Annotated in this window: 171 protein-coding genes, 3 tRNA genes, 17 pseudogenes and 1 CRISPR repeat array (2 of these 192 cut by a window edge); of the genes and pseudogenes, 144 read left to right on the forward strand and 47 right to left on the reverse strand. The window is 58.5% G+C overall.

All coding sequences use genetic code 11. The features are described from left to right. The 3 genes from MMB48_RS02935 to merR (MMB48_RS02945) all read right to left on the reverse strand — a co-directional run. Window positions 1-548: the 5' portion of an ISL3 family transposase gene (locus MMB48_RS02935; protein ID WP_032743809.1), read on the reverse strand. 775 nt of this gene lie to the left of the window's left edge; the window shows 548 of its 1,323 coding nt (coding positions 1-548); its start codon is at window positions 546-548; its stop codon lies off the left edge, out of view. A 159-nt stretch (window positions 549-707) separates the two neighbouring features. Further along, on the reverse strand, window positions 708-2,348 hold the full coding sequence (gene merA, locus MMB48_RS02940; RefSeq protein WP_080714717.1) for a mercury(II) reductase: 1,641 nt from the start codon (window positions 2,346-2,348) through the stop codon (window positions 708-710). Window positions 2,349-2,381: 33 nt separating this feature from the next. Then, window positions 2,382-2,771 carry an Hg(II)-responsive transcriptional regulator gene (gene merR, locus MMB48_RS02945; protein ID WP_080714099.1) on the reverse strand — a complete coding sequence of 130 codons (390 nt, stop codon included), beginning with the start codon at window positions 2,769-2,771 and terminating at the stop codon, window positions 2,382-2,384. A gap of 929 nt (window positions 2,772-3,700) precedes the next feature. Here merR (MMB48_RS02945) and MMB48_RS02950 point away from each other — a divergent pair. From MMB48_RS02950 to MMB48_RS03000, 11 genes and pseudogenes are all read left to right on the forward strand, one after another. Further along, window positions 3,701-4,019: pseudogene (locus tag MMB48_RS02950) on the forward strand (transposase); the annotation flags it as partial. 562 nt (window positions 4,020-4,581) lie between these two features. Next, on the forward strand, window positions 4,582-5,424 hold the full coding sequence (locus MMB48_RS02955; protein ID WP_050496238.1) for an ABC transporter ATP-binding protein: 843 nt from the start codon (window positions 4,582-4,584) through the stop codon (window positions 5,422-5,424). Window positions 5,425-5,429: 5 nt separating this feature from the next. Continuing rightward, window positions 5,430-8,465, forward strand: coding sequence for an FtsX-like permease family protein (locus MMB48_RS02960; RefSeq protein WP_032744019.1), 3,036 nt, complete (start codon window positions 5,430-5,432; stop codon window positions 8,463-8,465). 45 nt (window positions 8,466-8,510) lie between these two features. After that, window positions 8,511-9,128 carry a PadR family transcriptional regulator gene (locus tag MMB48_RS02965; protein ID WP_032744018.1) on the forward strand — a complete coding sequence of 206 codons (618 nt, stop codon included), beginning with the start codon at window positions 8,511-8,513 and terminating at the stop codon, window positions 9,126-9,128. A 303-nt stretch (window positions 9,129-9,431) separates the two neighbouring features. Then, complete coding sequence (locus MMB48_RS02970) at window positions 9,432-11,264, forward strand: MFS transporter (RefSeq protein WP_032744015.1); 1,833 nt, start codon at window positions 9,432-9,434, stop codon at window positions 11,262-11,264. 161 nt (window positions 11,265-11,425) lie between these two features. After that, a tRNA-Asp gene (locus MMB48_RS02975) sits at window positions 11,426-11,502 on the forward strand. Between the two features lie 281 nt (window positions 11,503-11,783). Beyond that, complete coding sequence (locus MMB48_RS02980; protein WP_032744011.1) at window positions 11,784-12,734, forward strand: ROK family glucokinase; 951 nt, start codon at window positions 11,784-11,786, stop codon at window positions 12,732-12,734. A gap of 236 nt (window positions 12,735-12,970) precedes the next feature. Beyond that, complete coding sequence (locus MMB48_RS02985) at window positions 12,971-13,408, forward strand: MFS transporter (RefSeq protein ID WP_230581208.1); 438 nt, start codon at window positions 12,971-12,973, stop codon at window positions 13,406-13,408. A 72-nt stretch (window positions 13,409-13,480) separates the two neighbouring features. Next, complete coding sequence (locus MMB48_RS02990) at window positions 13,481-14,332, forward strand: aldo/keto reductase (protein WP_032744010.1); 852 nt, start codon at window positions 13,481-13,483, stop codon at window positions 14,330-14,332. A 7-nt stretch (window positions 14,333-14,339) separates the two neighbouring features. Beyond that, window positions 14,340-14,759, forward strand: coding sequence for a peptide deformylase (locus tag MMB48_RS02995; RefSeq protein ID WP_032744009.1), 420 nt, complete (start codon window positions 14,340-14,342; stop codon window positions 14,757-14,759). Window positions 14,760-15,631: 872 nt separating this feature from the next. Further along, window positions 15,632-16,432, forward strand: a complete 801-nt coding sequence (locus tag MMB48_RS03000; RefSeq protein WP_032744007.1) for a hypothetical protein — start codon at window positions 15,632-15,634, stop codon at window positions 16,430-16,432. Between the two features lie 9 nt (window positions 16,433-16,441). Here the strand turns inward: MMB48_RS03000 and MMB48_RS03005 are convergent, their stop codons facing one another. Both MMB48_RS03005 and MMB48_RS03010 read right to left on the reverse strand, forming a co-directional pair. Further along, the gene (locus MMB48_RS03005; RefSeq protein ID WP_032744026.1) at window positions 16,442-16,759 is read right to left on the reverse strand and encodes a permease; all 318 of its coding nucleotides are present in this window, start codon (window positions 16,757-16,759) and stop codon (window positions 16,442-16,444) included. 19 nt (window positions 16,760-16,778) lie between these two features. Continuing rightward, window positions 16,779-17,012: an MFS transporter gene (locus MMB48_RS03010; RefSeq protein WP_032744005.1), complete on the reverse strand. Its 234-nt coding sequence runs from the start codon at window positions 17,010-17,012 to the stop codon at window positions 16,779-16,781. A gap of 296 nt (window positions 17,013-17,308) precedes the next feature. Between MMB48_RS03010 and xylA the strand changes: the two genes are divergently transcribed. Both xylA and MMB48_RS03020 read left to right on the forward strand, forming a co-directional pair. Then, entirely contained in the window at window positions 17,309-18,658 is a 1,350-nt protein-coding gene (gene xylA / locus MMB48_RS03015) for a xylose isomerase (RefSeq protein ID WP_007055684.1), read from the forward strand. Between the two features lie 355 nt (window positions 18,659-19,013). After that, the gene (locus MMB48_RS03020) at window positions 19,014-20,213 is read left to right on the forward strand and encodes an iron-containing alcohol dehydrogenase (protein WP_032744003.1); all 1,200 of its coding nucleotides are present in this window, start codon (window positions 19,014-19,016) and stop codon (window positions 20,211-20,213) included. 8 nt (window positions 20,214-20,221) lie between these two features. On the opposite strand, the gene MMB48_RS03025 is transcribed toward MMB48_RS03020, so the two are convergent. Further along, window positions 20,222-21,265 carry a LacI family DNA-binding transcriptional regulator gene (locus MMB48_RS03025; RefSeq protein ID WP_050496237.1) on the reverse strand — a complete coding sequence of 348 codons (1,044 nt, stop codon included), beginning with the start codon at window positions 21,263-21,265 and terminating at the stop codon, window positions 20,222-20,224. Between the two features lie 366 nt (window positions 21,266-21,631). Between MMB48_RS03025 and MMB48_RS03030 the strand changes: the two genes are divergently transcribed. From MMB48_RS03030 to mmsB, 11 genes and pseudogenes are all read left to right on the forward strand, one after another. Further along, on the forward strand, window positions 21,632-22,915 hold the full coding sequence (locus tag MMB48_RS03030) for an ABC transporter substrate-binding protein (RefSeq protein WP_032744002.1): 1,284 nt from the start codon (window positions 21,632-21,634) through the stop codon (window positions 22,913-22,915). A 93-nt stretch (window positions 22,916-23,008) separates the two neighbouring features. Beyond that, window positions 23,009-24,061, forward strand: a pseudogene (locus MMB48_RS03035) (carbohydrate ABC transporter permease). After that, on the forward strand, window positions 24,058-24,954 hold the full coding sequence (locus MMB48_RS03040; protein ID WP_015511997.1) for a carbohydrate ABC transporter permease: 897 nt from the start codon (window positions 24,058-24,060) through the stop codon (window positions 24,952-24,954). Before MMB48_RS03035 ends, MMB48_RS03040 begins: the two are co-directional and overlap by 4 nt. Before the next feature lie 114 nt (window positions 24,955-25,068). Further along, complete coding sequence (locus MMB48_RS03045; RefSeq protein WP_008782904.1) at window positions 25,069-26,688, forward strand: glycoside hydrolase family 43 protein; 1,620 nt, start codon at window positions 25,069-25,071, stop codon at window positions 26,686-26,688. A 76-nt stretch (window positions 26,689-26,764) separates the two neighbouring features. Beyond that, window positions 26,765-28,537: a glycoside hydrolase family 43 protein gene (locus tag MMB48_RS03050; protein ID WP_050496236.1), complete on the forward strand. Its 1,773-nt coding sequence runs from the start codon at window positions 26,765-26,767 to the stop codon at window positions 28,535-28,537. A 72-nt stretch (window positions 28,538-28,609) separates the two neighbouring features. Continuing rightward, a complete protein-coding gene (locus MMB48_RS03055; RefSeq protein ID WP_032744001.1) occupies window positions 28,610-29,242 on the forward strand; it encodes a sugar O-acetyltransferase in 633 nt (210 codons plus the stop codon). 63 nt (window positions 29,243-29,305) lie between these two features. Next, window positions 29,306-31,285: a right-handed parallel beta-helix repeat-containing protein gene (locus MMB48_RS03060; protein WP_032744000.1), complete on the forward strand. Its 1,980-nt coding sequence runs from the start codon at window positions 29,306-29,308 to the stop codon at window positions 31,283-31,285. 308 nt (window positions 31,286-31,593) lie between these two features. Continuing rightward, window positions 31,594-31,776 (forward strand): hypothetical protein, encoded by a 183-nt coding sequence (locus MMB48_RS03065; protein ID WP_032743998.1) that lies wholly within the window; start codon window positions 31,594-31,596, stop codon window positions 31,774-31,776. 509 nt (window positions 31,777-32,285) lie between these two features. Continuing rightward, window positions 32,286-33,392 carry a sugar-binding protein gene (locus MMB48_RS03070; protein ID WP_032743997.1) on the forward strand — a complete coding sequence of 369 codons (1,107 nt, stop codon included), beginning with the start codon at window positions 32,286-32,288 and terminating at the stop codon, window positions 33,390-33,392. A 158-nt stretch (window positions 33,393-33,550) separates the two neighbouring features. Beyond that, entirely contained in the window at window positions 33,551-35,092 is a 1,542-nt protein-coding gene (locus MMB48_RS03075) for a sugar ABC transporter ATP-binding protein (protein ID WP_179960186.1), read from the forward strand. A 45-nt stretch (window positions 35,093-35,137) separates the two neighbouring features. Then, window positions 35,138-36,352 (forward strand): multiple monosaccharide ABC transporter permease, encoded by a 1,215-nt coding sequence (gene mmsB / locus MMB48_RS03080; RefSeq protein ID WP_032743993.1) that lies wholly within the window; start codon window positions 35,138-35,140, stop codon window positions 36,350-36,352. Window positions 36,353-36,630: 278 nt separating this feature from the next. Here the strand turns inward: mmsB and MMB48_RS03085 are convergent, their stop codons facing one another. From MMB48_RS03085 to MMB48_RS03095, 3 genes are all read right to left on the reverse strand, one after another. After that, entirely contained in the window at window positions 36,631-36,975 is a 345-nt protein-coding gene (locus MMB48_RS03085) for a hypothetical protein (RefSeq protein ID WP_032743992.1), read from the reverse strand. Between the two features lie 90 nt (window positions 36,976-37,065). Continuing rightward, entirely contained in the window at window positions 37,066-37,368 is a 303-nt protein-coding gene (locus MMB48_RS03090) for a hypothetical protein (RefSeq protein ID WP_032743991.1), read from the reverse strand. Between the two features lie 193 nt (window positions 37,369-37,561). Next, the gene (locus MMB48_RS03095) at window positions 37,562-39,082 is read right to left on the reverse strand and encodes a xylulokinase (protein ID WP_032743989.1); all 1,521 of its coding nucleotides are present in this window, start codon (window positions 39,080-39,082) and stop codon (window positions 37,562-37,564) included. Between the two features lie 220 nt (window positions 39,083-39,302). Here MMB48_RS03095 and MMB48_RS03100 point away from each other — a divergent pair, with 220 nt between their 5' ends. The 16 genes and pseudogenes from MMB48_RS03100 to amrB all read left to right on the forward strand — a co-directional run bounded on the left by MMB48_RS03100 (window position 39,303) and on the right by amrB (window position 55,858). Continuing rightward, on the forward strand, window positions 39,303-40,532 hold the full coding sequence (locus MMB48_RS03100) for an ROK family protein (RefSeq protein WP_032743988.1): 1,230 nt from the start codon (window positions 39,303-39,305) through the stop codon (window positions 40,530-40,532). A 115-nt stretch (window positions 40,533-40,647) separates the two neighbouring features. Next, window positions 40,648-40,721, forward strand: a tRNA-Ile gene (locus MMB48_RS03105). A 137-nt stretch (window positions 40,722-40,858) separates the two neighbouring features. Continuing rightward, entirely contained in the window at window positions 40,859-41,071 is a 213-nt protein-coding gene (gene rpmE, locus MMB48_RS03110) for a 50S ribosomal protein L31 (RefSeq protein ID WP_003830110.1), read from the forward strand. Between the two features lie 152 nt (window positions 41,072-41,223). Beyond that, window positions 41,224-42,312 (forward strand): peptide chain release factor 1, encoded by a 1,089-nt coding sequence (gene prfA / locus MMB48_RS03115; protein WP_012576978.1) that lies wholly within the window; start codon window positions 41,224-41,226, stop codon window positions 42,310-42,312. A 142-nt stretch (window positions 42,313-42,454) separates the two neighbouring features. Then, window positions 42,455-43,339, forward strand: coding sequence for a peptide chain release factor N(5)-glutamine methyltransferase (gene prmC / locus MMB48_RS03120; protein ID WP_032743987.1), 885 nt, complete (start codon window positions 42,455-42,457; stop codon window positions 43,337-43,339). A 287-nt stretch (window positions 43,340-43,626) separates the two neighbouring features. Then, the gene (locus MMB48_RS03125; RefSeq protein ID WP_032743986.1) at window positions 43,627-44,814 is read left to right on the forward strand and encodes an ABC transporter substrate-binding protein; all 1,188 of its coding nucleotides are present in this window, start codon (window positions 43,627-43,629) and stop codon (window positions 44,812-44,814) included. A gap of 214 nt (window positions 44,815-45,028) precedes the next feature. Then, entirely contained in the window at window positions 45,029-45,952 is a 924-nt protein-coding gene (locus tag MMB48_RS03130) for a branched-chain amino acid ABC transporter permease (protein ID WP_012576981.1), read from the forward strand. A gap of 4 nt (window positions 45,953-45,956) precedes the next feature. After that, on the forward strand, window positions 45,957-47,039 hold the full coding sequence (locus MMB48_RS03135; RefSeq protein WP_032743983.1) for a branched-chain amino acid ABC transporter permease: 1,083 nt from the start codon (window positions 45,957-45,959) through the stop codon (window positions 47,037-47,039). A gap of 2 nt (window positions 47,040-47,041) precedes the next feature. Continuing rightward, the gene (locus MMB48_RS03140; protein WP_012576983.1) at window positions 47,042-47,905 is read left to right on the forward strand and encodes an ABC transporter ATP-binding protein; all 864 of its coding nucleotides are present in this window, start codon (window positions 47,042-47,044) and stop codon (window positions 47,903-47,905) included. Beyond that, window positions 47,905-48,609: an ABC transporter ATP-binding protein gene (locus tag MMB48_RS03145; protein WP_012576984.1), complete on the forward strand. Its 705-nt coding sequence runs from the start codon at window positions 47,905-47,907 to the stop codon at window positions 48,607-48,609. The genes MMB48_RS03140 and MMB48_RS03145 overlap by 1 nt, the downstream gene beginning before the upstream one ends. 342 nt (window positions 48,610-48,951) lie before the next feature. Further along, on the forward strand, window positions 48,952-49,626 hold the full coding sequence (locus MMB48_RS03150; protein WP_014484639.1) for an L-threonylcarbamoyladenylate synthase: 675 nt from the start codon (window positions 48,952-48,954) through the stop codon (window positions 49,624-49,626). Next, window positions 49,623-50,906, forward strand: coding sequence for a glycosyltransferase family 4 protein (locus MMB48_RS03155; RefSeq protein WP_032743982.1), 1,284 nt, complete (start codon window positions 49,623-49,625; stop codon window positions 50,904-50,906). The genes MMB48_RS03150 and MMB48_RS03155 overlap by 4 nt, the downstream gene beginning before the upstream one ends. A 52-nt stretch (window positions 50,907-50,958) precedes the next feature. After that, a complete protein-coding gene (gene guaB / locus MMB48_RS03160) occupies window positions 50,959-52,512 on the forward strand; it encodes an IMP dehydrogenase (protein ID WP_032743981.1) in 1,554 nt (517 codons plus the stop codon). Window positions 52,513-52,679: 167 nt separating this feature from the next. Then, window positions 52,680-53,330, forward strand: a complete 651-nt coding sequence (orn, locus tag MMB48_RS03165) for an oligoribonuclease (protein WP_032743980.1) — start codon at window positions 52,680-52,682, stop codon at window positions 53,328-53,330. Between the two features lie 48 nt (window positions 53,331-53,378). Further along, window positions 53,379-54,797: a DEAD/DEAH box helicase gene (locus tag MMB48_RS03170; protein ID WP_032743979.1), complete on the forward strand. Its 1,419-nt coding sequence runs from the start codon at window positions 53,379-53,381 to the stop codon at window positions 54,795-54,797. Between the two features lie 314 nt (window positions 54,798-55,111). Beyond that, a pseudogene (gene amrB / locus MMB48_RS03175) lies at window positions 55,112-55,858 on the forward strand (AmmeMemoRadiSam system protein B). A gap of 49 nt (window positions 55,859-55,907) precedes the next feature. On the opposite strand, the gene MMB48_RS03180 reads toward amrB, so the two are convergent. After that, window positions 55,908-56,327 carry an SCO7613 C-terminal domain-containing membrane protein gene (locus tag MMB48_RS03180; RefSeq protein WP_032743978.1) on the reverse strand — a complete coding sequence of 140 codons (420 nt, stop codon included), beginning with the start codon at window positions 56,325-56,327 and terminating at the stop codon, window positions 55,908-55,910. Window positions 56,328-56,447: 120 nt separating this feature from the next. On the opposite strand from MMB48_RS03180, the gene MMB48_RS03185 reads away from it, so the two are divergent. The 5 genes from MMB48_RS03185 (at window position 56,448) to MMB48_RS03205 (ending at window position 63,081) form a co-directional block, all read left to right on the forward strand. Beyond that, on the forward strand, window positions 56,448-58,262 hold the full coding sequence (locus MMB48_RS03185; protein ID WP_032743977.1) for a proline--tRNA ligase: 1,815 nt from the start codon (window positions 56,448-56,450) through the stop codon (window positions 58,260-58,262). Between the two features lie 325 nt (window positions 58,263-58,587). Continuing rightward, entirely contained in the window at window positions 58,588-58,977 is a 390-nt protein-coding gene (gene merR, locus MMB48_RS03190) for an Hg(II)-responsive transcriptional regulator (protein WP_080714099.1), read from the forward strand. Between the two features lie 33 nt (window positions 58,978-59,010). Further along, window positions 59,011-60,651, forward strand: a complete 1,641-nt coding sequence (gene merA / locus MMB48_RS03195; protein ID WP_080714717.1) for a mercury(II) reductase — start codon at window positions 59,011-59,013, stop codon at window positions 60,649-60,651. A 159-nt stretch (window positions 60,652-60,810) separates the two neighbouring features. Continuing rightward, window positions 60,811-62,133 carry an ISL3 family transposase gene (locus MMB48_RS03200; RefSeq protein WP_032743809.1) on the forward strand — a complete coding sequence of 441 codons (1,323 nt, stop codon included), beginning with the start codon at window positions 60,811-60,813 and terminating at the stop codon, window positions 62,131-62,133. 204 nt (window positions 62,134-62,337) lie between these two features. Beyond that, the gene (locus MMB48_RS03205; RefSeq protein ID WP_032744745.1) at window positions 62,338-63,081 is read left to right on the forward strand and encodes a single-stranded DNA-binding protein; all 744 of its coding nucleotides are present in this window, start codon (window positions 62,338-62,340) and stop codon (window positions 63,079-63,081) included. Between the two features lie 82 nt (window positions 63,082-63,163). Here the strand turns inward: MMB48_RS03205 and MMB48_RS03210 are convergent, their stop codons facing one another. Then, window positions 63,164-65,338 (reverse strand): M13 family metallopeptidase, encoded by a 2,175-nt coding sequence (locus MMB48_RS03210; protein ID WP_032744744.1) that lies wholly within the window; start codon window positions 65,336-65,338, stop codon window positions 63,164-63,166. A gap of 176 nt (window positions 65,339-65,514) precedes the next feature. Here MMB48_RS03210 and MMB48_RS03215 point away from each other — a divergent pair, with 176 nt between their 5' ends. From MMB48_RS03215 to MMB48_RS03225, 3 genes are all read left to right on the forward strand, one after another. Beyond that, on the forward strand, window positions 65,515-66,495 hold the full coding sequence (locus MMB48_RS03215; RefSeq protein WP_032744743.1) for a DUF308 domain-containing protein: 981 nt from the start codon (window positions 65,515-65,517) through the stop codon (window positions 66,493-66,495). Between the two features lie 146 nt (window positions 66,496-66,641). Next, complete coding sequence (gene map / locus MMB48_RS03220; RefSeq protein ID WP_032744741.1) at window positions 66,642-67,424, forward strand: type I methionyl aminopeptidase; 783 nt, start codon at window positions 66,642-66,644, stop codon at window positions 67,422-67,424. Window positions 67,425-67,698: 274 nt separating this feature from the next. Next, on the forward strand, window positions 67,699-68,991 hold the full coding sequence (locus tag MMB48_RS03225; RefSeq protein WP_032744740.1) for a citrate synthase: 1,293 nt from the start codon (window positions 67,699-67,701) through the stop codon (window positions 68,989-68,991). 374 nt (window positions 68,992-69,365) lie between these two features. Here the strand turns inward: MMB48_RS03225 and dapD are convergent, their stop codons facing one another. Together dapD and MMB48_RS03235 are read right to left on the reverse strand one after the other, a co-directional pair. Further along, complete coding sequence (dapD, locus tag MMB48_RS03230) at window positions 69,366-70,385, reverse strand: 2,3,4,5-tetrahydropyridine-2,6-dicarboxylate N-succinyltransferase (RefSeq protein WP_012576997.1); 1,020 nt, start codon at window positions 70,383-70,385, stop codon at window positions 69,366-69,368. A gap of 228 nt (window positions 70,386-70,613) precedes the next feature. Continuing rightward, window positions 70,614-71,699, reverse strand: coding sequence for a WYL domain-containing protein (locus tag MMB48_RS03235; protein WP_032744739.1), 1,086 nt, complete (start codon window positions 71,697-71,699; stop codon window positions 70,614-70,616). Window positions 71,700-71,776: 77 nt separating this feature from the next. On the opposite strand from MMB48_RS03235, the gene MMB48_RS03240 reads away from it, so the two are divergent. Then, the gene (locus tag MMB48_RS03240; RefSeq protein WP_032744738.1) at window positions 71,777-76,039 is read left to right on the forward strand and encodes a DEAD/DEAH box helicase; all 4,263 of its coding nucleotides are present in this window, start codon (window positions 71,777-71,779) and stop codon (window positions 76,037-76,039) included. Between the two features lie 66 nt (window positions 76,040-76,105). On the opposite strand, the gene MMB48_RS03245 is transcribed toward MMB48_RS03240, so the two are convergent. Together MMB48_RS03245 and MMB48_RS03250 are read right to left on the reverse strand one after the other, a co-directional pair. After that, window positions 76,106-76,579: a hypothetical protein gene (locus MMB48_RS03245; RefSeq protein ID WP_013141194.1), complete on the reverse strand. Its 474-nt coding sequence runs from the start codon at window positions 76,577-76,579 to the stop codon at window positions 76,106-76,108. A 691-nt stretch (window positions 76,580-77,270) separates the two neighbouring features. Beyond that, window positions 77,271-77,525 (reverse strand): annotated as a pseudogene (locus MMB48_RS03250) (hypothetical protein); the annotation flags it as partial. A 133-nt stretch (window positions 77,526-77,658) separates the two neighbouring features. Between MMB48_RS03250 and MMB48_RS03255 the strand changes: the two are divergent. Beyond that, window positions 77,659-78,114 (forward strand): very short patch repair endonuclease, encoded by a 456-nt coding sequence (locus MMB48_RS03255; RefSeq protein ID WP_029679301.1) that lies wholly within the window; start codon window positions 77,659-77,661, stop codon window positions 78,112-78,114. A 30-nt stretch (window positions 78,115-78,144) separates the two neighbouring features. Here the strand turns inward: MMB48_RS03255 and MMB48_RS03260 are convergent, their stop codons facing one another. Beyond that, window positions 78,145-79,200 carry a Gfo/Idh/MocA family protein gene (locus MMB48_RS03260; RefSeq protein ID WP_032744736.1) on the reverse strand — a complete coding sequence of 352 codons (1,056 nt, stop codon included), beginning with the start codon at window positions 79,198-79,200 and terminating at the stop codon, window positions 78,145-78,147. A gap of 93 nt (window positions 79,201-79,293) precedes the next feature. Here MMB48_RS03260 and MMB48_RS03265 point away from each other — a divergent pair, with 93 nt between their 5' ends. Together MMB48_RS03265 and MMB48_RS03270 are read left to right on the forward strand one after the other, a co-directional pair. Further along, entirely contained in the window at window positions 79,294-80,517 is a 1,224-nt protein-coding gene (locus MMB48_RS03265) for an aminotransferase class I/II-fold pyridoxal phosphate-dependent enzyme (RefSeq protein WP_050496289.1), read from the forward strand. A gap of 177 nt (window positions 80,518-80,694) precedes the next feature. Continuing rightward, a pseudogene (locus MMB48_RS03270) lies at window positions 80,695-80,940 on the forward strand (Ppx/GppA family phosphatase); the annotation flags it as partial. Here the strand turns inward: MMB48_RS03270 and MMB48_RS03275 are convergent. Next, window positions 80,933-82,045 (reverse strand): endonuclease/exonuclease/phosphatase family protein, encoded by a 1,113-nt coding sequence (locus tag MMB48_RS03275; protein WP_032744735.1) that lies wholly within the window; start codon window positions 82,043-82,045, stop codon window positions 80,933-80,935. The pseudogene MMB48_RS03270 and the gene MMB48_RS03275 sit on opposite strands and share 8 nt — an antisense overlap. Window positions 82,046-82,298: 253 nt before the next feature. Here MMB48_RS03275 and MMB48_RS03280 point away from each other — a divergent pair. The 4 genes and pseudogenes from MMB48_RS03280 (at window position 82,299) to MMB48_RS03295 (ending at window position 85,401) form a co-directional block, all read left to right on the forward strand. After that, a tRNA-Arg gene (locus MMB48_RS03280) sits at window positions 82,299-82,371 on the forward strand. Window positions 82,372-82,511: 140 nt separating this feature from the next. Continuing rightward, window positions 82,512-82,742: pseudogene (locus MMB48_RS03285) on the forward strand (GNAT family N-acetyltransferase); the annotation flags it as partial. Between the two features lie 168 nt (window positions 82,743-82,910). Next, window positions 82,911-83,339 carry a nucleoside 2-deoxyribosyltransferase gene (locus MMB48_RS03290; RefSeq protein ID WP_012577006.1) on the forward strand — a complete coding sequence of 143 codons (429 nt, stop codon included), beginning with the start codon at window positions 82,911-82,913 and terminating at the stop codon, window positions 83,337-83,339. A 205-nt stretch (window positions 83,340-83,544) separates the two neighbouring features. Then, window positions 83,545-85,401: an AMP-dependent synthetase/ligase gene (locus MMB48_RS03295; protein ID WP_032744733.1), complete on the forward strand. Its 1,857-nt coding sequence runs from the start codon at window positions 83,545-83,547 to the stop codon at window positions 85,399-85,401. 143 nt (window positions 85,402-85,544) lie between these two features. On the opposite strand, the gene MMB48_RS03300 is transcribed toward MMB48_RS03295, so the two are convergent. Continuing rightward, a complete protein-coding gene (locus tag MMB48_RS03300) occupies window positions 85,545-86,069 on the reverse strand; it encodes an NAD(P)H-dependent oxidoreductase (protein WP_032744732.1) in 525 nt (174 codons plus the stop codon). A 241-nt stretch (window positions 86,070-86,310) separates the two neighbouring features. Here MMB48_RS03300 and MMB48_RS03305 point away from each other — a divergent pair, with 241 nt between their 5' ends. Continuing rightward, a complete protein-coding gene (locus tag MMB48_RS03305) occupies window positions 86,311-87,483 on the forward strand; it encodes a hypothetical protein (RefSeq protein WP_032744731.1) in 1,173 nt (390 codons plus the stop codon). A gap of 19 nt (window positions 87,484-87,502) precedes the next feature. On the opposite strand, the gene MMB48_RS03310 is transcribed toward MMB48_RS03305, so the two are convergent. After that, window positions 87,503-87,805 carry an exodeoxyribonuclease VII small subunit gene (locus tag MMB48_RS03310; protein WP_032744730.1) on the reverse strand — a complete coding sequence of 101 codons (303 nt, stop codon included), beginning with the start codon at window positions 87,803-87,805 and terminating at the stop codon, window positions 87,503-87,505. A 49-nt stretch (window positions 87,806-87,854) separates the two neighbouring features. Continuing rightward, window positions 87,855-89,225 (reverse strand): exodeoxyribonuclease VII large subunit, encoded by a 1,371-nt coding sequence (xseA, locus tag MMB48_RS03315; RefSeq protein ID WP_032744729.1) that lies wholly within the window; start codon window positions 89,223-89,225, stop codon window positions 87,855-87,857. Window positions 89,226-89,690: 465 nt separating this feature from the next. On the opposite strand from xseA, the gene nrdD reads away from it, so the two are divergent. The 33 genes and pseudogenes from nrdD to MMB48_RS03480 all read left to right on the forward strand — a co-directional run bounded on the left by nrdD (window position 89,691) and on the right by MMB48_RS03480 (window position 134,294). Beyond that, the gene (gene nrdD / locus MMB48_RS03320) at window positions 89,691-92,099 is read left to right on the forward strand and encodes an anaerobic ribonucleoside-triphosphate reductase (RefSeq protein WP_032744728.1); all 2,409 of its coding nucleotides are present in this window, start codon (window positions 89,691-89,693) and stop codon (window positions 92,097-92,099) included. Between the two features lie 154 nt (window positions 92,100-92,253). Continuing rightward, a complete protein-coding gene (nrdG, locus tag MMB48_RS03325; protein WP_168928600.1) occupies window positions 92,254-92,982 on the forward strand; it encodes an anaerobic ribonucleoside-triphosphate reductase activating protein in 729 nt (242 codons plus the stop codon). Window positions 92,983-93,211: 229 nt separating this feature from the next. Further along, a complete protein-coding gene (locus MMB48_RS03330) occupies window positions 93,212-98,326 on the forward strand; it encodes an acyl-CoA dehydratase activase-related protein (protein WP_032744727.1) in 5,115 nt (1,704 codons plus the stop codon). Window positions 98,327-98,538: 212 nt separating this feature from the next. Continuing rightward, window positions 98,539-99,126, forward strand: a complete 588-nt coding sequence (locus tag MMB48_RS03335; protein ID WP_012577015.1) for an IS607 family transposase — start codon at window positions 98,539-98,541, stop codon at window positions 99,124-99,126. Then, window positions 99,119-100,423 carry an IS607 family element RNA-guided endonuclease TnpB gene (tnpB, locus tag MMB48_RS03340; protein WP_012577016.1) on the forward strand — a complete coding sequence of 435 codons (1,305 nt, stop codon included), beginning with the start codon at window positions 99,119-99,121 and terminating at the stop codon, window positions 100,421-100,423. The genes MMB48_RS03335 and tnpB overlap by 8 nt, the downstream gene beginning before the upstream one ends. 137 nt (window positions 100,424-100,560) lie before the next feature. Continuing rightward, entirely contained in the window at window positions 100,561-101,838 is a 1,278-nt protein-coding gene (locus MMB48_RS03345) for a glutamate-cysteine ligase family protein (RefSeq protein ID WP_032744726.1), read from the forward strand. A 138-nt stretch (window positions 101,839-101,976) separates the two neighbouring features. Then, window positions 101,977-102,390: pseudogene (locus MMB48_RS03350) on the forward strand (glycoside hydrolase family 3 C-terminal domain-containing protein); the annotation flags it as partial. Window positions 102,391-102,502: 112 nt separating this feature from the next. After that, entirely contained in the window at window positions 102,503-102,790 is a 288-nt protein-coding gene (locus MMB48_RS03355; protein WP_012577018.1) for a nucleotidyltransferase family protein, read from the forward strand. Then, window positions 102,777-103,178: a nucleotidyltransferase substrate binding protein gene (locus MMB48_RS03360; protein WP_025332407.1), complete on the forward strand. Its 402-nt coding sequence runs from the start codon at window positions 102,777-102,779 to the stop codon at window positions 103,176-103,178. The genes MMB48_RS03355 and MMB48_RS03360 overlap by 14 nt, the downstream gene beginning before the upstream one ends. A 13-nt stretch (window positions 103,179-103,191) precedes the next feature. Next, a complete protein-coding gene (locus tag MMB48_RS03365; protein WP_230581266.1) occupies window positions 103,192-104,511 on the forward strand; it encodes a glycoside hydrolase family 5 protein in 1,320 nt (439 codons plus the stop codon). A 46-nt stretch (window positions 104,512-104,557) separates the two neighbouring features. Further along, window positions 104,558-104,779: pseudogene (locus MMB48_RS03370) on the forward strand (glycoside hydrolase family 3 protein); the annotation flags it as partial. A 259-nt stretch (window positions 104,780-105,038) separates the two neighbouring features. Then, entirely contained in the window at window positions 105,039-107,264 is a 2,226-nt protein-coding gene (locus MMB48_RS03375) for an NAD-dependent epimerase/dehydratase family protein (protein ID WP_032744723.1), read from the forward strand. Further along, complete coding sequence (locus tag MMB48_RS03380) at window positions 107,261-108,175, forward strand: hypothetical protein (RefSeq protein WP_032744722.1); 915 nt, start codon at window positions 107,261-107,263, stop codon at window positions 108,173-108,175. The genes MMB48_RS03375 and MMB48_RS03380 overlap by 4 nt, the downstream gene beginning before the upstream one ends. Then, window positions 108,172-110,049: a DUF2194 domain-containing protein gene (locus MMB48_RS03385; protein ID WP_032744721.1), complete on the forward strand. Its 1,878-nt coding sequence runs from the start codon at window positions 108,172-108,174 to the stop codon at window positions 110,047-110,049. Before MMB48_RS03380 ends, MMB48_RS03385 begins: the two co-directional genes overlap by 4 nt. Continuing rightward, a complete protein-coding gene (gene pelF / locus MMB48_RS03390) occupies window positions 110,046-111,464 on the forward strand; it encodes a GT4 family glycosyltransferase PelF (protein ID WP_012577027.1) in 1,419 nt (472 codons plus the stop codon). The genes MMB48_RS03385 and pelF overlap by 4 nt, the downstream gene beginning before the upstream one ends. A gap of 1 nt (window position 111,465) precedes the next feature. Beyond that, a pseudogene (gene pelG / locus MMB48_RS03395) lies at window positions 111,466-113,003 on the forward strand (exopolysaccharide Pel transporter PelG). Between the two features lie 3 nt (window positions 113,004-113,006). After that, complete coding sequence (locus MMB48_RS03400; protein ID WP_032744719.1) at window positions 113,007-114,818, forward strand: CotH kinase family protein; 1,812 nt, start codon at window positions 113,007-113,009, stop codon at window positions 114,816-114,818. Beyond that, the gene (locus tag MMB48_RS03405) at window positions 114,811-115,635 is read left to right on the forward strand and encodes a polyphosphate polymerase domain-containing protein (RefSeq protein ID WP_032744717.1); all 825 of its coding nucleotides are present in this window, start codon (window positions 114,811-114,813) and stop codon (window positions 115,633-115,635) included. The genes MMB48_RS03400 and MMB48_RS03405 overlap by 8 nt, the downstream gene beginning before the upstream one ends. Before the next feature lie 92 nt (window positions 115,636-115,727). After that, complete coding sequence (locus tag MMB48_RS03410) at window positions 115,728-116,393, forward strand: DUF4956 domain-containing protein (protein ID WP_032744716.1); 666 nt, start codon at window positions 115,728-115,730, stop codon at window positions 116,391-116,393. 33 nt (window positions 116,394-116,426) lie between these two features. After that, on the forward strand, window positions 116,427-118,595 hold the full coding sequence (locus MMB48_RS03415) for a sensor domain-containing diguanylate cyclase (protein WP_050496292.1): 2,169 nt from the start codon (window positions 116,427-116,429) through the stop codon (window positions 118,593-118,595). A 283-nt stretch (window positions 118,596-118,878) separates the two neighbouring features. Beyond that, window positions 118,879-119,412, forward strand: a complete 534-nt coding sequence (locus MMB48_RS03420) for a MarR family winged helix-turn-helix transcriptional regulator (RefSeq protein WP_032744713.1) — start codon at window positions 118,879-118,881, stop codon at window positions 119,410-119,412. Next, window positions 119,409-121,367: an ABC transporter ATP-binding protein gene (locus MMB48_RS03425; protein ID WP_032744712.1), complete on the forward strand. Its 1,959-nt coding sequence runs from the start codon at window positions 119,409-119,411 to the stop codon at window positions 121,365-121,367. The genes MMB48_RS03420 and MMB48_RS03425 overlap by 4 nt, the downstream gene beginning before the upstream one ends. After that, entirely contained in the window at window positions 121,364-123,379 is a 2,016-nt protein-coding gene (locus tag MMB48_RS03430; RefSeq protein ID WP_032744711.1) for an ABC transporter ATP-binding protein, read from the forward strand. Before MMB48_RS03425 ends, MMB48_RS03430 begins: the two co-directional genes overlap by 4 nt. A gap of 179 nt (window positions 123,380-123,558) precedes the next feature. After that, window positions 123,559-124,584 carry a substrate-binding domain-containing protein gene (locus MMB48_RS03435; RefSeq protein ID WP_032744710.1) on the forward strand — a complete coding sequence of 342 codons (1,026 nt, stop codon included), beginning with the start codon at window positions 123,559-123,561 and terminating at the stop codon, window positions 124,582-124,584. Window positions 124,585-124,771: 187 nt separating this feature from the next. Next, window positions 124,772-125,233 (forward strand): GNAT family N-acetyltransferase, encoded by a 462-nt coding sequence (locus MMB48_RS03440; protein WP_032744709.1) that lies wholly within the window; start codon window positions 124,772-124,774, stop codon window positions 125,231-125,233. Between the two features lie 64 nt (window positions 125,234-125,297). Further along, entirely contained in the window at window positions 125,298-126,218 is a 921-nt protein-coding gene (gene rihC, locus MMB48_RS03445; RefSeq protein WP_032744708.1) for a ribonucleoside hydrolase RihC, read from the forward strand. A 101-nt stretch (window positions 126,219-126,319) separates the two neighbouring features. Then, window positions 126,320-127,750 carry a C4-dicarboxylate transporter DcuC gene (dcuC, locus tag MMB48_RS03450; protein ID WP_032744705.1) on the forward strand — a complete coding sequence of 477 codons (1,431 nt, stop codon included), beginning with the start codon at window positions 126,320-126,322 and terminating at the stop codon, window positions 127,748-127,750. A 225-nt stretch (window positions 127,751-127,975) separates the two neighbouring features. After that, window positions 127,976-128,944: a ribokinase gene (locus tag MMB48_RS03455; protein ID WP_032744704.1), complete on the forward strand. Its 969-nt coding sequence runs from the start codon at window positions 127,976-127,978 to the stop codon at window positions 128,942-128,944. Between the two features lie 596 nt (window positions 128,945-129,540). Continuing rightward, window positions 129,541-130,551: a LacI family DNA-binding transcriptional regulator gene (locus MMB48_RS03460; protein WP_032744703.1), complete on the forward strand. Its 1,011-nt coding sequence runs from the start codon at window positions 129,541-129,543 to the stop codon at window positions 130,549-130,551. Window positions 130,552-130,823: 272 nt separating this feature from the next. Further along, window positions 130,824-131,558 (forward strand): FadR/GntR family transcriptional regulator, encoded by a 735-nt coding sequence (locus MMB48_RS03465; protein ID WP_230581268.1) that lies wholly within the window; start codon window positions 130,824-130,826, stop codon window positions 131,556-131,558. 140 nt (window positions 131,559-131,698) lie between these two features. Next, the gene (locus MMB48_RS03470) at window positions 131,699-132,610 is read left to right on the forward strand and encodes a DUF4862 family protein (RefSeq protein ID WP_032744702.1); all 912 of its coding nucleotides are present in this window, start codon (window positions 131,699-131,701) and stop codon (window positions 132,608-132,610) included. Then, a complete protein-coding gene (locus MMB48_RS03475) occupies window positions 132,607-133,551 on the forward strand; it encodes an ROK family protein (RefSeq protein WP_012577042.1) in 945 nt (314 codons plus the stop codon). Before MMB48_RS03470 ends, MMB48_RS03475 begins: the two co-directional genes overlap by 4 nt. 59 nt (window positions 133,552-133,610) lie before the next feature. Next, window positions 133,611-134,294 (forward strand): N-acetylmannosamine-6-phosphate 2-epimerase, encoded by a 684-nt coding sequence (locus MMB48_RS03480; protein ID WP_032744701.1) that lies wholly within the window; start codon window positions 133,611-133,613, stop codon window positions 134,292-134,294. 57 nt (window positions 134,295-134,351) lie between these two features. Here MMB48_RS03480 and MMB48_RS03485 read toward each other — a convergent pair whose 3' ends face one another. Further along, a complete protein-coding gene (locus tag MMB48_RS03485) occupies window positions 134,352-136,634 on the reverse strand; it encodes a sialidase family protein (protein ID WP_050496288.1) in 2,283 nt (760 codons plus the stop codon). A gap of 331 nt (window positions 136,635-136,965) precedes the next feature. Between MMB48_RS03485 and MMB48_RS03490 the strand changes: the two genes are divergently transcribed. The 5 genes from MMB48_RS03490 (at window position 136,966) to MMB48_RS03510 (ending at window position 143,754) form a co-directional block, all read left to right on the forward strand. Continuing rightward, window positions 136,966-138,534 (forward strand): ABC transporter substrate-binding protein, encoded by a 1,569-nt coding sequence (locus MMB48_RS03490; protein WP_032744700.1) that lies wholly within the window; start codon window positions 136,966-136,968, stop codon window positions 138,532-138,534. A gap of 151 nt (window positions 138,535-138,685) precedes the next feature. Then, window positions 138,686-139,642, forward strand: a complete 957-nt coding sequence (locus MMB48_RS03495) for an ABC transporter permease (RefSeq protein ID WP_050496287.1) — start codon at window positions 138,686-138,688, stop codon at window positions 139,640-139,642. Window position 139,643: 1 nt separating this feature from the next. Beyond that, window positions 139,644-141,788 (forward strand): dipeptide/oligopeptide/nickel ABC transporter permease/ATP-binding protein, encoded by a 2,145-nt coding sequence (locus MMB48_RS03500; protein ID WP_032744699.1) that lies wholly within the window; start codon window positions 139,644-139,646, stop codon window positions 141,786-141,788. Beyond that, on the forward strand, window positions 141,785-142,639 hold the full coding sequence (locus tag MMB48_RS03505) for an ABC transporter ATP-binding protein (RefSeq protein WP_012577048.1): 855 nt from the start codon (window positions 141,785-141,787) through the stop codon (window positions 142,637-142,639). The genes MMB48_RS03500 and MMB48_RS03505 overlap by 4 nt, the downstream gene beginning before the upstream one ends. 146 nt (window positions 142,640-142,785) lie before the next feature. Next, a complete protein-coding gene (locus MMB48_RS03510) occupies window positions 142,786-143,754 on the forward strand; it encodes a dihydrodipicolinate synthase family protein (RefSeq protein ID WP_032744698.1) in 969 nt (322 codons plus the stop codon). A 68-nt stretch (window positions 143,755-143,822) separates the two neighbouring features. Here MMB48_RS03510 and MMB48_RS03515 read toward each other — a convergent pair whose 3' ends face one another. Next, window positions 143,823-145,034 (reverse strand): MalY/PatB family protein, encoded by a 1,212-nt coding sequence (locus MMB48_RS03515; RefSeq protein WP_032744697.1) that lies wholly within the window; start codon window positions 145,032-145,034, stop codon window positions 143,823-143,825. Between the two features lie 516 nt (window positions 145,035-145,550). On the opposite strand from MMB48_RS03515, the gene ileS reads away from it, so the two are divergent. The 10 genes from ileS (at window position 145,551) to cas2e (ending at window position 160,312) form a co-directional block, all read left to right on the forward strand. After that, window positions 145,551-148,862: a mupirocin-resistant isoleucine--tRNA ligase gene (ileS, locus tag MMB48_RS03520; RefSeq protein ID WP_032744695.1), complete on the forward strand. Its 3,312-nt coding sequence runs from the start codon at window positions 145,551-145,553 to the stop codon at window positions 148,860-148,862. A 390-nt stretch (window positions 148,863-149,252) separates the two neighbouring features. Then, the gene (locus MMB48_RS03525; RefSeq protein WP_032744693.1) at window positions 149,253-150,482 is read left to right on the forward strand and encodes a Fic family protein; all 1,230 of its coding nucleotides are present in this window, start codon (window positions 149,253-149,255) and stop codon (window positions 150,480-150,482) included. Window position 150,483: 1 nt separating this feature from the next. Continuing rightward, entirely contained in the window at window positions 150,484-153,696 is a 3,213-nt protein-coding gene (locus tag MMB48_RS03530; RefSeq protein ID WP_050496286.1) for a CRISPR-associated helicase/endonuclease Cas3, read from the forward strand. Then, a complete protein-coding gene (casA, locus tag MMB48_RS03535) occupies window positions 153,683-155,413 on the forward strand; it encodes a type I-E CRISPR-associated protein Cse1/CasA (protein ID WP_032744692.1) in 1,731 nt (576 codons plus the stop codon). The genes MMB48_RS03530 and casA overlap by 14 nt, the downstream gene beginning before the upstream one ends. Then, window positions 155,413-156,087 carry a type I-E CRISPR-associated protein Cse2/CasB gene (gene casB, locus MMB48_RS03540; RefSeq protein WP_032744691.1) on the forward strand — a complete coding sequence of 225 codons (675 nt, stop codon included), beginning with the start codon at window positions 155,413-155,415 and terminating at the stop codon, window positions 156,085-156,087. Before casA ends, casB begins: the two co-directional genes overlap by 1 nt. Window positions 156,088-156,205: 118 nt before the next feature. Next, complete coding sequence (cas7e, locus tag MMB48_RS03545; protein ID WP_050496285.1) at window positions 156,206-157,384, forward strand: type I-E CRISPR-associated protein Cas7/Cse4/CasC; 1,179 nt, start codon at window positions 156,206-156,208, stop codon at window positions 157,382-157,384. 7 nt (window positions 157,385-157,391) lie between these two features. Beyond that, on the forward strand, window positions 157,392-158,192 hold the full coding sequence (gene cas5e / locus MMB48_RS03550; RefSeq protein ID WP_050496284.1) for a type I-E CRISPR-associated protein Cas5/CasD: 801 nt from the start codon (window positions 157,392-157,394) through the stop codon (window positions 158,190-158,192). Continuing rightward, window positions 158,189-158,872 (forward strand): type I-E CRISPR-associated protein Cas6/Cse3/CasE, encoded by a 684-nt coding sequence (gene cas6e, locus MMB48_RS03555; protein WP_032744690.1) that lies wholly within the window; start codon window positions 158,189-158,191, stop codon window positions 158,870-158,872. Before cas5e ends, cas6e begins: the two co-directional genes overlap by 4 nt. Then, on the forward strand, window positions 158,869-159,882 hold the full coding sequence (gene cas1e, locus MMB48_RS03560) for a type I-E CRISPR-associated endonuclease Cas1e (protein ID WP_029680365.1): 1,014 nt from the start codon (window positions 158,869-158,871) through the stop codon (window positions 159,880-159,882). Before cas6e ends, cas1e begins: the two co-directional genes overlap by 4 nt. A gap of 67 nt (window positions 159,883-159,949) precedes the next feature. Beyond that, the gene (gene cas2e / locus MMB48_RS03565; RefSeq protein WP_080651407.1) at window positions 159,950-160,312 is read left to right on the forward strand and encodes a type I-E CRISPR-associated endoribonuclease Cas2e; all 363 of its coding nucleotides are present in this window, start codon (window positions 159,950-159,952) and stop codon (window positions 160,310-160,312) included. 95 nt (window positions 160,313-160,407) lie between these two features. Next, a CRISPR array of direct repeats spans window positions 160,408-164,584; the repeat unit is 29 nt; unit sequence GTTTGCCCCGCACGCGCGGGGATGATCCG. A gap of 125 nt (window positions 164,585-164,709) precedes the next feature. Here cas2e and istB (MMB48_RS03570) read toward each other — a convergent pair. The 5 genes and pseudogenes from istB (MMB48_RS03570) to istA (MMB48_RS03590) all read right to left on the reverse strand — a co-directional run. After that, window positions 164,710-165,464: pseudogene (istB, locus tag MMB48_RS03570) on the reverse strand (IS21-like element helper ATPase IstB). Further along, window positions 165,461-165,913 (reverse strand): annotated as a pseudogene (locus MMB48_RS03575) (IS21 family transposase); the annotation flags it as partial. The pseudogenes MMB48_RS03575 and istB (MMB48_RS03570), both read right to left, overlap by 4 nt. Window positions 165,914-166,041: 128 nt before the next feature. Beyond that, entirely contained in the window at window positions 166,042-166,821 is a 780-nt protein-coding gene (gene istB, locus MMB48_RS03580) for an IS21-like element helper ATPase IstB (RefSeq protein WP_032744686.1), read from the reverse strand. Continuing rightward, window positions 166,818-168,296, reverse strand: a complete 1,479-nt coding sequence (istA, locus tag MMB48_RS03585; RefSeq protein ID WP_032744684.1) for an IS21 family transposase — start codon at window positions 168,294-168,296, stop codon at window positions 166,818-166,820. The genes istB (MMB48_RS03580) and istA (MMB48_RS03585) overlap by 4 nt, the downstream gene beginning before the upstream one ends. Window positions 168,297-168,522: 226 nt before the next feature. Next, a pseudogene (gene istA / locus MMB48_RS03590) lies at window positions 168,523-169,476 on the reverse strand (IS21 family transposase); the annotation flags it as partial. Window positions 169,477-169,631: 155 nt separating this feature from the next. Here istA (MMB48_RS03590) and MMB48_RS11670 point away from each other — a divergent pair. From MMB48_RS11670 to MMB48_RS03625, 8 genes are all read left to right on the forward strand, one after another. Further along, entirely contained in the window at window positions 169,632-169,760 is a 129-nt protein-coding gene (locus MMB48_RS11670) for an IS3 family transposase (protein ID WP_136527117.1), read from the forward strand. Window positions 169,761-170,217: 457 nt separating this feature from the next. Continuing rightward, window positions 170,218-171,753, forward strand: coding sequence for an ABC transporter substrate-binding protein (locus tag MMB48_RS03595; protein ID WP_032744683.1), 1,536 nt, complete (start codon window positions 170,218-170,220; stop codon window positions 171,751-171,753). 70 nt (window positions 171,754-171,823) lie between these two features. Then, window positions 171,824-172,774: an ABC transporter permease gene (locus MMB48_RS03600; protein WP_050496283.1), complete on the forward strand. Its 951-nt coding sequence runs from the start codon at window positions 171,824-171,826 to the stop codon at window positions 172,772-172,774. Next, window positions 172,767-173,588: an ABC transporter permease gene (locus MMB48_RS03605; protein ID WP_050496282.1), complete on the forward strand. Its 822-nt coding sequence runs from the start codon at window positions 172,767-172,769 to the stop codon at window positions 173,586-173,588. The genes MMB48_RS03600 and MMB48_RS03605 overlap by 8 nt, the downstream gene beginning before the upstream one ends. Further along, window positions 173,585-174,520, forward strand: a complete 936-nt coding sequence (locus MMB48_RS03610) for an ABC transporter ATP-binding protein (protein ID WP_050496281.1) — start codon at window positions 173,585-173,587, stop codon at window positions 174,518-174,520. The genes MMB48_RS03605 and MMB48_RS03610 overlap by 4 nt, the downstream gene beginning before the upstream one ends. Beyond that, window positions 174,513-175,370: an ABC transporter ATP-binding protein gene (locus MMB48_RS03615; RefSeq protein WP_050496280.1), complete on the forward strand. Its 858-nt coding sequence runs from the start codon at window positions 174,513-174,515 to the stop codon at window positions 175,368-175,370. The genes MMB48_RS03610 and MMB48_RS03615 overlap by 8 nt, the downstream gene beginning before the upstream one ends. Window positions 175,371-175,395: 25 nt before the next feature. Next, complete coding sequence (locus tag MMB48_RS03620; RefSeq protein WP_136527115.1) at window positions 175,396-177,729, forward strand: family 1 glycosylhydrolase; 2,334 nt, start codon at window positions 175,396-175,398, stop codon at window positions 177,727-177,729. 166 nt (window positions 177,730-177,895) lie between these two features. Continuing rightward, the gene (locus MMB48_RS03625) at window positions 177,896-178,510 is read left to right on the forward strand and encodes a TetR/AcrR family transcriptional regulator (RefSeq protein ID WP_050496231.1); all 615 of its coding nucleotides are present in this window, start codon (window positions 177,896-177,898) and stop codon (window positions 178,508-178,510) included. Window positions 178,511-178,693: 183 nt separating this feature from the next. Here the strand turns inward: MMB48_RS03625 and MMB48_RS03630 are convergent, their stop codons facing one another. Further along, window positions 178,694-178,861: an IS3 family transposase gene (locus MMB48_RS03630; RefSeq protein ID WP_230581205.1), complete on the reverse strand. Its 168-nt coding sequence runs from the start codon at window positions 178,859-178,861 to the stop codon at window positions 178,694-178,696. A gap of 374 nt (window positions 178,862-179,235) precedes the next feature. Between MMB48_RS03630 and istA (MMB48_RS03635) the strand changes: the two are divergent. From istA (MMB48_RS03635) to MMB48_RS03680, 10 genes and pseudogenes are all read left to right on the forward strand, one after another. After that, window positions 179,236-180,728: pseudogene (gene istA / locus MMB48_RS03635) on the forward strand (IS21 family transposase). Beyond that, window positions 180,725-181,503 (forward strand): annotated as a pseudogene (gene istB, locus MMB48_RS03640) (IS21-like element helper ATPase IstB). Before istA (MMB48_RS03635) ends, istB (MMB48_RS03640) begins: the two co-directional pseudogenes overlap by 4 nt. A gap of 281 nt (window positions 181,504-181,784) precedes the next feature. Beyond that, window positions 181,785-182,480 (forward strand): CRISPR-associated protein Cas4, encoded by a 696-nt coding sequence (cas4, locus tag MMB48_RS03645; RefSeq protein WP_032743925.1) that lies wholly within the window; start codon window positions 181,785-181,787, stop codon window positions 182,478-182,480. After that, window positions 182,477-183,508 (forward strand): type I-C CRISPR-associated endonuclease Cas1c, encoded by a 1,032-nt coding sequence (gene cas1c / locus MMB48_RS03650; RefSeq protein ID WP_032743923.1) that lies wholly within the window; start codon window positions 182,477-182,479, stop codon window positions 183,506-183,508. The genes cas4 and cas1c overlap by 4 nt, the downstream gene beginning before the upstream one ends. A 166-nt stretch (window positions 183,509-183,674) precedes the next feature. Beyond that, a complete protein-coding gene (gene cas2 / locus MMB48_RS03655; protein WP_032743922.1) occupies window positions 183,675-183,965 on the forward strand; it encodes a CRISPR-associated endonuclease Cas2 in 291 nt (96 codons plus the stop codon). Window positions 183,966-184,637: 672 nt separating this feature from the next. Next, a pseudogene (locus MMB48_RS03660) lies at window positions 184,638-184,844 on the forward strand (helix-turn-helix domain-containing protein); the annotation flags it as partial. A gap of 100 nt (window positions 184,845-184,944) precedes the next feature. Beyond that, on the forward strand, window positions 184,945-185,205 hold the full coding sequence (locus MMB48_RS03665) for a DUF4160 domain-containing protein (protein ID WP_003822212.1): 261 nt from the start codon (window positions 184,945-184,947) through the stop codon (window positions 185,203-185,205). 33 nt (window positions 185,206-185,238) lie between these two features. Next, the gene (locus tag MMB48_RS03670) at window positions 185,239-185,472 is read left to right on the forward strand and encodes a DUF2442 domain-containing protein (RefSeq protein ID WP_235685104.1); all 234 of its coding nucleotides are present in this window, start codon (window positions 185,239-185,241) and stop codon (window positions 185,470-185,472) included. A 521-nt stretch (window positions 185,473-185,993) separates the two neighbouring features. After that, on the forward strand, window positions 185,994-186,485 hold the full coding sequence (locus tag MMB48_RS03675) for a WhiB family transcriptional regulator (RefSeq protein WP_230581204.1): 492 nt from the start codon (window positions 185,994-185,996) through the stop codon (window positions 186,483-186,485). Between the two features lie 90 nt (window positions 186,486-186,575). Continuing rightward, window positions 186,576-187,112, forward strand: coding sequence for a hypothetical protein (locus MMB48_RS03680; protein ID WP_050496230.1), 537 nt, complete (start codon window positions 186,576-186,578; stop codon window positions 187,110-187,112). Between the two features lie 180 nt (window positions 187,113-187,292). Here MMB48_RS03680 and MMB48_RS03685 read toward each other — a convergent pair whose 3' ends face one another. From MMB48_RS03685 to MMB48_RS03695, 3 genes are all read right to left on the reverse strand, one after another. Continuing rightward, a complete protein-coding gene (locus tag MMB48_RS03685) occupies window positions 187,293-187,727 on the reverse strand; it encodes a hypothetical protein (protein WP_172664366.1) in 435 nt (144 codons plus the stop codon). Window positions 187,728-187,985: 258 nt separating this feature from the next. Next, window positions 187,986-188,096, reverse strand: coding sequence for a hypothetical protein (locus MMB48_RS03690; RefSeq protein WP_230581290.1), 111 nt, complete (start codon window positions 188,094-188,096; stop codon window positions 187,986-187,988). A 181-nt stretch (window positions 188,097-188,277) separates the two neighbouring features. Next, complete coding sequence (locus MMB48_RS03695) at window positions 188,278-188,661, reverse strand: hypothetical protein (protein ID WP_032745395.1); 384 nt, start codon at window positions 188,659-188,661, stop codon at window positions 188,278-188,280. Window positions 188,662-188,683: 22 nt separating this feature from the next. Between MMB48_RS03695 and MMB48_RS03700 the strand changes: the two genes are divergently transcribed. Both MMB48_RS03700 and MMB48_RS03705 read left to right on the forward strand, forming a co-directional pair. Then, window positions 188,684-189,043, forward strand: a complete 360-nt coding sequence (locus tag MMB48_RS03700; RefSeq protein ID WP_230581289.1) for a hypothetical protein — start codon at window positions 188,684-188,686, stop codon at window positions 189,041-189,043. 39 nt (window positions 189,044-189,082) lie between these two features. Next, window positions 189,083-189,298 carry a hypothetical protein gene (locus MMB48_RS03705; protein ID WP_230581288.1) on the forward strand — a complete coding sequence of 72 codons (216 nt, stop codon included), beginning with the start codon at window positions 189,083-189,085 and terminating at the stop codon, window positions 189,296-189,298. Window positions 189,299-189,414: 116 nt separating this feature from the next. Here the strand turns inward: MMB48_RS03705 and MMB48_RS03710 are convergent, their stop codons facing one another. The 3 genes from MMB48_RS03710 to purB all read right to left on the reverse strand — a co-directional run bounded on the left by MMB48_RS03710 (window position 189,415) and on the right by purB (window position 193,962). Continuing rightward, window positions 189,415-189,696 carry an HU family DNA-binding protein gene (locus tag MMB48_RS03710; RefSeq protein WP_007053170.1) on the reverse strand — a complete coding sequence of 94 codons (282 nt, stop codon included), beginning with the start codon at window positions 189,694-189,696 and terminating at the stop codon, window positions 189,415-189,417. A 154-nt stretch (window positions 189,697-189,850) separates the two neighbouring features. Continuing rightward, window positions 189,851-192,412 carry a lysylphosphatidylglycerol synthase transmembrane domain-containing protein gene (locus MMB48_RS03715; protein WP_032745394.1) on the reverse strand — a complete coding sequence of 854 codons (2,562 nt, stop codon included), beginning with the start codon at window positions 192,410-192,412 and terminating at the stop codon, window positions 189,851-189,853. A 113-nt stretch (window positions 192,413-192,525) separates the two neighbouring features. Then, window positions 192,526-193,962, reverse strand: coding sequence for an adenylosuccinate lyase (gene purB, locus MMB48_RS03720; RefSeq protein ID WP_032745393.1), 1,437 nt, complete (start codon window positions 193,960-193,962; stop codon window positions 192,526-192,528). A 74-nt stretch (window positions 193,963-194,036) separates the two neighbouring features. On the opposite strand from purB, the pseudogene MMB48_RS03725 reads away from it, so the two are divergent. Further along, window positions 194,037-194,129: pseudogene (locus MMB48_RS03725) on the forward strand (ABC transporter permease); the annotation flags it as partial. A gap of 460 nt (window positions 194,130-194,589) precedes the next feature. Here MMB48_RS03725 and MMB48_RS03730 read toward each other — a convergent pair. The 9 genes from MMB48_RS03730 to MMB48_RS03770 all read right to left on the reverse strand — a co-directional run bounded on the left by MMB48_RS03730 (window position 194,590) and on the right by MMB48_RS03770 (window position 202,709). After that, entirely contained in the window at window positions 194,590-196,137 is a 1,548-nt protein-coding gene (locus MMB48_RS03730; RefSeq protein WP_032745392.1) for an alpha/beta fold hydrolase, read from the reverse strand. Next, window positions 196,134-196,454 carry a hypothetical protein gene (locus MMB48_RS03735; RefSeq protein WP_032745391.1) on the reverse strand — a complete coding sequence of 107 codons (321 nt, stop codon included), beginning with the start codon at window positions 196,452-196,454 and terminating at the stop codon, window positions 196,134-196,136. Before MMB48_RS03735 ends, MMB48_RS03730 begins: the two co-directional genes overlap by 4 nt. A 267-nt stretch (window positions 196,455-196,721) precedes the next feature. Beyond that, window positions 196,722-197,219, reverse strand: coding sequence for a DUF6466 family protein (locus MMB48_RS03740; RefSeq protein WP_032745517.1), 498 nt, complete (start codon window positions 197,217-197,219; stop codon window positions 196,722-196,724). Window positions 197,220-197,320: 101 nt separating this feature from the next. Then, window positions 197,321-198,352: a vWA domain-containing protein gene (locus MMB48_RS03745; protein ID WP_032745390.1), complete on the reverse strand. Its 1,032-nt coding sequence runs from the start codon at window positions 198,350-198,352 to the stop codon at window positions 197,321-197,323. Beyond that, complete coding sequence (locus MMB48_RS03750) at window positions 198,349-199,407, reverse strand: VWA domain-containing protein (protein ID WP_032745389.1); 1,059 nt, start codon at window positions 199,405-199,407, stop codon at window positions 198,349-198,351. The genes MMB48_RS03745 and MMB48_RS03750 overlap by 4 nt, the downstream gene beginning before the upstream one ends. Next, window positions 199,404-199,958 (reverse strand): hypothetical protein, encoded by a 555-nt coding sequence (locus MMB48_RS03755; RefSeq protein ID WP_172664364.1) that lies wholly within the window; start codon window positions 199,956-199,958, stop codon window positions 199,404-199,406. The genes MMB48_RS03750 and MMB48_RS03755 overlap by 4 nt, the downstream gene beginning before the upstream one ends. Next, window positions 199,955-200,905: a DUF58 domain-containing protein gene (locus MMB48_RS03760; RefSeq protein ID WP_029679655.1), complete on the reverse strand. Its 951-nt coding sequence runs from the start codon at window positions 200,903-200,905 to the stop codon at window positions 199,955-199,957. Before MMB48_RS03760 ends, MMB48_RS03755 begins: the two co-directional genes overlap by 4 nt. Then, entirely contained in the window at window positions 200,902-201,981 is a 1,080-nt protein-coding gene (locus tag MMB48_RS03765) for an AAA family ATPase (RefSeq protein WP_012577084.1), read from the reverse strand. Before MMB48_RS03765 ends, MMB48_RS03760 begins: the two co-directional genes overlap by 4 nt. Before the next feature lie 38 nt (window positions 201,982-202,019). Beyond that, on the reverse strand, window positions 202,020-202,709 hold the full coding sequence (locus MMB48_RS03770; protein WP_032745387.1) for a uracil-DNA glycosylase: 690 nt from the start codon (window positions 202,707-202,709) through the stop codon (window positions 202,020-202,022). Between the two features lie 115 nt (window positions 202,710-202,824). Between MMB48_RS03770 and MMB48_RS03775 the strand changes: the two genes are divergently transcribed. The 3 genes from MMB48_RS03775 (at window position 202,825) to groL (ending at window position 205,840) form a co-directional block, all read left to right on the forward strand. Further along, entirely contained in the window at window positions 202,825-203,508 is a 684-nt protein-coding gene (locus MMB48_RS03775) for a LytR C-terminal domain-containing protein (protein ID WP_032745385.1), read from the forward strand. A gap of 229 nt (window positions 203,509-203,737) precedes the next feature. After that, a complete protein-coding gene (locus tag MMB48_RS03780; RefSeq protein WP_007053186.1) occupies window positions 203,738-203,977 on the forward strand; it encodes a cold-shock protein in 240 nt (79 codons plus the stop codon). Between the two features lie 237 nt (window positions 203,978-204,214). Further along, window positions 204,215-205,840, forward strand: a complete 1,626-nt coding sequence (gene groL, locus MMB48_RS03785; RefSeq protein WP_012577087.1) for a chaperonin GroEL — start codon at window positions 204,215-204,217, stop codon at window positions 205,838-205,840. A 187-nt stretch (window positions 205,841-206,027) separates the two neighbouring features. On the opposite strand, the gene MMB48_RS03790 is transcribed toward groL, so the two are convergent. Continuing rightward, entirely contained in the window at window positions 206,028-206,318 is a 291-nt protein-coding gene (locus MMB48_RS03790) for a WXG100 family type VII secretion target (RefSeq protein ID WP_007053189.1), read from the reverse strand. A gap of 215 nt (window positions 206,319-206,533) precedes the next feature. On the opposite strand from MMB48_RS03790, the gene MMB48_RS03795 reads away from it, so the two are divergent. The 5 genes from MMB48_RS03795 (at window position 206,534) to MMB48_RS03815 (ending at window position 211,599) form a co-directional block, all read left to right on the forward strand. Beyond that, on the forward strand, window positions 206,534-207,199 hold the full coding sequence (locus MMB48_RS03795; RefSeq protein WP_032745384.1) for a TPM domain-containing protein: 666 nt from the start codon (window positions 206,534-206,536) through the stop codon (window positions 207,197-207,199). Next, a complete protein-coding gene (locus MMB48_RS03800) occupies window positions 207,192-207,923 on the forward strand; it encodes a response regulator transcription factor (RefSeq protein ID WP_012577089.1) in 732 nt (243 codons plus the stop codon). The genes MMB48_RS03795 and MMB48_RS03800 overlap by 8 nt, the downstream gene beginning before the upstream one ends. Before the next feature lie 29 nt (window positions 207,924-207,952). Continuing rightward, window positions 207,953-209,944 carry a sensor histidine kinase gene (locus tag MMB48_RS03805; protein WP_032745382.1) on the forward strand — a complete coding sequence of 664 codons (1,992 nt, stop codon included), beginning with the start codon at window positions 207,953-207,955 and terminating at the stop codon, window positions 209,942-209,944. A gap of 69 nt (window positions 209,945-210,013) precedes the next feature. Next, the gene (locus MMB48_RS03810) at window positions 210,014-210,403 is read left to right on the forward strand and encodes a cold-shock protein (RefSeq protein WP_007058573.1); all 390 of its coding nucleotides are present in this window, start codon (window positions 210,014-210,016) and stop codon (window positions 210,401-210,403) included. Window positions 210,404-210,411: 8 nt separating this feature from the next. Continuing rightward, window positions 210,412-211,599: a DUF3027 domain-containing protein gene (locus tag MMB48_RS03815; protein ID WP_012577091.1), complete on the forward strand. Its 1,188-nt coding sequence runs from the start codon at window positions 210,412-210,414 to the stop codon at window positions 211,597-211,599. Window positions 211,600-211,773: 174 nt separating this feature from the next. Here MMB48_RS03815 and MMB48_RS03820 read toward each other — a convergent pair whose 3' ends face one another. Next, a complete protein-coding gene (locus tag MMB48_RS03820; RefSeq protein WP_032745380.1) occupies window positions 211,774-212,739 on the reverse strand; it encodes a universal stress protein in 966 nt (321 codons plus the stop codon). Window positions 212,740-212,888: 149 nt separating this feature from the next. Here MMB48_RS03820 and MMB48_RS03825 point away from each other — a divergent pair, with 149 nt between their 5' ends. Then, complete coding sequence (locus tag MMB48_RS03825; RefSeq protein WP_032745379.1) at window positions 212,889-215,474, forward strand: ATP-dependent Clp protease ATP-binding subunit; 2,586 nt, start codon at window positions 212,889-212,891, stop codon at window positions 215,472-215,474. A gap of 352 nt (window positions 215,475-215,826) precedes the next feature. Next, window positions 215,827-217,601 (forward strand): annotated as a pseudogene (locus MMB48_RS03830) (bifunctional metallophosphatase/5'-nucleotidase). A gap of 205 nt (window positions 217,602-217,806) precedes the next feature. On the opposite strand, the gene MMB48_RS03835 reads toward MMB48_RS03830, so the two are convergent. Continuing rightward, a complete protein-coding gene (locus MMB48_RS03835; protein ID WP_013141108.1) occupies window positions 217,807-219,267 on the reverse strand; it encodes a DUF349 domain-containing protein in 1,461 nt (486 codons plus the stop codon). 99 nt (window positions 219,268-219,366) lie between these two features. On the opposite strand from MMB48_RS03835, the gene hisS reads away from it, so the two are divergent. Beyond that, window positions 219,367-220,767: a histidine--tRNA ligase gene (gene hisS / locus MMB48_RS03840; protein ID WP_032745377.1), complete on the forward strand. Its 1,401-nt coding sequence runs from the start codon at window positions 219,367-219,369 to the stop codon at window positions 220,765-220,767. Window positions 220,768-220,802: 35 nt separating this feature from the next. Continuing rightward, a complete protein-coding gene (gene aspS / locus MMB48_RS03845) occupies window positions 220,803-222,602 on the forward strand; it encodes an aspartate--tRNA ligase (protein ID WP_032745376.1) in 1,800 nt (599 codons plus the stop codon). Between the two features lie 515 nt (window positions 222,603-223,117). Here the strand turns inward: aspS and MMB48_RS03850 are convergent. Next, a complete protein-coding gene (locus MMB48_RS03850) occupies window positions 223,118-224,071 on the reverse strand; it encodes an endonuclease domain-containing protein (protein WP_014484682.1) in 954 nt (317 codons plus the stop codon). A gap of 554 nt (window positions 224,072-224,625) precedes the next feature. Here MMB48_RS03850 and MMB48_RS03855 point away from each other — a divergent pair. The 6 genes from MMB48_RS03855 to MMB48_RS03880 form a co-directional block, all read left to right on the forward strand. Next, complete coding sequence (locus MMB48_RS03855) at window positions 224,626-225,468, forward strand: amino acid ABC transporter ATP-binding protein (protein ID WP_168928599.1); 843 nt, start codon at window positions 224,626-224,628, stop codon at window positions 225,466-225,468. Window positions 225,469-225,487: 19 nt separating this feature from the next. Further along, complete coding sequence (locus MMB48_RS03860) at window positions 225,488-226,327, forward strand: glutamate ABC transporter substrate-binding protein (RefSeq protein WP_012577100.1); 840 nt, start codon at window positions 225,488-225,490, stop codon at window positions 226,325-226,327. Further along, on the forward strand, window positions 226,324-227,001 hold the full coding sequence (locus tag MMB48_RS03865) for an amino acid ABC transporter permease (protein ID WP_032745374.1): 678 nt from the start codon (window positions 226,324-226,326) through the stop codon (window positions 226,999-227,001). Before MMB48_RS03860 ends, MMB48_RS03865 begins: the two co-directional genes overlap by 4 nt. Before the next feature lie 5 nt (window positions 227,002-227,006). Next, the gene (locus MMB48_RS03870; RefSeq protein ID WP_032745373.1) at window positions 227,007-228,107 is read left to right on the forward strand and encodes an amino acid ABC transporter permease; all 1,101 of its coding nucleotides are present in this window, start codon (window positions 227,007-227,009) and stop codon (window positions 228,105-228,107) included. Window positions 228,108-228,204: 97 nt separating this feature from the next. Further along, entirely contained in the window at window positions 228,205-229,737 is a 1,533-nt protein-coding gene (locus MMB48_RS03875; RefSeq protein ID WP_032745372.1) for an acid phosphatase, read from the forward strand. Window positions 229,738-229,961: 224 nt separating this feature from the next. Next, window positions 229,962-230,686: the 5' portion of a polyphosphate kinase 2 family protein gene (locus MMB48_RS03880; RefSeq protein WP_032745371.1), read on the forward strand. It continues 349 nt past the right edge of the window; the window shows 725 of its 1,074 coding nt (coding positions 1-725); its start codon is at window positions 229,962-229,964; the stop codon falls past the right edge of the window.

Consider the following 230,686-nt stretch of genomic DNA (forward strand, 5'->3'; position numbering starts at 1 on the left):
GTTTCCTTGTTACGGTTAGGCTTGATGTCATAAATAGTCCTGCGTTCAATATTAGTCAATACAAGCCGAGGTCTACGGATAATATGTATCTCGTCTATCCCAAGCCACTTAGGAGTTTCAAACTGGTATTCACGTTCTTTGAGTGCCACATAGTCCTTAAAAACGTTCCTAATGGTTTTCTCGTCAACACCAACGCTTTCTGCGACTTCTACAAAGGTCTTAGACATGGATTGCTCTTGAATGGACTTTAAAAGCCTTTTGGTCATACTACGCTTTTCATCTACAGATATTAGGCGTTCCCAGAAGGTAGATCCGCATTCACGACACTTGTATCGTCTACGGTTCAATTGTAAGCCCACTCGCTTTAAACGAATGGGCAAATCCATAATTAGTTGATTTCTTGAACTGTGTTTGTACAACTTGTCAAAACCACATTTAGGACAACGTTCAGGTGGTCCGACTGCTTCAACTTTAAACATCATATCGGTTTCATTTTCTTGTGGCGGTTCTATTGTTTTAATGTCTGGTAGGGATAATAAGTCTGACATATTATTCATCCTTTATTACTCTGCGGTGTTAAGGTATCAATTATAGATTTGATGTCGAAATCATCAGTGTTAAATTATTTTTGTGACCACAAATGCACTTAGAAAATCCCTTAAAGCATTAGCTGGTTCACTTGAATAGGGAGTTGTAAAAAAGTTCCCTTAGCCTGCACAACAAGATAATTTCGAAATATCTTTATCGAACGTAAGTGCAACTAATTTTAGCCCTTCAGCCATTGTTAAATATGGTGCTAGGGTTTCTGTTAAATCTTCTATCGTTAAGCCAAATTTAACAGCTAATGATGCTGCATAGATGACATCTCCTGCATTTTCAGATACAATATGAACCCCTAATACTTTTAGTGTTTCTGCATCTGCTACTAGTTTAAATACACCGGTTGTTTCACGGTTTACAATTGCTCTTGGAACAGCATCTAAAGGTAATACAGATGTCTTCACATCATACCCTTTCTCTTTTGCTTGTTCTTCTGTTAAACCAACCGTTGCAACCGTCGGATTCGTAAACGTAACAGCAGGAACTACCGATAAATCTATTTTTTTGTTTAATCCACCAATAGCATTATCAGTAATAATTCCACCTTCATAGGCTGCTACATATACAAATTGTGGTCCTAAAGTCACATCTCCTGCTGCATAAATCTTTTCATTACTTGTTTGACCAAAATCATTGATCAGGATTTCATTATCTTTTCCAGTTTCAACACCTGCTGCACTTAAATTTAAAGAATCCGTATTTGGTTTTCTTCCAGTGGCAACAAGTAACTGATCTGATTCAATGACTTCTCTACTGCCATTTACTGTTACGTAAACCCTTTTTATCTCTCCACTTTGTTCAACACGCTCAAAAGTCGCCCCTTTGACAAGGTTTATACCCTGTTCAATTAACGCTTTTTCAACTGACTCTGAAATCTCAGGATCATACTCCTTTAAAAGTCGCTCACTTCTTTGCATAAGCGTTATTTCTGAACCTAAATGATGAAATAGTTGTCCAAGCTCCATTCCAATGTATCCTGAACCAATTACAGTTAATCGTTTTGGTATTTTCTTTAACTCAAGAAGTGTTGTACTAGTTAAATAGTCCATTTTTTCAAGTCCTGAAATTTGGGGCAACGAAGGCGATGCACCTGTTGCAATTAAAAAGCGTTTTGCAGATAACTTTGTCCCATTGACCTCAACCGTACTAGCATCAACGAATTTTGCTTCACCTTTAATTAAATCAAAATTATATTCATCAATTAAATCCATATATTTTTGATTCCGAAGTTCGCTCACCAATTTATCCTTTTGCGTGATTAAACTAGCTAAATCCACTTCTCCAGCGGATGTTTGTAAACCTATAAACGGATTGTCTTTTGATAAATGATTGATTTCCCCTGCCCTAAGAAGAGTTTTTGACGGAACACAGCCAATATTCACACAGGTTCCCCCAACCGTTCCACGCTCAATCATTCCAACTTTTGCACCGTATTCTATAGCTTTAATTGCCGAAGAAAAGGCAGCAGCACCAGAACCAATAATAAGAAGGTCATAATTGTCTTCATTAATTAACGCCACGTTTTCTAGTGATGATACTTCTTCAATTTCTCCGGCTTGGTAATTTGCTTCATCAATCGCCTTTATTGCACTTTCAACCTCAATATCATCGGGCAGTTCAAATACTGCTTCACCACGACGATAACTAGACTCAATATTTTTAGCACCTATCTTTTCAAGTGCTGATTCTACGTGTTTTTCACAACCCGTACAAGTCATTCCTGAAATGTTTACCTTAAATTTATTCATAAAAAAGCTCCTTTCGTTAATTAATCTCTCATGTTATAATGTTTCTATTATTGGACACGAATGTAATTTCTTTTCATCTGGACATCGTTGTTTTAAGTCGTCTAACATAGTTTCAATTCGTTTTAAATCCTCTATTTGTTTTTGCACTTCCTTTTGTTTTTTAGAAACAAATTCGAACATATCTTGACAACGAACTTCATCTTTATCTACAACACCAAGTAATTTATAAATCTCGCTTAAAGAGAAACCAAGTTCCTGTATTCGTTTAATAACCCCAACACGCTTAACGTCATCATATGAATATATCCGATAACCAGCTTCCGTTCGGTGAGGTTCTTGTAATAAATTTTTTCGCTCGTAATATCTGATCGTTTCTTTATTAACTCCACATTTATCTGCAAACTCACTAATGCGATAAATCATCTTATTTCACCCCCTGAATATTATAAACCATGTACCATAGTACACGGTCAAGTAAATTGGACTATTTTATTTTTTTCCCAAAGTATCACTCGTATGTGATTGATACTTTTATATAATACTATTGATTATCCTAACATCCCACCAGAAAATCCGATTTAAACACCAGTTGTTTTTAAACTATTAAGAAAGTAATTCCACTATATATTCCGAAGACCCTGATTTACTAGAACGTGCAGGATTTAAAATTTGCAACGGTCCTACGCCATGCGATCTTCCAAGAGGTGAATATCCAGGAGGAATTGTGAGAAATTGGCTTGGTGTAGCAATTAACAATAATTAGCTAACAGTTGTCCGCTGTCGATCGTGTAACGACGATTCATGACTGAAGAACGACTCTCATCGTCAATGCTCCAGATAATAAGCTATCAACCACTGACGATAGTAAAACTCGGAACAATTATAACATATTACAAGCTATCATGATAACCCTCTTCAATTTTGGTGGCACCGTTTACACTTAATTGTATCCAATTTAATTATGGACTGTTCTGATAACAAAAAGCTACTAAGCCGAAAAGTAAAAATCAGATAATCAAATGGCTTAAAAATCCTCACACTGATTCGGCAGAATACAAGATATGGGGTAACGGCGTGGTGTTTCCCTGCGTGTGTTTCGTTCTCAAAAATATCGCTTATTTTCAGGCGAAAGAACGCGTGTAAGACTTGCTAAAAACCTTCTTTAGAGTGATTTTTATATGTACTCGGAAAAATCTAAGATAACGCCCGTCTTCTTGCGCAGATTCGGTTGTGGGTTCCGATGAAAAGGACATGGCCCGGCTTTGGTGCGATTTTCAGTCGCTTACACATGAAAACCGCGATTGGAAAGAAGGCCGGAAGCCATGTCCGATAAAATCATACGGTTCGACGACGCCATGTTCGGGTCGGCGGTGATCGAGCGCTGCCGGAGGCGCGAATCCGGCGTCGAGGGGGGCGCTGATGGAGATGTGCCTCGCGGGCGTGAGCACACGCGGGGTGGACGACACCGGCCGGCTGCTGTGGGGCGAGCGGATGCCGTCCCGGGCATTGAGCGACAAACTCAAGAAGATCCACAAGGAGATCGACGGGTGGCGGAAACGCCCGTTGGGATCCGAGTGCCCGTACGTGTTCGTGGACGGCGTGTGGCGCAAGCGATCCTGGGGCGGGCACGTGGAGAACGTGAGCATCCTCGTCGCCATCGGCGTCAGCAGCCGCCAGATCTCGTTTCAGTTGGGCTTCGAAACGGCTCTTGTCCCCATCGAACTCGCTTCTGCGATGCGCGAACGTCACATACGTGAATGGCGGGTTCCTCGCCAACGTGAAAAATGCGATGAAGAGACGTTTGTGGTCGGTCGTGGACGGGATCTCGTAATCGTCGTGGCCGTTGAACAGTGGGCCGGCATGGAAAGAGATGTCGGGCAGGGGGACATCCGCGAGGTGTTGTTCGTAGCGTTCGATGTGGGGATTGACCGGCTTGGGCTGGTCGTGGAACATCAGGGTGATGAGGTGGTACTTGGACAGTTTGCCCCATCTGCCAGATTCGTCGACCATGGCGTCCAGCTCGTTCATTGCTGACTCCCGGAGAAAAAGAAGTGCCTGGCTCTGCGATACGGGACTCCAGAGCTCGCCGCACTGTCTTGAACCGCCGTCCGCCGACGTGGCGTTGACGCTCCGAACCGATCATGATTCACCGGTGGATCACCTTGACGTTGATGTAGTTACTGAGTAACATCAGCATTACATTACTCAGTAACCATATCGAGAAGAGGTGCTCATGGCCGCCGCAATCAACCGCGCAATGCCGAGCCTTACCTGCCTTGACACCGGGGAACAGGCGATATTGACGATCGTCGACGCGACACGTACGCATGGCGACGGCGCGCGCAGGGTCGTCGCTCTCAGTCATGCGAATCTAATACTTCGCTCCGGGGAGTTCGTGGCCGTAATGGGACCGTCCGGTTCGGGCAAGTCCACGTTGCTCAACCTTGCCGGGGGATTGGACACGCCGTCTTCAGGCAAAGTGCTGGTCGAGGGCCGCGATCTCGCTTCGCTGAACGTTGCCCGGCGTGCCGCGATTCGACGGCGGTCGATTGGCTACGTGTTTCAGGATTTCAATCTGCTGCCGTCGTTGAACGCCATCGAGAACGTCTCGTTCCCGTTGGAACTGGACGGCTGGCCGATCCGCAAGGCGCGTAAGGCCGCATTGGAGGCCCTGCGAGAGACGGGCGTCGCTGAACTGGCGCTCCGTCGGCCTGAGGACATGTCGGGAGGTCAGGCGCAGCGTGTGGCCATCGCCCGAGCTTTGGTGGGCCGACGCCGCCTGCTGCTGGCCGACGAGCCGACCGGCGCATTGGATTCCGCTGCCGGCACGAAGGTCATGGAGGTACTGCGCAGCCGTGCCGACGCGGGCTGTGCCGTGCTGATGGTCACGCATGAACCTCGCTTTGCCGCTTGGGCCGATCGTACGGTGTTCATTCGCGACGGTCGCATCACCGACGAGACAGGAGCGACCGACTTTGACGAACTGTTCACCTGCGATAGTGCGGATGATGACGATGCCGGCGATGCGCGCAACAGCTCGCAACAGAACTTTCGCAACAATCCCGGGGAACAGTGATATCGATGCTCTTCAATTTTCCGCGTCGCCGCGTCGCCGCGCGTCTTGCCTGGCGCGATATGACACGACACAAAGCGCGCAGCATATTCGCCACATTGTTGGTCGCATTGCCTATCGCCGCGCTGGTGGCGGGGCTGGCACTGCTGACAGGCACGCCGAATTCCCGTCAGCGTGCCCTTGCCGCCATTCCTCGGAATGCGCAGGCGGTGCTCACCGCCACCGCGGTGCTCAACACAGGCCAGCCGTTCATGCAGGCGCCCGAGGGGGCTTCGCTGTGGGTGGACAGTCCCTCTCAACAACCCGCGAGCGCGGCGAACATCGCCGCAATCACGCCCGACCAGGACGCCCTGCTGCGGTATTGGGATTCGGAAACGCTAATCGCCACCGCCGGCGGCGACTTGCAGCCGGGCGATCAGATTCAGGTTGATGCCGCCGGCGCCGATACCACTGACTCCGCCGGCTCCTCCGGCGCCGACCTCGACGGCGCGGTACGAGCCAAGCTGCGCGAGACCGAACATGATGCGCTGCCACTGTTAATGCCTCCCGTTGCACAGGGTGCCGCGCCGCAGGATGCCACGCAGGCGGTTATCAGCGCATCGCTCGCTGAGCAGCTGCACCTGAATATCGGAGATACATTGACGCTCACCGCGCCTCCATTTCAAGGTGCGTACAGCACGAACGGACGCATTGGCGCGGTGCTGCAGAACTCGCGGCGCGCGTGGCGCATCAGCGGCATCGCCGATGTCACCTCAACGCTTGACGTATGGACGTATTCCGGCTGGCTCAAAGGCATGGTCGAGGCGGATGGCGGTAATGGGGTGGATGCGCATTATCTGCTGGTCGGCAGCGAGCCATTGACGTGGGCGCAGGTCAAGCGGCTCAACATGCTGCAGGTGATCGCCGTTTCGCGCCATGTGCTGACGGATGGTTATCCGAGTGCGGAAGAGCGATATCCGCGTCAAATCGACGTGCAGCAGCAGTTGATGCGAATGGTATCCGTCACTGTAACGGCTTTTCTTGGGATTGCCTTGACGCTATTCCTGATCACCCCCGCGTTCGCCGTGTCGGCCGATCAGTCTCGTCGCTTATTGGGATTGACCGCCGCATGCGGTGCCGACGGCGGGGATCTTCGACGCACGATGAGCTTCCAAGGCTTGTTTATTGGCATATCAGGCGGCATGATCGGTATCATCGCAGGCATCGGATTGTCATATGCCGCCGCACCGGCTCTGAAAGGCGCCTATGTGCATGAGGTCGCCGGTATGATTCCGTGGACGATGCTGCCCTTGGCCGCGTTAGCGGCAGTGATGATCGGATTGGCTGCCACATGGATGCCGGCGCATCGCGTCAGCCGCATGAATGTGGTGGACGCGTTGAAAGATCGCTCGGACAACGGCGAGCGCAACCGCCGTGAATCTCGGTTGTATCGCGTGGTGACGGCGATTTCCACCGCGGCATTGCTTGGCGCGGCCGTGGCCTGTGCCATGGGCGGCCTTGCCATGCCCATGCCGGAATTCGGTGATGCCGACTACGGTAGTCTGCCGGCCGAGGCAATCGGCGCGCAATTGCTGCTGATCGGAGCCATCGTGTTCTCGTTCGCCGGCCTGATCCAGTTGATTCGTCTGATCGCGCAATTATGCGAACGCCGCGGCACCTTACTGCCTCTGGCGGTACGGATGGGATTGCGTGATGCCGGCGAGCATCACCGTCGATTCGTCCCCGCCGCGGCCGCTATCGCCGTGAGCGTGGCGGTCGCCTCATACGCGCTTACCATGACCGGCTCACTGATTGCCAATGATCGGTCGAATGCCATGGAAGTGGTGCATGGCCATTCGCATGCGGTGGTGTCCCCTGAGGTTCCGATTGACAATGCCGTGGATCGTGCGGTGGTGCGATCGGCGCTGAATGCCATCAGTGATGATCTGCCCGTCACCGCACATCAGCCTGTGTATGCGCTGGCGGAAGTGCCGCCGGAGACCGTCGACAAGTTGAATGTCGCTGAGGCGAATGAGCTTATGCGCCGATTCCCGAATGCCGCTGCCAGACTGGCGACTCCATTGGATTGCATTACGAGCTCCGACCCTGATCGCGGGCAAGACGTGGCTTCGGCGCATAATCCGAACGCCCAGCCATACTGCGTGGGAGCATCGCGTTCCTATCGCCCGTTGTATCGAGGCTTGACTATGATCAACGCAGATTTTTCCGTGCTGATCATGTCCGGCGATGCGATGCGATTGTCGGGATTTGCCAATGCCGACAAGGCGGCGGACATGCTCGACCAGGGCGGCGTGGTGGTCGGCAACGCGGCGACGCTGCGCAAGGACGGCACCGTGGATTTGGAAATCTCGCACTCGCATAAGGCGCACAATCCCGACGGTTCCTCGGCCCCCGATGTGGTCACTGGGTCGGCGAGCAGGCCGGGAGTTTGGGTGGATGGGTTCTTCCCTCTGGCGATGAGCAAGGAAACCGCCCAAAGCCTGGGATTGACCGCATTCAGGTATGTGGGCGATATGGTGCAATTCGCCGACGCCCCCGGCTGGGGGACTCTGGACAAGCTGCGATCGATCATTGACGACAGGCTGCCGCTGGTGAATGGCACCAGTCAGTACTACCGCTACAGCTGGGGTACCGGCGATCCTTCAAGCATGCTTGCGGAGCTGCTGCCGTTCGCATTGCTGATGCTGCTCGCGATAGCCGCCACGGTGATCTCGCTGCTGCTGGCGCGCATCCAAATCATCCGTGATCTGGCCACGATGCATGCCGTGGGCGCATCCCCCGGTTTCCTGCGACGGTTCACGCTGGCGCAGGCCGCCATTATGTTGGCGGCCGGAACACCGACTGGCATGGTTACGGGACTCGCCTTGGGGATATTTCATGTGGCTTGGTACAGACACATCGGCTATGACGGCGCATGGCTTGACACAGTGCCCTGCTGGGGCCTGCAGGCCGCGTTGTTGATCGGCGTTATTGCAATGGGCCTGGGCGTGGCATGGCTGGTCGCACGTCCGTCGCGCAAGCTGACCAGACGAACTTTGGATTGATCGACCGTACGATATCGGATGATATACGAAGGACGAAGGAACATCATGGCGATACGGGAAGCACTGATGGCGCTGTTGGAACAAGGACCGGCAAGCGCCTACCAATTGAAGCGGCGGTTCGAACGCACCACATCAAGCATATGGCCGTTGAACATGGGGCAGGTGTCCACCACGTTGCAGCGACTGCATCGTGATGGTTTGATCGAACAAGTCGACGGCTCGGAACATGACGTTCCCGACGATTCCGATTCCCGCTCCGATTCACCGGTGGCATGGCTGCTCACCGCCGCCGGCCATGCTGAGGTATCGCAATGGTGGCGCACCCCGGTATTGCCCGAGCAGCGCGGCCGCGACGAGCTGGTGATGAAGCTGGCGTTCGCGGTAGTCACGCCAGGCGTGGATGTGTCGACGCTGGTGCAACGGCAGCGAGTGTCCATGCAACAGCTCCTACATGATGTGACTCGCGCACGCCGTCAGACGGACGGTGATGATCTGGCCGCCCGACTGGTGCTTGACCATCGCATCTTCATCACCGAAGCCGAACTGCGTTGGTTGGAGACCCTCGACGAAGCGCAGTTGCGCATCGCGCGCACGCATCGTGCATCCGCGTCGATGTCAGCCGCCACTTCCGTCGAGGAAGATTTCGCCAATGCGAGAACGTAGTTTTGCTTTGCCGGCTGATTCCGTCCCTGGCTCCGCCATGATGCCGTTGCCGTTGCCGTTGCCGTCGGATGGGTTGCGCCCGTCGGATGGGTTGCGCGTGATCGGTTTCTGTTTTCGGATGTTGGCGCGATGCGGCGGATGCACGCCGTCTTTTTTGTAGGGGGGGGCTGGATTGCGGCCTGGCGCGATCCGGCATGACGCGGCCGTCCCCGATAGTGCCGTTGCGGCGATCCGCCGAGGTTACGCCCATGGCTGAACGCCCGGAATGTTCCTTGATATCCAGTGAGACGGTCCGCGCCACGGATGTACTGTGAACGGCGGATAAGCGCATCAGGCGCCTCGATCATGGCAATGAGAGGAAACCCCGTTATGGACTGTTCATCACGATCCCAACGTCAGACTCAAGTCGATGCGTCCCCGACATCCCCGACATCTTCGACAACTATGACATCTTCAACGAATCCGACGGCCTCGTCGCCGCTGCCCACCCAGGCGCCGCCGTGGGGCGCGCTGTGGGTGATGGCCCTGGGATTGGCCATGATCGTGCTCGACAGCTCGATCGTCAACGTCTCCATCCCCACCATCATCGATGATATCGGCATTAACCTGACCGACGCCCAGTGGGTCACCTCGCTCTACAACATCGTGCTTGCCGCGTTGTTGCTGCCTTTCGGCAAGTTGGGCGACGCCAGAGGGCGCAAACTGGTGTTTCAAGTCGGTACCGTGATCTTCGTGGCGAGTTCGATGCTCGCCGCCGCCTCGCAGGGTGCGGGGATGCTGCTTGCCGCCCGTGTGCTGCAGGGCATCGGAGGCGCGATGATCATGCCGAACACCCTGTCCACGGTGTCCGCCTTGTTCCGGGGCAAGTACCGTGCCGCGGCGTTCGGCGTCTGGGGTGCGGTGATGAGTTCGGCCGCCGCCCTCGGTCCGCTGCTCGGTGGCGTGTTCACCGAGACTTTGGGATGGCGTTGGATTTTCCTGGTGAACTTGCCGTTGGGTATCGCGGTCTTTGTGTCGGCCATCTTCCTGGTGCCGCAAACCGGTGGGAACGCCTCGGTCGCCGGTGCCGCGGATGCCGCGCAGGATGCCCGATCCCGTCGCGTCGGTGTGGATATCCCGGGCGTGGTGTTGTCTGCCCTGACCTCGGCCCTGTTGGTGTTCGGTCTTATCGAAGGCGAGACCTACGGTTGGTGGAAGCAGACCTCAACGCAGTTGAAGCTCGGCGGGTTGAGCTGGAATCGTGACTGGTTGTCGCCGGTGCCGATCTGCCTGATCGCCGGCGCGCTTCTGATGGCCGTCTTCATCCTCTTCGAATCAGCGCGGGGCAAAGCCGGTCGGCCGGTCATGCTGGACATGACCCTGTTTCGTATCAGGACGTTCTCGTGGGGCAATCTGGCGGCTGCGGCCATCGCCGCCGGCGAATTCGCGCTGGTGTTCATGCTGCCGCTGTGCCTCATCAACGCCCGCGGGCTCAACACGCTGCAGGCCGGTGCGATGCTGGCTGTGATGGGCTTGGGGTCCATCGTCGCAGGTGCGCAGGCCCATGTCATGGCCGCCAGGCTCACCCCGGCCGGCGTGATTCAACTCGGTCTTGTGATCGAGATCATCGCCGTCGCCCTGGTCGCGGTCCTTATGCCTGTGGGGTTCTCTGTGTGGTGGCAGCTTGTTCCCATGGCCGCGTACGGTCTGGGTCTGGGCTTCGCCTCCGCGCAGCTGACCAGCGTGGTGCTCTCCGAAGTGCCGATCATGCAGTCCGGCGAAGGGTCGGCCACCCAGTCCACGGTTCGACAGCTCGGCACCGCCGTCGGTTCGGCCATCTCCGGCGCGTCGTTGGCCATGGCCGTCAACGGAACATTGCCGGCGCGGCTCGAATCCCTCGGGCTGCCCGCCAAGGTCGGCGACGGTCTGGCCCAAGCGGTCAGTGGTTCGGCGGGTGGAGTGATCGGCGTGTTCCGCAGCGGTGATGGACCGGCGGCCCGATTCGGCGACGAGGCGCCGAAGATTGCCGATGCGATGACTTCAGGGTTCGTCGAAGGCGGCCAGTGGACGCTTCTGGTCGCCGGCATCATGCTGTTCATCGGTTTGCTGGCTTCGGTGGCCGTGCGTCGTGCCGCGTCGTCGCACAACGTGCGTTGACGCATGACGGCTACGGTCTTATGGGGAGTGCGGCCGTGCGCGGTCGAACGGTGTGGTCCGCATACCGTCCACCGCGCCTGCGGTCGGTTCACCAGCCAGACGGCGTGTCGTGATTCGATGATGCTGTAACATATCCTTTTGTGCCTCATTGAGGCACGTACGGCCCCGTAGCTCAGTTGGTTAGAGCGCCGCCCTGTCACGGCGGAGGTCACCGGTTCAAGTCCGGCCGGGGTCGCCACCAAACTCCCGATGCATGTCGGGAGTTTTTTGTTTCCAGCCGTTCTTCGATGCCATCCGCAAGGGCGGCGAAAGTGAACGCATCCGATCCGACACGCCGTCCGCACCGATGCCGGCGTTAAGGGGGACGCCCGTTTGCAGCGGGTGAAATGCATGAGGAAGCGCATCAGCGGAATGTTCGCGACGCATGACGAACCATGGAAAATCCGCGGTGGGAGGTCATGGCGGCTCACTACTATTTTCGCTATCTCGTACGTTACGAAAGTCTTCAAGGAGTAAGCCATGACCACGCTCGCCATTGATATCGGCGGAACCAAGATCGCCGCTGCCGTCTGCGATGCAAACGACAGCATCATCCAGCGTTGGCGCGTCCCCACGCCGATGGACGCCGACGCCATCAACACGCATATCGCCGAGATCTACCGCGAAGCCGTCGCCGCTGGCCACACCGATATCGAGGCCATCGGCATCTCCGCGGCCGGTAATGTGAGCGCGGATCGCAAGACGCTCACCTTCTCCGCCAACATTCCGGCCTGGATCAATTACAATCTGTCCGAGCATGTCGGCGCGTTGATCGACCATGCCGTTCCGGTCGTCGTCGAGAACGATGCCAACTGCGCTGGCTGGGGCGAATTCGTGCACGGTGCCGGCCAGGGCAGCTCCAACATGGTCGCGCTGACCGTGGGCACCGGCCTCGGTGGCGCCATCGTGATCAATGTCCAGCTCTACCGCGGCTCCTTCGGCATGGCCGCAGAGCTCGGCCACCTGCCCATGGTCCCGGACGGAGACCATTGCGGTTGTGGTCTGCGCGGCTGCGCCGAACGTTACACTTCGGGCACGTCGCTGGAGAACTTCGCCAAGTCCGCCGTGCGCCGTCGTCCTCAGGACGCCAAGCGTCTTCTGGAGCTGTGCGGTGGCGACATCACCAAGTTGGAAGGCCCGATGGTGTCCCAAGCGGCTCAGGAAGGCGACGTGCTTGGCCTGTATGCGTTCGGCAAGATCGGCGAATGGCTTGGCCGCACCATGGCCGCCGTCTCCGCCGTGCTTGATCCGGACCTGTTCGTGATCGGCGGTGGTGTAGTGGCCGTGGGCGATATTCTGCTGGAACCGGCCCGCTACAACTACCAGCGTTTCCTGGAAGGCAGCGCCTACCGTGGCCACGCCAAGATCGTCGCCGCAGTCGCGGGCCAGGACGCCGGCCTCATCGGTGCCGCCAATCTGGCTCTTCGCTGACGCAGATGGCGGTGCGTAGATAACGCGCGTGACGCAGATAGCAACGCGTAAATAATCGCAAATAATCGCAAACAGTACAGTGCGGTGATTCTCGTTATGGGAATCACCGCACTGTTGTTTTTCTTCCGGAAATGGCGAAACCCAATGTGAGCGAATGGGCAAGATACCGGCACCGCGCGCGTGGGCGACGTCAGCATTCCTCGGCGCTGATACGCTGACTCGCGGTCAACTTCCCGATGCTGCTCGCCGCCCGACTGGTCATGTCGCTCGGTACCGGCATCTCCCTGCCGCTTATCACCAACATCATTCTGGAGAAGGCGCCACTTGAACAGCGTGGCGCGATGCTCGGCATAGTCGGCCTGGTCACCTGTGCCGCACCGGCCATCGGCCCGGTATTCGGCGGCATGCTGAAGAACCACTTCCCGCCCAAGTTCATCCTTAGCGGCTTCGCCGGCACCATGATTATGGATGTGGTGTTCGTTGCGCTGTCCGGCAATGTGTGGGTGGTGGCCATCGCCGCGAACGATGGGGCGGACGCGGCCGGTTCGTATACGGCCGCGTTCCCGCGCAGCATGATGGTGTTCACCGGCATGGCCGTGCTTGGCGTGATTCTCGCCGCGCTCATGTTCCGATTCTCCACTCGCCGACCGCCGGAATTGAGAGAAGTCAAATAGTACGCCCGCAGCGGATTGGTTGGCTTTATGATGGAACCGATATTCCATCACAGGAGAAGCAGGGGAACTATCATGCTTGATGAACCACCAGTCACTCCGATCCGCAAGGCCAGTGACGGCCTCGAACTGCCCGCCACCGGCTTCGGTACGTACAAGGTCAACGGCCTAGCCGGTGTGGACGCCATCAAGTCCGCCATCCATCAGGGTTACCGCCTCATCGACTCCGCGTTCAACTATGAGAACGAAGGTGTGGTGGGTCGCGCCATCCGCGAATCCGGCGTGCCGCGCGAAGACATCATCGTCACGTCCAAGCTGCCCGGCCGCCACCATGCTCACGACGAGGCTCTGCTCACCATTGAGGAGAGCGTGTGCCGTATGGGTCTCGACTACATCGATCTCTATCTGATTCACTGGCCGAACCCAAGCCAAGGCCAGTTCGTCGAGGCATGGGAAGCGCTGGTCGAAGCTCGCGAACGCGGCTTGGTCAAGCACATTGGCGTCAGCAACTTCCTGCCCGGCCACATCGACCTGCTCATTCGCGATACAGGTGTGACGCCGGCCGTCAACCAGGTCGAGCTGCACCCGTACTTCCAGCAGCGCGAACAGCTGGCCTACGACAATGCGCACGGCATCATCACCGAGGCATGGAGCCCGCTGGGCCGGGCCAACCAGATGCTGCGCGATCCGGATCTGAAGCGTATCGCCGCCAAGCACGGTATTTCCGTGGTCCAGGCCATTTTGCGCTGGCACCTCCAGTACGGCGACGTGGCCATCCCGAAGTCCTTGAACCCGGAGCGCCAGCGTCAGGACCTCGACCTGACCGCTTTTGAACTCGATGATCAGGACATGGCCGATATCGCCGCGATGGACAACCCCGAAGGCCACACCTTCGGCCAGAACCCCCACTGGCACGAAGAAGCGTGATTCCAACATGCAACGTCCTATTATGACTTCGCGGTCGTTTTTGCGCACGCCGTCCGAAGTGGCCGGACCCGGCGACGAGCAGGTGATCGAAGACCTCGTAGACACGCTGGAGGCCAACCGTTCACGGTGCGTGGGCATGGCCGCCAACATGATTGGCGTAGGCAAACGCATCATCGTCTTCGTGGATGAAGACCTTGGCGGGCGTATCACGGTGATGCTCAACCCCGTGATCACCGCTTCGGACGGTGCCTTCGACACCCAGGAAGGATGCCTGTCCCTGACCGGCGAACGCCGCACACTGCGTTATCGCCGTATCGAGGTCAACTACGAGGACCGTCGGTTCCGCGCCCGCCACGCCACCTTCGCCGGTTGGACCGCGCAGATCATCCAACACGAAGTCGATCACTGCAACGGCATCATTATCTGATTCATATCGGTGCGCGTTGCAGCCCAACCCCCGAGGCTGGTCATCGCGATTACGATGCGATTACATCGCAACCGCTATGACCAGCCTTTTTTTATGTGCACTGGTGGGGGTGTTCTCAGCGGTGTTGGGGTGCCATGCGCTGGCAGGTTGGCTTCGCTGGAGGTTCTAAGCGTCGGTGATGTGCCAAAGAGTGGCGGGCTGGCTTCGCTAAGGAGCGTTACCGTCGGTGGAGAACCAGTGCGTGACCTGCTGCCGACGCTAAGCGTTCATTAAGCGTCGTTAGCGGCCAAAACTTGGATGTGTAACGATGCTGGGCGGTTTTAGCGTCGTTGCTGTGCCAAGTTGTGGGCCTCTGCCGACGCTGCCAGTGCAGTAGCGTCGGCGTTGGGACAGGTGTTGGGCCTTTACCGACTCTATAAGCGGGGAAAAATCATTCTCCGGTGCCTAAGTGGGTCTATTGCCATGCTGAATGCATCTGCTGAGTGTAGCTATGCGTTCGAAGGCGATTTCGGGACCTTTCTCACTAGCAAATATGCCTAATGCGCGGAGTTATACACTTCACCGTGCACTTATACACGCCAAACGAAGCAGAAATCGACTGCTGACAGTGGACGACACGCCAGAGACGATGTGGATAACCCAGAGACGGTGGATAACAGCTGCGCGATCAGTGGATAACCTGCAAGAAAGTGCGGTTATCCACCGACGGTAGCCACTGTTATGCACATTCCATACCCCTTGGAATCATTGGGTTTTCCACTTATCCACCATCTCGCCATGCGGGCTTGCGGGCCACCGCATGAGCGCCATACAGTGTGTCTCACGGCGGGCAACGTAGCCCGCCGTCCACATCACATGAAGGGGGAAACGCCATGAGCACCGCAACCACTACTACTGCCGAAAATGCCGGTTTGCCAGCAATGCTGGACACCAAAGACGTAGCCGAGACGTTCAAACGCTGCAATCTCGCCGTCTATGCCGAAGCGAGACGCATATATTATCGCGAAGTGAATCTGAACCCATGCAAAAAGTATCCGAAGCAGGTGCTGCAAAGGATCGAATGGTGGTTCTGGGATTGGTTTGCCTATGACTGCGCCGTCAGCGGTATTGGACTGACCGGCAATGAATCCGAAGATTTACGTATCGAATTGCAGTACGGTCCGGGCGCAGGTATCTCGCCATTCCTAGCCTTGGCCGAATTCATGTATGACAAGGACGAACGTATCGGCACACGCGAGATACGTGATTTTCGCGAACTTGATGACACCAATTTCGCTTCGATGTTCTGGATTCGCGATGCCAGCGCGGTCAAAGGTCGTCTGACAGTTGAGGACATCATTCATGGTGGTGTCTACGAGGTGGCGGACGTACATGCCGCCTCGCAATACGATGGTGCGCACGGCGGCATGATCGTCAATCGCATCGCACATGTGAGAGGCGTGTGGCGATCCTGTTCCATCCCGATCTATGAGGCACGAAGGCCTGATGACCCGCAAATCGGTGATTCGCTGGCCCGTTCATTCCGGGAAACCGGATATAAACCGGACTTTGCCGGTCTGGTGCGGTTTTTCTACGGGAGGGCCAAAGACACCGGTCTCGACTGGGAAGATGTGGAAGCCGCGCGCCAAGCCGGTACTTTGGGCGCGCTGATCAAGAAGGCCAGCAATCGGTGAAGGATTCGCCTAACGCTGCTGTCCAAGTCGGCGGCCGCGATCGCGAATGAAGAGTGACGCAACCAAACAGACCGCGCACACAATGGCGACCGTGCGGAACGAAGCCCGCACGCCAATGGCCGATGCCGCCGCTTCCGGCACTCCGGTGCGCATGGCCGCCGCGGTGTGCGTGTTCATGATGGTGACCAGCAGCACAGCCGCAGACGTCATGATCGCGAAGCCCAGTAAGGCGAGCGTCCGGCCACCGATACGGTCATACATCTTGCCTGCCACCGGGTTCAGGATGCCCATGGCGATGCCGCTCGGCATCATCACCAGACCGGACACCAGTGCATTAACGCCAAGATCATTCTGCAAATATGTCCATCGCGTACAGGAACAGCTGGCGGGTGGTGAAGGTCTCGATGAGGAACGCGGTGATCGGGATCATGATGCCGTTGGTAAGCATGAATCCGGTGGTCAGCCATTGCACGGTGCTGCTGGGCACGTCGAACTCGTGCATCAACGTGGGCAGGGCGGAGATCATCAGCGTTTGGTTGAGGATGGCCACAAACGAGCCGATCATCAGGGTGATGACCATGGCGGTGGTGTTGGCGGGGGTGGTGCTGTTGGAGTTGGCGGGGTGGTGAAGCCGGCCTCAGCGGTGGCCGGCGAGGAATTGCGTGACGTCAATTATCAAGTCTCGTTTTCTTGGCTGAGTTGTCTTTCTTGGCTTGCCCATACTATCTGTGCCTTGACTGCATTCGAAAACCATTGCAATGACTAGCAACACGCTGAGACGCGGCGTATTAATTCAATCATTTGACAAACTTAGTTCGTTCGTTTTATTATTGGTCCTGCAATCCGTAATATCGCCTACTGCAAAGGAGCGCCCAAATGGGTCTGTGGGATGTTGACAAGATCGAGTACGTCGGCCGCGCCAAAGGACCGAAGGAAGACTTCGCCTTCCATTACTACGATGCCGACAAGGTCGTTGCCGGCAAGAAGATGAAGGATTGGTTGCGCTTCGGCGTTGCTTGGTGGCACACCTTCAACCAGGAACTGGTTGATCCGTTCGGCACCGGCACCGCGCACCGCCCGTACTACAAGTACACCGATCCGATGGACCAGGCTCTGGCCAAGGTCGACTACGCCTTCGAGCTGTTCCAGAAGCTGGGCGTCGAGTACTTCTGCTTCCACGATCGTGACATCGCCCCCGAAGGCGACACCCTGCGCGAGACCAACGCCAACCTCGACAAGGTCGTTGACAAGATCGACGAGAATATGAAGTCCACCGGTGTCAAGCTGCTGTGGAACACCTCCTCCCTGTTCACCAACCCGCGCTTCGTGTCCGGCGCCGCCACTTCTCCGTTCGCCGACATCTACGCCTACGCCGGTGGCCAGCTCAAGAAGAGCTTGGAGATCGGCAAGCGCCTGGGCGCCGAGAACTACGTGTTCTGGGGTGGCCGCGAAGGCTACGAGAACTTGTGGAACACCGAGATGAAGCGCGAGACCGACCACATCGCCAAGTTCTTCCACATGTGCGCAGATTACGCCAAGGAAATCGGCTTTGAGGCCCAGTTCCTGATCGAGCCGAAGCCGAAGGAGCCGACGCTGCACCAGTACGACTTCGATGCCGCCACCGCCATCGAGTTCCTGCGCAACCACGACCTGACCGACGTCTTCAAGCTGAACTTGGAAGGCAACCACGCCAACCTGGCCGGCCACACCTACCAGCACGAGATCCGCGTGGCCCGCGAGTCCGGCTTCCTCGGTTCCCTCGACGCCAACCAGGGCGACAAGCTCATCGGCTGGGATATGGACGAGTTCCCGACCGATCTGTACGAGACCGTCGCCGTCATGTGGGAAGTCCTGCAGGCCGGCTCCATCGGACCTCACGGTGGTCTGAACTTCGACGCCAAGCCGCGCCGTACCTCCTTCTACGAGGAGGACCTGTTCCGCTCCCACATCGCCGGCATGGATGCCTACGCCGCCGGCCTGCTGGTTGCCGACAAGATGAACCAGGACGGCTTCATCCAGAATCTTCAGGCCGAGCGCTACAGCTCCTACGACTCCGGCATCGGCAAGGACATCGACGAGGGCAACGTCACCTTGGCCGACCTCGAAGCCTACAGCCTCGACAAGCCGCAGTCCGAGCTCATCGCCGCCACCAAGTCCGATCACCTCGAGTCCGTCAAGGCCACCATCAACAACTACATCATTGATGCCCTGGCTGAGGTCGAGTGACCATCGGTCTGACCGATTGAATTCGCTCCATCGGGCGTGTACACATCAATTATGATGCCAGTGCGCCCGATGGGCTGATTCGATAGTTTCGCCATGTGCGGTGTTGTGTTATGCCCGCATGGCACCTTTCCATTCCTTCTTTCTCCTTTCTCTCCTTCCGCTGAAAACCGCCTGAGGCAACGTCGCCAAGGGCGGTTTTCTGGTTGTGGCGGGGCTGGGGGGGTGGATTGGGGTGGGGCGAACATGTTCGCGGAGGGGTGCGTTGACGGTGACGTGTTGGCGACGGTGAACATATCGGCGGCAGGAGAAGATAAGCTGTTCTCAGGGGAACATCAGCACAACAAAGGAGTTACGCATGCGAGATTTCATTTTCCATAACCCGGTGAAGATCTACTTCGGCAAAGGGCAGGCGCGCCATATCGCACAGGAGGTGGAGCGTGTCGAGGGCGCCGTTCTGGTGGTGTATGGCGGCGGATCGATTAAACGCAACGGTGCCTATGACGATGTGATGGCTGCGCTGGCAGGAACCGGGCGCAAAATCATCGAGCTGCCCGGCGTTACGCCGAACCCGCGATTGGACAAAGCGCTGGAAGGCGTACGACTGGTCAAGGAGCATGGCGTCGGCCTGATTCTGGCCGTTGGCGGTGGCTCGGTAATCGACTGCGCGAAATTTATTTCGTTGGGTTCCGGCATCGGTGACGATGAGGATTTGTGGGATGACTACATCGAAACCGGCAAACCGGCACCTGAAGGGCTGATTCCGGTTGGCGTGGTGCTCACCACCGCGGCAACGGGCTCGGAAATGGGAGATGCGGCCGTGCTCACCAATTGGGAACGTAACCGCAAGCTCGGCTATACGTTGTTCCCGCTGATGCCCAGGTTCTCCGTGCTGGATCCAAGCTACCTGATGACATTGCCCGCCGAACAGACGGTGTATGGCTTCGAGGACATGTTCTGCCACACGTGTGAGCAGTATTTCTCCTATCCGGTGGACGACAACCTTTCCGACGAAATCGCCGAGGGAATCCAACGTCATATTCTGCGTTCGTGGCGAGCGTGCTTGTCCGATCCGAAAGATTATGAGGCTCGCTCCAATGCAATGTGGGATTCCACGTTGGCTCTGAACCGCATTATCTCGCGCGGCAAGGAAGAGGATTGGGTGACGCACGGCATCGAGCACGCGCTGTCCGCATACACCGATATCGCTCACGGTGCTGGTCTGGCTGTGGTCCACCCGCATTGGATGGCATACGTGTATTTGGTCAACGATGAGGTGACGGCTCGCTTTGCCCGCTGGGCGGTCGACGTGTGGGGTGTGACGCCCACCGGCAAAACCGATCGCACGGTGGCCGAGGAAGGCATTGATCGCTATGTCGATTTCCTGCGTCGCGTAGGTGCGCCGCTGACTCTTTCTGAGGCCGGCGTGCCCGACGATCCCGCCTCTCTCGACAAGTACGCCGATCATGCCGGTGAGGCCGGCGGCTCATTCGTGCAGATTCACCGTGACGATGCCCGAGCGATTCTCGAGGCATGCAAGGAACCGGTGTCGTTCTGACGGTTGGACTAATCCCGTGATTTGAGCCGCCGCGTGCTGTCCCGCACCACCAAAGACGTAGAAAGAACCACGCGCTTCTGAATCTTGCGTCCTTCATTGGTGTCGATGACCATGCGGGCTGCAGTGGCGGCCATGTCTTGCAATGGCTGGCGGACCGTGGTCAACGCCGGGCCCATGTACGCGGCGGTCTGTATATCGTCGAATCCGATAACGGACAGATCTTCGGGGATACGGATTTTCAGTTGACGGGCCGCCTCGTAAACGCCCATGGCCTGTAGGTCATTGCCTGCAAAGATGGCGGTCGGGCGACTTTGTTCGTCTTCAAGTAACGCCATGGCTCCTTCGTAACCGCCTGGCGTGGTGAAATCGCCTTCGGTGATGAGTTCGGGAGAGGTGGGGATATTGCGTTCGGCGAGGGCCGCCGAATAGCCGTCAAGCCGGGCACGTGAGCAGAGCATTTCATCCGGTCCGGTGATGATGCCGATGCGCTTGTGGCCGAGTTCCAGCAGATGACGGGTGGCGATGACGCCACCCATCCAGTTGTCCGCCTGTACGGAGAGATCATCTAATGCCGGATTGCCGGAAGGGTCGAAGACGACGAAAGGAATGCCGTGTGATTGGAACATGCTGCGTTCCTTGTCCGTCAAGTTGGAGAACACCAGAATAGTGCCAATGGGCTGGCGGTCGATGATGCCTTCAACCCAGGAAGAGTCGGGGTGCTGCCGGTCGCCACTTTCCGCAACCATGACATTGATGTTGTGCGGCTTGGCCTCCGTGATGATGCCCCTGAGCACCTCCAGCGCCCAAATGGTCTCAAAATCCCGAAATACCACCTCGATGGTGCGTTGTTTACGGGAGGGGGAGACGCGGCGAATGTAGCCGTTGTCTTTCAGGGCTTTGTCAATGGCCTGCCGGGCCGCCTCCGAAATATCCGCCTTGCCGTTCAGGGCTTTGGACACGGTGGCCAGTGAGTAGCCAGTCTGTTTGGCGATGTCTGCAAGTTTGACCTTGTTCTCGCCGTTGCTTTTGCGCTGTTCTGCCGACGCCATCATTGACCGCCTTCATCAGAGAATGTTGGTATCAGTATATTCGAAACTTTCGTAAAGTCAATTTGACGATAAAGAATGGTATGTATAGATAAAAAAAGGTTGGAATTTCAACGATTTTGATAGTAAAAAAGCCGATATAAATTTCGTTTGACCGTCAAACTAAGGCTCTTTATGATAAAGGTATCGAAAACATAAAGCGAGTTTTCGGTAAAGTTGAAGAAGACTGATGGGGTAGGTGAAACGGCGAAGTTTCACTGAAAACATCATTAATTACCAGCTGTTAGATATGTAACTGGCTGATATACCTTTCGAAACTTTCGTAAATCGCGGATCGGTTTCATGCTGGTCAAGAACAATAAGGAGACGACAATGAAGTTCAAGTCCGTGGCCGCCGCACTTCTGGCGGCGGTAACCTGTGTCAGCATGGCCGCTTGCGGGAGCGGCAGCGACACGAACGCCGATGGCAAGGTGGAAATCACCATGTGGCACAACTCCACCACTGGCGACGGCAAGGCATACTGGGAATCCGCCGCCAAGGCGTTCGAGAAGGAAAACCCGAACGTTACCATCAAGATCGAAGCCATTCAGAACGAGGATATGGACGGCAAGCTGCAGACCGCTCTGCAGGACCCGAATTCCGCCCCCGATATCTTTATGGCGCGTGGTGGCCAGAAGCTACGTGATGTGGTCGAAGCTGGGCAAGCCATGGACCTGACCGACAAGATCTCCGACACCGTCAAGAACCAGATGGCCACTGCTGAAGCCACCGGCACCATCGATGGCAAGATCTACAGCGTGCAGCAGTCAGTGCTTCCCGGCGGCATCTGGTATTCCAAGGATCTGTTCGAGAAGGCCGGTATTACTGAAACTCCGAAGACCTGGGATGAGTTCAAGACCGTGGTGCAGAAGCTGAAGGACGCCGGCATCACGCCGATTGCCGTAGGCGGTAAGGACGCCTGGCCGGCCGCCCACTGGTGGTACTGGTTCGCACTGCGCGAATGCTCTGCTGACACCTTCGACAAGGCCCAGTCCGATAAGGACTTCAGCGATAAGTGCTGGACCCGTACCGGTGATGATGTGCAGGCGCTGCTCGACCTCGATGCCTTCAACGATGGCTTCCTGACCACTCCGGCCCAGCAGGGCGCAAGCTCCTCCGCCGGCCTGCTCGCCAACCACATGGCAGCTATGGAACTCATGGGCGGCTGGGAGCCCGGCGTGATCAAGGACCTGACTCCGGACAAGAAGGACATGGCCGACCTCGGCTACTTCGCATTCCCGACCATGGACGGTGGCGAAGGCGATCCAACTGCCATCATGGGTGGTTCCGATGGCATGGCCGTGGGCGAGTGGGCGCCTGAAGAGGCTGTGGACTTCCTCAACTTCGTCTCCGAGAAGGAATGGCAGGAGAAGTACGCTGAGGCGTTCTCCACCATCCCGGCCAACAAGGAAGCCCAGGATGTGGTGACCAACGAGGCTCTGAAGCAGGTGCTGACCGTCTACAACGACGCATCCTCCGTGTCCATGTGGCTCGACACCGTGTTCGGTCAGAACATCGGCAACGCACTCAACGAAGGCGTGGTCAACATGATGGCCGGTCAAGGTTCCGCCCAAGACATCGTCAAGGGTGTTGAAACCGCTGCGGCCAAGGGCTGATTCGCTCTGACCCGACCGTAATTCCCGGGCTGCGGCGAATGCTTGCACCGCAACAACCGCGGCCCAATTTGTTTTCTTAGGAAGGCCTCAACAATGTCAGTTTCAGCAGGCGCGAGGGTACAGCGCCGCACGTCGGGCTTAAGCGACAAGGCTCGCAAACGTATCGAAATCACCATCCTTTCGCTTCCTGCCCTGATCATGTTCCTCGGATTCGTCATCCTGCCGGTGTTCATGGCCGGCTACTACGGATTCTTCAAGTGGAAGGGCTATGGCAAGCCCACCGTCAACGGCCAGTTCATCGATTTTGAAAACTACAAGATCATTCTGACCGACCCGAACTTCCAGCAGGCATTGGGGCACACGCTATTCGTGGTCGTCGCTTCGCTCGTCATCCAGGGGCCGCTGGCCATCCTCTTCGCCCTGCTGCTCAACCAGAGATTCAAGGGCCGCGCACTGATTCGTACCCTGATTTTCGTGCCGTACGTCGTTTCCGAAGTCATCGTTGGCACCGGCTGGGGGCTTATCCTCCAGACCACAGGCGCATTGAATGCGCTACTCAAGAAAATAGGACTTGGCGGGGCGGACTGAATCTCCGATCCGAAAATCGCCATCTGGACATTGATGTTCATCATTTCGTGGAAGTACATCGGCTTCGCCGTCATCCTGATGATTGCCGGCATGCAGTCGATTCCCGAAGACCTCTATGAAGCCGCGAAAGTGGATGGTGCTGGATTCTGGCGTCAGCAGTGGAGCATCACCCTGCCACTGCTCGGCCCCACCATTCGTATCTGGGCATTCATGTCGATTATCGGTTCTCTCCAGCTGTTCGACTTGGTCTACATCATCTGGGGCCAGTACGTGTCGTCTACCGCAGGAACATCCACCATGGCAACCTACATGGTGCGCGAAGGTCGACTCGCCAACAACTATGGTTACGGTTCCGCCGTGGCCGTGGTGATTTTCATCATCTCGCTGGTCATTGCCTTGACCTACCAGCGGTTCGTGCTTAACCGAGATCTCGAAGGTGCGCTCACTGACGAGAGGGATGCCAAGCGTCGTGCCAAGCGTGCGGCGAAGGAAGCGGCCAAGCTTGCCAAGGTCAATGGCAATGCCGCAGCAGTTGCAAATGAGGTGGTTTCACAATGACGACCGCAGTCTCCCCGTCCGTAGGCAAGGGCAAGAACAAGACCTATGATCCGTATACACTGAGAAAATCCGCAAAGACCCCGTGGGGCAACCCGGTCGTCTACTTCTTCTCACTGCTGCTTGTGGCGCTGTGCGTTGGCCCGGTGCTGTACATCATTATCGGCGGCTTCCGCACCAATTCGCAGATTACGAGGGACCCGGCCGGCTGGCCCGATCCATGGAACTTTGAGAATTACAAGACGGTGTTCACTTCGAACATCTTCTGGTCGGAACTCGTCAACTCCCTGATCGTCTCCATTGGCACAATGGTGGGCGTTGTGGTGCTGGCCTTGATGGTGAGCTTCGTCATTGCCCGATACGAGTTCAAATTCAACAAACTGCTGTACTCGCTGTTTGCCGCCGGCATGATGTTCCCCATCACCGTGGCCATCACCCCGTTGTATCTGCTGCTGCGCAATCTGCACCTGATCAACTCGCATCTGGGCATTATCCTGCCCCAGATAGCATTCGGCCTGCCACAGGCCATCATCATCCTGGTGCCATTCCTCAAGTCCATTCCTAAGGAGCTGGAAGAAGCGGCAGAGCTGGACGGCTGTTCTCGCATCGGCTTCTTCGGCCGTATGGTGCTGCCGTTGAGCTGGCCCGGCGTGGCCACCGTCGGCATCCTGAGCTTCGTGAGCAGCTGGAACGCCTACATGCTGCCGCTGTTCCTGCTCAACGATTCCAGCAAGTACACCTTGCCGCTCGGCGTGCAGATGTTCAGCTCCCAGCATTCGGTCGATACCGCTCAGGTACTGGCCTTCACCTCGCTGTCGATGATCCCCGCGCTGATCTGCTTCACCATTTTCCAGAAGAAGATCGTTGGCGGCCTGACCGGTGCTGTCAAGGGCTAGTCGCAGCAACCATAACCGTGCCGTGGAAAGGTACATGGCTCTTTGGGCCGATTCCTTTCAACCTCTTCCTTTCCTCCTTTCCACGGCCCCTTTCTTTTCAATGAGGAGAAGACCATGAAGATCTCCAATCCCGTACTCCCCGGGTTCGATGCGGACCCCTCGATGATTCGCGTCGGCGACACCTACTACATCGCAAATTCCACATTTGACTGGTGGCCGGGAGTCCGTTTGCATGAATCCCGCGACATGGTTCACTGGAATCTGCTGCCCGGGCCCTTAAACCGCGTTTCCCAGCTGGATATGAAGGGCAATCCCTCCGGTGGCGGCATCTGGGCACCGGACCTGTCTTATGCGGACGGCAAATTCTGGCTTATCTACACCGACGTGAAAATCGTCAACGGCGCGTTCAAGGATTGCGCGAACTATCTGGTTACCGCCGACGACATTCGTGGTCCGTGGAGCGATCCGATTCGGGTCAATGGCGTCGGATTCGACGCCAGCCTATTCCATGATACCGATGGACGCAAGTATCTGGTGCAGCAAACCTGGGACTTCCGTGAATATCATCATCCGTTCGACGGCATCACCTTGACTGAATTCGATGTCAAAACCATGCAATTGAAGCCGGAAACAGCCCGCACCATCTGGCGCGGCACCGATGTGAAATTGGTCGAAGGACCGCACCTCTACGCCATCAATGGCTGGTACTACCTGTTTTGTGCGGAAGGCGGCACCCAATACGAGCATCAGGAGTCCGTGGCCCGTTCGCGTACCTTGGGTGAGCTTTCATTCGAAAGCATGCCGAGCAATCCGTTCCTCTCCAACTTCGATACCCCCGGCACCTACCTGCAAAAACAGGGGCATGGGGCGCTCGTGGATACGCCTAGCGGCGAATGGTATTACGCTTCGCTGTGCGGCAGGCCCTGGCGGCACGAGAACGAGCCGGCTCATGGTGTGCGCGGCTGGTGCACGCTCGGCCGAGAGACTTCGATCCAGAAGGTCGAGTGGGATGGCGACGGTTGGCCGTACGTGGTCGGCGGCCATGGGGGAGAGCGCTACGTCGAAGCCCCAGCCGACGCCATCGCAACCGAGGCCCCTACGAATCATAGCCAGCATGACGAGTTCGAATCAAACAAACTCGACCTCAACTGGAACACCCTGCGCGTACCATTCACCGAGACCATGGGCCGCGTGGGCGGCGGCTCGCTGACCTTGCGTGGTCAAGGGTCGCTGGCAAACCTGTTTGAACTGTCGCTGGTAGGACGCCGTTGGCAGGCGTTCGATTTCAACGCCGAAACCAAGGTGACATTCGATCCAAGCAACTACATGCAGATGGCCGGCCTGACCAACTTCTACAACCACCTGTGCTGGTCATGGGCATTCATCACCTGGGACGAGAAGCGAGGACAGCGCGTAATCGAAGTCGCCCAGAACGATTTCGATACGTACACGTCGTTCCTCAAAGACACAGCCATCGCCATTCCTGATGACATCGAATCCGTATGGTTGCGAACCAAAGTGCGTACGCGTACCTACACCTACGAGTATTCGTTCGATGGCAAGACATGGCATGAGATTCCGGTGACGCTGGACGCCGCCGTGCTCTCCGATGATCATGTGGCCCAACGTTATGGCGGATTCTTTACCGGCGCGTTCGTCGGGTTGGTGGCCGTGGACCTTTCCGGATACGGCAAAGAAGCCATTTTCAGCCATTTCGATTACATGGAAATATGATGACGCCAGGCGGCTTTCCTGATAATCAGGGAAAGTCGCCTGACTATTCGGCACTGGGGAATGAAAGGCGACACTTGTGGCAAGCGACAATGAACATTGCGGCGACCGTGGCCGCGAATGTACCATAACCGTCTCCAACCCGGTGTTGCGTGGCATGTACCCGGACCCGTCCTGGATATGGGATACGACGCGCGAGGAAATCGTGCTGGTCAACTCCTCGTTTGAATTGGTGCCGGGGTTGCCCATTCATACGACCCGTGATCTTGTGACGTGGACGCGCACGGCGAATGCGGTGGATGAGGCGATGTCTCATCGGCTGCTCATTGATGGCGTCGAGGATTCCGGCGGCCTGTACGCGTCGACCATTCGCCGTATCGGCGGGCGATATGTGATCGTATGCACCGTGGCCCGCGTGGATGAGGTGAAGGCGCTCGCTGCGGGATGCTCGCAGAAGGATATTGATAACTGCCGTGACGCCCAAGGCAATTTCGTCATCGAGGCCGATGAGTTGACCGGACCATGGCGCGGCCCGTACTGGGTGGCCGGGGCCGAAGGCATTGATCCGGACATCTTTGAAGACGGCGATGGCACAGTGTGGTGGACGCAAACGCGCCCGGCATTACACCCGCAGTGGGATGGTCAAACCGAGATCTGGACGCAGCCCATCGCCCCAGGCACGTGGACGTTGCAAGACCATAAAACCGTGATTTGGCGCGGCTATGGCATGGATGCGGTATGGGCTGAAGGGCCGCATTTGTACCGGGTGGGCGATTACCTCTACCTGATGACCGCCGAGGGCGGCACCAGCTTCGAGCACAGTGAGATGATAATGCGCACGCACGCACCGCGCGGATTCGCGGCGGCGCTCGCCGGTTTTGAGAAGAACCTTGCTGCGCAAGATATCTGGATTGAGCCGGCGCGTGACGGTGAACGAAGCGTGGTGGGCCGCGATGACCGGCTGTTTGAGGCTTGCAAACGCAATCCGATCCTCACACACCGTCATTTGGGAGCGGGGGAGCCAGTCCAATGCGTTGGGCACGCCGATCTGCTGCTGCATCCGACCGTCGGCTGGCTGCTCGCGTGTCTTGGCGTACGCGAGACTCCGGGCGAGGAACCCGGAGAAACGTTCAGCTACTGTGGCCGGGAAACGTTCGTGGCACCGGTCGTATGGCAGCACAATCCGGTCTCGTGGAAGCTGGACGGTGGGGAGCCGAATAAGCGTATCGATATCGTCGATCCCGGTTGGCCTGTCGTGGCTCCGGGGCTTGGCCGGCTTCCCGAGAAGTTGGTCGTGGACGTTGACGAGGATGGATTGCCATGTGCAGTGAGGGGTGTGGACTCTGCGAGGTGTGATTGCGCTGCTGGTGATAATGCCGCATGCTCTGCTGAGCTCATCCAGCTCGACGATACCCGCCTAGTCGGCGTTCGAGGCCGTGACGATTACCGGTTCCTGCGCGTCGACGGGCAGGAATATGCCGCGTTCACCCGGCCCGAATACACGATGATGATGCATCAGGATTCCACCCATGTTGTCATGGTCATGGCGGAAGCGGAATCCGGCCAATTGACGGCCGAAATCACCGATAGGGGAGATAAGCGGTGCATTGCGCTTGGAGCGCTTGGGGCCAACGAATGGTTCGGATTGCGCTTGCATGGCAATCGTTTGGAATTCCTTGCCGGGCAGCCTGCACCTGACAGTATTGATGAGGGAACAATGCCTGATATTGCACTAATTGCGCATGCGGACGTTACTTATGCTCGTATCATGGCAGATTGTGATGCGCGATTCCTCAGTACCGAATGGGCCGGCGGATTCGTGGGTTGTCTGATCGGCGTAAAACGGCGGTAATGATCTCAGCCCGCTCTACAATATTGTGCAATCATATTGTTTAATCGTTAAACAAATGCAAGGGGGCAATCGATGGCGCACGATCTCGAACAACTCAAGCAAGATCACCCGGATGTGGCGAAACTGTTCGCCGATGACTGGTTGCAGTACCGTAAGTCGGAGATTTTGCCGGAACTTACGCGCGAGGCGCAGTCCACGTGCGACCGCATCAATCGCATCTACTTTGAAGACACCGCCGAAGCTGAGCGACTGTTCCGCAAACTCGTGCCCGAGGCCGGCGAGGGCGTGGACTTCCGCCCGCCAATCCGGCTTGATTACGGGCTAGGCCTGAAAATCGGAGACCGTACGTTCATCAACATGGACCTGCTGATTGTGGGCGGCGGCCCGATCTCCATCGGTTCCGATTGCCTGATTGGCCCGCGCGTGAGCATCTATACGCCAAACCACGCCATCGCCCGCAAGCCTCGACTGGAAGGCTGGCAGCACAACGCCGACGTGACCATCGGCAACAATGTGTGGCTGGGCGGCAATGCAGTGATCTGCCCCGGCGTCACCATCGGAGACAACTCGATTATCGGTGCGGGCGCAGTCGTCACCCATGATATTCCCGCCGATTCCATCGCCGTGGGCAATCCCTGCCATGTGATTGCCGAAGTCCCGGATGACTGGACTCCTGAAGAGCAGGCCGCTGCCGAGAAGCAGTAGGTTTGCCGCTCTAACCCAACTGTCGCGGCGAAACCGGGATAAAGGAGAGAAAGGAACAATGCAATGACGCAATATCATGTTTCCGCGCAGGCGGCGAAGACGAATGGCGCCGGCAGCGAGGCCGACCCGTTTCTGACCATCGGCCAAGCGGCGGCCATCGCCCGAGCCGGCGATGAGGTGATTGTGCATGCCGGCACCTATCGGGAATCCGTCGACCCCCGATTCGGCGGCGAGAGCGCCACGAACCGCATCGTCTACCGTGCGGCCGCGGGCGAACCGCGCCCGGTAATCACCGGCTCCGAACGTATCGACACATGGCAGCCCGAAGGCGATGGTATGTGGAAAGCCGTAATTCCGAACACATTCTTCAACGGATACAACCCGTACGTGGAAACCGTATTCGGCGATTGGACCGTATATCCGGACCCAAAGGCCGAGGTACGCCACCTGGGCGATGTGTATCTGAATGGCAAATCCTTCTACGAAGTCGTCTCGCTGGACAAGGTGCGCAACCCACAGCGTTGGGATACCGGCCGTGACGCCGCCACCGATTCCATCGTGCCTCTGATTGATCCGGATGCCACCGTGAACGTGTGGTGCTGTGCGGTCGATGATGAGGCCACAACCATTTGGGCCAATTTCCATGAAGCCGATCCGAATGCGGAACTTACCGAAATCAACGTGCGCGAGACCTGTTTCTACCCGAGCCGCCCGTTCGTCAATTACATTACGGTCTCCGGCTTTGAAATGGCGCAGGCGGCCTGCCCCTACACGCCGCCGACTGCCGATCAGGTCGGGCTGGTGGGCCCGCATTGGTCCCGCGGGTGGATTATCGAGAACAATCGCATTCATGACGCAAAATGTTCGGCGATCTCGCTGGGCAAGGAGATCTCCACCGGCGACAACGAATCGACGCGCACTCATCGCAAGTCCGGGTACCAATACCAAAAAGAGGCCGTCTACAAGGCGCTGCATGCCGGTTGGGAGAAAGGCGTAGTCGGCGGGCACGTGGTGCGCGGCAACGTAATCTACGACTGCGGCCAGAATGGTGTGGTTGGTCATATGGGCTGCGCCTTCTCTCTGATTGAAGGCAACCACATATACCACATCGGCACCAAACGCGAGTTCTTCGGCTGGGAAGTGGCCGCCATTAAAATGCACGCAGCCGTCGACGCGGTGGTGCGCGGCAACCGGGTGCATGATTCGGTGCTGGGCATGTGGCTTGATTGGCAGGCGCAGGGCACCGTGGTGGATTCGAACGTGTTCTACCGCAACACGCGAGATGTGATGACCGAGGTGACCCACGGGCCGATTACGTTTATGAACAACGTGTTTGCCTCTGAGTTCAGTTTCGACGACTATGCGCAAGGCGCGGCGTTCGTCAACAATCTGTTCGCCGGTCGCATTCGTCACACCGCCGTCTTGGACCGATCCACGCCATACCATTTCCCGCACGTCACCGATGTGGCCGGCGAGGCATTCGTCTACGGTGGCGATGATCGGTACATCAACAACCTGTTCTTGGCTGTGGGCGATTCCGCCAAACCGTTGCGTACCGCGGATGCCGCCGGTGCGGCCGGTATGGCGGAAGCCGGAACCGCGTTCTTTGACGGCTATCCGTGCTCGCTTGCGGAGTATGAACAGCTGATTGAAGAGGCCGGCCTTGGCGATGAGGAGTTGTATCGCAGCGTGAAGCAGCCGGTATTGCTGGCTTCGAACGCCTATGTTTCGGGCGCGAAGGCCGCTTCCGGCGAAGCCGAGGCCGTGGTGAGTGATGACGGCTCTTCGTTGGCGTTGCGCGAAACCGATGATGAGCTATGGATGACCGTCTCGTTGCCCGAACCGATTCGGTCGGCGACTGGACCGGTGATCTCCACTGCTGATCTTGGCCAACCGCGTATTGTCGAGGAATATTTCGAGAATCCCGATGGTTCGCCGATTGTTGTGGACCGGGATATCACCGGTGCTGCGCGCGGTGCATGCTCGGCCCGAGGCCCGTTGGCGGAATATGACGATAGGGAAGTACTTATCTGGTCGAAATGACGGAATCTGCGGTTTACGGTTTGCAGCGCGACATCATGATCTGGTTGCTGGCCTGTTGAATGGCCTTGGCGGGGTCAATCTGCCAGTGTTTGGCAGGTTGGCTTCGCTGAGGGGTGTTGTGTGGGGTCGTTTTGCCAGTGTTTGGCAGGTCGGCCCCGCTGAGAGGTGCTGTTGGAGCCGGGCCGCCAATGTTTGGCAAATCAGCCCTTTTCGGTTTGCATTGGTAACAAATTTGATATATGGTTAAATCAACGAACTAAATATTGTAAGTCCATGCGTACCTACGCAACGTCAATGGAGATACTGCTATGCGCGCACATCGTATTTTGCTGCTCTCGCTCTGCCTGTTGGCCGTGGCCTATGCCGTCCTGCTGTTTGTTGCGCCGGCCGCCGCGCCAATCGGCATCGCACTGACCGCCGCCGGTCTGGTGCTGGTTTCGACACGCTATGCGTGGCGTGCCAAGTTCCTCGCGTTATTCAACGAAGCGTGATTGATGCATCACGGTGATTGACTGGTTCGGTTCGTCCTAGGACTCCCATGCAATTCCCGGCCAATTCGCCTGTCGCATTATGTATCGTGCGGTTATATGGAGTCATGGCTGCAAGGCCTGACAATTGAATCTTCATCCTCTCTTCTCCTTTGAAGCCCGGCCCGCCGCTGGGCTTTTTCTTTGGTCGGCATGTCGGGGCAGTGACTGGTATTTTTGTGACCGATCTCATGGCTTCAGTTTCGGCGTGTCGTTATTTCCGACGAATCGTATCGATAAAATTCATGTTTCGTATGGTCTATAAAAATGCCGGAAAATCAGCGTTGTTACCGCTCACATTTAGTTAATCGAATGAATCAAGTATGCCATAATCCGCTCAGTTGTGGGGAAAATAGGCGATATCAAATTGTTAAATCAAAAAACTAATGGTATATTTTTATGCAGGTTCGGCAAGGGTTGCCTGACCAAAAGGAAGAGGAAACAAGTTCCTATCAATGTCGAAAGGAATTCCCATGAATAAGTGGACCAAGGTGCTCGGTGTGGTTGCTGCAACCGCCATGCTCATCCCGCTGGCCGCCTGTGGCGGTAGCCGTGGCACGACCACTGCCGGTGGCAACGGCGGTAGCACCGTCAAGGTCGGTATTTCGATGCCTGAGCAGATGCTCGAGCGTTGGAAGATCGATGGCGAGAACCTGAAGAAGCAGCTTGAAGGCTACGGCTACGACGTCACCCTGCAGTATGCAGATGGCAAGACCGATCTGCAGACCTCCCAGATTCAGAACATGGCCAACAACGGCATGAACTACGTAGTCATCGCCTCCATCGACGGCACTGCGACCGGAGCTGCTGCCGAGCAGGTCGCCTCCAACGGCGGCAAGGTCATTGCCTACGACCGTCTGATCATGAACACCGACGCCGTTGACTACTACGCCACCTTCTCCTTGGAGGATGTCGGCAAGATGCAGGGCGAGTACATCGAGCAGAAGCTCGGTCTGAAGGATGGCAAGAAGGGCCCGTTCAACGTCGAACTCATGGCCGGTTCCCCGACCGATAACAATGCAGGCTACTACTTCAAGGGCGCTTGGGACGTGCTCGGACCGTACTTCAAGTCCGGCGTGCTGCAGTCCAAGTCCGGCAAGGTTCCTTCCTCTGCTGATGATTGGCAGTCCATCGGTATCGATAACTGGGATCGTCAGAAGGCCCAGAACGAGATGGAGAACCGCATCAACTCCTTCTACAACGATGGCACCAAGCTTGACGCCGTGCTCGCCCAGAACGACGCCGAGGCAACCGGTACCTACAACACCGTAGAGGCCGCTGGCTGGGACTACTACCCGATCATCACCGGTCAGGACGCCGAGAAGGCCAACGTGCAGGCCATCGTGCAGGGCAAGCAGTCCATGACCGTCTACAAGGACACCCGCGAGCTGGCCAAGGCCACCGCCGAAATGATCAAGGACATGGTCGATGGCAAGAATCCGAAGGCTCCTGACACCTTCAACAACGGCACTAAGGATGTTCCGTCCCAGCTGCTGACCCCGGTCACCGTGGACAAGGACAACCTCAAGGAAATCCTCGTCGACGGCGGCTACATCTCCGCCAAGGATGCTGGCCTGTGATCCGCAGGATCGCTGATTCGATTCATCCAACGGCCTAACGGCTAACAGATAAGGGGGGCGCCGCGCTGCGTGGTTGCGGTACGGCGCCTTCATCATGCACAGGGACATTACTATCGGAGGAGGTAACTGTGGCTACGAACGGTGACGTGATTCTTGAGATGCGTCATATCGTGAAGCGTTTCGGCCCGGTCACCGCGTTGAACGATGTGAATATCATGGTCAAGAGGGGCCAGATATTCTCGATCTGCGGTGAGAACGGTGCGGGCAAGTCGACTTTGATGAACGTGTTGTCGGGTGTGTACCCGTACGGCACGTACGAGGGCGACATCGTGTACAACGGCGAGACCTGCAAGTTCAGGACGATTCGCGATTCCGAGGAGAAGGGCATCGTGATCATCCACCAGGAGCTTGCGCTGGTGCCGTACATGTCGATCCAGGAGAACATCTTCCTGGGCAATCAGAAGAAAAAGGGCATCGCGATCGATGCCGACGAGCAGCGCCGCATCGCGTACGACGTGATGAGGAAGGTCGGTCTGGACGAGAACCCGGACACCCTGATCTCGAACATCGGTGTCGGCAAGCAGCAGCTGGTCGAGATCGCGAAGGCTTTGACCAAGAACGTGAAGCTGCTGATTCTGGATGAACCGACCGCCGCACTGAACGACGAGGATTCGAGGAACCTGCTCGACCTGATCGACGGGCTTCGCCGCGAGCAGGGCATCACCGCGATCATCATTTCGCACAAGCTCAACGAGATCGCCTATTCCGCGGACGCGGTGCAGGTCATCCGCGATGGTCATACCATCAGCCACATCGACATCGACGCGGCCCACCCGCTGGACCAGGATGTGCTGATCCGCGACATGGTGGGCCGTCCGTTGACCAACCGCTACCCGGTGCACACCTCCAGGATCGGCAAGGAGATGTTCCGCATCGAGGACTGGAGGATGCGCCACCCGCTCGACGAGGCGCGTCTGGTCTCCAAGGACGTGAGCATCAACGTGCGTGCCGGCGAGATCGTCGGTCTGGCCGGCCTTATCGGCGCGGGCCGCACCGAGACCGCAATGAGCGTGTTCGGCCGTCAATACGGCACCAACGCGTCCGGCAAGATCTTCGTGGAAGGCAAGGAAGTCAAGTTCCCGACCGTGCGTTCCGCCATCGACCACGGCGTGGCCTACGCGACCGAAGACCGCAAGGTGTACGGCCTGAACCTCATGAAGACGATTCGCGAGAACACGTCCCTGGCCAGTCTGAAGGAACTGTCGAACAGGCTGGGCGTGGTGGACGAGACCCGTGAGAAGCGGACGGCCGAGAAGTACCGCAAGGAGTTCCGCACCAAGGCGCCGACCATCGAGATGCCTGCCGGCAACCTGTCCGGCGGCAACCAGCAGAAGGTCGTACTGGCCAAGTGGATGGCCACCGACCCGAAGGTCCTGATCCTGGACGAGCCGACCCGAGGCATCGACGTGGGCGCGAAGTACGACATCTACGAGATCATCGACCAGCTGGCCGACTCGGGTTCCGCGGTGGTCGTGATCAGCTCCGAACTGCCCGAGCTGCTGGGCATCTGCGACCGCATCTACACGATGAGCAACGGCGTGATCACCGGCAACTTCGACGCCAGGAAGACCAGCCAGGAGGAGCTCATGCGCTACATGACCTCCGCCGTCCCGCTGCCCAAGGAGCAGGCCTTCGCCTGACCCGTTCGTTGAAGAACGTTAGTTTTTGAAAGGATAGTTTCCGAAATGTCTACCGCAACCGTAACCCCCGCAGCCAAGAAGGGCGGGGACGAACAGAGCCTCAAGACCCTGCTGTTGGGCAACATGCGTTCCTACGGCATCTACCTGGCCCTCGTGCTGGTGATCGTCGTCTTCCAGATCCTGACGGGCGGGCGCCTGCTGAACCCGAACAACGTGGTCGCCCTGTTCCAGCAGAACGCGTACGTGCTCGTGGCCGCCATCGGCATGCTGATGATCATCATCGCCACCCACATCGACCTGTCCGTGGGCTCCGTGGTCGCCTTCATCGGCGGCGTGGGCGCCCTGGCCATGAAGCACGGGGTCCCGTGGTGGGCCGCGATCCTCCTGATGATCGCGATCGGCCTGGCCATCGGCGCGTGGCACGGCTTCTGGGTCGCCTACGTCGGCGTGCCCGGCTTCGTGACCACCCTGGGCGGCATGCTCATCTTCCGAGGCCTGGCGACCGTGGTCGCCGGCGAGTCCATCCCGGTGTCCAACGCCTCGTTCCGCGCCATCTCCAAGGACTACATCCCCACCATCTTCGTCGGGCCGTTCGCCCTGACCGCCCTGATCGTCGGTCTGGCCGCCATCGTGCTCGTGGTCTGGAGCCAATTGTCCAAGCGCGCCAAGGCCGTCAGGAACGGCCTGCCCGCCCAGCCGATGAGCTTCGTCATCTTGAAGTGCGTGGTCGCGACCATCGCCATCGGCTACGTGACCTACCTGCTTGCCATGTCCGGCAACGCCACCCAGGGTGGCGTCCCGATCGTGCTCGTCATCATCGGCGTGCTCGTGTGCGTCTACTACTTCGTCCTCAACCGCATGGTCTTCGGCCGCAACGTGTACGCCGTGGGCGGCAACCGCAAGGCCGCCATCCTCTCGGGCATCGACACCAGGAAGGTCGACTTCGAGATCTTCCTGAACATGGGCTTCCTGGTCTCCGTCGCCTCGATCATCACCCTGTCCCGCCTGGCCTCCGCCTCCGCCCAGACCGGTATGGAGTTCGAGATGGACGCCATCGCGGCCTGCTTCATCGGCGGCACGGCCGTCACCGGCGGCATCGGCACCATCCCCGGCGCCATGGTCGGCGCCCTGATCATGGGCGTGCTCAACCAGGGCCTGTCCATCATGGGCGTGGACGCCGCCTGGGTCAAGACCATCAAGGGCCTCGTCGTCATCGCCGCCGTCGCCTACGACCTACTCTCCAAGAAAAAGAAGGGCTGAGCCAAACTCGGCCTCCGGGCCCGCCCGGTGGCCACGGGGATGGGAACCTGGGTTCCATTCCTCCTCCGAAAGGGACGCTGTTGCATGCAGCGTCCCTTTTCCGTTTGTCGCGATGGATGATGGGGATCCCGGTGTACGTTCTTCACGAAATCAGCCCTGACTTGGGGTGTATTTCGACAATATGATTCGGCGATGTGCCTCAGCGGATATGTGCGGCCAATGAAAAAGCGGGATACCGATGTCGATATCCCGCTTTCAGTGAATAGGTAAAGCAGAGCTTACTTCTTCTTGGCTTTCTTAACGCGCTTGGGCTTTGCCGCCGGCTTCTTGGGCTCGAAGAACGGCCACTTGTTGAGGGCCCAAGTGTGCAGGGCGGGGATTTTCGCCACGGCGAAACCGATGACCAGGCCGATAACGATGGCCCAAGTTTCCATGTCGCGGTTCAGGAGCAGCAATCCGATGAACACCAACGCAATGATGAAGCTCATCATCTGCGATGCCTTTGACTGCTTGGCGGTCACCAAGTCGGCCTTCAACGGAATAAGCCCTAGGAACATGCCGCAGGGCACGCAGATGATGGCCAATACCACACTGAGAATGATTGACAAGGTTGTTGCGTCCATAATGTTCTGATGTTCCTTTGGTGAAGTGATGAATTCGGATGAAGTGATTATTGATTGCGGCTGTGCCGAGGCGACTTATGTGTTGATGACTTATTTGTTGGTGGTGTCGCCGGAGGCAGCGCTGCCATCAGATTTGGTGCTCTCGTCGGATTCGGCGCTCTCATCGGCATTATCGTTATCATCTTCGTCATCCTTGCCGGGCTGACGCCACCACAGGATTAGTGCGTTGACTGCACAGTAGACGGCTGCGATACCGATGCACACCAGGAAAATGATGTTCGAGGTGCTGATCATCGTGCCGTCGGCCATTGCTTCTTTGGCAGATTGCCATATCCAAATCACGCATGCGACGGCGGTCAGGGCGTACAGCATCATACGGGAGCGGTCGTTCATAGAAGAATCTCCAGACTTGTTCAAACGACTTGATTATAGCCGTATTTGTGGATTGCGAGGGGAAATGAAAAAGCCGCCATGTGTGCTTCGGCGAGGAGCGCGGCATGGAAAGCGGCTCTTCGCGATGCACGCCATGGCGGCATTGGTCGGGAATCGTTATTCAGTTGTTATCTCATGGATTGTGGGCAGCGTATCAGCCGCGAGCCTTGGCATACGCCTCGTACACGGCTTCGGTGGGCTCTCCGGTCTCCACGCCCTCGATGGTGAGCTGCCAGGTCGGAGGTTCGGCCTCGCCGGACAGCACCCAGGCGGCCTGACGGGCGGCGCCGATGGCCACGTATTCGTCGGTGGCCGGGCGAGTCACATCCATGCCAAGTATCGAGGGAGCCAGCGTGCGGATCGCCACGGACTTCGCGCCGCCACCAATCAGCAGGATACGGTTGATCTCGGCGCCCAGCGAACGAATCAGCTCGAGGCAGTCGCGCTGAGAGCATAGCAGGCCTTCGACGAACGCACGGGCCAGATTCTCCTTGGTCGTGTTGTGCAGGGTCAGACCGGTCAGCGAGGCGGTGGCGTCAGGGCGGTTCGGCGTGCGCTCGCCGTCGAAGTACGGTACCAGGGTGATGCCGCCGGCACCCGGCTCGGCCTTGAAGGCCAATTCGGCCAGCTCGTCGTAATCCACGCCAAGGGCGGCGCGGCCGGCGTCCAGAATGCGCGAACCGTTGATCGTGCAGGCGAGCGGCAGATAATGACCGGTGCAGTCGGCGAAGCCGGAAATGGCGCCGGTCAGATCGTACACCGGGTTTTCGGCGATGGCCGCGGCCACGCCGGAGGTGCCGAGTGACACGGACACATCGCCCACGGCCATGCCGAGGCCCAGCGAGGCCATGGCGTTATCGCCGCCGCCGGGGCCGATGATGCAGCCGCCTTCAACATCCTTGCCGGCAATGGTAGGGTCGGCCTTGACCGCGGCGGCCTCACGAGGGCCCAGCACGGTGGGCAGCACAATGGCGTCGGCATGGGCCTTGGCGGCTTCCTCGCCCTCGGCGGGGGCCAGCACCATGGCGATAAGATCGCGGCGGTACTCGTCGTGTGCGGCATCGTAGTAAATGGTGCCGGAAGCGTCGGAGCGGTCGGTGAACAAGGCCTCGAGATGAGCGTCCTCGCCCTCGGCCACCGGGCCGTAGCCGGCGATGCGCCAGCTCAGCCAATCGTGCGGCAGGCAGACGGCGGCGATCTTCTTGGCGTTTTCGGGCTCGTTCTCGGCCACCCACGCCACCTTGGTCAGCGTGTAGGAGGCAACGGGGGAGGAGCCGACGGCCTTGACCCAGCGCTGTTTACCGCGGGCGGTCACGTCATCCGGTTCGTCGCCCTCGGCCGGAGCTGCACCGAGCTTGTCGATCAGGGCGGCGGCCTGCGGGGCGGAACTGGTGTCATTCCAGAGCATCGCATCGCGAATCACGTTGCCCTGCTTGTCGAGAATGACCATGCCATGCTGCTGGCCGCCAACCGCGAGGGCCGCGACATCGTCAAGCCCGCCGGCCTGCTCGGCGGCCTTGGTGAAGGCCTCCCACCAGAATTCCGGGTTGACCGAGGTGCCATCCGGGTGCTTGGCCTGCCCGAACCGAACCTGTTCGCCGGTGGCGGCGTCCGTAATGCGGACCTTTGTTGATTGAGTTGACGTATCTACGCCGGCAACCAGTACTCTCGTCATGCATTCCTCCTCGATGAGGGTCGCGCTTGCAAGTTTCGGCGCGCCACAACCAATAAGTTAGACGATTAAACTATACTGTATTGCAGTGTATGATTGCAAACGGAAACACGCGAGGGTGCGTATCTGGTTCAATCGTTTGACGCACAATATCATTGTGCGATAGACGGATGTGAGCGCCTGTGCGGCGTTCGAGACTAGGGGTGCAAGGAGGGAGGAGCCTATGGCAAGTCTACGCAGGATCAATCAGGAGGATCTGCGCAACCATAATTTGTCGGTGGTTCTCGACACTTTGTTGCGCGCGGAGAAACCCATAAGCAGGGCCGACCTGGCCAAGGAAACGGGCCTGACCAAGGCCACGCTTTCGCTGTTGGCCTCGATGCTTATCGATAGTGGCGTGGTGCAGGAAGGCGAGCCGGTCGTCTCCACCACATATGGGCGGCCCAGCACGCCGCTGGAGATTCATGGCGGGTCCATCGCCGGCATCGGCCTGCAGATCAACACCGATGGCTACGGTTGCCTGGCGCTCGATCTGAACGGCGACACTCTCGGTCAGGAGTGGGTGAGTGAGGATATGACCGGCACTGACCCGTACGAGATCTTCGCCAAGCTCGATGCGATGACCTTCCCGTTGGAAAGCCGACTCAAACGACGTGGCTGCAAAGTGGTGGGAGCCGGGCTTGCGCTGCCGGGCATCGTCACCGACGACATGTGGCTGTTGGTGGCCCGCAATCTGGGTTGGGAAAACGTCAACCTCACCCGGTTCAACGTGGTACGCCGGCTGGATGTGGTGGCCGGTAACGAAGCGAAGATGGCCGCCATCGCTCAGATTCCGGGGTATGCCACCGAACGTGCGTCCTTCCTGAATGTGGTGGATCGCACGGATTCCTTTATTTACCTGTCTACCGATATCGGCATCGGCGGCGCGGTGGTGCGTGACGGCGAAGTGGCGATGGGCTCGCACGGATTCGCCGGCGAGATCGGCCATCTGTCCGTGGCGATGGATGGGCCGTTGTGCAGCTGCGGGCGCCACGGGTGCCTTGAGGCGTTTGCGGGCCGTCGCGCTTTGGTCGAGGCTGCCGGCATTGCCGAAGATGGGGATGCCACCAGCAGCGAGGCCATCGATACGTTCCTCCAGCGTTGGCGCGCCGGGGATTCGGATGTGGCCAAAGTGGTCGATCGGGCCGCCGATGCGCTGGTTTCCGCCATCGCTTCCGCCGTGAATCTGGTGGACGTCGATACGGTGCTGTTGGGCGGACTGTGGACGCACTTCGGCGACGAGCTGGCCACCGTGCTTGAAGGCCGGCTGCGTTCGGAAATTCTGGGATACCCGAATGCGAGAATCCGCGTGTTTGTGCCGCCGATGGCGCTGCATCCCTCGCTATATGGCGCGGCCGAAATGGGCTTGCGGCGGTTCATCGAGAACCCGTTGGGGTACATGGGGGAGAAGTAGCACCGGGAGATGCTGCTTGTTGCTGGCGGGTGCATGGCATGGGTGCATGGCGCGCGCCGGCGTTAGCGGGCTCATGCTACACTTTGGTAGGTTGGCTGTTTTGCGCAGCGAACGTGGGGCCGTAGCTCAGTCGGTTAGAGCATGCGACTCATAATCGCCCGGTCCAGGGTTCAAGCCCCTGCGGCCCCACTCTTTTGCGTCGTCTCCTGCGGCGGCGCAGCGCGTCTTCACGTCCAGATAGGCGCGTACAATCCCTTAGGTTCCGGTTCACGTCTTGCCATAGGGGCATGACGACCCGGGTCCCCCGAATCCATAGGAGACGTAAAATGCAGCAGGGTATCCATCCTGATTACCACCCCGTTGAGGTGACGTGCTCGTGCGGCAACACCTTCGTGACCCGCACCGCTGGCAAGGAAGATCACATGTTCGTTGACGTGTGCTCTCAGTGCCACCCGTTCTACACCGGCAAGCAGAAGATTCTCGACACCGGTGGCCGCGTTGCTCGCTTCGAGAAGCGCTACGGCAAGAAGAGCAAGTAGCATACTTCACGCCAGTCCGATTCGATTCGGCATGCTCCGGCATACCCGATCGAGGACTGGCGTTTTTGTATTCTTTGACAAGTTGTGTTGCAGCATTGACCTGCGCAATCGAATAATCGAACAGAACAGCACCATACAGAAGAAAGTGTGTTATGGCAGACGAACAGTTCCCGGCGGCGGCAACCGCGCTTGAGGAGTACCAGTCCATCGAAGAGCAGATGGCGAGCCCCGAAGTCGTGTCCAACCCGGACAAGCTGCGCAAGCTGGGCCGTCGTCACGCCGAACTGGGTGCCATCGTGGGCGCCTACAAAACCTGGTTGCAGGTGAAGGACGATCTGGCAGCCGCTCAGGAGATGGCCGGCGAAGACGCCGACTTCGCCGAGGAAGCCAAGCGTCTTGAGGCCGAACTGCCCGGTGTCGAAGAGAAGCTGCGCACCGCGCTGATCCCGCGTGACCCGGATGATGCGCGCGACACCATCATGGAAATCAAGGCTGGCACCGGCGGCGAAGAAGCCGCACTGTTCGCCGGCGACCTGCTGCGCATGTACACCCGTTACGCCGAGAAGCGTGGCTGGAGCGTGAACGTGCAGTCCGAGAACACCACCGAGCTCGGCGGCGTCAAGGACGTGCAGATTGCCATCCGCGCCAAGGGCACGCCCGCTCCCGAAGACGGCGTGTGGGCTTCGATGAAATACGAGGGCGGCGTACACCGTGTGCAGCGCATCCCCGTCACCGAATCGCAGGGCCGTATCCAGACTTCCGCCGCGGGCGTCATCGTGTTCCCCGAGGCCGACGAGGATGACGACGAGATTGAGATCGATCCGAAAGACCTGAAAATCGACATCTTCATGAGCTCCGGCCCCGGCGGCCAGTCCGTGAACACCACGTATTCCGCCGTGCGCATGACCCACCTACCCACCGGCATCACAGTGAACATGCAGGATGAGAAGTCGCAGATTCAGAACCGTGCCGCCGCGTTGCGCGTGCTGAAGTCCCGCCTGCTGGCCATGAAGCATGAGCAGGAGGCCGCCGAGGCCGCCGACATGCGTCACTCGCAGGTACGTTCGCTTGATCGCTCCGAGCGAATCCGCACATACAACTTCCCGGAAAACCGTATCGTCGACCATCGCACGAATTACAAGGCCTACAACCTTGACGCCGTGCTCGACGGCGACCTGCAGGCCGTCATCGATTCCGACATCCAAGCCGACGAAGCCGACCGTCTGGCCAACCAGCAGTGATAGTAGCGTGAGCGGGTTTGGCCGGTAGATACAATGCTCGACACACTCTAGGCCGTTCGGTCAAGCCTACGGTCGAGCATCGCATTTACCGGCCAAACCCTTACATTATGTGATAATTAAGGCACCGGAAGATAGGGATGTGATGGCTGCTGCCGATGTGATTCGTGATGCCGCCGTGCAATTGCGTGAGGCTGGTATTGAGACGCCTGAGCATGATGCCAAACTGCTCCTTGCCGAGGCGGCAGGTGTTGAGTTGCGCGATGTCGACAAAGCTCTGTTGATGGGGGAGGAGCTTGGCACAGCCGAACGGTTTGCCCGCTTCCAATCCATGCTTGCCCGCCGTGCCAAGCGCGAGCCGTTGCAATACATCACCGGTCATGCGCCGTTCCGCTATCTCGACCTGAAGGTCGGCCCTGGCGTGTTCATTCCGCGTCCGGAAACCGAAACCGTGGTGCAGGCCGGTCTTGACTGGCTGACAAGAAACGGCATGATCCATCCTCGTGTGGTCGATCTGTGCGCCGGCTCCGGCGCGATTGGGCTGTCCGTTGTCAGCGAGGTTCCCGGCAGCCAGGTGTGGGCGGTGGAGCTGTCGCCGAACACCGCCGAATGGACGCGAAGGAATCTGTCGGAAACCGCGAAAAAGTACCCATCCATCGCCTCCAATTACCAACTGGAAGTCGCCGACGCCACGTCACTGGCCACGCTGGCGCAACTCGACGGCACCATCGACATCGTCATCACCAACCCGCCCTACGTGCCGCAAACCGACATTTCCGAACAGCCGGAAGTACGCGACTGGGACCCTGAACTGGCCCTGTACGGCGGTTCGGCGGACGGCACGCTCATCCCTGAGCGCATTATCGAACGCGCGTACCGACTGCTCAAGCCTGGCGGCGTATTGGTCATGGAGCATGATCTCACTCAAGGTGAGCGTCTGGTGGCCTATGCCAAGGCCATCGGATTTACCGCGGCCCACACCGGCAAGGATTGGACCGGCCGGGATCGCTATCTGTTCGCGGTTTCCTGATATTTTCTAAAAATTTCAGGCTTTTCCTGTCTTTTTTCCGCGTTTTCCCGGAATCTTCTTCTCATTTTCCGCAATTACGCCGTCTCATAATAAGAGCAGGTTATTGCGGCTTCAAAGTCGGTCTGGGTATAACAGTCCGCGATGAACATCGAATGATTGAGAGAGACGTAAGATGACGGCCACGAGCCGCGATGCGATTCCGTTGTATGTGGATGGACGTCTCACGCGCATATCCCGCGCGACGATTGAGTTGAACGATGTTGAAATACCAAGGAAGAAGGAAGAGGATGAACGTGAAGTTTTCCACTAAGTTCATTGCGGCCAGTACGGCCGCGGTAATGGCGCTGTCCCTTGCGGGCTGCTCCGGCGGTAGCATGGATGATTCCTCCAGCTCCAACGCCAAGGCCTCCGGCGACTCCATCACCATCGGCACCGTGACCACCAACTCCGGTACCGCCGCCGCTTACGGCGAGGCCGAGGTCAAGGGCTTCGAGCTGGCCGTGTCCGAGATCAACGCCAAGGGCGGCATCAACGGCAAGAAGGTCAAGCTCGAGTCCATGGACGATAAGGGCGATGCCACCGAGGCTTCCAATGCCTTCAACAAGCTGTCCGGCGACAACAATGTGCTCGCCGTGGCAGGTCCGACCATCTCCGCAACCACTGCCGCCGTGGCTCCGCTGGCCGATCAGGCCAAGTTGGTCACCATCGCCCCGGCCGCTACCTCCGACTCCATCGAAACAGGCAACTACCTGTTCCGCACGTGCTTCAAGGACTCCTACCAGGGTGAGGTGGCCGCTCGTTTCGCTGCCGAGAACCTGAAGGTCAAGAAGGTCGCCGTACTGTACGGCACCGGTGACCCGTACTCCTCCGGCGTGGGCGAGGCCTTCGCCAAGGCCGCCGAGAAGCTTGGCCTCGAAGTGGTGGACAAGGAGAGCTCCTCTTCCGCTGACGATACCGAGTACTCCGCCCAGCTGCAGAAGATTCAGGCTTCCGGCGCCGAGCTGCTCTACGCGCCGTACTACTACTCCGTGGCTGGCCCGTACATCATTCCGCAGGCTCGCTCCGTGGGCTTCGAAGGCTACGTGATGGGCCCTGACGGCTACGATGGCCTCAAGCTCACCGGTGACAAGTCTCAGTACAACAAGACCTACTACACCACCCACTACTCCGCCGACGACAACACCAACACCAAGGTGCAGGACTTCATCAAGTCCTACAAGGAGAAGAACAACGCCGAGCCAAACACCTTCGCCGCTCTGGGTTACGACACCATCTACATGCTCAAGCAGGCCATAGAGAAGGCCGGCAAGAACGCCACTCGTGAGGATGTGCGCAACGCCGTGACCGGCATGAACTTCGACGGTGTGACCGGCAAGTTCACGATGGACAAGTCCGGTTCCCCGACCAAGTCCGTCATCGTGCTGGAAATGAAGGACGGCAAGCCGGTGTACAACACCACCGTGCAGCCCAAGTGAATTCCATGAATTATCGCCGCATGATTCCGATGTCATAACATGATGTCCGCATGAACAGGAGAGTGGCCGGTTCGCCGTCCCTCTCCCTTTCGTGTTTTCATGGGGCATCGCGTCGCGTCGTACGGTGCCACATTATTCGCAATGGATATACCAATAATTCTGCGCATTCATCGCAGACAACAATCGAGATACTTACAAGAAAGGGGGAGCAGTGATGGATCAAATCATCATGTTTGTCAGCCAGTTGTTCAATGGCCTGAAAATAGGCAGCGTGTACGCGCTGGTGGCATTGGGCTACACCATGGTCTACGGCATTATTCGACTGATTAACTTCGCCCACGGCGATTTCATCATGGTCGGTGCCTATGTGCTGATGCTCACCATTCCCGCAATCGTCGCTATGGGACTGCCCGCCTGGGTGGCGGTCATTCCCGCCGTTCTGGTTTGTGTGGCCGTCGGTGTCATCGTCGAAAAGGCCGCGTACAAGCCGGTGCGTGAAAAGGGCAATTCCATGACGGCCCTGATTACCGCCATCGCCATGTCGCTGTTGCTGGAGAACGGTTCCCAAGCCGTCTTCGGCGCCGACTTCCAGACCGTGCCGACTATCTTCCACCTGCCATCCATCGCGTTCGGCAAGCTGAAACTGCCGGGTGACACCCTGCTGACCATCGTCATCGGCCTGGTCATCATGGCCGGTCTGCAACTGTTCGTCAAATTCACTCGCCAAGGCAAGGCCATGCGCGCCGTTTCCGAAGACAAGGAAGCCGCCGTGCTCATGGGCATTAATGTGAACTCCACCATTGCCCTGACCTTCGCCATCGGCTCCGGCTTGGCCGCAGTCGCCTCGCTGATGTACTGCGCCGCCTACCCACAAGTCTCCCCGATGATGGGCGCCATGCTGGGTCTTAAGGCATTCGTCGCCGCCGTGCTCGGCGGCATTGGTTCCATTCCCGGTGCCATGATCGGTGGTCTGGCCATCGGACTGATTGAAAGCCTCACCAAGGCCTATATCGGTACCATTACGGGCGGCATCATCACCTCGGCATTCTCCGATGCCATCGTGTTCGCCATCCTGATCATTGTGTTGCTCGTCAAACCGTCCGGCATCATGGGCAAGAACGAAGGGGAGAAGGTCTGATCCGATGAAGAAGACAATGCTTTCCACCAAACAGTCCTATCTGGTGTGCTTCATCGGCGTCCTTGCCGCATTCGGCGTTGTGATGGCGCTGTGCGAATCCGGCTTGGCTGATTCCTACATCAAGGGCATCATGATGACCGCGTGCATCGCCATTATCATGACCACCTCGCTGAACCTCACCATCGGCGTGCTCGGACAGCTGACGTTGGGCTGCTGCGGGTTCGAGGCCATCGGTGCCTACGTGGCTGCGCTGGCCTCCAAGTACATGGTGGCCGCTGGCATCGGCGTCGATCCCACCACCCGTTTCCTGATCACCACGCTACTTGGCGGCATCGTGGCTTGCGTATTCGGCATTCTGATCGGTATCCCGGCGCTGCGTTTGCACGGCGACTACCTGGCCATCATCACGCTGGGCTTCGGCGAGATCATTCGCGTGATCATCCAGAACCTCAAGGTCGCCGGTGGAATGGGCCTCGACAAGGGCGCCGCCGGACAGGCACTGATCGGCATTGACCGCACCGCCAACCTGTATGTCGTGTTCTGGATCATGGTGGTCACCGTGGTCGTGCTCTTCATGTTCAGTCGCTCCCGGTACGGCCGTGCCGTCAAGGCCATTCGTGATGATGAGATCGCGGCCGGCGCATCGGGTCTGAACACCACGTACCTCAAGGTGTTGGTGTTCGCGATTTCCGCGTTCTTCGCAGGCATCGCCGGCGGTATCTTCGCCCAGTACATCGGCTCGTTGAACCCGACCATGGCCGGCTGGCTCAACTCCATTAACTACGTGATCATGGTGGTGTTCGGCGGCATGGGCTCGCTCACCGGTTCGATCGTTTCCGCCATCGGCCTGACCATCCTGCCCGAGCTGTTGCGTGCCTTCGCCGATTACCGCATGCTCGCCTACTCGGTGGTGCTGGTGCTGGTCATGATCTTCCGCCCGCAAGGCATCTTCGGTTCGTGGGAGTTCTCGCTGCCGAGGCTGGTCAACCGCATGCTACTCCGCGGAACGGCTGGTAAAGGCGCAAAATCCGCCGCCAAGGCGGATGCCGAGCCGGAGACCCCCGAGACCGCAACGAAGGAGGCCTGACCATGAGCGATAACAGTCAACCCATCCTCAAAGCCGAGCATCTCGGCATCACCTTCGGTGGTCTGAAGGCCGTATCCGACTTCAACATGACCATCAACAAGGGTGAACTCATCGGTCTGATCGGCCCGAATGGCGCTGGCAAGACCACGGTGTTCAACCTGCTGACCGGCGTGTACAAGCCCACTGAAGGCGAATTCTGGCTGGATGGCGTCCGGATGAACGGCAAGAAGACCTATCAGGTCGTGCGTGCCGGTATCGCCCGTACCTTCCAGAACATCCGACTGTTCAAGCAGCTCACCGTTGAGGAGAACGTGCTCGTCGCCTTCGACGAGTCGTTCACCTACCGTATGGGTAGCGCCATCTTCCGTACCCCGGGCTTCTGGAAGCAGGAGAACGAGATGCATGAGAAGGCCATCGACCTGCTGCGCATCTTCAACCTCGAGGGACTGGCCACCACCCAGGCGGCCAACCTGCCCTACGGCCAGCAGCGCAAGCTCGAAATCGCGCGTGCACTGGCCACCGGCATGAAACTGCTGCTGCTTGATGAACCGGCCGCCGGCATGAACCCCACCGAAACCGAGGATCTGTTGCACTGCATCAACACGATTCGTGACCGTTTCGGCATCGCCATCCTGTTGATCGAACACGACATGAGCCTCGTGATGAGCGTCTGCCAGCGCATCCAGGTGCTCGATTACGGCCGTACCATCGCCTCCGGCACGCCTGAGCAAATCGCCAACAATCCGCAGGTCATCTCCGCCTATCTGGGCAGCGACAACAATGATGACGCCGACGGCGATTCCACATCCAAGGCTGAACCGGAGCCGAGCATCGCCAAGACGATTCAAGAAGAAGGAGCACGCTGATGCTGGAAATCAAGGATCTGTGTGTCTCTTATGGCGCGATTGACGCGGTCAAAGGCATCAGCATGCATGTGGATGACGGCGAAATCGTCTCCCTGATCGGAGCCAACGGTGCCGGCAAGACCACCACTCTGCATACCATCACCGGTCTGGTACCGGCAAAATCCGGCAGCATCACCTATGACGGGCATGATCTGCTGAAAACACATGCCAACAAGATCGTCACCCTAGGTATGGCACATGTGCCGGAAGGCCGCCATGTGTTCACCCGCATGAGCGTGCAGGAGAACCTGGAGATGGGCGCATTCAGCCTCAAGGACCAGTCCGGCCTCGGCAAGGATCTTGAGATGGTGTTCGACTATTTCCCGCGTCTTAAGGAACGCCGTCGCCAGCTGGCTGGCACGCTTTCCGGCGGCGAGCAACAGATGGTGGCCATGGGGCGTGCCCTGATGAGCCACCCGAAGACCATTCTCATGGATGAGCCGTCGATGGGCTTGTCTCCGTTGCTGGTCAAGGGAATCTTCGACATCATCGTCACGCTGCGCCAGCGCGGCATCACCGTGCTGCTGGTGGAACAGAACGCGAGAATGGCCTTGTCTATAGCCGACCGCGCTTACGTGCTGGAAACCGGCAAGATAACGATGGAAGGCAAGGCTTCGGACTTGCTGCACGATGAGAAGGTTCGCAAGGCATATCTCGGCGCGTAACGCCTTGCAGTGCCAATGTTCCCGCTGACGGATGTCGTCTACAAACGCTTGAGGCGTTTGCTTCATGGCGACGTACGCCGGCGGGAACATTGATATGTGCCACTATGGTACGTGCTACTGCGCGTAATGCTGCAGGGCGGAGGCGTCCGCGTCCGTGATTTCGCTTATTAAACACTCCTGTAATTTCGCGAAAGAGCATGGAAGGACTCATTGTATCTACGGTCTGTGCGTGCGGGGCGAATCGGAAAACGGCAGTACGGCAAACGAGCGATGATGAACTATGCAAGTCGGGGCGCAATGGTGCAATGGTAGATTGTGAATACACAGGCGAACGGAGGTGGCGTGAGCGTGGAGGGCGGAACAACGCTGAAAGTCACGGATGAATCGCTGGCACAGGCGGCGCGTGTCATCCGGGATGGTGGATTGGTCGTCATTCCAACGGATACGGTATATGGAGTGGCGTGCGATCCGCGTAATAAGGCCGCTATCGACCGTATCTACCGGCTCAAGCGTCGCCCGCGCTATAAGGCGTTGCAGGTACTGCTCGCATCCACCGACCAGCTTGATGAGCTCAGTCTAGACCTGCCGTCTCCACTGAATCGTTTGTCGGCGGCGTTCCTGCCCGGCGCGTTCTCGCCGATTGCCGTAGCCCGGCCCGACTGCACGTTGGAGACTTTGGCCGACACCGCCGATGGTCGCCCCGGCACGCAGGGCATCCGCATCCCCAATTCGGCGCTGTGCCTCGCGATTCTCAAGGCCACTGGTCCGCTGGCCGCGTCCAGCGCCAACCGTTCCGGCGACGAAAGCGCACAGACCGTCCAGGAGGCGGTTGATGCGTTCGGCAGCGAAGTCGACCTGTATCTGGACGGCGGTCCCACCCAAGGCCATGTCTCCAGCACCGTCGTCAAAGCCGATCCGTATGCGCGCGACGGCATCGAGATCCTGCGTGAAGGCGTCATCGCCCAAAACGTGATTCGCAAGGCCCTCCACCTCAACGGCGGGGGACTTGGCGCATGAGAATCTACTTACTGATTGCCGCCATCGCCGGTGGCGTCACCTGGCTGGTGACTCCGCTGATTCGCCACGTCGCCATCGAAATCGGTGCGGTTGGCGAGGTGCGTGCCCGAGACGTGCACACCATTCCCACGCCGCGTATGGGCGGCCTTGGCATGCTTATCGGTTTTGCCGTGGCTACCGTGTTCGCCAGTCGGCTGCCTTTTCTCTCGGGATTGTTCGACGGCAATCATCAGATGTGGGTGATTCTTGCCGGCGGCATCATGATCAGTCTGCTAGGCATGGCCGATGACCTGTGGGATCTCGATTGGATGCTGAAACTTGCCGGTCAGCTGCTGATTTCCGTATTCGTGGCCTGGGGCGGATTGCAGATCATCTCACTGCCTTTGGGCGATTCGCTGATTACCGCCTCGCCGAGTCTGTCCATGGCGATCACCGCATTCCTGATCGTCGCCTCGATCAACGCGGTCAATTTCGTTGATGGCCTCGATGGTCTGGCGGCCGGTATCGTGGCGATTGGTGGCATAGCGTTCGCCGCCTATTCGTATATCATCGCCCGGTCTTCCCCGAGTTATGCTTCGTTGGCCACGCTGATCGACGTGATGATGGTGGGTATCTGCGTGGGCTTCCTGCTGCATAATTGGCATCCCGCCAAACTGTTCATGGGCGATTCCGGTTCGATGCTGCTTGGCTATCTCATCACCTGCGCTTCGATTGTGATGACCGGACGTCTTGACCCGGCCTCGATTCATGCCAGCATCTATCTGCCGGTGTTCATACCAATTCTGCTGCCGGTTCTGGTGTTGTTCCTGCCTGTGCTCGACATGTGTCTGGCGATTGTGCGGCGTTTGGCCAAAGGCCAGTCGCCCATGCATCCGGACCGTATGCACCTGCACCATCGCATGCTGAAGATCGGGCATTCGGTGCGTGGCGCCGTGCTGATCCTGTGGGGATGGGCCGCGCTGATCGCATTCGGTTCGCTGACGATTCTGTTCTTCGAAGCGCAGCATGTGGCCGTGGGCATGGCCATCGCCGTGGTGGTGCTGACCATAGCCACGATGTACCCCTATCTGCGGCATCGTATTCCCGAGATCCAAGCCGAGAACCTGACGCTCGAATCCGCACGAAAGAACGCGCAGTATTCAGTGTCTAAATCGCAGTCTGCAGTAGGGGGGAGCCGGGATTCGATTGGCTCTCAGGCAGCGGATTCGATGACTGATTCGCCTGCGGATTCGCGGGACTCGCAGGTGGGTGAGGTGCAGGACCCGGCAACGGATAAGTGAGCGCTCACAAGCGTGTGTCGTGAAGGTCAGCGCATTTTCATATAGTGTTTACATGGCTACAAACCTTGATGAATTGAACGCCCAGTCGGCGTATGCTCCCCTTCCCCCGATTTTCGCCAAGCTCGGCCTTGCCTATGATGATGTGTTGCTGCTGCCGAACGAGACGGATGTCATTCCTTCCGAAGTGGACACCAGCACTCATCTGACCCGCGAGATCGTGATGAAGGCCCCGGTCCTCTCCGCTGCCATGGACACTGTGACCGAGTCCGAGATGGCCATCGCCATGGCCCGTAACGGCGGCATCGGCGTGCTGCACCGCAACCTGTCCATCGACGACCAGGCCGCTCAGGTCGACGTGGTCAAGCGTTCCGAGTCCGGTATGATCACCGACCCGCTGACCGTCAGCCCCGAGGTCACGCTGGCCGATCTCGACAAGCTGTGCGGCAAGTTCCACATCTCCGGTCTGCCGGTTGTGGACAAGGAGAACAAGCTCGTCGGCATCATCACCAACCGTGACATGCGCTTCATCGCCTCCGATGATTACGACACCCTGAAGGTCAAGGATGTCATGACCAAGGAGAACCTGGTCACTGGTCCGTCCAACATCTCCAAGGACGACGCCCACCGTCTGCTCGCCCAGCACAAGGTCGAAAAGCTGCCGCTGGTCGACGACGAAGGCCGCCTGACCGGTCTGATCACCGTCAAGGACTTCGTCAAGACCGAGCAGTACCCGGACGCCACCAAGGATGAGCAGGGCCGTCTGCGCGTGGCCGCCGGTGTCGGCTTCCTCGGCGACGCCTGGCAGCGTGCCTCCGCTCTGATGGAGGCCGGCGTGGACGTGCTCGTGGTCGACACCGCTAACGGTGAGGCCCGTCTGGCACTCGACATGATCTCCCGCCTGAAGCATGATTCCGCGTTCGACGGCGTGCAGATCATCGGCGGCAACGTGGGCACCCGTTCCGGCGCCCAGGCCATGATTGAGGCTGGCGCGGACGCCGTCAAGGTCGGTATTGGCCCCGGCTCCATCTGCACCACCCGTATCGTTGCCGGTGTCGGTGTCCCGCAGCTCACCGCCGTGTACGAGGCCGCCCAGGCCTGCCGTGCGGCGGGCATCCCCTGCATCGCCGACGGTGGCATCCACTATTCCGGCGACATCGCCAAGGCCCTCGTGGCCGGCGCCTCCTCCGTGATGCTTGGCGGCGCGCTCGCCGGCTGTGAGGAAGCCCCGGGCGAGAAGGTGCTCCTGCACGGCAAGCAGTACAAGCTGTACCGTGGCATGGGCTCCCTCGGTGCCATGGCCCCGCGCGGCAAGAAGTCCTACTCCAAGGACCGCTACTTCCAGGCCGACGTGACCTCCAGCGATAAGGTCGTGCCGGAAGGCGTGGAAGGCGAAGTGCCGTATCGCGGCCCGCTGAACGCGGTGCTCTACCAGATGCTCGGTGGCCTGCACCAGTCCATGTTCTACATCGGCGCCCACAACATCGCCGAGATGCCGGAGCGTGGCAAGTTCATTCGCATCACCGATGCCGGTCTGCGCGAATCGCACCCGCACGATATCGTGATGACCGCCGAAGCCCCGAACTACTCCGGCTTCCACAACAACTGATTGGTTGATGCCCGCTAGCTTGCGCTAGTTAGGGGTTGATTCCTTGTGAAAAGGGTCTGCTTATGCAGGCCCTTTTCGCGTATGTGGCTCGAGATAGCTTGTACGCGCTGGGGTATAGTCTGAACTGTTCTTGTAATAACGGGTGACATGACGAAAAGAGGCTTACCATGGTCGACAGCCATGATGCAGAAACTTACAGCGCAAAGGATTCGCGCCTGATTTGGATTGACTGCGAAATGACGGGCTTGGATATCTTCGGCGGTGACGAACTGGTCGAAGTGTCCGTAGTGCCCACTGATTTCGATTTGAATGTGCTGGATGAAGGTGTGGATTTCGTTATCAAGCCGAGTCAGAAGGCTGTGGACCATATGAACGACTTCGTGCGCAACATGCACACCCGTTCTGGTTTGATCAACGAATGGGGGCATGGACTGAGCCTCGAAGAAGCTGAGCAGAAGGTCACCGATTATGTGCTGCGCTTCACTCCGGAAGGCGTGCGCCCGCTGCTCGCCGGCAACACCATCGGCTCCGACAAGAAGTTCCTCGACCACTACATGCCGGACCTCATGAGCCACCTGCATTACCGCAGCGTGGACGTGAGCACCCTCAAGGAGCTCGCACGCCGCTGGTACCCGGCCGTGTATCGCAACCGCCCCGCGAAGAACGGCGGACACCGTGCCCTTGCCGACATCATCGAATCGCTTGACGAGCTGCGTTACTACCGTAAGGCCTTCATGGCCCCCGCCCCCGGCCCGGACGATGCCGCCGCCAAAGCCATCGCCGCGGACATCGTGTCGACCAGCATCCTCAATAAGTAGTCCGCCGTACTTGGCTCCCCTCCCTGAGGGGAGTCTAGAGAGGTTGATATGCGCCAAACCGAAGCCTTGGCCATTCTGAACGCCGGCGCGAACGTGTTCCTGACCGGTGCGCCCGGTGCCGGTAAGACCTATGTCTTGAACGAGTTCATCCGCCAGGCTCGGGCCGACGGCGCCAGTGTGGCAGTCACCGCGTCCACAGGCATCGCCTCCACGCATATCAACGGCCAAACCATCCATTCGTGGAGTGGCGTCGGCGTGGCCACCGCCCTGAGCCCGAGTCTGCTCAAACTCATCAAATCCCGGCGCAAACGCAAGATTCAGGCTACGGACATCCTCGTCATCGACGAGGTCTCCATGCTGCACGCATGGCTGTTCGACATGGTCGACCAAGTCTGCCGCGAAGTGCGTCGCGACCCACGCCCGTTCGGAGGCATCCAGGTCGTGCTGTCCGGCGACTTCTTCCAACTGCCGCCGGTTTCGGTGTCCGGGCGCAACCGCGACCTCATCGCCCCCACCCCCGAATTCATCGCCAGTCGCGAACGGTATGCCCGTGCCGGCTTGAACCCCGAAGGCTTCATCACCGAATCGCTGGTATGGCCCGAACTTAACCCGGTAATCTGCTATCTGACCGAACAGCACCGTCAGGACACCGGCGAACTGCTGACCGTGCTCACCGACATTCGCGAAGGCGACGTGACCCAGTCCGACCGTGACGTGCTCGTCACCCGTCTGGGCAAACTGCCCGAGCCCGGCCAGGTCGCCGTCCACCTATTCCCGGTGAACCGGCAGGCCGACAATCTCAACGACATGCGCCTGAACCAGATCATGCTTGAGCCGCACGAGTTCCACGCCGAAACCGCGGGTCCCGCCAATCTGGTCGACCGGCTCAAGAAGAACATGCTGGCCCCCGAGCGACTGGTGCTCAAGGAGGGCGCGGCTGTCATGGCCCTGCGCAACGACACCGATCGCCAGTACGTCAACGGCTCGCTCGGGACCGTGCGCGGCTTCGCGCAGGAGAACAAGGGCGGCTGGCCGATCGTGGAATTCGAAAACGGCAACATCGTCACCATGAAACAGGCCACATGGGAAATGATGGACGGCGACACCGTGCTCGCCTCCGTCTCTCAAGTGCCACTGCGTTGCGCGTGGGGCATTACCATCCACAAATCGCAAGGCATGACGCTCGACCGTGCGGTTATGGACCTGAAGCGCACCTTCGCGCCGGGCATGGGATATGTGGCGCTGTCACGAGTCGAATCGCTGGGTGGACTGTATTTGGCTGGCGTCAACGAACGCATGTTCCTCGTCTCGCCCGATGCCGTGGTGCTCGACGACGACCTGCGCGAAGCCTCGGCCTCGGCCTCCGACCAGTTGGCCGATGAAGGTGCAACCGCGTTCAAACCTGCTGATCCGGACGAATTTGGTGCCAATCCCGATGATGACTTCGCCCAGGACGCGTTATTTTGACGGTCGATATATCGAGCGACCGCTAATTTGAGTGTTTCTGCACTTCGAGGGGCGAATTTTGAGTTTTCGGGACATCTACTTCCGTTTCAAGGGGCTGATGTCCAAGTAGACAACGCTTAAAAACGGCGGAATGACGTTGGTATGAAGCCGTTTCTATGTGCGATTGAGCGGATGACCAGCCCCTCGAAACGCAAGTAGATGTCTCCAAGAGGCGGAATCGGCCCCTTGAAGCCGAAGAAGACACTGCGAACTTGTCTTCATTGAGGAACTGAACGGCTACCATGGAATAAGCGGTGGAATAAGCGGTGGTAGTTATGGTGCTATCCGAGATATTTCGTGGAAACAATGAGGTTCGCGAGGCCGCCCGAGCCGGTGTGCAAATCGATACGGTTAGTGTGGCTAGTGCGTCAGATGCAGCAAGCGCGGCAGACGGCAGCGGCAAAATCACTGGCGCAATACGTCCGCCAGCGGTGGCTGGTTCGTTCTACCCCGCTGACCGCACAGCGCTCAAGCAACTCATTACCCATCAATTGGATTACAGTCGAGAGGTTCTGCAACAGTTGGAGCCCACGCTTCCAGCGGGAGTGCCAAAGGCTGTAATCGTGCCGCATGCCGGTTATGTGTATTCCGGCACGGCGGCCCTTGCCTATGCTTTGCTCGAACGAGGGCGGGGAAGCGTGACTCGTGCGGTAATTGTGGGGCCGACTCACCGTGTGGCCGTGTGAGGCGTTGCTTGCTCTACCGCAGCGGCGTTTGAAACGCCGCTGGGCACGGTGCCGGTAGATGTTGTTGCTGAGCGTAAAGCTTTAGGCTTGGAATCGGCTTCCGATGAGCCGCTTCGTTCCGGTACACATGCTCGTCCGGGGGCACCGGCTCCCGCAATGATCGTCAATGACCCCACACATACGCAGGAGCATGCCGTGGAAGTACAAATTCCGTTCCTGCAAACCGTGCTCGGCCCAGACCTCACTATTGTGCCGTTGAACGCGGGCGACGCCACGCCACAAGAGGTGGCGATGTGTTGCGTGCTTTGTGGGGCGGACCGGAAACCGTCATCGTGATTAGTTCGGATCTCTCGCACTATCATCCGCACGAAGTCGCCCGCGCGATTTAGCGCAGATCGCCAATACGCGCGGCGATCGTCCTCATCGATTTGAGGCTCGCCTCATAGCGCGCGGCTGCCACAATCAGAATGATGCCGCCCAAAGCAAGCCACACCCACCAGTAGTGGCGGGAGAATTCGGCCCGCCATGGCCACAGCACAGTTACCGTGCTGACGATAAGAATCACCGTGCCGTAGATCAACGGTGCTTGCAGCAAACGCACACCCACAATCAGCGCGGCCGCTCCGGACAGGCCGGCGATAAGATCCACTGGGGCATACGGTTGCGGGTTGGTCCATGCGAGGCCGAGAAGTATTACACCGGCAAGGATGGTGGCGCATGTCTCAATAACCTGTGATGCGGTCAGCCGTCCCGACGAACGTCCGAATCGCTCTTGCGCGACTGATGGCTGGTTCGGCTGCGTCATCGTGCCCTCCTACCCTTCTAGCCGTCATTGTTGCGTGAGTGAGTCCGAATACCAAGATGAAGACCGGAATAGTGCGAATAGCAGGCGGGCTTGTCGGTTCACGCGAATATCTTGGAACACATGACTTCCAATACCCTTCGTATGTCAACCATGTTCCTGCGCACCCTGCGCGAGGACCCCGCTGATGCCGATGTCGATTCGGCCAAGCTGCTGCAGCGCGCCGGCTATATTCGCAAGGCCGCACCCGGTATCTGGACCTGGCTGCCGCTCGGTCTGCGCGTGCTGAACAAGATCGAGGCCATCATCCGCGAGGAGATCAACGGCATCGGTGCCCAGGAAGTACACTTCCCGGCCCTGCTGCCGCGCGAACCCTACGAGGCCACCCATCGCTGGGAGGAGTACGGCGATAACATCTTCCGTTTGAAGGATCGCCACGAGGCCGATTACCTGCTGGCTCCCACCCACGAGGAGATGTTCACCCTTCTGGTCAAGGACATGTACTCCTCTTACAAGGACCTGCCCGTAACCCTGTACCAGATCCAGACCAAGTACCGCGACGAGTTCCGCCCGCGCGCCGGCCTGATCCGTGGCCGCGAATTCATCATGAAGGACGCCTACTCCTTCACCATTGATGAAGAAGGCATGCGCAAGGCCTACTATGACGAGCGCGGCGCTTACGAGCGCATCTTCCAGCGTCTCGACCTGAAGTACGTACCTGTGTTCGCCATGTCCGGCCCGATGGGTGGCTCCGCATCCGAGGAGTTCCTGGCTCCGATGCCGATCGGCGAAGATACCTTCGCGCTGGCGCCTTCCGGCAAGGCATGGAATGTTGAGGCCCTGAGCACTCCGGAGCTGCCGGAAATCGATGCTTCCACCACTCCCGCCGCTTCCAAGGAAGCCACCCCGGATGCCAAGACCATCGACAACATGATCGAGCGTGCCAACGCCGACCACCCGCGTACTGATGGCCGTGAATGGCAGGCTTCCGACATCCTCAAGAACGTGGTGATCACCGTCAAGCACCCTGAGGATGAAGAGCATGACGAGCCGTGGCGTGAAGTGATTGTCGTCGGCGTGCCCGGCGATCGTACGGTGGATATGAAGCGACTGGAAGCCCAGTTCGCTCCCGCCGAGCTTGAGGAGGCCACTGAGGAAGACCTGAAGCAGCACCCCGAACTGGTGCCCGGCTACATCGGACCGATGGTGCTTGGCCCGCAGGCTGAGGCTGCCGGCGTGAAGAACCCGGTTCGCTACCTGGTCGACGCGCACGTGGTCAAGGGTTCCGCTTGGTTCACTGGTGCCGATGAGAATGAGGTCGACTACTACAACCTGGTGTACGGCCGTGACTTCAAGGCCGACGGCGTGGTGGAAGCCGTTGAGGTTCGCCACGGCGACATGAGCCCGGATGGTTCCGGTCCGTTGAACTTCGAGCGTGGTGTGGAAATCGGTCAGGTGTTCCAGCTGGGTCTCAAGTACTCCAAGGCGCTGGACCTGAAGGTGCTCGACCAGAACGGCAAGGCCGTGCCGGTGTGGATGGGCTGCTATGGCATCGGTGTTTCCCGCGTGCTGGCCTGCATCGCCGAAACACACCACGACGAAGCCGGCTTGGCTTGGCCGTCCGTGATCGCCCCGGCTGCCGTGCACGTGGTGGCCACCGGTAAGGACGCCGTGGCGTTTGAAGGTGCCGAGAAGCTGGTCGCCGAGCTTGAGGCCAAGGGCCTTGAGGTTATTTACGATGACCGCAAGAAGGTGTCTCCGGGCGTCAAGTTCAAGGATGCCGAGCTGATCGGCGTGCCGCTGGTCGCCGTGGTCGGCCGCGATTACGTCAACGACGGCACCATCGAACTGCGCGACCGCAACGGCGAAAACAAGGTCGCCGTGCCCGCCGCCGAAGCCGCCGACGCGCTCGCCGAGCGCTTCGCCGCCCTCAGCTGAGTCCCACTTACTCAGCCTCGGCGTTAATCGCATCAAGCGCCATTCTGCCCAGTCGCAGAATGGCGCTTTGTTGTGGATAACCGAAACTTATCCACATTCTTAAAATTTCGGGTCTTCGGAATATATAGTGGAATTACTTTCTTAATAGTTTAAAAACAACTGGTGTTTAAATCGGATTTTCTGGTGGGATGTTAGGAAAATCAATAGTATTATATAAAAGTATCAATCACATACGAGTGATACTTTGGGAAAAAAATAAAATAGTCCAATTTACTTGACCGTGTACTATGGTACATGGTTTATAATATTCAGGGGGTGAAATAAGATGATTTATCGCATTAGTGAGTTTGCAGATAAATGTGGAGTTAATAAAGAAACGATCAGATATTACGAGCGAAAAAATTTATTACAAGAACCTCACCGAACGGAAGCTGGTTATCGGATATATTCATATGATGACGTTAAGCGTGTTGGGGTTATTAAACGAATACAGGAACTTGGTTTCTCTTTAAGCGAGATTTATAAATTACTTGGTGTTGTAGATAAAGATGAAGTTCGTTGTCAAGATATGTTCGAATTTGTTTCTAAAAAACAAAAGGAAGTGCAAAAACAAATAGAGGATTTAAAACGAATTGAAACTATGTTAGACGACTTAAAACAACGATGTCCAGATGAAAAGAAATTACATTCGTGTCCAATAATAGAAACATTATAACATGAGAGATTAATTAACGAAAGGAGCTTTTTTATGAATAAATTTAAGGTAAACATTTCAGGAATGACTTGTACGGGTTGTGAAAAACACGTAGAATCAGCACTTGAAAAGATAGGTGCTAAAAATATTGAGTCTAGTTATCGTCGTGGTGAAGCAGTATTTGAACTGCCCGATGATATTGAGGTTGAAAGTGCAATAAAGGCGATTGATGAAGCAAATTACCAAGCCGGAGAAATTGAAGAAGTATCATCACTAGAAAACGTGGCGTTAATTAATGAAGACAATTATGACCTTCTTATTATTGGTTCTGGTGCTGCTGCCTTTTCTTCGGCAATTAAAGCTATAGAATACGGTGCAAAAGTTGGAATGATTGAGCGTGGAACGGTTGGGGGAACCTGTGTGAATATTGGCTGTGTTCCGTCAAAAACTCTTCTTAGGGCAGGGGAAATCAATCATTTATCAAAAGACAATCCGTTTATAGGTTTACAAACATCCGCTGGAGAAGTGGATTTAGCTAGTTTAATCACGCAAAAGGATAAATTGGTGAGCGAACTTCGGAATCAAAAATATATGGATTTAATTGATGAATATAATTTTGATTTAATTAAAGGTGAAGCAAAATTCGTTGATGCTAGTACGGTTGAGGTCAATGGGACAAAGTTATCTGCAAAACGCTTTTTAATTGCAACAGGTGCATCGCCTTCGTTGCCCCAAATTTCAGGACTTGAAAAAATGGACTATTTAACTAGTACAACACTTCTTGAGTTAAAGAAAATACCAAAACGATTAACTGTAATTGGTTCAGGATACATTGGAATGGAGCTTGGACAACTATTTCATCATTTAGGTTCAGAAATAACGCTTATGCAAAGAAGTGAGCGACTTTTAAAGGAGTATGATCCTGAGATTTCAGAGTCAGTTGAAAAAGCGTTAATTGAACAGGGTATAAACCTTGTCAAAGGGGCGACTTTTGAGCGTGTTGAACAAAGTGGAGAGATAAAAAGGGTTTACGTAACAGTAAATGGCAGTAGAGAAGTCATTGAATCAGATCAGTTACTTGTTGCCACTGGAAGAAAACCAAATACGGATTCTTTAAATTTAAGTGCAGCAGGTGTTGAAACTGGAAAAGATAATGAAATCCTGATCAATGATTTTGGTCAAACAAGTAATGAAAAGATTTATGCAGCAGGAGATGTGACTTTAGGACCACAATTTGTATATGTAGCAGCCTATGAAGGTGGAATTATTACTGATAATGCTATTGGTGGATTAAACAAAAAAATAGATTTATCGGTAGTTCCTGCTGTTACGTTTACGAATCCGACGGTTGCAACGGTTGGTTTAACAGAAGAACAAGCAAAAGAGAAAGGGTATGATGTGAAGACATCTGTATTACCTTTAGATGCTGTTCCAAGAGCAATTGTAAACCGTGAAACAACCGGTGTATTTAAACTAGTAGCAGATGCAGAAACACTAAAAGTATTAGGGGTTCATATTGTATCTGAAAATGCAGGAGATGTCATCTATGCAGCATCATTAGCTGTTAAATTTGGCTTAACGATAGAAGATTTAACAGAAACCCTAGCACCATATTTAACAATGGCTGAAGGGCTAAAATTAGTTGCACTTACGTTCGATAAAGATATTTCGAAATTATCTTGTTGTGCAGGCTAAGGGAACTTTTTTACAACTCCCTATTCAAGTGAACCAGCTAATGCTTTAAGGGATTTTCTAAGTGCATTTGTGGTCACAAAAATAATTTAACACTGATGATTTCGACATCAAATCTATAATTGATACCTTAACACCGCAGAGTAATAAAGGATGAATAATATGTCAGACTTATTATCCCTACCAGACATTAAAACAATAGAACCGCCACAAGAAAATGAAACCGATATGATGTTTAAAGTTGAAGCAGTCGGACCACCTGAACGTTGTCCTAAATGTGGTTTTGACAAGTTGTACAAACACAGTTCAAGAAATCAACTAATTATGGATTTGCCCATTCGTTTAAAGCGAGTGGGCTTACAATTGAACCGTAGACGATACAAGTGTCGTGAATGCGGATCTACCTTCTGGGAACGCCTAATATCTGTAGATGAAAAGCGTAGTATGACCAAAAGGCTTTTAAAGTCCATTCAAGAGCAATCCATGTCTAAGACCTTTGTAGAAGTCGCAGAAAGCGTTGGTGTTGACGAGAAAACCATTAGGAACGTTTTTAAGGACTATGTGGCACTCAAAGAACGTGAATACCAGTTTGAAACTCCTAAGTGGCTTGGGATAGACGAGATACATATTATCCGTAGACCTCGGCTTGTATTGACTAATATTGAACGCAGGACTATTTATGACATCAAGCCTAACCGTAACAAGGAAACAGTCATCCAACGTCTTTCAGAAATCAGTGACAGGACTTACATTGAGTACGTCACAATGGATATGTGGAAGCCCTACAAAGACGCAGTGAACACTATCCTTCCACAAGCTAAAGTTGTCGTAGATAAGTTTCATGTAGTTAGAATGGCTAATCAAGCCTTAGATAACGTCAGAAAGTCTTTGAAAGCCCATATGAGCCAAAAAGAAAGACGTACCCTTATGCGTGAAAGGTTTATCCTTCTAAAGCGTAAACACGATCTAAATGAACGTGAATCATTCCTCTTAGATACTTGGTTAGGTAATCTTCCTGCTTTAAAAGAAGCCTATGAACTCAAAGAAGAGTTTTACTGGATATGGGATACTCCTGATCCAGATGAAGGTCATCTTCGTTATAGTCAATGGAGACACCGTTGTATGTCCAGCAACTCTAAAGACGCATATAAAGACCTCGTGAGAGCCGTAGACAACTGGCATGTTGAAATATTCAACTACTTTGATAAAAGGCTCACTAATGCTTATACGGAGTCAATTAACAGCATTATTAGGCAGGTAGAGCGAATGGGTAGAGGTTACTCGTTTGATGCCTTACGAGCCAAAATCCTTTTCAATGAGAAGCTCCATAAAAAGCGTAAGCCACGATTTAATTCAAGTGCTTTCAATAAAGCTATGTTATACGATACTTTCAATTGGCATGAAGTGAATGATCACGACATTACAGACAACTTAGGTGTCGATTTTTCCACACTTATTAAGAATTTGGAGAAGGGTGATTTATAAGCCCTTTTCCACCATAAAATCCGAATACCCAAAATTTCAACTGCGTCACAGTATCCACATTTGCCAGTTGCCCTTGTGCACTTCAAACGTCATGCCTCACAGTGGAGGTACCGCTGGGGCGTGCAAGCCGGCAATGAAGCCGGAGACAGGCTCCGGCGGTCCACATCCAAACAACAGGCCAGCAGGCCGAGGAAAGGACCGATCATGGCAAATCAACAAGCAGCAGTGACCGTCACCGGCTTTGTGGCCGGTGATCCGACACTAGGCGGAACTGAGAGTTTCCGCGTGCTGACATTCCGTATGGGCAGCACCCGCAGTCGACTCAACCCGACTACCAGACAATGGGAGGATTACGGAACCGCATGGGTGGGCGTCAAAGCGTTCCGTGCTTTGGCCGTGAACGCCGCCAGTTCGGTTCGCCGCGGTGACCGCATCATTGTGGTCGGTTCACTCATCACCGAGCAGTGGACCAATGAGCAAGGCGAACCGCGCAGCAGAACTGTTCTCGAAGCTACCAACATTGGGCATGACCTGACCTTCGGCACCACGTCGCTGATCAAGCCACAGCGTGCCGGTAATGGTAACGGAGGCAATGGTGGCAACGGTAACGGCAATGCCAACGGTGCCGCCGAAGGTATGGATGGCGGAAACGGGCAACGAGCATCGTCGCCGTACGTTAGGCCAATGCAATATGGCGCGGGCGGTGCCGCATCCGGTGTGGGTATGGACCCGTATGCGACCTCGTCGGAATCTGGCCCCGTCGAATTTGGGGTCACCTCCGATTCCGGCCAATCACCGTCGCCATCAACCGAGTCGGCGGCTGCGTCCATGGCCGATGCCGTCATGTCGCAACCGGACGCTGGCGCTAATCAGCCACAGTCCGCAGCCCAACAAACCTACGTCGACGGTTTCGCCGAATCTTCCGATCCCGGCGAATCCGAATTCTGAGTGCCAACCATACATCATGAAAAACCGCTGTGTTCGCCTGTAATCGAGGCAAGCACAGCGGTTTTCTCTTACATAACGGGGATTACCAAATGCTCACACGGTCCTTGGGCGCGAGCCACATGGCGTCGCCTTCGGTCACGCCAAAGGCATCGTAGAAGAGGTCCACGTTGCTGGCGATGCCGTTGGTGCGGAATTCGGCCGGAGAATGCGGGTCGATCTGCAGGTACTGTTCGGCCAGCTCGTCGCGGTTCTTGGTGCGCCAGATGGAGGCGTAGCTCAGGAAGAAGCGCTGCAGGCCGGTGAATCCGTCCATTTCGGGGGCGGTATCGAGCAGTGCCTTGATGGCGGCGGGGGAGCCGTCTTCTTCGGCGTCGGACTTACCTGCCGCCTTGCCAAGCGCGAACGCATACGCCTTGATCGCGATGTTCACGCCGCCCAAATCGCCGATGTTCTCGCCGATGGTCAGCGCGCCGTTCACGTGCGGCGCCTTATCAGGCTCGTCAGCGTACTTCTCGACCAGCTGCAGCGGCACAAAGCTGTTGTACTGGGCGATCAATGCGCTGGTACGGGCCTCGAAGTTCTTGCGATCCTCGTCGGTCCACCAGTTGTTGAGCTTGCCGTCGCCGTCGTACTGCGAACCCTGATCGTCGAAGCCATGGCCGATCTCGTGGCCGATCACTGCGCCGATGCCGCCGTAGTTCGCCGCATCCTCGGCCTTCGGGTCGAAGAACGGGGGCTGCAGAATCGCGGCCGGGAACACGATGACGTTCATGCTTGGCTCGTAGTAGGCGTTCACCGTCTGCGGATTCATCAGCCATTCGTCCTTGTCGACCGACTTGCCGACCTTGGCCAGCTGATAGCCGGTCTCGTACAGGTTCGCGGCCTTGGCGTTCTCGGCGGGTAGCGCATCCGCGGAGACACTCAGTGCCGAATAATCGCGCCAGTGGTTGGTGTAGCCGATCTTCGGCGTGAACTTGGAGATCTTCTCCAGAGCCTTGGCTTTGGTATCCTCGCCCAGCCAATCGGAATTGGTGATGGACACGCGGTAGGCGTCAATCAGATTGGCGACCAGCTCTTCCATGCGGCGCTTCGAGCTTTCGGGGAAGTGCAGGCGCACGTATTCGCGGCCCACATCTTCACCACAAACGCCGTTGACCAGGCTCACCGCGCGCTTCCAACGATCGCGCTGCTTCTTGGCACCGGAGAGCACCTTGCCGTAGAAGTCAAAGTTGGTGGTGTCGAAGTCGCGAGACAGGGAGGAGGCGAAGCCCAGAATCATGTGAACACGGGCCCACAGCTTAAGGTCGGCCAGATCAGCCTCGGCCCAGAACGCATCAAGACCAGTGAGGAAGCTCGGCTCGTGCACAATGATGCGCGCGAACACAGACTTGAAATCGATCGGCTGAGCCTTGGCGGCCGCGGTGGAGTCGTAGAAGGTCTGCCAGGCGTCGATCCAGGAATCAAGGTCGAAGTGCTTCAGCGTGGCGGCCAAATCGGCGTAATCGGTGGGGTTGTAGGTCTTCACCGAATCGCGCGTGGCCACATTGTCCCAATGGTTGGCGGCGATTTTCGTTTCCACGCCAAGGAAGTGGCGGGCCATATCAAGCGCGGCTTCGCTGGGAACCGTGGCGGGAGCGTTGCTCTCGTCATCGCCGGTGTTGGCCGGCAGTTCATCGCCACCGTTGGACTCGGCGGCGGGTGCGTATCCGGCGTTCACCAGCTGGGTGGCGACCATCGCCACGTACGCTTCGCGCACGGGAGCGTAGTGATCCTCGCGATAGTAGGCTTCATCCGGCAGGCAAAGGCCGGCCTGCTCAAGGTGGGCGATATTGCGGTCCGGGTCGCCGGGATCGCCGTAAACGGCCAAGCCGAACAGGTCGGGGCCGCCGGCTGGGTTGATGGTGCCGAGCACGCGCGTGAGAGCGGCCTTGTCGATGGCGGAATCGATGAGGTCAAGCTCGTCGCGGATCGGGTCAAGACCGGCGGCCTCGATGGCGTCGGTGTTCAGGAACGAATGGTACAGAGCCTGCGACTTGGTGGCCGGGCAGTCGTCGGCGTCGAGGATGTCGCGCACCTGGTTTTCGGCGTCTTCGGCGAGCTTGTCAAAGGAGCCGTAGCGCGAACGATCGTCGGGCAGTCGGTAGGTGTCGATCCATGGGCCATTCACGTAGCGGAACAGGTCGTTGGTCGGCTTGATGACGGAGGAGAACGATGCCGGGTCGATGCCCGACGTCAGCGTTTCGGTTTCGTTGGTCATGGCCCTAAGCCTAATCGCGGCGGGGGAGAAGCGCTGGTGATGCAGATATTGCGTTATGGGCATTGCGCTATCAGTGAACTAGATGGATTGCCTAACTGTGGTGATGGTTCAAATTAGGTAACTTGCCTAACATGGTATGTGGAACCTGAGTATGGACCTTGAGTTAAGGAGCTACGATGAGCAATTCAAACGAGGGCCAGTGGAATGACCAGACGGGCCAGCCCAACCAGAGCCAGCCGAGCCAGCCGAATCCGGCGGGCCAACCGGGCCAACCGCAGTATGGCGCGTATGACAGCAATCATGGCGGCCAATATCCTCCGCAAGGTGCGCCGGGAGCGCAAGACACTCAGAATCAGCAGGCGCAGAACGGCCAGCCACAAGGCGGACCGAACCAGAACCCGTACTACGGCCCGTACGCCTACAATCCAAACTATGGCCCGAACGGCCAGCCAGCATGGGGTCCGGACGATCGGCGGTATCAGGCGGACGGCCAATCGAATAGCCAAGCGGACGGGCAGCCGAATGGTCCATGGGGCGATCAAAGTCAACCCGGCTGGCAGCAGACCAACTGGTATGCCGGCAATTTCAGTCCATTCCACCTGATCGAGGAATGGCTGCCGGAAAAGGCCAAGACCAAGATTCGCATCATTTACGGCGTGGTGGGCGTGGCTGCTATCGCCTTGGGCGCTGCGCTGTTGTTGGTGCCGAACAAGACGCTGGCTTTGGCCGCATTGTTGCTCGGCGTGTATTTCGTGATTTCCGGCGTGGTGCGCATCGTCAGCGCTCTCGTGGAGCCGGGTCTGCCGGGCGGCTGGCGTGTGCTGGACGTGTTCGTCGGCATTCTGCTGACCTTCGGAGGCGTCGTAGTCGTACGAAACTACGGTATGACCGGTCAGACCTTGGCATTACTCATCACCCTGATGGTCGGTTTCGGTTGGATTATGGAAGGCGTGATGGCTCTAGTCGAATCATGGCGCATCCCGCGCTCCGGCTGGGCCATCGCCTATGCCATCATCTCGATTATCGCCGGCTTCGTGGTGCTGATGAGCCCGCTGAGCTCCGCCGTATTCATGATTATCTTCGGCGGATGTGCCATGGTGGTGATGGGGATTACTTCAGTGATTCGCGCGTTCACTTTTGGCAAGCGCAGGAAGTGATGCTTAAGTAATCGATGCAAGGCGCCCGTGCAGGTTGTGAACCTGCCGGGCGCTTTCTTATGGCCGCCGCCGTTGGTGATCGCTGGCGGTTGACCCCGGGCTGGGCTAGAGTTGAGAACAAGTCTCAACAAGGTAGAAAGAACCTCATGATCGAATTGAAGACCCCTCGTGAAATCGAGGAAATGAAGCCGGCCGGCCGTTTCGTCGGCGGCATTCTGAAGGAACTGCAGGAGACCACCAAGGTGGGCACCAATCTGCTCGAAATCGACGAGTTCGTCCACAAGAAGATCGTGGACCGCAAGGGTGCCGAATCCTGCTATGTTGACTACGCTCCTGACTTCGGCACCGGCCCGTTCGCCCACTACATCTGCACCTCCGTCAACGACGCCGTGCTGCACGGTGTGCCGTACGATTACAGCCTGAAGGACGGCGACCTCGTCTCCCTCGATCTCGCCATCTCCGTGGACGGCTGGGTGGCCGATTCCGCCGTCAGCTTCGTGGTCGGCAAAGACCCGGACCCCGAAGACCTGCGCATCATCAAGTGCACTGAGGAAGCGCTCGCCGCCGCCATCGACGTGGCCAAGCCCGGCAACCGTCTCGGCGACATCTCCAACACCATCGGCGACGTCGCGCGCGAATACGGCTACCCGATCAACCTCGAGTTCGGCGGTCACGGCGTGGGCCACATCATGCACGGCGACCCGCACGTGCCGAACGACGGCCGCGCCCACCACGGCTACAAGCTGCGCGAAGGCCTGGTCATCGCCATCGAACCATGGTTCCTCAAGACCACCGACGAGATCTTCCAGGATCCGAAGGACGGCTGGACCCTGCGCGCCTCCGACGGCTCGCGCGGCGCCCACTCCGAGCACACCATCGCCATCACCGAGAACGGCCCGATCATCTTCACCGATCGCACCAACCTCTGATTGGCGTTTGGCGTATGGCGGGTGCCTGATTGGCCTGTGATGGGCGATCGGCATCTCATCAACCGTCTATATGTTTGCGGTTTTCCCGCGAATTCGAGACGTAACAAGCCGAAGTGCGTTTGCTTTGATAGCATGAGCGCACTTCGGCTTTCGTGTATCGACCGGCATTCGCCAGCGGTAACACAGAAGACATAGAGTACCGAAACACTAGTGTTCGCGAGCGCGTGAACGTTAATGTTTGGGGTAAGTGGTTCATGAAGAGGAAGGTGCGCGAATGGCAACGGCACAACTTGATGTCGATTCGAACAAGTTCAACCTGCCCGTGGTGAAGGCTAGTGTGGGGCCGGATGGCATCGTCGTTTCCAAGCTGCGTAATGACGGCTGGGTAACGCTCGACCCCGGATTCCTCACCACTGCACAGTGCGAATCGAAAATTACCTACATCGACGGCAAGCATTCGATTCTGCGCTACCGTGGCTACCCCATCGAGCAGTTGTGCGAGAACTCCGATTTTCTGGAAGTGGCGTGGTTGCTGCGCCATGGCGAGCTGCCGAGCAGGGCTGAGTATGAGCAGTTCTGCGCGGACATCAATCACAAGACGATGGTTGGCGAAGACTTCCGTACCTTCATGGGTTCGTTCCCGCGCTCCGCTCATCCGATGAGCGTGCTTGCCTCCGCCATCAATGCGCTGGCCACATTCTACCCGGACACCACCGATATCTCCGACACCGACCAGCTCGATGAGGCCGCCAAGATCATCATGGCCAAGGCCCGCACGATTGTGTCGTACATCTTCCGCCGTCGTCGCGATGAGCCGATGCTGTACCCCGATTACGCGCGTGGCTATGTGGACGACTTCCTGCGCATGTGCTTCGCTGTGCCGTACGAGCCGTTCGAATCTGACCCGTTGTATGTGCATGCTTTGGGTCGTTTGTTGATTATTCATGCCGATCATGAGCAGAACTGCTCGACCTCGGTGGTGCGTATCGCCGGTTCCGCCCACGCTAACCTGTATTCGGCGGTGGCCGCTGGTGTCAATGCCCTGTCCGGACCGTTGCACGGTGGCGCGAATGAGGCCGTACTACGCCAATTGAAGGCGATTCGTGATTCCGGCAAGTCTGTGGCCGAGTTCGTGCGTGATGCCAAGGAGGATGGCCAGAAGATCTCCGGCCTTGGCCACCGCGTATACAAGTCGTATGATCCGCGTGCGGCGATTGCCAAGAAGTATCTGGAAAAGATCATGGAGCGCGAAGATACGCAGAAGCTGCCGTCTGACGAGCGCGCGCTGTTCGCTGTGGCCACCGAGCTTGAAGATATTGCGTTGAACGACGAGTATTTCGTATCGCGCAACCTGTATCCGAACGTCGACTTCTACACGGGCTTGATTTATCGGGCGATCGGCTTCGATCCGGCCATGTTCACCACGCTGTTCGCACTGGGCCGCATTCCCGGTTGGATTGCGCAGTACCGTGAGATGCTGGCCGACCCGAATACCAAGATCGGCCGCCCACGCCAGGTCTACACCGGTCCGGTCGAGCGCGATTTCGTGCCGATGGACGAGCGCTAAATGCTCTGCGTGGTCCGGTGATGCCGGTTTGTTCGATATGTGGGAGCTGATTGCTCGCTACATGATAATTTGCGTAAGAAATATTGATTCACCCGAGGGTTTGCCCCGCTGAGATTGTGTTAGCGAAGCAAACCCTCGAGTTTGTTGTGACTATGCCGCACTGAGAGGGCTTTAGCGGGGTGGTTTGTTGACTTAGTCGCGGTTTTGCTTCGCTGATATCGTCTTATCGGTGCAAAACCCAGGGTTGCTGGTGGGTTTGCCCCGCTGAGAACATGTCAGCGGGGCAAACCCTCGGTTAGTAAGAGAAAACGCCTCACTGGAATACCAAATGAGGCGTTTACATAACCGCTAGGCACCCAATATGGGCTGACTGCTTAGTTCTTATGCAGCTTTTCGTTGAGCTCGATGCCCACCTTGCGGTAGCGGGCTTCGATGCGGCCGTTCACCGAGTTGCGGATAAACAGAATGTTGTCTTTGCCGGAGAGCTCAGCACCCTTGACCACTTCCAGCGGTTCGCCAGCGGCGGCCTTGGCCTTGTCCCAGATGGTGATCTTGGTGCCGGCGGTGATGTACAGACCGGCTTCGACGGTGCAGTTATCGCCGAGGGAGATGCCGATACCGGCGTTGGCGCCGAGCAGCGAGTGCTCGCCGATGGAGTTGCGCAGCTTGCCGCCACCGGAGAGGGTGCCCATGATGGAGGCGCCGCCGCCGATATCGGAACCGTCGCCCACGACCACACCTTGCGAAACGCGGCCTTCGACCATGGAGACGCCGAGCGTGCCGGCATTGAAGTTCACGAATCCGGCGTGCATCACGGTGGTGCCGGAAGACAAGTAAGCGCCGAGGCGCACGCGGTCGGCGTCGCCGATACGCACGCCGGTGGGCACTACGTAATCGATCATGCGCGGGAACTTATCCACACCGAGCACGTTGACGGTGGTGGCAGGAGCTGCGGCAGGCAGTCCGGCCTGGGAGGCGAAAGCGAGAGCGGCTTCGGTGGAGGCGCGTTCGACGTCGGCCTTGCGCAGCGTGAAGTCTTCAACGGCGAAGGGGCCGTAGTTGGTCCACACCACATTGGCGAGTTGGGTGAAGATGCCGTCGAGGTTCAGCGTGTTCGGCTTGGCCATGCGCATGCTCATCAGATGGAGTTTCAGGTAAGCGTCCGCGGCGTTGCTGATCGGCTCGTCCAACTGGCTGACGACGAATACCGGCACGCGGCGGATGCCACGGGCGTCGGCTTCATCGTGAGCCAGAGTGCCGAAATTGTGGTTTGGACGATCGGCCTCGGCCGGTGCCTCACCGAGATTCAGTTCGGGGTACCAGACGTCCAGGGTGGTGCCGGCGGCGTCTACGCTGGCCAGACCCCATCCCCATGCGGTACGCTCTTCGCTCATAGTTGCTCCTTACATATCGTTGCGTTTGCATTGCATGTGCATCGCGGCATGTGATGGTTCCACCTTAGCGTCAAGTACGGCTAGGCGGGGGCCATAGTTCGTGGAATGGCTTGAAATCGAGTTGTTCGGTAAAAAATTACCGAACGTGATTGGCGATGGGATGATAGGTTCTCCGGTGAAATTCGCTGGTGAACAACTCGGCAAGGAGGTGTGCGATGTGATGTTGCATCATTCGGGAGCATAGGCTGTGGCCATGCGACGCCCGGCATCATAGAGTTTGCGCTTGAGCGAATCGGGCTCAAGAATCACTACGCGGCCATCCCAGGAATACTGCAATGCCCACCAGAACACAGCGCGTTCGGGAGCATCGACGATGACTTCGAACTGTGTGCCGTCCGCCGAATGTTTGATCTGAGGGTCGTCGAACCATTCGAACACGTTGTTGAGCATGGATTCGTCTCGTACGGCCATGCGGATGCGAATCGGGGCATCGGCTACGGGATACGGGCGGTGACGCATGAAGTTCACTGCATCAAAATCAGCCGGCGCTGGTTTTTCCAGTGGCACTGTGCCGTTCCTGCCTTTGGCGCTGACGTTGGCGATTCGGTTGACCACGAAAATGCGGAGGTTATCCTCGCCATGCAGGTGGCAGATGAGGTAATACCGTCCGTTCTTGTACACCATCTGATAAGGGTCGGCGATGTAGGTGATTCGACCTGCACCCGTACGGCTTTTATGTGGTATCAGGGTGCCATCCGGGCCGTAATCACGGTATTGGAAGGTTACGCCGTGGCCTTCTTCAATGGCCTGATTCAGTTGGTCGATGGTGGATAGGAACTCGCCGTTGATATGCGTGTAGGTGGCCACGTGATCAAGGTAACCTACTGCTTGCCCAGCGGCACCTGCGAGTTCGCGGATTTTACCGATGAGATCGTCCATGGTGTCGAGGCTGATGCGAGACAAAGTGAGGCTGTCGAGCAGCAGTCGCATTTCGGCGGTGGATAGGAATGCGTCAAGATACCAGCCGGGTTGTGGATTCTTGCATTCGATGCCGGCAAGGTCGCTTTCGGTGAGATGCCCGATATGCCTGCCGAGAAATTCCGTGGCGGTAAGCTTCTTGAGCTGATTTCGTATGGTTTTCTCGGTCGGCAGCTCGCTTGGATCTTCCAGCTGGTGTTTACGGGCAAGTTCATCGAGTATTTGCCGCACGGTCAGGCCATGTCCAAAGTAGCTGTGACGCCACAGCACCTCGAAGATTTCGAGGGTGGTGTTCCCTGCATAGGATTTGCGTTGCGCCGGCTTGTCTGCATCCATGCATTAAGGCTACCGCGCGCTTCGTCTAGGATGGAAGTGTTGGGCTGAAATGCATTCGCTGGAAAGGAGGCTCGCCCATGAGTAAAGGGTATGGTGTATTTGGCCATGTTCCCGATAATGCGGATGACGATGACCTCCTGCCTTATGAGGATGATGATTCCGGCGTTTCCTGGGGCCATGCGTTGCGCCGTCGCAATCCTTGGAAAAGGGGAGGCGACGAAGGTGCCGATTACGACGATGATCGGTATGGCGCAGATGGCACAGATGACACTAATGAGGACAGGAGTCTCTTTGCCGGCAAGAGCAGCGGTATAGGCGGTATCTCTGGCGAGGCAGATGGAATGCTTGGTGGCGCAGGCGCTGCCGGCAGTAGAGCCGTAACGTTTGGCGGAACGGACAGTTTGTCCGCCGCCGATGCGGTTATGCCCTATCGTTTCAGGCAAGGACGTTCCGTATGGTTCGAAGATGAGGACGAAGGCCATTTCGCCGGGGCTGCGAAGCGTGCCGAAGCCCATGCCGTCCCTATCCTTGCGTTACGCAACGATGTGGAATCGTCATCGTCGAATGCCGTGCTCGCTCGTGCCCGTAGCATTGCGCGCAAAGCGGCCACCATGGTTATCAATCCGGTATACAGCGAAAATCATCGAACCGGGTATGCCGAGCTTGACGGCATTCTACGTGGCACCACCAGCCCATCGAGTAAGTATCGTACCAGCGTGCAATTCGACCTCGACACGGGAGAAGCCGTCGGTGGCAAGTGCTCATGCCCGGCTTACGGCCGTGGCTATGGCATGTGCAAGCACATGATTGCGCTCGCCTTCATATTCTGCGATGATCCGCAGCGTTTTGAAGGGTACCGTGCCGGGGCTGTGAGGCCGTCTCGGACGCTGATTGACTATATGGAGCACGTCGATAGGCAAGATGCTCAAGCCAAAGCGCGTCGCCGCAATGCGCTCATGCGCCGATTCGATACTGCAAAAGGACGAAATGGCGCAGGTGGACGACATACGAATAGCGGGTATGGCTCTCGTGCCGGCACCCGCGGCGGCGGGTATCAGGGCGATAGCGAGACTGTGGGCTTGGGACAGGTGCAGCTTGTTCCGATATTGAGTTTCATCGATGGCGTGTGGAGCGTGGAGTTCAAGATCGGATCGACTTCCAATGGGTCCAGCTATGTACTGAAATCGATTCCGCAGTTTGTGCTTACCATGGCGAACGGCGACTATGCGGATTATGGGCAGAAGCTTGCCTTTACCCATACGCCGGATATGTTCGACGATGATTCGCGCCCACTGCTGGGCTTCCTTGACGACGCGATGGCCGTGCGTCGTGCGGCCGAGCAGCAGGACCGGTATTACGGGCATATCGCCATCGACCGTCACCTGACACTTTCAGCACCGGAAGTGGCCCGGTTGCTGTCCGTACGTGAGGGCAGAGGCGTACAGCTCGTGTTGAACACATGGTTCTCCGGGCAGCCTGCATCGGTGCCGGTTGATGGTGGCGAGCCAGATTTTCTCATGCGCATTGCGCGGCGTGATTTCAATACGTATGGTCCGGATGCCGGGTACCTGCTTACCGGAGTGCCAGCGGTGGAAACCGTGATTGACGGCGGCAAGAATGTATGGCTGTTGCTCGCCTCCACTAATCCGGCCGGTGCGGTATCCGCCATGATGGCGGGCTCTCAGCGTAAAAGCGCAGCGGGATGCCGATTCGTCCGTTGCCCGAAACGATTGATTCCGTTGCGAGGACTATTGGGAGACCTGTTTGAACCCGATGGCGAGGGGCAGGTCATTGCCGGTGATGACATCGCCCTGTTCGCACGCACGCTATTGCCTCAGCTGGTTGGTGCCGGACTGTTGGAGGCCAGTGAGATTCCTCGCGAGCTGGCTGAATTAAGTCCTACGGAATGCAGCCTCCAGTTTTATCTGGATCGTGATGAGCATGGTGTGCAATGCGAGGTCAAGGCACACTACGGCGATGCCATTGTCCCGTTGCTACCCGATGGCCCGACGGTGCATGCTAGGGATGAGCGTTCCATCCCCTTGTCTCGGGGCGTGATTGGGCGTGATTTCGACGCTGAGCATCTTGCGATTGATGTAGTGCGTGAATTCTTTACCATGCCTGACCAGCGCAAGCGCGTTGCGGCCGCCACTCATCAGACGGTGAATGGGTTCCGAACGTCGGCCGCGCGAAAGACCGCCAAACAATTCGTGTCTGATGCGGCCACTATCGATCGCGATGACACCACGCAGATTGTTCGTCTTTTTGACGAGGGATTGCCCGCACTGAAGGAAGTAGGGGAGGTCTTCACCACACTGGCTTTTGACCGGCTGATCGCGCCCAAGCCGCCAAGCGTCAAAGTCGGATTGTCCATCAAAGGCAATTTGGTGGAGATATCACCCCTCGCTGATGAAGTACCGCCGGACGAAGTGGGTGCCTTGCTGTCTTCGTATCGTCGGCGTCAACGATTCCATCAGTTGAAGGACGGCACGCTGGTCAAACTCAGCGGCGCGAATCTCAGCACGTTGGACCGATTGGCCAGCGACCTTGATCTGAGCGAGCAGCAGCTCAACTCCGGGCTGATCGAGTTGCCGGGCGGTCGAGCATTCCTACTGGATGGTGAGCTGCCGGATGACGGCTCCGATGTAGTCAAGGACGCTTCGTTCACCGAATACATCGACGATCTCAAGATCATCGACCCTAAGTCGTATGAAGTGCCGGATAGTCTCAAGCATATTCTGCGCCCTTATCAGGTCGAAGGCTTCCAATGGCTGAACACGTTGTGCGACAAGGGTTTTGGCGGCATTTTGGCCGACGAGATGGGTTTGGGCAAATCCGTGCAGCTTATCGCCCTGTTGCTGTCGCGATACCACAACGAATCTAGTGGCATGCCGACCGCTCAAGGTGTGGATGCCGGCAATGCTGGTAATAGTGAATCAGCCGTAACCGGTCATATTACTTTCGATTCCGAAGATGGCGGGCCGCATCCATCATTGATCGTGTGCCCGGCGTCCTTGGTGTACAACTGGGGCGCCGAATTCGCCAAGTTCGCCCCGAGCTTCAATGCCGTGGTGGTGGCCGGCGCCAAAGCCGAGCGCCGCACCGCCATCGGCCGTGCGTTCCGGGCGGATGAACCCACCGTGCTCATCACCTCATACGACCTGCTGCGCCGGGATGTCGATGATTACACCGCCAATGAGCAACGTTTCAATGTCATGGCATTGGATGAAGCCCAGTACATCAAGAATCACACCACGAAAATAGCCAAAGCGGTCAAGGCCGTGGCCGCCGACCATCGTTTCGCCTTGACCGGCACGCCGATCGAGAACCGACTCTCCGAACTGTGGAGCATCTTCGACTTCCTGATGCCGGGACTATTGGGCTCATACAAGCGATTCCATGAGCGCTACGAGTTGCCCATCTCCAACGCCCGGGCCGCGGATGGCAGTACGGCCGAAGGTCGGGCCGCCGCACAGGTCAATCCTGAGGCTGCTCGGGTGTCTCGCCAATTGCAGTCGTTGGTGGGCGTGTTCATCAAGCGCAGGTTGAAGTCTCAGGTGCTGACCGATTTGCCGGACAAGTTGGAGACCACGCTGACCGTGCAGCTTGCCGGCGAACAGCGCAAACTGTATGCGGCTCACGAGCAGCGGCTCAGAATGCAGCTCGAACACAGCGAAGAAGCCGATTTCAAAACGTCGAAGATTCGAATCCTCGCCGAGCTGACCAAGTTGCGCCAGATCTGCTGCGATCCAAGGCTGCTGTACGCCGATGCCAAGGATCAGTCAGCCAAGCTCGCCGCCATCACCGAACTGGTGGAAACCTGCGTGAATGAAGGCAAGAAGGCACTGATCTTCTCTCAGTTCACCAGCTTCCTTGATCTGATCGCCGAACGCTTCGACGCGCAAGGCCTGCGCTACTACACCATCACCGGATCCACGCCTAAAAAGAAGCGTCTCGAACTCGTCGACCAGTTCAATGCGGACGATACGCCTGCCTTCCTGATTTCCCTGAAGGCCGGCAACACCGGACTGAACCTGACCGGTGCCAGCGTGGTCATCCACGCCGATCCATGGTGGAACGCCGCCGCACAGGATCAGGCCACCGACCGAGCACATCGTATCGGTCAGATCGAAGACGTCAACGTGTATCAGGTGGTGGCCAAGGACACCATCGAAGAACGTATCTTGGAGCTTCAGCATACTAAGAGCGAGCTCGCCCGCCAGTTCACCGATGCTTCCTTGCTTGCCGACGAAGCCGGCACCGGTGCCAGCGCCCTCACCGAAGCTCCCGCCTCCATCGCCACCCTCACCAAGGACGATCTCCTCAATCTGCTGGGATGAGAAGATCCTGCTCGGTGCTCTTGAGCTTGGGAGGCGGAAACAGTCTGGGCTTTGTGGACCCGTTCGCTAAGCCGAGACCGGAGTCGATAGCGGTGTGGCATGGTGCGTGCGTGGGGAGCGTGATTCAGTTGTTGGCTGAGGCGATTCGGACGCTGTCGTTTTGTGCTTTGTTTTGCCGTTGACCAATTGAAATGCTCGTTGGTAGGAGACCCCCAATAAAGCTCCGATTTGTCGATACGTGAGTCCCTCGTTGCGTAGGGCCCGTGCGGCGAGTCGGGATTCGGCAGCCGCTTGTGCGTTGGCTTTTTTTGCTATTTCGCGCTGCCGGAACATTTCTGTTACGTGTTGTTTGGCTTGTTTCGGCAACACAAACGTCACCTTGAGCTCCGGATTGTCGTCGTCGTTCATGACAGTGATGAGATCTTTAGCCATTGGCTCGATATCGTCAAGTCCTTTGGCCTGGGTCGACCGTTCGATAGCTGGTACCTGAACGTACCAATATCGGCCATCGGGTTGCACAAGCACGTCATAGTTGCTCATTGCCACCACCCCTTTCCGAGTTTCTGCTCGCTCTCGTTGATGATATCCAGCGTGGTTCGTTCTGAGACTTCATTATGGCGGGGGATGGGTATCCTCAACCCGTCCAGGCAGTAAACCTCATGTCTGCTGCCTTGCCGTAACAAATAGAAATCGAGCCCTCGCTGCTTTGCCGGTTGCCGAAGTTTCTTGATGATGAGTTTTCTTCGTGTCATCATAACTCTCAATCTCGCACTAGACAAAATGCGTATGCCGAATTGCCGGGTGGGAGTTGTGGGTAAACGTAGAGATGTTCATTGGTCCTTCTTTCTGTTGTCTGACGCGTCGTTGCGTGCAGGTGCATCTGACGGTATGGGATGAGGTTTCTGATTGGCAAGCTGAACGGGGGTATGTGGTTCTAGCTTCCGAGTTATCCACATTGATAAAGTGCTTTTTTAAAGTGACTTTCCCGTGTTGGTCGTGGATGCTGCGAGCAAGGCAAGAACGGTCGATCACGTCGCGATGTGTGTGGGTGAATGGTGAAAGTGATTTTCGATATTTTTATATTGATATTCGATATATTATGATGGTGACATACGGGGCAGTGCAGGTTCATCCATTGATATTGGATTAAGGAGCATAGCCATGAACGCTGGTATCGCATTCATCTCTCGCAAATCTCGCAAAGCAGACGTCGCTTGGCGCTATGCCATTGCACTTGGTCGGTGGCGGGGGAGTCGGCGTTATGTTCGACGTCAGTGCGGTCATTGGCAGATGGCGCAACCGCCACGAACACAGGGGTCTGATCGTTGGCCAGAATCGCCTTCAATGCCTCGTCCGTGTATTTCTTGACATCGCCTTTGAACAGATCCGGTCGGCCGGCATGATGCACTTCGAGCACCTGCCGCAGCAGTTCGTCGATTTGGGGAATATCGGCCGCCGTGGCCCTACGAATCATCATGTCATCCATTTGATTCAGTCTAATCGTGCAGTCTCGACCGGCGGATGATCATTGCCCGCGATAAGAGACACGGACGGGCAAGATGGGTGATTGTTCGTTCAGGCTTTCATCCTCGCCGCAACGTCACGGTAGTCTGGAGTGCGTGAATCGCAAGAAACAGCCGGTGGAGAAGTACGAGCGGGGCACCCGTTCGTACACGATGTCGCATATTCGTGGCAAAGACACCAAAATCGAGGTGCTGGTACGCAGCTATCTGTTTCGCAAGGGTTTGCGATTCCGCAAGAACGACAAGCGTTACCCCGGCCACCCGGATGTAGTACTGCCGAAATACCACACCATCGTGTTCATCAACGGCTGTTTCTGGCACATGCATGAAGGATGTTCCAAACATTCGATGCCGAAATCGAATGTGGAATTCTGGCAGACGAAGCTACTGCGCAATCACAATCGAGACATCGCGCAGCGGGCTGAACTGGAGGCCGCCGGCTGGCGTGTAATTACCGTATGGGAGTGCGAATTAACGAAAGCCGTGCGCGACGAACGCCTCGCACGGCTGTATGAGCAGATTGTTGAAGGAGATGCAGATTCAGCGGAATAATTTCAGCTCCCCTCTGGAGGGGAGCTGAAATCAGACCTCAAACGGGAACTTCAGGCCCCAACGGTCGCGAATCGCATCCATCAGCTCCATGATGCGGATGGTGTCGGCGTGCGGCATCGCCTCGCATTCGATCTTGCCATCCAGCAGCGCGTTGGCTGCATCGGCCACCTCATACTCATAACCGGTCAACTGCGACGGCACCGCAACACTGCGCACGGGCTTGTGATCGTTGTTGTAGATATCGATGGACTCGGGATTGTTGATATTGGTGACCACCAAATACCCTTCGGTGCCCCACACGTAGCCGCCGCGATCGGAGGAAACCAGCATCGAACTGGTGGACACGGCCATCGTGCCATCATCGTAATACAACGTGGTGGAATTCTGTGCATCCACACCGGTTTCGGCGGCCATCATCGACGTATCGAAATGATCCAGCGTGCGGCCATGGTCGGCACCGATCGCCATATCCAGGAAGTTCAGCGGATACACGCCCACATCGAGCAGCGCGCCACCGGCACAGGCCGGATCGGTCATACGTGCCTTGCCGGACACCGGATAGCACAGGTTGGCGCTCGCCGCTTTCACCTCGCCGATCTCGCCGGACTCGATAACTTCGTTGATGAGCTTGCGGCTGGGCATGTAGCGCGTCCAGATGGCCTCCGTGCACAGCATGCCGGTTTCCTCGGCCACGGCCAGCGCCTCACGTGCCTGTCCGGCGTTCGCGGTGAACGACTTCTCCACCAGCACGTTCTTGCCGGCTTTCATACACAGGATCGCCTGTTCGGCGTGCAGACTGTGCGGGGTGGCGATATACACCAGATCCACATCCGGGTCCGCCACCAACTCCTCATACGATCCATAAGCCTTGTCAAAATGCCATTGGTCGGCAAAAGCCTGCGCGCGCGTAATATCACGGGCCGCCACCGCATACGGGTGAATCCATGAGGAATACAGTGAATCTTCAGCCATCTGGGTCAGGGTATCGGCCATGGTGTGAGCTATGCGGCCCGCACCCAGAATCGCGACGTTGATCTTTTCGCCGCTGGCCTCGAACTCGGCGCGTTTGCCATTGAATCGACTCATTATTCCTCCTTGAATACGGGTTGGTGCACTCAATCGACCTACAGTGATTATAGAAGAAGAGACCTTGTCCCGTGAGGCGGATAGAACCGAAATATGGAAAACGAAGCAGCGCAGCAGCCCCAATCTCCGGCCGCGTCTCCAGTCATGTCCCGCCGTGCGCGTGAGGCCAATCCCTTCCGTGCCATGGTATTCGGCGAACAAGCAGACAAGATGATCGCCCAAGGTATCAGCGTCATCAAATTAAGCCTTGGCGAGCCCGATTTCGGCGCGCCGCCCGCCGTACGCGACGCCATGCGCGAACAGTACGACGGCCGGGCCCTGCCGTACACCGCCGCCATGGGCCTACCTGAACTGCGCCAAGCCATCGCCGACTTCTACCATGAACGTCACGACCTTGACATTGACCCCAAGCGCATTTGTGTAACAGCCGGCGGTTCGGCCGCCCTGCTGTTGGCCACCGCGCTGACCGTGGACCCCGGTGACGATGTGATTGTGGCCGACCCCTCCTACCCGTGCAATCGCGAACTCGTGCGCTCCTTTGAAGGCCGGGTCATCGACGTGCCGACCTCGGCCGCCACCCGCTTCCACCTGACCGCCGACCTGTGCAGCCAGTACTGGACGAGCAAGACCAAGGCCGTGATGATCACGTCGCCGTCCAACCCCACCGGCACCACCATCGATTTCACCGTATTGGACGAGGTGTGCAAGCTGGCCGCCAGCCGCGGCGCATGGCGCATCGTGGACGAAACCTACCTCGATTTGGCAGACCGTGAGCCGGACGGCACCGAAGTCAAATCCGTACTGGCCTGCGACCCCGATGCCATCGTATGCAACAGCTTCTCCAAGTTCTTCGGCATGACCGGATGGCGCCTCGGCTGGGCGATTCTGCCGGACGACCCCACCGTGCTGGAAGCGGTTGACGATCTGGCCACCAACTACTACCTGTGCGCCCACACGCCCACGCAACATGCGGCGCTCGCCTGCTTCATGCCGGAAAGCTTGGCGGAATGCGAAGCTCGTCGTCAGGAATTGCTGGCCCGTCGCTGCATTGTGATTGACGGGCTCAAGCGCATCGGTTTGCCGGTTGAAGTCGAGCCGAATGGCGCGTTCTACGCCTACTTCAACATCTCCCGCACTGGTCTGGATGCCTGGACGTTCTGCGAACGTGTGCTGGATGAAGCCCATGTGGCTCTGACTCCTGGCCGCGACTTCGGTGCGGCCACGGCGGATACGCATGTGCGCCTGAGCTATGCCGCCTCACGTGAGGCCCTGACCGAGGGGCTGGAACGTCTCGGAACGTTCGTCGAATCGCTGTGAACCGTGCGGCAGCCGGTGTGATTGTTGTACAGTAGTCGAGTTTGTGTGATGTCCGGCTGGCCTCGCGGTGTTGGTTGCCGGCCGAATGACTCGCCATGGTGGCGCACGGCTGGCTGATTGCGATGGTCGTCCCGTTGTTCGGCCATCACGGGTTAGGTAAGGTCAGGAATAGGGATTATGGTCAATCTGCGTTCGCACACCACGCGACTTGGTGTGCTTGATATCGGTTCGAACACTATCCACATGCTTATCGTCGACGCCGCCCCCGGCGCTCGCCCTGACCCCGAGGCCAGCACCAAATCCACAGTGCGCCTGATGAAGTATTTAAAGGACGACGGCTCAATCAAGAAGTCCGGCATCGAGGCGATTCTGGAAGCCGTGTCCCAGTGCATGCGGTTGGCCGAGGAATACGAAATCACCCAACCGCCACAGTCACCAACAACGCCGCATGATCGGAGCCCTCGACTTTGACCACCTTGCATTGCCCGGCCTTCATGCCCTGATCAAGCACCACGTGGTCAATACCGGCGAACATTGGCACAGTCGCACGGTTCGTGGGCCATGAGAACGTAAACCCATGTCCGGATTCACGTGCGGCATCCACGAACCGGTCGCCAAGAAAATCACGGAATGGTGTGTGATCGTAAGTGGCGTTGAAATCGCCCATGAAAATATACCGTGTATCCGTATGCCCGCGCATCAGACCCAACTCATCCAGCGATCGCTTCCACTGCCGCCAATAGCCCGGTACAGGTGCAGTGGTGTGCACGGATATGAATCGAATCTGCTGGCCACCCATATCCACCGTGCCGCCGGGCATGAATGAGGCGCTGGAATTCACGTCATCGTCGGCCGGATCGGCAAGTGGCGTGGCCGACCAGAGGCCGTTACCGAATACGCCGTCAGACGATGAGACCTGCGCATACGGCAGATAGTGCTCAATACCAGCCTCGTTGAGTTTTTTGACGAAATCCTCGGTGGTCTCCTGCAAAGCAAGCACTTCGACGCGCTGATCGCGGACCAGCTCGACGATGGCTTGCGGATCGGCCTGCCCCTTGTACACATTGAAGGTCATGACGCGCGCATAGGCGTCGCTGGTGTTGGGGGAGGCTACGGCCACGGCGTTCTGCGCGGCTTGGGAAAGCGGATCGGCTGAGTAGAAGAACGGATACTGCCAATAGCCATTGCATGCGATTGTGGCAGCGGCGATCAATGCGGCAAGGATACGTCGCGACACGATGGCCAACAGTAGGGCGATCAAACCAAGCAACATGAACCAGGGCGTTGCCGATACCACAATCGGCACAAACGGCAGTTCCTGCAAATCGGCAGGTAGCGCGCGGGCGGCAGTACCGGCAAGGGCAAGAAGGGCGAATATCGCGGCAAGAAAACCAAGCAGATGGTGCCGTTTACGTGGCCTTACTGCGGACTTGGATACTGGGCGCGCCGTGGCTTTGGCAGAGCGTGGCTTGGAAGTAGCGCGGGCTCGTACGCTTGCGCCTGTGGTCGTGCTCCGTGCCTTTGCCATACTGCCCTTTCTTTTGGCTCGCCTGTCGTTACCTTGCTTTTCGTGCGATTTGCCACTGTACCGTGTGCGGCTTGTCTTTCGGTGTCTTTTCGCCATGCGCAAGAGCAGTTCGCACCAAACCGGCACGAAAACCGGCCATGCCTTGGTGCCGGGTTCTGTCAGGTGGCTTGCATAGACTGCCATGCGGCTTACGCAGGCTGCCACGCGAACATGATGCGACTGGGCGTGCGGCCGTGTACAATGAAACGTCGTTGCCCGAGTAGCTCAGTGGATAGAGCACCGCTCTCCTAAAGCGGGTGTCGTCGGTTCGAATCCGATCTCGGGCACTTGTCTTTGGAAGTGTGGCGGTACCTCAATCTCTATCTATCGGTGATGAGGCGCAACGTATAGGTGCACCATCATCCCGTCATGCGAAACTGCGCGAAGCCATGCGAGAGTTCACGGTTATCGTAGAGGCCCATGAGACGTGCTCGACGATACCGAAATGGTGGCCAATGTGCATTGGGTGTTGGTAGATCCGGCATATCACGGGCAGCATATCGGCAGCCATCTCGTGGAACTGGTCAAGGCTAAGTATCGCGACTATTTCTTACTGGAAGTCATGCCTGAGGAAAGCAAAAACGCGCCGTTCTACCAGAAGCATGGCTTCCATCTGATGGACGATGGCCGCGCCATGCAAATTGTCAATCGCGGCTGACAGGCTGGCAGTGCGGGCGGGAGCGAAAGTGACGGAGTGCGTCAATTAGGGGAGCAACGTACGTAGTCATTGACGGTTATCCCGTAGTAATATTCACAATACGACCCCTTGTCCATAAAGTGAAAATAACGGCTGGTGTTCGACGCGTCTGCGCTATGACTAGAAACCATGAGTGAAGATAAGCAGTATGACTTCTATGTGGCCGGTCCGTTCTTCGATCCTGAACAGACGGCAAGTATGGAACGTTTGGAAAAGATACTGGAAGACCATGGCAAGGTACTGTTCAAGCCGCGGTTTGCCAGCCAGATCGAAGAAGCAGGGCCTGAAGGATGCTTTGCGGACGATATCCGTGGCATTAATGCTGCTAAGGCCGTGGTCGCCAATCTTATGGACGAGGACCCAGGCACGATGTTCGAAATCGGATATGCGCATGCGCTGGGAATCCCGGTGTACGGCTATTTCGAGAACCTTACGCCAATGGATCGTGTCAATCTGATGATTGCGCAATCGGTCGAACTGGTTTTCGCCGGTCCTGATGATGTGGCGAAATACTTGGAAACCGGCGAACATACGGAAGTCGATTACATTCAGTTCTAAACAGCTCTAACAGGTTCTCTGCAAGCAGGGTTGGCGGCGTTCTCGTACATTGTCATGTACGAGAACGCCGCAGTGGTATAGGGATATTCCAACAAGCGGCATAATGGAGTCGTGGGAAAACTAGACGGATTGCCGGGGCCATTTGGTCTGGACAATCCGTTGTTTCGCGCGTGTTTTGTAGCATCCGTGGAGTTACATGGGGGGTATGACTGAAAACATCGCTGATAAGGCCATAAACGATACTCGTATCGTCAAGCAGTTCACCAATCCCGTCAAGGAACCGATTGACAGCGACGTCAACCTGTTCGATCTGCTCGATAACCGCGCCAAGCGCGATCCCGAAGGTGCCATGATCGAATACAAGGGCGATGATGGCACTTGGCACCCGTACAGTGCCCAAGTATTCCGTGACATGGTCATCGATCTGGCCAAGGGCCTGATCGGACTTGGCGTCAATAAGGGCGATTCAGTCGCTATCGTCTCACGCACACGTTGGGAATGGACGGCGCTGGACGTGGCGATCATGTCCATCGGCGCGGTCACCGTGCCGGTGTACGAGACCAACTCCGCCAGCCAGGTCAGCTGGATCTTCAACGATTCCAAAGTCACGCTCGCCATCGCCGAAGATGACGGACAGCGCGACAAGATCGAATCCGTGCGCAGCGAGGTACCCACCCTGCGCAACGTGTTCGTCATCGAAGCAGGCGGCCTGAACGCCATCAAGACCTATGGCGAAAGCATCACCGATGCCGAATTCTGGGAATACAAGGAAGCCTCCCACGGCGACGACCGCGCCACCATCGTCTACACATCCGGCTCTACAGGCACCCCGAAGGGCGTGGAACTGACCCACCGCAACTTCGCCTTCCTGGTGTTTTCCGCGCTGCAGTACATGCCGCGCGCCGGCGCATGGCCTAACCGCCGCCTGCTGCTGTTCCTGCCGTTGAGCCACGTGTTCGCCCGATTCATGGAATTCTTCAGCTTCGGCGGCACGATTTCGCTGGCCTTGAGCTCCAATATGAAGACGATGGTCAAGGACTTCGAAACCTTCGGCCCCACGCTGCTGCTTGCCGTGCCGCGCGTGTACGAGAAGGTCTACAACGCCGCCTCCCAGCGCGCCGGCACCGGATTCGCTGGCAAGATGTTCATGCGCGCCGCCGAAAACGCGCGCGAATGGTCCAAGGCCGAGCAGAAGGGTGAGCAGTTGCCGATTGCCGGACGTATCGCCCACGCCTTCTACGAGCAGGTGGTGTACAAGAAGATTCGCACAATTTTCGGTCCGAACGCCGACTTCGCCATTACCGGCGGCGCTCCGATGGACTCCGAGCTTTCCCACTTCTTCAACGGCATCGGCATGCCGGTGCTTGAGGGCTATGGCATGACCGAAACCTGCGGCCCGGTGTGTGTGAGCTTGCCGGAAGACAACCGCATCGGCACCATCGGCATGCCGATGTGCGGTATCACTGCGGGCATCGCCGAGGACGGCGAGCTGGTGGTCAAAGGACCGCTGGTGTGCAAGGGCTACCACAACAACCCTGAGGTCACTACCCAGCAGATCACTGATGGCTGGCTGCACACCGGCGATCTGGGCGATATCTCCGAAGATGGCTTCATCTCCATCACCGGCCGTAAGAAAGACCTCATCATCACCGCTGGTGGCAAGAATGTGTCGCCGGGTCTGCTTGAGGCTTCCGTGATGACCTCGCCTGTGGTCAACCAGTGCTTGGTTATTGGTGATAAGAAGCCGTTCGTGGCCGCTCTGGTTACGCTGGATCTGGCAGATGCCAACAATTGGCTGGAATCCCAGGGTGCCAAGCCGGAACCCGATCTGGCCTCGCTTGCCAAGAACGCCATCGTTCACGCTGAGGTGGAGCGTGCGGTGAACGCCGCCAACGAGGGCGTTTCCCGCGCCGAGTCGATTCGTAAGTTCGAGATTCTGCCCGATGAATTCACCGAGGCCAACGGCATGCTGACCCCGAGCCTGAAGACCCGCCGCGCGCAAATCGTCAAGCACTACCAAGAGCTCATTGACAACGTGATCTACGTCCCGCTGAAGAAGTAACCATCAACTCCCTCTGATCCAAAAAAAAATAAGCTCTCTCTGACGAGGGAGCTGTCAGCGAAGCTGACTGAGGGAGAGACCCCGCGGCTTGCCCGCGAAAAAACAACAGGGCCGGGTGCGACTTGCACCCGGCCTCAGCTTATTCAGTCCAAAATCGCCGAAACATAATCAGCAGCGGCCTGATCCAGCTCCGCATCGCTGATGGTGGCGGTGCCCTGCACCAGGAATGGTTCGGCATAGTTCATGCCTACCTTGTAGGCCACGACTGCGAATGGGCTTAGCAGCTCCTCCATGGTGTGGTTGTACTCGCCATCCTTGCGGTACTTGGAGGCGTCGGAACCAGTGGTGACCACCAGCTTGAGCTCCTTGCCCTTGAGTGCGTGGCCTCCACCGTAGGCCCAGCCTGCGGTGATGACCTCGTCTTCCCATTCCTTGAGTAGCGCGGGGGAGGAGTACCAGTAGAACGGGAACTGAAGGATTACGCGGTCGGCGGTCTCCAGCAGCTCGTGCTCCGTGTCGGCGTTGACGGAGAAGTTCGGGTATTCGGCGTATTCGTCGCGCACGATGATGTCGTCCTCGCCTTGTGCGGCGAGTTCGGCAAGCAGGCGGGCGTTCACTCGCGAGCCGTCCTTCAGGTGCGGATGGAATACAAGAATCAACGTTGACATGGGATTTCCCTTCTATAAACTGCTGCCAATGTGGCCTAATCACCACTATCGTATGCCGGGAAGCAGAACTCAGTCCAGTCTGGACTCAGGTGCGAGCCGCGGGATGCCGCGGATTGCGGGAAAGGGTGCTGACTGATGATTTGGCGCTGAAGCTTCAGTGGGCCGCATATACGAGTCCTAAAGCGGATAGGATGGGATATGACGCGGATATCGTCGGTGGACTGAATAACGGGAGGCGCACATGACCATGAACCGCATGCTGATGTGCCGTACCCATCCGGTAATGGAGTTCGAGTATTTCGAACGCGGCGGATACGCCCTGAGGGCAGGGGAGATCTACGACGAGTCCCGAATCCCGGTCGGCATGTATGTGGACGGCAAACCTGAGCCCACCGGTGAGTCGATTACCGGGTGGTGGCGTTCTCGCGGCATTCCCATGACCCGTGACGGCATGCGTTCCGTATTTGCCGGTTCGGGTATCTCCTCGACGAATGATCTGCTGGACCGTTCCTTGGGACTCAGCCTGTCGGACCAGTATTGGGTGCGGCCTCTCGACCGGCCCGATCTGACGTGGGAAAAACTGAACTTCTTCCACAACGATTTTGACGAACGACTTGGGCAGGCCTTATTCTTCGGTAATTCGTCGCGCATCGGCAACGTGAACACCCCGGATGTCACCAGTGCCGGTGACCTGCCGAAACGTTGGATTATCGGTCCCGATGGCGTCCGCAGCCTGATCAAGGGAGGACGCACCGGTCAGGAGCCGGACAACGAGCGCATCGCCTGGCAGACGGCACGACTGTTCGGCATCGACCATGTCGAATACCGCATCGGCCGCGCCAAGGGCATCCGGGTCTCCGTCTGCGATGAAATGCTCGAAGACACGCAAGAGCTGATTCCCGCAGGGCAGATTATGCGCATCTTCCGACGCGGCGACAACACCGAACGCAAGATGATATGGCTGGACGCATGTCAGCAACTCGGCGTAAGTCGTGATACGGCAAATGCGGCGACCAACGATTTTCTGTTCCTTGATTTTCTTCTGCGCAACACCGACCGGCATTACAACAACTTCGGTCTCATCCGTGACGTCGAATCATTCGAGATTCGCCCGGCCCCGATTTTTGACAGCGGCACCAGCCTGTGGAACGGCATGGACCCCGAAGCCATCACCAACGAAGACTACCCGGCGAAGCCGTTCTGGCTCGACGACTACGGCGATGCGGACAACGCCTACTGGCAGTTGGGACTTATCGACGATTGGGACCGTTATGATTTGGGGATGCTCGACGAGGTGCCTGAACTGATACGGGCACAGCTCGCCACCAACCGCCGGCTGTCCGCTGATGTGATTGACGCCATCTGCTCCGCCATGCAGGAGCGCATCGGCATCATCCGCAAGCTTGCACGATGATGCCGATGCGGGAGGCAACTCAGTCGAGGTTGGACTGCGTGCCTGCGGTGGCTTCGTTGGCGGCTTGCTCGGCTTGTGCTTGGTCGAGCTTGGCGCGGACGTCGTTGAGCAGACCCTGGGCGCGCTTGGCCAAGGCTTCGCCGATTTCCCATTGACGCATCGACTGGTCAAGATTGAGGCCGCCGGTTTCCAGTGCCTGGACAGCCTGAATCAGCTTGTCGCGCGCCTCTTCATATGGCATCTGGGCGATGAGCTCGCGTTCCTTGTCCGCCAGGGACGAGGCGGGGGTGTTTTTGTCGGTGGATGTGGCGTTTTCGGTCATGATGTTCTCCTTATATATACGGTATATATGCGTGGCTGCGTATGGCGTGTCACGCGGTTGCGGATGTGGTGGTTGCGGTAATGACACCCTTCTTCAAGGTGACGGTGATGTCATCCCCAGGGCTTACCTGCGAAGCATCGTCTAGTACGTGGCCATCGGAGGACTGCACCACCGCATAGCCTCGGTTCAATGTGGATTGCGGGCTGAGTGCGGTCAGTGAGGCGTGAGCTCGCTCGACGGTGAGCTGGGCATCGTCCACGATGCGTCGCAGGCCGATGTCAAGCCGCTGCAGGGAATCGTCGATTAGCCGCTGATGCGGTTCGAGCATGGTATGCGGTTGGGTCAGGCTTGGCCGGTTCGCATATCCCTCGATAAGTCGAATCTCGTTCTCCACGCGCGAACGGACCCGCAGTCGCATACGGTCGATGGCACCTTCGATGAGCTGTGACTGCTCACGCACATCCGGCACCACGCGCTTGGCCGCATCGGTGGGGGTGGAGGCTCTAAGATCGGCGACCAGATCCAGCAACGTCCAGTCATCCTCATGCCCGATGGAGGAGATTAATGGTGTGGTGCAGGCATACGCCGCACGAACCACACGCTCATCCGAGAAACCGATGAGATCCTCAAACGAGCCGCCGCCACGGGCCACGATGATCACATCCACGCTCGGGTCGGCATCGAGTTGTGCAATGGCCTGAACCACTTCGGCCGGGCATTGCTCGCCCTGAACATGCACATGAACCACCTTGAAGGTTACGGAAGGCCAACGAAGGTTCACATTGGTGATCACATCGCCTTCCGCACGTGCCTGAGGTGCGCAAATCAGGCCAATAGTCTTCGGAAACTCCGGGAGAGGCAGTTTGTGATCGGCATCGAACAGGCCCTCGCCCTTAAGCTGCTTGCGCAATTCGTCGATCATGGCCTTGAGGCTGCCACCGGCTCCGACCTTGAGAATCGTGTCCCCGCGCAACGACAGCGAAGTACGCTTCATCCACAGGTTCGGTCTGCCATGAATCACCACGCGGTCGCCCTGAACGAACTGGCTGGCCGCGGCCGCGAACCTGCCGAAGCCATTGACTTCCATGGCGATATCCTCGAAGTCGTCGCGCAGCGTGATGTAGGCCGAGCCGGCGCGACGGGTATTGATCTGCGTGATCTGGCCGGTGACCCACGCGGACGGCCATCGTTCCACGGCACCGTAGAACTTCTGGCTCAGCACACTTACCGGCCACGGATTTTGCGCGCTGGTTTCAGCGGCGCGTGCAGGCAGCTGATCGATAGGGCGAGGCTCATTCGGCAGATTGATGGTGCCCTGATCAGGCGCGAAAGTGCCTTGACCCGGCTCAAAGCCAGCCGAGGCCAGTGAAGCGGCGGTCGGTGGACGGCCGGTAGCTGAATAGCCCATTGCAGTAGTCATGCACTCCACTATAAGTGCGTTGGTTGATGACGGTAAATATTTACCGTCGCCTGAAAACGGTGTGATGATGAATGCGAGAACCGTACGAAGCGATGTATCAGCCGATGATGGAGATGGTCTGGTGCATCAGAAGAAAGGATTCATTATGGCGAAGAAACGGGTGCTATGAAGAGGAGTGAGATATGCGTTGCGCTGACGATTGAGAGTCGTCAGTGAGCTCGCTGTGCGACACGCGAGCAGAAAACAGTTACGCTAATCACACACTTGTGGTTTTGGCGGAAAATAGCCGAAAACCCTATAAATAGTTCGACACACCACTGTTGAGTACTAGATATAGTGGTGGGGATGCCGTATTCTTCTAGAGGTTCAAAAAACGACATCAATGTAATTTCGTGTGGCCCACGTCGAGTGCGGCCAAAATGCGGAACTCAGGAGAGTGTTCGCCTTATAGGAAAGGGGTGCCCGATGGGCGCACAGGTGTTGGAGGAAATCGTCACCGATAACGAGACCAAGGTGGCCGCCAAGGCCTCCACCGTGCTCGTTGAGAAGCGTGATGGTCGTGTGGTCGACTTCGACCCCATCAACATCATCTCTGCGGTCAAGTCTGCTTTCGGTGACCTGAACAAGGAAGTCGGCCCCGAAGAAGATGCCATGATCCGTGGTTTCGCCAACCAAGTCGAAGGCGAAATCAAGGGGCGTTACGCCGGCCCCGCCAAGATCGAGGACATCCAGAACCTCGTGGAGCACGCCCTCATTGACGCCCACCTGTACGATGTGGCTCGCGCCTACACCAACTACCGTCTCGACAAAGACATTCAGCGTGCCAAGGCCACTGATGTCAACGAGGCCGTTTCCCGCTTCATCAACCACGACCCGACCCTGATTCACGAGAACGCGAACAAGGATTCCAACGTCTACTCCACCCAGCGTGATCTGCTGGCCGGTGCCGTGTCCAAGGCCGCCGCGTTCAACATGCTGCCGCCGGCGGTGTCCAACGCCCACATGAAGGGCGACATTCACTTCCACGATGCCGACTACTCGCCGTTCACTGCCCAGTCCAACTGCTCCTTGCCGAACTTCTGGGACATGTTGGCCAATGGCTTCACTCTTGGCAACGCTCCGATGGCTTCCCCGAAGTCCATCGCCATTGCGGCCACCCAGATTACCCAGATCATGAAGGACGTGGCCTCCAGCCAGTATGGTGGCCAGACCGCCAACCGTGCCGACGAGCATCTTGCCCAGTATGCCAAGAAGGATTACGAGAAGTTCCTCGAGGAAGCTCGTGAGACCATCCCCGACGGCATGCCGGTTGAATTCGCCCGTCGTCAGGTCGAGAGCGCCAAGAAGAACGAGCCCGCCAAGCTGCATTTCGGTTCCCGCGAACCGCTGCCGATGGACACCCCGTTCCACACCGACGTTGACGAACTTGAGCAGGAGCGTGAAATCCTCGCCAAGATTCGTACCCGCAAGGCCATCTATGATGCCATGCAGACCATGGAATACCAGATCAACTCCAACCGTGTGTCCAACGGCCAGACCCCGTTCGTGACTGTCGGCTTTGGTCTCGGCACCGACTGGTTCTCTCGTGAAGTGCAGCGCGCAATCCTGCTGAACCGTATTCGCGGCCTCGGCAAGGAACACCACACCGCTATCTTCCCGAAGCTCGTCTTTACTGTGCAGCACGGCGTGAACGCCGACCCGGGTGACCCGAACTACGATCTGAAGCAGCTCGCCCTCGAGTCCGCCACCAAGCGCATGTACCCGGATGTGGTGTTCTACGAGAACATCGTCAAGATCACAGGCTCCTTCAAGGCTCCGATGGGTTGCCGCTCCTTCCTGCAGGGTTGGATCAACCCGCAGACCGGCAAGGATGAAGAAGATGGCCGTATGAACCTCGGCGTGGTCACCGTCAACGTGCCGCGTATCGCCATCGAATCCCACGGTGACAAGGCTCGCTTCTGGAAGCTGTTCGAGGAGCGCATGGAAGTGGCCCATCAGGCGTTGCAGTTCCGCATCATGCGCTGCAAGGAAGCCACCCCGGTCAACGCCCCGACCCTGTTCCGCTTCGGTGCGTTTGGTCGTCTTGGTGCCAACGACAACGTGGACCAGCTGTTCAAGAACGAGCGTGCCACCGTGTCGCTCGGCTACATCGGCCTTGCCGAGACCACCGCGGTCTTCTACGGCAAGAACTGGATTCGCGACCACGGCTGGGATCCGGAAGGCAAGGAGTTCGCGCTGTCCATCGTCAAGCGCATGAACGAGCTGTGCAAGCAGTGGAGCAAAGCGGAGGGCTACCACTATTCCGTGTACTCCACTCCGGCTGAATCCCTGACCGACCGCTTCAACCGCATGGACCGTGAAAAGTTCGGCCGTATCGAAGGCGTGACTGACCACGACTTCTACACCAACTCCTTCCACTACCCGGTGTGGTTGCAGCCCACCCCGATGGAGAAGCTCAGCTACGAGAAGGACTTCCCGTACTACGCTTCCGGCGGCTTCATCAACTACTGCGAGTACCCGTGCCTGCAGGACAACCCGAAGGCGCTCGAAGCCGTGTGGGATTACGCCTACAACATCGGCATCGGCTACCTGGGCACCAACACCCCGATCGACCACTGCTTCGTGTGCGGCTTCCAGGGCGACTTCGAGCCGACCGAGGAAGGCTTCAAGTGCCCGGAGTGCGGTAACTCCAACCCGGACAAGTGCAACGTCACCAAGCGCACCTGCGGCTACCTCGGCAGCCCGGTCCAGCGCCCGATGGTACATGGCCGTCACGAGGAGATTGCCCACCGAGTCAAGCACATGAGCGGCGAAACCGGTCGTGTGACGCTGGATGACGGCATCACTCGCGAGTGGTTCGAAGAGGCCAAGTAGGGTTATTCGTGAGTAGGCTCCCCTCTCTGAGGGGAGCTGTCAGCAAAGCTGACTGGGGGGAGTCTGAGGAGCTATTCCGAAGCTCCCCTCAGTCGCCTACGACGACAGCTCCCCCTCAAAGAGGGGAGCTAATGCTTTCCGCAAGGAGGGAATCATGCCGGAGTTGCATACGACCAAGCCCGAACCCAAGCGCCATGACTTTGCGGCCGGCGAGACCGGGCGTGGCCCCTCCGTACCCTCCAACGGTCTTGCCAACGATCCGAAAGCCGGTCAATGGGATGGCCGGCGCATGTCCAAGCGGATGATCGCCGACTACAAAACCTTCATTGTCACCGACGGAGAAGGAGTGCGCAACTCTCTCTACGTCTCCGGTTGCCCATTCCACTGCGTCGACTGCTTCAACGCCTCCATCTGGGATTTCCAAGCCGGCCACGAATACACGCAAAAACTTGAAGAAAAAATCATCGAAGATCTGAAAGCCCCATGGGTGCAAGGCATTACGTTCCTTGGCGGCGAGCCATTCCTCAACACTCCCGTGCTGGTGCCGCTCGCACAACGTATCCGCCAGGAATTCGGTCATACCAAAGATATCTGGTCGTGGACCGGCTACACATGGGAAGAACTCATGCGCCCCGGAGAAACCCCAGACAAGCTTGAATTGCTGCATCTCATCGACATTCTCGTCGACGGCCGCTACCTCAGAGACCAGAAGGACTCGCTGCTGCAATTCCGCGGCTCCAGAAACCAGCGCATCCTCGATGTGCCCAAGTCTCTGGAAGCCGGCGAACCGGTCATCTGGGCCAAGCTCCACGATCAAGAACGAGATATCCCCGAAATCTATTTGAAAGACCGCGAAGCCGGCGAAGGCCAACAGGCCTCGTAGTAGCAGTTCTGGAATGCCGCACTCAGCAATATCGTTGGAACTGTTGGGGGAAAAGGCCTTCCCGTGAGCGAAATCACTTCGCCTCGTGCCATGTTGGGCAGGTAGTCGGACTAATATTCCAGAAGAAGTAGCCGGTCGAAGCCGTCCGCAGGGTATCTGCCAGCCGTCCCGAAACGGTTTCTGATGCCTCGTGGCGTGCACTCCCGGAAGTCGGAATTAAGAGGAACACATGGTTGACATCGTCACTGACGCGAGCGCAACGCCCGCCTCACAACTGAAGCCGCTGCGTGTGGGATTGGATATCGGCTCCACCACCGTCAAGGCCGTGGTGCTTGATCAGTCCGATTCCCTGAAAGACACCCTATTTTCCGATTACCGACGTCACCATGCCAATGTGCGTGCCACCGTTGCCGGTCTGCTCGTGGACATTCATAAAGAGCTCGTGGAACTAGGTCGAGGCGACGAGCCGATTCGCCTGTCCATCACCGGTTCCGGCGGCTTGGCGCTCGCCGATAACCTGCATGTGCCCTTCATCCAGGAGGTCATCGCCGAAACCGAGGCGATCGACAAGGAATACCCGCAGGCCGACGTCATCATCGAGCTCGGCGGCGAGGACGCCAAAATCACCTACCTGAAGCCCACGCCCGAACAGCGTATGAATGGTTCGTGCGCAGGCGGCACCGGCGCGTTCATCGACCAGATGTCCACGCTGCTTGACACCGACGCCGCAGGCCTCAACGAGATGGCCAAGAGCTACGAGAACCTGTATCCGATCGCCTCGCGTTGCGGCGTGTTCGCCAAAACCGATCTGCAGCCGCTGATCAACGACGGCGCGGCCAAGCCTGATCTCGCCGCCTCCATCTTCACCGCAGTGGCCACGCAGACCATTGCCGGCCTGGCTGCTGGCCGCCCGATCCACGGTACCGTCATCTTCCTCGGTGGCCCGCTGTTCTTCATGTCCGAACTGCGCGCCGCCTTCCAGCGTGCCCTTGAAGGCAAGGTCGACGAGTTCATCGTGCCGACCGACGCCCACCTGTATGTGGCCTACGGTTCGGCATTGCAGGCCGACATGGATTCCGACGATCAGGGCCACCATTTCGAGGCCCACACCTGCGATGAGATCCTCAAGCGTCTGGACGAGCTGAAGAACCTGCCCTCCAACACGCCCACCATGCCGCCGCTGTTCCCCACCGAGGCCGACCGCGAGGACTTCAACAAGCGCCACCACAAGGAACACATCCACATCGGCACCCTCGAAGGCGCGCATGGCCCGCACTTCCTGGGCATCGACGCCGGTTCCACCACCATCAAGGCCACGCTCGTCAATGACGACCGTGAAATCGTCTGGTCCAGCTACGCCAACAACGAAGGCAGCCCGCTGACCGCCGCCATCAACATCGTCAAGAAGATCCAATCCGAGCTGCCCGAAGGCGCATGGATCGCACGCTCCTGCGCCACCGGTTACGGCGAAGGCCTCATCACCACCGGCCTGCACCTGGACGAGGGCGTGGTGGAGACCATGGCCCACTATCGTGGTGCCGAAATGGTCAGCCCCGGCGTCACCGCCGTCATCGACATCGGCGGCCAGGATATGAAATATCTGGCCATCACTGACGGCGTCATCGACTCGATCGCCGTCAACGAAGCCTGCTCGTCCGGCTGCGGCTCGTTCCTGCAGACCTTCGCCATGTCCATGGGCCTGACGATTCAGGAATTCACGCAAAAGGCTCTGGCTTCCACCCATCCGGTGGACCTCGGTTCGCGTTGCACCGTGTTCATGAACTCCTCGGTCAAGCAGGCGCAGAAGGAAGGCGCCTCCATCGAGGACATCGCTGCCGGCCTGTGCTATTCCGTGGTGCGCAACGCCCTGTACAAGGTCATCAAGTTGCGTGATTCCGGCGAACTCGGCGACACTGTGGTGGTCCAGGGCGGTACGTTCCTCAACGACGCCGTGCTGCGCGCCTTCGAGCTGCTCACCGAACGTCAGGTCACCCGCCCGAACATCGCCGGCCTCATGGGCGCGTTCGGCGCCGCCCTGACCGCCCGCATGCACTATCAGGATGAGGCCGACCACTTGGACGTGGTGGTTAAGGCCGATGGGTCCGAGGAACAGTCCGAGGCCGAGCCCGCACCCAAGTCCGAGCCCAAGGCCGCAGCCTTCAAGAAGACCGAGCCGGCCGAGCCCGAAGCCCATGTCGTTGTCGTGGACGGTGTGACTCACACCGCCAGCTCCATTCTGACCGGCGAAGCGCTCGACAACATGAGCATGACCGCCGAGCGTGACGTGTGCAAGCTGTGCCAGAACCACTGCAAGCTCACCATCACCACATTCTCCGACGGCTCGCGCTTCGTGACCGGAAACCGCTGCGAACGCGGCGGCGACGCCAAGAAGAAGCGTTCCGACCGTCCGAACCTGTACGACTACAAGTACAAGCGTTGCTTCGCCTACCGCCGTTTGACCGACAAGAAGGCCACTCGTGGCGAGATCGGCATTCCGCGCGCCCTCAATATGTACGAGAACTACCCGTTCTGGTTCACACTGCTCACCACGCTGGGCTTCAAGGTGATGATCTCCGGCCGCAGCTCCCACGAGCTGTTCGAGACCGGCATCGAATCCATCGCCTCCGAAAACATCTGCTACCCGGCCAAGCTGGTGCACGGCCATATCAAGTGGCTGATCAACAAGGGCATCAAGACCATCTTCTACCCGTGCGTGAGCTACGAGGAGAACCTCGTGCCCAACACGGACAATCATTACAACTGCCCGGTTGTGGCCAACTATCCGCTCGTCGTCGGCGCCAACGTTCCTGAGCTGCGTGAGGACGGCGTGCGCTACATGCACCCGTACTTCAACCTCGCCAACCATGAGCTCATGGTTGACCGCATCGTCGAAGAGTTTGCGTGGGCCAACGTGACCCGCGAAGAGGCCGAAACCGCGGTCAAGGCCGCCTATGCCGAAGACAAGGTCTTCAAGCATGACGTGCAGCAGGAAGGTTTGACCGCGCTCGCCTATATGAAAGAGCACAACTGCCGAGGCATCGTGCTCGCCGGCCGTCCCTACCACATCGACCCCGAAATCAACCACGGCATCCCCGAAACCATCTGCTCGCTGGGCATGGTGGTACTCTCCGAGGATTCCATCTGCGAACTGCATCCGGGGGAGAAGCTCAACCTCACCGAATTCCTCTCGGAAGGCGAAGCCGACCCGCGTTCCAAGAACGCCGCCAGATTCCGCCATGTAGGCGACCGCACGGTCACCAAGATGCCGTTGCGCGTCACCAACCAGTGGGCCTACCACTCCCGTCTGTACGCGGCCGCACACTTCGTGGCCTCCTACCCGGGCCTCGAACTTATGCAGCTCAATTCCTTCGGCTGTGGCCTTGACGCCATCACCACCGATCAGGTGGCCGAAATCCTGGCAGACAAGGCGGACGTGTACACGCTGCTGAAGATTGACGAGGTCTCCAACCTGGGTGCCGCCAAGATTCGACTGCGCTCGCTCAAGGCCGCCGTCGAGGAACGCGAAGCCAACAAGGCCCGCGAAGCCGCCGCGGCCAAGGCCATGGAAGACCAGCAGGCCGCCGCCGAACGCGCCGCCGAGGAAGCCAAGGTCAAGGCCGAGTCCGATTTGGAAGCTGCCAAGGCCGCGCTTGCCGAGGCTCAGGCCGCCGTCGAAGCCGCTCAGAAGAAGGTCGACGCCGAAGCGCAGGCCGTACACGATGCCGTCAAGGCATCTCAGGCCAGCACTGCGAAGGCCGTGCAAGGTCCCAAGCCCACCGGCTTCCGCAAGACCGGCCCCACCGCTCCCACCCCCGGCCGCCAGATTCTGCTCGACAGCACCATGGCCGCCAATCCGAAGCTCACCAAGGCCATGCGCGAGGCCTCCAAGCGTGCCGCCGAACGCGACCTGCAGGCCGCAGCCGCCAACAAGAACGGCACTTCGGACGGCACCACCGGCGTGACGAACGCCAAGAATGCCAAGAAGTCCGGCCACAACAACGCCACCATGTCCCGATACGCGCATCGTGAGAAGTTCGTCAAGGACATGAAGAAGGACTATACGATTGTTGGCCCTCAGATGAGCCCGATTCATATGTCCTTGGTCGAAGCGGTGATTCGTTCCGGTGGGTACAAGTTCGACATCCTGAAGCATGCGAGCCGTGGCGATGTGGAAATCGGCCTCAAATACGTGAACAATGACGCCTGCTACCCGGCCATCATGGTCGTCGGCCAGCTCATCGACGCGATTCTGGAAGGCAAATACGATCCCGACCATGTAGCGCTCGCCATCACCCAGACCGGCGGCATGTGCCGTGCGACCAACTACTTCGGCCTGATCCGCAAGGCCTTGGTCGATGCCGGTTACCCGCAGATTCCGGTCATCGCCATTTCTACCCAGGGCCTCGAAGACAACCCCGGCTTCAAGGCCACCCTGCCCCTGCTGCACCGTGCCATCAAGGCGCTGATTCTGGGCGACTTGCTCATGAAGTGCCTCTACCGCGTACGCCCGTATGAGGTGGAGAAAGGTTCGGCCAACAAGCTGTACGAGCTGTGGGACGCCATCGTGCGTGAGACCATCGAGCATCACGGCTATTCCAAGACCGCAGCCAAGACGCCGAGCATCAAGAAGGGCTATCTGCCGTATAACGTGCTGGCCAAGGAGATCGTGAAGTCCTTCGACAATCTGCCGCTGCGTGATATTCCGCGCAAGGTGCGAGTCGGCGTGGTCGGCGAGATCCTCGTCAAGTACCAGCCGGACGCGAACAACCACGTGGTCGACGTCATCGAATCCCAGGATTGCGAGGCCGTAGTGCCCGGCATCATGGAATTCATGACCACCCGCCCCTACATCACCGACTGGAACGAGAAGAACCTCGGCATGGGTGGCAACAAGACGCTCTACGCCTTGATGCGCAAGGGTCTTGACCTGTACAACGCTCCTATCAAGGCCGCACTGGTCACCTCGCACGGCAAGTTCAAGCAGGACGAGCCGATGCCCGAACTGGTCAAGAAGGCTGCCGAGGTCACTTCCATCGGCGTGCAGGCCGGTGAGGGCTGGCTGCTGACGGCCGAGATTCTGGAGCTTATCGAACAAGGTTGCCCGAATGTGATTTGCGCGCAGCCGTTCGCCTGCCTGCCCAACCATGTGACCGGCCGTGGCATGTTCGGCAAGATTCGTCGTTTGCATCCGGAAGCCAACATCGTCTCCATCGATTACGATCCGGGTGCCTCCGAGGCCAATCAGCTCAACCGTATCAAGCTGATGATCGCCGCTGCCAAGAAGGCCCACAACGCCAAGTTCGCCGAGGCCGGCGAGCCGCAGGGCTTCACCTCCGCGGACTGATTTATGCTCTGGCTCGTCCGCAATTAAGGACGAGCTTCGCTCGCGACATGCTGGTTCGCCTATCGGCTCACCCTCGCCTACGGACAGTCCACTGGGCTGTCCGCTTTACGGCTCGGCCTCTGTGAGGGGAGCTGTCGCGCAGCGACTGAGGGGTTATAGCCTGCTAGATTGATTATCTGCTTTAGTTTGTTTTCGTGTGATATAATTAAGTCATGCGTGTCAGGGAATGGGCGAGGCGTGAGGGCTTCAACGAGCAGACGGTGTGGCAGTGGTGTCGCGAGAACCGTATGCCCGTCCCGTTCGAGCGCATGAACACGGGCACGATTATCATCCACGACCCGAAATACGAGAACCAGCCCGCCGCCCCCACAGCGAACGGCAGGACGGTGTGTTACGCGCGTGTCAGCTCGTCCGACCAAAAGGACGATTTGCAACGTCAGGCCGACCGGTTGAAGGCGTTCGCCATCAACATGGGCGTCAAGAGCCCCGAGGTGGTCATGGAGACCGGTTCGGGCATGAACGACAAACGGCGCAAGCTCAACCGGCTATTGGCCGACCCGACCGTGGGCACGCTGATCGTGGAGCGCAGGGACAGGCTCGCCCGCATGAACGCGGGACTGGTGGAGAGCGCGTTGAAGGCGCAGGGACGCCGAATCATCGTGGTGGACGACACGGAGCTGGACGACGACTTGGTGCGCGACATGACCGAGGTGCTGACCTCGTTCTGCGCACGACTGTACGGGCGTCGTGCCGCCAAGCATAAGACGGACGCGGCGTTGAGGGCGGCGCGTGATGCTTGAGGCGGTCAAGGTGGCGCTCGACCCGACGCCACGGCAGGAACGACTCTTGGAGTCCCATGCCGGTGCGGCGCGGTTCGCGTACAACGCGGGACTGGCGCACGTCAAGGACATGCTTGAACGGCAGGAGAAGCCGGAATGGTCGTACTACGCGCTGCGCAGGTGGTGGAACGCCAACAAGGACGCCCTCGCCGTCAGCATGGAGACCGGCAAGCCGTGGTGGCCGGAGAACAGCAAGGAGTCGTACAACAGCGGCCTCGAATCATTGGCCGACGCGCTGAAGAACTTCTCCAAGTCCCGCAAGGGGCAGCGGAAAGGCCGCAGGATGGGCTTCCCACGTTTCAAATCCAAGGACAAGGCGGTTCCCGGATTCGCGTACACGACGGGCTCGTTTGGTCTCATTGACTGTGACCCTTATGCGCTGCGGCTCCCGAAGATAGGCCGCGTGCATTGCATGGAGAACGTATCCAAGCGGGTGGATGGCGCGAAGGTGCTGCGCATGAGCGTATCCCGGCATGCGGGACGCTGGATGGCGAGTTTGACCGTCGAGCGCAAGGATGGTCCGATGCCCACGCCGCTGAAAGGTGGTAGTGTCGGCATCGATTTGGGTGTGAAACAGCTCGCCACACTGTCAGACGGCACCATCATCCGCAATCCACGCGCGTTGGACTCGAACCTCAGACGATTGAGGCGGGAACAGAAGAATCTGAGCCGCAAACGGAAAGGCTCCAACCGCCGCCGCGAGGCGAGAACGAGGGTCGCGCGTCTGCACGCCCGCGTGGCGGACCTACGCCGCGACCTACTGGACAAGACCACCACCATGCTCGCCCGCACCTACGCGGACATCAGCATCGAGGACTTGAACGTGGCGGGCATGGTGAGAAACCATAGGCTCGCCCGCTCGGTAGAGGACGCCGCGTTCGCGGAGTTCCGCCGACAGCTCGAATACAAGACCGCACGCACCGGCGCGAGGCTCCACGTCATCGACCGCTGGTATCCAAGCAGCAAGACATGCTCGAACTGCGGGACGGTGAAAGCCAAACTGTCCCTGTCCGAACGTGTCTACCATTGCGAGGAGTGCGGGCTTGTCATCGACCGCGATCTGAACGCGGCCATCAACATCCAAGTCGCCGGGAGTGCCCCGGAGACGTTAAACGCGCGTGGAGGAAGCGGAAGACGGGCTGACGCATCGCGTCGGGCAACGCGGCATCCTGTGAAACGCGAACCAAGCGGCGGCGTAAGCCGTGTGAGGCTTGGAGCTGGCCTCGGCAACGAGGCCATGCAGATGACTTCGCTCTAGCGACAAGCTAAAACAAAGTCATCTACAACGGAGTCTCTAGAGCGAGAAACCGGGCCGGAGCCTGCTATCGGTTTTTCGTATAGCGTATTGCGGGCTTTCGGGCACGCGCGCCGGCCGGCTCGAATACGATACAAAGCATGGTTACTCCCCGAATCAGTTACGCGCACCTGCTCGCCAAGCCGAACCCCAAGCACGTCGAAAGCCTACTCAAGTTCTTTGAGAACGGTCGCTCCCAGCGTGGCACCGGTGGCTTCGGTGTGGAGATCGAGCACCTGCCCGTGCACAACAGCGACGACACTGCCGTAAGCTACTACGAGCCGAATGGCATCGAGGCATTGCTCAAACGCCTGGCTCCGTACTACGACGAGGAGAAGGAATACTGGGAGAACGGCCATCTGGTGGGTCTCGGCCGTCCCGGCGTCGCCGTTTCCCTCGAGCCCGGCGGACAGGTGGAAACCTCAATCGGCATTTTGAAGAAGCCGAGCGACCTAAGTACGCTGTACTCCAAGTTTCGTCGCGAGCTCGACCCGATTCTTGACGATCTCGACTTCCGCTTGGTCAACTATGGTTACCAGCCCAAGTCCAGCTTTGCGGATGTGCCGGTCAACCCCAAGGATCGCTACGATGCAATGACCGACTACCTCGGCCGCGTGGGTCAGTTTGGCCCCTGCATGATGCGTTGCTCCGCCTCCACTCAGGTCAGCATTGATTATGTGGATGAGCGCGACTCCATCGAAAAGTTGCGTCTGGGCACAGTTATCGGCCCGATTCTGGCCTACTTCTTCCGTAACGCCCCGTATTTCGAGGGTGAGACGAACCCATGGCCGCTGCTGCGCCAGCGTATGTGGGATTATCTGGACTTCCAGCGCACCAATGTGCTGCCCGGTCTGTTCGATGCTCGCTATGGTTGGGAGGATTACGCCATCGACGTGTTGTCCACGCCGCTTATGTTCGCTGACCTGACCCATACCCCTGAAGCTGTGGCTTCTGGAGCAAGCCCCAAGGAACTGCATCGCCCGGCCTTCCGTGAGAACGCGGGGGAGGTGTACCCGGACCGCGAACTCAACCCGTACGAGATCAACCACATCATCTCCACGCACTTCAATGACGTACGTCTGAAGAACTTCATCGAGCTTCGCCACTGGGATTCCTTGCCTATCGAGCGTGCCGAACGTCTGACGGAGATTGTGTCCTCTCTGTTCTACGTGCCTGAGCACCGTGAACGTCTGGAAAGCTACTTCGAGGGCATCAGCGAGGAAGAGGTGTTCGAAGCCAAGGCCAACATCCAGGCCCACGGTCGCGAGGCTTCGCCATACGGCCAGCCGCTCGATTTCTGGAAGGAATTCCTGGGGCTCGAAGGCCTTTTGTCCGACATTCCCGGCGATCTGAAGCACCCCGACGTATTCCAGGAGTAAGCGAAGAAGCATATACAGAAAAATCTATTGCGCGATATCGGTGTCGAAGGCATGACAGAATGTTTTGTTTTGGCACCGTTTTGCATATCCGGCCAAGGATATTGGATGTGGTTGCGCATGGGAGTGGGGAGAATGCGGATAGATGGACAGCCTCGAGACATGATTACCACCGTGCTCGACGGCCTGATCCAGCTCACCGCCGACGATTGCGAGGTCGTCTACTCGCGCGGCGCGAACGTCATCGACCTCGTGCCTGACCCTACCGGCGAGTTCTATCCGGACGGCCAGCCTCGCCCGAAAATCGGCGTTTCCGCCGCCGTTGATCAAGCAATGATCGACGAAGCCGTGGCCAACGCTCCCCAGTCCGATCTGATCGTGGCCGTGGTCGGCGACGTGGTCCAGCTGGTCGGCGAAATCTGCTCCACCGCCACGCTCGAACTGCTCGGCGGCCAGAACGCCCTGCTCGACGCGCTCACCGCCATCTCGCGCGAAACCGGCAAGCCGATGGTCACCGTGCTCATCAGCTCCAAGCCGCAGGTGCTGCCCGCCTCCCGCAACTGCGTCGCCGCGTTCGGGTGGTTCGGGCTCCGTGCGGTGAGTGGGCCGCGGCCGTATGATGGAAGCGCGGGTGGTCCGGGATTTTCTGCATACGGCGGGAGGCGTCATGGTTTCTATCGAGAACGTGTACGAACAGATTCGTACATTCGCCGCTGATGCCGGCGCTCGCAAGGTCGTGCTGTTCGGTTCTCGAGCAAAGGGTGTGAACCGGCCTAAAAGCGATATCGATCTTGCCGTGGCCGGTTGCCCCGATTTCAATCGCTTGGAGCAGAACCTTCAGGACAATCTGTGGTCACTGCTTAAAGTTGATGTCATTAATCTGGATGAGCCGATTTCTTCATCGCTGAGGGCGGAGATTGAGCGTAGCGGAAAGGTATTGTATGAAAAAATATGAGAATTACGTTTCCGCACTGAAGTCGCTGCGCAAGGCTCCCGAACAGGATCTCAGCAATGATTTCATCCAGAGCGGCATCATTGACAAGTTCGAGTTGCAGTTTGAGCTTGGTTGGAAACTGTTCAAGACGCTGCTGGCTTATGAGGGAGACCCTGTTTCTGCTTCCGGTTCTCCGCGAGATGTGCTCAAAACCGCTTTCCAATATTACGATTTCATGGACGAATCGTTGTGGCTGCGTATGCTGCGCGATCGCAATGATTCTGCTCATATCTACGATGAGGAACGCGCCCGGCGTCTTGTAGATGCCATCATCGTTGATTACATCCCCGAATTTGAGCGTGTGAATCAGGGGTTGGTCGTTCGTTACGGCGAAGCATTGAACGATTAGCGCGGGTGACATAATGGCACTGGGCACGCTGGGCATTGGCGAGCAAATCAATGGGGTGAACCTCGGTAACTGGCTGGTGCTGGAAAAGTGGATGAAGCCGGGGATTTTTGCCGCCAGCGGCGAAGCGGACGAGATCTGGCTGCATCGGGCTACGGAGTCTGCTGAGTTGGAGGCTCTGCTGACGCGGCATCGCGACACGTATATCACTGAAGCTGATTTTCGGAACATTGCCGCGCATGGCTGCAATCTGGTGCGTATTCCTGTGCCGTATTTTATCTTCGGGGATGTGTCCGGTCATCCGGGCTGCATCGAGTATTTGGACAGGGCGTTCGACTGGGCCGAGCGTACCGGTCTCAAGATTCTTATCGACCTGCACACGGTGCCCGGCTCACAGAATGGATTCGACAACGGCGGCCTCACCGGCGTGGTGCGCTGGCATCATAGCCCGCGAGCGGTCGCCTATGCGTTGAATGTGCTGGCCTGTCTGGCTCGCCGGTATCGCGATCGCGCGGCGCTGTTCGGTATCGAGGTGCTGAATGAGCCGATCGATTGGTTGACGTACGCTACGTCGTCATCGAGCAGGCAGGCAAAGGATAGCTTTGAAGCACGGAGGAGTGGGCCGATTCCAATGGTGTTCCTCAAGCGTTTCTACCGTGAGTCGTATCGCCGGTTGCGCCCGATTTTGGCCGAGAACCAAGCCATCGTGTTCCATGACGGCTTCCGACTGGGCCGTTGGCGGGACTGGTTTGTGCGGGAGGGCATGCGGGGCGTCATGCTCGATACGCATATCTATCTGGTCATGGCCGAGCATTTTCCACTATTCCGTATGATTCCGGAGCGATGGATGATGAGCTGTTATAGGCTATTCGTGCGCTGGAATGAACGCCGTATCCGCCGAGCAGCGCGCTATACGCCAGTGATCGTGGGGGAGTGGTGTGTGGCCAACAATCTGGTAAATCGGATGATCGCTAAGCATTCGGGCGATGGCGGTCGCTCCGAGGAAAACGCTATGCACAGTGCATCAATCAGAGGCTCTATTTACCGCGAGGTCGCCGCCATGCAGCGCAAAGCGTGGAGCGCGTCCGCCGGACAGATCTACTGGAGCTACCAGCTGCGCGGCAATCGCGCTTTCCTACCTACCATCGAACCGCAATCCGACACATCACGTCTCGACCCATGGGACCTCACCCACGTCTGGCACGCCGGTTGGATGGCGTGCAGCCGCACCAATCAGCGATATCCCTCCCAAAGGGGCAGAGGCATCAGCACATCCTCGCAGTCGGCCCACATGGTATTGAGACTTTGGCCGGGGGAGCGCAGCCAACGCAGCTGAATGCCGTCCATCATGGCGAAGCCGGACTGCAGCAGGTGCTCGATATTCACACTACGGCGAATGGGAGGCTGATCCGTTCGGTGCCAAGATCGTGGCCGCCGTGGCCGCCGCCGGCGAGGCCGGCGAGCTGACGAAGCTGCCCGACAACGCCATGATGCGCATGTTCCTCAACTCCATGCCGATCAACTCGCTGTCCACCCTGCTGGGCGAAGGCGGCAAGAAGATCGCCAAGTTCATGGTCGACGAGTACGCCAAGCTCGCGAAGTAAGGGCTGAAGCGAGGCAATCGCACGGCGTAAGAAACCCCCGTTGAGGGGGATTTTGTCTGTTAACGGATTACACTGGAATACCGTAAGGCAGGGACAATGGAGGGTTTGTGGACAGAACTATGCCATACCCCCGTTTAGGGAAGTATTCACGGGGGGGGGGCGTTCCCGGCGACAACACCCCCGGATCATCAACGACAGGGCAGGAAAGTCATACCAGGACCGGCGACCCGGCCCCGACCATCGAGGCGGCCTACCAAACATGGTAATGGGGTGGCAGCATGAAGTGCTTTTGGTCGGTGATACCGATTTCATTACCCAACAGTGGATTCAGCATGCCTTTCCCCGAGACCATGTGGTGATAGCGGAACGAGAAGGTACCGTAGGCGGCAATGACCGTCTCAGAATCGTCAACATGTCTGGCGCCAACACCCTTGCCGAAACCCTTACTACATACGAATTTGATCGCATCGTATTCTTTTCCGAAAATCTGACCCCACGCAGTGACCGTGACGGCGATCTGGGAGCATTGCGAAGACTTCTGCATGCCATTCGCAACAGGCAAACGCAAATGCTGATGGTCAGCGGCCCCGAATCTGAATTCATCTATCCGGAAAACGCCGACGTACGCGATACCAGCAAAAGCCAGATGTCTCGAGCGCTGGAAGAACTCTGCCTGTACTACGCACGCACCTACCGTCTGGAAGCGAAAATCATTCGCTGCCCATACCTGTATGCACCCGAACGCAATGGGGCAACCGCATATTTCGGCAGGCTGTTCGAACAGGCGTCAGCAGGGTCGATCTCATTCCGTGAACGCGAACAGCAGCAGACATGCTTTCTCTGCGCCGACGATCTTGCCGAACTGATCTACCGCATGTTCGACGATTGGACCGCCGAAAGCGAAGTATTCCACGTGCCCAACGTGTTCAACTTCACATACGGTGATTTGGCTGATGTGATCAGCGCGGCATTTCCCGGATTGTCGGTGACTTTTGGCGAAGACAGGCCCCAAAGTTACCCGGCAGACGACCATGCGCTGCGCTTGCGTTATGGCTGGTCGCCACGATACTCGCTCAAACAGGATCTTCCCCTGGTGCTGCAACGCTGGAAAGAGGCGCGTGCGCGGGAACAGTCCGAAAAGCACCCGATCTGGGATTTTCTGCGTAACCATTCGAAACCATGGATCGTATTCGAAATCTGCGTCACGTTCATACTGGAGGAACTGCTTCGCACCGCGGTACAAGGCGACAGTCAGCTGGGAACCGTGGATTTGCGCCTGTTTTTCGTGGTGATCGTCGGCACGATGTACGGAATGAACGCAGGCGTGTTCGCGGCCGCGCTCGCATGTGCCGGCATGGCGTTGTCGTACGCGTCGAACGGCGCGTCATTCGCTCCACTGTTTTACGACACGTCGAACTGGCTTGCGTTCGTAGTGTATTTCGTTGCCGGCGCAGTATGCGGATACGTGCAGATGCGCAATCGCGAAAACCTGCGATTCATGCGTGACGAAAACAGTTTGCTGCGTGAACGACTTGCGTTCCTGCGTGACCTGTACCACGATGTGCTTGATGATCGTCGTATGCTGCGCGGACAGATTATCGGCAGGCGCGACAGTTTCGGCAAAATGTATGCGATGACCCGTGAATTGGACGAAGTGCTGCCTCGAAAGCTGTATCACGCGGCCATTCGCATTATGCAAGATACGTTGGGCGGCGATAGTTTCGGTATTTACCGAATCGATAATGGTGGTCGTTTCGCACGTTTGGTGGCCGCGAGTCCGCAGGCCGAATCCTTATTCAGTAAATCGGTGCTGCTTGAGAATTATGCCAACATTGTCACGGCCTTGGATCATGACGGATTGTGGGTAAACCGCAATCTTGAACAAAACCTTCCGATGTATGCGGCGGGCGTGCATGCCGATGGCAAGCTGGCCGTGGTGATTGTGCTTGCCAAAGCGCAGCCCGACCAAATGAACCTGTACTTCCAGAACCTGTTCACCATCATGTGCGGCTTGGTGCAATCCGCGATGGTGCGTGCCTTCGATTATGAGAATGTTGCGCGGCAGACGATGCTGGTGCCCGGCACGGAATTCTTGAACACTCAGGCGTTCCTGCCCAAAGTGCTGGCTGCAAACGAGCTCAAGTACGATCATATGAGCAATCATCTGCTGTTGCGTGTGGAAGGCGCCTGGCAAGACGATGGTAGCCGCCTGAGGGGAGCCCTTCGTCAAACGGATGAGGCCGGTGTACTGCAGGACGGCAATGTGTATGTGCTCATGAATCAGGTCAGCGAGCATGAGCTGCCGATCATCAACGGTCGTTTGACCCAGGCTGGATTGCATGCGAAGTTGGTTTCAGTCCACGAGGAAGATTCGTTGCTGGCTGAGGCTTCGGAACAAGTAGCTGCCGAGTCGCAAGCGGATGAAACGCCGCGCAGTGACGCTGCGCCGAATGACTCCGCATCGCATGAAGGTGGCGCAGCATGAATGCGACGGTGATGGCGATGCTGCTTATCGCCGTGCATGTAATGATATGCGTGCTGCTGTGCGTATTGTCTCGCGTTGGCGTGCTTCGTGTGGAGGGGCGGCTGCTTCCTTTCATGCTGCTGGTGCCATTGTGGGGGCCGTTATGTGTGCTGTTGCTGCATGCGAGCACGCTGATTCGCGCTGGCGAGCACACGGTTCCGGGGCTTGAGCAAATGCGTGTGGATGATGAGGAGCGTCGAAGCATTCTCGTTGGGGAACGAGCCGATTTCGCCAATACAGTGCCGTTGGAAGAGGCGTTGATCGTCAATGATTCGAGTCAGCGGCGCAGTCTGGTGATGTCCATTCTCAACGATAATCCCAGCCGTTATATCGATGTGCTGTCGCAGGCCCGACTGAATGAGGATGTGGAAGTCGTGCATTACGCGGCTACCGCCTTGGCGCAGATCAGTGCCAAGGAAGATCTTGCATTGCAGCGCTGCCGTAACGATTATCTGCAGCATCGAAATTCCGAAACGATGTTGGAACGGTATTGCGATGCGCTGGAACGATATGTCAATTCCGGTATTGCGCAAGGATACGCTTTGCAGTTGCAGAAACAACGATATGCCGAAGTGTTGCAGGAACGACTTCGCCAACATGGCGATTATCACGTTGCGTGCCGTCTTGCGCAAATGCAGATTGATCTTGGACTTTTTGATGATGCCGCACACACCGTTGACGGCGCTATGGAACGGTGGCCGGATCAAGGCGATGTATGGCTGATGCGTCTGCGACTCGATGCCGCACGCAATGATGGCGATGCGTTGCATCAAACCGTTCAGCAGATCGAAAGCAAACATATTTATCTCGGTGGCCAGGGAAGACGAGCTCTGCGGTTCTGGACTGGAACCAAGGAGGTTGAACGCGCATGACCAGAGGATTCCTGTCAGACGTGTTGGCCAAGTGGAAGCGATTCCGCTGGCAAGGTCTGGTCAAAGTCTGGGCCATGTTCATGGCCATCGCTTTGGTGTTGCTGGTGGAGAGCCTGGGCGTGCATTACGGTGCAACGCGGTTCGACATCACCTACTTGGATCGAGACAAAGCCATTCCAGCAGCCGACGCCATCGCTGGCGAAAAAGCCACGAACCTTTTGGTGATCGACAGTTCGCAGGAGGGTGTCTCCGATGCTGAAAGCATGCTTGACCGCGTGCTTCTTGACATGAAAGTGCCCACTGTCACCGTCGATCTTGCGCAAGGTGACGAGATTCCTACGTTGAAGCAGTATCAGACGATGGTGATTGCCATGCCCGACTTGGATCCGTTGGACGAACATGTGCTGCAGATCATGCAATGGGTCAAAAAGGGCGGCGGCGTCATGTTCGCCATGACCCCGGAGAAAACCGGCTATCTGGATGTGATCGGCCCGCAGATCGGCATTGAATCGTCCGCATACAAATATGTGGTGACTGAGGGCATCACACCGTCCAAGGATTTTATGTTGGGTGGCGGTCAGACATACATGTTCAGTGACCCGTTCAAATCGTCGCTGAGCGTCGCGTTGAATGATCGTGCACAGGTGGAGGCGGTCAGCAGCGATGGCAGAACGCCATTGGTGTGGAGGAGCTCGGTGGAGTCAGGAACGGCTGTGATGTGCAATATCGGCATTTACGTCAAGATGGTTCGAGGATTTTACGCTTTGGCGTTCAGTCTGCTCAGTTCCGCCATGGCCTATCCGGTGATTAACAGCGCGGCTTTCTACCTGGACGATTTTCCGTCTCCAGTACCGTCTGGCAATGGCAAATACATCAAACGTGACTACAACATGAGCATTTCCGAATTCTATTCTCAAGTATGGTGGCCAGATTTGGTGCGTCTTGCGGAACGGTACGGTATTCGTTTCACCGGTGTGATGATTGAGAATTACGGCGATGACACCAAGAATGATCCTGTACGGCAGACGGACAACACACAATTCGAGTATTACGGAGGATTGCTGCTTCGGCAAAACGGCGAAATCGGATATCACGGGTACAACCATCAGCCGTTGGTGTTGCCGAATACGGATTACGGCAACGAATACACGTACGTGCAATGGCCGAATCGCAAAGCCATCGTCGATTCGTTGAACGAACTGATTGCCTTTCAAAAGACAGTGCTTCCCGCTGCGACATCGTCGGTCTATGTGCCGCCGTCCAATATTCTTTCCAGTGAAGGCCGCCAAATCATCGGTGAGGATATGCCTCAGATTCGTGCCATCGCCAGCATGGCCTTTCCTCCCGACAGTTCTCTGGAGTATGTGCAGGAGTTCGGCGTGGCAGCCGATGGTGTGGTTGAAGCTCCCCGTATTGTGTCGGGAAGCATGGTGAATAATTCATACATGCGTCTTGCCGCGGTTTCCGAACTGAACATGCACTATGTGAGCACGCACTTCATGCATCCCGACGATCTGCTTGATGAAGATCGTGGCGCGAAAGAAGGTTGGGAAACCTATCGCAAGGGATTAGAAGATTATTTGGATTGGTTGGAACAGTCGGCTCCGTCCATTCGTATGCAGACTGGAACGGAATGCGCTGCGGCGGTGCAGCGATTCTCAGGATTGACGGTTTCGATGGCAACGTCCGATGATAGTTGGGATTTGCATCTTGGCAACCTTATCGATCAGGGCTGGCTCATGTTCCGTGCGAACAATGGCACGCCTGGCAGGGTTCGTGGCGGAAGCCTCACCAAGCTGACCGGGAACCTGTATCTGCTCAAAGCCACGAGCGCCACGGTTCATATCGAACGCAAGACCGGGGGAGAGGCATGAGAATCTGCCTGGTTTTGGAAGGATGCTACCCGTACGTGCATGGTGGCGTGTCCACGTGGATGCATAGTTATATCGAAGCGATGAAAGAGCACGAGTTCGTGTTGTGGGTGATCGGTGCCAAAGCCGAAGACCGCGGCAAATTCGTATATGACCTGCCCGGCAATGTGGTGGAAGTGCATGAGGTGTTCCTCGACGACGCCTTGCGTCTGAGCGGTGAACGAGCGCAAGTGTCGTTCACCGAGGGGGAATTGCGGTCATTGCGCGAACTGGTGAATCTTGGCAGCCCGGACTGGGATGTGCTTTTCAACCTGTTCCACACAAGAGGCGTGCATCCGCTTTCGTTCCTGCAAAGCCGTGAATTCATCGACCTGTTTACGCAAATCTGCATGGAAGAATATCCGTATGTGGCCTATGCCGACGCTTTCCATACTGTGCGCTCCATGTTGCTGCCGGTGTTGTACTTGATGGGCGGCGAAGTGCCGGAAGCGCAGATATACCATGCGATTTCCACCGGATATGGCGGATTGCTGGCTTGTTTGGGCGGTTCCATCAACCATGCGCCGGTATTGCTTACGGAACATGGCATTTATACGCGCGAACGTGAAGAGGAGATTATTTCCGCCGAATGGGTGCTGCCGGCTTTCCGTCCGCGTTGGATTCGTTTCTTCTACATGCTTTCAGAACATATCTACCAGCGTGCATGGCGTGTCACTAGTTTGTTCGGTCGTGCCCGTCTTATCCAAATCGGTATGGGTGCTCCCGCCGATGCCTGCCAGGTTATTCCCAATGGCATTCAATACGAACGTTTTTGTGATATTCCCCTGAAGCCCGATGACGGTTGGGTCGATATCGGTGCGGTGGTGCGCATGGCTCCCATCAAAGACGTGAAGACCCTGATTCACGCGTTTCATGGGCTTTCATCTCGTGTTGACAACGTTCGCCTGCATATTCTCGGCGGTGTTGACGATCAGGAGTATGCCGACGAATGCCATGAGCTTGTGGAGCAGTTGGGTGTGCGCAATCTTGAGTTCACAGGACGTGTGAACGTGGTCGAATACATGCGCAAGCTTGATTTCACCGTGTTGACCAGCATTTCCGAAGGCCAACCATTGTCGGTGTTGGAATCGTTCGCAGCCGCACGCCCGTGCGTGACCACTGATGTCGGCTGTTGCCGCGAGCTTTTGGAAGGCGAGGATGGCGACGATTTCGGCACTGCCGGCTTTTATGTGCCTCCCATGTACCGCGAAGGCTTAAGCGGGGCGATGGAACGCATGTGTTCCAGCCGTACGTTGCGTGAAACCATGGGGCAGATCGGCCGCAATCGTGTGAACGCCTATTACCGTCATGAGCGCATGCTTGACGATTATCGCAAGCTGTATGCCGATACCGCGGATCAGTTCGGATTGGAACGCTGATATGGCCGGTATTGGATTTGAACTGAAGAAACTGTTCCATCGTAGGGGCTTGATGGCGATGCTGCGAGCCTACGGCTATGCCGGCGTGATTTGCGCCGGCCCGATGCTGCTGGGCGTGCTTCTGCAGTTTGGCGTGCTGATCGTGAGCAGTTGGTGGCAGGTGGGCCGCCCCGACCGTGATCTGCTTGTATGCATGATCACATACACATTGCTCTCCTCGTTGGTATTGACAAGTTTTCTGTCGATGCCGGTCACACGTTTTTTGGCGGATATGCTGTTTGATCACGATGAGAAGATGATTCTGCCGTCGTTTTGGGGGTCTACCGGCATCATGTTGGTAGCGGGCGCGGTGTTGTACACGGTGTTTCTGCTGTTTTCTGGAGCCACGCTGATGCAGGGTGTGTTGTGTTTATGGCTGTTTCTTGAAATGGTCGTCAACTGGAATGCGATGAGTTATTTGACGGCCATTAAAGATTACAAAAGCATTCTGTATTCTTTTGTTGCGGCGGTGCTGGTGGCGTTCGTCACGTCATGCGTGTTGCTTGCGTTGGCATGCCCTCCTGTGGAGTCGCTGTTGTTCGCAGTGGTGCTTGGCTATGGTGTGATGCTGGTGTGGGATGTACTCTTGTTGCATCGTTATTTTCCGCAAAGTCGTGAGCATCCGTGGCTTTTTTTGCAGTGGGTCGATCAGTTTCTGCCGTTGGCCTTGACCGGGTTGTTCACCACTATCGGCCTGCTCGCCCATTTGGTGATCACTTGGTGTGGACCTCTTGGTATCAAGGTGAAGGGTTTGTTTTATGGTGCGCCATATTACGATGTGCCCGCCATGCTGGCGTTTTTGACGATTCTGATCACCACGGTGAATTTTGTGGTGTCGGTGGAGGTCAATTTCTACCCAACATATCGGTCGTATTACAGTTTGTTGAATGATGGAGGCACGGTCAAAGACATTACCGTCGCCGAAAATGAAATGCTGGCTGTGCTCAATCGAGAATTGCATTACACGGCGTTGAAGCAATTGTTGGTGACCGCTGCCGTGATTTCGTTGGAAAAACAGTGCTGAACGCGCTTCCTTTGGGTTTCAACGATGTGATGCACGGATATTTCCGTGTGCTCTGCGTGGGGTATGCCCTTTATGCGGTCGGCAACACCGTGATGCTGATCCTGCTGTACTTCACCGATTATTCCGGTGCGTTGACGGCATCGGCATTGTTTGCCGTTTCAACGGTTGTGTTCACGGTGATCAGTCAGTTTTTCACTACGACACTGTTCGGTTTCGGTTTCCTGATGGGCGCTTCGTTGTTTGCCATATACGCGACTTTCCGTCTCGCCTCATATACCGACAATCTGCCGTACCGAGTATTGGGGCAGCAGCCGATTGTGGCGCAAACAAAGCGGGGACGTTTCATGGAATTGGGCATGCTGCTTGAACGTGGCGAACAGCGGATCGACCAATCATTGCATCGTCCAAGGCATGCACGGTCTTCTAACAAGGCGAGTATCGCAGAAAACGGATGGCAGAATCGGGAGGAATCGTAAATCATGACATGGTGGAATCGACGCAGCGCAAAAGCCATTACCGCGCTTGTCAAGCGGATAGCGGCATTGATGGCAATACTGACGGTGCTTTCCTGCGCCGGATGCGCGACTTCGTCATACAACGATAATGAGCAATCGCAATCATCGGATTCGTCGCAGACGCATGAGCAAGTCAAGAAAAGCGCTGAACAGAGCATCGACGGCGCACACTTGCGCGACAACGAATCGTTATACAAGGTGTATGACGATAGCGGCGTGGAAACCATGTATTTGACGGTATCGCGCGGTAATTCGTCGGAAGGCACCGACCATAGCTGGAGCGAGATCAACCAATATTCCGCAGATGACTATACGGCCATGGGCGTTGAACGCTACAAGGTCAATGGTCTGCTGCAGGTGGGCGATGAGCAGGGTCCCGTCTCCGGCGAACTCGGCTTCGGCGAAAGCGCGCCGAACGCCACCGTGCAGATACGAGGCCAATCGTCAAGTAAATTTCAGCAGAAAAACTACAAGATCGAGTTGAAAAACGGCAAAGGCAAGTGGCGTGGACAGCGCGCCATCGCATTGAACAAACATGTGAACGATGGCTTGCGTTTCCGCAACAAAATGGCGTACGACCTTATCAAGGGCATTGACCAGATGATGGGCCTGCGCACGCAATTCGTGCACTTGTATGTGAAAGACGAGACCAGCGGATCGGATTCCTTCGACGATTACGGCCTGTACACGCAAGTCGAACAACTCAACAAAACCGCATTGCAGGCGCACGGACTCGACAAAAACGGCCAGTTGTACAAAGTCAATGATTTTGAATTCTATCGAGACGAAGATGTGATCAAACTTGCCGACGATCCCGACTACGATCAGACGAAATTTGAGAAAAAACTCGAAATCAAAGGCGACAACGACCATACCAAACTGATCGCCATGCTGAATGATCTCAATGATTATTCCGTGCCGATGAGCGAAATCCTCGGCAAATATTTCGATACCGAAAACATCGCATATTGGATGGCATTCCAATTGTTGACCGGCAATATCGACACGCAAAACCGTAATGTGTACCTATATAGTCCTACGAATTCGCATACTTTTTACCTGCTTGACTGGGACAACGACGGTATGCTCATGCGCAAGGAATATGAGATCAGGCAACGTGCCGACGGCCAAAGCTGGGAAAACGGCATCAGCAACTATTGGGGCAACATACTGTTACGACGTTGCCTGCAGACCAAGTCGTTCCGCACCGCGCTCGATAAAGCCGTCAACGACGAATACAAATACATGAGCGCCGGTCGCATCAATTCCATGGTGCGGCAGTATCGTTCCATCGTTGAGCCATACGTGCAGAAGATGCCCGACTCCATGCATGAGCCCCTGACGTCAAGCCAATACGACACGGTGGCAGACCAATTGCACAGCGAAATCGAGCAGAATTACCAGACGTACCAAACCGGATTCAACAAGCCCATGCCGTTCTATATCGGCAAGCCGACTCCCGCCAACGGCAAGCTTAGGCTCAACTGGGATGTGGCCTACGATTTCAACGATGAGGATCTGCGTTACGCCGTCACCGTGTCCAAGGACTATGCGGGCGACGACGTAGTGTTCTCGCAAAGAGATGTCGTGCTGCCGGAAGCCGTGATGGACATGCCTGACGAAGGCCAGTACTTCATCAAGGTGAGCGTGAGCAACGCGTCAGGCTACACACAAGACGCGTTCGACCATTACATCACCGACGGCAACAAGATTTACGGCACCAAATGCTTCTATGTGAAAGCCGACGGCAGCATTGTGGAGGATGCCAATGAGTAGCGGCCGCGGCAACCATGGCACGTCGCTGCTCGGCCGCATCGCGAACCGTGTCGGCGAAGAGCTTTCCGTTCCGCCGCGCACGGCCAAGGAACGGTTCCGTCATGAGCTCAAATATCTGATCTCATACGCGCAAAAAGCCGATTTGAATGTGCGCATGGCACCGCTGCTTGGCCTTGACAAGCATGCGGGTAATGGCGGCTATATGATTCGCAGCCTGTACTTCGACGATTATTGGAACACCGCGTATCAGGAAAAAGTCGACGGTGTGCTGCTGCGCAAGAAATACCGTATTCGCATCTACGATTACAGCGACCGCGTGATCAAACTGGAACGCAAACGCAAAAGCGACAGTTGGATTTACAAGGAGGATGCGCCGCTCACCCATGAGCAGTTCGACCGCATTCTTGCCGGCGATTACGAGTTTTTGCGCGACAGCGAGCGTCAATTGTGCCGCGAGTTTTATGTGGAATGCATGTGCAATGTGTTGCGTCCGCGTGTGATCGTCGATTATGAGCGCGAACCGTGGATTCTTGACGCTGGTACCGTGCGTGTCACTTTCGATATGAATGTGCGTGCGGCGGTTGGAGGATTCGATATTTTCGACTCCACACTGCCGGTATTGCCCGTGCTTGAGCCTGGAAAACTGGTGATGGAAGTCAAATTCACTGAATTCCTGCCACAAATGGTACGCGATCTGTTGCCAGGCAAAGCTCAGGAGTTGACATCGGCTTCGAAATACGTGCTCTGTTATGACAAAGCTTCGTATTTGCGGGGATTCGGCTACTGGCAGGAAGGTTGGAGCGTGCCGAGCCTGTAAAGCCGAGCCTGTAATCAGCTGACATTTCGGCTGGCGTATCCCGAAACAATACACGTTGCAAATCAAGGAAGTAAGAGAGAAAGAGCAGCGTTATGAGCGTTAATGACATGATCAAAAAGTCGGTGCTGAAATCCTTCAGCAAATACAATGTGCCCAAAATGGCGTTGGCATTGCTGGTGGCGTTGATCGTCGGCATCATCATCTACTACGTGTACCGCCGTTTCTACACGGGCGTGGTGTATTCGCGCAGTTTCGCGGTCACATTGGTGGGCATGTCCGTGCTCACCTGCATGGTCACGTTGTCCATCAGTACGAATATCGTGATTTCCCTAGGTATGGTCGGTGCGTTGTCGATTGTGCGTTACCGTACCGCGGTCAAGGATCCGATGGATCTGCTGTATTTGTTCTGGTCGATTACTTCAGGTATTGCGGCGGGTGCTGGCATGTATGTGCTGGTGATTGTGGCCGGATTGGTGATGATCGGCATGCTGGCATTGTTTTATTCGCATCAGGACAAGGGACGCGTGTACATTGCGGTAATCCACTATGTGGGCGATATGGTTGGCGATGAGATCATGCGCGCGTTCGGACGCACTAAATTCTTCGTCAAATCCAAAACCATGCGTAGCGAACGCACGGAAATGGCCGTTGAAGTGTTTTGCGACGACAAGGATATGACGTTCGCCGAACGTATCCGTGCGATTGACGGCGTCGAGGACGTCACACTGATACAGTACAACGGCGAATACCACGGATAGTTTTTTCGACGAGGGGAGGACCGAGTGACCGACATGCCAGAAATGGGCGGAATGCCGTCCGACAACGAGCTGGTGCCTTTCTTCACATTCGAAGACATCGATCATGCGCTCGAAAACGGCGAATTCTGCTGTTATCTGCAGCCTAAATGCAATGCGGAGACAGGAACCATTGTAGGAGCTGAGGCGTTGGTGCGCTGGAATCACCCCAAATATGGCGTGATTCCCCCAAGATGGTTCGTCCCGGTATTGGAAAGAGCCGGGCGTATCTGCCATGTGGATATGTTCGTATGGCGCTTCGTGGTTGAGATGCTGGGCAGATGGGAGCGTGAAGGACGCAATCTGGTACCGGTTTCCGTGAACGTGTCCATGATGGATATCGACCAGATGGATGTGGCCGACATGATCGGCGGACTGTTGAACGAATATGACGTCGACGCGCGTCTGTTGCGGGTGGAAATCACCGAAAGCACCGTGGCGAAAAACCTGTCCATGGTGAAGGACACCATCCGTAAACTGCATGCGAGAGGCATCGTGGTGCTGATGGATGATTTCGGTTCGGCATATTCCTCGCTGAACATGCTCAAAGACATTAATGTCGATATGATCAAACTGGACACGAAGTTCATCGAGCTGAGCAAGGAGAATGCCGGTAAAGGCGTGAAAATCATCCAATCCATAATTGTGATGGCTAAGAAGCTGCATCTGATGGTCATCGCCGAGGGCGCCCAGACCAAGGAACAGGTCGATTGGCTGGAAGCAGTCGGATGCGGATACATCCAAGGGTATTATTTCTACCCTCCACTGCCGGTGAAACGGATGGAAACGCTGTTGGCCGAGCGTGCCGACGGTCGGCACTATTGGGATATGCCGTGCGATTACCTGGATCGCGGTCATGTGACCGTCAACGGCCGGGTGCTGTTGGGAGTCTCCGCGTTGGCGGCCGACGCCTTTGAAATCCTGGCTGATGGTCTGGCGGAAATATCTCGGTTGAATGTGGCGACAGGCGAATACCGTGCCATCAAACGAGATGGGGTGATTCCCGATCCGGAAGTCGACGAATTCGGCGCCTACATGCGTGCGGTGACCGCCAGCCGGGTGGTGCATCCTGACGATGTCGGACGATTTCTCGCCGATCTGAATTTGTCTTCGATCCGGGAACGGCTATACAGGCAGGAAACCGTGCTGGGGATATACCGCAGCGAGATATTGGCCAAAACCGGCGTAGTCACATTCGCGGCGGTTCCCACTCACGCATGCTCCCCATCCGACCCTTGGGCTGTGGTGCTGGTCGGACGGAATCTGCCCATGGGACTATTGGCATGCAGTGATGCCGATAATTACCGCAGGGACTCGCTTACGGGACTACTCAACCGCAATGCCTACGATAACGATTTGGAGTGCATCCAGGCCCCGCATGACAAGCCGTTGACGGTGGTGTACGTCGACATGAATGGACTGCATGAAATCAACAACCATTTGGGACATGCCAAGGGCGATTCAGTGTTGTGCTGCCTTGCGAATGCGATGCGTGCCTGCTTCGGGGACGACAGGATCTACCGCATCGGAGGTGATGAGTTCGTGATTATCAGCTGCAACCATACAGTGAGCCAAAGTATGCGTCGGATGGCGCGTATGCGTCGGGATTTTCTGAAAGGTGATTGGGATATATCCGTAGGCATGGCCGAATCCGATGATGGAGGGGATCTTCCAGACCTCATCAAGCAGGCGGAAATCCGTATGCGCCAGGACAAGAAACAGCATTACGTCAATGGTGGAGGCAAACGCCAGCTCCGCATGCTCAACAACCAGCTTGAGAATATTCTGGTGCGCAATGGGGATGTGAGAATGCTGCTTGAATATCTGAATGTACGTTATCCGGTGTCATTTATCGTCAATCTGAATACCGATACGCAGCGTTCGATCATGGTGCCCGATTTCTTTCAGCGTATGCTTGATGGTCATGGCGGTTCCTTCCGCGAAGCATTACGTGAGTTTTGCTGTGTGAGGATTGTTCCCGAATATCAAGAAGGTCTCCTGCGACTGCTTGACTACGATGTCGTCCGTAGCCGGCTCAAGTCGGAAGGTGCAGTGCAATGCGGTTACGTGAGGAACGACGGTGAGCGGTTCATGTTGACGATTCTTACCGACAGCAGATCCGCGGACGAGACCATGTGGGTGTTCGAACATAAGGTGCTGCCGTAGCGGAAGGCTCGAGACCCTCAGAGGCATAGTCCTGGGATTCCGCAACCTCGACACCACCATCACCAGAAGCCTGCTGCACGCCGGCGGCTTCAGGCACGCCATCCAAACCCGCCTCTGACACATGCCCCTACACGCCAAAATCGGAAAAGCTGGAAATACTACAACGCGCCGATTGTTGTATGTGCAACTGTTGTATATGGGTCTCTTTATCATGAATTGTTGCGTATACAACAATGTGGGGTGAAGGTGCAAACGCACACGGCCCCGCATGGTACGGAGGACAATGGATCGGCATATTCTCAGCATCGAAATGCGTGCGGTAACCAAAGCCGTCGACCGCTATCTGGGCGAGAGCATGCCGCAAACCGCCAGGGAAACCACCGGCGGCAACGCGCATATCATCATGTTCCTGGCGCGTAATCGCGGTCGTGAGATCTACCAGCACACCATCGAACAGAAATTCTGCATCACCCGGTCCACCGCCTCGCGTGTGCTGGCCCTGATGGAGAAGAAGGGCCTGATCGCCCGTGAATCGGTGGAGCATGACGCGCGCTGCAAGCGCATCGTCCTGACCGACAAGGCGGACGCGATCGTCGCCGATCTCAAGGCGAATGGTGACCGGGTCGAACGGTTGCTGGTCGGTGGCTTCTCCGATGGAGAGAAGGCCGCTCTGCGCGACTACGTCGCACGCATGTGTGCGAACATCGAGCGCGCACAACGCGAATTTGAACATCAAACACTCCCTCAGTCACCTGTGGTGATGGCTCCCGATCAAGACGGAGCGGAGGTTGCTGACACGAAGGAGGAGAACGAATGAGCGATACCGCAGAGGCAATCGCGCAGGCGCGCAAAGCCGTCGAACCGGACAAGCCCAAACATGTACTGCGCACGCTGGGCCATTCGATTCGTGAATACAAGAAAGCCAGCATCCTGGCTCCGGTGTTCGTGGCGGTCGAAGGTATTCTGGAAATCCTGATTCCGACCATCATGGCTTCGCTGATCGATGAGGGTATCACCGGTGGCAGCATGCCGGCCACCGTCAAGTTCGGCGTGATTCTGCTGGTGTGCGCGATGGTTTCGCTGGGTGCCGGCTTCCTGTCCGGAAAGTACGCGGCCGTGGCCGGCGCGGGCTTCGCCAAGAACCTGCGCAAGGACCAGTTCGAGAAGGTGCAGGGCTTCAGCTTCACCAACATCGACCGGTTCTCCACCGGTTCGATCGTGACCCGACTGACCACCGACGTGACGAACCTGCAGAACGCCTACATGATGATCATTCGTCTGGGCGTGCGTGCCCCGATCATGGTGGTCGTAGCCTGGCTGTTCTCGTTCCGTATCTCCCCGTCGATTTCCATGGTGTTCCTGGCCTGCATCCCGATTCTGGCCATCGGCCTGTGCGGTCTGGTCGTGCTCGTGCACCCCGTGTTCGAGCGCGTGTTTCACACCTACGATGCGCTGAACAACGTGGTCGACGAGAACCTGCAGGGCATCCGCGTGGTCAAGTCCTACAACCGCGAATCCTTCGAGGTCTCCAAGTTCGGCCGCATCTCCCAGCGCATCTTCAAGGACTTCACCAAGGCCGAACGCATCATGAGCTTCAACATGCCGATCATGATGGTGTGCGTCTACGCCTCGATGATTCTCATCGCATGGATGGGCGCGCGGCAGATCGTCGCTTCCGGCAATAATGCGGCGTTGGGCCTGTCCACCGGCGAGCTGACTTCGCTGGTCACCTATGCCATGCAGATTCTTATGGCCATGATGATGCTGTCCATGATTTTCGTCATGGTGATTATTTCTCAGGCTTCTGCCGAGCGTATCTGCCAGGTGCTGCAGGAGGAAAGCACGGTGCAGAACCCGGCACAGCCGGTGACTGACATGGCCGACGGCTCCATCGAATTCGACCACGTCACCTTCCGCTACTCCGACAGTTCCGAAAAGCCCGTGCTTGACGACATCAACCTGAAGATTCGCTCCGGCATGACCATCGGCATCGTCGGCGGTACTGGTTCGGCAAAGTCGTCTCTGGTACAGCTGGTGCCGCGACTGTACGACGTGAGCTCTGGCTCGCTCAAGGTCGGCGGCGTGGACGTGCGCGACTATGACATTGAGGCGCTGCGCGATCAGGTGGCCATGGTGTTGCAGAAGAACGTGCTGTTCTCCGGCACTATTGCCGAAAACCTCAGGTGGGGCGACCCGAATGCCACCGATGAGGAGATTCGCCATGCCGCGCAGCTCGCGCAGGCCGATGGATTCGTTCAGGAATTCCCCGATAAGTACGACACGTACATCGAGCAGGGCGGCGCCAATGTGTCCGGCGGACAGCGCCAGCGCCTGTGCATCGCCCGTGCGCTGCTGAAGAAGCCGAAGATTCTGATTCTCGACGATTCGACCAGCGCCGTCGATACCAAGACGGACAAGCTGATCCGCGCCGCATTCCACAACGAGATTCCGGACACCACGAAGATCATCATTGCCCAGCGCGTGGCCTCCGTGCAGGAATCCGACATGATTCTGGTGATGGATTCCGGCCGTATCATGGCCTCCGGCACGCACGAGGAACTGCTCACCACTTGTGATGAATACCGTTCCATTTACGAATCCCAGACCAAGAACCAGGCTAAGACCGAAGAACTGACCGCTGCCGAACAGGCTGCTGAGTCATCTACCGCTGAGCCGTCCGAAACCGTGACGGTGACAGTGACCATGCCCACGGCCGATACCAGCGCAGTTGATACCAATGCAGCCGATACCAAGGAAGGAGAAGCACGATGAGCAACGACCAGAGTTTCAAGAATCGCGAGCCCGCCATGGGCAAAGCCGACCCCGGAACCATCAAGCGCATCTTCGGCTACATCTTCCAATACAAATTGCGCGTTATCGCCATCGTGGTGTGCATTTTGGTCGGTGCCGCCGCGCAGGCCGGATCCGCGCTGTTCCTCCAATCGCTGATTGATACTTACATCCTGCCGATGGTGGGGGAATCGAACCCCGACTGGGCTCCGTTGCTGCGCGCCATCAGTCTGATGGGCTGCCTGTATGTGGCTGGTATCGTGACATCCTGGGCTTGGCAGTGGCTGATTATCCCCGTTGAACAGGGCACGCTCAAGAAGATTCGTGACGATATGTTCGCCCATCAGCAGAAGCTGCCGATTCGCTACTTCGACAGCCACGAGCACGGCGACATCATGAGCCACTACACCAACGACACCGATACGCTGCGCCAGGCCATCTCGCAGTCGTTCCCGCAGATGTTCTCCTCGATTATCTCCGCGGCCGCGGCGCTGCTGTCCATGCTGTGGCTGTCCATTCCATTCACCGCGTTCGTAATCGTGTTCACCGTTCTGCTCTACTTCATCGTGCGCAAGATCGTGAGCCGCTCCGGCCGCTACTTCGTCAAGCAGCAGCAGTGGATCGGCGACGTGAACGCCTTCGTGGAGGAATCCGTCAATGGCCAGAAGGTCATCAAGGTCTTCAACCATGAGGACGCCACCCAGAAGACATTTGACGAAAAGAACGAGGAACTCTTCGAGGCGTCCGCCGAAGCGAACACCTGGGGCAACGCCACCATGCCGGTCGTCGGCAATATGGGCTACCTGCTCTACATCCTGCTCGCCATCGTCGGTGCCGCCGTCTCGCTGGCCGGCGTCAACGACATCGGCCTGACCGGCGTCAAGCCGCTCACCCTCGGCACGCTCGTCTCCCTGCTGACCCTATCCCGCTCGTTCATCAACCCGATCGGCCAGGTCTCCCAGCAGCTGACCATGGTGATGATGGCGCTCGCCGGCGCCTCCCGCATCTTCAAGTTGATGGACGAACCCATCGAGGAAGACAAGGGCACCGTGACGCTCGTGAACGTCGAACTTGGGCCGGACGGCCGCACCATGACCGAAGTCGACCATGAGACCGGCCACTGGGCGTGGAAGCGTGAGATCGGCGACGATGGTACGAGGTCTCTGAAGGCCGCCGAAAAGCTGCGCGGTTCCGCCTGCGAGGTGGCGATGAAGGCCAAGGAGCAGGCGATCACCTCGCCTGATGGGCGTTATACGCTGCTGCGCGGCGACGTGCGCTTCACCAACGTGACCTTCGGCTACAACCCGGACAAGCCGGTGCTGCACGACATCACCTGGTTCGCCAAGCCCGGCCAGAAGATCGCGCTCGTCGGCGCCACCGGTGCCGGCAAGACCACCGTGACCAACCTCATCAACCGGTTCTACGACATCCAGCACGGCCAGATTCTGTATGATGGCATCTCCGTGGCCGGCATCAAGAAGCCTGACCTGCGCATGTCTTTGGGCATCGTGCTGCAGGACGTGAACCTGTTCACCGGCACCGTGATGGACAACATCCGTTACGGCCGCCTGAACGCCACCGATGAGGAATGCATCGAGGCCGCGCGTCTGGTCAATGCGGACAGCTTCATCCGCATGCTGCCCAAGGGCTACGACACAGTGCTCGAAGGCGACGGTTCCGGCCTGTCCCAAGGCCAGCGCCAGCTGATTTCCATTGCCCGTGCGGCGGTGGCCGATCCGCCCGCGCTGATCCTTGACGAGGCCACGTCCTCGATTGATACGCGCACTGAAGAGGTTGTGCAAGCTGGTATGGATAACCTGATGAAGGGCCGTACGGTCTTCGTCATCGCCCACCGCCTGTCCACCGTGCGCAACTCCGATGTGATCATGGTGCTCGACCATGGCAACATCATCGAGCGTGGCTCGCATGACGAGCTGATCGCGCAGAAGGGCGAGTACTACCAGCTGTACACCGGCGCGGTGGAACTGGAGTAGCCGGTACGCCAGCAAAAACCGCACCTCGATTATCGGGTTGAAGCAATTCTCATCCGGTGGTTGAGGTGCGGTTTTCTATGTTGAGAGCCGTGTGTTGGCGCAGGATTACGAATATTGGCGGTGAAAAGAGTACATTTGAATTGTTGCTTTGACGATGTATCGGCCGCAAGGAGGGGACTATGGCGTTCGTGACGTTGAAGGATGTTGCTCAACGTGCCGGTGTGTCGGCTGCTGCTGTTTCCCAGATACTTCACAATAAAGGCCGCTTTTCTAGCGATACGCGACAGTTGGTGCTGAAAACTGTTGAGGAAATGGGGTATGTGCCCGATCAACGTGCTCGCTCCATGCGCTCGTCGGATACTAAGACTGTTGGCCTGCTGGTTCCTGATTTGCGCAATCCGTATTTCGCCGATTTAGTCTCGTCAATGGAAGACGAGTTGTATGCCCGAGGCTATTCCACGCTGATTGGTACTTCAGCAAAAACAGTGGAACGCCAGGATGCGTTTATTGACAATCTGCTTGGGCAACGTATTGACGGGGCAATCGTGGTGCCGCAAGGTGTCAATTCGCCTGGTATGCAGTCGTTTATCGCGCGCGAGCTACCACTGGTGTTCGTGGATCGTTTGATATCGGGAGTAAATTCGGTGCCATTCGTAGTGTCCGACCCATACCCAGGTGTTTGCGAGGCGGTTGCCGAACTTGTGCGCTTAGGGCATCGTCACATTGGATTTGTGTCACACTCGTCACTGGGCTCGTCCAATATAAATGAGCGTGAAGCGGCATTCCGTTCTGCTGTGGCACAGGTGACGCAGTTGGGGGAGGGAACTGCGGCGGTTGTCGACTGTGATTCTACATATGTTTCGCGCGAAGCAGGACTAAATGAACTTGTAAGAGCAGGTGTTACGGCGATTATTTGCGCTTACTCGCCTGACATGATCACGATGATTGGTTTGCTGCATGACCGCGGCATTGATATTGGTAGTGAAATGTCAGTGATTTCATTCGATGACATTGCCGTATTCCGTCTGCTGACTCCGCAAGTCGCGATTATTTCGCAGCAAGCTGAGGATATGGGTCGCCAGGGCGTGGATATGTTGCTCGACATGATTATAAATAATGATTGCAGTCGTGGTGAATCGTGCTATGTCCCGTCATCGTTTGTACTGCGTGATTCGGTTGGGGCTCCTATGTGGCGTGTTCCCTGATATTGCAGCGTTTATCAGGTGCATGAAGGCTGGGTTTATGCGCTGAACAGTGCTGACGTGCCGACATCGTTGACAACATTGGTAAAAGGTTATATCATAATTTTCATTAGTTGATTAAACGTTTTATCAATGGCGATGGTCAACGATGATCGGTTTGGAGGAAACTCACAGAGGAGGTGAGCGGGCAATGTGCATATCGATTCAGCAAGATGCGCTGACAGCCGAACTGTACGTCAGCGTTCGCGACGCTGTGGGTTTCTTCCATTACGACCGCGAAGACGCGCGTATGGCGCTGGATGGTGGGCTGTATTCCGTGGTTGCCTACGTTGATGGTCAGGTGGCCGGAATTGGTCGTGTGGTCGGCGATGGACGTATCGCATTCTTCATCAAAGATCTCGTGGTATTACCGCAATACCAAGGGGATGGAGTCGGTACGGCGGTGCTGCGCGCACTTATCACACGCATTCGAGAACACTGCTGCAACCATGCGTACATTGGCCTGATGGCAACACCTGGCAAGGAATCGTTCTACGAAGAGCATGGGTTCCTGCGCCGGCCGGCACCGGGTTATGGCAGCGGATTAGTCCAATTCGTTGATCCCGTTCCGCTCAGCGCAGCTGAATCCACCGCCACAAGCGGAATCAAGTAATCGGCTCGCCGAGCACTACGCATAACACGTATATCAACACACCACGAAAGGAACCGAACAAGCAATGAAGCAGATCCCTCTGATTATCGACACTGACCCCGGCATCGATGACGCCGTCGCCATCGCACTGGCAGTGTTCAACCCGCGCTTCGACGTGCGGCTGATTACTACGGTTGCTGGCAATGTCAGCATTGAAGCGACAACGACGAACGCGCTCAAGCTGATGGCCTACTACGGTAAGGATGTACCGGTCGCTCGTGGCGCTGCTGAACCGCTGATCCGTCAGCTTGATGATGCAAGCGATATCCACGGTAAAACCGGTATGGAGGGATTCGATTTCCCTGAGCCCAAAACTGAACTTCTGCTGGATAAGCATGCTGTCGAAGCAATGCGCGACGAGATCATGGCTTCTGCTGAACCCGTCACCGTCATGCCAATCGGTCCGCTGACCAACATCGCACTGTTGCTAAAAACTTTTCCGGAAGTCAAGTCGCGTATTGAGTGCATTGTGCTCATGGGTGGTTCGGTCACTCGCGGCAACAAGGGTGTTATGGCCGAATTCAATATTTTCGTTGACCCTGAAGCCGCCAAGATTGTGCTCACTTCTGGTCTTGACATTACTATGGCCACACTGGACGCCGGCTTGGGAACTGTGATTCCGCCGGAGAAAACCGCTCAGCTTAAGGATATGGGCAAGGTCGGTCTGATGGCTCATGACCTGTTCCAGCGCTACCGCAAGCGCAGCTTCGGCACCGGTCTCAAAATGTATGACGCTTGCGCAGTCGCATGCTTGCTGGAGCCTGACCTATTCGACATGACTAAGGCATTTGTGGACGTAGAAATCGCTGGCGAACTCACTGCAGGGTGTACGGTCGTTGATCTTAAGGGCTACCTTAAGCGCGAACCGAATGCCACCGTCACCACCGGCGTTCACGCAGATCGATTCTGCGACTGGTTCATGGACGGCATCGCCCATTGTGCATAGTCCCTTGTCTCTTCGACGCCGCTAACACCGGCGCCCCTGAGCGCATCAATATTCGTGAATTCAACAACAGAGAATAAGAGAACAAAGAAAGGACCAGACCGATGGAACTGGTGATTATGTACCTCGTGGCAATTGCCGCGGTTGGCATTGTGGGCTTTATGCTCGTGAAGAAAATGGACATTAAGATTTCCCTGTTCCTCATCGGCATTGTGCTGATGTACATCGCATTGCTGATGGGCAAGGACATCTCATTTACCGACTTCGTTTCCAGTGGTGTCACTTGGCTTGATCCGTTCAAGGTTGTAGGCGATCAGTTCGTGAGCACGCTCACTTCTGCTGGCTTCATCATCCTCATCCTTGGTGGCTACACCGGCTACATGTCCCATATCGGAGCCAATGAAGTCACGGTAAGTGTGCTCGCCAAGCCGATTGCGCACATCAAGTCCCCGTATATCCTCGTGCCGATTACCTTCTTGTTGGGCAACCTGTTGTCTCTGGTCATTCCGAGTGCTTCCAACCTGGCTATCATCCTTATGGCAACGCTGTACCCGGTGCTTCGCCAAGCTGGTATGAGCCTGCTGAGCGCAGCTGCAGTCATTGCCACTACTGCAACGATTATGCCGACCCCGCTTGGCTCCGACAATGTTGCCATCGCCGCTGAACTCGCTAAGACCGACATGTTCTCCGGCCTGACCGCCAGCGATTACGTCTTCCGTTATCACGTGCTCGTTTCCATCCCGACCTTGCTCGTCATGGCACTGGCACACTACTTCTGGCAGAAGTTCATGGACAAGCGCGCTGGCTCGGATTTGACCGACGGTGATGTTGACCTGGCTGAGGTTAAGGCTGTCGAAGGTAGCGCTCTCTACCGCACTGTGTATGCGATTTTGCCGCTGCTGCCGATCATCATGCTTCTCATCGTGTTCGCCATCACTTCCGCCACCGGCGCAAAGATCGACCTGAGTGTTGAACTCGCTTCCATTCTCTCCTTCGTGATCGCCATTATCTGCGAGCTCATCCGCACTCGCAAGGGCAAGGAAACCCTCGCTGGCACCGAGTCCTTCTTCAAGGGCATGGGTGGCGCAATGCCGATTGTGGCACTGTTGGTCGCTGCTTCTGTGTTCGTCGTTGGTCTTAAGTCCATTGGTCTGATCACCGAACTGCAGAACGCAATGACCGGCCTGTCCGGCTCTGGTATGGGCTTCGTGCTGCCGCTTATCCTTGTCGGCCTCACTGCGCTCATCGTGCTACTCTCCGGTTCCGGTACCGCACTGTTCTTCGCGATGGTTCCGCTCATGGTTCCGCTGGCCGCTGCTGCTGGTATCAATGTGCTCGCTGTGTCCATCCCGATGGGTCTCGCTGGCAATCTGCTGCGCGCTGTCTCGCCGGTCTCCGCTGTGGTGATGATCGTCGCCGGCTCCATCAAGAAGAGCCCAATCGACATTGTGCGCCGTACCAGTGTGCCGATGATCGCTGGCGTAATCGTCATGTTCATCCTGTCCATGGCAATCTTCCTGCCAATGGGTGCGTGATGCTGATATAACCATCACAATCCGCTAGGCGTCAGTCGTCAGCAGAACATATCAATCGCGCAGACGATTTGGCCCCGAATACGTGCAATGCCCGGGATTTGACTTCAGACTCCGGGCATTTGCATACCCGCACGATTGTGTTTCCATCGTGATTTTGCTGAAACGTAGAACAAGCGCAGAACATAGAAGACAGGCCGAAACAAGAAGACCGAAAGGAAATGCATCATGTCAGCATCATGTCTTGACTTGCTCGACCACCTGCACGGCAGTGTGTCCGTGGTCGGATCAATGAATGTTGATTACACGGTCGTTACTGAGCGGTTGCCGAAACCGGGAGAGACCGTCAACGGTGGCCCGCTGACCTTATTGCCGGGAGGCAAATCAGCGAATCAGGCATCGGCGGCTGCGCGAATTGGGGCGCAGGTGCGGATGTTTGGTGCAGTCGGGGAAGATGCCAATGCGGATTTTCTGCTGGAGCATTTGCGCGATGCTGGTGTGGATACTTCGCATATCGCTGCCGTTGCAGGTCCCAGTGGCACTACGGTAATTACCGTGGACGCGAATGGCGAGAACACCATCGTATATTCGGCTGGTTCCAATGGTGAGGTATCTGTCGACTATGCGCGGCAGTCATCTGATGCATTGGTTGCTGCTGATGTGCTGGGACTGTGTTTGGAGAGTCCGATGGAAACGGTCACCGCATGTGCTCGCCTCTGTCATGATGCCGGGCTCAAGGTATTGCTCAACGATTCGCCATTCGTTGCTGAACTACCCGCTGAACTTATCGAGGCTTCGGACATTCTGCTGGTCAATGAACATGAAATGGCACAGCTGCTGGACATCGCCGAGCCTGACGATGACGATTGGGATGGACTGGACTGGTCTGATGTGGCGCGGCAGATGCATGACTTCGGCTTTAATCAGGCGGTAATTACGCTTGGCGGGGATGGGTCGGTAGTCATCGATGGTGATGATATCTATCGTATTGCGCCAGTTGCGGTTGAGGCCATCGACACTACCGGGTGCGGAGATGCCTTTATGGGCACGGTTCTGGCCGGACTTGCCTCGGGTCGTGCGTTGGCGGACAGTGCGCAGTTGGCCTCATACGTTTCCGCGTACGCCGCGACTGGGATCGGTGCGCAAGCCTCTTATGGTACTGCTGCTCAGATTCGTGAGCGGTTTGGTGCGAATTGATTACTGAGAAGTGTGGAGTATTGCCAGCCGTGAATTGGTGCAGACCTAACACGTTCATTTAGGCGCTATGCGGGAACGAATTGGACTGTGTCTAGTTCGAGCGGATAGTTGACGTAGGGGGCGGTGCTGTTTTGTTGGACTCATCGTTGATTCCATCACCATCAATCTGACCAATAATCCTGAAGTAAAGAAGGTTGTGGACTATTGGCAGCAGATGCTGGATGAAGGGCTGATCGACACGCATACGAAGGCTTGGCAAGACAAGCTTGTTGCATATGGAAAGGATTAGGGATACAAGGTCAATGAATAATAGGTATGGTCGCTGATTCTCGTTGACGGCAAGCCCCTGTTAGTGGGGATTCCTGACTGCTCCGGTCTTGAGACCCATGTGTTGAAGCTCGGCTTATAATTTACCTAAGCCGAGCTTCTCGCATAACTATGCGGGTCAATGACTGAGGGGGCACACGCATCGCTGCGGGTCGACGATGCTGCAACCATACGGCGTCATACCCGCATGACGTGAGTTACACTATGTAGTAAAGTAATTTACTGAAATACTGCGTATTGTTACGTACTGAGGCGTGGAAGGCTCAACTATGGTCACGATGAAGGAAATCGCACAGAGATCAGGCTTCTCGCAGGCCACGGTATCCCGGCTGCTCAATGGGGACCCGACATTGTCCGTCAAAGAGGAGACGCGACGGCGCATCATCGAGGTCAGCGAGCAGCTTGGCTACGCTACCGGATCACGCCGTATCGCATTGCCACGCCGTGTGGCCGTACTCGACAACGCCACCCGCGAGGAAGAACTGGCGGACGCCTATTTCGATGAACTGCGGTCCGTGCTTGGCGACAATGCCAGAGCCCAGCACATGGAACTCACGTCGTTTTCCCATATCGACGATCTGATTGTCAACGCCGGTGATTTCGACGGCTTCATCTCCATCGGACCGTCCGTACTCTCTTCGGATGGACTGTTGAAGCTCCATCTGGCATTGCCCCATGGCGTGTTCATCGACATCAATCCTGCGCCCAGCCTGTTCGATTCGGTACAGCCGGATCTGGGGCAGACCATTCTGGAGGCCTTGGACGTACTGATGGCCTCCGGCAAGCGCCGCATCGGCTATATCGGCGGCGCCGGCTTCACGATGGGCCTGCACGAATACCCCGAAGACGGCCGTCTGACCGCATTCCGCAACTGGACCGAGCGTCTGGGGCTGGATACGGAGGGGCTGATCTATGCGCAGGGCGCCTTCACCGTGGACACCGGACGCGTCCTAGGCCATCAGGCGGTCAAGGACCACCGCGACGACATGCCGGATGCGTTCATCGTGGCCGCCGATTCGATCGCGGTCGGCGTACTGCAGTCGTTCACCGCGGCGGGCGTGTTGGTACCGCGCGACACCAGCGTGATCAGCATCAACAACCAGTCCATCGCCCAATACACCTCGCCGACGCTGACCAGCTACGACATCGACCAGAACGAACTGGCCGACACGGCGATCACGATGCTCGCCGAGGCCATCTCCAGCAAACGCACGTTGCGGCACCACACGTTCATCTCCACCACCCTCGTGGTGCGGGACAGTTTCGTTCCCGTGCGATGAGCGTACGGACGGCCCCGCAACGCACGACCGCGTGGTTGCCGATGGGGCGGTGCGGGCCTATGCTGGTGCGTGAAACGTCTGTCAGGGGCGGTTAATGTCGATCGCCCGGTATGTCCCTGTTGCGGGGTCGCCGACAACGAACGAGGATGGTGGGGCCGTGGGCGTCGCCGTCCCCGCGTCAGGTCGGTGTGCGTGACGGTGGTGGGGCGTCTTGACGGCGCGGTGCGATGGTTTTTGGAGGAACCGCAATGAGCAGTCAGGAGAACACGATCATGCGGCTGCAGCCCGGTGCGTTGCAGCAGCGGACGCCGATGCGCAGCCGCTGCGATGTGACGATGGACGCGATCAAATCGTATATTCTGCGGGAGCGGCTCCAGCCGGGCGATCTGCTGCCGACGGAGATCGAACTGTGCGAGGCCGTCGGCGCTTCGCGTTCGTCCGTGCGCGAAGCGGTGCGCAAGCTCGAAGGGCTCAACATCGTCAATGTCGAACACGGCAGGGGGACGTTCGTCGGTTCGCTGTCCCTTGACCCCATGGTGGAGACGCTGGCGTTTCTCTCGATGGTGTCGGTGGGCAAGAACTTCGACGATCTGAAGGACGTCGTGGAGCTGAGGAGGTTCCTCGACCTCGGATGCGCGGATGAGGTGTGCGCGAAGGTCAAGGGGACGGAACAGCCCGAGCTCGGTGCGCTCGTCGACGCCATGGTCTCGTCCGCCGAACGGGGCGAGGATTTCCTGTATGCCGACATCGACTTCCATATGGGACTGCTGGATCCGCTCGGCAACACCATCGCCAAGCAGATGGTGCATTCCCTGTGGCTCGTGCACATGGCCGTGCTCCCGCAGATCGGCTTGGCGCCTTCGGAGAAGATGCTTGACACGGCCGAGGCGCACCGTCGCATGCTGGATGCGGCGATCGCCGGCGACGCCCAGATGTACCGTGAGGCCGTGCGCGAGCATTACCGGCCGATCGAATCGATACTGCGCGAACACCTCCCCGTGCGCTGACGCGTGGGCGCTGCGTGGGATCGGTCCACGATCCGTATGCGCCGCCCGACACGAGGCGCGGTGCACTGATATACATCAGATGTCTGATGTATAATCGGGGATGTACATGTCTCAACCATTTCATATTTCGAGGAGGAAATATGAAGCCGGAATTCATCGTTGGCGCGTATGCGTCGCTTCCGCAGGGGCGTCCGTCGCAGGAACTGTACTACATGCTGCTGGGCGAGCAGTCATGGGTCCGCGGGACGGAACTGCCGTTCCCCGGCGACCTTGCGAATGAGGACGACCGCCATTGGCTCGCCAAACACCTGCCCGCCCACTGGCACACGAACTCGGTCACGGCCATCCCCGGCACGATGCGGCGCATGAACGAGGATCCGTGGTTCGGACTCGCCAGCCCGCAGGAGGCCGGGCGCCGCGATGCGATCGGATTCTTCGAGGACCTGCGACGCGCCGTCGCCGACGTCGCGCGCGTCCGCGGCGCGCAGGACATCGCCTACATCGAACTGCACAGCGCACCAAGACGGGTCTCCGATGCCGAGCGTATGGAGGAATCGTTGCGACTGCTCGCATCATGGGATTGGAGCGGCGCACGACTCGTCATCGAACATTGCGACCGTTACATAGACGGGCAGGAGCCGGAAAAGGGTTTCCTCCGCCTCGACGACGAGATCGCGTTGTGCAAGGAGCTGGGAATCGGACTGACCATCAACTGGGGACGGTCCGCGGTCGAAGGCCGAAGCGCGCGGACCGCGCTGGAACACGTGCGCCGGTGCGCCGACGCCGACGCGCTTACCGGACTGATGTTCTCGGGAGCGGGGCCGAAGGAGACGATCTATGGATACCCGTGGATCGACGGACATCTGCCGATGAATCCGGACGAGCCGACATCGCTTATGGATGCGGATGCGATCGCCGAATGCATGCGCGCCGCAAACACGCAGAAACGGCCGATCGCCTATGTCGGCGCGAAGGTGTGCGTGCCACGGGACGCGACGCTCGACGAGCGCGTGCGCTACCTGTCGCACATCCATGAGGCGGTGGAACAATGAGCGATTTCCTCGCATTCGACATCGGAGGCACGAAGATCGCCAGCGGATTCGTCCGGCTGTCCGACGGCGATGCCGCTCCCACCGTGTTGCTGCGCGATGAGGAGCCGACACACGCCTCGCAGGGAGGCGACGCCGTGCGCGAGCGCATCGTCGCGTCCGCGCGCCGTCAGCTCGACCGCGCGCGTGCCCAAGGCATAGAGCCGTGCGGCATCGGCATCGCGGCCGCCGGCGTGCCCGACGGCGAGACCGGAGAGATCATCGCCGCGACGGATCTGCTCCCCGGATGGAAAGGCCAGCGGATCTACGATGCGTTCGGCGCGATCACCGATCTGCCGGTGCATATGGTCGGCGACGTCGTCGCGCATGGGCTCGGCGAAGCGCATTACGGCGCGGGGCGTGGCGCCCGTGTCCTCTTGTCGGTCGGCGTGGGCACCGGCATCGGCGGCGCGATCATCGTCGGCGGCGTGCCGTTCCTCGGCGCGCATGGCATGGCGGGACATGCCGGACATGTCGTGAGCGCTCTTGGCGCCGGGGTCCCGTGCTCGTGCGGAAGCGTCGAGGGGCATGTCGAACCGGTCGCAAGCGGCACCGGACTGGCGACGTTGTACAACATGCGCGCCGGTGGCGAACCGGTGCGCAATGGCGGCGACGTCGCCGCGCTTGCGGCGGATGGCGATGCGCTTGCCTCATCGGTCATCGAAGACAGCGCCCGGGCGCTCGGCGCGTGCATCGGAGGCATGGCGAATCTGGTGGATCCCGACGGCATCGTCGTCTCCGGGTCGGTCGTGAATGCGGGGCCGGTGTGGTGGGATGCGTTGCGCGATGGGTTCGCCCGTTCCGCATTGCCGTTGCTGCGCGATGTGCGGATGCGTGAGGGCGAGCTCGGCGGCGACGCGCCGCTCATCGGCGCGGCCGTCGCGTCCCGTCGCGTCGTCGGTTGATTGGGCCGTCGCGTTCGGGCGCGGCGGCTGGCATACTCTGTGCAAGGAAAGGATACATAATGATGAGCAGGAATCCGGTTATCGAACGTGTGAAAGGCGGACTCATCGTCAGCTGCCAGGCGTACCCCGGCGAACCGCTGCGCCACCCGGAGACGATGGCGCAGATGGCGATGGCGGCCGTCGAGGGCGGCGCGGTCGGCATCCGCTGTCAGGGACTCGCCGACATAGCGGCGATAAAGGGCCAGGTGGACGTGCCGGTCATCGGCATCTGGAAGGACGGTTCGCAAGGCGTGTACATCACGCCGACGCTGCGTCATGCGCGCTGTTGCGCGGCGGCGGGCGCGGACATCGTGGCCTTGGATGCGACGGGACGGCCGCGCCCGGACGGGCGGACCTATGCGCAGACCGTGCAGGCGCTGCACGATGAGGGCGTCACGGTCATGGCCGATTGCGGCAGCTTCGACGATGCGCGCCGCGCCGTCGATGCGGGCAGCGACATCATCTCGACGACGCTTTCCGGGTACACGGGCGAACGGGAGAAGACCGACGGCCCCGATTTCGAGTTGCTCGAGTACATGGTGTCGTCGTTCCCCGATACGCCTGTGCTGTGCGAGGGCCGCATCCATACGCCCGAACAGCTGCATGACGTGATGAGCCGCGGCGCGTGGGCGGCCGTCGTCGGCACGGCGATCACCCATCCGACGTCGATCACGCGCTGGTTCGCCGCCCGGCTCGACCATTAGCGGCCGGTGGGGGCGTGTTCGGGAACATGTGTCGCACACGTGTTCCCGAACACGCCCTCAGTGCGTTTCGGCCGCGCCGAATACGCTCAACGGCAGCATGGTGAAGTACAATCCCGCGGTCTCGCGCTCCCAGAGTAATCCGAGTTCGCCGTCCGGCAGCATCGTCATGCACTGATAGCCGTAATGATAGGGGTTGATGCAGCGATGCGCCGCCCATGTGCGTGCGCCGTCCAGACTCAGCCGCAGCACCCCGTTGCCGCGATACGGCAGCATCTGGCTTGCGTTCGCGAACACCATCGTGTCCGATCGCGGCGCGCAGGCCACGGCGTTCGGTTGGCAGAAGATGTCGGGGACGTCTTTGTCGAAGTACAGGTCATCCCATGTCTCGCCGCCGTCGTGGCTGAGCGCGACGCCGATGCGCCCGGCATGGTTCTGGTTGCGGAAGAAGCACACGACGGTGCCATCCGCGCGCTCGACGAACACGGATTCGTGCGTGGTCGCGTCATCGTCCCGGATGTTCTTCGGGTCGACGGCGGTGCCGTTGACGATGCGGCCGTCGTTGATCATCGAACCACGTCGCCATGTGTCGCCGCCATCGTCGCTGATGAGCGCTCCGCCCGAGTAATGCTTGAGTGAGGCGCCGGTGCAGTAGAACGGGACGAGCAGACGCCCGCGATGTTCGGAGGCCTGGAGCTGGATGCCGTTGCCGGGCGAGACGCCCAGGAAGTGCATCCAATCCTCTTTGATCATGTGGTTGATGTTGCGTGGTGTGCTCCACGTCTCGCCGTCATCGTCGGAATGCAGTTCGATGATGAAGCTCGTGCGTTCGATGAGCAGTGATTCGTCGGGGTCAGCGCCCTCCTTGAGGTAGATGTTGCCCGAGGCCCGTCCCTCGTGCGTCACGTTGCCGTGCGCGTCGACCCGGTATCCGGTGCGCTCGCCGCCGCCGTCAAGCACCATGCCGTCATCGGCGAGTACATAGCGTGTGCCTGCGCGATCGTACAGGCACGGTCGCCCGTGCCGGTCGACCCCGGTGCCGGGCGTGTTGTTCGGCAACCCGACGCCTCCGGCGAAGCGGTCGATGAGGACGGTGAGACGGCCATTGCGTTCGTCGCATACAAGACATGAGTCGATCGTGCACGCGCCGTCGACGCCTTCGCCTGGATTGGCGATCACGGTCTGCATGTCGAGCCAGGTGCGGCCACCGTCAAGCGACCTGCGCATGACGAAGTTGATGTGGTTCGGCGCGTCATTCGCAATCGCGGTGCGCTGGTCGGCGCCGGCGACGACCACGCCATGAGGAGTGCGGATGATCGAGGGGATGCGATAACTCACGGATCCGTGGTAACCCTTGTCGAACAGTGCGGTCGTCGTGAGCGCCGGTGCGTCCGAAAGCCTGCGGATCGCGCCGTCGGTGAGCGGGGTCGTGAAGACGCCGCCGTTGCGCACCTCGCCCATGAGCCTGACGCCTTCCGTGTTCTGCCCGATGGCCACCTCATCCAGTTGCGGCCAGTCGCCGAAGAACACCTGTCCCGCTTGATGCAGTTCGTGCCAGCCGTCGACGTACATGTCGATGGCGCCACGCGCGGAACGAATCGACAGATCATGCCATCGGCCGTCATCCCATGCGCCGCGCGCATGGTAGGTGGATGGCTCATACAGGCCATCCGCGGCCGTCATCGTGATGCCGTTGTCGTCGATCGAGACGGCGAGGCGTTCCTCGCCGCGCTCGCCGGCGGCGAGAAGCGTGCCGTACTGGCGGGGTCCGCGCACGCGAAAATGCATGAAGATCGTGCCGGAACGTAGCGTGCGCACGCGGCGCACATCTCGTGGGGCGAGCTGGGCTGCGGCGAAGTCGATGTCCGGTGCGGGTCTCGGCGTCAAGGCGGCGATGCTTTCGGAGGTGAGGGGGGTTGCATGCAGACGCATGTCGGTCACGTCGATGGACGGGCCCGCGAGGCGAATCGCGCCTTGGCCTGACCCCTCGGTTCCGGTGAGCGTCGTGGGGCACAGGTTCGCCGTGCCGCTGAAGCACTGGGAGCCGTCGAGGTAGACGCGCGTGCCGAACTCGCCGAATGTGAGCGCGAACGTGTGCATGGCGCCGTCGGCTATCCCCGTCGTGTCCTCGATGTCGAAATCGACGTGCTGTCGTGGCGTCGTCGCGCGCACGCGCAGAGCGTCATGTTCGATGGCGCATATGAGGAGCGGCGCGTCATTCGCCGATCCATTGACGGCATCGAAGATGCGGCCGTCCGCGTGTGCGCGGAATCTGCACGCGATCGTGCCTTCGGGTGAGGGGAATGTTCGCTGTGACCAGCTGATCGGGTTGGATGCTGCCATGGTCAATGACTCTCCTTTGAGCGGGCCCGTATATGTGCCGTGCCATGAATGGGACATCTGAAGTCATGGTATCCAACCAAAGGGAAACATCAGACGTCTGATTTCAATGGTAGCGCACGTCGGGGGATGCCGCACCTGCGTGGCGTGTGGTCGGCGACATGCGGGTCGGGATATTTGAAATAAGACGTCAGACGTCTTATCATTAAACCCAGTTCAGCCCAGAAACGGAGGCACGGCGGATTGGTGGTCCGGCCGGCCTGGACGATTGTCGATGTCGACCATCGTCGAGTTGGACGCACGATGACACATTCTCAACGATGAGGAGATCTCAATGGTCAAGATTAATGCAAGGGTCAGGGCGGCCGTGGCGGCCATCCTGGCCGGCGGCATGGTTGTCGCCATGGCCGGCTGCGGCGGCTCGTCCGCCACAGCCGGCGCCACCGGCACCTCGATTCCAGATACGATCACGACGGAAGTGGCATACGCGAGCCGTGACTTCATGCCGAACACGACGTCCGGAGCGCTGCCGATGTCGGCGAATTGGCATGTCGTCGAACCGCTGTACGCGCTTGACTACACGACTTACAAGACATTCCCGGCGCTCGCCAAAGGCGCGCCTCAGAAGGTCTCCGACACCGAGTACGTGATCACGCTACGTGACGGCGCGAAGTTCTCCGATGGCACGCCCGTCAAGGCGTCCGATGTCGTGAGCTCCTACAAGCGCTCGACCGCCGAAGGCAGCCTGTTCATCTCGATGCTCGACTTCATCGACTCCGTCGAGGCGAAGGGCGGCAACCAGGTGGACTTCAAACTCAAGGAAGCCTTCCCGATGTTCGAGAAACGTCTGGCGCTCATCCCGATCGTCCCGTCCGGCAAGTCGGACGCCGAACTCAAGAAGATGCCCACCGGTTCCGGGCCGTGGAAGTACACGGCGATCACCGACCGGCAGGTGAGCTTCGAGAAGAACGACGCCTACAACGGCAAGTATCCGGCCCAGACAAAGAAGATGGTCTGGAACGTCAACGTCGACGACACCGCGCGAGTCACCGCGATGCAGGCCGGCAAGACGGACGTCATGGAAAACGTGCCCGCGAAGGCGGTGCAGACGCTGACGTCCTCGGGTTCCGACATCCAGACGGTGCAGGGCTTCAACCAGGCGTTCATCATGTTCAACACGAAGAAGAAGCCGTTCGACGACCCCCGCGTGCGTCAGGCCGTGTTCTACTCGATCGACACGAAGAAGCTCATCGACAACCAGCTGTCCGGACAGGCGCAGACCGTCACGAGTTTCCTGCCCGAGAACTTCGCGAACTACCATAAGGCGAAGAACGTCTACACGAAGAACACCGCGAAGGCCAAGGAACTGCTGAAGGAAGCAGGCGTCAACGGTCCGATCAAGACCACGCTGTACACGACCGACCAGACCTGGGTCACGCAGCTCGCCCCACAGATCAAGAACGATCTTGCGGAATCAGGCATCGACGTGGATATCCAGTCGATGAAGTCGTCGGCGTTGTATCCGTCGATCACCGACAAGGACGGCGCTGACTTCTCGATGGTTCTCGCCCCGGGCGATCCCTCGGTCTTCGGCAACGACCCCGACCTGCTGATGAACTGGTGGTACGGAGACAACGTCTGGACCAAGCAGCGCACGTTCTGGAAGGGGTCGGAAGGCTATGACGAGCTGCACGACCTGATGGGCAAGGCCCTGTCCGCGTCGAGCGATGCCGAGCGCCAGGACTACTGGAACCAGTGCTTCGATCTGCTTTCCGAGCAGGTGCCGCTTTATCCGCTCTTCCACCGCAAGGTGAGCACGGCCGTCAAGAAGGGTGTCTTCGACGAATACAAGACGATGGGCACGACGGGTCTCAACCTGGTCCAGGCCAAAGTCGCACAGTGAGCCACGCAAAGGAGCGATGGCGCAGAACCCTTCCCTGACGATCTGATACCAAGACAGGCCCGTTCATCTTGTTCCCCTTCCCTCCGCGATCCGTGGACGGGCCCGTCTTCCCCATTCCCTTATTCCCGATTCTTTCACCATTGGACATATCATGAGTAATTTCCTCAGACTTCTCGGGCGCAGATTGATCGCCCTGCCGTTCATGGCATTCGGAGTCATCTTTCTCGTGTTCTTCCTGATGTCGTTCTCGAAGTACGATCCCGCAGTCGCCGCGCTCGGCGAGAACGCGACCGGCGCGCAGCTGGAGGCGTTTCGGCACGAGATGGGCTACGACAAGCCCTGGTGGTCGCAGTTCTGGTCCTATCTGGTCGGTCTGTGCCATGGCGACATGGGCGTGTACGGCGTCAACAAGGACTCCGTTTCCGAGCGTATAGGACAAGCGTTCCCGATCACACTGCAGCTCACGTTCATCGGACTGCTCATTGCGGTCGTCATCGCAATCATCTTCGGCGTGCTCGCCGCGCTCTACCGTGATACGTGGGTGGACCAGACGATCCGCGTCCTTTCGATCATCGCGATCGCGACGCCGTCGTTCTGGCTCGGCGTGCTGCTCATCTACATGCTGCAGATCAAGCTCTCCTGGCTGCCCGGCGCGGGTCCGCTCGTCCCGTTCTCGCAGGATCCGGGTGCCTATCTCGAACGCATGGCCATGCCGACCTTTGCGCTTGGTCTGCCGGTCGCCGGCCAGCTTACACGCATCATCCGCACGTCGATGGTCGAGGAGCTCGACAAGGACTACGTGCGCACCGCGATCGGCGCGGGCGTGCCGAAGGGCGTCGTCGTGGCGCGCAACGTCTTCCGCAACGCGCTCATCACGCCGATCACAACGTTGGGCATGAAAATCGGCTACCTGCTCGGAGGCGCTATCGTCATCGAAGTCATCTTCGCACTCCCCGGCATGGGCACGGCGATGTTCGATGGCATCAACGGCAACGAGCCGACGCTCGTGCAAGGTGTAGTGCTCATCGTGGCGCTCTCGTTCATCATCATCAATATCGTGGTTGATCTGCTTTACGTGCTGATTAACCCGAGGATTAGGACGGTGTGAGATGCTGTTCGGACAAAACGAAGTTGTCAAGGCGGCGGCGACCAAACCCAAGGTCAGGTTCAACCGCTTCAACAAGATGACGTTGGGATCGAAGATCTCGTTCATCGTGGTCCTGCTGCTCGTTGTCGCGGCGGTGTTCGCTCCGGTGATCACGCCGTACAGCCCGATGGCGATCACCGAAAGCTATCAGGCCCCGACGGGCGCCCACCTGTTCGGCACCGACAACCTTGGCCGTGACGTGCTCACGCGAGTCATCTTCGGTGCACGATACTCGCTCGTCATCGGTTTGTCATCGATCGCGTTCGCGCTCGTCCTCGGCTCGATCATCGGTGCGATCGCCGCCGTGAGCCGCGCATGGGTCTCCGAAATCATCATGCGACTGATCGACATCGTCATGTCGATTCCCGGCATCGCGCTCGCCGCAGTGTTCGTGGCCGTGCTTGGCCAGTCGATGATCGGCATCATCATCTCGATCGGCGTTCTTTACGTTCCGCAGATCGCAAGAATCGTGCGCGCCAACATCATCAGCGAATACGGCAAGGATTACGTCAGGGCGGTCATCGTCTCCGGCGCGCGTGCCCCGTGGATTCTCATCAAGCACGTCATGCGCAACATCGCGGCGCCGGTCATGGTGTTCACGACCCTATCCGTCGCCGACGCGATCGTCTTCGAAGCGTCACTGAGCTTCATCAATGCCGGCATCCCCGAGCCGACGCCTACATGGGGCAACATCCTGTCGTCCGCGAAGGAAGGCGTCATCTTCGGGTATTGGTGGCAGGCGCTGTACCCCGGTCTTGCGATCATGATCACCGTACTGTGCCTGAACATCCTGTCCGAAGGCATAACCGACGCGATGGTGGCGGCCCCGACCGCCCCGGTCGAGAAGACCGCGGCCGACGTGGCTGCCGACCGCAAGGAAGACCGTCTGCTCACCGACCCGGTCGCGGCCTACGCCGAGCAGCATGATGCGCTCGTCGATTCGCTCACCAAGCTTCGCAACGCCGAACTCAAGCGCACCGATCGCCTTGAACCGTGGAGCACCGAACCCCCCGTGCTCGAGGTCAAGGATCTGTGCATCCAGTTCCCGCGCTACGGCGACGTCAACGTCGTCGACCACCTCAACTTCTCCGTACGCCCGGGGGAGACGATGGGTCTCGTCGGCGAGTCCGGCTGCGGCAAGTCGATCACCTCGCTCGCCATCATGGGCCTGCTCGACCCGAAGGCGAGAATCAGCGGCGAGATCCTGCTCAACGGCAGGAACCTCGTGGGATGCGATCAGCGCCAATACAATAAGATCCGCGGCCATGAGATCGCGATGATCTACCAGGATGCGCTGAGCTCGCTCAACCCGTCGATGCTCATCAAGACGCAGATGAAGCAGCTGACGAAGCGCGGCGGCACGCGCAGCGCCGAGGAACTGCTCGAACTCGTCGGCCTTGATCCCAAGCGCACGCTTGAATCGTATCCGCACGAGCTTTCCGGCGGCCAGCGCCAGCGTGTGCTTATCGCCATGGCGCTGACCCGTGACCCGAAGCTCATCATCGCCGACGAACCGACGACCGCACTTGACGTGACCGTGCAGAAGCAGGTCATCGATCTGCTCAACTCGCTGCGCAAGAAGCTCGGCTTCGCCATGGTCTTCGTTTCCCACGATCTCGCGCTCGTGGCCAAAGTCGCCCATTCGATCACCGTCATGTATGCGGGGCAGGTCGTCGAGCAGGGTTCGACGAAGGAGATCCTCACCGACCCCCGTCACGAGTACACCCGTGGCCTGCTTGGCGCCGTCACGTCGATCGAAGCGGGCGCCCCGCGTCTGCACCAGGTGCCCGGCACGGTTCCGAGCCCGATCGACTTCCCGAAGGGCGATCGCTTCGCTCCGCGCTCCTCGCACCCGGACGTCGGCCTCGACACGAGGCCGGTCATGGTCCGTGTGCCCGGCACATGGCACTTCTATGCGGCGCAGCCGGGCACCCCGTTGCCCGAACCGGCCAACTACACCCGTGCCGACGAACACATGCTCCAGGAGCCGGCCAAAGTGGAGAAGGCCTCCGAAGAAAACTCCGCGAGAGCCGCAGAAGCCGAGATCGGCGACATGACGATCACCGCTGCCGAAGACCCGCGGGACGGAAAGGAAGGCGCACGATGAGCGAACGCATCGATCTGACGAAACCCCATGAGAACAAGAACGTCCCGATCATCGAACTGAAGGACGCGAAGGTCGTGTTCACGACCCGTGCGGGTTCGGGCCTGTTCCACCGCAACAGGATCACCGCCGTCAACGGCGTGAATCTCAAGCTCATGCCGGGCAAGACGATTGGCATCGTCGGCGAGTCCGGCTGCGGCAAGTCGACGACGGCGAACGTGATGTGCGGACTGCAGTCGCTCACGTCCGGGCAGGTGCTGTTCAAAGGGCAGGACGTCACGCATCGCACCGCGAAGGAGCGCATGGAAATCGGCCGTGTCGTCTCGGTCGTCTTCCAGGATCCGGCGACCGCGCTGAACGCCCGCATGAGCGTTGCCGATCAGCTCATCGATCCGCTCGCCGTGCACCATCTCGGCGGCAAGAAGGAACGCGACAAGCGCGCCCATGAGCTGATCCGCATGGTCGGTTTGCCGTTCTCGGTGCTCGGCGCCCTCCCCGGGCAGCTTTCCGGCGGCCAGCGTCAGCGTGTGGCGATCGCACGCGCGCTCTCGCTCAACCCGGATGCGATCATCGCCGACGAGCCGACGAGCGCGCTCGACGTCTCGGTGCGCGCGCAGATTCTGAACCTGTTGAGCGATCTCAAACGTCGGCTCGGTTTGTCGATGGTCTTCATCAGTCACGACATCCAGACGATTCGCTACATCTCCGATGACGTCATCGTCATGAACCACGGCACGATCGTGGAACATGGCACCGCCGACGAGGTGATGCGCCATCCGGTCGACGACTACACGAGGACGCTCATGGCGGCCGCGCCATCCTTGCTGCATCCAACGGCCGAGGAGTGCGCATAGCGGCACACACGTCTCCGGCGGCGCGCGTCTCACGCGGCGTGCGCCACCGGACCGACAACACCCATCCACCATCCGTATCAACACGCCGAGTACCACGTCCGACGATGGACCGGCGCACCATATCCCATACACACAAAGGATCAATCATGGCACAGCAATTCCACGGCGTCATTCCGCCGGCGGTCACCCCGCTCACCGCAGACCAGGAGCTCGACCTGCCGAGCTTCACCCGCTCGATCAACCGCATGATCGATGCCGGGGTCAACGGCATATTCACGCTCGGCTCGTCGGGCGAGGTCGCGTTCAGCACCGATGCCCGCCGCGAGGAGATCATTCGCGCGGCGATTGACATCGTCGACGGTCGTGTGCCGGTGTTCGTCGGCTGCATCGACACCGAAACGAACCGCGTGATCGAACACGCCCGCCAAGCCCGTGAGCTCGGCGCGTCGGCGATCGTCGCGACAGCGCCGTTCTATGCGCTCGGCGGCATGGCCGAAGTCGAACGGCACTTCCGTCTCATCCACGAGGCGGTTCCCGATCTGCCGCTGTTCGCCTACGATATTCCGGTGTGCGTGCACACGAAACTGCCCGGCGACATGCTCGTGCGTCTGGGACTCGACGGCGTTCTTGCGGGCGTCAAGGATTCCTCGAACGATGACGTCTCGTTCCGTTTCCTGGTCGATGACAACAACAAGGCGGGCCATCCGCTGACGCTGCTCACCGGGCAGGAGGTCGTCGTCGACGGCGCCTACATGGCCGGCGCGGACGGCTCCGTCCCCGGACTCGCGAATGTGGAGGCGACCGCATACGTGCGCATGTGGAACGCCTACCGGAAAGGCGATTGGGGTTCCGTGCGCACCGAACAGGACAAGATGGCGGCGCTCATGCGCATCACCAGCGTCGTACAGGGTGTGCAGGGGTTCGGCGCCGGCGTCGGCGCATTCAAGACGGCGCTCGCGTTGCTCGGCGTCTTCGATACGAACCAGATGCCCAATCCGGTCGCGCCGCTCGCCGGCGAGAACGTCGAACGCATCGCCGCGGTGCTTAAGGACTGCGGACTGCCGCTCGCTCGCACGCCGCTCGAAGTGAGCGAATCCACCGTCGTCAAGGGCTGAGGAAAGCCCCGGGCCGTGGGCTCGCCGCGATGTGCCGGCGCGTGGGATCCGACGCGCCGGCACATCGATCAGGCGTTGAACACGTACCGGTCAAGGCGGCGCATGGCCTCCTTGACGCGGCTCAAGGGCAATGCGAGATTGACGCGGATGCTGTAGGGGGCCTGGAACATGTCGCCGTCCTGCCATGCGACGCCCACATCCCAGCCGCGTTTCTCCAACTCGGGCAGGCTCAGGCCGTGGTGTTCGCACCACTGCTCGCAGTTGAGCAGCAGCATGTAGGTGCCTTCCGGTTTGGCCAGACTCACGCCTTGGAAATGCCCGGTGATGTAGTCGTAGGCGTAATCGACGTTGCCGGTGAGCACCGCCTTCAATTCGTCGAGCCACTCATGGCCTTCGGGCCGGTAGGCGCCGATCAGCGCGTGCATGGAAAGCACGTTCATGTCGTTGTAGTGGCATTTCGAGCTTTTGGCCACGATGCGGTCCCGGAGCGTGGGATTGTAGATGATGTGGTAGCTTCCCACCAGTCCGGCGAGATTGAAGGTCTTGCTGGGCGCGTAGAACGCCACGGTCCTGTTGCGTGCGTCCTCGCTGACCGATTGGGTGGGGATGTGCCGGTGGTCGCCCAACGTCAGATCCGACCAGATTTCGTCGGAGATCACCACGCAGTCGTTGGCCCGGTACACCTCCATGGCCTTCTCGATCTCCCAACGCTCCCATACGCGCCCGCAGGGATTGTGGGGACTGCAGAAGACGGCCACGTGGATGTGATGCTCCTTGAGCTTCCTGTCCATATCCTCGTAATCCATGCGCCATACGCCGTGCTCGTCCAGCGTGAGCGGGCTGTGGACGATGCGGTAGCCGTTGTTTTCGATACTCCGGGTGAAACCGATATAGGTTGGGCTATGCAGCAGCACGCCGTCGCCGGGGGCGGCGAACGCGGTCAGCGCGCTGATCACGCCGCCCAGGACCCCGTTCTCGTAGCCGATCGCCTCCCGGGTCAATCCGGTGACCCCGTTGCGCGTGGACTGCCAGTCGATGATGGAGCCGTAATAGTCGTCGGTGGGGGAGAAGTACCCGTAGGCGGGATGCTTCGCCCGTTCGATGATGGCCTGCGGGATCGTGGGCACGGTCGGGAAGTTCATGTCCGCCACCCACATGGGGATGACGTCGAAACCCTCACGTGGCGGGTCCGGCGCGAATCCCGGGTCGGTGCCCAGTCCGTCGACCGCGATCGAATCCATGCCATGCCTGTTCATGATGGACGTGAAATCATACGTCATTGTCCGACAATCCTTTCTCGGTCCGTGGTGGCTGGTCTCAATCTAAATCGGGCTCCTGACGGTGCCGTGGCCGTGGGCCGGCGATTTGACCGCGTGGCGTGTTAGGATATGCACCGTTGTGAGGCAGTGATCCGTTATCAGCGGGGAGTCTTCGGAAGAACGGCGGCAATCGCCCAGTAGAACCGACGGGATCGGCCCGAGACAGCCGAACACAAGCGGTCGCGCAGGCTCGCGGCCTCGAACGTAACGGTTCGGGGTGCGGCGGCCGACGCGATAAGCGAGGTGGTACCGCGGTGCGGGGCGCATATCGACGCCCGTCATCGTCCTCGTAGGCAGGAACGGCAGACATGGCTGTTCCGGGCGGAACACGGTTGGTTCCGGCCACGAGACGATTGACGATCGGGTTCGCGGCCCGGCGTGACCTCCGTGGATAGGGCCGATGAACGTCGGCGCCCGGCGACGGCCATCGATGACGCTCCTGTAGGACCAGTGCACAGTACAAACAGGAGATTTACGGTGAGCGAAAACGTATATCCCAAGGCGAACGAGGGCGGCGAGACCGCGCACGTCGCGCCGAACCCCAGCTTCCCCGACATGGAGGAGACCGTTCTCGACTACTGGGACAAGGACGACACCTTCCAGAAGTCCATCGAACGCAACCCCTCCGGCGACCATAGCCAGAACGAATTCGTGTTCTTCGACGGCCCGCCCTTCGCGAACGGCCTGCCGCACTACGGCCACCTGCTGACCGGTTACGCCAAGGACGTGATTCCGCGCTATCAGACCATGAAGGGCCGCAAGGTCAACCGCGTGTTCGGTTGGGATACCCACGGCCTGCCCGCCGAACTGGAGGCGCAGAAGGAACTCGGCATCGACTCGGTCGACCAGATCGAGAAGATGGGCATCGACAAGTTCAACGACGCCTGCCGCGCCTCCGTGCTGAAATACACCAACGAATGGCAGAACTACGTGCACCGTCAGGCGCGATGGGTGGACTTCGAGCACGGCTACAAGACCCTGAACATTCCATACATGGAATCCGTGATGTGGGCCTTCAAGCAGCTCTACGACAAGGGCCTGGCCTACCAGGGGTACCGCGTGCTGCCGTACTGCCCGAAGGACCGCACGCCGCTGAGCGCGCACGAGCTGCGCATGGATGCCGACGTCTATCAGGATCGCCAGGACACCACCGTGTCCGTGGCCGTGAAGATGCGCGACGAGGAGGACGCCTACGCCGTCTTCTGGACCACCACCCCGTGGACCGTGCCCACCAACTTCGCCATCGTGGTCGGCGCCGACATCGACTACGTCGAAGTGCGCCCGACCGAAGGCAGGTTCGCGGGCAAGAAGTTCTATCTCGGCAAGGACCTGCTGCCGCATTACGAGAAGGAACTCGGCGAGAACTACGAGGTCGTGCGCGAGCTCAAGGGCAACGAGCTGGAGGGACGCCGCTACTACCCGGTCTTCCCGTACTTCTCGGGCGATGAGGCCGAATCCGAAGGCCATGTGCCCGGCCCGAACGGCTATACGATCTTCACCGCCGACTACGTCGACACCGTCGAAGGCACCGGTCTGGTCCATCAGGCCCCCTACGGCGAGGACGATATGAACACGTTGAACGCGCACGGCATCACGAGCACCGACGTGCTCGATGAGGGTTGCCGCTTCACCTCGCAATGCCCCGATTACGAAGGCGATTTCGTGTTCGACGCCAACCTGCCGATCCTGCGCAACCTGCGCGCCGGCGACGGACCGCTCGCCTCCATCCCGGAGGAACGCCGCGCGATCCTCTTCCAGGAGAAAAGCTACGTGCACTCCTACCCGCACTGCTGGCGTTGCGCCACCCCGTTGATCTACAAGCCGGTGTCCTCCTGGTTCGTGTCCGTGACCAAGATCAAGCCGCGTCTGCTGGAACTCAACCAGCAGATCAACTGGATTCCGGGCAACGTCAAGGACGGCCAGTTCGGCAAGTGGCTCGCCAACGCCCGCGACTGGTCCATCTCCCGCAACCGTTTCTGGGGCTCCCCGATTCCGGTGTGGGTCAGCGACGATCCGAAGCATCCGCGTGTGGACGTCTACGGTTCGCTCGAAGAGCTCAAGGCCGACTTCGGCGATTACCCGCGCGACAAGGACGGCAACATCAACATGCACCGTCCGTGGATCGACAACCTGGTTCGCGTCAACCCGGACGACCCGACCGGCAAGTCGCACATGCGCCGCATCAGCGACGTGCTGGACTGCTGGTTCGAGTCCGGTTCGATGTCGTTCGCGCAGTTCCATTACCCGTTCGAGAACAAGGAGAAGTTCGAGCAGCACTTCCCGGCCGACTACATCGTGGAGTACATCGGCCAGACCCGAGGCTGGTTCTACCTGCTGCACGTGATGGCGACCGCCCTGTTCGACCGGCCGGCGTTCAAGAACGTGATCTGCCACGGCATCGTGCTCGGCTCCGACGGCCAGAAGATGTCCAAGCACCTGCGCAACTACCCGGACGTGAACGGCGTGTTCGACAAGTACGGTTCCGACGCCATGCGCTGGTTCCTCATGTCTTCGCCGATCCTGCGAGGCGGCAACCTGATCGTCACCGCGGACGGCATCCGCGACACCGTGCGCCAGGTCATGCTGCCGGTGTGGAGCTCCTACTACTTCTTCACCCTGTACGCCAATGCGGCCAACGGCGGCGCCGGATTCGACGCCCGCCAGCTGCGTGCGGACGAGGTCGCCGGCCTGCCGGAGATGGACCGCTACCTGCTGGCCCGCGCCCGTCGTCTGGTGTTGGCGGCCGAGAAGGCGCTGAACGAGTTCGCCATCTCCGACGCCTGCGATGCGGTCTCCGACTTCATCGACGTGCTCACCAACTGGTATATCCGCAACACCCGCGACCGCTTCTGGAACGAGGATGCCACCGCGTTCAACACGCTGTATACCGTGCTGGAGGCGTTCATGCGCGTGCTCGCGCCGCTCGCCCCGATGGAGGCCGAGTCCGTGTGGCGCGGCCTGACCGGCGGTGAATCCGTGCATCTGGCCGAATGGCCGTTCGTGGTGGACGAGAAGACCGGCGCCGATACCGAGCTTGGCCGCGTGCTGGTCGACGATCCGGCCTTGGTGGATGCGATGGAGAAGGTGCGCGAAGTCGTTTCCGGCACGCTGTCGCTGCGCAAGGCCGCCAAGATCCGCGTGCGCCAGCCCCTTTCCAAGCTCACCGTGGTGGCCGGGAACGTGGAGGCCGTCAAAGCCTACGACGAGCTGCTGAAGGCCGAGCTCAACATCAAGAGCATCGAGTTCTCGACGCTGCAGGATGCCGCCGCCCACGGTCTGAAGATCGTGCACGAGCTGAAGGTGAACGCCCGCGCTGCCGGCCCGCGCCTCGGCAAGCAGGTCCAGTTCGCCATCAAGGCGTCCAAGTCCGGCGACTGGCATGTCGATGCGACGTCCGGTGCGCCGGTGGTCTCCACGCCGTCCGGCGATCTCGAGTTGGTCGAAGGCGAGTATGAGCTGATCAACCGTGTGGAGGAGGAGAACGCCACGGAGGCCGCCTCCTCGGTGTCCACCGCCCTGCCGACCGGCGGCTTTGCGATTCTCGACACGGCGCTTGACGCCGATCTGCTCGCCGAAGGCTATGCCCGCGACGCCATCCGCGCCATCCAGGACGCCCGCAAGGACGCCGGTCTGGACATCGCCGATCGCATCGCCCTGGTGCTGACCGTGCCGGCCACCAATGTGGCCGATGTCGAGCAGTTCCGCGATCTGATCGCCCATGAGACGCTGGCCTCCTCCTTCGAGGTGAAGGAAGGCGCCGAGCTGGGCGTGGAGGTTGTTAAGGCGTGAGGCTTTGATGCATTTAGTGCTCGCGGAGATTTTGGGTTGGCCAAGATTTCTGCGAGCACAAGTCATCTGATGGTGCCGTGCTCTGAACCTGTGGGGATGCTCTGGCGAAAGGCCGGGAACCTTCCACCAGAGCAAAAGGTTTAAAGGGTGGAGGGCACCGGTCTTCCGACCTTTATTATTGCATGACTGAGTTTGCCCTGCATACGCGGGGATGATCCGTTGATAGGGAGGAATGAAAGTTCTTCTGCTGATGGATGCTCCGCATTGGCGGGGGTATTGAATGAGAGTTGACATATAAAGGTGTTATCTAGTATACTTTATATCAGTAAGTTGATTGGGAGAAATGATTATCTTCCCAGCACTTCTTGTAATATGTGTTAAGGAGGACATATGGCGATAACAGATAATTCTCAATTGTTCCCATTGCCAATTCCTCCGATAGAGCATGAGAGGCATATATATCGACCAGCATTTGATTCCTTCATGTCTCGGTCGGAACGCAGACGACAAACCGGAGATTACCATTCGGCAGTGCCGGCAATGTTAGCCGAATACAAATTCGATATACCCACTGATATCAGCGCGAATATGGAGGAAGCAGCTCATGCGTTAGGCCGATTCGATACTTATGCAGCAGTAAAATTTGGTACGTCGGGACACGAAATTAGTCCGATGGCATCCATTTTGCTGCGTACGGAATCTACGTCATCTTCTCAAATTGAGAATCTTACAGTTGGAGCAAAGAAGCTTGCATTGCAAGAGCTGGGTGAAGGTGGCAGCGATAATGCGCGTGTAGTGACTGGCAATGTTCGTGCCATGGAGTCCGCGTTGGAGTTCGCGCATGACTTGGATGAACTGCATCTATTGGCGATGCATCATGCGCTACTTGCCGCACAGGAAGGTTGGTCGCAGTACGCAGGTCGGTATCGTGACGGCTTGGTATGGGTTGGTGGTCGGAGCCCCCGTGATGCTACATATGTTGCTCCTCAGCCCGAGCTGGTCAAACGACATATGGATGACGTATTGGCATTTCTGCAGAGGGATGATCTGCCGATTATCATGCAATGTGCCATTGCGCATGCGCAATTTGAGACCATCCACCCGTTTGCCGACGGCAACGGCAGAGTGGGACGCGCTTTGGTGCATGCGGTGCTGCGTAACAAGGGTCTGATTCACAGCACCACGCCTCCGGTGTCGGCCGGATTATTGACTGATACTCAGCGATATTTTGGTGCGCTGCAGACATATCGTACGGGGGATGCGCGCCCGATTGTGGAATGTTTCGCCGATGCCTGCCTCTATGCCGCCTCTACGGGTATCGAACTAGTTGATGCGTTGGATGCACAGTTGACGGATGCTCGGCAAAAGCTAGATGGTCTTCGCAAGGATTCGTCGGCATGGAGGGTTCTGCCGCAACTAATTGAACAGCCGATTATCAATGGCAAGTATCTGCAAGAAACTCTCGGCATGTCGCCTATGGCCTCATCTCGCGCACTTAAGGTTCTGGCCGAACGCGGTGTACTGAAGGAAAGTTCAGGAGGACGACGCAACACTGTATGGGAGCATAGGGGCGTCTTGTCTGTGCTGGACGATTATGCAGCACGATTGAGGAGGGAATGATATGGCCACTCATTTTCCGAAGGGCAAGCCGGCGTTGTCGCCGGAGGCTCTATCGATTTGGGCGAAAACGGCATTTTACGGGCGCACGGATGACGACAGCTATCTGCAGTTGTGGCAGCATTTGGAGGACACAGGTGAGGTTGCGCTGCATGTATGGGATGATTTCGTCTCCGATAACATCAAGGAGCTGTTGGCTGAGGATATTGGCGATCGTGAAGTTGCAAAGGAACTATATCAGTTCATTGCTGCGATTCATGATATTGGTAAAGGGGCTCCGTCATTTATCGTGCAGAGTACCAAATTCGCTGACAAGGTGAAGCAGACCAAACTGTCCATTAAGGCAATCGTCGGCAAAGATCTGATGCGTTCGGAGTATCGGCATGAGCTCGTCGGATATGCAGCTGTGATCGAGTGGTTCTGCAGCCAGGGGTTCCCGGTTGAGCCGGGGACGTTCGCCTACGGTGTTGCATGTGTTGTAGCAGGTCATCATGGTAAGTCCCTGACTGACGATAAACAGGCGCTGGTCGATCCCTTACAACGGGGGAAAAGCTTCCGTGGGAAAACGTTCATGGGAGATAAGGCATGGACCGCGGTCCGTGATGAGCTGCTGGATTGGATTGCGGAAACTCTGCATGCTCAGCCGATTCTTTATACGCTACGCAACCGATCCCTGCGCAGACGTACGCAGATACTGCTGACATCGATGGTGGTCATGGCTGATTGGATTGCCAGTGATAGCAGATTATTTCCTCTCAATCAGGGTTCCGTGGACGAACAGATCTTCGATGCAAGGTATCGAGCGGACAAAGCATGGCGTATGTTGCGGATTCCGGAACCATGGAACCCGTTCGCAACGGGGGAGTCACCCGATGAGATGTTCGCTGAACGTTTCTCCATCCCCGGCGCGCATATGCGCCCGGTGCAGCGCGAAGCGGCTCGTCTGGCCCGAACCATGCAATCACCGGGCCTGATGATCGTCGAAGCCAATATGGGTGAGGGCAAGACCGAGGCGGCGCTGATTGCGGCGGAAATCCTTGCCGCACGATTCCAATGCGGAGGCATCTATTACGCGCTGCCCAGTCAAGCGACCGTCAACGCGATGTTTACTCGGGTGTTGGACTGGGTAGGGCATCTACCGTCCGATGAACAGGGACAGATCGGTTCGTTATTTCTGGCCCACGGCAAGAACAATCTCAACGATGAGTACGAGCACCTGCGCGAACAATGGTTCGACGATGGAGGAGAAGGACTTGACGCCGAAATGGATCTGTCCGAACCGTCTGTCGGTTCCGTCGACGCTGAATACGACGGGATCGACCGATATGGGAGGAATCATGCATACGACGATCATTCGACCATGCAGGCGGTCGTCAACTCATGGTTGACCGGTTATCGACGCGGTAATTTGTCCGACTTTGTCGTTGGCACCATCGATCAGGTATTGATGGCTGGATTGCGTAGCAAATATGTCGTGCTGCGGCATCTGGCACTTGCCGGCAAGGTCGTGATTCTGGATGAGGTTCACTCCAACACCGCCTACATGAACGTGTATATGGAGACTGTGCTGTCTTGGCTGGGTGCCTACGGTGTACCGGCTATCATGCTCAGCGCGACACTGCCGCAGGAGAAACGCCAGGCTTTTCTGGATGCCTACAGGAATGGGGCGTCGGCTGCTTCCAAAGTGGAGGCGGAACCCGTCAGATATTCAAAGTCTGCTCTGTCGCTTCCGGCAAGGATTCCTCTACCGTCGAGAATCCCGCCGATGTCTGCTGGGAATATCGCGCTGCCGCGGCGTATTCCTTTGAGACAGAGGAAGGATGTGGTACGGAACAATGACGAGGTCTCCGTCGAACCGGATATGCGATATCCTCTGATTTCGGTCGTCTCGGCGAGCGAAGCTCCCGTTGCGGTAACGCCTGAGCCATCCGGTCGTGCCACTGACATCGAGGTGTCGCTGATGGATGATGGTGACGAGGCGCTCGTTTCGTTGCTGAGAAAGAATCTCCAAGATGGCGGATGCGCGGTCGTCATCCGTGACACGGTAAGCCGTGCCCAAGCGACATATCAGATGCTGTGTGAGACGATGGGCGATGATATGGACATCATGCTGGACCATTCCCGGTTTCTAGCCGTCGACCGTGCCCGCATTGATCGGGGACTCATCGACCGATACGGCAGATACGGTTCGGTGGAGGGTCGCTCCGGCATCGTCGTGGCCACACAGGTCGTGGAACAGTCGCTCGATGTGGATTTCGACCTAATGATTACCGACATCGCGCCAATCGACCTAATCCTGCAACGTGCGGGACGTCTCCACCGCCATCATCGTGGAGATGGGGAGAACCTGCGTCCGGAACTGCTACGACAGGCACGACTGGTGATCACCGGGGTCAGCCAGTGGGAGCGCGATGCTCCGCCGCAGTTCGCGACCGGCGTGGATAAGGTGTACCAGCCATACCTGCTGATGCGTTCGCTGACGGTGCTGGATGTAGAACCGGGTGTATCTCGACGACTGAATATCCCGGGTGATATTCCCCGACTGGTGCAGACCGTGTACGGAAAGAAGCTGATATGTCCGGGATCATGGCAGGATAGTGATTATGGGGAGCGTGCCGCGCAGACCAAGTTGGAAGACTCGCGAACTGACAGCGAACATGAGGCCAGACGATTCCGGATTTTCCAGCCGCAGTCACCGCGACATCCCTTCGATATCAACGGTTGGCTCGATGCCACGATGACCGATGCCGACACTCCGGGAGGGGCAGACGAACGCGTCAGCCGTGCCGGGATCCGAGAGGGTGAGGATTCGTTCGAAGTCATCGTTCTGCAACAACAGGATGGAGAGCTTATGTTGCCGTCTTGGTGTGGGTTCAAAGAATCAGAGCGGATACTTCCATCCGGCTTTGGAGCTCCTACTCGCCAACAGGTGCGTGACATCCTGTCCTGCACGATTTCGCTGAGCAGAACTTCTTTGAAGTATATGGATCTTGATGAAGTCATTAAAGCCTTTGAACGGGCCACGCCAGACCCTTGGTACGACTACATGCAGTTGGATCGCAGTCTTGCCGGTCAGTTGATGATCGCCCTCGACGAAAACGGGATCGCCACTTATCAAATCCCGAAGTCGGATAAAGATGGTACAAAAATAAGTAACAGGACATTGACTGTCCGCTATTCAATGGAGAAGGGATGGCAGGTAGATGCCGACGAGTGATCTTTCATACAATTTGATGGATCGTCCATGGATCCCGGTGACGATGACTGATGGGTCGTTTCAATGCCTGTCCATCGTGGAAGCCCTGGAACGGGCGGATCGCATTCACAGCATAGATGGTGACATCCCGCTTCAGCGTTTTGCTCTGGTCCGTCTGCTGCTAGCAATAATATACGGCACGTTTGGTCACCTTTGTGTGTCTGAACAGTCTGACCAGGATTATGATGACGTCTCACACTGGAAGATGTTGTTTGGGAGTGGTTCGGAAAGACGAGAGGATGTTCTCCCTGCGTTGTTGAACTATTGCAGCTATTACCGGGAACGATTTGACCTGTTCGACAATGCGGCACCTTTCTATCAAGTTTCTGGTCTGCACACCGCGAAGGACGAAGTTTCCGGACTGGAACGTTTGATATTGGACGTACCCAATGGCGAGAAGTTCTTCACCACACGCATTGGCGAAGGTCTTGCCACGATGAGCGCTGCGGAGGCGGCACGATGGCTGGTGACCTTGCAGGCGTTTGATGCGTCCGGCATCAAATCGGGTGCAGTGGGCGACCCTCGCGTCAAGGGGGGCAAAGGCTATCCTATCGGTGTGGCATGGGCTGGGCATCTGGGCGGGGATCTCGTTGAAGGATCCAACCTGTGGCAGACACTGATACTTAACTACGTCGGCGTCGGCGTACTCGGTCTTGACGATGGGTCGGTGTGGAACGATAACGAGGATGTGCCAATATGGGAGCGTGATCCGTTGACGGCACAGGCTGAGGTGGGACTTGACCAGCCTGCGGAAAAGACAGGCCACACGGTCAGCTTCTTAGGCCCGGCGACGCTGCTGACTTGGCAGTCTCGACGCGTGCTGCTAGCCCATGACGGGGAGACAGTCACCGGTGTGTTGATTTGTAATGGTGACCGTTTGAAGCCACAGAATGCACACCAATATGAAACTATGACCTCATGGCGGCGTAGCGACGCTCAGGAAAAGGCACTGAAGATGTCGCTGGTATATATGCCTCGTAAACATGATCCATCCCGCGCGCTGTGGCGGGGTCTACCGACGTTGATTGTGGACGAGCATGCAAGGGCCGAACATGGTAGTGAACCTCCGAAAGCATTGCGACCACTAACGTTGCGATGGCTGGACAAGGTCAATATTGGCGAATTACCCATCCGGTTGCACGCATTCGGCGTTGAATATGGCAGCAACGAAGCGGTGGTTGACACCACTGTGGACGATGTGCTCGATCTGAACCTGACGGTGCTGTCCTCGCAGCACCCCGAATTGGGCGGAGTCGTCTGCGACGCTGTCGGTATGGTGGATAACGGTGTACAGGAGCTACGGAATCTGGCGGGAAACATAGCCATCGCTGCCGGGTTGCCAGTGGATGGACCGAGAACTCGGGCCGCAGACACCGGGTACACTGCTTTCGATAGCGCATTTCGACGGTGGGTGCGTGGGATTGACTCCGATGCCGATGTGGAAGAGGTTCGGCAGAAATGGAGTACGACTGTGCGACGTATCCTGTTCCGTCTCGGGAATCAGCTTGCCGCCCAAGCATCCTCTCGCGCAATCGTCGGTCGTGACATCACTCGCAGAAACCCGAAAACCGGTGCATCGACAACTACGCATTACTGCGTGGCACTTGCCGAAATTTGGTACCGAGGGAGAATCAATAAGCTTATCCCCGAGGTCCCCAACGAAGGAGAGAACGAATAATGGAACAGCATATGGAGCAATCCGGGCAAGGCATGCCTCCGACCGTACGACTTACGCCACTCGGCACATGGGTGTCGGGACGAGTACGTCGACTAGCCAATGGCGGTGGTAGCGAGAAAGGATATTTGGACGACGGTGCCTACACGACTGCAGCAATAGCCAAACTTCGGAACAGCGTCGGCCATGAGATCGGCGACAATCCCGATGTGTTCGCGTGGACTTTGCCGGATACGGATGATCGCGCGATCAGAGGATACGATTCCACCGATTCTGGTACACCAACGCCTCAGGAGCATGCCATCTATGCGGCTGTCACGCTATTTGCGCTGCACCAGCAGTCGATTCGTGACCTGTCGATGCACACCGATGCGGGGGTTTCGCTTGGTCTTGCGGTAGGCCGTATGGCATACGGCAATTTCAATGAGAACGGCATCTGTGGCATGTTCGACCGGCTGCAGACCGCCAACAGCTGGAAGGAGCTGACTCGACATGCGCGAGGCCTGATTCGACTACTCCGACGCGAGCGCATCGCCATCAATTACGGGATGCTCGCTCAGGACTTGGAAGGACTGCGTTCCGGACGGGCACGGGCCAATGCGGTTCGGCTGCGATGGGGGCGTGACTTTCAGCGAGGCTATGGAGCCGCGAGGGCCAGCGATGATTCGAATAGCTAGTGCAATGCTCTGAGCCCGGGGCCATCCATCCATTGACTCATGACGTCTCCATATTGACGTCCCGTACACAAACAATATGACGGCAAGTGCCGTCGTTTCCGGAAAGGAATAAGACATCATGTCAACTATCAACCGCACCATCATCGAAATCCACGCGCTGGAGACCACCGCCGCCGGCAACCTCAACCGTGATGATACAGGCAGCCCTAAAACCGTGGAATACGGTGGAACGACCCGAGCTAGGGTGTCCAGTCAAGCTTGGAAGCGTCCGACACGCGAACTGTTCAAGGAATTGGTCGATCCAAATGATCTGGGAATACGCACCAAGCGTGTCGTGGAGGAACTGACAGGTCGCATCCTCGAATGCCGCGGAGATCTGAGTGAGGAGCAAGCAACCATGCTCGCCGAAACCGTATTACAAGGTGGTGCTGGTATCAAGCTGGAAAAACCACGTAAGAAGAAAGCTGACAAAATCGATGATGATGATCGTGTCAAGCAGTCTCAGTATCTGCTGTTCTTGGGCAATCGTCAATATGATCAGTTGGCAGATCTTGCCATCGAGGCGACTGACACTGATGATCCGATTAAAAAAATTAAAGGTGACAAGAAGCGCATCAAGCAGATCGTATCCAACGACCGCTCTATTGATGTGACGTTGTTCGGCCGCATGGTTGCCGATGACACGGATCTGAATGTGGATGCCTGTGCTCAGGTGGCGCATGCGATCAGCGTGCAAACGGTCGAGCCTGAATCTGATTTCTTCACCGCAGTGGACGATAATCAGCGCAACGGGGGAGAAGATGAGGCGGGTGATGTCGGAGCAGCCATGATGGGACAGGTTGAATTCAACGCCGCCACTTTCTATAGGTACGCGAATGTAGACGCCAACCGGCTGCAGGATCGGCTGGGCGATGTCAATGCCACGGCAAAGGCAGTCTCCGCATTTGTGCAAGCATTCCTGACCAGTGTGCCGCAGGGCAAGATTAATACGTTTGGACAGAATGTTCTGCCGGACCTCATTGTGGTCAACTTGCGTGATACGCAGGCAGTAAACATGGTTGGTGCTTTTGAGCGGCCTGTCGCACCGGATTATGTGCAGCATGCGACCGAAGCTTTAGTGCGGCGCCAGCAGGATCTGGACAGGGCCTATGACATCGCACCGGTGAAGACTTGGGTTGTGCGTATCGGCGACGACACCGTGGCTGCGGATGCTTTGGTCGACGGCAAAACCACGTCGCTGCGTGACATGGTCGTCGACATCGAACGGACTATCGCGAATCGTCTGACTCAGGAGTGAATGAGTCATGCCAGTTTTACTGATGCGATTGGCTGCCCCCATGCAGTCGTGGGGGTCACGAAGCCGGTTCACTCGGCGCGAAACCGAGGCATGGCCCACCAAAAGCGGCGTCATCGGCATAGTTGCTGCAGCGCTGGGAGTCGGGCGTGACGAATCGCTTGAACGGTTCGACGGGCTACGGTTCGGTGTGCGCGTCGACCAGCCGGGCACCATCATGAGCGATTATCAGACGGCCCGTACCGATGAGGGGGACATGCTTCCGCTATCGCGCAGATACTACCTGCAGGATGCGGTGTTCCTCGCCGGGCTAGAAAGCACCGATTGTGCCGAGCTTGAACAATACCGGTCTGCACTGGTGACTCCATACTACCAACTATTCCTCGGCAGGAGATCGTGTCCGCCAGACGGTCCTGTGCATGCGTGGATATCGGACGCCGGGTTAGAGGATGCGCTGCGGCAGGCTCCATGGCAAGCCACGGAACGATACCAGTATCGGGTGATGCATGGATTGACCTTCGACAAGCCGGACTTCTTGCCCATCATCGTGGAACCATTGCCCGGGGAGGGAAGTCAGCTGGGATTCGTGGATGAGCTTATGGATGAGCCGGTGAGTTTCAGCCAGCAGAAACGGCTGTGGAAGCCGCGGCGATACATGCGACTCGATGATGGAGCGTCGCCTCGCCCTACTGTTCCCGAACTAGGGCCCGCGGATGGCGACGATACGTGTCCGAGTGAATCCGAGTCGGTGCTCGATGACGACGCATTCTTCGATGCGGTGGCAAATGCAGAAGAGGAAGAGGAGCGATGACAATATTCACCAGAGCCATGATTGACCCGAGGCATCGTCTTGCGATGCGAGCGTTGGCGTCACTGGAGAGGATGCACGCTATCATTGCTAGGGCTACCGATGGTGATACCGACTTATCCCGAGTATTGTGGCGGCTTGACCCGGGACGTACCAGGCAACCGAGTCGACTGTATATCGTCTCCCCGAATGTCCCGGATGCGGAAATTCTGCGTCAGGAACTTGGAGTTGGAACTGCCGATATTTCGACATGCTCATATGAACCGTTCCTGTCGAGATTGGAATGCGGGCAGGAATGGGGATTCCGTCTTAAGGCGAATCCGACACATTCCGAGCCGTCCGGAGAGCCGGGTAAACGCGGCAAGCGCACGGGCATCATCAGGGTCGAAGAACAGCAAGAATGGTTGTTCCATCAGGCTCGGCGTGCCGGATTCCATATGCCGATCAATAGGCTTGAGCTACCTGAGGTATTAGTTAGACATTCGGTTCAGGAGAAGTTCAGACGTAAGGGCTCGACAGTTACATTGACTTCGGCCACCTATGATGGCGTACTGGTTGTGGATGATCCGGACTTGCTTCGACGGTCGTTGATCGAGGGGATCGGACGTGCTAAAGGCTATGGATTCGGTCTTTTGACATTGATGCCCTTGGCTGACGATCATCGCAAGGAGCCTCGGTCATGAGCGGCATACCTGGTGTTCGACCACCTGAGTTGCAGTCGTTGCTCCGCGTGCAAGATCGTTTGACATTTCTGTACGCGGAGCATTGTGTAGTCAATCGTGCCGACAATGCTGTGACAATAACTGATGCACGAGGAACGGTGCATGTGCCCGCCGCGACGTTGAGCGTACTGATGCTAGGACCAGGTAGCAACATTACTTATGCCGCTATTTGTCTGTTGGCCGAGTCGAGATCCACATGCATATGGGTGGGAGAGCATGGTGTTCGCTACTACTGTCACGGGGCCTCTCTCGCGCAATCCACGAGATTGTTGGAAGCGCAGGCCAAGTTGGTGTCTTCCGAGCGCACCCGTGTGAAAGTGGCTCGGAAGATGTATGCGATGCGGTTTCCCGATGAATCAACTGATGGTCTTACCATGCAACAACTACTTGGTAAAGAGGGAACACGAGTTCGCCGAGCGTATGAGCGAGAATCAAAACGTACCGGGGTTATATGGTCAGGGCGATCGTACAAAGTCACGGATTTCGATGATGCGGATGAGGTGAATCGTGCGTTGTCTGCCGCTAATACGTCTCTGTACGGTGTGGTGCATGCAGTTATCGTTGCTCTTGGGTGTTCTCCTGGATTGGGGTTCGTTCACGCAAGAAATGAGCGAAGTTTTGTCTATGACATTGCAGATTTGTACAAAGTGGATATCACGATTCCTCTGGCATTTGATTTAGTGGCACAGCAAGTTGATGATGTATCCGTCGCGGCTCGTCGAGGCATACGAGACAGAATGAAAGATGGGAAATTTATGCAACGTTGTGTGAAGGATATACGTTCGTTGTTATTGACTCCAGATGAGGCCGAATCGGATTCTCCGGAAGTTGAAGATATTACGACGCAGTTGTGGGCTGGGGCTTCGGGATATAGAGCGAGCGGCAAAAATTACTCAGTCGAATCGGACATGTTCATCAATGATGATGAGGATTTGCATGTAGATTTTGACGTGGAAGATGGCGAATTCTAGTGCGGACGATATGCCAGTATAAGATATAGGGCAATCGAGCAAACAAGCAGAAGCATAGGGGCTCATAATGATTGTTATCGTACTTACAGTGTCCCCTCCGAAGCTGCGTGGACACTTAACGCGTTGGCTGTTTGAGATATCCCCTGGTGTCTATGTAGGCAAAGCTTCTGCTCGTGTTCGGGAGCTGCTGTGGCAGCAGATATTGGAGAATATCAGCGAAGGGCGTGCCGTCATGGTGTACTCTTCCAATAACGAACAAGGTTTGGACTTCAGAACACATGGGCAAGAATGGGAGCCAGTGGATTATGATGGATTAAAGCTGATTATGCGACCAAACTCAAGTCAAAAGCAGAAGCGTAATGGAGTTTTGAAAACCAAGAAAAAGACTGGTTGGAGTAGTGCCTCTCGATATAGGCGTTTTGGCCGATGACTGGAAGCAGGAACAATAGCACGAAGATTGGAGCCACTGTGCGAATCCAATTATTGAGGGTCCAGCGCTCAAGAGTTTTCGCATAAAATCGGACTGTTTGCCCCGCACGCGCGGGGATGATCCGTCTCCGAGCACCTGCTGGGTCACCTCCAGTTCGTTTGCCCCGCACGCGCGGGGATGATCCGGCCGCGCAGGTCTACCACCTGATCAAGGAAAAGTTTGCCCCGCACGCGCGGGGATGATCCGGACGGCGTGTGGGGCACGTTCAACGTTCGCGGGTTTGCCCCGCACGCGCGGGGATGATCCGAACGCGGCAAAACAGAAAGCAACAGAAACGATGTTTGCCCCGCACGCGCGGGGATGATCCGGCCATCGATAAGGCCCTGACACAAGTGCAAGGGTTTGCCCCGCACGCGCGGGGATGATCCGGCATCGGCATCGCCCAATGGAGTTTCAGCCGCGTTTGCCCCGCACGCGCGGGGATGATCCGGAGCCCGCGTGGTAGCCGCGCACGTAGAAGTTGTTTGCCCCGCACGCGCGGGGATGATCCGATGTTCGTCCACCTTGTCGGAGGTCTGCATGGGTTTGCCCCGCACGCGCGGGGATGATCCGGCGCGCGCCGCCAGTCTTGACGGGATGTATTAGTTTGCCCCGCACGCGCGGGGATGATCCGGGGCCGCCATCAACAGCGGCGACCGATACGCGGTTTGCCCCGCACGCGCGGGGATGATCCGCACAGACACCATAAAATCATCAGACGTAACAGGTTTGCCCCGCACGCGCGGGGATGATCCGTACGGGCCAGATCGGACGCCCCGCCATATGACGTTTGCCCCGCACGCGCGGGGATGATCCGAAGCGTAACAGGCAGAGGCATGTGAAAGCCCGGTTTGCCCCGCACGCGCGGGGATGATCCGTCGAAGGCTCGGCATGGTATGACGCATGGGTCGTTTGCCCCGCACGCGCGGGGATGATCCGGTCGCCTGGCTTGTGGCCATGCTGCTGGTGCCGTTTGCCCCGCACGCGCGGGGATGATCCGCCGTCTCGCATGTCCAGTGGCGTGGCGTCATTGTTTGCCCCGCACGCGCGGGGATGATCCGGAATGACCATGGACGATATCACATGGATAGGTGTTTGCCCCGCACGCGCGGGGATGATCCGGACAAGGTACGCGAACTTATGGCCAAGCCCCTGTTTGCCCCGCACGCGCGGGGATGATCCGAAGCCCCATTGGCCGTCAGGTTGGATGTAGCTGTTTGCCCCGCACGCGCGGGGATGATCCGTACAGGTTGTCGCCCTGCCAGAGTATCCATGCGTTTGCCCCGCACGCGCGGGGATGATCCGACCATGGGAAAAATTTCACACAGGGCACACCCGTTTGCCCCGCACGCGCGGGGATGATCCGAACGGCAGCCAGCTGAGGCCGGGCGGCGCGACGTTTGCCCCGCACGCGCGGGGATGATCCGACACGATGCCATGATGGACGTTCCCTCCTTCCGTTTGCCCCGCACGCGCGGGGATGATCCTGCGTCCTGGCTTTTGATTGCCTTGATGTCGTCGTTTGCCCCGCACGCGCGGGGATGATCCGGCGTGGAGCTGGTGGGCTTTGCGCTGGCTCCAGTTTGCCCCGCACGCGCGGGGATGATCCGTCGATTCGATGGCCCGACCGTCAGGCAAGTCGGTTTGCCCCGCACGCGCGGGGATGATCCGATATCCAGTCGGACAATCTCACCATCCGGGAAGTTTGCCCCGCACGCGCGGGGATGATCCGATGGCGAACAGATTGCCAAAAGCGTGCGCCAGGTTTGCCCCGCACGCGCGGGGATGATCCTGTGGCCGCACTGTCATTGGAGATGGTCGTATCGTTTGCCCCGCACGCGCGGGGATGATCCGACCGTCTCCAAGCCGGTGTCCGGCGTCGCCGGGTTTGCCCCGCACGCGCGGGGATGATCCGGCCGACGAGGCGGTCGCCAAGGGCGAGCAGATGTTTGCCCCGCACGCGCGGGGATGATCCGGGCGAAACCCCAATGGACGCAACGGTTGAGAGGTTTGCCCCGCACGCGCGGGGATGATCCGTTCGTGTACTCGCAGTCGCGCATAACGATGGTGTTTGCCCCGCACGCGCGGGGATGATCCGAGGGGCCGTGAAATCAGCCGCAACATGGCGTCGTTTGCCCCGCACGCGCGGGGATGATCCGGCCGGAAGCGCCGCGAACCCCGCCACCCCGAGGTTTGCCCCGCACGCGCGGGGATGATCCGTATCTGTGCCGTGTCTCCGACTGCGTGTTCGAGTTTGCCCCGCACGCGCGGGGATGATCCGTCGGAGGCCCCGCCGTCGCGGGGGCTCACGTCGTTTGCCCCGCACGCGCGGGGATGATCCGCCACTACAGTGGAACAGACTGCCAATGGCCTTGTTTGCCCCGCACGCGCGGGGATGATCCGACTTTTGGTAAATGATTGGTTGACTATGGTCGGTTTGCCCCGCACGCGCGGGGATGATCCGGTATCCCGCTGTTGCGGAATATCGACATCATGGTTTGCCCCGCACGCGCGGGGATGATCCGCGCCTTTGCGAATGTCGTAGACATGAGCGGCCGTTTGCCCCGCACGCGCGGGGATGATCCGGCCATGACCTAGATGACCGAGACGATACCCGTGTTTGCCCCGCACGCGCGGGGATGATCCGGGGCACCAAACCCGCGACCCGCGATCCGAGGGGTTTGCCCCGCACGCGCGGGGATGATCCGTGCGAGGAGCTTTGGCTTCGAGCAGTTCGACTGTTTGCCCCGCACGCGCGGGGATGATCCGTGCAGCATGGACATGTACGGCATGAGTATACAGTTTGCCCCGCACGCGCGGGGATGATCCGGCATGTACGACAAAGCCATCGACATCGACTGCGTTTGCCCCGCACGCGCGGGGATGATCCGGACGGGTCCCCGAACGATGTGATCGGCGAAACGTTTGCCCCGCACGCGCGGGGATGATCCGACCTCGGTGCGGTACGCGGCTTCGGTCATGCCGTTTGCCCCGCACGCGCGGGGATGATCCGGCCAAGGCCGACTATGATGCCAAGCTCGCCGAGTTTGCCCCGCACGCGCGGGGATGATCCGTCTTCACGCGGCAACGCGCAAGGTTGGAGCGTGTTTGCCCCGCACGCGCGGGGATGATCCGCCTGCGCCACTCTGACGCATTGGCACATAGATGTTTGCCCCGCACGCGCGGGGATGATCCGCGGGTGCCGTCCCACGTCAGCACCTCGACCACGTTTGCCCCGCACGCGCGGGGATGATCCGGGTGGATGATGCAGACGTACACGTATGCCTCCGTTTGCCCCGCACGCGCGGGGATGATCCGGGCGTGGCCGCGGTGCGGTTCGTCGTCGACGGGTTTGCCCCGCACGCGCGGGGATGATCCGCAGATCGACAAGCTGCGCGACGAGGTGAAGGAGTTTGCCCCGCACGCGCGGGGATGATCCGGCGTTGGCGTCGGCGGATGTCGCCAATTCGAAGTTTGCCCCGCACGCGCGGGGATGATCCGTCTTCAAACCCGCGATCTCATGCTGCAGTATCGTTTGCCCCGCACGCGCGGGGATGATCCGGAACCAGACCCGATACTCGACGACCCGGAGGAGTTTGCCCCGCACGCGCGGGGATGATCCGGACGGCATGGAGATGCGCCCACTGGATAACGTGTTTGCCCCGCACGCGCGGGGATGATCCGTAGGCGACCGCACCCTGCGAGAGCTTCGACTGGTTTGCCCCGCACGCGCGGTGATGATCCGCGGTCAAGGTGCTGGACGGGCGTCCGAACGGAGTTTGCCCCGCACGCGCGGGGATGATCCGACGCCGCCTTCCGGGATTTCGAACCTGTCGGAGTTTGCCCCGCACGCGTGGGAATGATCCGGCATACCGGTTCGGCTCCGACGACGGCGAGACGTTTGCCCCGCACGCGCGGGGATGATCCGCCGGCATCCGACTGGACCACCGACGCGGAGAGGTTTGCCCCGCACGCGCGGGGATGATCCGTACACAGGCACGCGCATGAGATCTCCCACCACGTTTGCCCCGCACGCGCGGGGATGATCCGGATGTAGATGCGGTCTGATGCTGTGAGCTTGAGTTTGCCCCGCACGCGCGGGGATGATCCGGACGGCAAGGTCATCGACACCGAACGGAACGAGTTTGCCCCGCACGCGCGGGGATGATCCGGACGCGCCGTTCCTGACGCCCAGATTCAGTCCGTTTGCCCCGCACGCGCGGGGATGATCCGTCGGTTATCTTCGTGGCCGACCTGTCCGCGTCGTTTGCCCCTGTATTTAGTCAAGTCGGTGTTTTGGGTTTGGTCATGTAGTTTTTTCGGGTTTGGTCATGGGGCGTGCCGGCCGGGTTGGTTGGTTATTGGGGTTGGTTTTTGCCGAACATGAGCGCCTCGCCGATGCGGTGGCTGGGCCGGTGAATTCGATGAGCCGTCCGTGGTGGACGATGCGGTCGATGATCGCGGCGGCGAGTTTGTCGTCGGCGAAGACCGTGCCCCATTTGCTGAACTCGATGTTCGTGGTGAAGATGATGCTGCGTCTCTCGTACGAGCTGGCGATGACTTGGTAGAGCAGGCGGGCGCCGTCGATGTCGAAGGGCACGTAGCCGAATTCGTCGAGGATGAGCAGGTCGGCTTTGGAGATGTCCTTGAGCAGGTTGTCGAGGTCGCCGTCGCGTTTGGCCTTGCCCAGTTGGAGCATGAGGCCGGCGGTGGGAAGAAACCTGACGTCCATGCCCTTGTCGACGGCGAGCATGCCCAGCGCGGTGGCCAGGTGGGTCTTGCCGCGTCCGGTCTTTCCATAGAAGACCAGGTCCTGGGCATGCCGGGCGAAGTCGAGGGAGAGCATCTCGTCCCTGGTGTAGCCGTCGGGCAGCCTCACGTCGGAGAAGTCGTAGCCGTCGAGGCCTTTGGGCACGGGGAACTTGGCGCGTCTCATGAGCCTGGCGCGTTTCGCGGTCTCGCGGTTGTCGAGCTCGTTCCGGAAGAGCCGGTCGGCGGCCTCGGCCTGCCTGGGCGTGGCCCATGACAGGAAGTCGTCCATCGTGGCTTGGGAGATGAACAGGCGGCGCGCCTTGGCGCGCAGTCGCCCGGGGTCGGTGCGTTGCGTGCTCATGCGGCCTGCCCGTCCGTGGCGAACGCCCGGTCGTATTCGCCTAGGTCGACGGGTTCGTCGTAGTCGACGCCCTTGGTGCCGGAGGCGAGCCTGGCGGCGGCGAGTTCGACGCTGGCCCGGTCGAGTGTGCCGGTCGTCTCGAGGATCCGCGGCATCGCGGGCACGGCGTTGGCCCAGCCGCTTTCGCGATCGGCGTGCTTGAGGGTGTGCAGGCTTTCCCTGAGGGTGGCCCTGTCCTGACGGTCGAGCCATTCGCGCAACGGGTCGGGCAAGGCCTCGCGGACCTGGCTGTTGGGCCATGCGTTGGGCTTGTTGCAAAGCGCCTCGAGCTGGCGCGAGGGATCGTCGCTGCTGGTGGGGGCCTGACCGTACGCGCGCTCATGCACGGCGATGCGCCTGCCCTTCGCGTTGAGGACCTCGACCTCGAGGGCGCGGAAGCCGACGATGACCTCACATCCCGCGTTGGTGTGTTTTGTCAAATTGAAGTAGTCCAGAATGGCGTGTCAATCCAGTCCGAAAAAGCGGCGGGTTTCAGTCCAGTTGAGCGGAAAGACCCGCCGCCATTATTGTTTGGTTTCTATCCCATCAGGGCGTGGGTGCGCCTGTACGACTCGCCCTCGAACCTGATCATCCTGCCGTGATGCACCGTCCTGTCCACTATCGCGGTGGCCATGTTCGGGTCGCCGAACACGCGTCCCCAGCCACTGAACTCGATGTTCGTGGTGTAGATCACGCTCTGTCGCTCGTACGCGTTGGTCACGACCTGGAACAGGAGCCTGGAGCCCTCCTCGTCGACCGGCACGTAGCCAAGCTCGTCGATCACGAGGAGCCGCGCCTTGGATATCAATGCGAGCTCCCGGTCGAGCCTGCCCTCGGCCGACGCGCGCAGCAGCCGCATGACCAGTCCGGCCGCGGTGAAGAACCTCGTCGGCTGGCCCTCGACGCACGCCTTACGGGCCAGCGCGACCGCGAGATGCGTCTTGCCTGTCCCGGGCGGGCCGAACAGCACCACGTCCTCGCTGTTGGCGACGAAGTCCAACGATTCCAACGCCTCGCGCCCGTAGTCGACGGGGAAGCGGACCGGCGTCCAGTCGTAGCCGTCGAGTTCCTTGACGCCCGGCAGTCCGGCCTGTTTGAGCAGACGCGCGCGTTTCGACCGTTCCCTCGACGCCAGCTCCTCGTTCATCCACGAGAGCATGAACTCCATCTGGGCCGGGGTCGCGGTCTCCAGGCTGTCCGCGAGCACCTGCCTGGTCAGGGGCAGGCTCCTGGCGAGTTCCATGATCTCGTCCATCATCCTGCCCGTGGACGCGCGTCTGCGTCTGGTGTCGGCCATGGTCCGCGACGGCCTCGTCATGACTCCGTCCCCTTCCCGTCGGGGTTGTTGAACGCGTCGTATACGGCGAGCCTGCCGGCCCCGTCGTCCGGGTCGGGCGGGTCGCCCTGCGCGATCCGTCTGGCCAGTGCGAGCAGGCTGGCCTCGTCGGGCGCCCTGCCGCCCTCCACGATCGCGGCCATGGCGAGGACCGCGTTCCCGAAGCCGCTCGCCACGCCGGCCCTGTGCAGGAGCGTCAGCTCGCGTCGTCTTGATCCGGGGTCCAACGCGTCGAGACGCAGCACGAGCCCGTCCGGAAGCTCGCCGCGCAGGGGCGACTCGCCCCACGCGTTGGGTTTCCTGGCCAGCGCGGGCAGCAGCGTGGCGGGGTTCCTGACCGTCCGCCCGCCATCGCCGTAGGAGCGGGGAAGAGTGTTCACGTGCCTGCCGTCGGCGGTGCGGATCTCCACCTCGAACGCGCGCAGGCCCGCGAGCAGCGTCCAGCCGCGCCATGACGGGCCCGCGAGGTAACGGACCGAGCCGATCTGGATGTTGCCCTCCTTGTCGGCCTTGCGCTCGACCCATTCGACCGCGTCGAAACGTGCGCGCGGCAGCGGCTGCATCTCCCCGCGGTCCTCGTCGAACAGCTCGCGTACCGGCCTGCCGGAACGGTAGTGGTCCACGTCCGCGATCGCGTCGCACCTCGACAGCAGATGCCTCGTCAGCTGCCTGTGACTCTCCGCGTTGGGCTTGGGAACCATGAGGTTGCGGCGCAGGAAGCCGACCGCGTTCTCGACGGATCCCTTCTCGTTGCCGGAATACGGGTTGCAGAACCTCGTCTCGAGCCGGTAGTGGTCGCAGAACATGGCGAACACGCGCACCACTGTCACCTTGTTCCACGCGACGCGGTGGCCCGCACCGGTGGCGTTGTCGAGCACCAGCACGCGGGGAACCATGCCGATGTGGTCGAAGATCTGGGCCAGCCCCTCGCACACGCATTCCGCGTTCTCGCCCGGCATCGCGGCCACGTACCGCATGTTCGAGTGCGGGAACGTGGCGACCAGGCAGTGCACCTTGACGTCGCCCCCGCCGATCGTGGCGACGGCCTCGCCGAAATCGACCTGCATGACGCCGGCGCTCCAGTCGAGCTCGAGATAGCCGTCGCCGTCGGACCGATGCTCCTCGCGCCACCTCTTCACGTAGCGCTGCACCGACGAGTACGAGCCCTCGAAGCCCTCCTCCTCGACGAGCCTGGCGTACACGCGTCTGGCGGTATGGCGCTGCTTGCGGGGCATGAGCCTGTCCGCGAACAGCCACGAATCCACCGTGCCGGAATACGCGTCGATCAGGGAACGCCGTCCCTTCCTGACCGCGGGTTTCGGCGAGCAGTCCTCCATGGTCGCGTATTTCCTGACGGTATCCCTCGACACGCCAAGCCGTCTGGCGATTTCGCGCCATGACACGCCCTGGGCGTCGAGAATCCTGATACGTTGTTGTATCGACACCGGTTTCGTCATTCCTTTCCTTTCCCGAGTGGCCCTGTCGGCCGGATGTGTTTCAACTCGGGAAAATAGCCGGGTTATGGCGGGCCGGTGCCCTTCATCTCGCCATTTCGGTGAAACGGACTAATTCCTACCGCTTTTTCGGACTGAATAGTTACGCTGCATCGGCCTAACTTCTATTGAACAGACACACGTTGGCCGGATCGGTGGAATACCGGTGTTTCCCCTCGACGGTGACTCTGCCGTACTTGTCGGCCCTCATGCGTTCCCACCTGACCACGTCGAACGGTTTCGCAGGCAAGGGAAGCAAGGCCTTGCGATCCGCGTCGAACAGGTCGGCCTCCCTCTCGCCCTTGAGGTAATGCTCCTTGTCCGCCAGCTCGAGGCACCTGCCGGGCAGCCTGGAGTCGAACCCCTCGATGCTCCAGACCGAGGGTCGCGGCACGAACAGCTTGCGCCGCACGGCGCCGACCCTGGCCTCGACGGCGCCCTTCTCGTGGCCCGAATACGGGTCGCGGAACGCGAACGAGAACCCATAGTGCGCCTGGAACGCCTGGAACAGGCGGGCCGGACGCACCTGCTCGAACCGTTGCTTGCGGCCCACGCCCGCGGCGTTGTCGAACACGATGCGCTCGGGCACGCCGCCGAGCCATCCGAACAGGTCCTTGAGCGCCCGGCACGTGCACTCCGCGTTCTCGCCGGGCATCAACTGGCTCGGCGACACGTTCGAATACGGGAAATCAAGCACGAAATGATGCATACGTTCCAACCTGCCGCGCCAATACACGTCGACCTCGCCGAAATCGGCCTGGGCCTCGCCGGAATGCCACACTAGGTCGAGGTGCCCCGACTCGCGTTCCGCGGCGAACTCGCGCCGAAGGCGGGCCGCCATCCTGGTCACGGTCGACAGCGACACCTCCGCGCCCTTCTCGTCGCGCAGCCGCTCCCACACGCGCGTCGCGGTATGCCGCTGCTTATGCCATGTCTCGCGGTCCTCGGCGAGCCACTGCTCGATCGCCGGCACGTACTCGTCGATCGCTGACGCGCGCCGCTTCCTCACGGGAGGCTTGGGCGACAGGTCGCCGGCCTCCAGATATTTGCGCACGGTCGGCTCGCCCGCCCCGACCTTCCTGGCTATCGACGCGATGGACTCGGCGTTCCTTCTCAACTGGCGAATAGACTGAATCCCGGGCATGCTGATCATTTGCCTTTCCGGCCTCCTTGAACGATAACGAAGCACCTTCAAGATAAGGCCCGCGGGTGGTTGGCATGCTCCATGCCCAGACCCGAAAAAAGTAAGTGACTAAAACCTCAAAATCCTATTGAACATAAACAGCGGTGGTCGAGTCCATGAACCGGCCGCTGGAGAAGGGGCTCGTCTGCCGTACCCGCTATACCAGAGTCGACCGGCTACGCGCTGAGTTGAACGACTGCGTGTATTGGTTCAATAACCAACGGCTTCATTCCATGTTCGGGTAGTTAAGTCCTGGCGAGTTCACGAGGCAAGGGTTAATCTTCTAAAACACTGTCCAACACACTATCGTCAATCCATCAACAACACGGCCACGAAAGGCCGCTCAAACCCTCAGACGTTACAGCCACCACTAGAACCGCCGTTTGGCAAGGACGGGCGAAGCAAAATTAGATACGGCACGGGCGTCATCGGGCGACGGCATGAGCTCGGTCTTTGTGACATGATTGACGGTGACGAAAGTAATGATGAGTCCAATAGAACGTCACCATCTCAACGCGCGCTCAATTTCACTTGCCGGAGTACAGCGAGCAAGAACTGATTGGATCCCGGGCCTGTCAAAGATGATTGGCGTGCGACGTGCACACAGTTCACGCATTGTTGGTTTTTGTTAAACTTAGTGATAGCTAAGTATTAAGTTGCGGCGCTCATACTAATCGTGTGAACAAGAAGACATCACTTACTGTGGCTGCCATTGCGGCTGTCGGTTGCATTCTCTCTCTCATCTCTGGCTGCGGCGGCATCTCCGCTGGAGCTTCTTCCATAGACAATTCTTCCTCCATCCAATCCGGCAAAGCCGCGGAAGGCGGGACCCTCACCATCGGCCTCGACCGCGAAGTCCAGACCCTTGATATAGCAAGCTCCATCACAACGCAGCAGCCGCTTCTGATCCTGTCCACCGCTGTCTACGAACCATTGATGAAGCCGGGGGCAGCTGGCAATGTAGAACCTGACATGGCGCAATCCCTCATCTCGAACGATGACGCCTCGCAATGGACACTGAAGCTGCGTGACGGGTTGAAGTTCTCCGACGGATCCAGTCTGAAGGCCCAGCAGGTCGTGGATCATGTCAAGCGTCTCGCCGACCCGGAGACCAAATCGTCGGCCATGGCCCAGGCGGCGTTAATTTCCAATATGGAGACTCCAGACGATCTGACCGTGGTATTCACTTTGAAGACCCCGAATGCCGATTTCCCGTCGCAGCTCGTCCGCCAGCTCGGCATGATTGAATCCACCACAGCAAGGGATGATTTCGGATTCCCAATCGGTGCCGGCCCCTACAAGGTCACCGGATTCACCGCGGGCAGTGAGGTTACGCTCGCGCGCAACGACAACTATTGGGGAGACAAGCCGAAGCTCGATAAGGTTGTTTACAAGATGGTTCCCGACGCCGACTCCCGCTATCAGAGTTTGAAATCGGGCGACCTCGACCTGATGTGGACCGAGGTGGCCTCACAGTTCCAAGACGCCGCATCCAACCAGAATCTCGCTACGGTTACCGCGCCGGCCTCCATGAGCATGATCATGCTCAACACCAAGGATCCTGCGCTGCAGGATGTCAAGGTCCGTAAGGCGCTCGCGCGGGCGATTGACCGCAACGCATTGAATAAGGCCGTCAACCTCGGCGAAGGCAAGATTGTGGATAATCCCTATGCGCTGCTCACCAGCGTGGCGCCCAAGGATTCAGGATACCCCGAATATGATCTCGAAGCCGCAAAGAAGGTTCTCGATGGCAAGGGCATTAAGCTGACATTGTCCTGCGAGAACCGCGCAGACACCGTGCAACGCGCAACCGCTCTCAAGGACATGTTGGGCAAGGCCGGGGTGGATGTGACCGTCAACCCAGTCGAGTCGGCGAACTACACGGCGACCATTATGAAAGGGGACTATCAGATGGCCGATTTCATGACATCGATCCTCTCCGATCCGTCTGGCGCCTCCTACCTCTTCCTCTCGAAGGGCCCGTACAACTTCACCGGCTACAAGAACGGCGCAGTTGACAAGGCCATCTCCGACGCAATGACGAAGAGCGATCTGAAGAGCCGCGCAGATGACTTCAGCACCGTCTCCAAGGAGCTCGCAAAGGATCTGCCGGTCCTGTGGACCACGGCCATGAACTCCGGTTTCATCATGAACAAGAAAGTCGTTGGATTCCCCGACATCTCCAAGAATACGCTCATCCAGGTTCAGGTGGGCCAGCTCGCCTTGGCGCAGAACTGAGCGATTATCAATCAGGTGGGGTGTCCATCGGAGTGCCCCACTCATGGTTTTCCAGAGTAGGGAAGAAACAATGTTGAAAAGCATGTCCATCCGACTAGCGCGATCGGTCTGCGTGCTGTTTGTGGTCATCGTGGCGGTCAATCATCTGACGATGCTCCTGCCTGGGGACGCGACGTCGCTGCTGCTGAGTCAGGATGCGACTGCCGAGCAGCGCGCAGAGCTCGCACGGACGCTCGGATTGGATAAAAACGAATGGCAGCGTCTGGCCGATTGGATTGGCGGCATCTTCCAAGGTGATTGGGGTGTTTCGTTTTTAAGCAACCGTCCGGTGCTCGCCGAAATCACTTCCCGTTTGCCCGTCACATTGGAGGTGGTGATGCTCGGCCAATCGGTCGCCGTGGCACTGGCGTTGGCGATCGCCATGATAGGGGTGTGCCATGTCAACGGCGTAGCCGACCGCGTCCTGTCCGGACTCTCGTTCCTCATGCTGTCGATGCCGTCGTTCGTCATCGGCCTGTTGCTCATCTACCTGTTCGCAGTGACTTTCAGGATCCTGCCTGCGATCGGTTATGTTCCGTTCGGACAAGATCCGGCAGAAAACCTCAAAACGATGATCATGCCGGCGCTCACCATCGGATTGTGTGACGCGGCCGTCTATGCCCGCACCCTTCGTTCCTCGATCATCTCCACATTGTCGCAACCCTACATGGACGCCGCTCGTGCGAGGGGCGCAAGCCTCTACAAGGCGTTGTGGGCTCGGGCCCTTCGACCCGCAAGCCCTGCCGCAGTCGCGCTCATCGGCATGAACATCGGCGTAAGCATGGGCGGCTCGCTGATAGTGGAGAACATTTTCGGCATCCCCGGGATCGGCCGTCTCTCCGTCACCGCGTTACAAGGCAGGGACATCCCGATGCTCCAGGGCATAGTTGTGTTCGCGACGTTGTGTGTGCTCGCGATGAGCATCGTCGTCGACCTTGTTTCCTACCTGCTGAACCCGAAAGGATCGTACGGACGTGAATAACATCTGGAGACGGGCATGCTCACGTCTGACCGGCATACGTCTTGTCGCAGTCATATGGTTAGTTGCCCTGATTACAGGCGTGGCGCTGACGCTGGTTTTGCGGCTTGACCCATATTCAAACGACTACTCAGCAATTAGCCAGATGCCAAGTCTGACCCATCCGTTCGGCACTGATGGCCTTGGCCGCGATGTGTTCACGAGAACGATGCGAGGTGCGATTATCAGTGCTACAGTCGGTCTTGTCGCAATTCTCATCGGAGCTATCTGCGGACTTGTCTTGGGCATGCTCGCCGGGTATGTGGGTGGCATGGCCGACACCATCGTGGGATTCGTATGCGATGTGGCTTTTGCGGTTCCGCCGCTGCTCATCATCTCGACCATCGTTTCGTTGCGCGGTCCTGGTATTGGCGGCATTGCCTGTTCAATCGGCATATTTTCCATACCGATGTTCACGCGCATGGCACACGCCTCGACCTTGCAGATCGCGGCGGAAAACTATGTTCTCGCCGCCCGTCTGCAAGGAGCCGGATTGCCTCGATTGCTCATTCGGGAAATCCTGCCCGGAGTGCTTCCCCAGATCAGTGTCTACGCGTTCACCGCCCTTGCCCGGGCGATCGTCACCGAGGGATCCTTGAGCTTCCTCGGGCTCGGCCTACGCCCGCCCATCCCCTCGTGGGGCGGGTTAATCGCGGAGGGTCGCACCCAACTGGGCATGGCACCATGGGTCACGATTCTCCCAATGATGGTGCTGTGTCTGACGGTGTTCTCCATCAACACTCTTAAGGAATGTTTCGACGTGAAGGAGGGACAATGACATTCCGCATCGATTCTCCACAGTCGGAAAACCCCGGGACCGGAGACATCCCCGTAGTTGAAACAAGAGGACTGAGCGTGACGTTCCATACCACACATGGGGATGTGCAAGCAGTTCGCGGCGTTGACCTGACCATTCGCAGGGGCGAGGTGTGCGGGCTTGTCGGCGAATCCGGAGCCGGCAAAAGTGCCCTGATGCGCACCATTGCCGACATCCAACCCTATGGCACACACTGCACGGTGGAAGGTGAAATGTTCATCGACGGCGTCGATTTCCGCGCATTAAAGCCCAGGGAACGCAGACGTTTCGTCAGCGACAAGGTGGGGCTCATCTTTCAGGATCCGCTGCGTTCGCTTAATCCGTCCTATCGCATTGGAGCACAGCTTACCGAGAGTCTGACCAACGCCGCGGACCGTCTCTCCAGGGCCGACCGTCGTGAACGGGGACTGCGGATGCTGAAGGCCACCGGCTTCAACAATCCGAAAGATGTCTGGTCCCGTTTCCCGTCCCAATTGTCCGGAGGTCAGCGGCAGCGCATTGGCATAGGCGCCGCGGCAATTGCCCGTCCGCCACTGCTTATCGGTGATGAGCCGACGACGGCGCTAGACACGACTGTCCAGCGGCAGGTGCTCGACGTGCTCGATGATATTCGCGCCAAGTCGAACTCCGCGTTCCTGCTGGTTACCCACGACATCGACGTTGCGGCGGAACGCTGCGATACAATCGCGGTGATGAGACATGGTGTGATTGTCGAGACCGGTCCGGTCGAACAGATCATCGAACATCCTCGGAATCCATACACGCGCGCCTTGCTAGCATGCAAGCCCAAGCTCGACGGTCCACAGCTCAGAAGGCTTCCAACCGTGGATATGGAAATGAAAACCGCCGACGGCGGAGAATCGAAGAGCAGTGGAGGAGAGAGTCATGACTGACATCCCCTCATCCCAATCCCCCGGACTAAATGACAGCACCGAACTGCGCGTGGAGCGACTGACCTGTTCGTACGGGCATCACACGGTGGTGCATGACGTTACGCTCGAAGTGCCCCGCGGCACATGCGCCGCATTGGTCGGGGAATCCGGTGCGGGAAAGTCCACAATCGCACGGGTCATCACCGGGATGCAGAAACCAGACTCCGGCAGGGTGTTCGTGGCGGGACGCGACATTGCCCAGAACCGTCAGATCAGCGTAAGCCGCCATGGCGAGGATCTGGGCCCCCGCTGGGCGAGACGACCAGCCGTGCAGATGATATTCCAGGACCCAATCTCCTCGCTCAATCCGGCGCGCGCATTGGTGGACATCGTTGCGGAACCCTACGAAATCAACTCGGACATGCCGTGTGACGAGCGCAGGCGCCGCGCCCATACGCTTCTGGAACAGGTCGGCATCGACGCGGATACCTACGCTGATGCTCGGCCCGGAGAGATATCCGGCGGGCAGGCCCAGCGTGTGGCCATCGCAAGAGTCATCGCAGGTGCCCCCGACCTGCTCATATGTGATGAACCCGTCTCATCGCTTGACGTATCAGTGCAGGCTATGGTACTCAACCTGTTCGCGGACCTACGTGACAAAGAAGGTATGAGCATGCTGTTCATCTCCCATGACCTGTCAGTGGTGCGAATGATTTCCGACACAGTAGCCGTGCTCGACGAGGGCACGATTGTCGAGCATGGAGACACCGAGGACGTCATCCACCATCCCCGGCACCCGTACACCCAACGGCTGATAGCCTCCGTGCCGTCTTGGATGCACAGCCGACATAATCCCAACAATTACGCATAAGCTGCAGCGAAGAAATGGAACAATCATGAACGACACCAACAACGACAACTTACGGTTCCCCGAAGGATTCCTTTGGGGAACCAGCAACGCTGCATATCAGATCGAAGGCGCATGGGACGCGGATGGCAAAGCCCCATCGATATGGGACATAGCCATCCATTCAGGACAACTGCCCGTGCCGGAAGGCAGTGACCTGTCCGTAGCATCGGACGAATACCATCGACTCAGTGAGGATCTCGACTTGCTAGGGGAAATCGGCGCACCCGTCCACAGATTCTCCGTCTCTTGGCCCCGCATCATCATCGATGACCAGAAGACCACCAATCCCGCCGGACTTGACTACTACGACAGGCTCGTTGACGGTCTTCTCGAACGTGGTATCAGGCCTGCAGCATGCCTCTATCACTGGGACACTCCGCAATGGCTGGAGGATCGCTACGGCGGCTGGATGGGACGTGAATCCGTCGATTGGTTCACGGATTTCACCCACATCATGGCGCAGCGACTCGGCGACCGCGTCGACCAGTGGTACACCATGAACGAACCATCTCATCCGGCCTTGGCGGGATATGTAGCCGGCATGTTCCCTCCCATGCGTCAGGAAGGCGAACGAGGTTTCGATGCGGTGCACAATATCCTGCTCGCACATGGCATGTCGGTGCGTGCATTACGTGAGGAAAACGTCAAAGGGTCTATCGGTGTCATCCTTGCCGTCATTGGCATGCAGCCGGCCACATCTAATCCCGATGATATCGCCGCCGCCGACCGTGCCTCGTATGGTATCGACCGCATGATGCTCGACCCGCTATTGGGCCGAGGGCACGTGCCAACGGTACGTCGTCAGGTCGAGGAGGACGGTGCGTGCCGAGACAACGACATGGAGATCATCTCGGAGCCCTTGGATGTCTTGGGAGTGAATTGGTATTCCTCACTCAACGTCGCTAGCACGGAGAGGGCATCTAAATTCTATGATGCAGCCGGAGTTGGTGAGCATGCTGCGGGACTGCGCCAGTTCGGCGGCATCGCCGCCGGAGAAGACAGCGCCGTTGTCCCTGCTCCGGGACACCGTTGGTGGGATGACCATGGGTTCAGACAGGACACTCCGGGAGGACTCAAGCGCACGCTCGAATGGGTGCACCGCGAATACCCGGATCATCCGAGAATCATCGTCACCGAGAATGGGCGTGGAATGGAACATCGAACCGGAGCGGCACACGCCACGGGCCATGACGGAGGCGGATTCTATGATGGCGTCCACGATCTCACACGCATCGCCTACCTGACCCGCAGCATCCAGGATTTGCGGGATATCATCGCCGGAGGCATCGATGTCGGCGGATACTACATCTGGTCTTCCATCGACAACATCCAATGGATGAATGGTTTCCGCGAACGATTCGGCTTGGTCCATGTCAACGCCGACAGCTTGGAACGCGAACGTAAGGACTCCTTCTTCTGGTTCTCCAAGGTCGTAGAAAGCAACGGTGCGTGCGTACCGTCCTCGGAAGAAGCCGGGAACAATGTCGCCGCTCCATCTGATGGGGACGCGGCAGGTATCGTGATTCACGGGGTGCCGAATGCGCGCGGAATTGGCGGTTTGATGACGGTCGATGGGCATCACCGTCTGCGCAATGGCCTGTTCCTGCGCTCGGCGGGGCTGAATTTCATGACCCCGGAAGGCAGGAACGACCTGCAGCGACTCGGCGTGCGCACCATCGTGGACCTGCGAGATTCATGGGAAGTGACTCGCTGGCCCTACGAGGTCGATGGAATCGAAGTGCTCCGGATACCCCTGCTTGCAGGTTCCAATCCATCGGATGGATCCACCAGCGACTTCATCTTTTCCGTGGCGGCGGCAAGACTCAGCGGCGCAAACGGTGAGCAGACCTCACGAATGGGACATGAAATCCTGAAAGCAACTTATCGGAACATCGTGGATAATTCCGGCTCGTCCATAGCGTACATCCTCACGCTTCTAGCCGAAGGAAACGGACCGATGCTCATCCACTGCACCGCGGGAAAGGACAGAACCGGCATAGTCGCGGCGGTCTTGGAAGCAATCCTCGGCGTGGATGACGAATCCATTGTGTCATCTTATGCACAGTCGGCTGGTAATCTTGGAGAAGCGTTCCGCAAGGCCATATCCTCCGGAATGCTTGATATTCCGAATGACACGACGTCCGATGGCGGCGTCGGGGCACTAGCCGGCATACTCGCATCTCCGGCCTCGCTTATGCGTGAAATGCTTGGAAGGATACGATCAAAGCATTGCACCGTGGCGCAGTATTGTCTCGACAACGGTATGACAAAGGAGCATTTGGAACAGTTACGCTCCATGTTCCTCGAGCCGATCGACTGATTCAAAGGAAGTGGGTGCATCGGGATGAGAATGGGTTTCGAACGAACCACAGAAGTCTACAATGGCTCACATGAGCTCCGACCAGAATCCTGCATCATCTCGTCCCGACACACCCTTGATAAACGCATCCCGCACAATCCACCGCCGCAACATCAAAGGGGAACGCATGAGGCAAGCTATCCTCAACGCGGCAACTAGCCTGTTCGCAGCGCATGGCTACAACTACGTCCGTATCGCCGATATAGCAAAACAAGTCGGTATTAGCGACGCCGGAGTACTACACCATTTCCCTAGTAAAGCGGACCTGTTCCTCGCCGTCGTGCGATTGCGCGAAGCAGACTACCGCACAGACATCTTCGAGGCGGATACCGTGCGGGAAATGATTGACCGAATCATCGACAGTGTTCGCACCGCTTCAAGGCATCCTGACCTGCTGCGATTCCGAGCTATGCTCACCAGCGCCGCAATGACCGCAGACACGCCAGCTCAGAATCATCTTGAAACAAACCTCGGTATCATGCTTAACGCCATGGAGAAAGTCATCGCGCAGGGCATCCGTGCTGGAGAGATCCGCAGTGACACTGATGCCCGGCATGCTTCGCTCGCACTGCTCGCCATTAACGAAGGTGTACGAAACCAGTGGGCTCTTCACCCTGATCTTGTTGACTACGTCGCAACGTTCACCAGCAGTGTTAACGTGATTTACCGCGGTATTGCAGCTAATCCTTTGCCTAGTCGATTCAAGGAGAGTGGACTGACTCCCTCCACGAATGGCATATGACCACAGCCAACATCGTGGTCTCATGATTCCGTACATCCGCTTCTTCTTTGATTTGTCGAAAAACAACTCTCAAGAAGAAGTTATCGCATGCCGTAGTGTGATAGGCCTGATTTTTGTTCCACCCTTACAGTGAGGCGGCTGCGCCGTCTGGTAGGGGGGCTGCGGACGTTTTCTTGGAGATGATCACGCAGCCGTTCCTTGGCTTTGTCTGTATTGTACCGGGCTCATCCAACCGGGCGACCGTTTGATGCGCCCGTGGTCGTGCCAACGGATGTACTCGTCGATCAGGGCAAGCACCTCGTCGCGGGCACGCTCCTCCCAATGCCCGGGATAGACGGATTCCGTCTTCATCCGTCCGAAGAAGCCCCCGCGGCGGCGTTGTCCGGGGAACAGCCTCTGGCGCCCGTCGACCGCGCTGGGCCGTACCGTTCCATGAGCGCCGGCCATCCGGGCCACCGGCAGTGGTGGCCGCGGTCGGAACGCACCAGGGGATGCGTTCCCTCCGGCAGCGTCTCCGCGGCTGTGCCGTGTTTTGCTTCAATTTTTCTTAAGCAATTTCTGCACTATTTTTCCGTAGTATGGGCTGCCGGTTTCCAGCAGGAACTGCACCATATGACCGCCCAGACGAGAACAGGCACCGGTCCGCCGTGCCTGTATATTCCCGAGACGTAACCAGAAAACGAATCCACCGGTTGCAGCCGGCGGCGCTCGGGAAGGAAAGGACGATGGCGATACCGATGCCCAAACAGCAAGATATCAGGAGACTGGACCGTCAGGGAGTTCCAGGTCGGAGATCGCGAGGAGACCGGACGTGGACCGCGCCACGGTCGCGAAATACGCCGATATGGACGACATGACCCCGAAACCGCCCATGGACAGGCGCCGGGGCTCCAAGATCGACCCGTACGCGGCGTTGGTCGACGAATGGCTCGAGGCCGACCGCATGCTGCCGCGCAAGCAGCGCCATACCGCCAGACGCGTGCACGACAGGCTCCGCGCGGAGACCGGCTACGACGGCGAGTACACGACGACGCCGGGGTACGTGAGACGCTGGCGCGAGGCGAACCGGAGCGGTTCCGACGGGTACGGCGAGCTCGTCCGGGCGCCCGGCGTCGCGCGGATCGATTTCGGTGTGGCGAAGGCCCGCATCGCCGGCGGGCTCGTGGACGACCACTGCCTGGTCGTCGCGTTCCCCCGTTCGAACATGCGGTACGCGGCGAGCCTGCCCGGGGAGAACGCGGAATGCCTGTGCCACGGGCCGGTCGAGGTGTTCGGGCACATCGGCGGCGTCCCTCCCGTGATCGTCATGGACAACGCCACCGGCGCGGGACGCAGGAACGCGAGGGGCGAGGTGACGCCCGCCGCGGTGTTCGACGCGTTCCTCGCGCGCCACCGCATCGACGCGAGGTTCTGCAACCCCTATTCCGGTTGGGGGAAAGGCGCGGTGGAGAACGCGGTCGGGTTCCTCCGCCGCAACCTCATGGTCCCGCCGCTGGAGGCCGAGACCCACGCGCAGCTCGGACGGATCATGCTCGACAGATGCGATGCGCTGGCCGCCTCGTCGAGGCATTACCGCAGGGGCACCGCCATCGGGGACGTGTTCGGGGAGGATCGCGCGGCGCTGATGCCGCTGCCTTCCACCACGTTCGACCCGATCAGATGGGAGAGCCGCAGGGCCGACCAGTACGGGCGGATAGACATCGACTCGAACCGGTACCTCGCAGGCGCCGCGCTGCACGGAAGGACGCTCCTGGCCGCCATCCGCTGGGACGGCGTGCGGATCACCGATCCCGGTGCCGGGGAGATCGTCGCGCGGTACCCCCGGGTATACGGACGGGGCCAGTCCACGCTGCAGGATCCGGAGCTGGCCATGCCCGTGCTCGCGGCCAAACCCGGATCCTGGAGGGAATCGTCGATACGCCCCGATTTCCCCGAGGCCGTGCGCGCATGGCTCGACGAGGTCGATTCCAAACGCCTCGCGCAGAGCCTCAGATCGATAGGCGCGGCATGCGCGGCTGCCGGTTTCGGCAACGCGGTCGCGGCCGCGAGCCGGGCGATGGCCGACGGGCCGGGTTCGGCATTGGACGAATCCACGCTCGTCACCCTCGCCCTGCGTGCACGCGATACCGATGCCGGCGCCATCACCGACGACGGGCCCGACCTGGCCGGATACGACCGGTTCATCACCGGAAACGGCGGAAAGGAGACGGAACGATGAACGACGCGACCGGACGGAACACGGCACGCAGACGCAGGGCCGACACCATCGCCAGATGCGAGAGGATCATGGAGACGGCCAGACGGCTGCCGTTGACCCGGGACGTGCTCGCCGAGGCATCGAGCGGGCGACGCCCGTCCAGCTGGATCTGATGGAAAGCCGGCTCGACGCGGAGATCGCCTCCAGGGAGCGGTCGAAACGGGTCCGGCTCCTCAAGGCCGCGGGATTCCCGAACGCGAAGGACATCGAGGGATACGACTGGTCCGACCTGCGCATGCCCGCCGACTGGGGACGCGCGCGGCTCGAGGCGCTCGACTTCATAGACCGTTGCGAGGACCTCGTGCCCTACGGGCCCGTCGGCACCGGCAAGACCCATCTCGCGGTCGCGTTGGGCAGGCTCGCGTGCATGCGCGCGATACCGGCCGGGTTCTTCACCGCGACCGGGCTGCTCATGCGGCTGCGCCGCGCGAAGCGGGAGGACCGGCTCGACACGGAGCTCCGGCAGATCGCCAAGGCCAGGCTCCCGGTCATCGACGAGTTCGGCTACATGCCGATCGACGAGGAGGGATCCAGGCTCCTGTTCCGGGTCATATCGGATTCCTACGAGACCCGGAGCGTCATCTACACCACGAACATCGAGTTCTCCGGCTGGGGACGCGTGCTCGGCGACAAGAACATGGCCGCCGCGCTGATCGACCGCACCGTGCACCACGGCAGGCTCATCAGATTCGAGGGAGGCTCCTACCGCAGCGAGCACGCCCTCATGACCAGATAACCAAGAAAAAGGCGGCGGACCCGACGACGCGGTTTCTGCTGGAAACCAGCCGCCTATACTGCTGAAAAATAGTGCCCATACTATGGACGCCAATTTGCAGAAACACATACGCACAACAGCAAAGCGGGCCAATATTCGTCAGCGAAGGTCCACCGTACTGCCAAGGTTGATGAAGAAGGTGTCATCACCGTGGATGCCACGCATATTCCCGGTCTCCACTATGAAGTACTCGAAGGTCGCTGAATCAATCCCGTCAGTATTGTCGGCATAAAGGAGCAACTGTGAAAGAGCCAACAGATTATCCAGAGGACGATTGGCTGGCTCTTTCCGGCCTCCAACATTTCGTGTTTTGCAGGCGGCAGTGGGCGTTGATTCATATCGAGCAGCAGTGGCAGGACAACTATCTCACGACGGCCGGCTCCCTGGAACATGACAGGGCTCACGACTATGGTGCGTCGGAAGCGCGGGGCGATCTGCTGATTATGCGCGATCTGCGCGTGTTTTCACGACGGCTGGGCATCACTGGTGCGTGTGACGTAGTCGAGTTCCGGCAATCGGACGCCGGCGTGCCGTTGCATGGGCGAGCTGGTACCTGGTCGCCCTACCCCGTGGAATACAAGCATGGCGCACCCAAACAGACGGATGCGGATCGCCTTCAACTTTGCGCGGAGGCTGTGTGCCTGGAAGAGATGCTGGCCTGCTCGATTCCGGAAGGCGCGTTGTTCTACCAGCAGACCAAGCATAGGGAGCGCGTGCGTCTTGATGAATCGTTACGCGATCAGATCGTTGCTATGTCGGGTGAGATGCACGACCTGTTCGCTCGCGGGCACACTCCGAACGTCAAACCTTCGAAAAGCTGCCGAGCATGCTCGCTACGCGATATCTGCCTGCCGAAACTTGCGAGAAGCCGCTCGGCGAAACAATTCATTGATGAGGTCATGCGCGCAGAAGCGGCCGGACAGGAGAATCGCACATGAGGCAACTGCTCAACACCTTGTATGTCACCAGCGAGGACGCCTATCTGTCGCTGAAGAACGACAATGTCATAGTCCAGCAAGGAGATGCCACGCTCGGACGGATCCCGTTGCGCTCCTTGGAAAGCGTCGTGAGCTTTTCTTACAAGGGCGCGTCGCCCGCACTCATGGGCAGATGCTCGGAATTCGGAGTAGGACTGTCGTTCTTTTCCCCTCATGGACGATACTACTGTTCGATACTCGGCGAGAACGACCGCAACGTGCTACTTCGTCGTGAACAGTTCCGTTTCGCGGACGATGACGGTGCTGCCTTATTGTTCGCGCGGTCGTTCATCATTGGGAAGATCTACAACTCTCGTTGGGTTCTTGAGCGAACCAAACGGGATCACGCGCTACGCATCAACAGTGAGCGAATCGCTGAGCAAAGCGAGAAACTTCGGCAGTCGTTGCTGAGTGTACGCGATTGCACGTCCATAGACGGGCTGCGCGGAGTGGAAGGATTGGCCGCCAAAGACTATTTCTTCGTTTTCGATGACCTGATTCTACGCAACAAGGACGCGTTCTTCTTTGAGCAGCGCAGCCGCAGGCCTCCGTTGGATCGTGCAAATGCGTTGATGTCGTTCGTGTATTCGATATTGACCAGTGATTGCATCGCGGCTCTGCAAGGAGTAGGGCTTGACCCTTATGTGGGGTTTCTGCATACCGATCGGCCGGGGCGCGCTTCCCTGGCGCTGGATCTGGTTGAAGAATTTCGGCCGGCTTTGGCCGACCGTTTCGTACTGACGCTCATCAACACGGGAGCGGTCAAGCCCTCCCAGTTCGAAGTGCGTGAGAACGGCGGCGTGTTCCTTTCCGAGAGTGGGCGCAAAACAGTGCTTGTCGCGTGGCAGAAGCGAAAACAGGAGACAATTACCCATCCGTTTTTCAACGAGAAGATGCCGTGGGGACTGGTGCCCCATGTACAGGCATTGCTGCTCAGCCGTGTGATCCGCGGTGATTTGGATGCTTATCCGCCGTTCATGTGGAAATAGATAGCTTTCCATGGAGTCGGCTTGCCGGCTTTCGGTTTCTGGCTTTGGACCTTGGTTCATGTGGAAATAGATAGCTTTCCCTGGAGTCGGGGGAGAGGCTTGCCGATGTGAAACACTGCAGCTGATTCCTTTCGGCATGATTAAGGAGACGGGATACGATGGAACGATGATGGTTGTTGTGGCTTACGATGTCAGCACGGAAACGCCCGAAGGCAGGCGAAGGCTGCGGAACGTGGCCAAGATTTGCATGAGATACGGTCAACGCGTGCAGAACAGCGTCTTCGAGTGCTCTGTATCGCCGTCCGATTACCTGATTCTGAAGCATGATTTGGCGGCGGTTATGGATGAGTCGCAAGACAGTCTTCGGTACTACAACCTCGGGGCGAAGTATTCCTCGAAGATCGAATATCGAGGAAGGCAGCGACACATGCCTGTTGATGGCGTGATGATGCTTTGATGCCGGATTGGTGCGTGCGTGTGGATGTTGGTCGGTGCGAGCCTCAAGCTCTCATGAAGTACTGGGCTGTTCGCACCACGGTTGAGGACTTCTGAAGACGGTGTATGTTCTTTTTGCTGTTTGATAACTCAAGAGTGGATGATTTGCTGGTATTTCGATTCGGCAGATTTGCGTATCTGGGGAGATATGAATGGATTGTACAGTACAATCGATGCTAAGGAGTGGTCGGAGTGTCCGTATCTTGGGATGCGAAGTCCATTCCCGCGGTCGCACCCCTCACGGGGTGCGTGGATTGAAATTATAAATCGACCGCGAACAATTACGTAGAAAAGGTCGCACCCCTCACGGGGTGCGTGGATTGAAATCAGAAACGCGCGACCGCGCTGGGCACCTTTGGAAGTCGCACCCCTCACCGGGGTGCGTGGATTGAAATCGAACAAGCCAGGGACGAAATATTTGGTCAGCGGTCGCACCCCTCACGGGGTGCGTGGATTGAAATCTTGGGCACCGACCTGCAGACCATTCTCAGCTCGCGTCGCACCCTCACACCATGCAAGGCCGAACCGTCGTCGAGTCGCTAACGTGGTGCGATTGCCGGCATGGAATTGTCTCGCACCGTCTGAGTGGTCTACAATGGCCGCTAATCCAAGTTAGGAGTAGGGCCAGGGATTAAAGGAATTGAGAATGAAACGCGGAATGACGCAACGTGAGTTAGCCGAAAAGGTTGGCATGTCAGGCGGCAATATCGCGGCTATCGAGTGTGGTAGGCGCTCTGAGGCTAACTTAACCTTAGCCACTGCGATAAAGCTGTGTGATGCTTTGCGTGTGCGTAATCCGCGTAAGTTACTTGATTCTGATTCTGAAACTTCTGCGGATTAAGTAATCCGCTAGGGCTATTGCGCTCTTTACGGGTGTGGTAGTCCACGAAATGTTAATGTTCAGCCGATATGATCGGCGTAAGAGTAAGGAGGTGGCATAGTTGCCGGGAATAAGCAGGTTTTTCGGTATCGTCATTTACATGTACGCCAATGACCATGGTCCCGTGAAGCATTTTCACGCGGAATATAATGGCCATTGGGCTAAGTACTCGTTTGATGGCGATTTGATTAAGGGCGGTTTGCCTAGGAAACAGGAACGTTTGGTATTGGCGTGGGCTGAAATACACCGTGAGGATCTCGAGTCCAATTGGAAGTGTGTGGAGGCCCATGTGCAACCCGGACACATCGAGCCGCTTAGGTAAGGAGGTTTATTCATGTGTGACGGTGTTGTTTTGGTGACTGACGCTGTTCCGTTGGACGGCCACCGTGTGGCGGTCAGGTTCAGCGATGGTTATAGCGGCGTCTTGGATATGGCTAAGTATTTTGGCTATCCGGCGTTCGCTGGGTTGAATGATCCTGCGGTGTTCGCTACTGCGCGGGCTGGTCTCGGTACGGTGTTGTGGGGTGACGGTGATATAGACGTCGCACCTGATACCGCGCGTGAGGAGGCCGTGCCGTTGGGCGCGTAGGCCGCGTTGATGAATCCCGGTTGCCTTTGGCTGCCGGGATTTTGTTTATCCGAACATATTTGGCGGGGTTCCCCGTCTGATGAAAATACCCCAAGAGTGAGGCAACACTCTTGGGGTTTTGCTTAAAACAAACCGATTTATAAGCCCCTCACGGGGTGCGTGGATTGAAATGTCTTAACATCCGTGACTTTGACGGATGTGCCGGGTCGCACCCCTCACGGGGTGCGTGGATTGAAATGCGTGGGGCGAACCGTACGGTCAGCCATAGGCCGGGTCGCACCCCACTGGGGTGCGTGGATTGAAATCATGTGTGGGTGTGTGGTTTCGAGGGTGGGCCAAGTCGCGCCTCACTGGGGTGCGTGGATTGAAATACAGGATTAGCCGGTGTCCCAAATGCGGGGCAAGGTCAAGGCGAAGTGGGAGGAGCAGCATTATCTAGCTGCTTTGGTTTTTCGGCGCGGGGGACGCAGGTGCAAGCCGCGTACTCTCGCGTTGAAGTCGAAGCCCGCAGTGGCGTGGGAGTGGCCGAAAGGCATGATGCTCGCCGCCGCGATTCGACGTTGGAATGCGAAGTGCAAAGGGTAATGGGCGGCTGGCGTGACAAGGCCGCTTGCCGGGACATGGACCCTGACTTGTTCTTCCCCGCCACGCGGCAGGAGGAACGATTGGCGCTCAAGGCCTGCTCCACGTGCCCGTCGATACGCGAATGCGCACGGTACGCGGCGGAACATGCACGGATAAACGGCTACCCGTTGCAAGGCGTATGGGGCTGGATAAACAGAAGCAAAGGCAAGAACAAGATCGGCTGGCAGGAAAGAGCAACCATGAGCATTACGAACAACCAGCGTGAGCTGATACTCAAATGGCACAGGGGCAAGGCCTCGTCGCCCGAGTACACGGCGAAGCTGCTCAACGTGCCATTGGATGAGGTGCTGTACATCATCGCCCATCCGGAAACGCCCGCACCCCACAAGGACGATTCCACACCCGAATTCATCGAACCATTACTCTGAATTCTGGTGTAAAAAACGAAACCCTCCACCACCAGGCGGAGGGCACGCTCACCAAGCACGATCATAGCCGAACGTGGAGGGTCTCAAACAATGTCCATCGTCATCGAACCATGCCAATACTGCGGCAGCCAGCAGGTCGAGGCACCGTGGACGCTCTGCCAGGACTGCCGCCGCACCTACGCGAAAGTTCTCCACCAGCTGAGCCATAACATGCATCTCCTGCAACGCGTCACACGCCACGAGTACAAGCTCGGCGAACCGGGCAGCGGAGGGAAACCGCAGGGCGGCGAGGCGCCCGCACCCGTCAACATGCGCGCCATCGACCTGCTGGACGAAGCCGAATCATTGTTGCAGGACGCATGGTGCGATGCGGGAGCCGTGTGGAGCGACCGATGGCAACGCCTCATCCGCCGCATGCAAACCCGCCTCGCATGGCTATGCCAGGCATGCAACGCCGGCCGATTCCTCCGCCAGCTCATCCACATGAGCCAGCGCATCATGCCGCTCATCGACTGCATGCCGCGTACCCGCAGGATAATTCCGGTGGCTCGAACAACCAGATCACGCCGGATAATTCCGGCACGGGAACAGGAGACAATGCTGGTGCCGCACCCAACAGCGGCGTAGGCAATCCGCAATAATGACCACGGAGAATAACCGTCGGGATATATGGAAACCGGTGATGCCGACCCATTTCAGGTCGGCATCACCGGTTTCCATAAAACGCCGTATTCGTGAAAGTCATTCAGAAATACAAGCCGAATTCCTGATCTGCCGATGACGGCAATCAAGGATAATCACCTGAGATCAGGCGGCCTTTTTGCGGCCGCGGCGCTTCATGGTGCCGGCGGTGGCGTTGGCCACGTCGAAGATCACGGTCTTGCTTTCGGGGTAGGCGGTACCGTTGACGGACTGGTAGGCGATTTCGCCTTCCGGTGCCTCGGGCAGAGTGAGGTATGCCTTCACTGCTTCAATGAGCGTGGCTTCCTTGATGCTTACCGAAGCGGCCTGCTTGCCTTCGGGCTTGCTGAACTTGATGGCGTTGCCGGCCTTGGCGGTGGTCGGGGTCACGGCGATCTGCCTGGTCTTGTCGTTGATCAGCACCTTGACGTACGCCGGGAATCCGAGCGCTTCAGCGGTGGCTTTGTTGAAACGAATGGCGGAATCGGTGACGGTCAGAACGGTCTTGCCCACCGGCTTGACCAGCTGAACCTCTTCGAATCCCTGAAGCAGTGAAGCCATGATTGCTCTCCTTATTGTATTGGTCACGTGTCTTTTTTTACGTCGCTAATTGTAGCCGGCTAATTTCGTATTATACAAATCTATGCATGCATGATTGCATAATTGAAGAACATTTGACCTGCGTATTGCGCTCCTCGAATAGCGCTGATTCAGCCAATGCCAAGGAAAAGGGAAACGGGAACCCGCGATATCAGCCGTATTGAATATAGAAGTATGCAATTTCAGCATCGCGATGGCTGACCGGTCTTTTTGCCGGCTCTATTTGCCGCTCTGCAAGCCAATTCCTCGGTCGGCAAGCTTGGCTCGGGTGTAGTGTTCGGCCATCACGGAACGGCATTGATTGCCGGTGCATACATACATGATCTGCATAACAGCGTCCCTTCTCAAGTGTTGTGAGCATTCCCTCGTATATTTCAGTGAGCATTCCTCGTGAATATGCGTGCGTTATGTACCGTAGCAATAACATGGAAAAACCGGGAATCATCGACTCCCGGTTCAGTGGTATTCGCGAACTATGCTTCAGCGTCTACCGTCCATTATGTCAGTCACGTCAGCGACGAGTGGTGCTCTTGCGGACGGCGAACAGGGCGATGCCCGCGGCGGCAAGCAACGCAATGGCCACACCGTACGGTGCGATGGCCGCACCGGTGTCGGCGGTGGTGGTAGTCGTGGTACCGGACTGGTCACCGGTTCCGGTTGCCGGAACCTGAATGGTGGCGGTCTTGGTACCGGATACAGCGCCAACAGCCGTGACCGCGATGGTCTTGCCGGCCTGGCTGGCCTTGAACGTGTACAGCAAAGTCAAGGAACCATCTGCCTTGGCAGTGAACGTCTTGGATACTGCAGCGATCTGCTGGACGTCGGCGACGATGGCACCATCGTAGTGCACGGTGACGGATTCGTTCGGTTGGAATGTGCCTGCAGGGAACGTCACGGTAGCGGTGGTGCCGCTGTAAGTGGACCATTATCTGACGCACGGGCGTCGGGCGAACCGCACGATGCGCCGGTTGGGGTATCCGAGCAAGGCGCTTCCGGCCGCGTGGATCGACGAGCTCGCGCCCGGCGAACACCGTGTCAGGCGAGGCCCGGTCCCCGACGGGCCCAAACGCGAGGCCGTGCTCAGGGTCGCGTCCGGCGAGATGACGTCGCGGCAGGCGGCCGCCGGTCTGGGAGTGGATTCCTCGGTCGTGAGAAACCGGAGACGGCAACTGCTAGGCGAGCGGAAAGGGACCGCGGTGGCGAAGGACGAACCAGAACGCAAGGCCGGCGCGCCGCAGACGGATCCGGACGTCCTACGCGGCGAGATCGCCGCGTAGGACGCCGACCTGGAGCGGTTGCGCGCCGAATGCCGGGCGATGGAGATCAGGCTGGCGATCATGAAGGGGTCGGCGGAGCTGGTGGGAAAAGAGCCGGGCGCAGACCCGGACAACCTGACAAGCCGGGAAAAGACGATCCCGGTCAAAAAGGCCGGTGGGGAGCCGCACGTCAATGCCGAGAGCCTGCTGGCCGAGGTCGGCATCGCGCGCAGCACGTACCACTGCCGGCTCGGAACGAAGATAAGACGTTGCTGAAGCACCACAGAGGTTCCTATAGCCCCCATCTAAGCACTGCAACAAAAAGACCCCGACCATCTCGGTCGGGGTCTTTGTCGTCAGTAATGCTCGAAGTAATCGCTACGAGCAGAAGGTCACTCGGTGACGGCCTTCTTCAGCAGGGAGCCGGCGGAGATGCGAACGCCGTAGGAAGCCGGAATGTCAATCTGCTCGCCAGTACGCGGGTTGCGGCCAGTGCGAGCGGCGCGCTTGACGCGCTCAGCGGAGAACAGGCCGGTGAGCTTCAGGCCTTCGCCGGACTTCATAGCCTCGACGAACACATCCTGGAAGGCGTTAACAGCAGCCTCGGCCTGAGCCTTGGTCAGGTTGGACTTCTGGGCGATCTTCGAGACGAGATCAGACTTGTTGTATGCCATAAAGCATCCTTCTTGGGTCAGGGGGCGAGCACTTTTGCTTCGTCCACGTTTTCATCAATGATACTAGCGCATGTTCCTGCGAAAACCCGCATCGTATAAGGCTTTTCACATCTATTTCGTGTTCTGAAGCCCAGGATGGACAAAAACGGACGGATCAGACGAGGTTATGACGGTCGAGCCACTTCATAGCGGCTGCGCCCAGAGGAATTCGTAGCCAATAGAACACCACGCGATGCAGCAACGTGGCGGATAGAGCTACGCCCTGAGGCACACCGACCGCCACGAATGCGAAGGTCAACGCGGCTTCCACACCGCCCAAACCACCGGGGGTGGGCACCGCGGAACCCAACGCATAGGCCAGCATGAAGACGAACGTCGTTTCAATCGGATTTGATGAATAACCGAACGCTTGCAAGGCCGCCCAGAAAGCGAGCCCAGTGGTCGTGTTCTGGAACAGTGCGCCCAGGCAGCTGACCGTGAGCTGTCGGGGCTGGGAAAGCACGTCCAGCAGCTGGTTGATATACGTCTTGGCCAGCGGCATAAGACGACGGGTCACCCAGTGGCGCAACGGCGGAATCATCATCGCAATGGACAACACCACAACCACCACGCCCAGCACAAGGACCAACGTATTCGTCGGAATCGCGCCGGAGAACATATTGCGGCCGGTGAATAGGCCAATCAACACCAGCATGGAGAAGTACACGGCGTAATACACCACGAGCGCGGCGCTCATGATTGCGGTGGCCGGGGTGTTGCGATAGCCGGATCTGCGCAGAAACTGCAGGTTGACGAACGCGGGCCCCACGCCGGCCGGCATGGATACCGTGGCAAAGCCGCCGGCAACCTGACTCATGAACACGCCCGTGTTATCTCGCTTGCTGCGATCCATGAGAGCGCCGAGCGAAATCGACGATCCGATCCAGCCGCAGGCACCGAACGCGAGCGTTACCACCGCCATCAACGGGTTGGCGTTGGTCAGCGCGGTTATGATTTCTTCGGGCTTCAACTGGGTGAAGACCACGACCACAGCCACGATGACCAGCAGCATGGTGATCATCGAACGCCAGGAGAAGCGGGCAAGCGTCACCGGCTCGGCGGATTCGGCGGTCTCCTCATCAATTATGGTGTTGATGTGGTCTCGCAGTTCCTTGAGCAGCTGCTTGTCCCATGTGACCAATGCGCGTGTGGGGGAGGGAACCGCGACTTTCTGGATGAACGGGGCCAGCGCGGTCAACGTCGTGTCGCCCCAAGATTCACGGGCAGCCGCGACTGCAGGTTTCACGCCGATCAACGCGGCGAACAGCGCAAGCAACTGGACCTTGTCAAGCGCGGTATTGGCCGGGCCGGAAGCGTTGTCGCCATTCAGCCAGCCGGCGATAACCGCAGTGCCATCTTCAAGCCTAGCGAGCGTATCAGGCGTGATGCGCCGGTGCGTATATCCACGGCGATTCGCCACAGACAGATATCGCATATATGCTACGGCGTCCGCCTGGGTGAGCGTGTTCAGATTGGCGGGCATCTCGATGGTGTGCGCATCCAGCACCAGAATCGCGGACTCGTCCGTATCGGCGATGCCGTAGGGGGCGGGCGCAGGCAGTTTGATATTGTGCAGGCCGAGCAGCATGGCAAAGTGATGCTGAACGGCGTCGCGCACGGAACGATCGCGTCGAATGGACACGCTGGTAAAACGTACCCAATCCCAGAGTTGCTTCAGATAGCCGACGGTATGGGTTTGCGCGTCGATGACGGAAACGATGAACCGGCGGTTATTCGAGGTCTCCACATCGTAGATGCGTGAGCCTTCCGCCAAATCGTCATCCAAAGTGGCAGACAATGAGCCATGGCCGATTCCGGGCTCCTGATGCCGGATGAGTGAGGTGGTCTCTAATCCGATGCTTGAGAGCACCGCGACGAGATCTTTGCCCCACACGCCTTTATTCTGCGTGCCGACCACGAATCGAATAAGCATGCCCACCGTGCGACCGGCGGCCATCGAAACCAGCATGCCGGTAACCGAATGCCACGAAAGCACCACCATCACCGCGGCGATGGCATACAGGATATTCCAACTCCATTTGACCGTGGAGCGGGTACGGCGTGGCCCGGCGGCGGTCAGGAAGGACGCCATGCCGGCGTAGATGTCGGGCAACAGCTCGGAACCGTATGAGGTGGCGGCTGAGACCAGTGCCATTGGCAGGGCGGAATCGTTCAGACTACTGATTGCCGTCGATATGACCCACACAATGCCGTATCCGGCAAACATGGCCAGCGCGGACACCGCAGCCTGCAGCCATTCCCGGGCCAGTAGCAATTGAGCGAGCACGATGATCACGATGACGATGGTGGCCAGCTGCGTCAGTACGGTGGAGGGGAAAGCGGCCAGCCAGTTGATGGCTTGGGCGGCGGTATGCGCGTCGGATTCGACGCCGCGCGTCATGCCGCCCAGATATACGGCGAACACCATAACCACGGCGGCCATCAATAGCGACAGACTGGCTCGGGTCAGGTCGCCGAAGTCGCGCGTGCGGCGCGGGGCGATGTCGTCGATGTATGGTCCGGAATCGTTGCTGCCGTCGGTTGTCGAGCTGTCCGTTCCGCTGACAGCAAAACTGGCCGACCGGCCGTCACCAGAGGCGATCGGCCGGTCGGTAGTGGAGGAGGTCGCCTTGTCCGGGCGATCTTCCGTAGTGGACTGATCCTGTTCAGTAGTCATGAAATGGTTACCTGACGTCTGTCCTTGTTCGGTTCAGTTTGCGGTTCGGTTTGTGACTCAGCGCAGTAGTGTGGTGGATGCGAGGGATTCGAGGGACTCGCATCGCACCTATCTCAACGGTCGAAAGCGACGAGCTGGCTGGCCACACCGGTGTAGGTGGCGGGGGTCAGAGCCTTCAAGCGAGCGGCGGTTTCCGGGTCGAAGGACTGCTGGTCGATGAACTGCTCGACCTGCTCCTTGTCGATGGAGTGGCCGCGCATAAGCTCCTTGACCTTCTCGTACGGTTTGTCCATGCCGGGCAGGCCCTTGAGCTCGCAGGCGCGCATGGCGGTCTGGATCGGCTCGCCAAGCACCTCCCAGTTCTCATCCAGCTCACGCTCGATGACGTGGGTGTTCGGGTGGATGGACTCAAGGCCGCCCATGAGGTTGGTCAGGGCGAGCAAGGAGTAGCCGAGCGCGGAACCGATGTTGCGCTGGGTGGTCGAATCGGTCAGATCGCGCTGCCAACGGGATTCCACCAGCGTGGCGGAGAGGGTGTCGAGCAGCGAGCAGCTGATCTCGAAGTTGGCTTCGGCGTTCTCGAAACGAATCGGGTTGACCTTGTGCGGCATGGTGGAGGAGCCGGTGGCACCCTTGACCGGCACCTGGGCGAACACGCCGCGGGAGATGTACATCCACACGTCCACGCACAGGTTGTGCATGATGCGGTTGGCGTGGGAGACGGTGGAGTACAGCTCGGCCTGCCAGTCGTGGCTTTCGATCTGCGTGGTCAGCGGGTTCCAGGTCAGGCCCATGCGGTTGGCGACGAATTCGCGGGAGACGGCGACCCAGTCGACATCCGGGCATGCGGCCAGGTGGGCGCCGAACGTGCCGGTCGCGCCGTTGATCTTGCCCAAGTACTCTTGGTTTTCGATGTGCTTGAGCTGACGGTTCAGACGGTAGACGTAGACGGCGAGCTCCTTGCCGAGCGTGGTCGGCGTGGCCGGCTGGCCGTGAGTGAGGGAGAGCAGCGGCATATCCTTGAATTCCTCGGCCTTGCCGGCGAGGTGGTCGATGATGCGCTTGAACTCCGGGGTCCACACGTGTTCCATCGCGTTCTTGACGCAACGGGCGATGGAGAGGTTGTTGATGTCTTCGGACGTGCAGGCGAAGTGTACGAGGGTCTTCAGCTCGTCGTTGATGTTGGTCAGCTCGGCCGGAGCCTTGTCGATCTGATCGTCGATGTAGTACTCCACGGCCTTCACATCGTGGTGGGTGATGGCCTCATGAGCGGCGTGCTGCTTGATGCCTTCGGCGCCGAAGTCCTCGGGAATGGCGCGCAGGAAGGCCTGCTCTTCGGCAGTGAACGGCTTGACGCCGTCAACGATCGGCTGGTTGCCGTTGCCCTCAAAGCCGTTGGCCAGAAGAATCATCCATTCGACTTCGACACGCATGCGTTCGCGGTTCAGGGCAGGTTCGCTCATGTATTCGACGAGCGGAGCGGTGGCCTTGTGGTAACGGCCGTCGAGCGGGGTCAATGCGATTGCGGGGGAAATATCGGTAAGCTTCATAACCTCCAAGGGTACTTCCAGCCGTGAACCGAGCGGCTATACTGTGGTGCGGCGTTCCCGCCCGAGCCGTACAGGTCATGGCCTGGTATCTGATGCTGGCCATCGCCAAAACCGGTGTGCTCGACCGCCTCGCATCCGGCCGCGCACTCATCGGGCGACGCGCCTGACACTCTTTGCGCGCCACTTTCCCGGGAATGTTGCGCTGATAGAGGGGTTCTCGGGCATGCTAGCGCAACAAGCCCGGGAAAGTGGCGCTAGCCGCGTCTCTGCGGTGATTGCATTGTGGGGTAGCCGATTGATTGCTAAGCATTGACAAGTTGATGTGCTCGTTGCCGTGAGACCCCGAGTATATCGCCTATTTGCTGTAGGGCGAGACCCATGCCATGTAGTTCTTGTGCCGCGGCACGAGTTTCCCGCGCTGCGTTCGATCTGCATTCCGCTTCTTCCTTCCACAGTCGCCGAGCTTCATCAAGATGCGCTTGTACGGATTGCGGCAATTTTGTCTCTATGGTGAGTGCGAAATCAGCATCTTGTGTCATGACGGTGATAAGGTCGCGTGCCATATTTTACTTTTAACCGCCGAACGCTGAACTCGGTGGTTCGCTCGCCAGGGGCAATGGTCGCGGACTAGGTCATGCGGCCTTGGTAGTAGCGGGTTTCCTTGAGTTCGCCGTTGATGACTTCCTGAAAATGCGCTTCGTGGCGTTGCACGGCGGGGGAGCCGAGATCGGTGGCGTTCTGATAAGCAGCCTGATGGTACTTAATCCAATGCGACAACTCTCTGCCGTTGGTCGAACCAGCCACGGGTGCGGCGTCATATGGGGTCAGACCGGTGATGGGCGTCGCGCCCGGAGTGCATGAGCCGTCCGAATGCACTGTGGATGGTGTTGCCTCGGGCGCGGGCGATACATGCCCTTGTACGGTGAGCCAGTTATCGGTGACCGGGTTGGCGGAACCATCCAGTGCGGCGACCAGTTCATCATCGATCTCCACGCTGGTGACCCATGTGCGTTGCGGAATCGGATGATTGGCCACCGGCGATCCGGCTGTCACCACATGCTCGATGGTATATTCCTCCGCCCAATCCGAGGCAAGCGTGGCGGCAACGATGCCACCTTGGGAGTGGCCGATCAGTGCCACGGGCTCGTCCTTGCCGATGCCTGCCTGACGCATCGCCTCGGCAACCATGCGAGCGCTGTCCGCTTTCCTGCGGCGTTCCTGATCGGCGCTCATCAGTTCCACGTTCTGCGCCCAGCCGAATGGTGAGTCAGGCTGTCCATCGGTACCCGGGATGGTGACCAGCCAGGAGTTGGTTCCATCAGCCCGTTCATAGCGTTGAATGGCGATGGTCCCATATTCGAGTCCGCTGTTCAGCTCGATTTTGCCGAGCCGCTCTTCGGCGAGTCTGCGCAGATTCTCCATTGACTCGGCCACCGATCCGCTTGCGCGGACGACGTCGGCATTCGCCTGCACCTCGCGCACTTCCAGATGATTGCCTTGGATGATGTCTTTCGCGGGTCCGGAGAAATTGGCGATTTTTCCCGCAGCCTTGTTGACCTCATCGGTGTGCGCAATGCTCTTGCCGATAGGTACGCCGCCAATGATTCCGCCCGCGCCGCTAAGCACTCCTTCCTGGAACGGATAGGTGAACGTGGACATCCATGCCGGGTTCGGTTTGCCGTCAATAGCCCAGCCGGCCAGAAAGCCGCCCGCCGCCACAGCGGCAACACCCACCGCGGCATATCCCGGTTTGGCCTGTGTGCCGGCCTGCAATAATTCGGTAAACATGCGCCGAGCCGTCATCTCCGCCTGAGAATACAGAGAGTGTGCGCGAATCAGCAGATCGGCCGCGCCACGCAGGTCATCGCTCAACCGCTGACATGCCGTTGCATGGTCATAACACCGATTGCCCAGCGCGGCATATGGTACAGTGACATGGCCGGGAACAACGGCGCTCGGATCGCCCGACTGCAAGGTGACGCACATCGGCGCACTATGCCGATGTGACTGTAACTGTAATGCGGCCGATTCCCAAGCCGTGGCTATGGCCGCAAATCCTGCCGCCTCGTCATCGAGAGCCTTGGCTATGGCGGCATATTCTTCAAGAGTGGCTGGCGCATATCCCACTCCGCCGTAAACGGACGATTCCACCTGCCAGTAATCGTGCTCGCTCATGATGACCCCCAAGCCAATCGGTGGGTGGTCTCCATGTCTTGCGCGAGACTGGCCGAATACTGTGCGGTGCGACTGAGCCGCGATCGGAATAGATCGGCGGCTTTACCGGTCCACACGATGTTGCGGGAGCGGTTCACGGCCACCGCCGTCTGGTCCGATTGCGCCAGTGTGGCCGCACGCTGGACGGACACGAGGTCGCGACTACGCTGTACCGCCGCATGGCAAGGGCAAGTGCCGTAATCGAACGGCGTCACCGTATTGCCGGCAAAGCCGCCGGTGGGATCGATGGGTGCTCGGTTGCTGGTGTAGGTATTCATATATCCAGCTAAAAGGACAGGACTCATGCTTGTCCAGCCGGGACGACCAATGTGGTTCTAGCTTGCCGATTTTGGGCGAAGTTATTCACAAGTGTTGTGCATAGTCGTAACGATTATCCACAAATAGCCTGTTTGGGCACACCTTGGATCAGCCATGGGCTATCGGGATCAGACAAACGCCAAAGCCGACAGCCGAAACCGGGAAACAGCCGCGATAAGGCCATGACCCGTGAGGATGTGAGAAAAAGAGCAACCGTGAACGACTGCTTACCACGGCTTGGTGGCCCCGGTACCCTTGTTCTGCGTCGCCTTCTGCTTGGATTGGGTGGTGTTCGACTGGGTATCGGTGGATTGCTGATTGGCCTTCATCAGCTCCTCGACCTGCTTCTTCTGCTCGTCGGTCAACGCGCCGCCCTTTTTGGCATTGGCTGAGGAACTCTCGGATTGCTGCGCCGATTGGGCTTGCCCGGAACCGGAACCGCTGTTCTGCGCCTCGGCCTGTTTCAGGGTGATCTTCGTCAGCTCGGAAGAAATCGAAGCATTGGTGTCGATGGCGTCCTTGACTTGCGGCAACAGAAGCGTACGCATTCGCCCGGCCTCGGCGAATTGCGCATCGGTCTGCTGCTGTTGCGCCTTGAGCGTGGTGATATCCGTGGACTCATCCTGAGCCGCTTTGATATTGGCATTCAATGATGCGGTGGCCTGATTGAACGTAATCGAAGCGGACAGGTTTACTGACGCCACGCCGGCAACCAGCAGCAGCAATACGGCGCCACAAGCCAGGACGATACGTGCCCAAAGCGGGCATTTCGCCCGCATCCGAATATTCGCCGAGCCATCGTTCTCGTGGATTTCGTTACTGTTCCTCACAGCAGCCTCCTTGAGGTTGCGATCCATGCACCGACTTCCATGGCAAGCAATATCGCCAGCGCAATGGCCAACGGCCATACCACCGGCGTGGTGCGTGTGCGCTCCTTGACCGTGGTGGTCATGCGCCATTGCTTCGACGACCTGGCCGAAACCGCATCCGCCAAAGTCTGTGAAGCGTTTACGGCCACATACGTGCCACTGATTTCGTCGGTAATGTCTTTGAGGTTCTTCTCATCCATCCTGGAGATGCCGGGTTCGCCGGTATCCGGGTCGATCACCCAGTGGTCCGTGGTATTGGAATCTCCGGCGCTGACGCCATCGGCGATGACGGGAATCTTGCCGCCCTCGGTCGAGCCGACGCCCACGGTAAACCCATCATTGAGATACTGGCGCAGTGACGAGAACGTACGGCGCTTCACATTCGAGGTCTGTTCGCCGTCAGTGATGAGGTACAGCACAATCGCATCATCCGGGTGCGCTTCACGAATCGACTTCGCGGTCAGCAGCAATTGATCGATCGGAGCATCCAGACTGGAGCCCGCCGACACGGATGTGGCTTCCACCGCCAACGTGTTGGCCCAATTATCGATGGCCGGCGCATCCGGGGTCAGCGGCACATCAAGCGTTCCCGAAGCACCGAACCGTAACGCCGCGAAACTGGCGTCCGGGTAAGCGGCGGTCACATCATGCACGGCCTGACGTGCGGCATTGATGCGGGTAATGGTCTTCTCGGACCCGTATGTGGCATCGGCCACCGCCATCGACCCGGTGGTATCCACCGCCACGATGACATCGGTGGCATTGATGGCCTGTGAGGTGGTAGACGATACCACGCTGGGAGTCAGTACCATCACCGCTACGATGAGCAGCATAAACGTACGACGTATGCAAGCCCACACGGTCTCGTCACTGGAAACACGGCGACGAACAAACAATACGATTTCGAGAATGGCCAGTACGGCGAGCCCGGCCGCCAGCAGTCCGCCGGCGACCCAGCCCAAGGCGGGGGAGAAGGTGAATCCGTTCATCGCCTCAACCTCCATGCACATACGATCCAGATAATGAGTATCACGGTCAGAGCAAGCGTCCACAGACCGGGAGCGTCCACCATTGAGGATTTCGCCTTGTTCTCCACATCCGTATCCCTACGCGACTGAATATCCCGTACCAGCTCATCTATCGACGCGCCATTCGATTGGGTGAGGAAGATGCCTCCATGCGACTCGATCGCGGACTTCATATCCGTTGTGGTTTGGTCCGATTCACTGGCTTTCGGCCCGGAATACAGGCCGTCCACGGTGATTTTGGTCTGCTGGGTCAAATCCAACGCTTCGGTCAGCGAATAGGTGGGTTTGCCCGACACGACGTTGTCGGTGGCCAGCACGATGGATGCCGCACGCTGACGGTCGGCATTCGCCTGATTGGCTTCGCCATAAGCGAAACCGGGGAGCATCGCCGCGCAAGACACCACGCCGTCGCCAATCAAGGAGGTGGCGTCCTTGCGGTTCTGCGTGCCTTCGAGCCAATTGGCGATGTCCTGATATTCGGCATCGGACATCTTATCGACGTCATCCTGCGACTCGACGCCTTTCAGCGCCTTGCTGGCGGAGGTCAACTGTTTGGTGACCAGTTCGTAGTCGTCGGTCAGTGGGAACACCGTGCGTGAGGTCGAGTTGAAGATACTCAAACCGATACGTTCCCCCTCGAAATGCTTGACCAGTTCCAAATAGGTATCGATGACCTCGCGATCATAGGGGAGCGTGGACCCCGACACATCCAGACACAGGACGATATCTCGGCTGGAAGCGCGTTCGTCACCGGCATCCACTTGGCTGGGGCGAGCCACCAGCACAATGGCCAGCGCCAGCGCAAGCACCAGCACGCTGATGGCGAGACGGCCCAAAGCGCGCCATTGACGGAACAGACGGGAAGCGTGCTCGGTATTGAGATCGTCGTCCATCGAGAATACAGGGGTGTCGTCGGCGGTGTTACGGCGGGCGAACACGACAATCAGCACGATAATCGCCAGCGCTGCCAAGACGCCGGCCAGAGCGGCCCAAGGCCAATGCCATGCCAGCATCATGAACGCCACCTTTCCACCAGATTCGCCACCCACTCGGCGGCCTGCTGCACGCTGGTCGTCTGGGCGATTCGGTTGCGGGCATCATCGGCAAATTCCGGTGGATACAACGCGCTAATGGTCTGCTTCAATGCGTCCAATCCTTGGCGATTCGCGGGCGTGCGATTCAGGTACGCCAAATCGGTCAGCGTACTGGAACTAAGCTCCCTGCCTGAGGCGGCACCGGCGAAATCACGGGCGATGACGGCCAATTCGACGAAAGCCTCATGCCGGGGCAGTGCTCCGGATTCATGACGGGCCACCACATCGTCGATGCGGGCACGCCACTCGGCCTTGGAACTGGCATTGCTATGAGTGCCACGCGCACGGTCGCTATTCCGAGGTTTGCGTGCGGGGCGAGACAGCATGATGATCAACGCGATCAGACCTACCGCCAGCAACAGGCATGCGACGATGGCCATCACCAGGGGAGTGGTCAAGGCCAACGACTCCACGGGCCTGAGATCGCCGGGATCAGTGGCGAGCGGGATGATGGGGAACATGCTGTGCATCATAGATCACCCGCCAAAGTCAGTCCGACCAGTTCGGGTGCAGTGCCCAGTCTATTGCGTGTGGTGCGGGCCAATGCCCGGGACACCAGGGCGACGAAACGATCGAACATGGATTCGCTGGATGCGGCTCGAATGATATGGGAACCGGCACGGGTGAGCTCCTGTTCCAAAGCCGCGGCCATATACGCGCGATGAGTATCGACCTCGGCCGCTGCCTTGGCGTTGCGCAGGAATGCCGGCACACGCCGTGCACTCAAGCCGTCGGCGGGAGCGTGGCGGGATGAGACGGCCTTGAACGGATTCATCGTCGCAACATCGATCAGCACCATCGGATGGGTGCGGGTAATACGACGGATCGTGGTGATATGCCGCTCCTCCATCGCATGCTCATCGGTGGCCAATACGATCAATGCCTCACGATCCTTGATACGGCGCGCATATTCCAGCAGCGCGTCGATATTACGGTGATGATCCCAATCACGATCAAGCGCCTTGTCCAGCGTGCGTTCGAACTGCGCGAACCCACCGTTGAACGGCACGCGGGTGATGCTGGACTCATCGCCGAACACCAGCGAAATATCGTCCGACCGGCGCAACGACAGTGCGGCGAACATACGCAGCGCATTGGCGGCAACCTGCCATGCGCGTTCTCCGGAAGGGCATACGCCAGTCATCTCCAGGCCAACGTCCATCAGCAACCAGACCCGTGACGTCGACAGGCGCTCGCGCTCGACCACCATGGGGCGGCCTTGGCGGGCGCTGGTCTTCCAATCGATAAGACGGGATTCGTCACCTGGCTCATAGGCATGCACATCCATCGCATCGCCGCTGCCGCCACGACGCCCGGATGCGTGTTCGCCCTCCAGCACGCCCAAAGCCTTCCTTACTGTAGGCAGGCTCAGCTGAGTGCCAAGGGCCTCGATCTTCTTGCGAACGGAATCGGAACTCACGGAACAGGAACCGTTTCGACGATCTTGTCGGCGATCTGATCGCTGACCACGCCATCGGCCAGTGCCTCGAACGTCAGCATAATACGGTGGCGCAGCACCTCATGAGCGAACGCCTTGAGATCCTCGGGCACCACATAGTCGCGCCCGGACAGCAATGCCTTCGCCTGGCCGATGCGGGTCAAGGCGATGGTGGCGCGCGGCGAGGCACCCAAACGCACCAAGGATGACAGTCCCTTGATGGGGCGGGAGCCGGCACCTCGTGACGTGGCGGTGATATCGACCGCATAACGCATGATCGCGTCGGAAACATGCACGCGGCGTGCCGCCTTGCGCAAAAAATCAACGTCGGACACGGAAATGCGTTCGCCGGTGATGGTGTCGGGACCGATCATGTCGGAGCCACGGCGGGTGAGCATGGCCAGCATCCGAGCCTCTTCGTCGGGCGAAGGATAGGTCATGACGGCCTTCATCATGAAACGATCCATCTGGGCTTCGGGCAGGTTGAACGTGCCCTCCTCCTCAATCGGATTCTCGGTGGCGATCACCATGAACGGCTTGGGCAAGGCGATACGCTGCCCGCCGACGGTCGTGGCACCCTCGGCCATGGCCTCAAGCATGGCGGACTGGGTTTTGGCATTCGAGCGGTTGATCTCGTCCAGCAGTACGAAATTGGCGTGAATCGGGCCGATCTGCGTGGTGAACTTCTGCGACGCAAAATCGAAGACCTGCGTGCCCACCAGATCGGATGGCATGAGATCAGGAGTGCACTGCACGCGTTTGAACGAGCCGGATACGCAGGTGGCGAGTGTCTGGGCGGCCGTGGTCTTGGCCAAGCCCGGCACGGATTCGATAAGAATATGCCCGCCGGCCACCAAGGTCACGATAAGCGATTCGCGCAGATTATCCTGACCCACCAGTGTCTGGGCGAATCTCGCCCGAATGATGTCGGCCAGGATACGTGCGCGCTTGGCGTCATCGGCACCCAGCTGAGCCGACACGCCGGGCGCGGGAACGGTGACCGGTCGTGCGGCGGTGGTCTGCGAAGGTATGTTCGGTTGCGTGGGGAACAAAGTCATGCCCCCACTGTAACTACTTACAATGACTGTTGGTCTGTCTAAAGAGTCCAATCCACCGGTTCGGCACTCATGGTGACTAGGGCTTGATTGGCTCTGGAGAATGGTTTGGAGCCGAAGAATCCGCGGGAAGCGGACAGCGGACTCGGGTGAGGCGATTTGATAATGAAGGCATTGGTCAGCAATGGCTCGAGGCTTTGCGCATTACGCCCCCAGAGAATCGCCACCAGCGGCTTGGGCTTGCCATCGGCGTCCGTGCGCGCGTTCAACGCACGAATCGCGGCCTCGGTGACTTCCTCCCAGCCTTTGCCCTGATGCGAATTCGGCCGCCCGACGCCGACGGTCAGACATCTGTTGAGCAACATCACCCCACGTTCCGTCCACGGTGTCAGATCGCCATTGGTGGGCATGGGCGCCCCAAGGTCGTCAACCAATTCCTTATAAATATTGACCAGGCTTTTCGGCAGCGGGTGAACATTCGGCGCCACGCAGAAGCTCAAGCCCACCGGGTGACCCGGGGTCGGGTAGGGGTCCTGGCCGACAATCAGCACCTTGATGGAATCGAACGGGATGGTGAACGCGCGCAGAATATTGTGGCTTGCCGGCAGCCACGGGCGTCCGGCGGCGTTTTCCGCACGAAGAAAATCGCCCATATGGTGGATGGTGGGCTCCACGTCGGCCAAGGCATGGGCCCACCCCGGCTCTACCAGTTCGCTCAATGGTTTGATCATGACTCACCACTGTAGTCAAACGTGCATATCCGGTGCACGGGGCGTGGTGTGGTGGACTGATGAGTTGTTTGCCGATTACACTCATGGGTAGTTTTGACAGGAAGAAAGGGCGATTATGGCACGCGACACGATGACCTACGAATCCTATGAACCGGATTCCTTCGACAATCCTCCGAAGGGGCCGGTGGGAGTTCACCGTGGCGCTCGTTCGGTAATGGCCCGCCTCTGCCCATTCATCGTCGTTATTCTGGTGGCCGCACTGTGCGGTGTCGGGGCCTGGGCATGGATTTCCGGGGAATACAAGAATGTAATAGGAGGATCGTCCCAGACGGCGACCACGTCCAAGTCCGATTCGTCCAGCAAGGCTGAGACCAAGAACAGCACCAAGGATGATTCCTCGTCCACTTCGGCCGATTCGTCCAAGGACTCGACTTCGGATTCGGCAAAGTCCGATACCGACAGTGACACGGCATCCTCGAATGAGAATCAAAACTCCGATCAGCAGTCTCAGCAGTCCGAAGCCACCGCGACTGTGAATAAGGCCACGCAGGTGCGTGTGGTCAACGCCACAGGAATCCAAGGATATGCAGCTCGGCAGGCCGATGTGCTGCAGACCGCCGGTTACACCAGCGTCGAGGCGACCAATCCGAGCGGTACATTGCCGGCTTCTTCTGTGGTGTGGTATCAGAATGAGACCGATAAGGCCACCGCCGAGGATGTGGCGACCGCGCTTGGCATTTCGGCTGTGGAGCAGGTGCAAGGACTCGCCGTTCCCATTACGGTGGTGTTGCTCAACTAGCGTTGTTGATGCGCCCCTTATATCGGCGTGAAATACATCGAAAACTGTGAGCGTTCTCGCGTCTATGGAATAATTCGTACCGAAAATGTGCCGCTGCGGTTGGGATTGTTCCCTCGTCGCTGTACAATCGTCATCTAGTCGCGAGGTAGGGGGAGCGCGATGAGGTTCTTTTTACGTTCCCTATAGGTTTTGTGTCGCGACGCCTAAGGGAACAAAGGAAAGACCAGATATGGCACAAGGTACCGTGAAGTTCTTCCTTGCCAAGAAGGGGTTCGGGTTTATCCAGCCGGACGACGGCGGCGAGGACGTTTTCGTGCACTACGCGGAAATCAAGGACGACGGCAGCACCAATAAGTTCAAGATGCTGTACGAAGGCGATCGCGTGGAGTATACGCCCGCTTCGTCCGGCAAAGGCACGCAGGCAAAGGATGTTGTCAAGCTGTCTTCGGGTGAAGCCCGCTCCGAGTGAGCAACACGCACGCAAGGATGTGCATTGAAGGCCCTGACCGTTTCGACGGTTGGGGCTTTTTCATGCCCAAAGCGCAATCGCCGCCGATGATGTTGGCACTCGGCGGTCGCGAGTGCTAATGTCTGGGTTAGCACTCGGAGGTCGAGAGTGATAATCGGCAGCTGACGGCTGGTCGTCACGACTCGACGCTTCCGAGTGATAACCGGTATACCTAGCCATTTGGAGGAATACGCAACCATGGCAAAGATCATCTCTTATGATGAGGAAGCCCGTCAGGGCATGCTGGAGGGCCTTGACAAGCTCGCCAACACCGTCAAGGTCACCTTGGGCCCGAAGGGCCGCAACGTCGTGCTCGACAAGACCTACGGCGCTCCGACCATCACCAACGATGGTGTGTCCATCGCCAAGGAAATCGACCTTGAAGACCCGTACGAGCGCATCGGCGCCGAGCTGGTCAAGGAAGTCGCCAAGAAGACCGACGACGTCGCCGGTGACGGCACCACCACTGCGACCGTGCTTGCTCAGTCCCTGGTTCACGAGGGTCTGAAGAACGTGGTCGCCGGCTCCAACCCGATCGCCCTGCGTCGCGGCATCGAGAAGGCCACCGAGGTCATCGTCAAGGAACTCGTCGCTGCCGCCAAGGACGTCGAGACCAAGGACCAGATCGCCGCTACCGCCACCATCTCCGCCGCCGACCCTGAGGTCGGCGAGAAGATCGCTGAGGCTCTGGACAAGGTCGGCCAGGACGGCGTTGTGACCGTTGAAGACAACAACCGCTTCGGCCTGGACCTCGACTTCACCGAGGGCATGCGTTTCGACAAGGGCTACATCGCCCCGTACTTCGTCACCAACGCTGACGACCAGACCGCAGTGCTCGAAGATCCGTACATTCTGCTGACCTCCGGCAAGGTCTCCTCCCAGCAGGACATCGTGCACGTGGCCGAGCTGGTCATGAAGACCGGCAAGCCGCTGCTGATCATCGCTGAGGACGTCGATGGCGAAGCACTGCCGACCCTGATCCTGAACAACATCCGTGGCACCTTCAAGTCCTGCGCCGTCAAGGCCCCGGGCTTTGGCGACCGTCGCAAGGCCATGCTGCAGGATATGGCCATCCTGACCGGTGCTCAGGTTGTCTCCGACGAACTGGGCCTGAAGCTCGAGTCCGTCGACACCTCCGTGCTCGGCCATGCCAAGAAGGTCATCGTCTCCAAGGACGAGACCACCATCGTTCAGGGCGCTGGCTCCAAGGAAGACATCGACGCTCGCGTGGCCCAGATCCGCGCTGAGATCGAGAACACCGACTCCGATTACGACCGTGAGAAGCTGCAGGAGCGTCTGGCCAAGCTGGCCGGCGGCGTGGCTGTCATCAAGGTCGGCGCTGCCACCGAGGTTGAGGCCAAGGAGCGCAAGCACCGCATCGAAGATGCCGTGCGTAACGCCAAGGCCGCCATCGAGGAAGGCCTGCTGCCCGGCGGTGGCGTGGCCCTCGTTCAGGCTGCTGCCAAGGCCGAGAAGGCTGAGGCCGTCACCTCCCTGACCGGCGAAGAGGCTACCGGTGCCGCCATCGTGTTCCGCGCCATCGAGGCCCCGATCAAGCAGATCGCCGAGAACGCCGGCGTGTCCGGTGACGTGGTCATCAACACCGTCCGCTCCCTGCCTGATGGCGAAGGCTTCAACGCCGCCACCGACACCTACGAAGACCTGCTGGCCGCCGGTGTGACCGACCCGGTCAAGGTGACCCGCTCCGCTCTGCAGAACGCCGCCTCCATCGCTGGTCTGTTCCTGACCACCGAGGCCGTCGTTGCCAACAAGCCGGAGCCGAAGCCTGCTGCCCCGGCCGCCGGTGCCGACATGGGCTACTGATCCGCAAACGATCGCTAGCTGATTGAGCTGAAAGGGGATTCCTTCGGGAGTCCCCTTTTTTGTATTCTGGTTCCCTCTTTGAGGGGAGCTGTCGAACGCAGTGCGACTGAGTGGGGAGCTACGGTGTAGGGATACTCCCCTCAGTCTCGCTTCATGATCCAGCTCACCTCCGGGGAGAGCCAAGAAACTAGCTGGCAAACAGGCGCGAAGCTTGGATTTCGGCGTCAGCGTACACGGTGGAGGCTTGCGTCAGCGAGCGTTGGATGGACTCGAGTGAGGCCTCCATCTGCTGTTGGGCCGCACGCCACTGTTCGGCTACCGCGGTGAACTGGGTGGCCGCCGAACCTCGCCATGCGTCCTGCAAGGCATTGAGATTGGTGTACATGCCGCCCACGGCCTGCCTGATTTGCGAGATCGAAGTGGCCACTGCGGCCGAGGATGATTGGATTCGCTCGGAATCTACCTGATATTGGGGCATCGTTGCTCCTTTTCTAGAGGGTTAATGGTATGTATGGCGGCCGCTTGCCAATACCGGCCGCTAAGGTGGAGGATATGTCAACAACGAATCGGGCAGACGGAAAAACAACTATTGTGGTCCTAGCTTCGGAGCCGTCCTGTTCGGCCTTCGGGAATATGGTCCGAAAATGGCTTGTTTGCGCCATTTGCGCCCTTGCTGCAGTAGCGATGAACGCAATGTGGATAACCTCAAATGCCTATGGGGATAACTCGGGCGACAGCTCTGACAGCTCCAGCAGCAGCACCGACAGCGGCGTGACCATCACCGAGAACATCACGGATACGGAAAATCTCCTGGGCTCCCATGCGGCCAAAGTCACGGATGCCATCGCCAAAACCGAGAAGGAAACCGGTGTACACGTGCATCTGCTGTATCTTTCCAGTTTCAATAGTCAACAGAAACCGGAAGACTGGGCGGCAACCGTGATGGAGTCCATGAATCCCAAGCCGAACACAGTGATGCTTGCCGTGGCCTCGAATGACGGCAACCTGGTGGTCGTCGTGTCCAAGAACTCCGATAAGTGGCTTCTCGATAACAAAACCGTCGATAAGCTATCCGAAGCCGCACAGCAGCCGTTACTGGAAAACCCACCGAGCTGGTCTGGCGCGGCAACGGCAATGATGGATCAAATCGTGAAATCCAAAAAAGCCTCCACCTCATCGTCCACGGTGACCGTAGGCATAATCATCATGGGTGTGGTGTTGGTGGCGCTGGTCATCATCATCGTGGTCATGGTGGTGATTCGTCGGCGCAAGGAGATCACGAAGGATTCCAAGGCCGAACTCCAAGATTACATTCAGGAAACGCCCAGAAGAGCACGACACTCTAGAAGGCATGAGTAAGCCTATTGAAGCATCGATTGTTGTTGTCGACGACGAGCCGTCCATCCGAGAACTGCTGGTCGCTTCCCTGCACTTCGCCGGATTCGAGGTAAACACCGCCGCTTCCGGTTCCGAAGCCATTGAGGTTATCGAAAAAGTGCAGCCTGATCTCATCGTGTTGGACGTCATGCTGCCTGACATCGATGGATTCACCGTCACCCGCCGTATCCGCCAGGAAGGCATTACCGCCCCTGTGCTGTTCCTCACCGCTCGTGACGACACCCAAGACAAGATCATGGGCCTGACCGTCGGCGGTGACGATTACGTCACCAAGCCGTTCAGCCTCGAGGAAGTCGTGGCTCGCATCCGCGCCATTCTGCGCCGTACCCGCGAACAGGTGGAAGATGACCCGATTATTCGCGTCGCCGACTTGGAAATCAACGAGGACTCCCACGACGTGACCCGTGCAGGGCAGCCGGTTGACCTGAGCCCTACCGAATACAAGCTGCTGCGCTACCTGATGGACAACGAGGGCCGAGTACTGTCCAAGGCACAGATTCTCGACCATGTCTGGCAATACGACTGGGGCGGCGACGCAGCCATCGTCGAATCGTACATCTCCTACCTGCGCAAGAAAGTCGACGGCATCGAGGTCGACGACGGCGAAGGCGGCAAGCGCAAGGTTACCCCGCTGATTGAAACCAAGCGCGGCATCGGATATATGATTCGCGAACCGAAGAACTAGTCGCCCCATCCATAACGCATCGTAATCTCATGAGTATCCCCGATAAGCAGTCAGGCGGCGTACCGCCGAGCAGCACGCCGAACGCCGCCCCGAACACGAATCCCATGCCTGCAATGCCGCCGTTCGCCGCCCATTTCCAAGAGCGGAACGAACGTAAGAAAAACATGCTGATGCGGCATATCGACCGTATCTCGTTGAGCAGCAAGCTGGTGGCCTGCACCATCGCCGTGCTGCTCATCGGCGTGTCGGTGATTTCCTTCTCCATCCGCGCGTTGGTGAACAACTACATGCTGCAGAAAACCGACACCCAGTTAAGCTCGCAAAGCCAGCTGGTGGTCAACAATATCGATCTGCTGTCAAGAAATGACTCATCGGGGCCGAACTCGTACTTTCTGCAGATTCAATATACCGACGGCACCAAAGACAAAGAGGGCAATCCTCTGGTCGTGACCCCGCTGATGCCGCAGATGCAGGACGGTATCGTATCGGTGCCGATTCTTCCTACCTATGGTGATACCAGTGGCATCACGCTCGGCCAGGCATTCACTACGCAGGCAGTGGCCAAGCAGATCATCACGGTGCAGTCCGACAGTGCGGACAGCCAGAACGATCCGGCCAACGGAAACTCCAATTCCTCTGACACCATCACCAAGGTACTGGCCAACCCCACTGTCAATGCCAACCATGCCGCCATCGTCACGGCGAGGGCACCATGGCGTATTCTGCCGGTGACCTTCCAGCAAAACGGCAAGGACCGGGCCGTGGTGTACATCGGCTTGTCACTGGCCGACCAGATCGACACCGTCAACACACTCACCCGATACTGCATTGTGGTCGGCATCGCCGTGGTGCTGCTCGGCGGCTCCCTGTCCACGCTGATCATCCAGCACACGATGACGCCGCTGAAGCGCATCGAGAAAACCGCTGCAAAGATTGCCGCCGGCGACCTGAGCCAGCGTATTCCTTCCGCGCCGGAAAACACCGAGGTCGGCTCCCTGGCCGCCTCGCTGAACTCCATGCTCGCCCGAATAGAATCCAGTTTCCATGAGCAGGAGGAGACCACCGACAAGATGAAACGGTTCGTCTCCGACGCCAGCCATGAGCTGCGCACCCCGTTGGCCGCCATCCATGGCTATGCGGAGCTGTATAAGATGCAGCGCGATATGCCTGGTGCCTTGGAGCGTGCGGACGAGTCCATCGAACATATCGAACGGTCCAGCCAGCGCATGACGGTTCTTGTTGAGGATCTGCTGTCTTTGGCCCGTCTCGATGAGGGGCGCGGCATCGATGTGACCGGCACGGTGAAACTCTCGTCGCTGGTCACCGACGCCGTCGATGACTTGCATGCGCTCGACCCGGACCGTGCCGTTCGCCGCATGCAGATTTCCCTCGAACCGGCGCGCGATTTGAACCATCCCGCCGAATTCAACCTTGCCGAAGGCGATTGGCCCGAGGTTGTACTGCCCGGCGACGCCTCTCGACTGCGCCAGGTGGTGACCAACATCGTGGGCAACATCCACCGCTACACGCCTGCCGATTCGCCTGCCGAGGCCGCGCTCGGTGTGATGCCGGCCGCCATCGATCCAAGACAGCTCGCTCGCATGCCCGCCAGCGACGCGTCAATGCGGCGGTTCATCGACGCCGCCGAAGTAGGTGCCTCGATGCAGACCGGCTATCGATATGCCGTATTGCGTTTCGTGGACCATGGCCCCGGCGTGCCGCCTGAATCACGCTCGAAGATTTTCGAACGCTTCTACACCGCGGACCCGTCCCGTGCCCGAGAAAAGGGCGGTACCGGTTTGGGCATGGCCATCGCGCAATCCGTGGTCAAAGCACATCACGGCTTTATCTGCGCCACCGGCACCGATGGGGGAGGCCTGACCTTCACCGTGGTGCTGCCGATTGAGCAGATCGCCGCTCCTGAGCCCAAGCAGTCCAACGGAAAAACCAAGGACGCCAAACAGAAGACTTCTTGGTTCAGCTCTGAGCGTAAGACTCAGGCGACTCAGCCCAAAGCGTGAGGTCAAGCCCTGTGAGGTAAACTGTACCTTCGGTTTACTATTTCCATTGAGGATTAAGGAAGGTTCGCAATGCCCACCGGTCGAGTTCGTTGGTTTGACGCAGCCAAGGGTTATGGCTTCATCACCAGTGAGGAAGGCAAGGATGTGTTCCTGCCGGCTCAGGCCCTACCCACTGGCGCCACCACGTTGCGCAAGGGGGCCAAGGTGGAGTATTCCGTGGTGGACGGCCGTCGTGGGCCGCAGGCCATGGATGTTCGCCTGATCGCCTCCGCTCCCAGCTTGGTCAAGGCCACCCGCCCGAAGGCGGATGACATGGCCGCCATCTGCGAGGACCTCATCAAGATGCTTGATGCGGCTGGCAATACGTTGCGCCGTCACCGTTACCCATCTGCTGCCGACAGCAAAAAGCTGGCCACGTTGCTGCGTGCGGTGGCGGATCAATTCGATGTACAGGACTGATCTGATCTATGACTGATACCACCGAAACCATCGTGACACCGGACCCTCACGCCATCGCGCGCGCCGTGCTGCTCGAAGTGGCCGACGAGAGCGATCAGGTGGGGGATTTCGTTACCTCATATGATCTTGAGGATCATGTCACTGACTTCCGCTTCGCCGCGAATATCCGTGGCTACGAAGGATGGCAATGGTCGGTGACGCTGTATCACGACGAGGAGATCGACTCCTGGACCGTCAGCGAATCCTCCTTGATCCCCACTGAGGGCGCGTTGATGCCGCCCAAGTGGATTCCTTGGAAGGATCGCCTTGAGCCCACGGATCTGGCTCCCACCGATTCGATCGGCACCGATCCGGATGACGAGCGCATCGAGGAAGGCGAAGTCGAGGAATCCTCGCTGCAGGATGTCAACGATGCCGTCGAGGCCTTCCGACTGACCCGCCGTCACGTGCTGACCTCGTTGGGGCGTGCGCAGGCTGCCAAGCGCTGGTATGAAGGTCCGCGAGGCCCCAAAGCGTTGAGCACCAAAACCGCCGAAGGCAACCTGTGCTCCACCTGTGGTTTCTTCGTGCCGCTCGCGGGCGAACTCGACCGTATGTTCGGCGTGTGCGCCAATAAGTGGAGTCCGGATGACGGCCGCGTGGTTTCCTTGGACCACGGCTGCGGTGAGCATTCCGAAATCGAACCTCCCGAGCCAAGCCAGCTGTGGGTGCAGTCCAAGCCTGCTTTCGACGATCTGCATATCGACGTGGTGGCCGACCGCCCGCGCAAGCAGGAGCCGGCTGCCCAGGACGAGGCTGAAGGCGAAACCGACAAGACAGGCGAGCCTGCCGGTGATGATATCGAAGCACAGAAGACTGTTGACGGGAACGCCGTCGATACCGAGCCCGCTGAGGAGGCGGCAGGCGACGGGACCTCGCAATCCCAGTCTGCCGGTGATGAGTCCGTTGCACAGAACGCATCCGATTCCGTTGTGGATGTTGATGCAGCTGATTCCAGCGACGAGTCCAAGTCTGATGCTGACGACGAGGCCACCGAAGAGGACATCCTCAACAACACCGTTGCCGATGATGATGAGGATGATGAGATGGACGACGAAGAGGATAACGTTCGTCCTTCAGACGATGTGACTCCTGAACTCGAAACCGTCATCGATCTCATTGAGCAGCTGCGCCAGAACAGGGCGGACGAGGAATAAAATAAACGCCAATCCTGCTCCCCAACAGCAGAATGTACTTTCGGATCAACTTATAGGTCTCAGCGAAGATGTTTCCTAAAAAGTAGATGGTGATGGGGTTGCAGGAATAAAGAATTCCTCCCTGCAAGCCCATCACCGAGGCGTGCGTTAGCGCTCCATGCCGATTTCGGTGAATCAGTGCACCACGGTCACCGTGCATTCGGCGAAGTTCATGATCTGGCGGGACACCGATCCCAGGAAGTGCGCGTCCAGCCCGGACAGGCCACGCGAGCCGACCACCAGATGGCTGGCGTACCGCGATGCCGCGATCAGCCCCTTGGACGCGGGAATATGGAAGGCATTCGCGCTGACCTTGACGCCATCGGGAATCCGGGCCTTGGCCATCAGCTCAGAGAGAATCTCCTCGGCGCGGCGCTGACCGACCTTCACCGGTGCCACGGCGTTCTCATAGCCCGGAATAACGCCCAAATCCTTGAGCTGCCAGCAGAACATCACATGCAGCGGCGTGTCGTGCAGTCGTGCCTCTTCCAGCGCGAAGTCGAACGCGCGGCGGGAAGTCTCGGAACCATCCACACCAACCACCACCGGGCGGCGAGCCACCTCGACCACGGGCTGTGGCTGCGTGTAGTGGACCGGCTGGTCTCCTGGCCTCAGGGCATTGGCGATGGCATCGGTCACGGTCTCATCCTCGCTGCCGGCGATGCGCACCACGGTCACCGGCACTTCGGCGGCCTCGGCCAGCGAAGCGGACAGGGACCCCATGAACCAGCGGGCCACACGGCTCAGCGAGCGGCGGCCGACCACGATCTGCTGCGCATCATGGCCGATCTGCAGCAGGGCGGACGTGCCGGAGGCCTTCACCGAGGTGAGCTTCAGATTCGCCGGATCGAAGTCGATGCCTGCAGCGGCCTTGTCGACCCACACGCGCAGCTCGTTGGCGATATCGTGGCGGACCTTGGCCCAGGCCTCGTCGCTGTCCGGTTCGGACCCCATATCCCAGGAATGCGTCCAGCCAAACACGGCGTTGACGCTCTGACCGGTTAACGAAGCCTCCTCAAGCGCCCACTTCAGCGCGGCAAAGGATTCATCGGAACCATCCACGCCGACAACGATGTCGGGCTTGGTTGTCGCTTCACTCATTTCGAGCCTCCTTGTTATCGACTACGGGTGAATCTAGAACCAGCATATCGTTTTCTTATCCTCTTACGGCGCAATTCATGGAATCCGATGAATAAACGTCATCGTGAATCGGTAGAGTAAGACGGAATGTCAATTGAGGAAGGACAAGCATGTTCGAACGGTTTACCGACCGTGCACGGCGCGTGATCGTGTTGGCGCAGGAAGAGGCGAGGGCCCTTCAGCACAACTACATTGGCACCGAACACCTGCTGCTCGGCCTGATCCGCGAAGGTGAGGGCGTGGCCGCCAAGGCGCTCGCCTCGAAGGGCGTGGAGCTGGATGCCACCCGCAAGCAGGTCGAAGAGATGATCGGCAAGGGCAACGCGGCGCCGAACGGGCACATCCCCTTTACCCCGCACGCCAAGCAGGTGCTGGAGTTTTCGCTGCGTGAAGCCCTGCAGCTGGGCCACAGCTACATCGGCACCGAGCACATCCTGCTCGGATTGATCCGCGAAGGTGAGGGCGTGGGCACCCAGGTGCTCATCAAGATGGACGTCGATCTGGGCGAATTGCGCAGCGCGACCATCGATATGATCCGCGGTAACTCCGGCACTGGCGACGGCAAGGGCGAACTGGCCAACGCCGGCGGCGTGGCGGATAAACAGAACAAATCCGGTTCCGCCATCCTCGACCAATTCGGACGCAACCTGACGGCCGAAGCCGCCGAAGGCAAGCTGGACCCGGTCATCGGCCGCACCAACGAGATCGAACGCGTCATGGTCGTGCTTTCCCGACGCACCAAGAACAACCCGGTGCTGATCGGCGAGCCGGGAGTGGGCAAGACCGCCGTGGTCGAAGGCTTGGCCCAGAAAATCCAAGCCGGCGACGTGCCGGAAACCCTGAAGGGCAAGCAGGTCTACTCGCTGGACCTCGGTTCCATGGTGGCCGGCTCACGCTACCGTGGTGATTTCGAGGAGCGCCTGAAGAAGGTGCTGAAGGAGATCAAGACCCGCGGCGACATCGTGCTGTTCATCGACGAGATTCACACCATCGTGGGCGCCGGCTCGGCCGACAGCGCGCTGGGTGCCTCCGACATGTTGAAGCCGATGCTGGCCCGTGGCGAGCTCCAGACCATCGGTGCCACTACCACCGACGAGTACCGCAAGTACATCGAGAAGGACGCGGCTCTGGAACGCCGTTTCCAGCCGATCCAGGTGCATGAGCCGACCATCGCCGAGACCATCGAGATCCTGAAGGGCCTGCGTTCCCGTTACGAGAACCACCACCACGTGACCATCACCGATGGCGCGCTGCAGTCCGCCGCAGAGCTGTCCAGCCGGTACATCCAGGACCGTAACCTGCCTGACAAGGCCATCGACCTGATCGATGAGGCCGGTGCACGCCTGCGCATCAAGCGCCTGACCGCCCCGCCTGAGCTCAAGGAACTCGACGAGAAGATCGCCAAGATCGCCGTCGACAAGGACGAGGCCATCAAGGGCCAGGACTTCGAGAAGGCCGCCGAACTGCGCGACAAGCAGGAGAAGCTGGAAGCCGATCGCAAGCAGAAGGAAGACTCCTGGCGCGAAGGCGAGTCCGACGTCAAGATGGTCGTGGACGAGGACGTGATCGCCGAGGTCATCAGCTCCACCACCGGTATCCCGGTGTTCAAGCTGACCCAGGCCGAGTCCAAGAAACTGCTCAGCATGGAGACGGAGCTGCACAAGCGCATCATCGGTCAGGATGAAGCGGTTTCCGCTTTGTCACGGTCCATCCGCCGTACTCGCGTGGGTCTGAAGGACCCGAAGCGCCCGTCCGGTTCGTTCATCTTCGCCGGCCCCACCGGCGTCGGCAAGACCGAGCTGGCCAAGACGCTCGCCGAATTCCTGTTCGACGATGAGGACGCGCTGATTCGCGTGGATATGTCCGAGTTCTCCGAGAAGTACGCGGCTTCGCGGCTCTTCGGCGCGCCTCCGGGATACGTCGGCTACGAGGAGGGCGGCGAGCTCACCGAAAAGGTGCGCCGCAAGCCGTTCTCCGTGGTGCTGTTCGACGAGATCGAAAAGGCTCATCCGGACATCTTCAACACGCTGCTGCAGGTGCTCGATGACGGCCACCTGACCGACGGTCAGGGCCGCAAGGTGGACTTCAAGAACACCATCATCATCCTGACCACCAACCTCGGTACGCGAGACATCGCCAAGGCCGCCAACACGGGCTTCAACCTGGGTGCCAACAACGAGTCCAGCTACCAGCGCATGAAGGACCAGGTCAGCTCCGAATTGAAGCAGCAGTTCCGCCCGGAGTTCCTGAACCGTCTGGACGACATCATCGTCTTCAAGCAGCTCACCGAGCCGCAGGTGCGCCAGATCGTGGATCTGGATGTCAAGCAGCTCAACGACCGCCTGTTCGACCGTCATATGTCGCTCGAACTCACCGACGCCGCCAAGGACCTGCTCGCGCAGAAGGGCTTCGACCCGCTGCTCGGTGCCCGTCCGCTGCGCCGCGTGATTCAGCGTGACATTGAGGACGCCATCTCCGAGAAGATCCTGATGGGAGATCTCGAGGACGGTCAGCGCGTGATGGTGGATGCGGAAGGCGAGGGTATCCTTGGCGAATTCACCTTCAAGGGTGAGAAGTTCGAGGAGCCGGCCGTCGCCGATAAGCCCGCCGAAGACGGTGCCGCCACCGATGCCGAAACTTCGTCCGAAGCCGCACCCGTGCACGCTGACGATTCTGGCGACGCTGCGCAGGAGTAGCGCATATAAGTAGTTGCGGAGCTCCCCTGTCAAGGGGAGCTGCTGTTTGTGTCGGATTATTGCAGCATGGCGAGTCCGGTGTCGATGGTCTCCTCGCGGGTAAACAGCGTGCGGCTGTCTGATTGCCGAGGCGTGCGTGGATGCGGTAGCTGAGATCTGCGCCGAGGAATTTGGCGAGTAATCTCCCCTTGCCGACGCATTCGTAGTGACTCGGGTTGCAAAGGCCTGACCCTGATAGTACGGGGTCAGGCCTTTCCCATCCCAAGACGCCGCTAAGAATTCACCTGAGAGTCGCCTTCCTAGGCATGGCCGTTCAATCGACGATCCTAGCGTGACTGGTGTGAGCAGGAATATGAAGAACCGGCGGTGGGCCGGCAAGCGATCGGGGATCGCTTTTGGTGCAGTAGCGCTTATCCTTACGGCTCTGGTGGTTCCTTATGCTTGTGCGGGAACCACGGGAGCCGTTCCTTTTTCCGGCGATAATCCATCTTCCGGCACCCGTACGGTGACCATCGCCGACATCACTGATTTTCACGGGCATATCGAACATGGTGCGGACAACGCCACCGCCTTCACCGTGGCCGACAGCCATAATCCCGGCAATATGATCCCGGTATCGACCGGCGATTTGGTGGGAGGTTCCCCGTATGAGTCGGCGGTGGAGAAGGACCAACCCACGCTGGACATGGCCAAAGCGTGGGGATTGACGATTTCGGCGGTAGGCAACCATGAGTTCGACCGCGGTGTGTCTGATTTCAACAATCGTATCGCTGATCCCAGCAACGGCATCGACTGGCTGTGCGCCAACACGTCTGCCGCCAATAAGTCGTCTGACGGGCTGCTGAGCCATGTACGTGACTCTACGATTCGAACGGTGAACGGCAAGCGGATCGGTTTCGTGGGTGCCCTTACTGATGCGCTCGGCTCGGTAGCCACTCCGCAGATTACGCGTGATGCCGATCTTGACGAGCGGGCGGTGGACGCAATCAATCGCGTGGCCCGTGAACTCAAGCGCTCCGGAAAGGTGGATGCGGTGGTGGCCTTGCTGCACGCCGATGCCTCAGCCGCCGCCGATATTGGGCGAGATGTTGATGTGGTATACACCGGCCACAGTCATGCGATCAAGCGTGGTACGACCGCTGGTGGCGCGCCTATTTACGAGGCGGGCAGCTTTGGGCGGAACATGGCCGTGCAGGATTTGATCATCACCGGTGCCGGGCGTCGCGCCACGGTGCGAGTGGCCGACGTTGACCTCGGCAATGACACCAGCCATACGGCGGTTGACGGCGTGCTGGGCGTGGAAGGGCTTAATGCGCATCCGGCGCAAGCCGCTTGGATGTCTGCCGGTGCTGAGGAGAACGATGAGGTATCGCGCGCGCAGCATATTTACCAGGCGGCGGCAACATATTCGAATCATGCCGGCAGCGCGGTGATTGGCACTTTGGCCTCCGGCGTGAATTTCGACAAACAAGGTTCGGATAAGCACGGGAATACGGTCGGTGTGCTGGTGGCGGACGCGAACCGCGAGTCAATCATGAAGCATGTGTATGCCGGAAATCGCTTGCCGGTAATCGGATTTTCGAATGATGGCAGTCTGCGGACTCCACGGCTTGATATGAATGGCGATGGCAAAGTCACCGTGCGCGAGGTGGATAGTCTCATGGCCTTGCAGTTCAAGGCCGCGCATGAGACGCTCACCGGGCGCGATGTGAAGAGAGTGCTCGCCGAGCAATTTCGCCGTGACGATGGGCGACTGGAGCGGCGCTGGCTCGGCATCTCCTCGAACGTGACGTATCGGTATGCCGAATGCGGTACGGCCGGTGGGAACGGCAATGCCGATGCCGCCGCTGATACTGATGCCGCCGCTGACGAGTGTGCTGCCGACGAACATGCGGCGGTTCGTATCGTGAACCTCACCGTTGACGGCCGACCGATTGCGGACGATGACTTGGTGATTATCGCGTCCAATTCATATCTGCTTCAGGGCGGCGACAGTTACCTCGCCTTCCGTGCCGGAACCAATTACGGCGAGCTGAATATGCCATACAGTCAGCCGTTGCATGAATATCTGGCCGCACATCAAGGGCTCAGGCAGTTGTTGCAGCACCGGTAGGGACTCAGGCGTAAGACACCAATTACTGGGCGGCTAAGGAACTATGGGGTGAAGTTATGAGTATAGGGCAGGAGAAAACGGCATAAATATGACGAAGCTCCCCTCGCTGAGGGGAGCTGTCGCCGTAGGCGACTGAGAGGAATTTACGGTATAACCGTAAACTCCCCTCAGCCAGCTTTGCTGCCAGCTTCCCCTAGAGGGGAACCTGGCACGAGATCCTTACTTGATGGCGTTCAGCCACTGCTCCTTGGTGGCCTTCTCGGCTTCGAGCTTGGCCTTCTTCTTCGGGTCGGACTCGGCCGCGATCTTGGCGTCGAGCTCGGCGAGCTGGGCGTTGAGCTGCTCCTCGAAGCTGGACTTGCGGGCGTCGGCCTCCGGATCGGTCTGCTTCCAAGCGGCATCCTCGATGGCCTTGATCTGCTTGTCAACGGCGTCGAGACGGTTCTCGATGCGGCGCATATCGTCACGCGGCACGTAACCGATCTGATCCCACTCTTCCTGAATCTTGGCCAGCTCCTGGCGGGCCTTCTTGGCCTCGGCGTCGGTCTTCACCGGCACCAGAGCCTCGGCCTTGACCAGCAGAGCCTCCTTGGCAGCCAGATTTTCCTTCTCGGAGGAGTTGATCTGATCGCGATCGGCCTGACGAGCGTTGAAGAAGGTGTCGGCGGCTTCGCGGAACTTGGCCCACAGCTCGTCGTCCTCGTTACGGCCAGCGCGGCCGGCCTTCTTCCAACGGTCCATCAGATCGTTGAACTTGCGGGAAGTTTCACCCCAAGCGGTGGAATCCTTGAGCTCGTTGGCCTCGGCGATAATCGCTTCCTTGGCTTCCTTGGCGGCTGTACGCTCGTTGTCGCGAGCCTGAGCCCACTTGCGGCGAGCCTGGTTGAAGGTGGTACGGGCGGCGGAGAAGCGCTTCCACAGCGCCTCGGCCTCCGGCTTGTCGATGCGCACGGTGGTGCGCTGGTGGTTCTGCCACTCGTCGAACAGGTTGCGGAACTTGTCGGCGGTGGAGCGCCAGTTGGTGTTGTCGCCCAGGGAGGCCGCCAGAGCTTCGGCCTTCTCGACGATGGTGGTGCGCTCGGCGACGGCCTTGGCCTGAGCAGCCTTGCGCGCTTCGGCGATCTCGGCCTTCTTGGCCTCGCCGGCGGCCTTCAGTTCCACGTAACGGGCCTTGAGGGCCGCGAGGTCGCCCACCACCGCCGGTTCGGCGGTTTCTTCGCCCAGCAGCTTCACGGACTCGTCGATTTCACGGGTCTTGATGTTGGGGGAGGTCAGGCGCGCGGCCAGCAGATCGAGCTTGGCCTTGAGATCCAGGAAGCGACGGGCGTACAGTGCCAGCGCCTCCTCCTTGGAGGCGTCCGGGAACTGTCCGACCTCACGTTCGCCGTCGCCGTCCTTGACGAAGACGGCGCCGTTGTCATCGACCCGGCCGAAAGCTTCGGCGGCTTTGACGTCGGCCTCGGAATAGGCGGCGGGGGCGGCCGCGGGGGCGGCGGCATGCTGCTTGACCGTGGGAGTCTTCTTGGCGAAGGCGGCGGGGGAGGGCGCGTGCGGTTTCGGCATGGAAGCGGGGGACGGAGTCGGCGCCGGCGTGGCCGCGCTGGCCTCGGGTGCGGGTGTCGTTGCCTGCTCTTCGGGCGCAGCGGTGTTTACGGGTTCGGTGACAGTTTCGTCGGCCATGGCCAGCTCCTTAAAGCGTAGAATGCATAAGCGGGAGCGTCTCCCATCCCGGGCGAACCAGGAAGTTTTGACGCAACCCTCACCTATTATATTGATTTCGTGGCTAAAGGTGCATCAATATCAGGATTCCCGGAGTGGCTCCCCTCCGAACGTGTTGTGGAGCAGCGTGTTATCGATACGCTTCGTAAGGTTTTTGAGCTCAACGGCTTCATCGGCATTGAGACGCGAGCGGTGGAAACCGGCGCTTCTTTGCTGAAAAAGGGCGAGACCAGCAAGGAGATTTACCTGCTGAGCCGTTTGCAGGAGGTCGGTCATGAATCCGACACTCCGATTGAAGAGCGTTTGGGCCTGCATTTCGATCTGACCGTGCCGCTGAGCCGGTATGTGGTCGAGCACTCGGGTGCGTTGGCGTTCCCGTTCAAGCGCTGGCAGATTCAGAAGGTGTGGCGTGGCGAGCGTCCGCAGGAAGGCCGCTTCCGCGAGTTCGTGCAGGCCGACATCGACGTGATCGGCGCCGGCGACCTGCCCGACCACTATGAAGTGGAACTGCCGCTGGTCATGGTCTCCGCGCTGGAAGAGCTGCGCGCGTATGGCCTCCCCAAGGCCACCGTGCACGCCAATAACCGCAAGCTGTCTGAAGGCTTCTACCGCGGCCTTGGTCTGACGGATGTCGAGGGCGTGCTGCGCGAGATCGACAAGCTCGACAAAATCGGTGCCGATGAGGTGGCCCGATTGCTCACCGAGACCTGCGGCGCCACCGAAGCACAGGCACGCGCCTGCCTCGAATTGGCCGAGCTCAACGCCTCCGACGGTGCCGAGCTTGCCGCCAAGTTCGATGCGCTGTGCGAGGCTCACGGCATCGTCAAGGATTCCGAGGCCTACACGCTGGCTCGTCAGGGACTCGATACCCTGGCCATGATCGTCGACGAAGCCGCCGTCATCCGCCCCGGTTCCGTCATCGCCGACCTGAAGATCGCCCGCGGTCTCGACTACTACACCGGTTCCGTCTACGAGACCTTCCTCGACGGTGCCGCATCACTCGGCTCCATCTGCTCCGGTGGCCGTTACGACAATCTCGCCTCCCAGGGCAACCGCAAGTACCCGGGCGTGGGCCTGTCCATCGGCCTGAGCCGACTGGTCAGCTACATGCTGCACACCGCCGGCGCTCACGCCAACCGTGTCAGCCCGGCCGCCGTGCTGGTCGCTGTGTGGAATGAAGAGGACCGCCCGGCCGCCAATCGTATTGCGAACCAACTGCGTGCGCGCGGCATCGCTACTGACGTGGCACCCACCGCGGCCAAGCTCGGCAAGCAGATCAAGTACGCAGACAAACTCGGCATTCCGTACGTGTGGTTCCCGGCCACCGCTGCCGAAGGTGCGGAAGGCGCAGAGCCCGCTGGCGACGAGGTCAAGAACATCGTCACGGGCGAGCAGGTTGCCGCCGATTGCACGTCGTGGGAGCCGGATACTGTGGTTGCCCAGCAAACCGTCGAAATCTGACGTATTCGCGCGAAAAATCGAGGAGAAACAAGATAATGAGCCAGACGGCTTACAGAACACATCATGCCACCGAAGTGACCGAGGCCCTGGTGGGCCAGAAGGTCACTCTTGCCGGTTGGGTTGACCGACGCCGCGATCACGGTGGCGTGGCCTTCATTGACCTTCGTGATTCGACCGGCCTCGTGCAGGTCGTCATCTATGACGAGGATATGGCCCGCCCGCTGCGCAGCGAATTCGTGATTCAGATTATCGGCGAAGTGCGCCTGCGCCCGGATGGCAACGAGAACACCCATCTGGCCACCGGCAAGATCGAGGTTGTGGCCGAGACCATTGAGATCCTCGCCAAGGCCGACGCTCTGCCGTTCCAGGTTTCCACCGCTCTCGAGAATGAGTTCGAGAACAAGCTGCCTGGCGAGGACGTGCGTCTGAAGTACCGTTACCTCGACCTACGCCGCCCGTCCATGCAGCACAATCTGAAGCTGCGTTCCGACATGGCTAAGGCCGCACGCCACGCGCTGGAAGACATGGACTTCACCGAGGTCGAGACCCCGACCTTCATTAAGTCCACCCCGGAAGGCGCCCGCGACTTCGTGGTGCCGGCCCGTCTGGTGCCCGGTTCCTGGTACGCCCTGCCGCAGTCCCCGCAGCTCCTCAAGCAGCTGCTCATGGTCTCCGGTGTCGAGCGTTACTACCAGCTCGCCCGCTGCTACCGTGATGAGGACTTCCGAGCCGACCGTCAGCCCGAGTTCACTCAGCTCGATATGGAGATGGCCTACGTGGACCAGGAAGATGTGATGGCCATGACCGAGAAGGTCATCGCCGCCATCTGGAAGTCCGCCGGCTATGAGGTCCAGCTGCCGCTACCGCGCATCACCTGGAAGGATGCGATGGACAAGTACGGCTCCGACAAGCCGGACCTGCGCTTCGGCAACCCGCTGGTGGAACTGACCGAGTACTTCAAGAACACGCCGTTCCGCGTGTTCCAGGCCCCGTACGTAGGTGCCGTGGTCTTCAAGGGCGGTGCAGCCACGCCGCGTCGTCAGTTCGACGCTTGGCAGGATTGGGCACGTCAGCGTGGAGCCAAGGGCCTTGCCTACGTGGTCTTCGGCGAAAACGGCGAGCTCAAGGGCCCCGTTGCCAAGAACCTGTCCGATGAGGAGCGCAACGGCCTGCGCGAGGCCGTTGGTGCCGAGGAAGGCGACGCCGTGTTCTTCGCCGCCGGTTCTCGCGAGTCTGCCCAGCTGTTGCTGGGTGCCGTGCGTGTGGAGCTCGCCTCCCGCGAAGGCCTGCTGGATCCGAAGAAGTTCGCTTTCACTTGGGTCGTGGACTTCCCGCTGTTCAAGCCCACCGACGATCCGGATGATGACGATGTGGCTGTCGGCCACTCCAAGTGGACCTCCATGCACCACCCGTTCACCATGCCCTCCAAGGATTGGATCGACAAGTTCGACAAGGACCCCGAGCACGCCATGTCCGATTCCTACGACATCGTCTGCAACGGTGAGGAGATGGGCGGCGGTTCCGTACGTATCCACCGCGACGACATCCAAGCCCGTGTGCTCGATGTGCTGGGCATCACCAAGGAAGAGGCCGACGAGAAGTTCGGCTTCCTGCTTGAGGCATTCAAGTATGGCGCTCCGCCTCACGCGGGTCTGGCCCTCGGTTGGGACCGCACCGTGTCCATCCTGGCCGGTGCCGACTCCATCCGCGACGTCATCGCCTTCCCGAAGGCCGGCGGCGGCCGCGACCCGCTGACCGGTGCTCCGGCCCCGATCTCCGACGAGCAGCGCGCCGAGACCGGCGTCGACTACGACCCGGACGCCGACGAAAACTAATCTACGGAGCGTATGCCGCCTTTCCTCAGCACTCGACGTACTTCAGTGCGTCTTCGGCTTCGAACGGCGGACTCCGCACGTGTAGATTAATTTTCGAGGAGCAATGCTCCGGTGCTATTAGCCGCAAATGGCCCTTGGAATTATTCCAAGGGCCATTTGCTTTTTGCGGGTGGGGCCCAATGTGCCAAATACCTGCTAAGGTGTGCCAGATACTCCGCCCGATGGCACCTTCGCCATGCGGCAAACCTCGCACCATGCGGTGTCCCCCCTTGGCGTTTGCCGATTATCCCCCCATGGGGCGGTAACTTCCTCATGGGGCGGTAAACAACCCATGGGGCGGTGAAAACCTCATGGGGCGGTAGGTCAAAATGGCTTAATTCCGCGGTTTTACAATTTCTTCAAACCGCCCCATGAGCAAATTGCCGCCCCATGAGGGAATTGCCGCCCCATGAGGGAATTGCCGCCCCATGAGGGAATTGCCGCCCCATGAGGAGCGATCGCAACTCCGTATTTGATTAATGTTGTGATGCTTTGTTGTGTTTTGCTTGTTTCCGCCTCCTGTATTCCCCTTTGCGCGCATTGATGGTAAGGCTGCCGTCTATTAATACCCGGCATGAAGGTTGAGGACGGCCAGGAAGCGGTATTTGCATCGCGGTGGCAACCTCTTGTGCGAAGGCACGTTGTTTGGCGGTGTTCCACAGGTCATCGGCGAACACCTCGATGACGGTCCAGCCCAATTGCCGCAGACGTCGACGTTTTTGCTGGTCCCGCACATATTGTTTGCGGAAGCGACGGTGATGATCGCCATCATATTCAATAGCGACTTTGTATTGTGGATAAGCCATGTCAACGGTATAGGTGTATCCGTTCTCTGAATCGGTAATGCCGTATTGTGTTTGCGGTATGGGCAGGCCGAAAAGCATAAGCGCCAAGCGTGTACGAGTTTCCTGAACGGAATCCGATGGTTTTACGAGCTTCAGCGCCGCCTCACAACGCGCACGGCCAATAACGCGGTGAAAGGCTGTTAGTCGTTGAGTGAATTGTTCAATGGCATATCCATAACGTCTGATGAGCGCTTCAGCCAGCACCACTAATTCAGTGAGGTTGAGATATTGGGCAAACTGTATCCACGCATCCATGGGATGCATGCAGGTTACGCCGTTTGAGAAAGCGATACTGTTGAACTTTGCATTCCATATGCGATAGTCGACATTGTCCAATGAAGAGCGGGTCCCCTTGCTCCTCACCGTCACATAAAAGTCCTTCTGTGGCAACGTGCTGTGCCTCGGCAACTCCACGCCGCATAATTCCAATGCGGTATACAGCGAGAAACACAACGTGCGTTTCGTGCGCACTTTGCCCAGCAGATTCCAACAGGCCGTGTTCTTGGCCGTGGCTTTGGCGTCAAGATCTTTGCGCAGATAGTTATTGATTTCGCCATTGTGCGGCGCTTCGCTGTATCCGTTCATGCGCCGAGCGTAGCGCATTCCACGGTGGCACAGGGGCAAAACTGGAAAATGGGGATAACTTAAGCGGCGCGAACCGGTTATCCACCGGCATATCGTGCGCTGCGTCCGGTTATCCACCGCGCTTCGGGAGTGTCATCCACCGTATAACACCTTCATCGCGTGCTAACAGCTAGCCACGCTCAAAATGCCTAGCGCATTTATACGAATACGACATGGGAAACGGCGAGACCAGCCCCACACAATACAAAGTGACCGCCAGCCATGCGCCCGACTGCGGCATGAATGGCAACAACACCAACGACACCAAGGCCAAACATGGAATCAAGCAGATAGGACAACACGTGCCAGCTCTGCCATCGCAGCAACGTCTCGGCCACCACGCAGCAGGCAATCAGCGCACAGCAGACGCCGCGCGATGCGCGACTCAGCGCGAATGTATGCCGATGCCCAATGCCGCCATCACGATGTCTGATGCGAAAATGAGACATCGACTGAGCAACTGTGTGGACATACTGTGTACACACTGGAAACGTCGGTGTGCTATCCTCCCACTCATGTCTGAAACGAACAATGAAACAGCAGTGCGTTCGCGCACGGCAAGCACAACATCACCAAGCAAGGCCAAATTGACCCCGCTGGTTCCCGACAAAGAGGACCTGAACCGTCCGCTAGTCGAACTGACCCACGTCGAAAAGCACTTCGGTGCTTTGCACGTCCTCAAGGACATCAACCTGACTGTCACCAAGGGGGAGGTGCTGGTGGTCGTGGGTCCGTCCGGCTCAGGCAAGTCCACGATGTGCCGCACCATTAATCGCCTCGAAACCATCGATTCCGGCGACATCCGCATCGACGGCAAGCCCCTGCCACAGGAAGGCAAGGAGCTCGCGAACCTCAGGGCCGAAGTTGGCATGGTGTTCCAGTCGTTCAACCTGTTTGCCAACAAAACCATTCTTGAAAACGTGACGCTGGCCCTCATCAAGGTGCGTCACATGGACAAGAAGGAAGCCGAGCAACTGGCCATGGACCTGCTCGCCCGCGTGGGCGTCGACTCCCAGGCCAGCAAGATGCCCTCCCAGCTCTCCGGCGGCCAGCAGCAGCGTGTGGCCATCGCCCGCGCGCTCGCCATGCGCCCCAAGGTCATGCTGTTCGACGAGCCCACCTCCGCACTCGACCCGGAAATGGTCAACGAAGTGCTCGACGTGATGGTCGAACTCGCGCATGAAGGCATGACGATGATCTGCGTGACCCACGAGATGGGCTTCGCGCGCAAGGCCGCCGACCGCATCGTCTTCATGGCGGACGGCCAGATTCTCGAAGAGAACACGCCCGACGAGTTCTTCGAGCATCCGCAGACCGACCGTGCCAAGGACTTCCTCTCGAAGATCCTCACCCACTGAAAGACGGGTACGCAATCCAATGACATTCACCAATACGTTCAAACGGAAGGCTTGCCGCGTGATCGCCGCGCTCGCCGCCGTGGCCTGCACAATGTCGCTGGCCGCCTGCGGCGCGGACGAAACCGGCAAGATCCGCATCGGCATCAAATTCGACCAGCCCGGCCTGGGCTTCAAGAAGTCCGGCACCTACGTGGGCTTCGACGTGGACGTGGCCAAGTACATCGCCAAGAAACTCGGCTATTCCGAAGACCAGATCATCTGGAAGGAAGCCCCCTCCAAGCAGCGTGAGGCCATGATTCAGAACGGCGACGTGGACATGATCCTCGCCACCTACTCCATCACCGACGAGCGCAAGAAGGCCGTCTCCTTCGCCGGCCCGTACTTCGTGGCCGGACAGGATCTGCTCGTGCGCAAGGACGACAACTCCATCAACGGCCCCGAAGACCTGAACGGTAAGCGCCTATGCTCCGTCACCGGTTCGACCTCCGCCGCCACCGTCAAGGAGAAGTTCGCCTCCGAAGTCCAGCTTATGGAACAGCCCGGTTACGCCGAATGCGCCACCGCCCTGTTCTCCGGCATCGTGGACGCGGTAACCACCGACGACATCATCCTGGCCGGCCTGGCCTCTGCCTCGCGCGGCAAGCTCAAGGTGGTCGGCAAACCGTTCACGCAGGAACACTACGGCGTGGGCATCAAGAAGGGCGACACGCAGCTGGCCACCAAAATCAACAACGCCATCGTGGACATGATTCAGGACGGCTCGTGGGAGAACGCCATCAGCGATAACACCAAGGGCGTCGACTACACGCCCGACGTGCGGTACAACCCGCCCACCCCGAACGAAGGAGAGGACCGATGAACGAGTTCATGGAACTTCTCGGCCACTATGACGTGTTCGGCGCCTTTCTGGTCAACCTCGAGCTGACCTTGTGGTCGGCCTTGTTCTCCACGGTCATCGGCGTGGTTCTCGTGGTCATGCGCATCTCGCCGATCTCCTCGTTGCGCGCCGTCGCCGGCGCATATGTGGAACTGTTCAAGAACCTGCCGCTGACCATCATCATGGTGTTCATGGTGCTGGGTGCCTACGCGCAGCTGAAGCTCAGCTTCTCCGACACCTTCGCCACGAACTTCTTCTGGCTCGCGGTCACCGGCCTGAGCCTGTACACGGCGGCGTTCGTGTGTGAATCGCTGCGTTCGGGCATCAACACCGTGCCGATTGGCCAGGCCGAGGCCGCACGAGCGCTGGGCTTGGGCTTCATGCAGTCCGCCACCGAGATCATCCTGCCGCAGGCCTTCCGAGGCTCCGTGGCGCCGCTCGGCAACACGCTGATCGCACTGCTCAAGAACTCCACCGTGGCCGCCGCCGCATCCGTGGCCACCGAAACATCCTCGCTGATGAGCGAGATGATCGAATTCCGCCCCGACGTGATCATCCAGATCTTCCTGATCTTCGCGCTCGGCTACGTGATCCTGATCATCCCTATCGGCATGCTCACCACGTACCTGTCCAACAAGCTCGCCGTAAGGAGGTGACGGATATGGCCGATACTTCGAATTCCGTGCTGTTCGACGCGCCCGGTCCCAAGGGCCGGCGCACCATTCGCATCGTCAACTGGATCGCAGGCATTCTGTTCGCGGTGGTGCTCGTGCTTATCCTCATGCGCCTGCACAACCCGCCGGATGGCGAGAATCAGCTCAGCTGGGAGCTGTGGAAGCCAGCCATCGAACGTGAAGCGTGGACCGACTTCTACCTGCCCGGACTGTGGATGACCATCAAGGCCACCGTCGTGGCCGTGGTGGGTGCTGTGGTGTTCGGCCTGGTGTTCGGCGTGGGCCGACTGCTGCCGAACCCGCTGGTACGTGGCGTTTCCGCCGTGATCGTCGAGTTCTGCCGTGCGGTGCCGGTGCTGCTGCTCATGATCTTCTTCTGGCGATGGTTCGCGTTCGCGGGCCTGCCCAGCCCGTCCTATTGGGCCGTGGTGCTGGCCTTGGTGCTGCACAACGGTTCGGTGGTCGCCGAACTCGTGCGCTCCGGCGTCGGCAATCTGCCGGGCGGCCAGCGCGAGGCCTCGCTCGCTTTGGGCCTGACCGAAACACAGTCGCTCATGGAGATCGAGGTGCCGCAGGCCGTCTACGCCATGCTGCCGGCCGCCGTCACCCAGCTGGTCGTGGTGTTGAAGGACACCGCCCTGGGATCGATCATCATGTATACCGACCTGCTGCAGGAATCGCGCCGACTCGGCTCGATGTACTTCAACATCCTGCAGACGCTGGTCATGGCTGCGGTGATCTACTTCGTCGCCTGCTGGCTGCTGTCGAGGCTCGCCGAATGGCTGCCCTCGCGCATGCAGCAGCGTACGGCCGCGCCCACCGAGGCCGAGCCCGTGGCGCCGATCGCCGCCGGAGACCCGTCCAATGTCAATCAGATCGCTGTGGCCAAGGAAGTCGAAGAGCTGCCGTTTGGTGGTGCGCCGCGCAAATACCATGTGCATCACCGTGGCACCAACGCCTCGATTCGCAACTGGCAGCGCACCCGCTACGAACAGGGATATGACGCCACCCAGCCCGAGTCACAGGTTGACCCGGAAACCGGCGAATTCCAGGAGTCTCAAAAGCCTGAGGACAAGCCAGAGGCCTGACGGTCAGCGCAATCGCCGCTAAGCCGGCACGAAGAATTTACTGAGTGTTTGACTGGGTTCCGGCTACGTAGCTTTCACGGAGGATAGGTTGGAACATATGAAGATGTTCCGGCACCTATCCTCCGTTTTTGCTATTGCGACCATTGCGCCGCTGGCGTTGGCGGCCACGCTAGCCGCGACGCCCGCAATCGCGCAGGCCGACCAGTTGCCCAACCCGGATTGGGTGGCATTGCTCTCCGACTACGAAAAGAACTATTGGCAGGCCCCCACCGATGCCGAACACGGTGGCAAGGTGCTCCACGCCGATACCATGAAACTCGACGAAGATTTGGCCGTGGCCATTAACCACAAAGCCGCCGAAAATCTCGATAAGGATGGCCTGAACGCCCAACGCAAGCGTGCACTCGTCGACTCCGATCTGCAAGCCGAGGAAACCATGCCGGACGCGCTCGGTCCGGTGCTTGGCAAATATATGAGCGAAGGGCTCAAATCCGGGAAACTCAACGCCGTCGCCGATATCTTCTCCTTTAACGTGGCCTCCACCTACGCCTCAAAACGTGCGGCCATGCATCCGCGCCCCTATCTGAACCGTGCGGAAAGCAGCTACGGCGGCACTAACGATCTCGCCGGACTGCCCGCCACGCTTGACATCAAACAATCGCCCTCATGGCTCGAACACATGCCCGGCTACTCGAACTTGCAGAAAAACAGTTCCTACCCCTCCGGCCACACTACCGGCGCCTATTCGTGGGGTATCGCGCTGGCCGGCATGATTCCCGAACTCGCGCCGCAAATCATGGCCCGCACTTCGGAGGCCGGCAACAACCGCATCGTGCTCGGCGTGCATTATCCGCTTGACATCATGGGTGGGCGCATTGGCGCATCCGCCCAGAACGGGCAGTACTGGCATAACGAATTCGCTTCGTCCATCGTGCCCGCGTCCCGGCAGCTGCGCGACTATCTGGTGTCCCGCTGCGCCGCGGACGGCCACGGCACTACGCTCGCCGCCTGCATCGCCAACACCAAGGCCTCCGGTTCGGGCGGCTACACCAACGATTTTCTGGACCCAGTGGCCACCGAGCCGGTCGTGGACCAAGCCTCGGCCGTGCGCGTCTACACCGCACGCCTGACCTACACCTTCCCGCAAGACACCGCCCATTCCGGCGCTGATCTCGTGGCCCCGCGCGGGGCGGCGGACGTGCTGCGACTGGCCTATCCCGAACTGCACGCCGATCAGCGCAACGCGATTTTGAAAGCCACTGCCTTGGATTCCGGATACCCCCTATGGCAATCGAGCGACGGCTGGCAGCGTATCAACTGGGCCAAAGCCCTGTGCGCCCGCGTCACCTTGGATAAGCACGGCGATGTGGCCAAGGTCGAGACCGCCGACCAGGTGGCGCTTACCGGCCCGAGTGTGGTCAATGCCCAGTACGCCGACGCGGGTAATCATCCGGCGTCTGATAGCTCGGCGGGTGAAAACAGCGCCATTGCGGCCGGGCCGGATCTCGCCACCCTCCATGCCGCGCAACGACCGGCGTTGATCAGCGTAGCCATCGGTACCGCTGTAATCGCGATTGTCGGCGGAATACGGACGGTTCGACGCAAATCCAAGAACCAGCTTCAGCGGTAATTCAGCCAAAGTTCAGTTTGGAGATTTACCGAGTTTGCCTTCATACGGTGTCGGCTTCATCTCCCTCCCATACCCTCGGGATTGCCGACGGTGCCAGGTAATTGGTGCAAAGCCAACAATTACGGTCCGAACGACTGCATGCCTATAGATTTGCAGTAACAAGTGAAATGTGAATGTCGCTACGTTGCTAGGTCTCCTGAGTTACAAGACGTACAATCGGGAGCATGGCCAAGGACGACGACAGAACCAACAAGCCTGAAGAGGCCGGCAAGTGGGGTACAGCCGGAAAATCCTCAGGAAAAAACAACAAGAACGGCAAGGGAAAGGAATCCAAAACCGCTCGACGGATCGACAAGGTATTACAGCTCGCGGCGGATCGCATAGACACCATCGACTCCAGTGCCAGCGTGCCTGAACGACTGGCACGTGCGGCGAAATCCAGTGAACTGCTCAGCGCCGTATGGTCGTTGCCGCCCGCTCAACGTCTTATGTTCCACCACGGCATGCAGGTCACTGATGTCGAAGGCGATTCCACTCCCGGATTCGACGGCAATAAAGAGGACGCCGAGAAGTTCATTTCGATCAGCTCCTCCGAAATCGCCCGATACCAGCGGCTCATGTACGCGAATGGCGTCAAAGGCTCGACACGGCGGCTGCTCATCGTGCTGCAAGGCATGGATGCCTCCGGCAAGGGCGGCATCGTGCGTCACGTGTTCAGCCAAGGCGACCCGATGGGCATCCATTACCATGGCTTCGGCAAGCCTACGGCCGAGGAGCTCGACCACGACTTCCTCTGGCGTGTGAAGCGTGAATTGCCCAAGCCGGGGTGGATTGCCGTATTCGACCGCTCCCATTATGAAGATGTGGTCATGCCGCACGTCTATGGCACCTATCCCGAAGACGTATGGCGTGCCCGCTACGACCAGATCAACGATTTCGAACGTGAACT

Origin of the sequence: Bifidobacterium sp. FKU (assembly GCF_026016385.1) — a bacterium.
Taxonomy (GTDB): Bacteria; Actinomycetota; Actinomycetes; order Actinomycetales; family Bifidobacteriaceae; genus Bifidobacterium; species Bifidobacterium infantis.

Bases quoted from the DNA above. Each gene is read 5' to 3' on its own strand.
- guaB (WP_032743981.1), top strand. From the start codon at position 50,959: ATGGCTACAAACCTTGATGAATTGAACGCCCAGTCGGCGTATGCTCCC.
- MMB48_RS03060 (WP_032744000.1), top strand. From the start codon at position 29,306: ATGACGCAATATCATGTTTCCGCGCAGGCGGCGAAGACGAATGGCGCC.
- nrdD (WP_032744728.1), top strand. From the start codon at position 89,691: ATGGGCGCACAGGTGTTGGAGGAAATCGTCACCGATAACGAGACCAAG.
- MMB48_RS03070 (WP_032743997.1), top strand. From the start codon at position 32,286: ATGAATAAGTGGACCAAGGTGCTCGGTGTGGTTGCTGCAACCGCCATG.
- istB (WP_032744686.1), bottom strand. From the start codon at position 166,821: ATGACGAGGCCGTCGCGGACCATGGCCGACACCAGACGCAGACGCGCG.
- MMB48_RS03425 (WP_032744712.1), top strand. From the start codon at position 119,409: ATGAGCGATACCGCAGAGGCAATCGCGCAGGCGCGCAAAGCCGTCGAA.
- MMB48_RS03305 (WP_032744731.1), top strand. From the start codon at position 86,311: ATGACCATGAACCGCATGCTGATGTGCCGTACCCATCCGGTAATGGAG.
- MMB48_RS03475 (WP_012577042.1), top strand. From the start codon at position 132,607: ATGAGCGATTTCCTCGCATTCGACATCGGAGGCACGAAGATCGCCAGC.
- MMB48_RS03130 (WP_012576981.1), top strand. From the start codon at position 45,029: ATGGATCAAATCATCATGTTTGTCAGCCAGTTGTTCAATGGCCTGAAA.
- aspS (WP_032745376.1), top strand. From the start codon at position 220,803: ATGAGCCAGACGGCTTACAGAACACATCATGCCACCGAAGTGACCGAG.
- MMB48_RS03260 (WP_032744736.1), bottom strand. From the start codon at position 79,200: ATGAGTCGATTCAATGGCAAACGCGCCGAGTTCGAGGCCAGCGGCGAA.
- MMB48_RS03510 (WP_032744698.1), top strand. From the start codon at position 142,786: ATGGCACAGCAATTCCACGGCGTCATTCCGCCGGCGGTCACCCCGCTC.
- MMB48_RS03205 (WP_032744745.1), top strand. From the start codon at position 62,338: ATGGCAAATCAACAAGCAGCAGTGACCGTCACCGGCTTTGTGGCCGGT.
- MMB48_RS03710 (WP_007053170.1), bottom strand. From the start codon at position 189,696: ATGGCATACAACAAGTCTGATCTCGTCTCGAAGATCGCCCAGAAGTCC.
- MMB48_RS03145 (WP_012576984.1), top strand. From the start codon at position 47,905: ATGCTGGAAATCAAGGATCTGTGTGTCTCTTATGGCGCGATTGACGCG.
- MMB48_RS02960 (WP_032744019.1), top strand. From the start codon at position 5,430: ATGCTCTTCAATTTTCCGCGTCGCCGCGTCGCCGCGCGTCTTGCCTGG.
- tnpB (WP_012577016.1), top strand. From the start codon at position 99,119: ATGCTTGAGGCGGTCAAGGTGGCGCTCGACCCGACGCCACGGCAGGAA.
- MMB48_RS03420 (WP_032744713.1), top strand. From the start codon at position 118,879: ATGGATCGGCATATTCTCAGCATCGAAATGCGTGCGGTAACCAAAGCC.
- MMB48_RS03505 (WP_012577048.1), top strand. From the start codon at position 141,785: ATGAGCGAACGCATCGATCTGACGAAACCCCATGAGAACAAGAACGTC.
- MMB48_RS03790 (WP_007053189.1), bottom strand. From the start codon at position 206,318: ATGCCCCAATATCAGGTAGATTCCGAGCGAATCCAATCATCCTCGGCC.
- dapD (WP_012576997.1), bottom strand. From the start codon at position 70,385: ATGAGCGAAGAGCGTACCGCATGGGGATGGGGTCTGGCCAGCGTAGAC.
- MMB48_RS03835 (WP_013141108.1), bottom strand. From the start codon at position 219,267: ATGGCCGACGAAACTGTCACCGAACCCGTAAACACCGCTGCGCCCGAA.
- MMB48_RS03715 (WP_032745394.1), bottom strand. From the start codon at position 192,412: ATGACTACTGAACAGGATCAGTCCACTACGGAAGATCGCCCGGACAAG.
- MMB48_RS03810 (WP_007058573.1), top strand. From the start codon at position 210,014: ATGCCCACCGGTCGAGTTCGTTGGTTTGACGCAGCCAAGGGTTATGGC.
- MMB48_RS03755 (WP_172664364.1), bottom strand. From the start codon at position 199,958: ATGATGCACAGCATGTTCCCCATCATCCCGCTCGCCACTGATCCCGGC.
- cas5e (WP_050496284.1), top strand. From the start codon at position 157,392: ATGCCAGTTTTACTGATGCGATTGGCTGCCCCCATGCAGTCGTGGGGG.
- MMB48_RS03310 (WP_032744730.1), bottom strand. From the start codon at position 87,805: ATGACCGAAAACGCCACATCCACCGACAAAAACACCCCCGCCTCGTCC.
- MMB48_RS03485 (WP_050496288.1), bottom strand. From the start codon at position 136,634: ATGGCAGCATCCAACCCGATCAGCTGGTCACAGCGAACATTCCCCTCA.
- MMB48_RS11670 (WP_136527117.1), top strand. From the start codon at position 169,632: ATGAACCGGCCGCTGGAGAAGGGGCTCGTCTGCCGTACCCGCTATACC.
- merR (WP_080714099.1), bottom strand. From the start codon at position 2,771: ATGATTTATCGCATTAGTGAGTTTGCAGATAAATGTGGAGTTAATAAA.
- MMB48_RS03490 (WP_032744700.1), top strand. From the start codon at position 136,966: ATGGTCAAGATTAATGCAAGGGTCAGGGCGGCCGTGGCGGCCATCCTG.
- MMB48_RS03020 (WP_032744003.1), top strand. From the start codon at position 19,014: ATGCGAGATTTCATTTTCCATAACCCGGTGAAGATCTACTTCGGCAAA.
- orn (WP_032743980.1), top strand. From the start codon at position 52,680: ATGGTCGACAGCCATGATGCAGAAACTTACAGCGCAAAGGATTCGCGC.
- MMB48_RS03515 (WP_032744697.1), bottom strand. From the start codon at position 145,034: ATGACGTATGATTTCACGTCCATCATGAACAGGCATGGCATGGATTCG.
- MMB48_RS03620 (WP_136527115.1), top strand. From the start codon at position 175,396: ATGAACGACACCAACAACGACAACTTACGGTTCCCCGAAGGATTCCTT.
- purB (WP_032745393.1), bottom strand. From the start codon at position 193,962: ATGAAGCTTACCGATATTTCCCCCGCAATCGCATTGACCCCGCTCGAC.
- MMB48_RS03780 (WP_007053186.1), top strand. From the start codon at position 203,738: ATGGCACAAGGTACCGTGAAGTTCTTCCTTGCCAAGAAGGGGTTCGGG.
- xseA (WP_032744729.1), bottom strand. From the start codon at position 89,225: ATGACTACTGCAATGGGCTATTCAGCTACCGGCCGTCCACCGACCGCC.
- MMB48_RS03290 (WP_012577006.1), top strand. From the start codon at position 82,911: ATGAGTGAAGATAAGCAGTATGACTTCTATGTGGCCGGTCCGTTCTTC.
- dcuC (WP_032744705.1), top strand. From the start codon at position 126,320: ATGGAACTGGTGATTATGTACCTCGTGGCAATTGCCGCGGTTGGCATT.
- prfA (WP_012576978.1), top strand. From the start codon at position 41,224: ATGGCAGACGAACAGTTCCCGGCGGCGGCAACCGCGCTTGAGGAGTAC.
- MMB48_RS03525 (WP_032744693.1), top strand. From the start codon at position 149,253: ATGGCGATAACAGATAATTCTCAATTGTTCCCATTGCCAATTCCTCCG.
- MMB48_RS03440 (WP_032744709.1), top strand. From the start codon at position 124,772: ATGTGCATATCGATTCAGCAAGATGCGCTGACAGCCGAACTGTACGTC.
- MMB48_RS03470 (WP_032744702.1), top strand. From the start codon at position 131,699: ATGAAGCCGGAATTCATCGTTGGCGCGTATGCGTCGCTTCCGCAGGGG.
- map (WP_032744741.1), top strand. From the start codon at position 66,642: ATGATCGAATTGAAGACCCCTCGTGAAATCGAGGAAATGAAGCCGGCC.
- MMB48_RS03095 (WP_032743989.1), bottom strand. From the start codon at position 39,082: ATGACGAGAGTACTGGTTGCCGGCGTAGATACGTCAACTCAATCAACA.
- MMB48_RS03870 (WP_032745373.1), top strand. From the start codon at position 227,007: ATGGCCGATACTTCGAATTCCGTGCTGTTCGACGCGCCCGGTCCCAAG.
- MMB48_RS03460 (WP_032744703.1), top strand. From the start codon at position 129,541: ATGGTCACGATGAAGGAAATCGCACAGAGATCAGGCTTCTCGCAGGCC.
- MMB48_RS03155 (WP_032743982.1), top strand. From the start codon at position 49,623: ATGAGAATCTACTTACTGATTGCCGCCATCGCCGGTGGCGTCACCTGG.
- cas2 (WP_032743922.1), top strand. From the start codon at position 183,675: ATGATGGTTGTTGTGGCTTACGATGTCAGCACGGAAACGCCCGAAGGC.
- MMB48_RS03690 (WP_230581290.1), bottom strand. From the start codon at position 188,096: ATGCAGATCATGTATGTATGCACCGGCAATCAATGCCGTTCCGTGATG.
- MMB48_RS03030 (WP_032744002.1), top strand. From the start codon at position 21,632: ATGAAGTTCAAGTCCGTGGCCGCCGCACTTCTGGCGGCGGTAACCTGT.
- MMB48_RS03805 (WP_032745382.1), top strand. From the start codon at position 207,953: ATGAGTATCCCCGATAAGCAGTCAGGCGGCGTACCGCCGAGCAGCACG.
- MMB48_RS03765 (WP_012577084.1), bottom strand. From the start codon at position 201,981: ATGACTTTGTTCCCCACGCAACCGAACATACCTTCGCAGACCACCGCC.
- pelF (WP_012577027.1), top strand. From the start codon at position 110,046: ATGAGAATCTGCCTGGTTTTGGAAGGATGCTACCCGTACGTGCATGGT.
- cas2e (WP_080651407.1), top strand. From the start codon at position 159,950: ATGATTGTTATCGTACTTACAGTGTCCCCTCCGAAGCTGCGTGGACAC.
- MMB48_RS03000 (WP_032744007.1), top strand. From the start codon at position 15,632: ATGAGCACCGCAACCACTACTACTGCCGAAAATGCCGGTTTGCCAGCA.
- MMB48_RS02995 (WP_032744009.1), top strand. From the start codon at position 14,340: ATGCAACGTCCTATTATGACTTCGCGGTCGTTTTTGCGCACGCCGTCC.
- MMB48_RS03210 (WP_032744744.1), bottom strand. From the start codon at position 65,338: ATGACCAACGAAACCGAAACGCTGACGTCGGGCATCGACCCGGCATCG.
- MMB48_RS03615 (WP_050496280.1), top strand. From the start codon at position 174,513: ATGACTGACATCCCCTCATCCCAATCCCCCGGACTAAATGACAGCACC.
- MMB48_RS03365 (WP_230581266.1), top strand. From the start codon at position 103,192: ATGGCACTGGGCACGCTGGGCATTGGCGAGCAAATCAATGGGGTGAAC.
- MMB48_RS03530 (WP_050496286.1), top strand. From the start codon at position 150,484: ATGGCCACTCATTTTCCGAAGGGCAAGCCGGCGTTGTCGCCGGAGGCT.
- MMB48_RS03735 (WP_032745391.1), bottom strand. From the start codon at position 196,454: ATGAATACCTACACCAGCAACCGAGCACCCATCGATCCCACCGGCGGC.
- MMB48_RS03410 (WP_032744716.1), top strand. From the start codon at position 115,728: ATGAGCGTTAATGACATGATCAAAAAGTCGGTGCTGAAATCCTTCAGC.
- MMB48_RS03010 (WP_032744005.1), bottom strand. From the start codon at position 17,012: ATGGTCATCACCCTGATGATCGGCTCGTTTGTGGCCATCCTCAACCAA.
- casA (WP_032744692.1), top strand. From the start codon at position 153,683: ATGCCGACGAGTGATCTTTCATACAATTTGATGGATCGTCCATGGATC.
- MMB48_RS03405 (WP_032744717.1), top strand. From the start codon at position 114,811: ATGAGTAGCGGCCGCGGCAACCATGGCACGTCGCTGCTCGGCCGCATC.
- MMB48_RS03180 (WP_032743978.1), bottom strand. From the start codon at position 56,327: ATGACGCAGCCGAACCAGCCATCAGTCGCGCAAGAGCGATTCGGACGT.
- MMB48_RS03330 (WP_032744727.1), top strand. From the start codon at position 93,212: ATGGTTGACATCGTCACTGACGCGAGCGCAACGCCCGCCTCACAACTG.
- MMB48_RS03275 (WP_032744735.1), bottom strand. From the start codon at position 82,045: ATGGCAAAGGCACGGAGCACGACCACAGGCGCAAGCGTACGAGCCCGC.
- istA (WP_032744684.1), bottom strand. From the start codon at position 168,296: ATGACGAAACCGGTGTCGATACAACAACGTATCAGGATTCTCGACGCC.
- MMB48_RS03085 (WP_032743992.1), bottom strand. From the start codon at position 36,975: ATGGACGCAACAACCTTGTCAATCATTCTCAGTGTGGTATTGGCCATC.
- MMB48_RS03380 (WP_032744722.1), top strand. From the start codon at position 107,261: ATGAATGCGACGGTGATGGCGATGCTGCTTATCGCCGTGCATGTAATG.
- MMB48_RS02980 (WP_032744011.1), top strand. From the start codon at position 11,784: ATGACCACGCTCGCCATTGATATCGGCGGAACCAAGATCGCCGCTGCC.
- MMB48_RS03185 (WP_032743977.1), top strand. From the start codon at position 56,448: ATGACTTCCAATACCCTTCGTATGTCAACCATGTTCCTGCGCACCCTG.
- mmsB (WP_032743993.1), top strand. From the start codon at position 35,138: ATGTCTACCGCAACCGTAACCCCCGCAGCCAAGAAGGGCGGGGACGAA.
- MMB48_RS03730 (WP_032745392.1), bottom strand. From the start codon at position 196,137: ATGAGCGAGCACGATTACTGGCAGGTGGAATCGTCCGTTTACGGCGGA.
- MMB48_RS03430 (WP_032744711.1), top strand. From the start codon at position 121,364: ATGAGCAACGACCAGAGTTTCAAGAATCGCGAGCCCGCCATGGGCAAA.
- MMB48_RS02955 (WP_050496238.1), top strand. From the start codon at position 4,582: ATGGCCGCCGCAATCAACCGCGCAATGCCGAGCCTTACCTGCCTTGAC.
- MMB48_RS03235 (WP_032744739.1), bottom strand. From the start codon at position 71,699: ATGGATGCAGACAAGCCGGCGCAACGCAAATCCTATGCAGGGAACACC.
- rihC (WP_032744708.1), top strand. From the start codon at position 125,298: ATGAAGCAGATCCCTCTGATTATCGACACTGACCCCGGCATCGATGAC.
- MMB48_RS03600 (WP_050496283.1), top strand. From the start codon at position 171,824: ATGTTGAAAAGCATGTCCATCCGACTAGCGCGATCGGTCTGCGTGCTG.
- merR (WP_080714099.1), top strand. From the start codon at position 58,588: ATGATTTATCGCATTAGTGAGTTTGCAGATAAATGTGGAGTTAATAAA.
- cas6e (WP_032744690.1), top strand. From the start codon at position 158,189: ATGACAATATTCACCAGAGCCATGATTGACCCGAGGCATCGTCTTGCG.
- MMB48_RS03040 (WP_015511997.1), top strand. From the start codon at position 24,058: ATGACGACCGCAGTCTCCCCGTCCGTAGGCAAGGGCAAGAACAAGACC.
- cas7e (WP_050496285.1), top strand. From the start codon at position 156,206: ATGTCAACTATCAACCGCACCATCATCGAAATCCACGCGCTGGAGACC.
- MMB48_RS03855 (WP_168928599.1), top strand. From the start codon at position 224,626: ATGTCTGAAACGAACAATGAAACAGCAGTGCGTTCGCGCACGGCAAGC.
- MMB48_RS03100 (WP_032743988.1), top strand. From the start codon at position 39,303: ATGGCAAGTCTACGCAGGATCAATCAGGAGGATCTGCGCAACCATAAT.
- MMB48_RS03245 (WP_013141194.1), bottom strand. From the start codon at position 76,579: ATGAGCAACTATGACGTGCTTGTGCAACCCGATGGCCGATATTGGTAC.
- MMB48_RS03875 (WP_032745372.1), top strand. From the start codon at position 228,205: ATGAAGATGTTCCGGCACCTATCCTCCGTTTTTGCTATTGCGACCATT.
- MMB48_RS02985 (WP_230581208.1), top strand. From the start codon at position 12,971: ATGCTGCTCGCCGCCCGACTGGTCATGTCGCTCGGTACCGGCATCTCC.
- MMB48_RS03455 (WP_032744704.1), top strand. From the start codon at position 127,976: ATGTCAGCATCATGTCTTGACTTGCTCGACCACCTGCACGGCAGTGTG.
- MMB48_RS03800 (WP_012577089.1), top strand. From the start codon at position 207,192: ATGAGTAAGCCTATTGAAGCATCGATTGTTGTTGTCGACGACGAGCCG.
- MMB48_RS03125 (WP_032743986.1), top strand. From the start codon at position 43,627: ATGAACGTGAAGTTTTCCACTAAGTTCATTGCGGCCAGTACGGCCGCG.
- MMB48_RS03025 (WP_050496237.1), bottom strand. From the start codon at position 21,265: ATGATGGCGTCGGCAGAACAGCGCAAAAGCAACGGCGAGAACAAGGTC.
- casB (WP_032744691.1), top strand. From the start codon at position 155,413: ATGGAACAGCATATGGAGCAATCCGGGCAAGGCATGCCTCCGACCGTA.
- MMB48_RS03625 (WP_050496231.1), top strand. From the start codon at position 177,896: ATGAGGCAAGCTATCCTCAACGCGGCAACTAGCCTGTTCGCAGCGCAT.
- MMB48_RS03500 (WP_032744699.1), top strand. From the start codon at position 139,644: ATGCTGTTCGGACAAAACGAAGTTGTCAAGGCGGCGGCGACCAAACCC.
- MMB48_RS03215 (WP_032744743.1), top strand. From the start codon at position 65,515: ATGAGCAATTCAAACGAGGGCCAGTGGAATGACCAGACGGGCCAGCCC.
- MMB48_RS03795 (WP_032745384.1), top strand. From the start codon at position 206,534: ATGTGGATAACCTCAAATGCCTATGGGGATAACTCGGGCGACAGCTCT.
- cas1c (WP_032743923.1), top strand. From the start codon at position 182,477: ATGAGGCAACTGCTCAACACCTTGTATGTCACCAGCGAGGACGCCTAT.
- MMB48_RS03820 (WP_032745380.1), bottom strand. From the start codon at position 212,739: ATGAGTGAAGCGACAACCAAGCCCGACATCGTTGTCGGCGTGGATGGT.
- MMB48_RS03385 (WP_032744721.1), top strand. From the start codon at position 108,172: ATGACCAGAGGATTCCTGTCAGACGTGTTGGCCAAGTGGAAGCGATTC.
- groL (WP_012577087.1), top strand. From the start codon at position 204,215: ATGGCAAAGATCATCTCTTATGATGAGGAAGCCCGTCAGGGCATGCTG.
- nrdG (WP_168928600.1), top strand. From the start codon at position 92,254: ATGCCGGAGTTGCATACGACCAAGCCCGAACCCAAGCGCCATGACTTT.
- merA (WP_080714717.1), bottom strand. From the start codon at position 2,348: ATGAATAAATTTAAGGTAAACATTTCAGGAATGACTTGTACGGGTTGT.
- xylA (WP_007055684.1), top strand. From the start codon at position 17,309: ATGGGTCTGTGGGATGTTGACAAGATCGAGTACGTCGGCCGCGCCAAA.
- MMB48_RS03045 (WP_008782904.1), top strand. From the start codon at position 25,069: ATGAAGATCTCCAATCCCGTACTCCCCGGGTTCGATGCGGACCCCTCG.
- MMB48_RS03865 (WP_032745374.1), top strand. From the start codon at position 226,324: ATGAACGAGTTCATGGAACTTCTCGGCCACTATGACGTGTTCGGCGCC.
- MMB48_RS03140 (WP_012576983.1), top strand. From the start codon at position 47,042: ATGAGCGATAACAGTCAACCCATCCTCAAAGCCGAGCATCTCGGCATC.
- MMB48_RS03295 (WP_032744733.1), top strand. From the start codon at position 83,545: ATGACTGAAAACATCGCTGATAAGGCCATAAACGATACTCGTATCGTC.
- MMB48_RS03055 (WP_032744001.1), top strand. From the start codon at position 28,610: ATGGCGCACGATCTCGAACAACTCAAGCAAGATCACCCGGATGTGGCG.
- MMB48_RS02990 (WP_032744010.1), top strand. From the start codon at position 13,481: ATGCTTGATGAACCACCAGTCACTCCGATCCGCAAGGCCAGTGACGGC.
- MMB48_RS03225 (WP_032744740.1), top strand. From the start codon at position 67,699: ATGGCAACGGCACAACTTGATGTCGATTCGAACAAGTTCAACCTGCCC.
- MMB48_RS03705 (WP_230581288.1), top strand. From the start codon at position 189,083: ATGGAGATCAGGCTGGCGATCATGAAGGGGTCGGCGGAGCTGGTGGGA.
- MMB48_RS03775 (WP_032745385.1), top strand. From the start codon at position 202,825: ATGGCACGCGACACGATGACCTACGAATCCTATGAACCGGATTCCTTC.
- MMB48_RS03170 (WP_032743979.1), top strand. From the start codon at position 53,379: ATGCGCCAAACCGAAGCCTTGGCCATTCTGAACGCCGGCGCGAACGTG.
- MMB48_RS03630 (WP_230581205.1), bottom strand. From the start codon at position 178,861: ATGAAGACGGAATCCGTCTATCCCGGGCATTGGGAGGAGCGTGCCCGC.
- MMB48_RS03360 (WP_025332407.1), top strand. From the start codon at position 102,777: ATGAAAAAATATGAGAATTACGTTTCCGCACTGAAGTCGCTGCGCAAG.
- MMB48_RS03135 (WP_032743983.1), top strand. From the start codon at position 45,957: ATGAAGAAGACAATGCTTTCCACCAAACAGTCCTATCTGGTGTGCTTC.
- MMB48_RS03300 (WP_032744732.1), bottom strand. From the start codon at position 86,069: ATGTCAACGTTGATTCTTGTATTCCATCCGCACCTGAAGGACGGCTCG.
- MMB48_RS03745 (WP_032745390.1), bottom strand. From the start codon at position 198,352: ATGAACGGATTCACCTTCTCCCCCGCCTTGGGCTGGGTCGCCGGCGGA.
- MMB48_RS03265 (WP_050496289.1), top strand. From the start codon at position 79,294: ATGGAAAACGAAGCAGCGCAGCAGCCCCAATCTCCGGCCGCGTCTCCA.
- MMB48_RS03435 (WP_032744710.1), top strand. From the start codon at position 123,559: ATGGCGTTCGTGACGTTGAAGGATGTTGCTCAACGTGCCGGTGTGTCG.
- MMB48_RS03375 (WP_032744723.1), top strand. From the start codon at position 105,039: ATGGTAATGGGGTGGCAGCATGAAGTGCTTTTGGTCGGTGATACCGAT.
- MMB48_RS03465 (WP_230581268.1), top strand. From the start codon at position 130,824: ATGCGGCTGCAGCCCGGTGCGTTGCAGCAGCGGACGCCGATGCGCAGC.
- MMB48_RS03345 (WP_032744726.1), top strand. From the start codon at position 100,561: ATGGTTACTCCCCGAATCAGTTACGCGCACCTGCTCGCCAAGCCGAAC.
- MMB48_RS03355 (WP_012577018.1), top strand. From the start codon at position 102,503: ATGGTTTCTATCGAGAACGTGTACGAACAGATTCGTACATTCGCCGCT.
- MMB48_RS03335 (WP_012577015.1), top strand. From the start codon at position 98,539: ATGCGTGTCAGGGAATGGGCGAGGCGTGAGGGCTTCAACGAGCAGACG.
- MMB48_RS03825 (WP_032745379.1), top strand. From the start codon at position 212,889: ATGTTCGAACGGTTTACCGACCGTGCACGGCGCGTGATCGTGTTGGCG.
- MMB48_RS03200 (WP_032743809.1), top strand. From the start codon at position 60,811: ATGTCAGACTTATTATCCCTACCAGACATTAAAACAATAGAACCGCCA.
- MMB48_RS03770 (WP_032745387.1), bottom strand. From the start codon at position 202,709: ATGATCAAACCATTGAGCGAACTGGTAGAGCCGGGGTGGGCCCATGCC.
- MMB48_RS03240 (WP_032744738.1), top strand. From the start codon at position 71,777: ATGAGTAAAGGGTATGGTGTATTTGGCCATGTTCCCGATAATGCGGAT.
- MMB48_RS03610 (WP_050496281.1), top strand. From the start codon at position 173,585: ATGACATTCCGCATCGATTCTCCACAGTCGGAAAACCCCGGGACCGGA.
- MMB48_RS03815 (WP_012577091.1), top strand. From the start codon at position 210,412: ATGACTGATACCACCGAAACCATCGTGACACCGGACCCTCACGCCATC.
- MMB48_RS03400 (WP_032744719.1), top strand. From the start codon at position 113,007: ATGACATGGTGGAATCGACGCAGCGCAAAAGCCATTACCGCGCTTGTC.
- prmC (WP_032743987.1), top strand. From the start codon at position 42,455: ATGGCTGCTGCCGATGTGATTCGTGATGCCGCCGTGCAATTGCGTGAG.
- MMB48_RS03075 (WP_179960186.1), top strand. From the start codon at position 33,551: ATGCGTCATATCGTGAAGCGTTTCGGCCCGGTCACCGCGTTGAACGAT.
- MMB48_RS03860 (WP_012577100.1), top strand. From the start codon at position 225,488: ATGACATTCACCAATACGTTCAAACGGAAGGCTTGCCGCGTGATCGCC.
- MMB48_RS03065 (WP_032743998.1), top strand. From the start codon at position 31,594: ATGCGCGCACATCGTATTTTGCTGCTCTCGCTCTGCCTGTTGGCCGTG.
- MMB48_RS03680 (WP_050496230.1), top strand. From the start codon at position 186,576: ATGTCCATCGTCATCGAACCATGCCAATACTGCGGCAGCCAGCAGGTC.
- rpmE (WP_003830110.1), top strand. From the start codon at position 40,859: ATGCAGCAGGGTATCCATCCTGATTACCACCCCGTTGAGGTGACGTGC.
- MMB48_RS03685 (WP_172664366.1), bottom strand. From the start codon at position 187,727: ATGGCTTCACTGCTTCAGGGATTCGAAGAGGTTCAGCTGGTCAAGCCG.
- cas1e (WP_029680365.1), top strand. From the start codon at position 158,869: ATGAGCGGCATACCTGGTGTTCGACCACCTGAGTTGCAGTCGTTGCTC.
- MMB48_RS02965 (WP_032744018.1), top strand. From the start codon at position 8,511: ATGGCGATACGGGAAGCACTGATGGCGCTGTTGGAACAAGGACCGGCA.
- MMB48_RS03480 (WP_032744701.1), top strand. From the start codon at position 133,611: ATGATGAGCAGGAATCCGGTTATCGAACGTGTGAAAGGCGGACTCATC.
- MMB48_RS03415 (WP_050496292.1), top strand. From the start codon at position 116,427: ATGCCAGAAATGGGCGGAATGCCGTCCGACAACGAGCTGGTGCCTTTC.
- MMB48_RS03850 (WP_014484682.1), bottom strand. From the start codon at position 224,071: ATGAACGGATACAGCGAAGCGCCGCACAATGGCGAAATCAATAACTAT.
- MMB48_RS03495 (WP_050496287.1), top strand. From the start codon at position 138,686: ATGAGTAATTTCCTCAGACTTCTCGGGCGCAGATTGATCGCCCTGCCG.
- merA (WP_080714717.1), top strand. From the start codon at position 59,011: ATGAATAAATTTAAGGTAAACATTTCAGGAATGACTTGTACGGGTTGT.
- MMB48_RS03750 (WP_032745389.1), bottom strand. From the start codon at position 199,407: ATGATGCTGGCATGGCATTGGCCTTGGGCCGCTCTGGCCGGCGTCTTG.
- MMB48_RS02970 (WP_032744015.1), top strand. From the start codon at position 9,432: ATGTACTGTGAACGGCGGATAAGCGCATCAGGCGCCTCGATCATGGCA.
- MMB48_RS03090 (WP_032743991.1), bottom strand. From the start codon at position 37,368: ATGAACGACCGCTCCCGTATGATGCTGTACGCCCTGACCGCCGTCGCA.